This window comes from Collinsella sp. HCP28S3_E12, assembly GCF_052065595.1.
Lineage (GTDB): Bacteria > Actinomycetota > Coriobacteriia > Coriobacteriales > Coriobacteriaceae > Collinsella.
This window is the reverse complement of the sequence record NZ_JBQHTS010000001.1, coordinates 1-202,668: the sequence shown is the minus strand read 5'-3', so window position 1 is coordinate 202,668 and position 202,668 is coordinate 1. Positions and strand designations below refer to the sequence as shown.

Genomic DNA, 202,668 nt, shown 5'->3' with positions numbered 1-202,668 from the left:
GTCGCGCGGGACCGACAACGCCTTCGCCGCCGACTCGGAGCCGTGGCCTCGCTCGAAGAGCCCGATCGCCGCCTTCCTGGCCTCGATGTCGTGCTTCACCCTCAAGTCGACTCGCATAAAAAGCCTCCCATTTCTCGTGTCCAAGAAATGGGAGGCAGTTCATTTTGGGACGGGGCTTTTTTGACTGCTTTTGGGAGCGATATGGGCGGCGCAAGGCCGCGCGGACAAAAGCAGTCAAAAAAGCCCCGTCCCAAATTAGCTGCTCTGCGGGTGGGCTATACTAGCTGCGAATGAAAGGAAGTTAGCCATGTTTGACAATGGACCCGTGCCTGGCCGCAACGACGCTTGCTGGTGCGGCAGCGGCAAAAAATACAAGAAATGTCACAGCTCCTTTGATGAGCGCCTCGAGCGCCTGTGGGAAGAGGGCTGGAACGTCCTGCCCCGCACGCTCTATAAGACGCCTGCCGATATCGAGGGCATCAAGCGCTCGGCCGCCATCAACGTGGGCGTGCTCGATTATGTGGGTGAGCATATCGCCGCGGGCATGACCACCAACCAGATCGACCAGATGATCTACGACTACACCGTCGAGCATAGTGGAACGCCGGCCGACCTCAACTACGAGGGCTACCCCAAGAGCGTGTGTACCTCGATCAATGACGTAGTCTGCCACGGCATTCCCTGCGATACGGACGTACTGCACGAGGGCGACATCATCAACGTGGACTGCTCAACGATCTTAGACGGCTATTTTAGCGACTCGAGCCGCATGTTCTGCATCGGCAAGGTCTCGGCCGAGCGCCAGCGCTTGGTCGACGTCACCCGCGCCAGCGTGGAGGCGGGTCTGGCAGCCGTCAAGCCATGGCTGCCGCTCTCCGTGATGGCCGAGGCCGTACAAAAGACGGTCGAGGACGCCGGCTTTAGCGTGGTGCGCGAGTACGGTGGCCACGGCATTGGCAAGGAGTTCCACGAGGACCCGTTTGTGGGCTTTACCACCGAGGCGCCCGACGTGGACACTATCATGGTTCCGGGCATGGTCTTTACTATCGAGCCCATGGTCAACGCCGGAGCACCCGACATTAAGATTAGCAAGGGCGATGGGTGGTGCGTGCGCACCAAGGACGGCAGCGACTCGGCCCAGTGCGAGGTACAGCTCGTGGTGACCGAGGACGGCTACGAGCTGCTGAGCTGGTAGCCGTAGATGCGCCGGATGCTGACGGGCACGCTCGTCTTACATCCGGCGTTTTATTTGAACGTTTTGCCTGATAAAACCTGCCAAAATAAACCTGTCCCTTTTTGGCAGGTTGAGCGGAGAGGAATGCTTGTGAACATCCTGGTTTTGCTGCCCGTCAACGACCGCCATCGTGCAATTCTTGAGTCGAGCGCTCCGGGCGAGGATTTTATCTACACGAGCGCCGGCGATATCACGCGCGAACAGGTCGCCGATGCCGACGTGATCCTGGGCAACATCGACCCTGACATGCTCACGGCATGCGACCATCTCCAGCTGTTGCAATTGCAGACCGCCGGCTATGACGACTACCTTGCCGCCGGCACCGTGCCGGCTGAAGCCAAGCTGTCTTGCTCGATCGGCGCCTACGGTCAGGCCGTGAGCGAGCACATGTTTGCCATGGTCCTTTCCATGATGAAGCGCCTGCCCGGCTATCACGACTTGCAGCGCGAGCATCGCTGGGAGGATTTGGGGCCGGTCACCTCGCTCAAAAACGCCAACGTGCTGGTGCTGGGCGCAGGCGATATCGGCGGCCACTTTGCCACGCTCTGCCGCAGCATGGGTGCGCATGTCCGCGGCATCAAGCGCCATCCGCTCGTCTACCCCATTGTGTTTGAGGACATGGACGGCATGGATGCCCTGTCTGAGCGCCTGGCAGAGGCCGACATCGTCGCATCCTTTATGCCCAGCACGCCCGAGACCCGCGGTCTGGCGAACGCCGAGTTCTTCGCCGCGATGAAACCGGGCGCGTTCTTTGCCAACGGCGGCCGCGGCGATCTTGTGGTCGCCGACGACCTGGTTGCCGCTCTGGAATCGGGACATCTCGCCGGCGCCGCGGTCGACGTCACCGATCCCGAGCCGCTGCCCGCCACAAGCCCGCTGTGGGATGCACCCAACATGCTCATCACGCCGCACGTCTCGGGTTGGTTCCACCTGGCCGCCACGCTCAATAACGTGGTCGACATCGCCGCGGAGAATCTGCGTCACCTGCTGGCCGGCGAAACTTTACGTTGTTGGATTGAGCATTAGATTGTTCCGGCGTTTTACCAAACGCCGGAACCCCTCGACGCTGCGAGCCCGCCGTTTGGCCAATCTGCCGTTCAATTTCAAAGGCGCGACCAGAAGGTCAGCGCCTCTTCATTTCACGGCACCTTGGCTCAAACGGCGGGCTCTCGCTGACTTTTGCTCTACCTGCGGCGGTTCCGCTGGCGTCGGCTTCATCTGCAAGCCTTAGCAGCTCCGTCTTACCGTTGACATTGCGGCATTTGCCCAGATAAAACCTGCCAAAATAAACCCGTCCTTTTTTGGCAGGTTTTAAAGCTCCACACTTTCGGCACCGTTGATGTTTAGGTCGCGCTCGTAGAAAGCCGTGAGGGCACGGATCGCGTACATCACGTCGCGCACGCCACCGGTCTCGTAGCTCGAGTGCATGGCCAGCTGCGGCAGGCCCACGTCCACGGCGTGCATGCTCGCCTGCATATTGGACAGATTGCCGAGCGTGGAGCCACCCGCCATATCGCTCTTGTTGGCAAAGGCTTGCGTGGGCACGTCTGCGTCATCGCAGATGGCCTGGAACACTGCGCGGCTAAAGGCATCGGTGCAGTAGTGCTGGTTGGCGGCTTCCTTGATGACGATACCGCCGTTGAGCACGACCTGGTTGTGGGCATCGCACTTTTCGGCGTGGTTGGGATGCACGGCGTGCGCGTTGTCGCAGCTCACGAGCATCGAGGCGGCAAGCGCACGGTGGTACGACTCGTCATCAAAGCCCAGCGACCCGTTAATGCGACGCAACGCATCGGCCAAGAACGTCGACATGGCGCCCTGCTTGGTCTCGGAGCCAACTTCCTCGTTGTCGAAGCAGCAAAAGACCGAGATGTCATGCGCATTCTCGGCGCCCAAAAATGCCTGCAGCGAGGTGTAGGCGCAGGCTAGGTCGTCGAGCTTGGGCGTCGAGATAAACTCGTCGGCCCAGCCCCAAATGCGCGCGTCCTGACGATTGACCAGAAACAGATCGCGGCCCAGAATCTGCTCGGGCTCGACGTCCAGTTCGTCGGCGATCAGAGCATCAAAGTCGCCCTGCTTAAGCTCGCCGGCGCTGATGAGCGGGCACAAGTCGACGGCGCGGTTGGGTGCAAAGCCCTCATTGACGCCACGGTTCATATGGATAGCAAGGCTCGGAATGATAGCGACCTCGCGCTCGGTGGCAAGCAGGCGGCTCTCAATACGGCCGCCCTCGCGCACCAGCACGCGTCCAGCCAGCGCCAACGGGCGATCGAACCAGGTGTAGTCGATCATGCCGCCGTAGGCCTCGGTGTTCAGGCGCAGCGTCTCGCCCGCGCCGTCAAGCTCGGGCACGGCCTTGACCTTAAACGTCGGAGAATCGCTGTGCGACGCCGTGAGCTGAAAATGATAGTCGCCGGCAACGCCGTCCTCGCCCCACGTCGCGGCCAGGTCCTCGCCCACCTTAAAGGCGATAACGCTCGAGGTGTTGCGCTGCGTGTAATAACGCCCGCCCGGCTCGATGTCCCATGCCGCGTTCTCGGGCAGGTAGGTAAAGCCCGCCTCGTCGAGCTCGGCCATAATGGTCGCTGCCGTATGGAACATGCTGGGGCACGCCTCGATAAAGTCGATAAGGTCGTTGGCGGCCTCGATATCGTCGGCCGTCACATGCGCGCGCTCGGGCGTTTCCTGATCCGTCATGCTCTCCCCTTTCGCTGGGTTGATGGTCCCCTCCAGCATACCCCGCCACGCCAGCGCCGCACTCTTCATTCCATGTTTAATCCCGTGCCACTCACCAGGTTGAGCCATCATGCCCGCGCTCCTTTTGCGATAATTACGCTAACAGGACGAGAGGAGCCGTCATGAAGCCACGTAACATTGCCATCGCCTGCGGTGTCGCGGGAGTCGCCGTCGGCCTTGCCGCTGCCACCGGTATCCTTTACCGCAAGCAAATCAAGTCCGCCGCGTCGCTCAAACGCTTGACCGGCTACGCGGATGGCTATGACCTGTACGCAATCGACATCGCCTACGACTACGATCTTGATCGCATCATCGCCGCTGGCGTGCGCGACGACCAGGCCTACATCGATGCCGTGGTGGCGCAGGTGCTGCCCGGTGTGCCGGCACATGTCCAGGCTCCCCAGTTTGCCTGCAGCGCTTTTGTCGCCGTAGATGCCGAAGGCCGCGTGCGCACCGGTCGCAATTACGACTTTAAGGACGACACCTCGGCGCTGCTGGTGCGCAATCACCCACGCGGCGGCTATACCTCCATCGGGTTTGCCGCCCTTAACAACCTGGGCGATAACACTCCGCTTGACTCCGTCGCCGGACGCGCCGCCGCACTCATGGGTCCGTTTGCCCAGCTCGACGGTGTTAACGAATGCGGCGTGTCCGTTGCCGTACTCACCCTGGATTCCAAGCCCTGTGACCAGGACACGCAACGCCCTGTCATCAATACCTCGCTCGCCATCCGTCTGGTGCTCGACCGTGCCGCCACCACGCAAGAAGCTGTCGACCTGCTTTCCGCCTACGACATGCACGCCATGGCAGGACGCGATTATCACTTCTTTATCAACGACGCCACCGGTGACGCGCGCGTAGCAGAGTGGGATCCGCACGATCCGGACCGCGCTTTCAAATCGACTCCTGTACGCCAGGTTACGAACTTCTACCCCTGCTATGGCGACGAAGTGCTGCCCAACCAAAAGAACGGCGAGCTGGGCCATGGTAAAGAGCGCGCCGTCGCAATTGCCGATGTCCTTGACGCCCATGTCGGTGCCCAGGACGAAACGATTGCCTGGGAAGCCCTGCGCGCCGCAGCGCAAGAGCCCAATCCGGAAGACATCACCAGCAATACGCAATGGTCGGTCGTCTTTGACAATACCGAACCCGCCGCCGCTATTACGCTGCGCCGCCACTGGGGCGACGTCGACGCCTTCGCGCTGTAAGGAGCCAGGCCCGTCGACCTTACGCTCGCCTGACGTTGTTTACATTTCTATACGCTTGAGCTAACACGTTTTACCCCCGTATCAACAGTGTGCGGGGGTAAACTTATGCGCATGTTATAACTTGCCCGGAAGGATTCATCATGCTTAGGATCGGTCTTCTTACCAGTGGCGGCGACTGTCAGGCGCTCAACGCCACCATGCGCGGCATCGTCAAAACGCTTATGACCAATAGCGAAGAACCTATCGAGATCTATGGTTTTGAGGACGGCTACCAGGGCCTTATCTACAGCAGGTTCCGCGTCATGACGCCTGCCGATTTTAGCGGCATCCTCACCCGCGGCGGCACCATTTTGGGCACGAGCCGCACGCCGTTCAAGCGCCTGGACATTCCCGAGGCCGACGGTGTCGAGAAGGTGCCCGCGATGGTCCACACCTATCACAAGCTGCAACTCGACTGCCTGTTTATGCTGGGCGGCAACGGCTCCACCAAGACTGCCAACCGCCTGCGCGAAGAGGGCCTCAACGTTATCGCTCTGCCCAAGACCATCGATAACGACACCTGGGGCACCGAAATGACGTTTGGCTTTACGAGCGCCATCGATGTCGCCACCAAGTGCATCGACGACATCCACACCACCGCCTCGAGTCACGGCCGCGTGTTCGTTATCGAGATCATGGGCCACAAGGTTGGCTGGATCCCGCTGTACGCCGGCGTCGCGGGCGGCGCGGACGTCATCCTGATTCCCGAGATTCCCTACGACATGGGTAACGTCATCAAGACCATCGAGCATCGCATGGAGACCGGCAGCCGCTTTACGATCGTGGCCGTCGCCGAGGGCGCTATCTCCAAGGAGGACGCGGCGCTGCCCAAGAAGGAGTACAAGAAGAAGCTCGCCGAGCGCACGAGTCCGTCGATTGTCTACGACATTGCCAAGGAGATCGAGGCCAAGACCGGTCGCGAGACCCGCGTCGCCATCCCCGGCCACACGCAGCGCGGCGGTCAGCCCGACGCCCAGGACCGCATCTTTGCGACCCAGTGCGGCGTTGAGGCGGCACTGGGCTGCCTACGCGGCGAGTTTGGCTACATGATTGCCCTGCGTGACGGCAAGATGTGCCACATGCCGCTCGAGGAGGTCGCCGGCAAGCTCAAGTTTGTCGATCCCCAGAGCGACCTGGTACGCGAGGCCAAGGCGCTGGGCATCAGCTTCGGCGACGAATAGCCTCGGCCGAAATCCATCCCATCGGGCCCTCCGACCCCGACCGACGATTTCGATTTGGCTCCTCCCTTGACTCCGTCAAAGGTCGCCAATCGAAATCGTCGGTCGGGGTCGGAGGGCCCTGCGTTTACATGCTCGCCGAGGCTATTCGTCTTCTTGCTGCGGGTGCCTAGGGCAGGAGGCGCCGTGCATTTTTGGGAGTTTTCAGCAGCCGAGGGTGCCTGCATACTGAATTTTGGGCGAAAGGCAGGCGCCATGGGCCACATCTTGTAAAAACGAGCGGCTCTTGAGGCGTTGGGAGCTCAGAATCAGGGCTTTCAGCGCAGTTTTGTGCGCCCGCTCCCATACTCGTGGACTCCGGAATGCTGAATTCTCCGGAATTTGCACGCCGCCCCTGGGGGTACCTGCGGGTAAAAAGCAACCGCCCCGCCAAAATATGCATTCTGCGGGGCGGTTTATACAAAAAAGCGACTGCGGCACGTCACAGCTCGCTACAACTTGAATCCAAGAACAGGTTACTCGGCGCTCTTGAGGGCACCGACCATATCAATCTTGTTGAGGGTTCGGTTGGTGACGAGGTTGACGATAATCGTAAAGCCAAACGAAAGCACCACAGCGAGCACGAAACTCAGCGGCTCGACCTCAACATCAAAGTACAGCGACGGCATCTGAAGAACGTACGTAAAGCTCTCGGCAAGCAGGCCACCCAGCGGCACGCCCAGTGCGGTGCCAATCGCCGTAAGGATCAACGTCTCCTTATTGACGTAGTGGTGCACCTCGCCACGGCGGAAGCCCAGCACCTTGATGGTCGCCAGCTCGCGTTCGCGCTCCGAAATATTCGTATTAGACAGCGTAAACACCACCACAAACGACAGGCACGCCGCCATAAAGGTCACAAGCACTACGACCGAATTGATAATCGTAAAGTTCGACTCATAGTTCTCCCAATGCTCGGCCGTACTCGAAATCGTAAGCCAACCGTCACTCTTAAGCTTCTTGCTAAACGCAATCTGGTCGGCCGACGAGCCCTTAAGCAGCACAAAGATGCCGTTAAGACGCGCGCTTCGGCCGAACGCGCGCTCATAGGTGCCCTGCGTCATATAAAGTGTGTTGCCCAAATAATTAAGCGAGATATCGCTAACCTTGACCTTGGTAACATTGAGCGACGAATCCTGGACCTGCGCCGTATCGCCCGGCTGAATCCCCAGCACCAGCTGTGAACTCTTGCTTAAATACACGTCCCCGTCACGCAGGGCGAGCGGTTCTTTGGACTCATCCTCCAGGCGCACGTAATCGCCCAAGTCACCCGTGCGGTCGTCGGGCACCACGATGAGCTGTACGGTCTCGCTCCTACCGCCAAACGTAAAGGTGACGTTGTCGGTCATAATCGGCAGGGTCGAGGTCACGCGTACGCCGGAGTCGCTGGCCGCGCTACGCTCTTCCAGCGCCGCACACGTCTGAGCATAGTCATCGGGATTGGCGACCGCCAGCAAGTCATAGCGCGTGATATGCCCATACTGTTTGGGCGAAAGCGCCACCGACGTATCGCGGATGCCCATACCGCAGATCACGAGCGCCGTGCAGCCGGCGATACCGAAGATGGTCATAAAGGCACGTTTTTTGTAGCGGAACAGGTTACGCGCTGCCACCTTGTTCAAAAAGCCCATGCGGCGCCAAATAAAGCCGATGCGCTCAAGCAAGATGCGCGAGCCGGCTCGCGGGGCCTTGGGACGCATAAGCGAGGCTGGGGTCTCGGCCATCTCGTGGCGGCAGGCGATAATCGTGGCACCCACCACGCCCACGGTAAACAGCGCCACCGAGACGATCGAGGACACGATGTCGTACGAAAGCAGCATCTGGGGCAGTGAGTACATGTCGTCGAACACCGTAAACAGGAACAGCGGCAACCCCACAAATCCGATGATGTTGCCGAGTACGCCACCGAACAGACATGCCCACAGCGAGTAGTCCACGTATTTGGACAGGATTCGCCCGCGTGAATAGCCGAGCGCCTTGTACAGGCCAATGAGCGTGCGCTCCTCCTCGACCATACGAGTGGCGGTGGTAAGGCTGATGAGTACGGCTACGACAAAGAAAATAAATGGGAAAACCGTGGCGATGGCCTCAATCGAAGAGCTGTCGCTCTCGACGCTTGAGTAGCTTGCGATGTTACCGCGATCCTGGATGTACCAAGTGCATTCGCCCAGATCGGAAAGCTCGGCGCGTGCATCGGCAAACTGCTGGTCGGTGGCGGCGCGGCGCTGGTCCAAATCGGCCTGAGCCCGAGCGCGCTCCTCACTGCCCTGGGGCATGCGGTTGATGTTGTCCTGCTCAATCCCAAAGAGCATATTCGCCTGGCGCTCGGAGGCATCCAAGCTTGCCGGCGCGTCGACCGTCAGCTCTTGGGCGCGCACCTTCTCACGCTCGTCGCGAATCTTCTCGATATTACCCTTGACCTCGTTGATCTTTGTCGTGTAGGCATCTGAATAGGAGTTGAGGCTCTTGGCTCCCTCGACGATCACGTGGACCGCGGAGTAGGAAGAAGATGTCGCGGCATCCTCGCTCACATAGAACTTATAGTCCGCAGCCGAAGCAGCGCGAAAGGCGTTGACTGTCGAGTCGGAGCTCACATCAGTAGGATCGAGGACCTCGGCCGTAATGGTGTAATCACCCGCGGCAAACTGGTCCTTGGCGCTTTGGTTCGACGAGCTCGCGTCATTGGCGGCAAAACTCACCGTGTCGCCGAGCTTTTTGCCCGAAGCCTTCAGGAACTTCGAAGTCACCGCGACCTCGCCGGCGCTCTCGGGCAAATCGCCGCTCACCAGCACCGGTTGATCGATATTCTTCCTGGAAAGGCTCTGCACGACTACACGCTCGCGCGTGGTACCCACGGCGGTGTAGGCGGTCTCGGTGTAGATGCCCTCGGCCGTCTCGACGCCGTCGACCTCTTGAATGGCCGCAAGATCGTCGCGCGTAAGGCCATAGGTCGACTGCACGTTAATGTCATAGACATTCTGCTGGTCAAAATAGACGTCGACCGAATCGCGAAGATCCTCGCAGCCCGCCTTAAGACCGCACATCACGCTCACGCCGAGCGCGGTAATGACCACGATAGATAGGAAGCGCTTAAGACTGCCTCGGATTGTGCGGGAGATGCCACGGCGAAAAACCGTCGGCGCCATATCATTTGAGCTTTGAGCGGTACGGTAGGTCGCGAACTCCCGATCGTGACCCACGTGCTCCGTATCGTGGTTTTGGCTGTTTTGGCGATCTTGGTCCATGGGCGCTACCACTCGATCGTCTCGATAGGCACGGGATTTTGCTGGACCGTCTCGCTCTCCACACGACCGCTCTTAAAGCAGATCAGGCGATCGGCCATGGGCGCGAGCGCGGAGTTGTGCGTGATGATGATGACCGTAATGCCCTGCTTGCGGCAGGTATCCTGCAGCAGCTGCAAAATCTGCTTGCCGGTTTTGTAGTCGAGGGCACCCGTGGGCTCATCGCACAGGAGCAGCTTGGGGTTCTTGGCCAGTGCGCGGGCGATGGACACGCGCTGCTGCTCGCCGCCCGAAAGCTGCGCGGGGAAGTTGGCGAGGCGCTCGCCCAGGCCAACCTGGCGAAGCGTTTGCTCGGCATCGAACGAATCGGGGCAGATTTGCGCCGCAAGCTCGACGTTTTCGAGCGCCGTCAGGTTGGGAACCAGGTTATAGAACTGGAAGACAAAGCCGACGTCGGCGCGGCGGTATTCCACGAGCTGCGCCTCATTGGCGGAACTCACGTCGCGCCCATCCACCGTTACGGTGCCGGAAGTCGCCGTATCCATGCCGCCCAGAATGTTGAGCGCCGTGGTCTTGCCGGCACCCGAAGCACCCAAAATGATGGCGAGCTCGCCACGCTCGACCGTAAAGCTCGCGCCGTCCAGCGCGTGAATGCGGGCATCACCCTCGCCGTATGCTTTGACGACGTCTTTGAATTCGATATAAGCCATCGATTAATTCCCATCTGGTCGGATAACTCTTTAGTATTACCCATTTCGCACCGACCAAAAAGGGACAGGTTTATTTTGGCAGGTTTTATATGGGGAAACGAGGGTGCGGGCAGGCACCAGGACTGTCCACGGCAACCATTTGACCCAAACCGTATCCACCGCTATGATGCCACTGCGGAATGAATGTCTCCGTTGGGTGCGCCAGCCAAGCTGCCGCGTTACCCTAAACCGCCTTGTTGCTGATGACTTCTGCTGTTACGTGATGCCCCTAGGCATCACGCTGCGGCAGGAGTCTTTTTTGTTTTGGAGGAGAAGTGTCGGAAAGCAGCGCATCGAGCAGAATCAAACGTCTGCTCAACACCTATAGCGGTCTTGTGCTTATGGGTGCCGTCGGAATCCCCGTCGGTATCATCGTTGGCGCCATCTGCGCGCTCTTTGGACGCGTGCTTTTGGCGATCGGCGCCTTCCGCGACGAGCACATCACCCTGCTCCTCCCCTTCCTCGCCCTTATGGGCCTTGCCATCGTGTTTGCCTACCGCGCTTGGGGCAAGGGCACCGACCGCGGCATGAGCCTGGTATTCGACGTAGGCCACGGGCGTGAGGACGCCATCTCGCCGCGCTTGGTGCCGCTCATTATGCTGAGCACGTGGGGGACGCACCTCTTTGGCGGCAGTGCGGGACGCGAGGGTGTGGCCGTGCAGATCGGTGCAACCGTCTCACATTGGATCGGCCGACGTCTACCTTTCCGAGACCCCGGCAACACGTTTTTGCTTATCGGCATGGCCGCCGGCTTTGCCGGGCTCTTTCGAACGCCCCTTGCTGCCACGGTCTTTGCTATCGAAGTACTGGTCGCAGGACGCATGGAATACCGCGCGCTGTTTCCCGCGCTTACAGCCTCGCTCGCCGCAAGTATGGCCTCCGGTGTCCTGGGACTCGAGAAGTTCGAGGTCGCCGTTGTCGCCTCATGCGCGCTTGACCTCCCCGGTCTTGGACGGCTTGCGGTACTAGGCATCGCGTTTGGTATGGTAGGTGGAGCTTTTGCCTGGTGCCTTGCCCATACCAAGACCCTTGCGGCGCGGCTGCTCCCCAACCCCTATGCGCGCATCGCCGCTATCGGCATCGCGCTATCGGCGATTCTGTTCGCACTGTGGCAGGGTCGATACTGCGGCCTTGGCACCAACCTGATATCGGCGGCGCTCAACGGTAACGGTAAGGTCACCATCATGCCTTGGGACTGGGCGCTCAAATTCGTACTCACCATCGCCACACTTGCCGCAGGATATCAGGGTGGTGAGGTGACGCCGCTGTTTTCCATCGGAGCCAGCCTGGGTGTCGTACTCGCCGGGATTCTCGGCATGCCCGCCGAGTTCTGCGCCGCGCTGGGCTACGCAGCCGTCTTTGGCAGCGCCACCAATACGCTGCTCGCACCCATCCTTATTGGCTGCGAAGTCTTCGGCTTTGGTAATCTGCCGATGTTCTTTATTGTCTGCGTCGTGGCTTACCTGTTCAACATGGATAAGTCGATCTACGCCCTGCAAGAGCGAGCGTAGAAAGATGTCCAAGCAGGTGGTCTCAACCGGAAACGACGTCCCACTCTGAGGCTGTATTCCGGGACACGGTTTCCGCTTGGGACGCCATTCGGAAAGCGCATCCCGCTTTAAAACGGAATTCCGGGACGTGGTTTCCGTCTGAGTCTCCATTCGGAAAGCGTGTCCCGTTCTTTCACGGCATCTTGGCTATGCAAAGCGCTCGAACGTTATTCCTCGTACGCGCCCTCAAGCCGAAGCAGCCACTCCTTGCGATCGAGCCCGCCGGCATATCCGTTAAGCGAGCCGTCGGCGGCAACCACGCGATGGCACGGCACGATAATCGAAATAGGGTTGCGAGCGACCGCAGCCCCCACCGCACGAGGAGACACAACGGGGTCCTCGTTCCCCGGCACCCGATGGCGGGCGGCGACACGAGCCGCAATCTCGCCATACGTGGCGACCTCGCCACGCGGAATAGAAAGCAGCTCAAACCAGACTTCACGCTGAAACGCCGTACCGATCATATGCAACGGCGGCGTATACAGAGGCTCCTGCCCTGCAAAATAAGCATTCAGCCAAGCCCACGAACGCTCAAGCACCGAAGAAGCCGCACCATGAGCCGGACTCGCCGACGACATGCCACCAGCACCGGAAACCGCATCGGCCCCTTCAACATGTTCGGAGTCTTCCCGGAGAAGCGTGGAGCCAAAGTGCTCCTGCCCCTCAAACCAAAGCCCCGTCAGACCGCGGCCATCAGCGGCAAGCAGGATTTCGCCCAAAGGCGAAGCAAACGTCGTCGTGACCACCAGCGGCTCCTTTCAAAACTCCGCACCATAATACCGCGAATTGTGCAGACGACTCCGCAGATACGTCTGGGCAGGAACGCAATTGCTTAAGCGAGGACACTTTCCCCAATCAAGCGGAGAAGACGCGGGGCTTCGACGCCAAAGCGGTACCCCTACCAGCTGAGCTCTAATACTTTTCCCGAGAAGTGAACGAGTAAAAACGAGGCCCCGGAGCATCCACACTTTTTGATTACAAAACCGCAGGATTCGCGCAGCAAAGCCGCAGGAAATAGCGGTCAAAATATGCCAATGCTTCGGGGGTCCAAAATAGGTCGTTCACTTCTCGGGAAAAGTATTCAACTTCAATTCACCCCAACCCCAAAGTCGCCTCAGGCAGCAGGCGCGAAGCGCCGCAGCTGCCGTCACGGACCCGCAGTCCCCAAAGGAGGCAGGCGCAAAGCGCCGAGACCGCCGCCGGGACCAGGGCCCGCAACGGCCACGCGCCCTCACATCAGCCCAGCGGCCCCAACCAACAACGGCCCCATCGCAGGCCGCTCGCAGCCGAGTCACCGCAGGCGGGGCCGGGCTCAGCTTTCAGAACACTCCGCAGACCAGTGCGGCGCCTTGTCCGCGGCTCCGAAGGAGCAGGACAAGGCGCCGCACATGATCGAGGACGTTCTGAAAGCTGAGCCCGGCCCCCGCCGGACAGTTCCACCGCTACTCGCAGAGCAGCTTGGCGATCTGGACGGCGTTGGTTGCCGCGCCCTTACGGATTTGGTCGCCACAGCACCAGAAGGTGATGCCACGCGCGGCCTCGGGGTTCGAGATGTCGCGGCGCACGCGACCGACCCAAATCAGGTCCTGGTCGGAGGTGTCCATCGGCATGGGGAATCGGTCGTGCGCATCCTCGGCACCCAGGTCGTCGACCAGCTTGACACCCGGGGCAGAAGCCAGCGCAGCACGGGCTTCCTCGACCGTAATGTCGCGCTCAAACTCGAGCGTAATGCTCTCGGAGTGCGAGCGCAGCACAGGCACGCGCACACAAGTGCAGTTCACGCGCAGCTCGGGCAGGTGCATAATCTTGCGACCCTCGTTTTGCAACTTCATCTCCTCGGAGGTAAAGCCCTCCTCCTTGACGCCGCCAATCTGCGGAATCAGGTTGCTCGCCAACTGGGCGGCAAATGCGCGCGGCTCGGGAATCTCCTCGCCACGACCCAGGGCGGCCAGCTGGGCCTCGAGCTCGGCCATACCGGGAGCACCAGCGCCCGAAGCCGCCTGGTACGTCGAGACGATCATGCGCTTCACGCCGGCGAGCTTGTGCAGCGGCCAGGTGGGAACCAGGCCGATGATAGTTGCACAGTTAGGGTTAGCGATAAGGCCGTGATGCCACTTGATGTCGTCGGCATTGATCTCGGGCACGACGAGCGGCACCTCGGGATCCATACGGAAGGCGTGGCTGTTGTCGACCACGACGGCGCCACGCTTGACGGCCTCGGGCAGCAGCTCCTTGGCGATATCGTCGCCGGCAGCGCCGAGTACGATGTCGCAGCCCTCAAAGGCCTCGGGGCAAGCCTCCTCAATAACAACCTGCTCGCCGCGGAACTCAACGGTCTTGCCCGCAGAGCGCGCGCTCGCCAGCAGCTTGAGCTTGCCAACCGGAAACTCCTGCTCGTTGAGGCACTCGAGCATCTGGGTGCCCACGGCCCCCGTCGCGCCCAAAATAGCAACCGTGTACTGTTTCATGCTTCCCCCTTTAAAGGTTGTGGCTTTTGCCCGCACGCCGAGCAGGCAGGATATTCTTGCCCAGTGTATACAAGAACGGGGCGGACACGAAACCCACCCCGTCGAAACGAAACCGAAACGAAACGCCCCGCGCTAGATTTTTTGGAACATGCCTCAAAAACCCACTCATGCGCCAAAAGGTAGATTTCTAGACATATCCCAAAAATCTACCGGGATGGTCGCTATTTGTGGAGGGCAGCCAGGGCGGGTTCAATCGGTGCAGGAGCCTCCAGATCGGAGACCTTCACAATGCCGTTCTCGTCGGAGAAGGCACGGTAAATGGTCTGAATCGCCAGGTCGAAGTCCTTATCCTCGACACCGATAATGATGTTGATCTCGTCGCAGCTCTGCGAAATCATGCGCACGCTCACGCCAGCCTGGCCGAGCATGCCAAACAGGTGGCCAGAAATACCTGCGCGGCCGCGCAGGTTACGGCCGACGGTCGCGATGAGCGCCAGGCCCTCGACAACCTCAATCTCGAGCGGCTCAACCTCCTGCTGGATGTCGCCCACGAGCGAGTACAGCGAATCGTGCACATCCTGCTCCTGCACCACGGCGCCAAAGCGGTCGACGCCGGTGGGCATGTGCTCGACGGAAACGTCATAGCGCTCGAAGACCGAAAGTGCACGGCGCATAAAGCCGACGCGGGGCTTGGTGCGATCGCGGGCTACGTTGATGGCGACAAAACCGCGCTTGCCGGTCACGCCGGTAATGATGGGCTCCGCCTCGCCCTCATCAGCCGTCTCGCTAATGATGGTGCCGGGGTCCTGCGGCGCATTGGTGTTCTTGATGACCAGCGGAATACCCGCCTCGCGCACGGGGAACACGGCCTCCTCGTGCAGGACGCTTGCGCCCATGTACGAAAGCTCGCGCAGCTCCTCGTAGGTAACGCGCGCAATGGGCTGAGCCTCGGGAACAATACGCGGATCGGCAGAGTAGAAGCCCGAAACGTCGGTCCAGTTCTCGTAAAGGTCGGCGTCCAGACACTTGGCCAGGATCGAGCCCGAGATATCGCCGCCGCCACGATCGAGCAGCTTAATCTGGCCCTCACGCGTCGCGCCGTAGAAACCGGGCATAACAAAGCCGCCCTGCTGACCGTACTCCTGCACCAGCTCGGAGGTGCGGTTCATGCTGAGCGTACCGTCGTGATGGAACGCCACAACCGTCGCGGCGTCCAGGAACGGCAGGCCCAGGTACTCGGCCATCAGGCGAGCGGTGAAGTACTCGCCGCGGCTCACAAGCTCCTCGGTGGAGTAGCCGCCCGAGCGGGCGCGCTCGGCAAAGGCCGCGAACTCCTCACGGATGGGATAGGTGAGCTCCAGCTCGTCAGCGATATCAAAATAGCGCTGGCCAATGTCCTCGAGCAGCTCCTCACACGACACGTGATACTTAACGTGCGCGTTAACCAGGTAGAGCAGGTCGGTCACCTTGGTGTCGCCCTTAAAGCGGCGACCGCAGGCGGAAACCACCACAAAACGGCGGGCCGGGTCGGCATCGACGATGGCCTTGATCTTCTTAAAGTGTTCGGCGTCGGCGACCGACGAGCCGCCAAATTTGGCAATCTTAATCATGGGCTGGAGGTTACCTTTCTAAAAGCCTCTGCGAACCTGTTTTGCGCGCTCTGATACCATGGTTTCACCGATTGGGACCAAGGCATCCGAGGAGCAGTGTTATATGGGAACTTATCATAGTACACGAGGACGCACTTTATCGTGCTCAAGTAAGGTGGCAATCCGCACCGGCATCGCTCCCGACGGGGGTTTGTTTGTCTCGGACGAGCTCGGCACCCAGCAGGTCGATATCAGCTCGCTTGCAGATAAATCGTACTTTGAAATCGCTCAAGATGTGTTGGGAATGTTACTGAATGATTACACGGGCGAAGAAATTTCGGCCTGTGTGAATGAGGCATATCGCGGCACGTTCGCGAGTGAAGAGGTTACGCCGCTCGTCAAACTCGACGCTGCGCCGGGCGCTGACGCCCCTCAGACCTATGTGATGGAGCTCTTTGGCGGCCCCACGAGTGCCTTTAAGGACGTCGCCCTGCAGATGCTCCCCCGCCTCATGGCCCGCACTTCCGCCAAGGACGGCGGCGCCGAGCGCATCATGATCGTCACCGCCACGTCGGGCGACACCGGCAAGGCCGCACTCGCCGGTTTTGCCGACGCTCCGGGCACGGGCATCACCGTCTTTTATCCCGAAGGCAAAGTCAGCCGCGTGCAGAATCTGCAGATGTCCACACAGGAAGGCGATAACGTCGCCGTCTGCGGCATTCGCGGCAACTTCGACGATGCCCAGAGTGCCGTCAAGCGCATCTTTGCCGATAAGGAGCTTGCCGAGCGCTTGGAGGCCGCCAGAACGGTGCTTTCGAGTGCCAACTCCATCAACGTCGGCCGTCTGGTGCCGCAGGTCGTCTACTACTTTGCCGCCTATGCGCAGCTGTTGCGCGCCGGCGCCATCGAGGCCGGCGACGCTGTGGAGTTCTGCGTACCGACCGGCAACTTTGGCGATATCCTGGCCGGCTACTATGCCAAGCGCATGGGTTTGCCCGTCGCCAAGCTCATTGTCGCGAGCGACAAGAACAACGTGCTGGCTGACTTCCTGACCACCGGCGTCTACGACCGCAACCGTCCGTTCTTCACGACCATCTCGCCGTCGATGGACATCCTCATCAGCTCCAACCTGGAACGCATGCTCTACTTCCTGTCCGATGGCGACTGCGAGCTTGTTGCCGGCCTTATGGAGCAGCTGGCAAAGACTGGTCACTATGAGGTTCCCGCCGACCTGCTGGCAAAGATTCAGAGCGTCTTTGGCTGCGGCTGGGCCAGCGAGGACGAGGTGCGCGCTGCCATCAAGAGCTGCTGGGATGCGAACGGCTACGTGATCGACCCGCACACCGCTTGCGGCTATCACGTCTTTGAAAAGGTCGCTCCCGCCGAGGGGGCCAAGGCCCGTGTGCTGCTTTCGACCGCCAGCCCCTACAAGTTCCCGCGTGCCTGCTGCGATGCTCTGGGTCTCAACGTTCCCGAGGACGACTTTGAGGCCATGCGCGTGCTCGAGCAGGCCACCAATACGGCCGCACCGGCACAGCTCGCCGAGCTCGAGTCCAAACCCGTCCGCTTCGAAGACGTCTGTGACGTCGATGAGATGGCAAGCTACGTCGAGTCTGCAGCAAAAAAGATGGCTACCAACTAAAACCCTCATTAGGCGCCGGCGAAAGCCGGCGCACCTTCTTTTATCAGATAACCCCCGGGATGATGACGAACGCGCACAGCGTGCCTGGCTGTTTAGTTCGTCGCGAGTTCCGCACGCAAAGGAAAGCACTTAATGTGCTTTCCGTCTTGCGCAGGACTGCCCGAGCAGCGAACTAAACAGCCAGGCACGCCAGGAGGACCCACATGATCAAAATCACCGTCCCAGCAACCAGCGCCAACTTGGGCATCGGCTACGACACCCTCGGCATGGCCGTCAGCCTCTACTCGCACTTCACCTTCGAGCGCGCTGACAAGCTCACCATCACGGGCTGCCCCGAGGAGTTCCAAAACGAGAACAACCTGGTCTACGTCAGCTTTGTCGATGCGCTGGCCGCATGGGGCGAGCCGGCTTTTCCCGTTGCCATCGACATTCAAACCGATGTACCCGTCGCTCGCGGCCTGGGTTCCAGCTCCACTTGCGTCGTCGCTGGCATTATGGCCGCCGCCGCACTGACAGGCCACACCGTCGACCGCGCTGAGCTCGTCCGCATTGCCACCGAGGTCGAGGGCCATCCCGATAACGTCGCTCCCGCCATCCTGGGCGGCGCCGTCTGCTCCTTTACGCCGACCGATTCGCTCCCCCAGTGCCTGCGCTACGAGGTGAGCGATCGCTTGCGTTTTATTACCGTGATTCCGCCCTACGAGGTTCACACGAGCGAGGCGCGCAAGGTCGTGCCGCAGGAGATTCCGCTCTCCACCGCCGTATGGCAAATGGGCCGTATCGCCGGCATGACGCGAGGCCTGGAGGCTGGCGACCTCGACCTGATTGCCGCCGCCAATGACGACCGCATCCAGGAGCCCTATCGTCGTCGCCTGATTCCCGACTACAACGCTGTGCGCGACACCTGCCTTAACGGCGGCGCCAAGACCATCTGGATCAGCGGTTCGGGCTCTACCCTTATGGCTGTGACCGACGACACCATCGTGGCAAAATTCCTGCAGGTCAAGCTGCGTGAGCAGTTCCCCAAGTGTGAGACGCACATTCTGACGTGCGACACCGAGGGCGCTCAAATCGAGTACCTGTAGCGCCCTGTCTCATTGCTCTCACCGGTCTCCTTGGGGCTTCCCCTGAAAACGTCCTCGATCATGAATTGCCCCGTCGTGCGCTTCGCGCGACGGGGCAATTCGATCTGCGGATTGTTTTCAGGGGAAGCCCCAAGGAGACCTACGCGACCTCGACAGGATAATCGCATTCGCTGATTTAATATTGCGCTCCTTCGGAGCTGCGGATAAGCGGGCCTCGTGCTGCGGAATGTTTTTAAGGGGATGCCCCCGGGTGGCCCTATGGCAACGTGGCTAGCGATGTCTATAGGGACCCACGCTTTGAAAGGGCGCCGGGCTGAAATTATGGCCCTTTATTGATAGGGGCTCTTGCTAGGCTGTAGCACTTACCAGCAACAGACTTCGACTATGTGCTTGGTTTACGCCGCACTGGGTTCCTTGTATTCGAAGACTGGTTCTAGGAGGTCTTCGATGTTGCAGTGGAGGGCTTTTGCTATGGCTCTCACGCTTGTTACCGAAGCCTCATTGATGTTTCTCTGGCGCTGCTCGTACATTTGGATTGAGCGGAGTGACACACCCGATTCGTATGCTAGGTCTTGTTGGGTTTTCTTAAGCTTCTTTCTTGCTAACGCAAGTTTGGTTTGCCTGGACGCTTTTTTCGCCATATCGCAGACGAGGCGAACCACTCGTTCCTCCGAGGCTTCGTGCCAGGGGTAATACAGACTGCGCAGCACATCAAATGGAACGACATGCAGCAAATCTTCGAAAGACTCTCCTAGGCGCCACTGCAGGTATGCCAGCATCCAGCCCGCCCAATATTCCGGCGTCTTCTCAAATCGATAGGTGCAGTCCGGTATAGGCCTGTTTTGATAGCCCGACCTTTCAGCGATAAGCGCGAACAGCTCAACACCCGATTTCCCCGACACTACCCATGCGTTGCCGCGTTCAAACTCGCGAGCAACCCCGCTCAGGCAAAAGAGTTCAGCAACTTCAGATCCTTCTGCTCCATAGTCATTGACGGCATAGTCGAAGCAGTCGCCGAGGTTGTTCATTGCGTCCTCGAGGTAGTAGACGGGATATGTCCTACTCGGTCCACGATCTGTCAACTCTTGGATCATTTAAATCAACCCTCCCTGCCATTAAATCCCTAATGTCGATACCTTCGGAATCGAACCCATTGACCGTATCCAAGTATTTGCGTCGAGCATTCTGCTCTCGCTCAAAACGCTTGGGATAAAACTCAGACCCCGAAGCCCGCTTCCAATCGCAGAATCTAATCATCGAAAATGCGCGCTCGCTCATAAGGGCATATTGGATACCCAAATCACCCAAGCACATGATACGTTGCAGCTGTCTGAGCGATATCATGCCGCTGACAAACTGTCTTGCAAACGAAAAATAGGAGTCGTCAGCACGATAGCCTCGAATAACGTCATAAGGAGATGTATCAATTAAGCAGTTATCAAGTAGATAGCGAAGCCCTTCACGCGCCAATGGCGTCGAAACATTGAACTCTCTGTTATTCGCCAGAATTGCAAGCCAATTGAGGATTGAAAACTCCCCAGACTCCAAATCCAAGACCGAAAGGCCATCTAAATCAAGCTCATATCGATTGGCAACGCCATCAGACTCGGTCCGGCATGCCCATTCCATCGCCATTTCCTCATGTGGCGTGCAATAAAACCCGCGACCATAGTCATTGAATTGTCTGCATTTATCCAACGACGGACATTCGACAACAACCTCCGACCCGTGCCAAAGCTCCATATCGACCTCCAAATAAAAATATCACCCCAGTGATAGTGTACCAACAACTATCACTGGGGTGATATAGATGGATGAAAACTATTGTCTGCCAAGAGCCCCTACTAGAGGCAGGCCTCGGCAATGCGGCGCTTGAGCTCGTCGATGCCGGTGCCGGTCTGGGAGCTTGTGATGATTACGTTTTCGGCCGGGACGTTGAGTTGCTTTTTGATGGCTGCCGCTTGGCGTGCCTGCTGGGTGCGGCTGAGTTTGTCGGCCTTGGTGAGGCAGACGATAAAGTTGAACTCGTTGCCCTGCAGGTAGTCGATCATGTCATGGTCGAGCTTGCTGGGGTCATGGCGAATGTCCACCAGCGACACAACCAGGTTAAAGCTGCGCTCGGAGTCGAAGAAGTCGCCGATGAGCTCGGCCCAGCGGTCGCGCTCGGCCTTGGAACGACGGGCGAAACCGTAGCCCGGCAGGTCCACAAAGTGCACGTCGTCGGCCTCGAAGAAATTGATATTGCTCGTCTTGCCCGGCGTGCTCGAAACCTTGACCAGGTTCTTGCGGCCAAAGAGCTTGTTCATGATGGACGACTTGCCCACATTGGAGCGGCCCACAAAGCTCACCTCGGGACAGGTGGACTCGGGGATCTGCGAAACCTTGCCGTAGCTGGCGACGAACTTGGCAAGCTGGTAGTTAATGGAATCGGCCATGGATACTCCTTGGTCGTAGGTTCTTACAATAGGGGTGCACGATTACGCAGCGGCGATGCAGCGGACGATATCGAGTGTAATGCCGCTCGCGGTGCGGGCGTACTCGTCCAAATCGAACTCTCGCTCGCAAAACGCGTCATATGCCTCGTCACAATTATCGCTGATAGCACGCAGCACCAGACAATCGACACCGTTCTTGGCTGCAATATGGGCAATCGCAGCACCTTCCATCTCAACGCAATCGGCATGCGTCGCCTCGATGGCGGCGGTGCGCATGGCGTCGCCCGTTACAAAGCGGTCGCCTGTAGCGATAGTGCCAACCAGGAACTGTTTAGGGTCCTTCTCCGCAGCGGAATCAGAAGCGTAAGCATCGATAAACCCATGTTCGGCAAGCACGGTGGTGGCGATGTCAACCAGAGCCGGTGTCGAGGCAAACTCCTCAAGCTCCGGCGCCGACTCGGCGATGAGCGCCGTGTCGGTATCCAGATAGCGCAGGCACTTGCCAATAACCACGTCATTGATATGGAGTTTGGAGTTTAAGCCACCCGCAATGCCCGAAAACACAACGGCCTGCGGAGCATATTTGCTGATGAGATGCTGTGTTGCACCAGCGGCGTTTACGGTTCCCATGCCAGCGGTCGTGGCGACCACTGACAGACCGTTGAGCTCGCCGCTTACAACGCTCAAGCCTGCCTCTTGCGACACATGGGCACCGTTCAGTTCTTCTTTAATCTGCGCAACCTCTTTTTCGAGTGCACCGATGATTGCGATGGTAGGCATACCATCCCCCAAACCTGTGAAAACTGTTTATCCACGGTATGGTACCAGCATTTTGACTCAACCGCGCAATACGAAGCCGTTAGGCCAGCGCAGCGCGGGTATCGTAGAGCGCCTTGGCGATGGCGGCCACGGCCTCACTCGAACGGTCACTCCACGGCATCGATGACATGATGCTCATAATGTAGGTGTCGCCATCGACATCGATGAGGCCAGCATCGCACGTCGCATTGCAACCTGCCTCGCTGATCCAGCCGGCTTTGTTACGCACCATGGCATGGTCGTCCGCAATGCCGTCACGGATAAAGGACCGGGTCGTAGAGGCCAGAAGGCCCGACAGCCATTGCGACGTCTCGCTCTCACGGATCAAATACTCGCTCATCTCGCGCCACAACTTGGCCGAGGTGCGCGGGCAATAGGTGGGGAAATCGCTCATTGGATCGAGCGCGACCTCGTCTTCGACGCCGAGTGCGGCAATCCAATCCTCGTAGCCATCTTGATCAAACGTTGCACGCAACGCGACAAACGAGTCGTTATCCGAGTTGACGACCGAGGTCTCAATCAGGTCGCGAACCGTCAGCCAGCCCATACTGTAGCCGCCATAGGTGCCCAGAGTATCATCGAGCGATACTTGCCCTGTCTCGACCAGTAACTCGCAGACGTAGAGTACATAGAGCGCCTTGTAGCTGCTCGCACCGTACACCTCGGCGTTCGCGTTATACGTCACGCCCTTGCCGCTCGACAGATCGTAAAACACCACGCCCACGTCGCCCAATTCCTGGGCCTGATCAAGGGTATCTTGGAGCGCGGCGAGGCTCTCATCCTCCAGGGCGGGGATCTGGTCATCAACCAGTGAGAAGGTCTGCACGGTATCGCCTGAGGGAATATCGTTAAAGTCCGCCTTCGAAAGCCTCGTCTTGAGGCTCGCTGTCGACAGGGTTTGATTTGCGGTGGCTTTAGATTTAGAGACCTTTTTGTTTTGCGTCTGTACCGTTGACGCATCTGAGTGTGCCGTTCGCTCCGACGCGTAGGTTTTAGCGGTAATTCCGAGGATAATAACCGCCAACGTTAGCATCCCAACGGCGGCAATCTTCGTCACGCGGATGCGAGCGTCGGCAAGGCCACGCGAAGACGTGCCCTTCGTCTCATATCTGCTGCTATGCTGCGGCACATGCTCGTCCCGCGATGCGTCGTTTCGCACGTGGTCTCCTGGCTGCTCCCGTTCATATACGAGCAGCATAATACCGAGCAGGCATTTCTTTCCAAAGATATTCAGAAGCGTTTAAGGTGTCTTTAAAGAAACCACAAGCGTATTTATCCAAATGGCACGATTCTGTTGCACATCTCACCGCAACCCAGAGAGCAGTCTTTTTGGGACGGGGCTCTTTTAGCTACTTCTCCACCCTACCGGCCCCAAATGAGCTACCCCTAGCCGATAGCGTTTTTGAGTTCCGCGCGGCGCTTTTTCATGCCCGTCATGACGGCGTTGCGCAGCTCGGGCATGCGCGCGGTATCCATCTGTGGAACGCCCTCGAGCTTATAGGGAATCCCCAGCTGCTCATACTTGACGACGCCCATCGTGTGATACGGCAGCATTTCCAGGCCCACCACGTTATGCCACGGGGCAATCAGACGACCGAGTGCCTCGCACTCCTCTGCCGTGTCGGTAATGCCCGGTACTACCACGTGACGGATAACGACCTTGATCCTGCGACGCGCCAGCTCATCGCCAAACGCCAGGATGCGCGCAGGATCGCAACCGGTCAGCTTTTTATGCTCGACGGGATCGGCGTGTTTAATGTCGAGCAGCACCATATCGGTCTCGTTGAGTACGGCATCGAACTTCTCGGGATGCGTGGGGTCGAACGCATAGCCGCAACTATCCAAGCAGGTATGTACTCGACCATCGGGGTTGTTGTGCATTGCGCGGAACAGGTCGGCCAAAAACTCAGGCTGCAGGAGCGGCTCGCCGCCGGATACCGTAATACCACCGCTGCGGTAAAACTCATGGTTGCTCTGGAACTCGTCCATCAGGTGCTCGACGGTCACCATGGTGCCGCCGTTAACCGACCAGGTATCGGGGTTGTGGCAATACGCACAGCGCATGGGGCAGCCCTGAACAAACACCACAAAGCGGATGCCGGGTCCATCGACCGTTCCCATCGTCTCGATCGAATGCACGCGGCCCAGGGCAAACGCGGAGTCCTCAGGACGAGCGTCCATACCCTCGAGCTTCATCTCAGCCATTCCCGATACCTTGCCTCTCATTGGTTTTTAGATACATAAATGCCAGAGTCATTCTAGCCTATATGTTTGATGGCGAAACGGTTTAGCGGTCAATTGGATTGTCCTATTTGGCCCCATGCAAAAGCGGCGGGAAGGTTGTCGCAACCCGCCCGCCGCCGCGGCAATAGAAATCGATAGACGCCAGGCGTTACGCCTTGAGCGTGAGCACCGCGCCGAAGGCGGTCGGGCCGCAATGGCTCGAGATGACGCCGCCGACCTGAGTCCAGGTAACGTCCTTAAAGCCCAGGTCGTGCGCATAGACTTCCATGTCGTCGCGCAGCTCCTCGGAAAGGCCTACCGAATACGCCAGGCCAATGTGCGAGTAGTCAATTTCGCCCTTCGCAACCATGTGGTCAATAAAGGCGCGGGCGCACTTGAGCATAGAGCCGCGAAACTTCTTGGTCGCCACGAACTTGCCACCCGTTACCTCGATGCAGGGCTTAATCTTGAGCAGATGGGCGCCTAGGAACGCGACGTTGGACAAGCGACCGCCCGCCTTAAGGAAGGCAAGGTCGGTAGGAACAAAGCCCAGCAACACGCGGTCCATAACGGAGCTCGTAAAAGCAAAGATCTCGTCGACGGTGGCATCGGGATGAGCCTCGATGTATTTGGCGGTCTCGACGACAACAAGCGACTGGCCCACCGAGACAAAACGCGTGTCCATGGAGAACACGTAGTCGCGCCCCTCTGCCGCGATCTTCGAGGACTGATGCGAACAGGTCGTGGCCTCGGAATACGCAAGATGCAAAATGGTCGCGTTGGGCTGCTCGGCGTGAATGCGGTCGTACACGCGAGAGAAATCTGCCGGCGCGCAGCCGCTGGTCTTGGGCATCACGCCAAACTCGTTGCAGCGCGAATAGATCTCGAGCGGATCGATCGAGCCGTCCTCGACGGTCTCGTCACCAATCGTGACATGCATGGGCACACGCACGATGCCGTAGCGTTCGCAGAGCTCTGGCGTCACATCCGAACCAGATTCAACCACGATTACGTACTTGCCCATTCTTATCACGACCCATCTCGACGTTGACTTTTTAATATGTGACGCACGTCCGCCGTCCTGCTACAGAACGGCCTCCAAGCGCCAAAGAGACGCCGTCCCTTGCACAAAACAAAGGACAGCGTCTCCCTGGAAAACTCCGTTCTTAACTGAGATTTTACACGCTTTATTACTAAGTGTTACTTACTCCGCAAACGGTAGCTATACGCGATAAACGGTAGCAAGTAAGTATCCAGAACGCTCAACCCATTAGGAGAGTTCCGCCTAAAGGGTGACTACAAAGGACCCCCGCCGGGGCTGTTTGGGCTACCTCCCAAAACATTCCGCAGGACGCAAGAAGCCCTCGCCGCACGAAGTGCGCAGCGAGGGCTTCTTGCATGTCCGAGGACACCAATTTAATTTAGCGTGGTTCCCTAAAGTGCGATAACGCAGGAGACCCGGCAAGGCCGGGAGCACTTTGCCTCGCAAACATTCCGCAGCCGCGAAGCGGCGAGGACGTTTGAGAGGCAAAGTGCGTAGGCCTTACCGGGTCTCCGGTGGGAGTTGAGTCCCTTTAGAACTTGTTGTGGAAGGTACGCGAAATGACCTCGTCCTGCTGCTCCTTGGTGAGCGTGTGGAAGTTCACGGCATAGCCGGAAACGCGGATGGTCAGCTGCGGGTACTTCTCGGGGTGAGCCTGAGCGTCGAGCAGCGTCTCACGGTTGAAGACGTTGATGTTCAGGTGGTGGCCACCCTTCTCGGCGTAAGCGTCGAGCATGTGGACCAAGTTATCGGCCTGAGTCTCGGAAACTTCAGAAACCTTCATAATGTGTCTCCTTCAATCGATCGGCGCCGGCCGAAACCGGCGCACTAATCAGTAATCGTTATTGTTAGTATAGCACTAACAATAGTTACTCGCCCAGCTGATCAAGGTCGATATCACCAAAGAACACCTGGTCCTCCTTGCCGAGCGCGCCCGGGATGATGGAGAAGGTGTTGGAGATGCCGTCCTGGGCATCGCGGAACGGGAGCTTGGAAACCGAAGACAGCGAAGCGATGGCGCCCTGGCTATCGCGCTTGTGCATGGGGTTAGCACCCGGGGCGAACGGCTGGCCAGCCTTGCGGCCGTCGGGCGTGGAGCCGGTCTTCTTACCGTACACGACGTTGGAGGTAATGGTCAGAACCGAGGTCGTGGGCACGGAGTTGCGGTAGGTGTCGTTCATGCGTATGTACTCCATGAACTGGTGCACAACGTCGTGAGCGATCTGGTCGACGCGGTCGTCGTCGTTACCGTACTTGGGGAACTCGCCCTCGGTCTCGAAGTCGACGATGATGCCGTTCTCGTCACGGACGGGGTGAACCTTGGCGTACTTGATGGCGGACAGGGAGTCAGCCACGACGGAAAGGCCAGCGATGCCCGTAGCGAACCAGCGGTGCACGTGCTTGTCGTGCAGAGCCATCTGGATGCGCTCGTAGCAATACTTGTCGTGCATGTAGTGAATGATGTTCAGCGAGTTGACGTACACGCCAGCGAGCCACTTCATCATGTCGTTGTACTTGGCCATAACGTCATCGTAATCGAGCGTGTCGCCCTCGACGGCGCGATACTTGGGGCCGACCTGCTTCTTGGAGACCTCGTCAACACCGCCGTTGAGTGCGTACAGCAGGCACTTGGCCAGGTTGGCACGAGCGCCGAAGAACTGCATCTCCTTGCCAATGCGCATGGAGGACACGCAGCAGGCGATGCCGTAGTCGTCGCCGTGGTAAACGCGCATGAGGTCGTCGTTCTCGTACTGGACCGAGGAGCTGGCGACAGAAGTCTTGGCGCAGAACTTCTTGAAGTTCTCGGGAAGACGGGTCGACCACAGAACGGTCATGTTGGGCTCGGGGCTGGTGCCCATGTTCTCGAGCGTGTGCAGGTAGCGGAAGCTCATCTTGGTAACGAGCGTACGGCCGTCAACACCCATGCCGCCGATGGACTCGGTGACCCACTGCGGATCGCCGGTAAACAGGGCCTGGTACTCGGGGGTACGGGCAAACTTGACCATGCGGAGCTTCATGATGAAGTGATCCACGAACTCCTGGATCTGCTCCTCGGTAAAGGTACCGTTGGCAAGGTCGCGCTCAGCGTAGATGTCGATGAACGTAGAGGTACGGCCGATGGACATAGCGGCGCCGTTCTGCTCCTTGACGGCAGCGAGGTAGGCGAAGTACATCCACTGGATGGCCTCCTGCGTGTTGGTAGCAGGTTTGGAAATATCGAAACCATAGGTCTCGGCCATCATCTTGAGCTCGCCGAGGGCGCGGATCTGCTCCTGCAGCTCCTCGCGATCGCGGATGTTGTCGGCGGTCATGACCGTCGGGGTGGAAGCCTTCTGGGCCTCCTTGTCCTTGATCAGGTAGTCGACGCCGTACAGGGCGACACGACGGTAGTCGCCGATGATGCGGCCGCGGCCATAGCCATCGGGCAGACCGGTGATAATGTGAGCCGAGCGGCAAGCACGCATCTCGGGGGTGTAGACATCGAAGACGCCGGCGTTGTGGGTCTTGCGCTCGAAGGTGTAGCGCTCGACGACGTTCTCGTCGATCTTGTAGCCGTGCTGGCTGGCAGCCTGGCAAGCGATGCGGATACCACCGTTGACGTGCAGAGCGCGCTTGAGCGGCTTGTCAGTCTGAAGACCGACGATGGTCTCCTTCTCGCGGTGGGCGTTATCGATGTAGCCAGCGGGGTGGCTCACGATACCCGTGACAGTCTTGGTGTCCATATCGAGGACGCCGCCCTGCTCGCGCTCCTTGAGCAGCAGGTCGAGAACCTCGCCCCACAGCTCCTTGGTACGCTCGGTCGGACCGGCGAGGAACGATTCGTCGCCCTCGTAGGGGGTGTAGTTCTTCTGGATGAAGTCTCGGACGTCAACCTCTCCCGTCCAGATGCCTTCCTTGAAGCCTTCCCATGCCTCCTGCATTGTGTAACCACGCTCCTAGTTACGTATAATGCGGCGCTCTCTCACACCGCTGCTTATTGAATTCTTGAATGTTCGGGTTGAATGACCGGCTTCTTCCGTTCTTCACCACACGTTGGTATAGGAAAAAACGTTTGTCCACCTTGGAACTGCAACCCAAAACCCAAGATTTCACCCGTCTGAGAAGGATAACATAGCCACCCCCTTCATCAGGGCTGTTATATGTTTCTTTTTTTATACCATTAGGGCGTTTTTAACAAATCCGCAGGAAATGCGAGCGTGAACAACTACCGTTCACCGATTTGTTTGGTATTTTTCCTTGCCTTTGTACGACGTTCACTCTAGCTGTTATGCCAGCTTTATCAGGGTAAAGTGTCCCAGAGACCCACAGAAACTGCAGGGCGGCCCCGGGATTTCCCCCGGGGCCGCCCTGTGGCGTGGCTAGTTATTTAGCTTTGATTGCCGCTTGGCATTAAGCGGCTGCGGTGACCCTGTCGGCCGCGGCCTTTTTGCTGTCGCCGTGACCCTGGCCCTCAAAATGCTTGTAGCACCAGCTGGTGACCAGCGGGGTCAAAATGGCCGTCACGATGGCACACGCTGCAACCTGCGCCGTAGCCGTCGCGAGCACGGCGCCACCGTACATGGCCTCGTTGACACTCGCCATGGCGGCAGGCGTGGCCACATTGGCTCCGGCGCAGCTCGAAATGGCCGCACCTGCGACACCCGTACCGCCCGTGAACTTATCGACCGCGATGACGGGAATTGCAAAGACCACCGAGCAGATCACGCCGAGCAGGATGCCGGGAAGACCGCCGTTGATGAGCTGGCCAAAGGTCATGGTCGAACCCATGGCAAAGAAGACGAGCACGATGATGGCGGAAAGTGCCGGAGCCATCATCTTCTTAAAGCTCGGGAAAAGGTTACCCAGAATAATGCCGACGACGATCGGCAGGATGGCGCCCACGAGCGACCAGCCGATCGGAGCCTGGCCAGCAGCGCCGAGCACGATCATTGTGACCGGAGGGCCGACAACGAGTGTGGTGATGGCGACGGCGCCACGTTCGGCCTCGTTGCCCATGGTGCCCATCAGACCAGCGTACATAGCGTTGTTGGCGCCGGTGCAAGCCGCCAGCATCACCATGGCAGAGATGCCAAACAGGTTGTCGTTGAATACATAAAGGATGAGCAGCGACACGGCAACGACCACGATCTGCTTGACAGCGATGATGATGGCGCCGCGTGCAGCGGCGGCAGGCGCACTTTTAAACGAAATCGTCGTACCGACGATGAGCAAAAAAGCGCCCACGAGTGGGCTTGCACCCTGCTGGGTCATGCCAAGCGTAAAGCTGCCGAGCGTTTTGAACAGGTCGGGGAATAGCGTGTTGAGCAAGCAGCCCAGCAAAAGCGGCACCAAAATATTGGCGCCCGGGATGGACGACATCTTAAAGAACGGCTCCTTTGCAGCCGGCGCCTCCACCGCAGTCGATTCACTCATATATATCTCCTTTGGATGCATGCGAATCGTAGCCGCACGCGTCTATGTCAGAAAGAAAGCGACAACCCCGATTCGCCAGGGTCGCCGCCAAACGATTACCGCGGGGTATTACCCGTCCAGGACGATGCCGCCGTCGCAGTCACCGATCTCGCCGTTCACGAAGCTGGCGAGGTCGGAAGCGAAGAACAGCACCATCTGCGCAGGCTCGCTGGCCTGGGCGGCGCGGCCCAGAGGAATACCGTTGATGATGCGCTGAGAGTTCTCGTCAGAAAGGATCGACGTCATGTCGGTAAGCGTGAGCGACGGGCACACAGCGTTGCAGCGGATGCCGAACTTACCGCCCTCCTTGGCGACCGCCTTGGTAAGGCCGTTGACACCGGCCTTGGAGCTCGCGTAGGCCGCGGTGCCGAGCAGGCCGCCGCCGATCTTGCCAGCAACGGAGCTCACGTTGACGATAGTGCCGGCATGTGCCGCCTTAAAGTGCGGGTACACGGCATTCATCATGGTAAAGGTGCCGTTGAGGTTGATGTCGATGGTGCGACGCCACTCGGTGTCGTCGATCTCGTCAAACTTCTTGGTGCTGATGACACCGGCGCAGTTGATCAGGATGTTGGTTTGCGGCAGGTCCGTAAAAATCTGCTCGACGGTCTCGCGCGCCTTGGGCGCATCGGCGACATCGAGCTGATAGAACTTGTTGCCCTCGCCAAGCTCGGCCACAGCCGCCTCGCCCTTAGCAGCGTTCCTTGCGATGAGCGCGACGTGTCCGCCGCCCGCAACGATACCCTTGGCAATCTCGAGGCCAATGCCCTGAGTGCCACCGGTAACGATCGCGGTTTTACCCGTGAAGTCAAATGCCATGACTCCAACCCCCTTGATTCAGATGTCTCCTTGCGGGAAGTTGGAGCATCGCACATGGCGATAAATGAGTCCCAGTCGTCATGGTGGTGACAACCCCTCGCCTAACCGCGGGCATGATAGTTCTTTGAAACGCTTCAGCAATTGAATTATTTTAAGTCTTTATGCGCTCTTTATATTGCCTAGTGGCCAAGTAGATTTTTGGGACATGTCCAGAAATCTACCGAATAGGATGGTTGAGTGGGGGTATTATTTTTCACCGAAAATAGTTTCTAGTGTTAGGGGTTTTCGGTGAAAGATACCGATTTCCGTGAACTTGGGCGTCAGCTCCTTACCGAGTTCGGCAGTATGCATCAGCGCATTTCGCGCTTTGCGGACAAAGCCCTCAGTGGTGAGATGGCCGTCATGCGCGCCCTCATGCTCGCTGGCGGTTCGCTCACGCCAAGCGAACTCGCCGATCGTGCCTGGGTCTCGAGCGCCCGCATCGCCAATATCCTGCGCGCTCTCGAAGCCAAAGGCTGGGTCGAGCGCGAGCACTCAAAGACCGACCGTCGTCGCGTACACGTCACGGTGACCGACAAGGGATTCCATGATCTCGAAATCAAGCATCGGGAATTCGAGGACCGCACCGCGGCCTTCCTCGAGCAGCTCGGCGAAACAGATACCCAAGAGATGGTGCGCCTTCTTAGGCGTGCCAACGAAATTATCGACCGCAATCAAGAAAGGAGAGATGCCGAGTGAGGATTCTCAAGCTCTTTAAAAAGCATGTCCTGGCACTGTTCGCAGCTATCGTACTTATCGTAATCAGCTGCAACGCCGATCTAGCGCTGCCTACGTATATGAGCGACATCGTCGACGTGGGCGTGCAGCAAGGCGGTATCGCCTCGCCCGTACCTGACACCATTCGCACCGAATCGCTCGACGACCTCGAACTCTTTATGAGCGATAAGGACGCCAAAGCTGTGGAGGCCGTGTTTAGCAAGGCGGATAATAACGGCATTCGAACGTACAAGGGCACCGAGGAGGAGCGCGCCGACGGCGGCAAGATTGCCGACATCGTGAGCCTGCCCGAGACCGTCGTCCTTTCGTTCAACCAGGGCATTGACGCCAACTCCATGGATGACATGATGGGTTCGTCCAGCGAGAATAACAACAACGCCGCCCAGGCCATGCCCACCCCCGAGCAGATGGCGGCAATGACGCCCGAGCAGCTCGCCGAGATGCAGCAGAAGGCCGCGGCAGCGCAGAACATGCAAAAGCAGATTGATACCGACGGCGGTAAGATCACCATGAAGAGCCTGCGCCTAGGCGTTGAAGGCGGCCTAATCGACCAGGGCAAGCTCGTCGAGGGCGCCAACGATATGGCGGACAAAATGGGCTCCATGTCGGGTTCCATCGTGACCCAACGCGCCGTGAGCTATGTACAAGACGAGTACAAGGCGCAGGGCATCGACCCCGCCGACGTGCAGAACGCCTATCTGGGCCGCATGGCAACCACGATGTTTGGTCTGTGCCTGATCTCGCTCATCGCCACCATCCTGACCGGCGCCGTGGCCTCGCGCACCGCCTGTTCCATCGCACGCGACCTGCGCCGCGAGACCTTCAACAAGGTTATGCACTTCTCGCCGGCCGAGGTGGGTAAGTTTAGCCAGGCCTCGCTCATCACCCGCTGCACCAACGACATTCAGCAGATTCAGATGGCCGCAACCCTGTTTATCCGCATGTGCCTGATGGCCCCCGTCATGGGCATCGTCGCCGTCATGCGCGTCCTGGCCAACCACACCGGCCTGGAATGGACCATCGCTGTGGCCATCATCGCGGTCTCGGCCGTCGTCGGCGTGCTTATGGGCCTCACCATGCCCAAGTTCAAAAAGATGCAGAGCTTTGTGGACCGCGTGAACCTCACCGCCCGCGAGCTGCTCGACGGCCTTATGCCCATCCGCTCGTTCAACCGCGAGGAGCATGAGCTCGAGCGTTTTGACAAGGCTTCGCTCGACCTAATGACCACGCAGCTCTACACCAATCGTGCCATGAGCTTTATGATGCCGCTCATGATGCTCGTCATGAACTGCATCACCGTGCTTATCGTCTGGTTTGGCGCGCAGGGCGTGTCCGATGGCGTGATGCAGGTCGGCAACATGATGGCGTTTATCTCCTACACCATGCAGATCGTCATGGCGTTTATGATCCTCACCATGGTTTCGGTCATCCTGCCCCGCGCCGAGGTCGCAGCCGAGCGCGTGGAAGAGGTCATCACCTGCCCCACGAGCATCAACGACCCCGCCTCGCCCAAACTGCCCGCGGCCAGCGCACCGCGCGGTGAGCTCACCTTCCGCGACGTGAGCTTCCAGTATCCCGATGCCCGCGCCGACGTCCTTAGCGGCGTGAACTTCACCACGCATGCCGGTCAGATGCTCGGCATCATTGGTTCCACGGGCTCGGGCAAGTCCACGCTCGTACAGCTGATTCCGCGCTTATACGACGTCACGGGCGGCAGCATTTCACTCGACGGCATCGACGTGCGCGATATGACCCTTTCCGAGCTTCGCCGCCGCATTGGTTACATCCCGCAGCAGGGACGTCTGTTCTCGGGCACCGTGGAGAGCAACCTTAAGTTTGCCGGCGACATGGTAAGCGACGAGAACATGCACGAGGCCGCGCGCATCGCCCAAGCCGAGGACTTTATCGCCGAGCGCGAGGGCGGCTACGACTCCCCCATCAGCCAGGGCGGCTCCAATGTCTCGGGCGGTCAGCGCCAGCGTCTGGCCATCGCCCGCGCGTTGGCAAAAAAGCCCGAGGTCCTGGTGTTCGATGACTCGTTTAGCGCCCTCGACTACAAGACCGACGCGCGCCTGCGCGAAGAGCTTGCCAAAAACGTTACCGACGCCGCGCTCGTTGTCGTAGCCCAGCGCATCGCGACCATCATGCACGCCGACCAGATCATCGTGCTCGACGACGGTCACGTGGTGGGCACTGGTACGCACGAGGAGCTGCTGCACATCTGCCCGGCGTACCTGGAGATCGCACAGTCGCAGCTTTCCGCCGAGGAGCTGGGGCTCACTCAAGAAGAAATTGCAGCCGTTATGGAGGGAGGCGAGCACTAATGGCAGACGAGACCAAGACTCAGATTCCCAAGCCCACCCGCCAGCGCGGTCCCATGGGCCGCATGGGTGGCATGGGCCGCGGCGAGAAGGCCAAGGACTTTAAGGGCGCCATGCGGCAGTTGCTCGGCTATATCGGTCAACACAAGGTTGCCGTGCTTGCCGCCGTCGCCTTTGCCGTGTGCTCGGTCGTCTTTAACATTGTGGGACCCAAGGTGCTCGGCCAGGTTACGACCAAGCTGTTCGAAGGCCTGGTCGCCAAGGTCAACGGTACCGGCGATGTCGACTTTGCCTGGATCGCCAAGACGCTCGGCTTTTTGCTCTGCCTGTATCTGGCAAGCTCTGTTTGCAGCCTCATCCAGGGCTGGCTCATGACCGGCGTCACGCAAAAGATTTGCTACCGCATGCGCAAGGAGATCGCCGCCAAGATCGCTGTCGTGCCGATGAGCTACTTTAACGGACACAGCAAGGGCGATGTGCTCAGCCGCATCACCAACGACGTCGATACGCTGGGTCAGTCGCTCAACCAGAGCGTGACGCAGCTCATCACGTCGGTGACGCAGATTATCGGCGTGCTCGTCATGATGCTGTCGATCAGCCTGCCGCTTACCGGCGTCACCGTGCTCACACTGCCGGCCGCCGCGATTATCCTGACCGTGATGATTCATTTCTCGCAACCGTACTTCCGCGAGCAGCAGCAGGTCCTGGGCACCGTCAACGGCATTATCGAGGAGGACTTTGCCGGCCAGAACGTCATTCAGGTGTTCGACCGCGCCGAGGCCTCAATCGAAGAGTTCGACCGTCAAAACGACCGCCTCTTTATTAGTGGCTGGCGCTCGCAGTTCCTGTCGGGCCTGATGATGCCGCTTATGAGCTTGGTGGGCAACATGGGCTACGTGGGCGTGGTCGTGGTGGGTGCACAGCTCGCGCTGACCGGCAATGCCACGCCCGGCGACATCCAGAGCTTTATCCAGTACGTTCGCAACTTTACGCAACCCGTGCAGCAGCTGGGCAACGTGAGCAACACGATGCAGTCTATGGCCGCTGCCACCGAGCGCGTCTTTGAGTTCCTGGCCGCGCCCGAGGAGGAGCAGAAGGCCGACGCGCAGATTCCCGAAAAGCGCCCTGGCCATGTGGAGTTTGACCACGTCAAGTTTGGCTACACGCCCGACAAGACCATCATCCACGACTTTAGCTGCGAGGCACAGCCCGGCCAGACCATCGCCATCGTCGGTCCCACCGGCGCCGGCAAGACCACGCTCATTAAGCTGCTACAGCGCTTCTACGACGTGGACGGCGGCTCGCTGCGCGTCGATGGCGTCGACGTACGCGATTGGGACCGCGCGGCACTGCGCGGCGAGTTTGCCATGGTGCTGCAGGATACGTGGCTGTTTAACGGCACCATCCGCGAGAACATCCGCTACGGACGCCCCGATGCAAGCGATGCCGAGGTCGAGGCCGCTGCACGCGCTGCACGCTGCGACCACTTTATCCATACGCTCGCCGGCGGTTACAACTTTATGATCAACGAGGAAGGCACCAACCTTTCGCAGGGCCAACGCCAGCTCGTGACCATTGCCCGCGCCATTTTGGCCGACCGCCCGGCGCTGATTTTGGACGAGGCGACATCCAACGTCGATACCCGCACCGAGGAGCTTATTCAGCGCGCCACGGATGCGCTGATGCAGGGCCGTACCAGCTTTGTTATCGCACACCGCCTGTCCACGATCCGCAACGCCGACGTGATCTTGGTAATTCGCGACGGCGACATCGTCGAGAAGGGCACGCACGACGAGCTGCTCGCCCAGGGCGGCTTCTACGCCGACCTGTACAACTCGCAGTTCGACGAAGCGGCGTAAATTCTGCCGCAGGGAACGAATAACACCCGAGAACGGGGGCGCAGGACAACCTGCGCTCCCGTTTTTTGTTCTGCGACCCTCAAACCGCCTCCCCTGGGACCAAATCGACGGCCTCTTCCAAGCCGCGTGGCATCATTCCATTCCAGGGCCAGCCAACGTTTGCCCAGATAAAACCTGCCAAAATAAACCTGTCCCTTTTTGGCAGGTTTTGGGGTGACGAGGGCTTGCACTTTAGCGTGCGACAGCGGATAATGCCGAGCATTCGACAATACACACTTTGTCTTATTTGATTGAGGAGGCCCCGTATGGCCATGGAATTCAAGCGCAGGCTGCCGATCCCCATGGAAATCCGCGAGGAAATGCCGCTTTCCGCCGATCTTACCGCCAAAAAACAGGCATTCGACGCCGAGGTCGCTAAGGTCTTTACCGGCGAGGACGCGCGCAAGGTGCTCATCATCGGCCCGTGCTCTGCCGACCGCGAGGACTCGGTGCTTGAGTACATGAGCCGACTGGCCAAGGTCGCCGAAGAGGTCAAGGACAAACTCATCATCATTCCGCGCGTCTATACCAACAAGCCGCGCACCAAGGGCACCGGCTACAAGGGCCTGCTGCACAACCCCGATCCCGAGGCGCCCGATGACCTGCTCGAGGGCGTTAAAGCCATCCGCCATATGCACCTGCGCGTCATCGAGGAGACCGGTTTCTTTACCGCCGATGAGATGCTCTACCCGTCCAACTACCAGTACCTCGTCGACCTGCTGAGCTACGTCGCCGTGGGCGCGCGCTCGGTCGAGAACCAGGAGCATCGTCTGGTGTCGAGCGGCATTTCGGTGCCTGTGGGCATGAAGAACCCCACCGCCGGTTCCACCACCGTCATGCTCAACTCCATCTACGCCGCCCAGGCACATCAAAGCTTCATCTTCCGCAACTGGGAGGTCGAGTGCGACGGCAATCCGCTCGCGCACGCCGTCATGCGTGGCTACATTGGTCTCGACGGTCGTACCTACCCCAATTACCACTACGAGCATCTGGAGCGTCTGGCTGAGCGCTATACCGAGCATGCCGGCTACGCTAACCCGGCAGCGGTCATCGACTGCAACCACGACAACTCGGGCAAGCGCCCGCTGGAGCAGCACCGCATCTGCAAGGAGGTGCTCGACAGCTGCCGCCGCAACGAGTCCATCTCCAAGCTGGTCAAGGGCTTTATGATCGAATCCTACCTGGAGGACGGCAACCAGTCTGTCGACGGCGGCGTCTTTGGCAAGTCCATCACCGACCCGTGCCTGGGCTGGGAAAAGACCGACTACCTCATCCACGAGATCGCAGAGCGGGTGTAGGTTACGGCGTTTTACCAAACGCCGTAACCGGCCGACGCTGCAAACCCGTACACGCGAGCAATCTGCCTTTCAGCTTCGACGGCATGACCAAAAGGTCAATGCCGCCTCGCTTCAAGGCACATTGCTCGCGTGTACGGGTTTTCGCTGACGTTTTTCTACCAGCGTCGTTGCCAAAGCTAGCACTTGGGGACGCTCCTTTTGGGGTGGTCGTTGGGGACGCTCTTGTTTGACTAGTCGTTTAAGAACGTCCCCAACGACTACCCGGGGGAGTTGCCTTCCCTCGCGGCGGTCTTCTAGCAGAAAAACCAAGTGAGTAGGCTTTTTGCAGGAAGCCAAGCACGCCCCAAAACGCCACAGCTCTGACCTGCGGTTTTATTGAGCATTTGTCGCGATGTGCTCGTCAGGTTCAAAAAAGTCTACTCACTTGTATCTGAGACGCACCAGGTTGGAAAAAACCGCCGCGAAAGGGCCCCTGGCCCCTTCGCGGCGGTCATACGCCTCTGATTTTGCGACGATTTTGCCCGCTTGTTACTCGCTGTAGCGGGTGGCTATGGCAGCTCGCACCATTCCGGTGCTCATGAGGTAGGTCACCAGGAAGTAGCCACCGTATGCTGCCAGGAAGATCGCGCAGGTGAGGCCCACAGTGCCGCCGATGCTCATATTTCCGAATATGCTCACCAGCTCGATAATCACCTTAAGTGCCACAAAGGAGTGCGCCAGACCCACTGCCAGCGGGAACAGGAAGAATACCGCCTGCTGCGCCATCACCGAATGGCGAATCTGGCGGTCGTCGCAGCCGATCTGTGCCAGCACACGATAGCTGCGGCTGCCGTCGGCCACGTTGGAGAGTTGCTGGATCGACAGAATCGCCGCGCATGCAACGACCAATACAAAGCCGATGTAGATGGCTAGGTAGCTAATAAGACCGTTCATTTGCGCTGCCTGCGTGTACATCTCGGAGCGTGTGATGAAGGTTCCCCAAAACCCCGGCTCCTTGCCGTCAACGAGCAGATTGTCGAGCAGAGTGTATTTAATGCTCTCGTCTGCCTCGGTCGTATCCATCCCCTGTTTGTAGTTAACGAGCAGGCTACTGGAATACGGCTGCAGATTAAGTTGGGACAACAGTTCGTCGGCAACGACGACGGTACCCGGATTACTGCCCATCGCCGAGTTGGCGATGGCCGCCGTATCTTCGTCCGACTTATCGGTTGCGGGTTTGAGCGTATGCCCGCCCAAGGTAAGGGCATGGCCGCCAGCCATATACTTGGTGTACAGGTCGACCAGCTCGCCGCCCATATCACACGTGAGCAGATATTGGTCGCGGCCAATGCTCACCGGCTCCTCGCCCATCATCTGGCGCAGTTTGTTGTACTGGCTCGCCGGCGTCACAAACAGACCCATCGTATCGGCATTGCTACCCCCGAACGCCTTGGGAAGCTTTTCGCCCATGGTCTTGCACATCTCACTTGGGGTCACCGAAGGATTCGAGCCGCCAACCGGGTAACTCAGATACGAATCGATCTGTACATGCTCACCGGCAACATCGGCGATATCGACCTTCTTGCCGGTCTCGTCGTTGTTGTCCGCCGACTCGCCCTTGCCGTGCCATGCGGGGTACAAATCGACCGTTGTATCGGCCAGCACCATGCGATCGGCTTCATCAGACGGATTGACGTACTCTTTGTAGTAGTCGAGAGTATCGGGCGTGTAATAGACATACGTCTGAGACACATCAACAGGGTTATAGCGCTCCAGGTTTTCGTTCATCACGTTGGCAATCGACATACCGCACGTCACCGAGGTGATGGCCAAAAACAGGAGCATCGCGATGACGCCCATCGAAAAGCACACCGTGTTGACCTTGGCCGCAAGCTGGCGCACGATAAACATGTTGAGGCCGCGCCAATACACGCCGCGCAGGCTCTGCAGCAGCTTGATAAGCATGCCCGAGAGTCCCCAAAACAGGGCAAAGGTACCCACGGTAACCATAGCGGTCGTAATGCCAAACTGGTTCATGGCCTCTTGCAGCTTGCTGTCCGTCGCGGTTAGCGGGAACCCATCACGTAGCAGACGGTAATAGGCCACGCCCACAAGCACCACGCCCACGGCAAAGATGGCAATCGCGATCCAGGGGTTGCGTGTCTTGATGCTCTCGTTGCGACGCTCGGCACCCATAAGCTCGATGAGTTTGGTACGACGCACGGCGCGAAGGTTCAGCAGTAGCGTGAGCACAAACATTACGAGCATGCAGGCAAGGGTCAGGTTGAACGCATGCACCGAGAAAAAGAAGTGGAAATTGGCGATCTGTGTCTTAAAGAGCGAGGCCGTAAAGAACGTCATGAGCTGGGAGAGTCCCACACCCAGCACAATGCCGGCGACAAAGGCCACAACCGATACTATCACGGTCTCGAGCGCCATGATCGTGGCGACGCGCCCGCGCCCCATACCGAGCACCTGGTACAGGCCAAACTCCTTCTTGCGGCGTTTCATGATGAAGTTATTGGCATACACCATCAAAAAGGCCATGACACCGGCCAAAAAGTACGTCAGGTAGCCGAGCATGCTGCCCATAACCTGCGCCAAGCCCTCTTCATCGATTCCGGCGATGTCGACCTGCATCGAGATGGTATTAAAGGCATAGAAGACCGTGACGCCCAGGGTGAGCGTCAAAAGGTAGACGAGGTAGTCGCGGCCGGCGCGGCGGACGTTGCCCCAAGCGAGTTTACAGAGCATCGGAGCCCTCACCGCCCATCATGGCAACGACCTCCATAATGCGGTCGAAGAACTCGCGGCGGCCGGTGTCTCCGCGGCGCAGCTCGGTGAAGATCTTGCCGTCGCGAATAAACAGCACACGGCTCGTGTAGCTGGCGGCAAAGCTGTCGTGCGTGACCATGAGCACGGTGGCGCGCAGGCGGCGGTTAAGGGCCTCCAGGCTCTCGAGCAGCAGGCGAGCGCTCTTGGAATCGAGGGCGCCGGTGGGCTCGTCGGCCATGATCATGGTGGGGTCGGTGACGAGCGCGCGAGCCGCGGCAACGCGCTGCTGCTGACCGCCGGACATCTGGTAGGGATACTTGTCGAGCACCTGACTGATGGACAGGCGCGCTGCCACATCCTGCACGCGGGTCGAGATCTCTGCCGAGTTTGTGCGGGCGATGGTGAGCGGCAGGGCGATGTTCTCGCGTGCCGTGAGCGTATCGAGCAGGTTGGAGTCCTGGAAGATAAAACCAAGCTCCTCGCGGCGGAACTGCGAAAGCTTAGCCTGCTTCATGCGCGTCACGTCCTGGCCGTTGATGCGGATCGCGCCGCTTGTGGCACTATCGATGGTCGACACGCAGTTGAGCAACGTCGACTTACCCGAGCCCGAAGCGCCCATGATGCCAACGAATTCGCCGCGGTTGACGGTAAAGCTGACGTCGTTGAGCGCGCGGGTCACGTTGCCCAGCGCTCCGTATACCTTTTCGAGATGCACGACTTCCAGTACCGGGGTCGCCATGTGCGTGGTTTGCATACCGAGTCCTTTCTTGCGATTAGTCTACGGCATCTATAGTCGCAAGAAGCCGAGTCGGCTACCATCGATATCGCTTACGCTTGCCTTACCGTTGCGTAAGGTAGGGGTAGTCTTTTTGGGACGGGGCTTTTTAGCTACCCTATCCGTAGCCTTCGAAGCATGAGGCCGCATTTGACATAGGGCAGCTAAAAAAGCCCCGTCCCAAAAAGACTACCCAAATGAGCTGCCTTGTCATGTGTCGATGTTGAGAGAGGACTCCTGTTGAAGACTGTTCATGTTGCCGCTGGGATCATTCGCAAGGAAGGATCCGATGAGCTGCTTGCCGTGCAGCGCGGCTACGGCGACATGCAGGGACTTTGGGAGTTCCCCGGTGGCAAGCTCATGCGCGGCGAGACGCCCGAGGACGCCGTACGCCGCGAGCTCATGGAAGAGCTGCAGGTAAAAGTCACCAACCTGCGCGATTTCTATACCGTTGAGTACGACTACCCCGATTTTCATCTCTCCATGGAGTGCTACTACTGCTCGCTCGCCGATGACTCCGATGAGCCCCAGAAGCACGACCGCCAGCTCGATATCCGCTGGATTCCGCGCACCTCGCTTGCCACCGTTGAGTGGATGCCCGCCGACAAAGGGCTTATCGATGCTCTGATTGAGTTGAAGGAAGATCGGCTTGAGGCCAACGGCGCCGCCGATGACGCCACGCCCAACACGGCCGACAAACCCGCCACCAAGCCCAAGCGCGCACCTAAGCGCCGCAGCAAAAAGCGTCCCAAGCCAGGTCTGCTCGACGGCATCGATACCTCGGACCTCTCCACTGACGAGCGCGAACTGGTGCGCCGTCGCGCCGCTATAAAAAAGTCCATGAAGGGCAACAAGCGCGCCAACACCAAACCCGAGCTGCTCGTTCGCCAGCGCCTGCGGGCAGCGGGCCTTACGGGATACCGTCTGGAATGGAAGGTACCCGGCAAGCCCGACATCGCCTTTCCCGGGCGCAAGATCGCCATTTTCGTCAACGGCTGCTTTTGGCATCGCTGCCCTAAGTGCAATCCGAGCCAGCCCAAGCGCAATGTTGAGTTTTGGGAGGCAAAGTTTCGCCGCAACGTCGAGCGCGACCGAGCCGCCATCGATGCGCTTACCCAAATGGGCTGGACGCCCATCACCGTCTGGGAATGTGAGCTCAAGAAAGACCGCATCGACGCCACCATGGAAAAGGTCATCGAACAGGTACGCGCCGCCGCACCGCAGCGCTAACAGCGATCATTCACACGCTCCGCACGTCCGCGCCACATCCGAGCCGCAAACCTTAGAAAGCCCTTAAGCTCAAAACCTTTCAAGAGTGTTATTCGATACCTTTGACCTGCAGTTTCACTGTTATAACAAACCTGATTAAGCCTTTCTTTAGTGCTTCTTTGCAGCAGCCGCGGCATAATACTGCCAACGAACGGGACCTAGCAGCACACCCCGTGCGCAACCTTTTGGTGGACATCGAGACGGAGGAAGCCCCGCAGCGCGTGCGCGCAGCGGGGCTTCCGACATGTCCGAGGACGTTCTGAGAGATAGGCCCTTTTCCGTTTCCAGACGGCCCGGTGGGATCGGAGTACCCTTGCTGTTACTCTGCTTTGCCCACAGAGTTGAGGTTGGTCATGCGGATCTTAACCAGCTCGGTGATCTCACGCATGCCCTCCTTGGCCGGCTTCTTGGGATCGAAGCAGGCGGGGTTCTCGGCCATGTAGGCCATGAAGCCCTTGGTGTAGGCCTGACGCAGCTCGGTAGCGTAGTTAACCTTGCAGATGCCGTTCTTCACAGCCTCGGCAACCTGCTCATCGGGCACACCGGAAGTGCCGTGCAGAACCAGCGGCACGTCGACGGCGTCGCGGATGGCCTTGACCACGGACTGCTCGATGTGCGGATCGCTCGTGTACACGCCGTGGCTGGTGCCAACGCCAATGGCCAGCGAGGTGCAGCCGGTGCGCTCGACGAACTCCTTGGCCTCGGCAGGATCGGTGTAGGGGCTCTCGCCCTCAACCGCGGGACCGTCGTCCTCCTTGCCGCCAACCTTGCCGAGCTCGGCCTCGACGGGCACGCCCATGGCGCGGCCAGCGTCGGCGACGGACTTGGTCAGGGCAATGTTGTCCTCGAAGGACTCGTGCGAGCCGTCGATCATGACGGAGGTGTAGCCCGTGCGGAAAGCCTGCATGCAGCGGTCATAGCCATCGCCGTGATCGAGGTGCAGAGCGACGGGCACGGAAGCGCGCTCGGCAGCGGCCTTCACCATGCCGTAGAAGTAGTCCAGACCAGCGGTCTTGATGGTGCCCGGGGTGGTCTGCATGATGACGGGGGACTTAGTCTCCTCGGCAGCGGCCAGAACGGCCATAACAAACTCGAGGTTCTCGACGTTGAACGCGCCGACGGCGTAGTGACCGGCCTGAGCGTCCTTGAGCATCTTTTCGGTGGTAACAAGTGCCATGAGCGTTTGCTCCTCTCCCTCGCCCGCATCTGGACATCGGGCGTAGTTGTTCACAAGGCGTTTTACCTTGCGTTTTACTGCGCTCATTGTATGAAATTCAGCGGCTTTGCACGTGCGAGATATTGAGTCCATGCAGGCCAATACAATCGTTTTTGAAAAGTAAACGGAAGGAATCGGAACCGAGTGGGCGTGTTCGATATTGAATTTTGAGCGTTTAGCGTCTTTCTTTTATAGAAAAGATAAGTAATCGAAAGGTGTTTTCTTACTCAAAAAGAAAATGAACGAAAATAGAGTCAACACAATTCCTGCAAATATAGCCGAGAATGGAGCAAACATGGCCCAAGCTACCAACCGTGCTTTTGCTGACGAGCGCCGTACCGCCATTATGGAAATACTCGAGCATAACGCCTCGGTGCAGGTAGCAGAAATCGCCCAGACCTTTGGCGTGTCCTCCGTCACCGCCCGCGCCGACCTGGACGCGCTCGCCGAAGCAGGCAAGCTGCGTCGCACACATGGTGGTGCCGTATCGCTCCACAAACGCCTGACCGTCTCCACGCAGGATCGCCGCATCAATGTCAACGTCGCCGCCAAGCAGGCCATCGCGCAAAGCGCCATCGAGTTCGTTAATGACGGCGACACGCTGCTCGTCGACTCGGGCACCACGGCGCTCGAATTCGTCCGGCTCCTCGATCAGCGCGACGGCATCACCGTTATCACGGCCGACATTACCATCGCCGATTATATCGACGAGAGCATGCCCTCGGTCGATGTCGTTATGCTGGGCGGGGCACTGCGCAAAGGTCATCGCTATCTGTACGGCCCACTTACCATGCAGGCGCTCCAAATGGTCCACGCCGACCTTGCCGTCATGTGTCCTGGCGCTTTTGTTCCCGGCTGCGGCTTTACGACCGACTTTCCGCAGATGGCCGAGACCAAAGCGGCTATGGTCGGTGCCGCCCGTCAAAGCGTCGCCCTCATGGACGCCAGTAAGGTCAACGGACGCGGCATGTACCGTTTTGCCGAGCTTGCCGACGTCGACATCATCGTGATGGACAGCGACCCCGACGCCGCCGTCGCCACCTCAATCGCCGAGGCCGCCGACAGCGCACGTCCAGCCCTCATCATCGCCGGCGCTTAAACAAAAACCACCACAAAGGGCCTGTCCCTTTGTGGTGGTTTTGCCCGTTAAAAGCGAAATATCGCTACTTGGAAAGCTCGTCGGCGAGGGCCTCGATCTGGGCGCGCGATGTGTCGTTGAGCGATCCCAGCACGGTCACCTTGTTCTGCGCCAGGGTGATGTCCTTCATGCCCTCGAGCTCCTTGGTCATAACCTTGGCAGCGGTGGGCGCCCAGGAACCGGCCTCGACGAGCGCCACGGTGCGGTTCTGGTAGGCATGCTCGGCAAGCGTGTGGATAAAGGTGCTCATGAACGGGAAGATCTCGCCCTGATAGGTGATAGAGGCGAGCACCAGGCGGTCATAGCGGAACGCATCCTCAACGGCCTCGGCCATGTCGTCGCGAGCCAGGTCAAAGACGGAAACCTTCTGGCCGCGAGCCTCGAGCGCTGCGGCGAGCTCCTCGACAGCGGCCTTCAGATGGCCGTAGACACTCGCATAGGCAATCGTGATGCCCTCGTCCTCGGGCTGATAGCTCGACCAGGTGTTGTAGGTGTCGAGGTAATAGCCCAGATTCTCGGTAAGGACAGGACCGTGGAGCGGGCAGATGATCTGAATATCCAGATCGGCAGCCTTTTTGAGCACGGCCTGCACAAACTTGCCGAACTTACCGACGATGCCAAAGTAGTAGCGGCGAGCCTCGCAAGCCCAGCCCTCGGGATCCTCGATGTCGTTGGCGCCAAACTTGCCAAAGCCGTCGGCGCTAAAGAGCACCTTGTCGGTGGCCTCATAGGAGAAGAGCACCTCGGGCCAGTGAACATTGGGGGCACCGACAAACGTCAGGCTGTGGCCGCCCAGGTCGAGCACATCGCCCTCTTTGACAACCATTTTGCGCTCGGGGAAGTCGGTGCCAAAGTAGTTGACCATCATGCGGAAAGCACCCATGCTGGCCACAATCTGCGCCTGGGGATAGCGCTCCATAAAGGCGGCGATACCGGCGGAGTGATCAGGCTCCATATGATGGATGACCAGGTAGTCGGGCGTACGGCCATCGAGCGCGGCCTCGAGGTTGCCGAGCCACTCGTCGACAAAACCACCGTCGACCGAATCGGCGACAGCGATTTTATCGCCCAAGATAACGTAGCTGTTGTATGCCATACCGTTCTCGGACACATCGTACTGGCCCTCGAACAAGTCAATGTCGTGGTCGTCGACGCCAATGTAGCGGATATCCTTGGTGATCTCCATCAGACAAAGCCTCCTAGATAGACAAAATAACCTGTCTATAATAGCACTTGGCAGCATTCCAACTGTTATCTGCCGGCATCCTTACCGATTGTTATTGAAATACGATAAATCGTCGTTTACCTGCGCAAACTATGAGCGTGGCATCGCCGTGCTATGTCGAATAATGAGCTGGCCGGGAATACGGATAGCAACGGTTTTGCCCGCCGTACCCGCCTCGGGAACCGCGTGCTCAAACACCTCGCGTCCACGCTGATGTAAATCGAATCGAACGGTCGTGAGCTCGTTATGCGCGACAAAGTCGTCGAGCGAATCGTCGACGCCCACCACGCTTACGTCCTCGGGCACGCGCAGGCCGCTATCACGCAGCGCGGCAATCGCGCCATTTGCCATCTGATCGTTTGCCGCATAAATCGCCGTCATGGTGCGATCGTGCTCGGCCAGGTACCTGCCGGCCTCGTAGCCGCTGTTGGCAGACCAGTCGCCCTCGAGCGGCGCCTGCGGCTTAATGTGCTTGTGCTCGAGCGCATCCTGCCAGCCGGCGCGACGAAATTGCTCGTCGACCGAGAACGACGGGCCGCCAATATAGCGAATTTGCTCGTGCCCCAGCTCAAACAGATGATCCATAAGCAAGAGCGAGCAGCCGTAATGGTCGGAGTCGACCGTGGTCACCCGCGGGTGCGCGTACATGGTAACAATAACCGTGCCAATGCCCGGCAGCGGATCAAACGTCTCAAAATCGGGCGCCATGCGGCTCATGCCGATGATGATGCCGTCCACCGGCAGCGCAGCCATACGACGCGTGGCCTCGGCAAGCGAAAACTCCTCGGTCTTGGACATCTCGACCAGCGTGATGGCGCAATTATGCTCTCGAGCAGCGCTGGCGATGCCATCGATCATTGAGAGGTTGCCAAACTTGGTGATATCGTTGACGCACAGACCGACCGAATGGTAACGGCCGTCGCGCAGCGAGCGGCCGGCATAACTCGGACGAAAACCGAGCTCTTGCATAGCGGCCTGCACGCGCTGGCGCGTCTGCTCGTTAACGTTGGGCAAGCCGTTGGCGACGCGCGAAACCGTCTGCTGCGAAACACCGGCAGCGCGGGCGACGTCGGCCATGGAGACCGGACGCGTACCTGTATCGTTGGACGAGTGCCTTGCCACAGAATCACCTTCACCCTTGCGAGATCTGAATAGCGTGCATGCCGGCCCGGGCAGAAATACACCCCGCGCCGAGGCCCGCTATCGTCGGACGCATGTTAACGTACTCTACTTTTTCTATCTGCATCTCTTCTGCTTTATAAGTCCATACGGCGGTACCGTTCACGGCTGTAATTCTACCGACTACCGGATTCTCAAAAAGTGACAAGCGATCTGTTATGAGTACGTTAACATAGCCCGTAACGTGCGGCATCGTGAACACTTGGTTCATGCTGCTTCAAGTTGTTAACGTACTCATAGCGACGCAAAACTCACCCGTGCGCGCCAAGGAAAGGACTCCCATGACCACCCCCGACGAAAAGACACTCACCATGCTCACCAGACTGTTTGAGGAGGAGTTTGGCCCCATCGGCGACCGCCAGGTGCTCTACGTGCACGCACCCGGCCGTTCTGAGATCAGCGGCAATCACACCGATCACGAGGGCGGCCATGTTATCGCCGGCTCGCTCGATGTCGCCGTTGACGGTATCGCCGTGGCAACCGACTCCAACAAGATCCGCGTCGCCGACGAGGGCTATCCTACCTTTGAGATCACGCTCGACACGCTGGATATTCAGGAGTCCGAGAAGGGCACGTCCGCGAGCCTCGTCCGCGGTATGGCCCACGAAATCGCCGCTCTGGGCGTTGAGCCCCAGGGCTTCGACTTCGCCTTCACCTGCTCCGTTCCCTCGGGCGGCGGTCTTTCGAGCTCCGCTGCTGTCGAGGCGGCGTACGGTCGTGCCATGGAGGCGCTCTGGGGCGCACCCGCCATCGAGCCCGTCGCGCTCGCCCAGATGAGCCAGCGCACCGAGAACAACTATTACGGCAAGCCCTGCGGTCTTATGGACCAGGCCGCCGTGTGCCTGGGCGGCCTTGCCTACATGGACTTTGAGGACCAGGCTCAGCCTAAAACCCAGAAGCTCGAACTCAACTTTGAGGATCACGGCTATGCGCTCGTGCTCGTTAAGGTTGGCGCCGACCATGTGGCAGCTACCGACGACTACGCCGCCGTTCCGCGCGAGATGCAGGACGTCGCCGCCGAGTTTGGCAAGACGCGCCTGTGCGAGGTAAACGTGGCGGATTTTGACGCCAAGCTCCCTGAGCTACGCGCCAAGCTGGGCGACCGTGCCTGCCTGCGCGCCGTTCACTACTGGTACGAGAACGGCCTGGTCGATAAGCGCTGGGCAGCCCTTAGCGCCGGCGACATCGACCAGTTCCTGGTCCTGACGCGCGAGTCCGGTGCCAGCTCCGCCATGTACCTGCAGAATGTCGTCGCCAAACTGGGCTCCGAGCAACCTTCCATGTATGCCTTGGCGCTGGCCGAGCATGTGCTCGACGGCCGCGGCGCCGTCCGCATCCACGGTGGCGGCTTTGGTGGCACCATCCAGGCCTTCGTGCCGCTCGACCTGGTCGGCACCTTCATCACCAAGATGAACGGCTGGCTGGGCGAGGGCTCTGCCCGCCACTACGCAATTTCTGACAAGGGGGCTTACGCAGCATGGCTGTAATGACTGATGTGCGCGAGGCCGCGCAGGGCCTGATTGAGTATGCCATCCATCGATCCATGATCGGACAGGATGACCGCATCTGGGCCTACAACACCATTCTCGAGTGCATCGGCGCCACGGGTCCCGCGCTCGACATGGCTTGGGCGATGCAGAACGAGAAGCTCTCGCTCTTGCACCCCGATACGCTCCCCAATTTTGACCTGGAGGGCACGCTTGCCGCGCTTTCCGAGGACGCCGTTGCCAACGGCGCTGCCGAGGACACGGCGTCGGGCCGCGACCGCATCGCCATGCGCATCATGGGCGCGCTCATGCCGAGGCCTTCGGTTGTAAACGAGGAGTTCAACGGACGCATGGGCGTCAACGAGCCCCGCGCCGCGACCGACTGGTTCTATGGTCTGTGCTGTGACGCCGGTTACGTGCGCCGCGCCGCCATCGCGCGCAATATCAAATGGAGCACCCCCACCAACTGGGGCGACCTGGAAATCACCATTAACCTGTCGAAGCCCGAGAAGGACCCGCGCGACATTGCCGCGGCCGGCGCCGCAAAGAACACGGGCGAGAAGTATCCCGCCTGTCAACTGTGCATCGAGAACGAGGGCTACCCTGGACGCTCCGCCGCAGCCGACGGCGGCGCCCATCCCGCTCGCCAGAACCTGCGCGTTATCCCCATCCAGCTCGACGGCGAGCGCTGGGGCTTCCAGTACAGCCCGTACGCGTACTTTAACGAGCACTGCATCGCTATGAGCGCCGAGCATCGCCCGATGCACGTCGACCGTAAGGGACTGACCTGCCTGCTCGATTTTGTGGACCTGTTCCCGCACTACTTTATTGGCTCCAACGCCGACCTGCCCATCGTGGGCGGCTCGATTCTGTCGCACGACCACTTCCAGGGCGGCGCGCACGAGTTCCCCATGATGCATGCCGCCGAGGTCTCGCAGTTTAACGTGCCCGGCTTTGACCAGGTCAGCGGCACCGTGTTGCAGTGGCCGCTTTCGGTGCTGAGACTGCGCTCGCACGACCGCGCCCAGCTGCTCGACGCCGCCGAGAAGATTATCCTCGCCTGGCGCGAGTGGACCGATGAGTCTGTGGGCGTCATCGCGCACACAGCCGACGGCGTGGCGCATAACACTGTGACGCCCGTCATCCGCCGCGTCGACTCTCGCGGCAATGCCGGCGGCGAGATCTACGAGGCCTACCTGGCGCTTCGCTGCAACATCACAACCGACGAGCATCCGCTGGGCGTATTTCACCCGCATGCCGAGTACCACCATATTAAGAAGGAGAACATCGGCTTGATCGAGGTCATGGGCCTGGCCATTTTGCCGCCGCGCTTGGTTCCCGAGCTCGGCGCTGTCCGCGAGCACTTGCTGGCAGCCAAGGCCGATGTCAGTTACGACCTTGCCGGCGCGCTCGAGGGCGACGACCTTTGCCGCAGCCACGCCGCATGGGCCGAGGACGTCTTTGCCCGCCGCGCCGACGAGCTTACGGCGGATAGCGCCATCGACATCCTGCATGAGGAGGTCGGCATGGTGTTTGGCCACGTGCTCGACAACGCCGGCGTCTTTAAATGGGACGAAGCCGGTCGCGCCGCCCAGCAGCGCTTTATCGACTCGCTGTAGAGAACGGGTCCGAACGTTCAACAGCAGCCCGCACGACATAGCCACCTATACGACAACGGCGCCTGCCGGCAATATCGCCGGCGGGCGCCGCTTTTGGTGCAAGGGCAGCTAATTTGGGACGGGGCTATTTTGACTACTTTGCATCTAGAAGTAGTCAAAATAGCCCCGTCCCAAATTAGCTGCCTCTCATGAGAGTGGAAAATCTCCCACTCTAAGCCCGCTTGCGAGCCCAAAATGGGAGATTATCCACTCTCGTTTTGTTCGGTACGCCGTAACTCTAAAGTTCGGTTACCTCTACGCTGTTGTAGACCTCGTCCCAGCGGTCCATGATCAGGTGGCCGGTCTTGGGATCCATGGCGTTGAGCTTGCCGCAGGTATTGGCGGTCTTGAGCACCGTGACGTCGTCGGCGCCAGCAGCAATGGCATGCGCAAAACCGGCGATGGTCGAGTCACCGGAACCCGTCGCGTTCACAGCCGCAATCGCGGGCGTCTTGGCGCGGAACGCGCGGCCCTCATGGAATCCTACCGAACCGGCAGCGCCCATCGAGACAACGACCCAGGGAATACCAGCAAAGCGGCCATCGGCGGCAAGCGCCTCGCGCAGGGCATCGACATCATCGGTCGTAAAGGACGTACCCAGCAGGCCGTTAATCTCGGTCAGGTTGGGCTTTACGAGCTCGGGCTTAGCGTCGGACTCCAGCGCGGCCTCCAGCGATGCACCCGAGGTGTCGAGTAGCACCTTGGCGCCCGCCTCTTCGGCGATCTTGACGAGCTCGGCATAGTAGCCGGCATCGATGCCGCGCGGCAGCGAGCCCGAAAGCGTCACAACGTCCGCCTTCGCTGCAAGCTCGGCGAACTTGGCCGTAAAGGCCTCGAGCTCGGCCGGGGCGATCTGCGGGCCGCTCTCCAAAAGCTCGGTCTGATTACCCTCGTGCAGAATATTCAGGCAAATGCGCGTCTCGCCGGCAATGGGTACAAAGTCGTTCTTGACGCCGTCGGCATCCATAAGCTCGGCCATATAGGCACCCATGTGACCGCCAAGCAGGCCAGTCGCGAGCACGTCGTCGCCCAGCTGCAGCAGCACACGGCTCACGTTGAGGCCCTTGCCGCCAGCGGTCTTTTCGGGCGTCACCCGGTTAACATCGTCGATGACCAGCTTATCGAGCTGATAGCGCGTATCAATCGACGGGTTCATGGTAACAGTCAGAATCATATTGAACTCCTGTTTCCGGGGCACGACACGCGCGGCCCCAAACATACGATAGCTCGTTAAAGGATCTCGATCTCAAAGCCGCGGGTAACGGTCTCCCCCGGCTTGGCCACCAGGCAGCCACGCTTGTGCTCCAGAATATCGTCCTCGTCGGAGCAGGTGGACAGACCACCCCACGGTTCCACGGCCACAAAGTCGCCCTCGGGCTTGCTCCACACAATCAGGTATGGCATATCGGGGAACGTCAGACGCACGCCCTTGTCCTCGGTTTTCTTGGTAAGCGTAACCACGCGGCTCTCGAGCACGTCAAAGATGGTCTCTGCGAAGTCAAAGAGTTCGTGGGTCAGCGGCAGGTCATGGCCAACCATCGGGTTCTTGCTGCGATGCTCAACATCAATCAGGCCCGTCGAGGGAACGGCAGTACAGAGCTCGGTGGCCTCGCGCTGCTCAAAACGAAGCTCGTAGTCGTCATAGGACTCGCCCTCGTCAAGCGGGCACTTAAAGCCAGGGTGACCGCCCACAAAGAACGGCATGTCCTCGGTGCCCTCATTGGTCACCTCGTACGACACGGCCACCTTCTCCGCATCGATCGTGTAACGAGCAACGATCTTAAACGGATACGGGTACTGCTCGAGCAACTCGGCATGGTCGGCAGAGCTTAGGCTCAGCGCAACCATGTTGTCGCTCTGCTCCTCGAGTTTCCACTCCTGTTTGCGCGCAAAGCCGTGGCGGGCGAGCTTAACCTCGCGGCCGCCCATGGTCATTGCGTGACCGTCGCGAAGGCCGCCGCAGATTGGGAAGCAAATGGGTGCCTGGCCCGACCAGACTGCCGGATCACCCTGCCACAGGTACTCACGGCCGTTGGCCGCAATAGAAGTGAACGACCCGCCCGCCGTGCTCAGTGCCACGCGGATAGAACCGTTATCAAGAACAAACTCCATAGGAGCCTTCCCTTTCTTACGACAGCCCACCAAGTCAATAGGGCTGATAGAAAACCGGCCCGCGCCCCCTCACAGAAACGCGAGCCGTCAATTGAAAAGCTGCAGAATGCCGGGTACCGCCAAGAGCGAAGCACTCAAGCCAAGCAAGCAAACGTGTTATCGGAGCAGCTTACCGAACCAGAAAGCTTCGCAACAACAGCGGTAACCCTGCAGGTACCCCCAACGTCAGCGAGCGGCGCTCAGGTGCCCCAGGTCGCCGCGAAAGAGGAGCGACGCGTACTTCATGTACGCGAGCGACGGTTTGAGCGACGAGATGGGGTGCCTGAGCGCCGCGCAGCGTCGACCCGTTACGCGGTTTGGTAAAACCGCGTAACCCCACTAGTCGTGGTATTCTCCGCGGTCCCACTTCTCGAGGAACTCATCAAAGAAGTGCGGGTCGGCCTGAGCCTCGGCGTCGGCCTTATTGCAAGCATCGATCTTGGCGATCAGGGCATCGTGCTCGGGGGTCTTCTCGTAGGGCTCCTCCAGGAAGGCAAGCATGATATCGGCCATCAGGAACTCACCGGTGATCTTGCCACCAAAGCCCACGATGTTGGCGTTGAGCTCGCGACGGGCATACAGGGCAGAGGTCATGTCGCGAACCAGGGCGCAGCGGGCGCCGGGAACCTTGTTGACGGCGTTGGTGATGCCGATGCCGGTGCCGCACAGGGCCACGCCAAAGTCGGCCTTGCCGCTGGCAACAGCCTCGCCCACGGCCTTGCCGTAGATGGGATAGTGCGTACGGGTGTGGCTGTAGGTGCCGCAGTCGAGCACCTTGTAGCCAGCCTGCTCCAGGCGGTCGGCCAGATAGATCTTCTCGTCCGTAACGATATGGTCGCAACCGATTGCGATGGTCTTCTTCATCAGAACGTCCTTTCGTCTGAATTCACAAGTTGAGGTAGAAGTTCGAGTTCTCGGTGGCTCTCGTTAGGCCATCTTGTTGAGCATGTCGACACGGATCTGGTGACGGCCGCCGGCGTACTGGGCACGCAGGAACTCGCGGGCGATCTTCTTGGCGACCTCGGTTCCCACAACGCCCGGGCCCATGGTGACCATGCGCGAGCCGTTGTGCTCGCGGGTCATGTAGGCGGAACGCTCGTCGGAAATGTTAGCGACGACCATGCCCTTGATCTTGACGGCGGCCATATAGGAGCCGACACCGTACTTATCGAATGCGAAGCCCTGGGAATCCTTGTGCTCCAGCAGGTCCTTGGCAACGGCGGTAGCGGAATCGACAAAGTCCGCGGCAGGGGTCTCGGAATAGTCGACGACCTCGTGACCATCGGCGATGAGCATCTCCTTGATGGACTCCTTCATCGACATACCGTCGGCATCGGAAGCGATTACAACCCTCATGACATCCTCCTTGAGAGATACGCAGGTGCGTTGTTTCTGTTTGGAAGTGTTGAATCTCGTTCAGGTCCGGGCATCTGAATGTGCGATTCTTCACTGTTCATGTTTATTTGAACACATTCGAACAGTAACTGCAACAACTTTTTGTTTATCTTTGTTCTTTTTTGAACAAATACCGTTCACGGATGATTGCTGACCGTTTGGACCGGGCGCGGGCGTAGCGACCATGTGTTCAACAAACAAAAGGGCGGCCGAGAACGTGTCTCGGCCGCCCTTCGGCGGTATGCCACGGTATATACAGCTGTTTTAGCTACTAGGACTGCCCGCCCTTCTTGGCATGCTTGGACGGAGTGCCCAGAAAGCGGCCCGTCAAATAATTCGTCGGCCCGGAAATATCAATCCCCAGCAGTGTGTGCCCCAGCCACAAAAACGCCGCGAGCACCAGCAATGGGATAACGCACGAGGTCACTATCATCACGATGACACCTTCGATCAGATCGGTCACCTGCTGCACAATCTCATCGGTCATCTGCTTGGCGCCGCTGGTCACCGTCGTGACAAGACCCGAGGCACCGTCGGCAAGCTGTTCAAGCACGTTCTTGGACTCTGCGGACTCAGTCTTTTTCTTGTTTGCTTTGGAGCTATCGCTATCTGCCGCACTCGCAGCGTCAGTCGCCTTTTGCTCGGCCGCCTCGATGCTCACTCGATACGTTTCATCAACCTTCTGCGACACCCATACGCTCGCGGGCACCAACACCATGCTAATGATGGCGACCACCAGCACACGCGTTGCCACGCGACGAATGACCGTGCTCGTGCTCCAGCGTCCGTGAATGCCAAGCGACGCTGCAAAGAGCACTAGCGCAAACGGGATCAGGATGCCCAGGCCAACCGACCACAAAATCGTGAGTAAATATTTCTCTAGGTATAGCACGGCAAGCACGATACCAAGATTACCCGAAAGCTGTGCGAGCTGCTCGGCAACCGGCGTTCCCGTATCGCCCGGCAGCGCAGTGATACCCGCAGATAGGGCGACGCACGAGGTCGTGAGCGCCAATACATTGCCCTTCTTTTGATCGATGACCTCGATGGTGGAGTCCCAAGTCTTGGTATCGGCAAAATGCGGACGAGCCACAAACCCCGACAGCAGCGCCAGTACCACAAGCGCAACGATGAGGCCAATCTGCAGTTTTTTGTTTGCGCACACGACATCGGATAGGCTGGGCTGCAGCTCGGTCACCGTTGTTTGCTCGGTTATCTGGACAGGACGCCCATGAGCCATCTCGCCCGCGTCTCTCTTTTGAATCGATCCGTTGTCCGGCATTTGGATACCTCCTCATTCCGGCCTGTATTGCGGATGGAAGTATACCCACCCAGCGAAAAACCGAACGGGAGGAGGCGCAACGGGCTGCCGCATGACCCGCTTGCCACGAAATGGGCCCATCTACTACGTTTAACTGCCCATCCCCGACCATGCCCCGTGGCGTAAAAACAAAACCACAGGTAGAACGCTTGCAGTTTTTCATGAAACGCGGGTATGGACGGGGGTATCGGGTTAAACGTAGTAGATGGGCCATTTTCGTGGCGACGCTGCCAACCGATCCCCTGGGGACGGAGGAGAACGGATCATTTTGGGCCGTCAGCCCCTATTTCACCGCAACTTGGAGGAGGACAGAAAAAGCCCTGCTGCGGGTAGCGGCAGGACTTTTGGAAGGGGCTTGGTTGTGAGGGCTCGTTAGGCGAGCTTGGCCTCGAGCTCGGCGATGCGCTTGTAGGCATCGATGGTAAAGCGGGCCTGCTTCTCCAAGATCATAGTGGTCATGAGAGTGTCCTGAGCGTGAGCCATGATGAAGGTCATCTCCATCTCGCCGCCGCCGGCCTCCTGCGAAAGCAGCTTGGTCTGCGTGTCGTGGGCGCCGATAAGTGCATCGCTGGCATCCTTGTGCAGCTGTTCGGCCTTCTCAAAGTCACCCTCGCGAGCAGCATCGAGCGCTGCAAGCAGATCGGTCTGGGCGTCACCTGCGTATGCGACAATCTCGAATCCAACCATCGAGATTTCTTCTTTGGTTGCCATATTGCGTTCCTTTCACATATGAACCAACGGAGAGCATCGCGTCCGGGCATCCGCGCTGCGCTGTGTATGACAGAAACAATAACATTCAAACAAAAAAGAACAATACAAAACGTAATTTCGAGCTATGAACGGTCAATTTTTGCCCGTGAACGGTTTCCAAACCATTTCGAACAATATCAAACATGATTAACGGAAACCCAAACAGGACCGCGCCCTAACGCAAATCGTGCACCGTATCGCCCTCTACGAGCACGCCGGGGATCAGCATGTGCTCCACGCCAGACGCAACTCCCTCGGCGCCGGCGATCTTGTCGACTGCCCACATGCCGACACGCTTGTTGTCAAAGCGCACGGTGGTCAGGCGACGATCGGGCACGATGTCGCCCAGACTATCATCAACCCCCACCACGCTCACGTCCTCGGGCACACGCCTTCCGCGCGACTCGAGTCCGCGAATGCAGCCGTAGGCCATGGCGTCATTGGAGGCATAGATGGCAGTACAGGTCGGATCGTCCGCCAGAGCCTGGCCTGCGGCATATCCACTCCGCGCCGTCCAGTCGCCACGGATGAGTCGCGGCAGCTCAATACCATGCGCACGCAATGTCTCGCGCCAGCCCTCCTCGCGCTGCATGCCCGAAAGCGAGCGTTCGGGACACGAGATAAAGTGCACGGTCTTGTGCCCCTGCCCCAGCAAGTACTCGACAACCTGGCGCGAACAATCGAACTGATCGTTATCGACCGTCGAGCACAGCGGGTGCTCCAGCATGGTAACGAGCACCGTCTGCATACCAGGCAGCGGCTCAAAGGTGCCAAAGTCCGCCGGCATGCGATTCATGATCACAACCATGCCATCCACCGGCAGTGCGCTCATGCGCGACGATGCGCTCTCGAGAGTATAGGGATGTCCATCTACTTTAGTGAGGGTAATGGCGTAGCCGTGCTTATCGGCGGCGGCGGCAAAGCCCTCCATACGGTCGAGGTTGCCGGTACCGGTAATGTTGAACATGGCGACGCCGACGGTCTTAAACTTGCCGCGGCGCAGCGATCGACCGGCAAAATTGGGGCGATACCCCAGCTCGCGCATGGCGGCACGCACGCGCTCCTTGGTCTCGGGGCGCACGCTGGGTGAATCGTGGACGGTGCGCGAGACCGTCTGTTCTGAGACGCCCGCGAGGAGCGCCACATCCTTAACGGAAACCGATTTTTTAACAGCGGCCATAGGTCGATCTTTCTATGTCAACGATGCCATTGGTGGCACCCTACGCAGTCAAATGAAACATCTTCAAGTATATCTAACGCCTCCCCCACCATACGCTCACCACCCAAAACCTACCGTTCACCGACATTTTTGCTTCCCCGAACGGCTTTTATCGCCCAAATGTTAACGTTGCCATTGTGCAAACACAGAGCCACCGGGCGGCTCAAACGTTTACGCGCAAGAAATCGACGGTCCGCAGGCACAGGGGCCATCGGTTCGCATCTTATTTTGTGTCACAAAATGGCAACGTCAGCATTTTGGCAACCAAACGTCAAAAGCTACCATCGTTGCTAACCCACCGACTCTTAGGAGCTTTGCATGGAGCAACTCATCGCCACCATCGAAAAGGGCCAGCCCTTTTTCAACGCGATCGCCCGCAACAAGTACCTCAAGGCGATCCGCGACGGTTTTATCTCCGTCATCCCCATCATCATCTTCTCGTCCATCTTCTGCCTGGTAGCCTCGGTCCCCAACATCTGGGGTTTCTACTGGCCCGATGACATCAACAACGCCCTGTGGAAGTGCTACAACTACTCCATGGGCATCCTGGCCATCGCCTGCGCCGCTACCACGGCCAAGCATTTCGCCGACGCCCAGAACCGCGATCTGCCCAAGAATAACCAGATCAACTTTATCTCGTGCATGTGCGCGGCCATCATCGGCTTCTTGCTCCTTTCGAGCGACACCATCGCCACGGATGCCGCCAGTGGCTTCAACACCACCTACCTTGGTTCCAAGGGCCTACTGACCGCCTTCATCGCTGCGTTTGTGACCGGCATCATTTACAAGTTCTTTATCAAGCGCAACATCACCGTCAAGATGCCCGAGCAGGTTCCGCCCAACATCTCGCAGACCTTTAAGGACATCATCCCCTTCTCCGTCTGCATCACCGTCTTTTGGGTCTTTGACATCGTCTTCCGCGCTGCCTTTGGCTTCTGCTTTGCCCAGGGCGTCATCCAGGTGTTCCAGCCCCTGTTCACCGCTGCCGACGGCTACATCGGCCTTGCTGTGATTTACGGCGCCATGAGCCTGTTCTGGTTCGTGGGCGTCCACGGCCCCTCGATCGTCGAGCCCGCCATCGCCGCCGCCCTCGTTTCCAACATGACCGACAACCTGGCTGCGTTCCAGGCCGGCCAGCACGCTTCCGCTGTCCTGACCCAGGGTGCCCAGTACTTCGTCGTCTGCATGGGCGGCACCGGCGCCACGCTCGTCCTGGTCTTTATGTTCTGCTTCCTGGCCAAGTCCCAGGAGATGCGCGCTGTCGGTAAGGCCGCCATCGTCCCCGTGTGCTTTGCCGTCAACGAGCCGCTGCTGTTCGCCGCGCCTATCGTGCTCAACCCCGTCTTCTTTGTCCCGTTTGTCTTTGCCCCGATCGCCAACATCTGGATCCTCAAGATCTTTATCGACTTCTTGGGCATGAACGGCTTTATGTACACCCTGCCTTGGACCGTCCCCGGCCCCATCGGCACCATCATGGGCCTGGGCTTCCAGCCGCTCGCCTTTGTGATGCTCGCCCTTATCCTGGTCGTCGACTTCGTTCTGTACTATCCGTTCTTCCGTGCCTATGACGCCCAGAAGTGCGCCGAGGAGGCCGAGATTTCCCAGGAGGAGCTCGCCGCCAAGAACGCCGAGAAGGCCGCCAAGCTCAACGATGCCTTCCAGGGCAAGGCCGATGCCAAGAGCGTTGCCGCCGGCGCTGCTGCCGAGGCCGTGGAAGCCGGCGCTCCCGCCGCTTCCGCAGCACCCGCTGCCGAGGCAACGGCCACCAGCGACCTCAACGGCAAACGCGTGCTCGTGCTCTGCCAGGGTGGCGGTACCTCGGGCCTGCTCGCCAACGCGCTGGCCAAGGCCGCCAAGGAGCGCGGCATCAATCTTGAAACCGCTGCCGAGGCCTATGGCAACCACGTGGACATGCTCCCCGACTTCGATCTGGTCGTCCTGGCCCCGCAAGCCGCAAGCTACCTGGCCGACCTGCAGAAGGACTGCGAGCGCGTGGGCAACAAGTGCGTCGCCTGCCGCGGTAAGCAGTACATTGAGCTTTCCCAGAACGGCGATAAGTCTCTCGCCTTCGTAAGCGAGCAACTCTCGAAGTAAGTAACGCACAGGGCCAGCCGACCATCCAAGACCGGCTGGCCCTTCGATTTAGACGATTGGATCATCATGTCCGTTAACCCTGCTAGCGTCACCAACCCGCCTGCGCAGTTTCCCGAGGACTTTGTCTTTGGCGGCGCCACTGCTGCCTACCAGGTAGAGGGCGAGACCCGCACCCACGGTAAAGGCAAGGTTGCCTGGGACGACTTCCTGGAGGCCCAGGGGCGCTTTTCCCCCGATCCCGCTTCGGACTTCTACAACCAGTACCCCGTCGATCTGGAGCTGTGCGAGGAGTTCGGCATCAACGGCATTCGCCTCTCCATTGCCTGGAGCCGCATCTTCCCCAACGGCACCGGCGAGATCAACCCCGAGGGCGTGCAGTTCTACCACGATCTCTTCGCCGAGTGCCACAAGCACCACGTTGAGCCGTTTGTCACGCTGCATCACTTCGACACGCCGCTTGCCCTCTTTGAGAAGGGCGACTTCCTCAACCGCGAGACCATCGATGCCTTTGTGGACTTTGCCACCTTCTGCTTTAAGGAGTACGCCGACCAGGTGACCTACTGGTTCACCTTTAACGAGATCTGGGCCGATGCCTCCAACACCTACATCGAGGGCACCTTCCCCGGCGGCGTCAAGGCGCATCTGGCCGAGGCTTTCCAGTGCGAGCACAACATGATGCTCGCCCACGCCAAGGCCGTACTGGCCTTCCACAACGGCGGTTTTAAGGGCAAAATCGGCGTCATTCAGTCGTTGGAGTTTAAGTATCCGCTCAACGAGAACGACCCCGCCGACATCAAAGCCGCCAACAACGAGCACGTGTTGCAGAACCAGTTCTTGCTCGACGCCACCTTCCGCGGCGACTACGCGCCCGACACCCTCGAGTGCGCCAACCGTCTGGCTGCCGTCTCGGGCGGCACCATCGAGATCCTGGACGAGGACCTCGAGATTATGCGCGAGGCCGCGCTCTACAACGACTACCTGGGCGTCAACAACTACCAGTGCCGCTTCTTGAAGGCTTACGACGGCGAGAACGACCTGCACCACAACGGTACGGGCGAGAAGGGCACCGGCCGCTGGCGCGTTAAGGGTATTGGCGAGCACGTGAACAAGCCTGGCATCCCCACCACCGACTGGGACTGGATCATCTATCCCGAGGGCCTGTTCGATCTGCTCGTCTACATTAAGCAGCGCTACCCCAACTACAAGCAGATCTTCATTACAGAAAACGGCATGGGCTACAAGGACCCCTACAAGGACGGTTTTGTGGACGACCAGCCGCGCATCGACTACATCGAGCAGCACTTGCGCTGGCTGCTCAAGGCCATGGAGGTGGGCGTCAACGTGGGCGGCTACTTCCTGTGGAGTCTGCAGGATCAGTTCTCCTGGACCAATGGTTACAACAAGCGCTATGGCTTCTTCTACGTTGACTTTGAAACCCAGAAGCGCACGCCCAAGGCAAGCGCCTACTGGTACAAGCACGTGGCGCAGACCCGTCGTCTGGACTAGCAGCTGGCGACCAGCGGAATTGCCCCGCTCACATAACCTGTCCCCATTTCTCAGCCGGGGGTGGCACGTCACACGGCGCGCCGCCCCCGGCCTTTTGTTTTTGTTCGGCTGGGGGGGCCGTTTGTCTCGATCTGTAACATCTAGCCGAGTTTTTGGTCCCTAGCTGTTACAAATCAAGACAAACCGGGAAGACGGGGCCGAATTGTCTAAATCTGTAACACTAAAACCGGTTTTGGACGTCTGGTTGTTACAGATTGAGATAAACGCACAGGACAATCCTCTCAATCTCGATCTGTAACATCTAGCCAAGTATTTCGGTCCTAACTGTTACAGATTGAGATGAACGAGCCAAGCACGTCTACGCCCGCAGGTCCTTCACGCTGGAACGCTCGACCAACACGCCCGAGACGAGCGTACGGCTTCTGGAGCTCGGGGCTTCCAGACCTGCGACGACCTCGTTAAGCGCACGGATGCCCAGCTCGCGGTGGCGAAACTTCACCGACGTCAGAATCGAGTTGGGGATCGTCTTGTAGAGCTCATCGTCGAAGCCGATCACGGACACGTCGTCGGGCACACTGAGCCCTTTGTCACGCAGGGCCATCATCACGCCGTTTGCCATGCAGTCGTTAGCAGCGAGGACCGCCGTGCAATCGGGCTTATCGGCAAGCACAAGGCCCGCGGCATAGCCACTATCCGCATTCCAATCGCCTTGCAGAGGCTCGGGCGGCTCAATGCCACGCGCCTCGAGTGCCGCACGCCAACCTTTCATACGGCACTGGCTCGACAGCGACTCTTTCTTACCAGAGACGAAGTACACGTTTTTATGCCCGTGATTCAAGAAGTATTCGCACGCCATGCGCGCACCACCCTCTTGATCGTCACTAACGGTAGAGCAGGTAGGATGTTCCATCGGCGTGATAATCACCGTCTTGAGGTCTTTCGGCGCCTCAAAGGTATCAAAGTCATCGACCATTTGACGCAGGTTGAAGATCATGCCGTCGACGGGAAGCTGCGACATCCTACGCGCCGCTTCGGCAAGGGTCATCTTCTCCCCCGCCCGCTTTTTGATCATCGTGAGAGCAAAGCCTCGCTCTTCGGCGGCATCGGCGATACCGTCAATCATGTCCACGGCGCCGCCCGACAAGTGGAACAGCACGACGCCGATGCACCCGTAACGGCCCAACTTGAGTGAACGCGCGGCAAAGTTCGCCCGGAACCCAAGCGCCTCCATGGCAGCATGGACCCTATCGCGCGTCGACTCGCGCACGCTATCGGGATCGTTGATCACGCGCGACACCGTCTTGAGAGAAACACCCGCGGCAATCGCCACATCGTTCATCGAGACGTTTTTCTTGTCCATCGTTGCCACTGCTTCTCCACTCGGTTCTCTATCGCTTGTTTTTTGCGTTCTAGCATACACTACCTGCCTGACTGATAAATCAGCCGTTTATCGGACAATATCGACCGTTCACCCGTAAATCCTTGTTGCTCTTCCAAAAATGTCTTACGTTGTCATTAACGAAATGACAACGTTGTCATTTCACAATGCCTTCCTTAAGCAGGAAGGTTTCCGGGCAGTCCTGACCATCCATCGACGACCAGTTCCATCCACATGCATCGCGCATCAAGTAACAAAGGAGCTTTATGGACGCCATCGTAAAGATGCTCGAAAAGCATCAGCCGTTCTTTGAGAAGATCTCGAGAAACATCTACCTCCAGGCCATCAAGGACGGATTCCTTGGGTGCATGCCCATTGTCCTCACCTCTTCGATCTTCCTGTTGATTGCCACCCTTCCCGGCGTAGTTGGCATCACGCTGCCCCAGCCGCTCATCGACTGGTGCAATAAGCTGTACAACTTCACCATGGGCGTCATGGGCATCATGGTCGCCGGCACCACCGCCAAGAACTTTACGGCTTCCATGAACCGTCGCATGCCCGCCGGCAAGGTGCTCAACGACGGTTCCACCATGGTTGCCGCCCAGTGCAGCATGCTTTTGCTCGCCGTTACGCAGTTCACCACCAAGCTCGACGGCTCCGAGCTTTCGGTCTTCGATTGCACCAGCATGGGCACGCGCGGTCTGTTCTCGGCCTATATCGCCGCGTTCATTACCGTGTGGGTCTATAAATTCTGCGTCTCGCGCGATTTGACCATTAAGCTGCCCAAGGAAGTCCCGGGCGCCATCGCTCAGAACTTCCGCGACATCATCCCCTTTGGCGGCGCCGTCATCATCTGCGGCATCATCGATGTCGTCGTGCGCAACCTCATGGGCGTTCCGTTCTCCGAGCTGCTTATCAAACTGCTCTCCCCGCTCTTTACCGCTGCAGAAACCTATCCTGGCCTTATCCTTATCCAGGCAGCCACCGCGTTCTTCTGGTTCATCGGTGTCCATGGTCCTTCGATTGTCCAGCCGGGCATCGACCCCATCCGTCTTGCCAACCAGGCCGAGAACCTGCAGGTTCTGCTGGCCGGTGGTCACCCCGCCCATTCCCTCACCTTCAACATGTCGCTCGTGGGTGAGTTCGGCGGCACCGGCGCCACGTTCATCGTGCCGCTTCTGCTGATTCTCTTCATGAAGTCCAAGCAGCTCAAAGCCGTCGGTAAGGCTTCGATTGTTCCTGTTGCCTTCGCCGTCAACGAACCGCTGCTCTTTGGCGCGCCGATGATCCTTAACCCCTACATGCTCATCCCCTTTGTTGCCGCCGGCTGCGTCAACGTGAGTGTTGCCAAGTTCTTTATCGATAACGTGGGCATGAACGGCTTCTCCTTCGTGGTGCCTTGGGCTACCCCCGCCCCCATCGGCATCTTCATCACCACGAACTTCCAGCTTATCGCCCTGGTATTTGTCGCGATCATCATCTTGCTGGACGCCATCATCTACCTGCCGTTCTTGAAGGCATACGATAAGCTGCTCTGCGACCAGGAGGCCGAACGCGCCGCCGAGCTGGGTCTCGAGTCCGATGGCGCTGCCACCATCGCCGCCAGCACCTCTGCGCCCGCTGTCGAGCAGACCACCGCTTCCGTCGAGCCGACCGCCGCTGCCGCCGACAGCAAGCCTGTCGCCGATCAGCCCGAGCCCGCCTCCGACGCATCCGCTAAGAAGGATGTCGATGGCCTGAAGGTCCTCGTCCTGTGCGCCGGCGCTGGCACCTCTGCCATGCTTGCCAACGCCATCAAGGAAGGTGCCGCGCAGACCGGAGAGAACATCGCTTCCTCCGCGGGCGCCTATGGTCAGCACACTGCCATCATGGATCAGTACGACGTTATCGTGCTTGCCCCGCAGGTTCGTAGCTACTACAACGACATGAAGGCCGACACCGATCGCCTGGGCATTAAGCTTCTCGCCCCGCGCGGTAAGGAATATATCGACCTTACTCGCGACCCCGCTGGCGCCATCAAGTGGCTCCGCGAGAACCTCGACTAGTTCCTCCCTCTGTTGGTGCCCGGATCCCCAGTTCGGGCACCTCTCCCTATTCGTATCCCGCAGAAAGGATGCCTCATGACCAACCCCATGCAGTTCCCCGACGGCTTTGTGTTTGGCGGCGCCACCGCCGCTTACCAGGTTGAGGGCGAGACCCGCACGCACGGCAAGGGCAAAGTGCCCTGGGACGATTTCCTAGCTGCCCAGGGTCGCTTCTCCCCCGATCCTGCAAGCGACTTCTACAACAAATATCCGGTCGATATCGACCTGTGCCAGCGCTTCGGCATCAACGGTATCCGCGTCTCCATCGCTTGGAGCCGCATCTTCCCCAACGGCACTGGCGAGATCAACCCCGAGGGTGTCGCCTTCTACCACGAGCTCTTTGCCACCTGCAATAAAGCCGGCGTTATCCCCTATGTCACGCTCGATCACTTTGATACGCCCGAGGCCTTTTACCAGAACGGCGGCGAAGGCTTCCTGACGCGCACGACGATCGACGCCTTTGTCGAGTACGCCAAGTTCTGCTTTGCCGAGTTCACCGAGGTCAAGCACTGGTTTACCTTTAACGAGATTCCCGCGACCGCCGAGGGCAGCTTTATCGTCGGCAACTGGCCGCACGGCGAGAAGTATCGCCTAGACAAGGCCTTCCAGCTTATGCACAACATGATGGTGGCCCACGCCAAGGCTGTCGTCGCCTTCCATGAGGGCGGCTTTGAGGGCGAGATCGGCATTGTCCAGAACCTAGAGCCCAAGTATCCCCTCGACCCCAACAACGCCGCCGACTGCGAGGCAGCTCGCATGGCCGACGTCATCAACAACCGCTGGGTACTCGACGCCACCTTCCGCGGCCACTATGCAGCCGACACCATGGAAGCCGCAACCAAGCTGGCCCATATCGCCGGCGGCGAGCTCGACGTCCGCGACGAGGACATCGCCGCGCTGACCGCCGCGCTCCCCTACAACGATTGCCTGGGCGTCAACACCTACAAGTGCCAGTTCCTGCGTGCTGCCGAGGGCGAAAACGACATCAACCACAATGGCACCGGCGACAAGGGCTCCTCGCGCTGGTTCCTCAAGGGCGTGGGCGAGTCGTGCGTGCGCGAAGGCGTACCCACCACCGATTGGGACTGGATTATCTATCCCGAGGGCCTGTACGACCTGCTGCTGCGCATTAAGAACGATTACCCCAACTACAAGAAGATCTACATCACCGAGAACGGCATGGGCTATAAGGACGACTTCGAGGATGGCTTTATCGACGACGCCCCTCGTATCGACTACATGCGCCAGCATCTCGCGTGGATCCTCAAGGCGATCGACGGCGGCGTGAACGTCGACGGCTACTTTGTGTGGTCGCTGCAGGACCAGTTCTCCTGGACCAACGGCTACAACAAGCGCTACGGCCTGTTCTACATCGACTTTGAGACCCAGAAGCGCTATCCCAAGGCGAGCGCGTACTGGTACAAGAACGTCGCGGAGACCGGCCTGCTCATGGCCTAACTTTTGCCGCATACCCCCTGTCGGCCGCATACGAATCCCTCCACGGGTTCGTATGCGGCCTCTTTTGTTTTGGCTCGGCCCGAGCAGGTCGTTTATCTCGATTTGTAACATCTAGCCGAATATTTCGGCCCTAGCTGTTACAGATCAAGACAAACAGAACGCCCGAGCAGAAATATCTCAATCTGTAACATCTAACTCGCTTTTAACCGTCTAACTGTTACAGATCAAGACAAAGGTGATGGCTGGATAGACAAAATCTCGATCTGTAACACCTAGTCGAGTTTTTAGGTCCTAGCTGTTACAGATTGAGACAAACGGGATAGGCCGGGCCAAAAATCTCAATCTGTAACATCTGGTTGGTGACTTCACCCCTACCTGTTACAGGTTGAGACAATTTGATGGCGAAGTCCCCATTTGCGCGTCATATCGCGTAGCGCTGACGCGCCGATTCCCCACAATGACAGGGGGGCAAAAGTCCTCACACAGTGCTTGCTAGCAATCCTGCAGCGCTAGCTAGCAAATGACCTGCGTATGCTCCTCGATGGCGGCGCGATCCTCGACCGAGATACCCGGCTCGCACACCACGGCATCCAGGCTGTCCAGACGGCAGAAGGTGTAGAAGTCGCGCTTGCCGATCTTGCTGGAGTCGGCGATCAGATAGCGCGAGTCTGCCTTGCTAAAGGCGAGCTGCTGGATGCGGCCCTCTTCCATGTTAGACGTAGACACGTCGCCGTCCAAAATGCCGTTTGCGCCGATAAAGGCTGCATCGATCCCCAGTGCGCGCAAGGTATCCTCGGCCGTTGGTCCCACAAAAGCGGCGGTGCGGCGACGATACATGCCGCCCACGAGGCACAGGTCGCAGTCTTCGCGCGCCTCGAGCAGGTTAAACACCGAAAGCGAGTTGGTCACAATGCGCAGGCGGCACGCCGGCAGCATCGATGCCATCTGCTCAACCGTGGTGCCCGTACCCAAAAAGATGGTCGAACCTTCCTCGATAAGCTCCACGGCGCGGCGCGCAATCTGCAGCTTTTCCTCGGCATGCTTGGTGCGCTTTTCGCTGTGCGAGTACTCGTGGCGCAACATAGCGTGGGGACGACCCTGCGCACTGCGGGCGCCGCCGTGCACGCGCTCGATCTCGCCCAGGCTCGCAAGCTCCTCAAGATCACGGCGGATCGTCATATCCGAGACGCCCAGTGCATCCGAAATCTCCTTGACCGAGACCGTGCCCTGCTCCTCGAGCAGCTGACGAACCTTATCCTGTCGCTCCGCTTTAATCACGATGAATCCTCGCCGTTCTTTGTGCGCATATCATTCAAACAGTAACGAACAAATTGTATCAGACTCGCGCGCGTCAAAAATGAACGCCCGCACGGCTCCAATCATCACTTTTTTGAGAAAAATACCCCCTGCTTTAGTGGGATGTAGTGATAATCTCACCTGTTCGCGCTACAGTTTGTCGGAAATACCTCGATGTTAGGAACCAAATGATCACTTCTGAGCTTTTCGGCACCGCGCCGTGCGGTACCCCCGTTCATCGTTACACCCTCAACGGGCCCGAGACCTGCGTTCGCATTATGGACTATGGCGCCACCGTGCTGGGTATCGATGTGCCCGACATTCCCGGCAACGTGCGCGATGTGGTGCTGGGCTTCGATAAGCTCGAGGATTACTTTGACAACCCCGCCTGCTTTGGCGCGACCATCGGCCCCGTGGCAAACCGCACTGCGGGCGCAACGATCACCATCGACGGTACGGACTGGCATATGCCCGCCAACGAGGGCGCCAACAACCTGCACAGCGATCTTGAACACGGCCTGCACAAGCGCGTGTGGGATGTTGAGCTCGACGAGGCCCACAACGCCGTGCGCATGACCACCTCACTTGAGGATGGCGAGTTGGGCCTGCCCGGCAACCGCACCTTTACGGCCGTGTTTACCGTGACGCACACCGGCCGCTTCCGTATCGAATATGGCTGCGAGAGCGACCGCGCCACGTACGTGTCCATGACCAACCACACGTACTTTAACCTTGCCGGCCATAACGCCGGTATGGACTGCGAGCACTTCTTTGTTGCCAACGCCGCACACTACCTGCCCATTGACGACCAGAACATTCCTACTGGCGAGATTGCTCCGGTCGAGGGAACACCGTTTGATTTTCGCGAGTTACGCCCCGTCGCGCCTGGCATGGAGGCCGACCATCCGCAGATTAAGCAGGCACGCGGCTACGATCACTGCCTGTGCATTGGCGGCTATCAGTACGGCCGCAATTTGCGCCGTGCCCTGCACGTCGAGGAGATGTGGACCGGCCGTGAGCTGGACTACTACACCACCGCCCCGGGCGTGCAGCTCTATACCGGCAACTGGCTAGGCGATGAGCACGCCAAGGACGATGCCAACTACGGCTGGGGCGCCGGCTTTGCCCTCGAGGCCGAGATGTACCCCGACACGCCGCACCGCCCGCTGTTCCCCCAGGGCATCGTGGGCCCGGGTCATCCCTACAGCAATGTGATCGAATACCACTTTATGAGGCACTAAGCTCATAACGCAACATATCGCACAGCAGCGCCCGCCGGCACACCGCCGACGGGCGTTTTTCTACCTAGTTGTAGGCAACCAGGCACATCCCGGCTTGAATGATTAGTGCATTTAACGTGAGAAAAGCTGTCAGAACACTTGCGCGGATTTGCGATGTCCCGTATCATAGACAGCCGTTGACGCCTCAGCTGCGTCACCACATGGCCGCCAGCGTAGCTCAGTTGGTAGAGCACCGCTCTCGTAAAGCGGGGGTCACCGGTTCGAGCCCGGTCGCTGGCTCCATTGCATTAGTGCAGCTCAGAAGCATAGTTGCTTCTGAGCTTTTTTGTTTTCGCGTCTCTTTCCTCCTTCTCCGAGGAGTGAAAAAGGGGTGAAAATCTTTTTTAACCGTTTTCCATAAATAGCTAGCATCATCCAACGTTCACATTAGATCGAACAACAATCCTGTTGCACATAGCCAAATTCCGCTGAGTATCAGAGAAGAACGTCCGGATTATACGCATCCAGCTTCGCTTCTCCAGTCGCCAGTGACTCCTCCAGCCGGTCAGCATATTCAACAATAGAGCCGTAGAACATGGGAGTAAATCCGAACTTTTCGATAAAGAGGGGTTCCGCTACGCCAACCCTCCTCTTGGCAACCGCGGTCTCATCTTTTTCATAGTACCCAGTGCCAGGAATCCGCTCGCTTGCCTGCGGCAAGCACTTAAGCTGCCTACGCAAGCGTGCCGATCCCTTTGAAAGACCCGTATAGGTGATAACACCAGAGATTACGCCACCGACACCCACAACAACCTTGCCAGCGGCATCCCCCACCGTCTGCTTTGTTATCTTGATACCCATGAAGCTCAAGAGCTTCTTGAGGATCGGATACCAACTGGTCTTGGTTAGAGACTGGCGAGCGACCTTTTTCGCGACCGCCTCTTGGGCGTTTTTGGCGATTACGGTTAGCATCGAATTCGCGCTGCCTACACCCATCATCACACCGAGCAACACTGCCATTTCGTAGAGAGTCTCGTCATCAACGTCGTCACATTCTTCAAAAAAGGTCTGCCAGCCATACAGGTATGCCAGCTTCTGCATAATCCTGAATGCGTGCACGTAGTATTGCGTAATATCAGCAGGAATGGTGCCCGCCATCGCAACACCTCCGGGAAGACCTGCTGCAAAGGAAAGGGCAGTTGACTTCTTTGTCTCAAAATCAATTACTTCTCTAGCAATTCTATCGATCAGGCCCACATCGATTCCGGCAGTGACGGGAGTCGTTTCCACGGCAAACTCGACGACATCTTTATGGACACCCTTCCTCCTCAACTCCGAGCGGAGGAAATGAGGCCGATCAATTCTCACTCCCTTTAACCGAGCAACTTTTTTCATAAAGTCAATCAAAAATCTCTGGGCCTCTGCCAACTGCTCATCGCTCTTGTCTTTTAGCTCTGCAAAAGCCGAATCAACGGGAACGACGACCTCGAGACCCTCTCCCTCGTTTTTCTTTCCAAGCAGCTTGACGTCCATACAGCCTTCCAATCGAATCGTTCATCGGCAACCAAATGCACTGCCCACCGATACCGCACTCGCAACATGTTAAGCCAGCGACTAAAACCGAACGCGCTCCCGCCTCAATTGTCACTCTTCTCGAAATCAATAACCCATATGCCAGGTCATCTCAATTTCGGGTGGTAAATCGTGAAGCAACCTGACCTGCTCGAGTTGGCAGATCGTCAACACCGAGAAAATCCATTTGCCGATTCTTCGACGCCTATTCATACGTAATTACGTAATTACGTAATTACTTAATTACGTATAATTAAATCAATTTATGTTGGAGGTTGATATGGCTGAAGCTCAAGAAAATAATCCGGAGAGACTTGATAAGTTCACGCTCTCCATTACCCGTGAAGACAAAAAGGCCCTTAAGCAATACGCAGCCCAGCAGGAAAAAACCGTTGCAAAAGTCGTGCGCGAATGGATTGACGAGAAGTGCAAGGGGGATAAATAATGTCCCAAACCACACAAGCCGTCGTTCAGAGCCTCGTTGAACGGGCGGTCAAATTAGGCGACCGCCAGCTCGCTGCGGACATCCGTGCCTTTGCAGCCCAGCGCCAGTTCGGTCTGGTCTTTGAGCACAATCGCCCCGAACGTCTACGCCTCTACGGTAAGCCCGTTATGCGCGGTGACACCGTACAGATGTTACCCGCGCGCGGTGAAAAGGAGAATGCCGATTCACAGCTACTATGGCGCGTCACTTCGCTCGACGGTCAAACGGCTCAGCTAACGCCATATAAATCTGTTTCCTATGACGAAAACAACAACGAGGATTGCTCCGTAGCTGTTGAGGACATCGTTGCGGTAGCGGAATACGATCAGCCCATCTATACTGGCCTCAAGGAGACCGGGCGTATCGAGCGCGGCGGCGACAGACCTTATCAAGTAGTTATCAATGGCGAGAACTACCACGCTCTTGAAACCTTGGCCTTTGCCTATGCAGGCAAAGTGGACTGCATATATATTGACCCGCCCTATAACACTGGCGCCCGCGATTGGAAATACAACAACGATTACGTCGACGGCTCCGACGCCTATCGCCACTCCAAGTGGCTTGCCTTCATGGAACGCCGCCTCAAGCTCGCCAAACAGCTGCTCAACCCCAATGATTCGGTGCTCATCGTGACAATTGACGAGAAAGAGTATGCGCGTTTGGGGCTGTTGCTTGAGAGGATATATCCAGGCAGCCGCATACAAATGGTCTCTTCGGTAATTAACCCCGCTGGCGTTGCTCGCCAGGGGGAATTTGCGAGATCAGATGAGTATATCTATTTCGTCTATTTCGGAGAGGCCGGTCCCAAGAAGGTCCCCCTCGGCGACGACTGGTTAGGTGGGGTCAATAATTCTTGCAAAGGTAAATTGCACTGGAACTCTTTGATGAGGACAGGAACCAATAGTCTAAGGTCCGATAGGCCCAATCTGTTCTATCCCATATATGTAAAAGAAGATGGGGGCAAAATCGACCATATAGGGGCATCACTTTCTCGTGACGAATCGAGGGAGGATGTTCCATCTTGCCCAGGATGTAAGACAGTATGGCCAATAAGGACGAACGGGGCTGAAGGAAACTGGCAAATTTCCCAGGCAGCTCTTCGAGTTGCCTTAGAAAAGGGTTTTGTTAAGTTGGGTCGATTTACCGAACGGGGTATGGCGATTTCATACCTGAAGAGCGGAGAACAGAAAAAGGTAGAAAGCGGGCTATTTCCAATAATTGGCCGCCGTGCTGACGGTTCGGTTATTGTTGACGACAGCAACTATGAAGCGAATTACATTCCCAGTACGCAGTGGCGCATCGCATCGCACGATGCATCCAGAAATGGCTCCGGTATGCTGAGAAAAATGATTCCAAACCGCAGCTTCCCTTTCCCAAAGTCCCTCTATGCCGTCGAGGACGCTATTCGTTTCTTTATCGCCAGCAAGCCCAATGCGCTCGTGGTCGACTTCTTTTCTGGGTCGGGTACCACGGCACATGCCGTCATGCGCCTGAACCACCAAGACGGCGGGTGCAGGCGCTCCATCAGCATCACGAACAACGAGGTCTCCGAGGACGAGGCAAAAAAGCTCATCAAACATGGTTCGCGTCAAGGCGATCCCGATTGGGAGGCCCTGGGCATCTGCCAGTACATTACCAAGCCACGCGTCACGGCGGCCATCACGGGAAAGACGCCCGAGGGTGACCCCATCAAGGGCGACTACAAGTTCACCGACGAGTTTCCCATGGCCGACGGTTTCGAAGAAAACGCAGTTTTCTTCGATCTCACCTACGAAGACCCGGACGCCGTCGAGCTGGGCGTGGCCTTCGAGGAGATCGCGCCCCTGCTCTGGCTGCGCGCTGGTTCGCGTGGCAGCATCATCAAGCACGAGCAGCCGGGCTTTGCCATGGCCGACGCCTACGCCGTCCTCTTCGACTTTGCTTCGGTCGGCGCTTTCATAGACGCCGTCAAGCAGAATGCCAGCATAGGGTGCGCCTATGTGATCACGGACGACACGGCTCGATACGCCTCCGTCAAGGCACAACTGCCTGGGCTCGACGTCGTCCGCCTGTACGAGAACTACCTGCAATCGTTCAAGATTGCCGCCGAGGATGCGGTGAGGTAAACATGAGAGTCGAACTTAAGGATTTCCAAGCCGGTGCGGTCGCGACCCTGGCGAACAAGTTGCAGTCGATGCGCCGACGCTACGAGCAGGACGGCGAGCTGTCCTCGATATGCCTCGCATCTCCCACGGGGTCGGGCAAAACGGTCATGTGCGCAGCGACGATCGAAGCGCTCTTCTTCGGAGACGACGATCTGAGCCTCATGCCCGACGAGAATGCCGTCGTTCTTTGGCTCTCGGATTCCCCGAGCCTGAACGAGCAGACAAGCGTGCGTTTCTCAAACGTGGCGGACAAGCTGGCAGACAGCATCCTTGACAGGCGCCACCTGGTCACAATTACCAACGACTTCGGAGCCGCGCACGACATTCTCGAGCCGCGCCACGTCTATTTCCTCAGCAAGGACCTACTCAGTAAGAACGGCCTGCTCACCAAAGGTGGTGAGGCCAACTCCGGCCGCGTGTTCTGGGACATCCTTGACCGCACTATCAGGGACCCGGAGCGTAACCTCTATCTGTTCATAGACGAGGCCCACCGCGGCCTGGGGGCCAATGTCTCGAGCGAGCGCGGCACGGCGACGATCTACGCCAACCTCATTGATGGTCTAGACGGCCGTGCGGCAATGCCCATCGTCGTCGGGGTCTCTGCCACGCCGCAGAGGTTCGAAGCTGCTATGGACCAGCGCGCCGATCGCGTACGCATGCCAAAGGTCGCTGTGACCCCTCGCGAGGTCCAGGAATCGGGCCTGCTTAAAGATATTATCGAGCTGCGCGTGCCCGAGAAGGACGATCCAGTCGAGCACCAATACCTTACTATGGCGTGCGAGCGCTATGCCCTGGCTTGCAACGAGTGGGGTGAGTACTGCGCCCGCGAGGGCGAGAGCTACATCAACCCCCTGCTGCTCATCCAGGCCGCTGACAATGTGAGTGGCTCGGCCTTGGTCGAGATGTGCGACCAGATCATGGGCTTAGTCCCCGGCCTTTCTGAGGCGATGTCGTTTGCCAATGTCTTCGGCGAGCACAAGGACATCGCGGCGGGAAAATACCTTATCCGCTATGTAGAGCCCGAGTTCGTTCAGGACACCTCGAGCATCCGCGTGCTTTTCGCCAAGGAGGCCGTCTCCAACGGATGGGACTGTCCGCGAGCGGAGGTCATCTTCTCGCAGCGCAGGCGTTCGGACTCGACCTATATCGCACAGCTCGTGGGGCGTATGGTACGCACCCCACTTGCGCGGCGCATCGAATCCGATGACCTTTTGAACTCCGTCGCCTGCTACCTGCCCCAGTTCAATCCCGAGAGCACTCAGGACGTGGTTGACTACCTCATGGGCCGCAAGGACGACATGGGCGAGAGCTCCATCGGCAAACAGAACATCGTTCTCAACCCCGTGACCATTACTGCTGCCGAACCAAAAACCAATGAGGAGTATCAGCAGGAGCTGAGGGCATACGAGGAGAACCGGAAGGCTGTCGAGGCTGCTCGTCAAGCGCAACCCGGCTACCAGTCATCGCTGGAGGGCTTTGCGACCCAAGAGCCCCTGGACATGCAGGGCGCCCAGCCATCGCTCGTTTCCGCCGTTCAAGGCTGTGGCAATCTGCCCCTTAATGAGAAGCCAGTTTCCCAAGCTGACACGGCTGGCGGCGATAGCCCCGCCGAGTCAGAGATTGCGCACTTCAATTCGGTCCAGCCAGCGCCTGTCGCGAAGCCTATCCCGATGTCAAAGCCTGAGCCGCCAAACAAGCGAGAGCAATCCTTCACGCATGACGAATGGGAGGGAATTCGCACCGCCTTCGACTCCATTCCCGTGCAGCGAATTCCGAAGAAGGCCAGAAACGAATTCCAGAGCTTGGTTAAGACGGCAACCCTGCTCGTCGAGACCGGTCTCGATGTCAACGCTGCAGCGGACGTGAATAGGCAGTTCACCCAGAAGCTCAAGGGCTATATCGTTGCCAACGAAGACGAATACCGCGAGGCACGCCATGAAGTCGAGGTTGCTGAGACCGTCAAGATTACGCTCGATAAGCTCAATGAGACCGAGGACCAGGAGCAGGAGGAGGCTCGTACGGACGCAGAAGGCCTCAGGAAGGCCGCTCGCGACGCCGACATACGCTTCACGAAGGAGTTCACGCAGGCATATCGCCGCGCCAACTTCAAGGAGCTTGGACGCCCTGAGTGCGACCTGAGGCTTGCCGCTGCGGTGCGCACGCAGCCCATCGTTAATGCGCTCGAGGACTGGGCGGCAAACTGCCGAAAGGCCTACTTTGACAAGGTCGACGGATCCGGTGATTATGACTACCTCAACGACGCCGCAAAGCTGCGTTATGACGAACTGGCTCGTGAAACCGAAGGCAAGCGCCTCACAAAGATAGAGTGGCCCACATCTACCAGCACGTCGGATAACTTCGCCAAGTATCCGCACCATATCATGCAGAAGGAGGACGGTCTCTGCCCACTCGACCTGAATCCGGTCGAAGACTTTATCGTTAAGAATGAGTTGGCGAAGAGCCGTACTGTCGCCTTTTATCGCAACCCGTCGGGTAGCATGTCGGCTAAGGCGTTTTCGATTCCGTACTCGTCATCGGTGGGGCGCATGGCCCTGCACCCAGACTTCCTCTTTTTCGTGAAGGACAGTGACGGAACGATCAGGCCGTCGATTATCGACCCGCACGGCGATTTCCTCGGTGATACGCTTGCCAAGCTCAGAGGTTACGTTGCCTACCTGCGCGAATATCCCGACGTGTTCAAGCGGGTTCAATTTGTGGGCGATATGGGCAACGGCGAGTATCGTGTTCTCAACCTGTTGCGCGAAGACGTCCAGAATGCCATAGAGAACTACAATAAAGTCGACTGCAAAGCCTTGTTCTATGGCCCCTTTGCAAACAACTATCACTAGATGCCGATAACCTGATCTTTTGTGTAGGACAGAATCGGAGCAGCCAATGGCAACCGTAATCGACGCAGAACCAATCCCCTGCTTGCCAGATTTAATTGACAAAATCGGCGGCCAGCAAGCATGGTTAACGCTCGATTCGGCGCCCGCCGGCGATGGAAAGTACCCATCCATCGCCGGCTACCGATTCGCCTGGCGTCCAATATTTGTCAAATGGTCCAATCCTGAAGACTCAGCCCGACTCGCCGTCGTAATCGATACGGGCAGCCTCGACATTCCCGTCGAACTATTGATCGGCGAGACCGCCACCTTTACGAACCGATAGCTCAGCTAACCTGAATAGCCCATGGACATCAACGGCACTCCTGGATAAGGGCGCCGTTTCCCTTTCACTAGATTCACGAACATAGATAAATGCCACATAGCGGCATGTCTAGAGCGTATTAACTCGATAGCAGGAAATAAAACGTAGAAACAGCTACAGTTCGGCATCCGCCGGGTTATGGCCACAGTTCCGCGACCCAGTGGCACCTCCGCTGCACGGCATCAAGGGGGCCCACGGAATCGCCCACAATTCTCCTCTTCGATACGAATGGCGGGGATTGCCGTGGACCTCCCTTGACCCCGCTCCGCTCCGGTGCGGCTTCTGCAGGAGCAGAAGCAAGCGCCGCCGACGCAGCGCTTCGCTTCTGCGCGCAGGGGCGAGAGTCTAGGGGCCACGTGCCCGGAACGGAGGAAGACATGCAGCAGCTTATGACCGAGGAAATCGCCAAGGCGGTACCGAGGCTCTACGAGCAGGACGGGGCGGAGGACCCCACGGTCTACGCCCACTACTTCTCGTGCGTGAGCGGATGGGACTGGTGGCTGCTCGAGTTCGACGGCACGGACGAGGCGTTCGGCCTCGTCGAGGGCTACGACGACGAGCTCGGCTACTTCAGCATCAAGGAGATGGCCGAGCTGAACCGCCAGATGGGGTTCGCCGCCGTCGAGCGCGACGAGCACTTCTCCCCGAAGCCGCTCAGCGCCGTCAGGAGGAGGTAGCCGCATGGTCACGGTCGAGTTCGACTCCATGGGCGAGGCGGTCCGCCTCGCCCTCGTGGCCGGGGAGTACGCGGGCGGCGGCCTGGCCGTCCTCCTCCTCGACGCCACGGACCCGCGCTCCGAGGGCTACATGGCCGAGTGGGGCGTGCTCACGGCGAGCGTGCCGGCGGCGGCAGAGTGGTGCCGCGGGCGCAGCAATATCGCTGTCGACGCCGCGGTCCCCGCGGCGCTCCTCGAGGCGCTCGAGGCCGCCGGCTTGCTCCGCATGGCCGCCCGCTCGGCGGCGTCCGGGATGGCCCGCTACCCGCTTGCCACGGTCGCCGGGCACGCCCTCGACGGCATGGGCGGCCTAACCGAGACCTTGGAGGAGGCCCTCGGCTCGACGGTCGTCGTCGAGTACGAGTCGGGAGGCGACGGCGGGGCGTTCGAGGTGGGGACCGCGCCGGCGGACTCGGTCGAGCTCGAGCGCCTCATCGCCGCCGCGAGGTCCGAGGCCGACGCGCTGGCAAACGCCGGCGGATGGGCTGCCGTCCGAATCGGTTTCGGGGATGCCGAGACCATCGACTGCGAGACGGGCCGGACGGTCTATATGGCCGGGATGGAATAGCACCGGGCCGCCACCCACACGGGCATGCCGGCGACGGCGCGCCCGTGCGGCGTTTCACGGGGATGTCTCGCGCCATCCCCGGACCCCTGCGCGCCAAAGGGATGAATCCCCTTGGAACCCCGGGCTGCCGCCGGCGAGCCGTGAACGGCGGGCCAATCACTCGGCTTCAACTCACAATCGCCCCGCCGTGTCACGCCCCGCCGGCTCTCGCTCCGGCTCCGTTCGATGGCTCCCATGGGTCGCCATCACTGCGCCTCCGCTCACCTGCCCCGTTGCACTCCGCCCGCATGGGCTTCCGTTACACGGGCCATGCAAGATATGTATTCCGTGCAACGGAATACCTTGCCCGACCGAAGCCGGGATGTGCGGACCGCTCCGAAGTCGCTCCCGCAGAGCCGTGCAACAGCCTTGCCGGCTGTTGCACGGACCCCAGATATGAAAGCTCGCATGATCACCCAAGCGCAAAAAGACGCGCCGGCCATCGGGGTCGACGCGTCTCGAAACATCGCTCAGCGCAGCAATATTTACAGTTCTTTCTTACGGTGCCTTGATGCCCAACCTACTTTAGGGTCGCGTACATGACGGCCTTGATGGTGTGCATGCGGTTCTCGGCCTCCTGGAAGACGCGGGACTGCTTGGACTCGAAGACCTCGTCGGAGACTTCCATCTCGGTGACGCCGAACTGCTCGGCAATCTCCTTGCCGACCGTGGTGTTAGTGTCGTGGAACGAGGGCAGGCAGTGCATGAAGATGGCTGTGGGCTTGGCCATGGCCATGACCTCGGAGGTCACTCGATAGGGGCTCATGAGGGCGATGCGGCTCTTCCAAAGCTCTGCGGGCTGGCCCATGCCGACCCAGACGTCGGTGTAGATGACGTCGGCGTCGCGGGCACCCTCCTCGACATCATCGGTGACGGTGACGGTGCAGCCGTTCTCGGCGGCGATGCGCTCGCACTCGGCCAGGAACTCGGGATCGTAGGAGGTTGCGCCCTCGCCGGTGGCGATGGGGCCGCAAGAGCAGTAGTTGATGCCGAGCTTGGCGCAGATGATCATGAGGGAGTCGGCCACGTTGCCGGCGTGCTTGCCGAAGAACGTGAGCTTGAGGCCCTTGGTGTCACCGAATTCCTCGCGCATGGTGAGGATGTCGGCCAGCGCCTGGGTGGGGTGGAACTCGGTGGTCAGGCCGTTCCACACGGGCACGCCGGCGTTCTCGGCGAGGCACTCGACCTTCTCCTGCTCGAAGCCGCGGTACTCGATGCCGTCGTACATGCGGCCGAGGACGCGGGCGGTATCCTCGATGGACTCCTTCTTGCCCATCTGGGAGGAGCCGGGCTCGAGGTAGGTGACGCCCATGCCGAGGTCCATGGCGCCGACCTCGAAGGCGCAGCGGGTGCGCGTGGAGGTCTTCTCGAACAGCAGGACGATGTTCTTGCCCTCGAGGTACTTGTGGGGCATACCCATACGCTTGGCGTTCTTGAAGTCGGCTGCGAGAGCGAGCAGGTACTCAATCTCCTCGGTGGTGTAATCGAGGAGCTTGAGGAAGTGGCGACCGGAGAGGCTTACACCCATGATGGTTCCTTTCGGTAATGGTTTGAGGAGCCCGCACGCCGGGTGGATTGGTTGCCTGGCGTGCGGAGGGGAAATTGAGAACTAGATATCGGCGCGCTCGAAGGGCATGGTCATGCAGCGGGGACCGCCACGGCCACGAGAGAGCTCCTCGGAGGGGGCGACGAGCAACTCGACACCGGCCTTGTAAAGCAGGTCGTTGGTGACCTTGTTGCGTTCGTAGACGAGAACCTTGCCGGGCGCCACAGCCAGGGTGTTGGAACCATCGTTCCACTGCTCGCGGGAGGCCTCGATAGGATCGCCGCCACCGCACTCGAGCAAGGTAACCTTGTCCACACCGGTAGCAGCCTCGAGAATGTGCTCGAGGGTGTCGTCGATCTCCTCGATGGCGATCTCGCCGGGCTTGGCGCCGCGGGTAAGGCGGTAGACCTTGAGACAGTCGAAGATACCGGGGTAGACGGTGAACTTGTCGTAGTCGACCTGGGTGAAGACGGTGTCGAGGTGCATGAAGGCGTAGCCGTAAGGGATCTTGATGGCATAGATTGCCTCGATCTCGGAAGGCACCTCACCCCAGAACATGTTCTGAGCGAGCTCGTCGATGGCCTCGGGAGAGGTGCGCTGCGAGATGCCGATGGCGAGCGTCTTGCCGTTGATGTTCAGGATGTCGCCGCCCTCAATGTGGTACTTGGAATCGTGGTTGTACCATACGGGGGTACCTGCGTAGTCGGGGTGGTTGGCGAGGATGGTGCCGTAGAAGATGGTCTCGCGGTTGCGCTGGGGCCAGTACATCTTGTTGAGGCATACGCCGTGGCCTACGACCGCCAGAGGATCGCGGGAGAAGTAGGAGCTGGGCAGCGGGTAGACCACGAGGTCCTCGGGCTTGGCGTCCTCGGAGTCCAGAATGGACAGAGAGGCAGAGGTAGCCGGGATGTCCAGGTCGCGATAGTACAGACCGCCCATGCAGGCGAGCACGAACTCGTAGTTGTCCTTGATGGACGAGAGCTTCTCGCGTACGACGGCCTCGAGCGTGGGGTTGGCGATATTCGCCTCGGAGATGAACTTCTCGAAGAACTCGCCGCGTGCGCTGGGTACGAGGTCCATGGTTTCGGCAAGCATCTTCTCCATGTAGAGAACCTCGGCACCGGCGCCGCGCAGGAGGTCGGTGAAGGCGTCATGCTCCTTTTGAGCCCAGTCGAGATCGAAAGCGTCGTGGATCCAGACCTTCTCGAAGTCCTCGGGGCGCAGGTTAACCAGGTCCTTACCCGGACGGTGGACCATGACGCGCTTGAGCTGGCCGATCTCGCTGTGGACGTTAAGTCCCTTGATTGTTGTCATGTTGACTAACCTTTCTGAACGTTACACGCTACCCCACGACGGGGAGCATGCTGGAAACGGATACGAACACGAGGTTGATAACAGTGACGACGAGGAAGAACTTCCATGCCGTCTTCCACCACTGGCCAAGGGAGATCTTGCAGACGCCCAGACCGGCGACGAGGATAGCACTCGTGGGGCAGATGAGGGACATGGTGGTCCCACCCATAGAAAGCGCGGTAACGGCACCCTCGGGGTTGAGGCCCATGAGCTCGGTCAGAGGACCGAAGATGGGCATGGTGAGGGCCGCAATCCCCGAGGAGCTGGGGACGAGGATGGCAAGCACGTTGTCCACGGCGTACAGGATGGTGGTGAACAGCACGGGAGGGATACCTGCCAGGCCCGTGGCCATGGCGTTGAGAATCGTGTCGATGATCATGCCGTCGTTGGCGATGACGAGGATGCCGCGGGCGAGGCCGACGACGATAGCGGAGAACGCGAAGTCCTTGATACCGGCGACGAACTCACTGGCGATGGTGGCCTCGTTCATGCCGCCGATGATGCCGGAGAGCAGGCCCATGGCCAGGAAGATGCCGGCAATCTCGTTCATGTACCAACCCTGGGTGACGAGACCCCAGATAATGGCGCACATACCGGCGACGAAGATAGCCAGGATGGCCTTCTGGCGACCGGTGAACTCGACCTCCAGCGCGTTATCGTTGACGGAGAACTCCTCGCGCTTGGCGAAGTCGTCCTTGTAGGTGATGGAGGACTCGGGGTTCTTCTTGACGTGGCGGGCGTACATAGTGACCCAGGCGATGCCCACGATGGTGAGGACCACAAAGGCAATCATGCGCAGCCACAGCTGGGGGTTACCCTGGATACCGATGACGCCCTGGGCGATAAGGACGCTGAAGGGGTTGATGGTCGAGGCGATGTATCCGATACGGGCGCCGACGAAGACGACCATGAAGGCGGTCATCGAGTCGAACCCCATGGACATCATGATGGGAAGGAAGATGGCGAAGAACGGCAGGGTCTCCTCGGCCATGCCGAAAGTGGTGCCACCGAGCGCGAACAGCGCCATGCAGATGGGGATGATCAAGATGTCGCGCTTCTCGAAACGCCTGACCACACGGCTCATACCGTTGGTAATGGCGCCCGTCGCGGTGATTACCTGGAAGGAACCGCCGACGATGAGGATGAACGCGACGACCTCGACGGCCTGCTGGATACCGACCGCGGGAGCCTGCAGAACGTCGAAGACGCCCTGGCGAAGATCGACGGTCGCACCGTCCTCATCGACGGAGACCTTGTCGACCTCCTGATAGGTACCGGCCACGGTGACCTCACGACCCGCGACCTCGGTTCGCTCGAAGGCGCCCGAGGGGACGAGCCACGTGAGGGCCGCGAACACCACCATCAACGCGAAGATGATGGTGTAGACATGAGGCACTTGGAACTTCTTCTTTTCTTCAGCCATGTCTTCTCCTTATTGCTTCTATCCACGGCGCCGCAGCGCCTGTTTGACGTGAGTCCATTGTTGGACATCGCGTCACACGCGCCGCACGCACTGCGCCCGATGGCACCGTTTGCGGCGGCAAGCGTCAGCTAGGTTGATGTTAAACGTCAATACTCAAAATAACGATTGATATATAATGTCAATTAACCAGCACTAGGCAACATTACGGTATGGCATTGCGCTACAGTGCCTATATACAGATGCACGAGGTACGGAGATAGGTATGCAAAACGCACTGCACGTCGTCAACGAAACGGGGACGCTCAAAAAGGTCCTGGTCCACTCCCCCGGTATCGAGACGACGAGCTTTACGTCCGATGAGTTCAGCAGCGTCTTCGCGCTGCGCCCCACACGCACGAGCTTCGACTACGACAAGGCGATCGAAGAGCACCGCAACCTGGTTAAAGCTTTCGAGGACAGCGGCATAGAGGTTGTATACCTTAAGGACCTCGTGATCGAAACCGTCGAGCATGACGAGCAGGCACGGCGCGAGCTGACCGAGTCGTTCCTCAGCACCTGCAGCGTGAGCGGCAACGAGCTGCTAGGCGCCCTGCGTGCCTATCTTGAGAAGGCTACATCCGCAACAAATCTGGTAAACATGATGCTCGCCGGCATGCGCTACGAGGACGTGCTCGACCTATCCACGGCGACTTCTTCGCTCGCGCAGGCAGTCGGCATGGGCTTCAATCCCCACGGGCTCATGGTCAACCCCATGAACACGCTGTTCTTTGCCCGCGACCCGTCTGTGGTCGTGGGCAACGGCGTATGCTGCAACCACATGTACTGGAACGATCGCAACCACGAGGCCACGCTCCACACCGTCGTCTTCCGCCATCATCCCATGTTTAAAGACACTCCCCTGTGGTTCGAGCCCGAGAGTTCCTTCCATATCGAGGGCGGAGACATCCTCAACATGGACGAGAAGACCGTGCTCGTGGGCATGTCGCAACGCACCGAAGCGGCGGCGATCGATGTACTCGCGGCCTCGCTGCTCTGGAACCCGCAAAGCACCGTCGACACCGTGTACGTCGTCGAGGTGGAAGAGAACGGTACGCGCATCCACCTAGATACGTACCTCAACCGTATCGGCCCCGAGACCTTCGTGGTCGACCGTGCCATCGGCGAGAACCTTCACGCATACAAGATTGAACGCGGCCGCAAGCAAGGCACCTGCACGGTCGTATCGCTCGACTGCGACCTGGACCAGCTGTTGGCATTGGTTGCCGATGTACCCAGCGTGCGAACAATATCGTGCGAAACCCCAAGCTTCAACAGGACCGTAGAGGGAGCCGCCGTGGAAACCCTCGTGCTCTCCCCCAATAAGCTGTGCGTCTCGGCCAACAACGCCATCATGAACCGCAAGCTCGCACGAGCCGGCTTCGACCTCATAGAGACTTCCCTCGACGAGTTGACGAGCGGGTTTGGTGGCCCCAGCTGCCTGTGCATGCCACTTGTTCGCGAGCTGGACTAATGGACAAGGGAAGCAACATAGCTCTCCTGCGCGAGCAGCTGGGGCTCACTCAGGCCGAATTTGCCCGCGACCTTGGTGTTGCAAAAGAAACCGTATGCCGATGGGAGAAAAACCGTACGGCGATTCGACCGAGACATATCCAAAAGATGGTCAAGCTGTACGGTGTGACGGAAGACGACATCTTAAGCGACAGCATAGGACTTGCCGCACGAGAGGCCCTACGCTCCGCCAAGGGCGAGGGGTTGAACCCGCAAACTCGCGACGCGTTTCCCATCCTGCGAATCAAGCGATCGGGAAATGGGACCTCGTTGCAAAGCGTAGGCGCCACGCTCACCCCCTCCGACATAGCAGAGAGGCATCTGCACGCCGCGTACGTGCAGATGAACAACAAGGACATGACGCTGCTGTATCCCCAAGGCACGCTGCTGCTGGTCGACCCAGACGTGAAGCCATACAACGGCTGTACGGTGGTGGCGGCCATCGACGCCGTCCGCGTGCTGATTCGCAGGTACAGCATGGGAAACAACACGATCATGCTTTCGACGCACAGCTATGACTCGACTGCACCCGACCTCATTCTGGATCGTAGACGTGTTCGCATTATCGGTGTGGTCGTGTGGTATCGGGGCGCAATGGACATTGTGTAGCCGCGAGACAACGAGTGGCTTTTCGCACGTGGCCACGGAACGGTTTCTACAGCCCGCACGGACAATCGGACACAAAGACACGCCGGCCATGTAGACCGACGCGTCCTGAAACATCGCTTCACGCTGCAATCTCCATTACCGCCACATGGTGCGCATCACGGGTAGGTCCTACAGGCTCAAGGATGCCCCGGCGGAGAGGAAGAGAGGGCCGTAGGGCGGTTGGGGCGGCGTTGTCGAAGTTGGGTAAACGGAGTGACTCCGTTGGGTAATTTACAGTAGCGCAATTGACCGATTTCCCATTGACGGTAACAAAAATCAATCCCTGCCCCTTCCGTCATCCGCGCCCTCGCGGGCGAGCTCCCAGGCCGCCCGCATGGCAAGGTCGATCCCCCTTGCCGTGAACCTCATGATCCGCCCGGTCGAGCGGTTGACGGCGTAGCCGAGCCTCGCGCCGTTGATCTTCCGCGTCTTGCCGAGGGACTTCGAGTGGTAGCGGTACTGCAGCGCCCCCCGCTTGGAGCGGGCGACCTCGATCCCGTCCGATTCCAGCAGTCTCGCAAACTCCCCAAAGCGATCGGGGCAGTTTTTGAGCCTCCCGACCTCCTCCGCCCTCTGGGCGATGATCGCCCGGACCTTTGCGTTCTCGGACTTGCCGGACCGCCCCTTCTTTGCCATCTCGCGTTCCTCGCGACCGGGCTGGCGCGCGTGCACCCGCGAGTTCGAGAGGCCCCTTTCGAGCTGCCTCAGGCCGTACTCCGCATCGAGGTCCCTCACCGTCCCCACGCGGGATTTCGCCGCCGCCCTCGCCGGCCCGTCGTTCAGGCGCCGCCCCGTCTCGAGGTCCGTCCTGTTGATTGCGAGGTGGGCGGCGAATCGGGCCGAGCCGTCCGACTTGCACCTCTCCTCGTGCAGCACGATCACGATCTCTTGGTTGGGATAGCGCCTGGCTATATAGTCCCTCGCATACTCCATGCAGCGCGAAGGCGTCATCGGCCCGCCGTTGCAGGAGCACTCATCCGGATTGAAACCGATCACCTGATGCTGCATGTACGTGCACCTCGCGCCCTGCTTCCCGGGCCGGTTGTGCCCGGCCGCCTCCCGGGTCGCATCCATCTCCTCGAACCAGCGGCCCTCGTTGACGATGTGCTGGGTATCGTGGTCTAGGACCTTCTCCCTGTCCCAATCGAAATAGCGCCTGAGGTTCCGGAGGTGCTCCCTGCTCATGACGCTCGTCTGCTTGATTGCGGTCATCTTTCGACTCCCCTCGAAGTCCACCGTCAGTCGACGAAGAGGCCGGACCATCCATCGGAAGCAGGCGCCTCCGCGGGCCCTTCCTCGAATTCGGGGGCCCACAGATCGACGCCGTCCGTCCGGCCCGCCCGCCTCGATACCAGCCTGGCCTGGTATTCCATCCTTTTGGCCGTCTCGTGCTCGCGCGTCCCCAGGTCGAAATGCCCTTTCGTCGGCATCCGCGTGCAATCGCAGACGGGCGCCCGGAAACATCCCGCATGGCCCCTGCCCACGCCGTTCTCCGCGGTCTTCACCACGATCACGCCGTCCTTGTCGGGGGACATTTCCGTCCACTCCCAGGGGTGGATCAGGTCGTCGGCATGCTCGCTGTAGGATGTTGACCCCGTGCCGCCCGAGGGCCCCCTGCTCGAGCTGGTTCCCATGGTGTGCCGCGTCGTCTTCCCGACAAGCTCGGTGAAATACTGGCGGTCCTCGGCCTCGCCCAGCTTCATGGCGACCTTGACGCCGCAGTTCGCCAGGATCTTCTTCCGTCCGTCGCGCTCGCCATACTTGTTGAGCTGGGAGATATTCTGGACCGCACCCATCCAGAACAGGTCGTACGAGCGCCCGAGGCTGAGGAGGCTCGGCAGGCACTCGACCTTCGGCAGGTTCCCCCATTCGTCACCGAGGATGGACACGGGCCTCGGCAGCTTGCCGCCGGATGCGTCCGCGATGGAATACACAGCGGAATAGAGCTGCTCGAACAGGACCGCCGCGATCGCGTTGTAGGGAGAGCCCTCGTCCATCACATGGAGGAATAGCGCGGTCTTCTCGCCCAGGATTCTCCCCGGCTCGATATCGTTGCCCGAGGTCATGCGCGCAATCGGCGCCGACGCATAAATCCTCAGGTTGACCTTCAGGGTGGAGACGATGCTCCTCAGCTCGTTGCCGCCGCTCGAGATGAACTGCGAGGCGCGCGAGCGGGCCGGGTGCCCCTGCGGCAGGGAGCGGAACAGGCCTTTCAGGGGTTCGCACGGGTCCTCGCCGGCACCCTCCGTCCCCAGGCATATGATGTGGTAGACCGTTGCGAGGTGTCTGCAACTCCGCGGGCAGCCCTCGTCCAGTACGGTCAGAAGGATCGTCGCCGCCAGCAGCGACCGCGCGGATTCCGTCCAGTGGGTCGCCTTCGCATCGGCCTCCCCCGCGATTAGCGTACGGGCGACGGCGTCCGCGGCCTGCTCCGCCGCCGGCAGGTCTCCCCCGCTCGCAAGCCTATCGACCATCTCCAGGGGATTGAACGTGTCGCTCCTCTCGGGATGCTGGGCATCCAGCAGAAGCACCCGGTATCCGCGGCGCTCCAGCTCGTCGCCCGTTAACTCGATGAGTTCACTCTTCACGTCAGACACGATGATGGTCTGCGGGCTTGATTCCCCGTCATCCGCCCCATACGTCAGCAAATCGATTGTTGGAATCAGAAGTGCCCTGGATTTTCCAGCGCCCGTTGAGCCGTCGAGAAACATATGTCGCCTCGGCTCGAACAGATACTTGGAGCCGAACAACGTCTTCTCAAAACCGTACACGAATCCCCTGTTTTTCGGCTGTCCGTGCCCATCCCAAATCTCCGAGCCTTGGATGGTCTCAGGCCCCGATTTCACCCGCGCCTCTCCGAGCACGCCTCCATCGGCGGCCCGCTCCTTCGAGGAAGCCGATAGCTGCATGAGCATGAATACCAACAAGAACAGGGCAAACGAGGCAAGGCAGCCCGGGATGCAGTGAGGTGCCACGTTGGCCCACCACCAGATGATGCTATCCACGCTCAGGGCGAATCCGATTGAGCTGAGCTCGATTGGAAGTCCGAGGATCACGCAATCGAGGGGAATGGCAACAAGAGGTGCAAACCCGGCGGTAAGCAGTGCGGCGAAAATCAGCGCCATGACCAGCTTCTCCTTCACATGAACCACCTACTCTCTCGCACGGGCGAGCAGATCGTTGACCCAACTCACCGAGGTTGAAACGATTGAAGTCGCCCGGTTGAGGTTGTTGAGGACCACCGGGTCGGGGCCGTAGGTATTGAGGGCGCGGACCGCCTGATTGAGGTTCGTGCCGATCTTTTTCAGCTCGGTCCTGATGCCGGCAAGCTCCCCCGTATCGGCGACCCTGACCGGCTTCTCGCCGCAGAGCAGGGCGGCGTCACGCATGAAGGTAGACGCCGGCATATTCATGGTCGCCGCCTTCTCCTCGATCGCCTTACGCTGAACCTCATTCATTCGCACGTTGATGTGCGTATTCATGGAAGTCATAACCATCCAATCCGAGCGGGGTCGATACATCGGCCCCGCCACCTTTATTTAGTTGAAATTGCTTGGAGCATCCTACCGATGCGCTCAATTCTCACCCTTGCCCAAACATCAAAGGGAACCCCGGGTAAAGTGCCAAGGTACACGCAGTACGGTTGCCAATGCTCCTCATAGTAATCGAGGGCATCGAGCAAGCGCCTTCGCTCCCAAATAAGCTCTTCCGCCGAGAACGAGGGAAGATCCTCGTTCTCGGCGCGCTCGAGCTCGTCGGACGATAGGCATGGATTGGGCGCCCGGTACCCGCCGATGCAGAGCCCGGGCTCCATAATTAGCCGATTTCCGTAAATGTTGCGGCCGGAGCGTCGAATTCGAACTCAACGACACCGCATGACCCGTATCGGTTTTTAGTGATCGAGGCTACAACCGGCCGCTTTTTGAGCAGCATATTGGCATTCCTCTCCTCAGGCCTATCGCCTTTGATGGAAAGTGACATTACCAAATCTGCCGAATACTCGAACATATTACAGCCACCAATCGCCTGAAGCCCAGTGGTCTGCTTGTCGTAGTTAGTTCTATTAATGGATGAAATTGCGAACAGCGGGCAATGTACCTCGTCTACAATCCGTCGAAGTTCGGATGCAACGAGTTTAAGCCCGATTCGCTCATCCGCAATGCGCAGCTCTTGCGGCAAGGAGACGATTTGCGCGTAATCGACGATGACTAGAGGCGGTTCACCATATTTATCGGCAACCTCTTCAATTGCCTTCCGCATTCCTGCGTTTTTAATTTCGCCTGAAATAATAAACATGCGTTCGGCAATGCTGCGTGCATAGACATCGACCGACCTGTCAAATTGCTCACGTTTTTCTACGGACATATCACCACTGTACATATCTTCATACGTAAGCTCACCGCCGGAAATGCGGGTCAAGCTCTTCGCGAGCATACTCGCACGGGCGAGCTCGCCCTCGAAAATTACAACCGGATGGCCAGCAATAGCCCAGCAATCTCCAACTTGATGCATAAAGGTAGTCTTGCCAGTACCAGGACCACCCGGCACAATGCACAGATATTGGCGCACGCCGCCGAGAAGAGCATCGAGCGCACGGTGCTCAATATGCCCAAGGGGCTTATTGCTTAGAATAGCAAGGGCGGTCTTATCCAAGCCATCGTTCATGGACTTCACTAGCGGCATGGTTTGCTCACCTCCAGTTCATGGAGGTAAGCAAAAAGGCTGGATTCGAGAATGTAAACGCGACGATGCAATGCGATCGCACGCCCGCTCTCTTTCATAAACTTCGAGGCAGTGACCGGGCTAAGCCCAGTCATCTGGCTTACGTCAGAAATCCCAAGAAGGCGCTCATGTCCCAAATTGGGATTTACTGAAACCGCAGGTGATGCTTGTACGGCAGCGTACGGTTCAGGCTCTACAATCATGGTAGAATCCTTTCAGGCTAGCTCGCCCCTCCCCCTTCGTCGCCAAACTTAGATAGGGAAGGGCGGGCGGCTTTTTAATCAATGACCGAAAACAAAATAACTCCTTTCAAACAAGCTGGTCAGGCGCTTACTGTTTATATTGTAACACTGTCTGTTGCACAATCATATCTAGTTACAGTTCTAATTTCTAATTCACTTTCTGACTGTATAGACTTAATTGTCTGACTGATTTAATATATATACAACGATGATTGGAGTGGTTATGGGACGTTTACCATTATCCGGAAGTAAGATGCGGAAAATTAAGTTCGGAACAACTGTTCAGGCGACGACCCCGGAGAAAATCGAAGAGCTTCGCCTCAAGAACCCCGAATCAGTCAGAAGCACCGGCGAGGCTATCGACTATCTATGCAACCTGCTCACGGGGTTGCAGCCAAGGGTCGCCAGGGCCCTCGATGAGGCGTGCCTCAGGGAAGCTCGGCAAATCACCAATGAAATGAAGGCTCTTCCCGTAGACGGATCAGAAGAAATGAGTTTTAGTCAATTGGAACTTTATCGAGAGCAATTCCAGAGGCTCCACGACCATTTCTCTTTATATTGCGAGAAAGAGGAGAGGCCCCAGGGAATGCGACGGGTCGATCTCCTCGGCGGCGATTACGCTGTCCTCCCCTCCTCTTGGACTTTATTGGAAACAGAGGAATGCGCGAATTCTTGCAGCCAGGTCGGAATTATCGAAATTCGCGGCGGCGCAAAATACGATGCGCCTCATTTTGCCTTCTTCCATAACGGAGAGTACAGTCAAAAGGACAAATTGCAGCGCGCAACCAAACTCTGGCCCCGCATGACCGACGTAATGCGCGACGAGGTCAAACTGGTCACAGATGATGAGGGACATTACCTAAATATGGACGAGCACCTAGCCGCCCCCATCATTTGTTATTTCAACCTTCTAGATGCCAGCTACTATCAGTCAATGGAACTAGAGCCACCATATGGCGCAATGATTTACCGAAACAATGTCGATTAGAAAAAGAGGCCCACAAGGGCCTCTTTTTTAACCTTTCAGCAGATTGTCCAGCACTGATGCTGCCTTCTGATCGTTTGCCTCAATAAAGTGGCTATAGATAGACAGCGTCGTCGATGGGCTAGCATGGCCCAAACGTGCCTGGATCGTCTTAATGTCCGCATTGGCACCAACGAGCAAAGTCGCTTGCGTATGTCTAAGCTCATGAGGCTTCAGCCCGCTATAACCCGTATAGCGGGTACGTTTGACGCCGTCACTCCCAATGACTTCCCTGCTCTCCTCAAAAGTACCGAAGCCGTTTTTCGCCGCAAACAGCCTAAACGCCCTTGAATAGTTATGTCCATCCATCCGGGTCACAAGAGCCCGTTTGCCGTTAGCGGCGTCAACGACCCCAATGGAATGGACAATGGGCGTTTCTCCAGTCTGCCCCACTGCAAAGGAATCGAACTCACTCCGCTGAATGGCTTTCCACCTGTCTAGATAGTCGGCAAGTTCATTTCCAACCGAGATCTTACGCCTGCTCATCTTTGATTTGGGCGGCCTCAATGTCCTGTCGTTCGTATATTGCTTTACTATCCTCAGAGTCTTGGCGTCGGGGTCATAATCCTCCCATGAGAGACCAAGGGCCTCTCCCTTCCTCAAACCGCAGAGAAGCAGAAGCATTGTGCATGTGATAAAGGAAGATGGCTTCTCCTCCAAAAGGACCGCAAGAAGCCTTGCCGCCTCATCGGCGCTCAGCGCCTTACGAGCCTCGACATTCTGCTTGGGCAGTTTCACTCCCCTACAAGGGTTTTTGCCCACAAGGTCGTTATCGACGGCATCCTCCATTACCTGTTTGAGCTTGATGTGGATGCGGCGAATTTCACTTTCGCTGAACCGGCCTTCTTTTCTAGCCTTGGCATAAGCAGCGCGAACGTCATCCGATTTAAGCCGAGTGAGATCGGGATTGCCGAACAGCTCGCGTATGTGACGAATGTCCAAACCTTCACGCTCATAAGCAAGAGGTGATTCCATGGTCGACTCCCTGTTCGCGTGAAACCTGTCCGCATAATCCGATAGGCCCAGAGGAGCATTGTCCCGGCTGGAAGCACCCTCGAGCTCAGCTCTATAGGCTTCCAACGCCTTGGCGACTTCGCTCGGCCAGTTTTTCGGGTTCTTACTTCTGCAGTGAACCCTGCGCGACGGACTACGGCGGTACCGTCCTGTCTCCGGATCTTTTCCCAGAGAGAAATAAATCCGATAGACGCCTTTGCTCTTATCGATGCATTCCGATGTGCCGCGAGCGGTCTTTTTTATCAATCCCTGCAATCATATCCCTCGTTAGATTTTCGATTAGGCTTGCTGGCAAAGCTTTAAAGGCTTTGCCAGCAAGCCTAATCGAAACTTTTCACACTTTCAAGTCTCACTAAGTGTGAAAAGAGTGGGAAATATGATTCTAATAGCTAGCTCGATAATTGCTAATTACCTATTTTTACCTGCGCTTCTTTTAAATTCAGTGAAATTGGCTTCATCTCGTCAAATGCCGAATTCACGTACTCGTAAAGCGGGGGTCACCGGTTCGAGCCCGGTCGCTGGCTCCATTGCACAAGACAGCCGCCTTCGGGCGGCTTTTTTGTTGCCGATTTTGAGTGCGCGCGCCCACCCACGCATCGCAACAGCGTCAGCTCCCCTATTCAAAAACAGAAACCCCGTTAATCGTGATTCCCCTAGGGAAAACACGATTAACGGGGTCGTAGCGTGCTTCCCTTAGAGAAAACACGCCAGCATACGAACAGCTCAGTCGGGCAGCGCGCTATTCCTCCCAGTAGGCGTCTGCAAGCAGCTTAAAGCAGATCTTCTTGACCGGCTGCGCGCCATCGCCCGGGAACTCGAGCGTGGGCATGTGAGGCTCGCCGGCAACGAACAGCGCGAACTTGTCGTCGGCAAGATCGCCGGCGATCGAGGCGTCGGAATCGACCAGATCGTAGTCGTCCTTCTCGTCAAACTCCTGGACCAGCGTCAGGCTACCCGTAGCGACCTTAAAGGCCTCGCGACCCTCGACGTCGATCTGCAGGTCGTGATAGCGCTGATGCGTCTCATAGTGAGCCTCGGCCTCGGGACGCGTCGTGGGAGCCATGACGTTTGCAAAGACCTTGTCGCCCAAAATCGGATGGCTGCCGACCTCGAGCTCCGCCGGGTCGTTCTCCTCGAGCCAGTCGATCAGCACGTCGAGGCCCTTGAGCATTCCGCGATACTCCTCGATATCGCCCAATGCACCGTAAATCATCTAAATCCCCTCTCGGATCGTTTCTTTGGCGGCTACTCGGCAAACGCGTCGCCAAAGCTGTTGCCACCCGCATACGTCTCGACCAGGGTAAGGTCGGGAATGAACACGACAGCATCGGCGTCGCGCCCCGGCATAATGCTACCGCACTTGTCGTTGGCTCTAACCACAAGCAAACAACCAATGCCGGAGCCGACGCCCAAGTTCTTACAGCTCGGCCACGACAACGCCGTTGTAAACCTCGTCCCAACGGTCCATGACCAGATGACCGGTCATGGGATCCATGGCATTGAGCTTGCCGCAGGTGTTGGCGGTACGCAGCACCGTCTCGTCGTCCGCGCCGGCAGCGATGGCATGCGCGAAACCGGCGATAGTGGAGTCGCCGGAACCCGTAGCGTTAACGGCAGGAATATCGGGGGTCTTGGCACGGAACGCACGTCCGTTGTGGAAGCCCACGGAGCCGGCAGCGCCCATGGACACGACGACCCAGGGGATATCGGAGAAGCGGTCATCAGAGGCAAGTGCGGCCCGGAGCTCGTCCACATCGTCGGTGGTAAAGCTCGTGCCCAGAAGACCGTTGATCTCGGTTAGGTTAGGCTTGACCAGCTCGGGCTTGACCTCGGACTTGAGGGCAGCCTCAAGCGAAGCGCCCGAGGTATCGAGCAGCACCTTGGCGCCGGCGTTCTCGGCAATGCCCGTAATCTTGGCATAGTAGTCCGCCTCGACGCCGCGGGGCAGCGAACCCGAAATAGTGACGACGTCGGCCTTGCCAGCCAGCTCGGTAAACTTGGCGGTAAAGGCATCCAGCTCCTCGGGGGCAATCGTCGGGCCGCTCTCGAGCAGCTCGGTCTGGTTGCCGGCGTGGAGGATGTTGAGGCAAATGCGAGTCTCGCCCTTGATGGGCACAAAGTCGTTGTTAATACCGTTGGCATCCATGAGCTCTGCCATATAGGCGCCCATATGGCCACCGAGCAGACCGGTTGCCACAACGTCGTCGCCCAGCTGGCCCAGCACACGGGCCACGTTGAGACCCTTGCCGCCGGCGGTCTTTTCGGGCGTCACACGGTTGACGTCGTCGATAATGAGCTCATCGAGCTGATAGCGCGTATCGACAGACGGGTTCATCGTAACGGTGAGGATCATTTTAGCTCCTTATCTCGCGGGCTCCTTGTGCCTCGCGATACGAGTCGACAAAACGGAATTACAGAATCTCAATCGTGAACGAGCGAACGACAGTCTCCTTGGGCTTGGCGACAAGGCAGCCGCGCTTATGCTCAAGTACGTCGTCCTCATCGGAGCAGGTCGAGAGGCCGCCCCAGGGCTCAACTGCCACAAAATCGCCCTCGGGCTTACTCCACACGATGAGGTACGGGAAGCCCTCAAAACTCAAGCGAACGCCCTTGTCCTCGCCCTTCTTGGAAAGCGTGACCTGACGACTCTCGAGCACGTCAAAGATGGTCTCCGCAAAATCGAAGAGCTCATGCGACAGGGGCAGCGTCTTTCCCACCATGGGGTTCTTTGAACGGTTAGCAACATCAATCAAGCCAGTCGAGGGTACGGCGGTGCAAAGCTCCGCAGCCTCGTCTTTCTCGAAGCGCAACTCGTAGTCCGTATAGGCCTCGCCCTCGTCGAGCGGGCACCTAAAGCCGGGGTGTCCACCGATAAAGAACGGCATGTCCTCGGTGCCCTCGTTGGTCACCTCATAGGAAACGCGCACGGCAGCGTCCTCGAGCGTATAACGAGCGACAAGCTTAAACGGGTAGGGATAATCTCTCAGCAGCGCGGCGTTATCCTCCGAAGCCAGGCACATAGCCAGCTCGTTTGCGCTTTGGCTCAGCAGCTTCCACTCCTGCTTGCGCGCAAAGCCGTGGCGGGCGAGCTTCACATGATACCCGGAAAACGTCATGGCACTGCCATCGCGCAGGCCTCCGCAAATCGGGAAGCAAATCGGTGCCTGGCCAGACCACACGGCGGGATCGCCCTGCCACAGATACTCGCGACCTCCAGCCTCAATCGAGGTAAACGAACCACCAGCCGTGGACACCTTAACAGAAATCGAATCGTTGGAGAGAGCGTATTCCATTGCCCATCCTTTCGAACAACTGCTTTTGCTCGCAAGTATCCGTCTCGGCCCTGACTAAAGGACAAACCCGCACGCTCATCGATGTGTCCGGTATCCCAGCCATGCAACGGGGTACCATACAGACATTGATGCAATTACAGCTGGAAGGCCTTCTTATGCGAACCATCATCCTCTACGCCTCGCGCCATCACGGCAATACGAAAAAGCTCGTGGACGCCATCGTCGAGGCACACCCCGAGATCGATACCCTCGACGTCAAGGCGCTCGGCAAAAACGAGTATCCCAACCTGCACGAATATCATCTGATCGGTGTCGCCACGGGCATCTATTACTCCGAGATCGACAAGGACATGGCACGCGTGCTCACCAACGTGCTGCAGCCGCAGGACAAGGTGTTTGGCCTTATGACCTACGGCGGCAAAAACAAGTGGTACGGCAAGGATATCGATGGCATCTGCCGCATGAGGCAGGCCATCTTTATGGGTGTCTACGGCTGCCCCGGCTTTGATACGTGGGGGCCGTTCAAACTCGCCGGCGGTGTCCAAAAGGGACACCCGACCGCTGAGGAAATTAAGGGCGCCGTCGACTTCTTCGACAAAATCGAAGACGAGTATGGCGACATCATCGTCGAAGAGTACGCCAAGCGCGAGAAGCGCCTAGCATACGAGAAGGAGCATCCTGCAGGAGGCCTGGTGGCCGGCGTTAAGCGCACGGTAAAGAAGATCGCTAACAAGCTGTAACTGTGAAGGTACTTTTGAGCGTTTAACCCATGCGGCGGGTCCGAGCAGATTCGGGCCCGCCGTCTTTTTCTATCGTTACTCGGTAAAGGCGTTACCGACGCTCTGACCGCCAACATACGTCTCGACGAGGGTGAGCTCATGGTCGAACACGACAAAGTCGGCGTCGCGACCCGGCATGATGCTGCCGCACTTATCCTCGATGTGTACGGAGCGTGCCGGCACCTCGGTTGCCATGCGAATGGCGATATCGGCACTGGCGATGCCCCAGTCGACGATGTTCTTGACGCCCTGGGCAAGAGTGAGCACCGAGCCGGCAATGCTCTTGCCGTCGGCGAGCCAGCACAGGTTGTCCTTCATGATGACGTCCATGCCGCCACTGGTGTAGCTGCCCTCGGGCATGCCGCCACAACCCAGGCAGTCGGTGATGAGCACCGTATGCTGCCAGCCCTTTGCCTGCAGCAGCGCCTTGATAGCGCCAGGGTTTACGTGCTTGCCGTCACAGATGATCTCGGCGTAGGTCTCGGGCGTGGACATGGCAGCACCCACAACACCGGGCTCACGGTGATGCAGTCCGCGCTGGCCGTTATAGGTATGCGTAAAGCAGCTGGCACCGGCGTTGATGGCGGCGATGCACTCATCGTAGGTGGCGTCGGAGTGACCGATGCTGGTCACCACACCCTTGGCGTTCAGAGCAGCCGCATAAGCAGCGGCACCGTCGTGCTCGGCCGCCATGGCGCTCTTAACGATGCGACCACCCGCAGCCTCCTGCCACTGATCGAAGACCTCCTCGGAGGGATCGATAAGATAAGCGGGGTTCTGCGCGCCCACGTGCTTCATGGTAAAGAAAGGACCCTCCAGGTAGATGCCCTGAATGCGAGCACCGCAGAAGTCGGGGCCACGGCCCTCGTCCGCCTGAGCGATGGCGGCGCAGGCGTCCTTGATCTGCTCGACGCCATCGGTGAACGTCGTGGGCAGCCAGCTGGTGGTACCGCGACGGGCGAGCTCGGTCGAGCTGATATCGATGCCCTCGGGATCGTTATCGGTAGTCGAATGGTTATAGAAACCATGGATGTGGGTGTCGACCATGCCCGGCGCGATCCACGATCCCGTGTAGTCCTTGATCTCGCAGGAGGGCTCGTCGGCCTGCCAAGCGCCAAAGACGCCGTCCTCGACCATAAGATAGCCGCCCAGTTGCGGGCCTGCCGGCAAGAAGAACTTGTCAGCCTTAATTGCGTACGTGCTCATATGTACTCCTCACTTCTAAAGCAGTTGACTGTGGTGATGTTTATACCCAGCTCACGTAAAACAAAAAGCGCCCGCCCGCCGTTACGAGCGGACGGGCGCCCTTACAGGGGGACGCGATTAAGCGGTGAAGGGGTGAATCGTCACGCCCTTGACCACGCGGTTGACCGTGCCGGTGGGGCTCGGCGTGTCGGGCGTGTTGCCCACGCGCACGGAGTTAAGCAGGCTGATAGCCTGAGCAAACATCACGAACGGCAGAGCAAGGTAGCCCTCGGGAAGTGCCTCGTAGCCCTTAAAGGTGAAGGACTCACCCTCGTAGACAGTAGCGCCATCCTGCTGAACGGCAACGGTGTGCTGAGCAATATCGTCGCCACCGATCTCATTGAGGATGTCGATGTCGTACTGACGGGTGTAGGCGTCGTTGTTGACGAACACGAACACGAGGGTCTTGTCGTCGACGAAGGACTTGGGTCCGTGACGATAGCCCATGGAAGTGTCGTAAGAAGTGGCAACCAGGCCGTGAGCGAGCTCGAGGATCTTGAGCTGGCTCTCCTGGGCAAGGCCACCGAAGGAGCCAGAACCCAAGTAGGTCACGCGATTGAAGTCTCCAGCGAGATAATCGGCGACCTCGGGCTCACGGGAGATGACCTCCTCGCCCATCTTGGCGATGGTCTCGACCCACTCGGCCTTCTGCTCGTCAGAGGCAGTGTCGAAAATAAGGGTGGCGAGAAGGGTCATGCAGGAATAAGAACCGGTCATGGCGAAGCCCTTGTCGTTGGCGCGCGGAATGAGCAGCGTCAGCGCGTTGGGATCATCGGCAGACTCGACGGCGAGCTTGCCCTCGGGAGCGCAGGTGATGTTGAGGAATTTGACGTTGTGGACAAGCTCCTTGGCAACGGCAACGGCGGCAAGGCTCTCGGGGCTGTTGCCAGAGCGGGCAAAGGAAACCACGAGCGTGGGATCCTCGGCGCGCAGGAAGTCGCGCGGGGCGCTCACGATGTCGGTCGTGGCAATGGGCTTAAAGTCGTAGAGATCAGTGTTGCCAGCGTGACGCAGGTACGGGGCGCAGGTATCGCCAACGTAGTCAGACGTACCGGCACCGGTGAAGACAACGGACAGACGGCCCTCGCCCATAGCGCGAGCCTCGGCCAGAAAGGCCTCGATGGTCTCCTTGTTCTCACGATAGATGTTGAGCGTATCACGCCAAAGCTCGGGCTGCTGAGCAATCTCGGCCGTGGTGATCTGGGCGCCGAGCTCGGTGAGCTCCTCGACACTCTTCTCGAACATTTCTAATACCTCTCTCTAGAAGTAATCCTCTGACGTGCAATTATACACTTCGGTTGGTTATCTGGTAGTAACCAGTTAAATGCAAGGAATCACCATATGGAAACGATACGAACACTAGTTACTACGCTGGTGGTAAACCTTGTATTTAAACTGATCGGCACGAGCAACCGAGAGCGTATACTCCACAACCTCGTTTGACTCGTTATACGTAGTCCTGACCAAATCGAGCACAGGCGACCCCTCGACAATTGCCAAAAGGTGGGCATCGGTGGGACGGGCTATGCTCGCATAGAATTCCTCTTCGGCCACGCGAATCTTTTGCTGAAAGTCCTGCTCAATCACATCGTAAAGCGGCTTACTCTCCAGCAGTGGTCGCTTTAGGGACAGAAATTGACGAACCGGCAGATAGCTGCGTTCGACCATCATGGGCATGTTGTCGGCAGAACGAAGGCGCTTGAGCTTAAAAACGCGATCACCGATATGCAATCCCATATGCTCGGCCAGATTCTTATCGGCCTCCATCTCGCAAAACTCGAGAATCGTGGTCTCGGGGTCGCGACCCATCGCGCGCATCTGTTCGGTAAAGCTGTAGGACTGCATAAGATTGGTTGCCTTTGCCGAACGATCGGTCACAAAGGTACCGCGACCGTGCTGCCGAACCACCAGTCCTAAACGCTCCAGTTCCTGCAGAGCCAGGCGTACCGTGGTGCGCGAGAGACCATAGCGCTCCGAAAGTTCGCGCTCGGAAGGAATCATGTCACCGGCGCGATATTCATGGTCAATCTTTTCGGTCAGAATATCGACCAGCTGATCGTACAGCGGTTGCTTACGCGCCCCGATCGCCATCCTATCCTCCCATTTTCTCAAACTCGGCTACTACCTTGGGTGGTTAACATTATCTGTCTGCCACATCCGAATCATCAAGAAAACAAAAGCCGCGCGCTCTTTCGAGCACGCGGCTTTTAACATACACATGGCTTAAGGGGTCGGGGTGTGAGCCGCGTAGGGACACACCCCTCAAGCTAGAGCCTTACCAGATGCTCGGCCAGAGACCAAGCGGGCCAGCGCCCAGGATGCCCAGGACGAAGAGCAGCAGAATGCCCTTGGTCGGGGTCCAGCTGTGCTTAGCGAACATGTAGTAAAGCAGCAGCGTAAGCATAAGCGGGATGAGCTTCGGGACGATGGTGTTGAGGGTGTCGGCAACAGAGAAGTTGACCGGATCCTCGGTAACGGTGCCGTAGGTCACGGACTCCATGCCGTTGCCCAGATCGGTGACGCCGCACTCGACAGCGTTGCCGTCGGCATCGGAAGCGGTGAGGGCGTTGCCGTCCTTATCGGTCATGGCGATGGTACCGGCCTCAGCGGTCTCGGTATCGATGCCCTCCATACCGGTGAAGTTCTCGGCCTCCTTCTCGGAGACGATCACGGTAGTAGCGGAGAGGCCACGGGTGGTGCCGTTGGGAATCTGGAGGTTGATCTGGGTGCCACCCATGGTGACGACCAGGCAACCGACGACGAAGACGCCCATGATGGAAGCGGCGCGCGTGAAGGCCTGCATGTTGGCGGTCAGAGCGTCAATAGCGCTGGTGCCAAGCTTGTAGGACCAGTTCATGAGCCAGAAGCGCAGTGCGAACTGGACGGCGTTGAAGATCACCAGGAAGATGATCGGCGCAGCGGCGTTGCCGTTGATGGCCATGTTGGAGGTGATGCCAGCCGTGATAGGCACGAGCGTCAGCCAGAACAGGGCGTCACCGATACCACCGAGCGGGCCCATTGCGGCGACGCGGACGGCGCGAATCGTGGGGATGTCAACCTTGTTCTGCTCGAGCGAAAGCACGATGCCCATAACAAAGGTGACGAGGAACGGGTGAGTGTTGAAGAACTCCAGGTTGTGGCTCATGGAAGCCGCGAGGTCGTTCTTGTTGGTGTGGATCTTCTCCAGACCGGGGATGATGGAGTAGAGCCAGCCAGCGGCCTGCATACGCTCGTAGTTGAACGAGGCCTGCAGGAAGCAGGAGCGCCAAGCCATCTTGTTGAGGGTCTTCTGGTCGAGCTGCGGAGCAGGAGTGAGATCCTCGTAGTGCTCCGGGATCACATACTCATTAGATGCCATCTTCGAAGTCACCTCCGTCAGAAACAGCTGCACCCTTCAGCTCGGTCTGCTGCTGGAAGTCCCAGAAAGCGATGCCGAAGCCGATGAGAGCGAGGATGAGCAGGGCAGGAGTTGCCAGAGAATCGTTGGCAACGGTGATGATCGCGAGGCCAAAGCCCATGAGGAAGAAGCCCCACATGTCGCGGTTCATCATAACCTTGAGCAGGACGGCGAAGCCGACGAAGCGCATCATGCCGCCTGCAGCGGAGAGACCGGTCTGCAGCCAAGCCGGGATGGCGGAAGCGATGGTCTGACCGATGGTAGCGCCAGCGATGAAGAACAGGGTGACGACGATAGCGAAGATCAGGCCGAGCAGAGCCATGGCGAAGTAGTTCAGACGCTCGATACCCTTGGTGTCAGCGTTGTGAGCCATGTTGTCCGCGGAGGACATGAGCGGCGACATAAGCGTGAAGACCAGGGTAACGCCGAGCTGACCAAGCAGAGCGAACGGAATGGCAAGGCCGACTGCCGCGTTGGGCTCGAGGCCCGTGGCGATTGCGAGAATGGCTGCCATGATGCCGCCGATGACGGCGTTAGGCGGCTGAGCGCCTCCGATCGGCATGTTGCCGATCGTCATGAGCTGATAGGTACCACCCACGAGAAGACCGGTGTTGAGGTCGCCAAGGATAAGACCGATGACGGCGCCGGTGACGATGGGCTGATAGAGAGACTCGAGGAAGTTGAACTGGTCGATTGCCGCGACGAACGTGACGATGAAGACCAGAGCGACCTGGATGATCGAGTATTCCATCTTGCTCCTCCTTTCAAAATGCATGTACGCACTTTTGATATCACGTACAGAACGTCAGGGTTTCACTCCTGACAATGTGGATCACGAGGATTACGAGAAGAGCTTGCTCGTGTCCTCAACAGGCGTGCTCGGAACGCGCCTGATCTCCAGCTCCACCCCCAATTCCTGCAGCTCTTTAAACGCAGCGACATCCTCGTCGTTAACTGCGACGGAGGTGGCGACTTGGCGCTTTCCTTCCGACATGTGCATGTTGCCGATGTTTACCTTCTTTATAGGCACACCGCCCTTGACGAGCGTAAGCACGTCTTCCGGTGTTTCGGCCACGATGAAGATCTTCTGGCGCGGGCTCGCCTTGCCGATGACGTCGATGGTCTTCTGCAGAGAGAAGAAACGCGTAGCGACGCCGGCGGGAGCGGCCATCTTCATGAGGTTCTGGCGCATGGTATTGGTCGAAACGTCGTCGTTGGCGACGAGGATGAGGTTGGAGCCCAGAGTGGAGTTCCACTGGGTGGCAACCTGACCATGAATCAGTCGGTTATCGATGCGGGTAAGAAGAATGTTGGGTTCTGCCATGTTGATCAGCTTCCTTTCGCTATTTGCTGACGACAGTTACTTGATCTCCTGAATCGCGTAACGCGAAACATCTACGACGGCTCCGGATCGGACCTTGATCTGGACCTTCTCGCCTTCGATGCCCTTGACGGTTCCGTAGATACCGCCGGCGAAAAGAACCTCCTGACCCGGCTTGAGCTCGGTGTGCAGCTCCTTGAAGTACTTCTGCTTCTTCTTCATGTTGATTTGCGACCAGATGGTGTAAATCAAGCCCATGATGACAAGCAGGCCTAAAAGAGCGACCGAGGAGCTCAGGACGTTGGCTCCGAAATCGGCCATTAGATGCCGTCCTCGTCGCCGAAGATATCCTCTTCGTCGGAGCCGGCAACGGATGCGACCGTCTGGGCGGTGATGCCCGTCTGGCCAACGGTCACTGCCTGCTCGCCAAGCTCGGCGAGCGTGGCATTGCCGCGGAGGAACAGAAGCTCAATAACCATGGGGAGGTTAGTGCCGGTCAGAACCTCGACGTTGTCGACATCCTGGGCAATCATCATCGACTGGTTAAACGGGGTGCCGCCAAGCAGGTCGGTAAAGACGAGCACGCCATCGCACTCCTCGCGCATGGCGGTAATAGCGGCGCGGAGATCCTCGCCGTAGGAAGCAGCCTGATCGCCCTCAAAAGGAACGACGGTAAAAGCGGGCTGGTCACCGGCAACCATAGCGATAGCGCTTGCGAGACCGGGTGCGAACTGTCCATGACCGGTAAGAATAAAGCCAACCATTCAAATTTCCCTTCCGAAGGTGTGTACGATCTGAGTCCGATGATTTTCGGAAGCCAGCGGGCGCTCGCCCTTAAAGCTTCTTGGAAAGCGTTCTTTGAAGACCAGTGGTTTCTCAACTGGTAGTAACCACGTGACGTGTTGTTGTCACTATATCACCCCAGAAGAGGTCGCTTTCGTTGATTCATACAGTAAAACGTTTTTGCACCGCTCACGGTGATATTTCGACCGTTTACCGGTCGTTAACACATCTACCTGCGGTTTTGAAACCGTTTCGAAATGCTTTGGCAAAAGATCGGATCTTTTTCCGTGTCTAAACAACGCAGGGCGGCTAAAAATGGCGTGTAGAAAAATTGCAGGTCATTGTGAAGATATGTGAATTGGTCTTTTTGACTTAATACCAGTCTGAACCAGTTTTGAGATTATCGGCGAACGGTCGTTTTCGACCGTTCACCGGTTACTTGCAATCGTTTGCAGTTGTTTTCCCAGATGAATTAGGGAGACCCGATGAAGCACGTGCGTGATCATTCAATCTGCCCTTTCCGTCTCAATAGATAGCCCTCCAACGCAAAAAGCCCCCTAGAACGATTTCCGTTCTAGGGGGCTTCAGCAGATATTTCGGCTTCGTACTCGAAGGCTCAGGCAATCTTTACGCAAACAGGCCGTAGATGCTGATATTGGCCTTGGCGTAGAGGCCGTTGGCGTACTCGGTCCACTTGGAGCTGGCGCTCGAAGCCTGCGAAGAGTACTGCTGGTAGGCGGTGTAATAGGCGGTCATGGCCTGCTTATAGGTAGCGCTATCGGCCGTAAAGGCATCGTCGGCAAAAGCCTTAGCGTAGGTGCTATCGGCGTCCTTCCAGGTACCCTTCTTGCTATCCCACTCGTCACCGGCAAGGTTGATGATGTAGTCGGCGTAGTCCTTGCTCGCGGTGTCCTCGTTGCCGTCAGAAGGCTCGGTCGGAGCGATCGGCATACTAGCGGAGCTATCGCCCACCTTCTTCTTGTAGAGCTTCTGCAGCGTCGCGGACTGGCGGACGATCTGCTTGGCCTGGTCCTTGGACACGCCATACTGCGTGGCCATGGTCTTGTAGTCCGAAGTGCCGATAGAATCCTCGGCGTACTTCTTCATCTCCTTAGAAGAGACGGTGATGCCCTCGTCCTCGGCGGCGTCGAGCAGGATCTTGTTGCGCACGTAGGACAGGATAACGTCGGCAGAGGGAGCGGTGTAGTTGCCATCGCTATCCTTGACGGTATCAAGGCTGTACTGGCTCTCGATGGCCTCGCGCGCGGTGATGTCGCTCTTCTTGCCGTTGTAGCTGTAGCTTGCCACGGTCGAATCGAGCTGGTCCTCGGTGAGGGTCGCCGAGCCGACGCCCTTGCCGCCAAAACCACCGTTGCCGATAAAGAAGCCGACCACAGCAGCGATCACGATGGCGACCACAAAGGCGGCAATCATCGTCTTCTTGTGCTTGGATGCGCTGTCGTCCACGTCGGAGTCATCGTCCTCGTCCTGCTCCTCAGGCATGAGGTTCTCGTCGGCGGCATCCGCGGCAATCTGAGCCTCCAGGCGGGCGTCCTCCTCCTCGGCGGTCGTGCCGGCAGCAATGTGCTCGGCAGACGTACCTGCGACCAGATCGATCTTCTCGTCCTCGTCACCGTCGGGGCCTTCGCCGCGCTCGATGATCTGGATGCCGTCGATCTCGTCCTTTTCGTCCTTCTTTTGAATCAGACCCATATCAGTTACTCCTTGTTAAGAAACATAGTCCTCAATAGAATACGCCCGACAGAGCGCCGGGCGTATTCATTCTCAGGTTATCCGCAAACGTATAAGTACCGCTTAGGCGTTTGAAGCCGTATCCCCTTAGGCAAGATGCGCGATAACGGCATCGGCAAAGGCCTGCGTGCCCACGGCGCCCTCAATAGAGCCGGTCTGGGCACGACGCACGTCACCGGTAACCTGCTCGCCCTCGTCGAGCGTGGCAGATACGGCGGCGCGAATACGATTGGCAGCATCGTTCTCGCCCAGATGATCGAGCATCATGGCGGCAGACAGAATCTCGGCCGTGGGGTTAGCGATATCCTGGCCAGCGATATCGGGCGCGGAGCCATGCGTGGCCTCAAAGATGGCGCAGTCGGCTCCGATATTGGAGCCGGGGGCCATGCCAAGGCCGCCCACAAGACCGGCGCACAAGTCGCTGACGATATCGCCATACAAATTGGGCAGGACTAGAACATCGAAGTCGTTGGGGTTCTGAACCAGACCCATGCAGGTGGCGTCGACGATCTTGTCGTTGAACTCGATATCGGGATAGTTGGCAGCCACCTCGCGAGCCACGCGCAGGAACAGGCCGTCAGTCGCCTTCATGATGTTGGCCTTGTGCACGGCCGTCACCTTTTTGCGACCGCAGCGGCGAGCATACTCAAAGGCGTACTCCACAATACGGCGGCTTTTGGCGATGGAGATGGGCTTGATCGAGATGGCGGAATCCGCGGCGAAGGTTTTCTGACCCGAGCGCTCGACAAGCTGTGAAAGCTCCTCGACCTCGGCAGCGCCTTCGTCGAACTCAATACCAGCGTAGAGGTCCTCGGTGTTCTCGCGCACGATAACCAGGTCGACATCGCGGAAGCGCGAGCCATCGCCCGGTTGCGACAGGCAGGGGCGCACGCAGGCGTACAGATCGAAGTACTTACGCAGGGCAACGTTGACGCTGCGGAACCCCGTACCGACCGGCGTGGTGATGGGGCCCTTGATGGCAACTTTGGTCTGGGCGACGGCATCGAGCACATGCTGGGGCAGCGGCGTGCCAAACTCGTCCATGACGCCGGCACCGGCCTCCTGGACGTTCCAATTGATCTGGACACCGGCGGCCTCGACCACGCGGCGCATGGCCTGCGTAATCTCGGGACCGATCCCGTCACCGGGAATCAGGACTACATCGTGCGCCATAATCTGTTACTCCTCGTCTTCGGCGTCGTCAGATTTTTTAACGCTAGCACGCTTCTTCTTTTTGGAGAGATCCAGGCCAAAACGTTTAACAAGCATTTCGCAAATCTCGCTCGAACGGGCCTTGAGATAGCTGCCCTTGCCGTTCTCGGCATCGAACTTAAGGCGCAGCGCAAGCTTCTCGGCGATCTCGGCATCGATCTCGCCTTTGCCAAACTCGTACAGGCAGCCGAGCATATCGCGATACTCGAGGTCACCGTGGTAGCACTGGATGGCCTCGTCCAGGATGGGCCAAGCCTCGCGCGAACGCTCGACGCTCGTGGCACCCCACACGCACAGCAGGCGGAAGGCGGCATAGCGCAGCGTGGAGGAAATCTCGTCAAACAGTGCGGTCTCGGCGCCCTCAAAGGCATCGCCCAGCTGGTCGGGGCAGGTGGTGGCGAGCGCCGCCAGGGCATCGAGGGCCTCCCAGCGAGTCTGAGCCTCGGGCCGGTCGAGCGCCTCGATCAGCGCGGGCACGCAGGGCACGACGCGCTGCGGATCGCGCTCGGCAAGCAGGTGCAGCACGCGGGCGGCAAACTGGCGGATACGGCGCGTGGGGCAGCCGAGCTCCTGGACCAAGCGGTCGACGGTGTTCTCGTTCTCCTCTGCCAGCTGAAGCTGTGCCAGCTCCTCGTCGGTGAGCTGTTCGTCTTTGTTTTCTGCCATAGTTACCTCTTCTTACTATTTCTTAGTGTGCCTGCCAGCACCCTTGCTGTCATCGGTGACCGAGATGAGCTGTCGGTCAGCCGCGCCATTGCGACGCGCGCGGCGGCGCTCCTCGGCGTCTCCTGCGTCGGCGGCGGCGCGATGAGCCTGGTTGACGTTAAAGACCTCATCGTGCTTGCGCCACGGACCAACGGACTCGCCAAAGCTCATCTTAAGGCCGGCGATAAAGCCGCCAAGCCAGCCGATCGGCGCAAACTGCACCAGCGGGAACAGCGAGAACACCCAGGTCAGCAGGACGACTGCCGCCGCTCCTGCAAAGTTGGCAATCCAGTAGTCGCGCTTGGTGACGACGCGCTTTTCGCACGCCCACTGGCCGCACAAAAAGCCAATGTAGATCGCAAAGAGAAAGAGCACTAGTGCGAGCACCACGAACGTCCAGCTCATGGGCGCTACTCCTCGTGATGGTGGCCGCAGCAGCACTCGTGGCCGTCGTCATGGCCGTGGCCGCCGCAGCACTCGTGGTCCTCGCCATGGTGGTGGCCACAACCGCACTCGTGGTCGTCGCCATGCTCGCCGCAACCACAGCCTTCCTCATGAGCACCATGCTCCTCGGGACGATACTGCGACCAGTCCAGACCGGCGGCAATGGCGTCGGCCTCCTCCTTATAGAGGACATTGATGGCCTGGGTACCCAGCTTGGCACCACCGATGGCGTCGAGCATGTCATAGAGCGTAAAGGCCACGTCGGCGCCGGGCAGCGCAAGCTCGCGGTCGTCGGCATAGGCGAGCGCCAAGCGCAGGTCCTTGATGAAGTGCTCCACCATAAAACCGGGCTTGTAGTCGCCGTCGAGCGCCTTGGGCGCCAAGCTCTCCATGGCACCGGACTTGCCGGTGCCGCCCAGGATCATCTGACGGGTCTTCTCCATATCAAGGCCGCTCAGCTCGGCAAACGCCAGCGCATCGGCCATGCCGACCATGCAGGCGCCCAGCGACACCTGGTTGGCGAGCTTGGCAGCCTGGCCCTTGCCGGCGCCATCGAAGCAGCAGATGGTTGCCGCAAAGGTGGAAAGGATATCGCGGACCGGGGCAATGTCGTTCTCGGTAGCGCCCACGATAGCCGTAAGCGTGCCGGCGATAGCACCCGACTCGCCGCCGGTGACGGGGCAGTCAAACGCCATGCGGCCGGAAACCTGGGCGGCCTCGGCAATGTCGCGCGCCAGCTCGGGCGAGCTCGTGGTGAGGTCGATTAGGACCGCACCGGGCTTAGTGCACGCGAGCAGACCGTCGCCCGCCAGGTAGAGCTCCTCGACCTCGGAGGGATAGCCCACCATGGTAAAGACGACGTCGGCGTTCGCCGCGGCATCTGCCGGCGTATCGGCCCAGACGGCACCGCGCTCAACAAGCGCTGCAGCCTTGGACTTGGTGCGGTTGTTGACCGTGACGGGATAGCCAGCGTCCAGAATGTGGCCGGCGATAGGGGCACCCATGATTCCGGTGCCGATAAATGCGACAGAGAGCTTGTTTGCCATGAAACCTTTCCTTTTGGGTTGGGTGTTATTACCAGGTTGAATACTCGTTGCCAGCGTTTGGGCTGTGAGTCGAGGGCGATTACGGACGCAGCGCTTGCCTACTGGCCGCGCACGCGGCGGGCGATGCGGTCGGAAAGCGACGCCTTGTCGGTGCGGTTCTTGCCCCAAAACGCGCAGGCCACCATGCCGGGGCCCACGTGCGAGCCGATGGTGGGGCCCACGGAGCTGCGAATGATCGTAACGTCGGCGCAGCCCTCCTCCTTGCGGATGGCGGCTTCGAGCCAGTCACCGTCCTTTTCGGCATCGGCCGTCATGATGGCGATGGGCATGGTGCGATCGGGCACGTAGTTCTCGCGGAACGACTTGAGAATGGACTTGAGCGCCTTCTTGCGGCCGCGGTTGACGCCGATCAGCGACAGCGAGCCGGCAAGGTCGTAGGAGAGCTCGGGCTTGACGTCGAGCTTTGCCGTGAGCTGCGCCGCCGCGGGCGGAATGCGGCCGCCGGCAGCCAGCGCATCGAAGCTCTCGAGCGTAAAGTAGCCGTGCACGTAGGTCTTGGCCTCGTTTGCCCAATCGACCAGCTGCTTGGCAGTCAGTCCCGCCGAACGCTGGCGCACGGCCTCAAGCGCCAGGAGCTCGCCGGTCGCGCAGGGCAGAGCGTTGTCGACCACGTAGAGCTCAAAGTTGGGATACTCGGCGCGCACGGCATCTGCCGCCTGGCACGCGGAGTTGTAGCTCGACGACAGCGCCGAGGTAAAGCACAGGTAAACCGTGGGTGTGCCCTCTTTGGCGCACTCGGTAAAGAACTCGATATAGCGACCGAGCGACACAGCCGAGGTGGACACGCGGGCACCGGCGCGCATGCGGTCGTAGAACTCCTTAGGGCTCATGCTCGACCAGATGTCGTCCGTGCGCTCCTCGCCATCGATAATGAAAGGGAAGCCCAAGATATCGACATCGAGGTTCGCGGCGACCTCGGGGTTAAAGTCGCAGCAGGTATCGACGACGATACGGCAACGGTCCGAATGACCGGCGGATGCGGCCTTGTCCATCAAAGCGACTCCTTACGTAAAAAAGGCGGCCACCCGCATGGGATGGCCGCCAACCGTTAACTCATGCAAGTTAACGTATTTTACTCGTCAAGTGTTTCGATGCGGGGCTTGATGATGCCATATCCACCATTCTTACGGTGATACACCACATTGATGAGGCCAGTCGTCGCGTTCTCGAACACGTAGAAGTCGTGGCCGAGCAGATCGGTCTGCACCAGCGCCTGCTCCTCAGTCATCGGGGTGACATCGATGACCTTCTCGCGGACGAGCAGGTCGTCGTCCTCCTCGGGCAGCAGCAGGTCGGCCAGATCCTCGACGCGCTCGACCGGTGCGACATCCGCGGCGCTGGCACCGCCCTGGCGGTTGTCCACAACCTTGGTCTTGAACTTGCGCAGCTGGCGGGTGACCTTATCGGCGGAGAGATCGATGGCGGCATACATATCCGCGCCGTGCTCGGCGACGCGAATCACAGAGCCGCGGGCACGAACCGTGACCTCGACGATTGCCGGGTTGGGGTTCGAGGGGTTCTTCTCATAACGAAGCACGACGTCGACTGTCATGGGCTCGATATCGAAAACCTTGAGCGCCTCGCCGATCTTCTCGTCCACATGCGCACGCAGAGCATCGGTTACCGTCGTCTTGCGTCCAGAAACCTTGATATCCATACGTGGCTCCAATCTGCCTCGGGGACTTACTGTACTGGCTATGTACCCATTGCCGTGCATTTAATCACCCGAATTCCCAAAGGCCCGAATAACGACTGCTTGATACCGCATACCGAAGTCTCGCACTTTTCCGCGGCAAAGTGCGCTATATGAGGGCGTCGGCGGAGTTGGTTTTTCTCCTGGAAATTGCCCTTGAGCTGCTGGTTTTATCAAAATTGAAAAGCCGGGCTCCCCTATGGGGGAGACCCGGCCATGCGTGTTGAAACCGTGAAGAAGCGCCTTGTTCAATGTATGGCAGGCGCCACCCCTACCAATAACTAGCTATTGAGCTTGTTGATGTCATCGTCGGTGATGGCGCCCTCCTGGCTAGACGAGGGGCTGTCGCCGTTGTTATCGGAGGTGTCGCCATCGGAGGACTCGGTCTCGTTGGACGTGGATTCGGATGCCTGCACATTGGCCCCCGAAACAGTCTTGGCGGTAAGGTCATAGGGCATTTGGCCGTACCAGACGCAGTGGACCGCCTCGAGCGTGCCGTCGACCGTGATGTCGTCGAGGGCATCGCTCACAGCACGGCACAGCTCATCGTTAGAGCTAAGGCCTGCGACGCCAAGCGTGGAGGGTGTCTCGAGCGTGCCGACACAGGAGATCTGGCTCATCAGGCGCGCGAGGTAACCACCGGCCGTGGAATCACAGATCACGTAATCAACCTCGCCCGACTCGAGTGCCTCGAAGCACTCGTTGATGTTGGAGAAGGTCTTTTGGTTGGCCGTGATGCCCTGCTTGGCGAGCGCTTCCTGCGAGGCCGAGAAGGTCTGAACGCCCAGGGTAGCGGTGTTAAGCATTTCGGTGGAAACGCTCAACGACTCGCCGTCACTGCTCTTGCCGAATACGGCGGGGGCGTCGTACAGACAGGTGCCAAGCGAGCTGATATCGCCGTCCGTAGAGCTGACGTCGCCAATGAAGATATCGGCCTTTTTATCGCTGAGCGCGGAATCGGCCGAGGACGCATCGACAAAGGCGACCTTGAGACCCATGCGGCATGCGAGGGCACGAGCGGCATCGACCGCATAGCCCGTGAGGTTTCCGTCGGCATCCTGCATGGCTTGCGGGGCATCGGAAGTATCGAGGGCGACCGTCAGGGTTCCCGGCGTGACCAGGGCATCGTCCGATACCGTGGGGGTAACGGTCTCGCGCTCGATCTGGTCGATCGTGGGCGTCGTGAACGTGGACAGTGGATTGAACGCGCATCCACTCAGGCCCAAAACGGCAATGACCGCCGCGGTCCCAGCACCCAACCGAGTCGCATGCATCAAGCTGCCCCTCACCATGTCCGCTACCCTACCTTCTGTGTCGTATACGATCCGTGCCCTGCACGGAATATCGGGTTGTTCCCACCAGCTGACCTGGTATTTGACCCCACACTTGCGCACCGGGGCGTTTGCTCGGGAGGCCGCAGCCACCTTCACGACTGGCCCGCTCGCCCGCGAGGCGGTATTGCCCCAAAGAAAGTAGAACGGACGGTGCGGCTTACATCTAGGACGCGCCATGATCGCGCCGCGCGCACGCGGTCGCTTACGTGGATCCCTTTGACCGCGTCTGTCTTGGACTTGGATGGGCGCATTGCCCGTCCGCAACCACAGCCTGGCGGGAACGTAGCGCATTATAGCTAAGTTCAAGCTAAAGTTTAAGGTTAGGTCGTCATTCGCACCGCGAGTACAGATTTCGCAGGTCGAGGCGGGCAGCACACGGCGCTCTTCATCGGGATGGAAGTCCCTCCAACTGATGTGACCCATATGCCGGCGCTCGGCGCGCATCATGCGTAGCGCCGAGGCGCCGGTAAGGATCACAGAGGCTGCCAGTTGCTCGCCTGCCGGCTCGACGCGCCGCGCAATCTTCACTGCCACAAAACCACCCCTACCAAACGCGTGCGATAGCGAGGCCATCGACGGCTTTGGCGCCGGCGCGCTTAAGCTCCGCCGAGGCCGCTGCCATTGTCGCGCCCGTGGTAATGACATCGTCGATGAGCAGCAGACGACAGCCACGTACATCCTCGACCGTCTCGTACATGTCCCGGGCATGTTCCCGGCGCTCGGCGCGACCGAGTTCGCGCTGGTCGCCATGACCGTATTTGACCAAGGCGTCCAGCAATGGCACACCCGAAAGATCGCAAAACGAGCGCGCGATTGCTTCCATGTGATCAAAACCACGCCGCCGAAACGCCGCCGCAGTCGCGGGCACAAATACCACCGCGTCGACACCGGACAGCACGCCGCCGTAACGGTCGGGGGCTGCTGCCTGGGCATGCAAGGCGGTGTCGTAGAGCAGCTCTGCCAGATACGGTGCCAGACGGCGCTCGCCCGCATCCTTGTATGCCTTGATGATGCGCGGCAACGGATGTGCATAGACAGCGCACACCAGGCAGCGATCGAGGGCCTTAGCCACCGTCGAAGACGCGCCCTCGACCGAGCACTCGGTACACAGCAGGTCTCCAAACGGAGCGCCGCACCTCGTGCAGCTGTGGCGCGGATCGACAAGCGTGAGCGACGCCAGGCACTCCCGACAAATAAGCGCACCGGCACGCTCGCAACCGGCGCATCGCGTGGGCGAAAGAACCTCGAGTGCCTCATGCGCCGCGCGCTCGGCAAACGGTAGCAATTCATCCGCAAACGGCAAGATGTCGGCACTCCGTAAGCGGCTCAAACCATTCAGATAGTTATTTATGACAAAACCCTCCCTACGCTTGGGCGAAGGGAGGGTTGTCGATTCAGTGCCATGATACCCCGTTGCACTTGGGGTCAGACAAGTCGAATCCGCTTGAGGGCGCTATTCGCCGGCAGGCGGTTGCGGTGCGGACGAGGTGTGGGTCGAGCCTTCGCCACCATCCTGGCGCGGCTTGCGGGAACGGCGACGGCGGCGGCGCTTCTGACTCTGGTCGGCCGAACCCTCGCCACTGCGATCCTCACGCGGCTCGCGCTCGTCGCGAGCACCGCCGCGCGAAGCCTTGGCGGCAGCTCCTCCGCCATCGCCGGGGCGACGGCGCGTGACCTTGACTTCACCATCCGAAACCTGATCGGCCACAGAAGGAACCGAGGGTTTCTGCTGCGTGCCCGAGGAATGGCGACGGCGCGGACGCGGCGCGCGCTCCTCCTCGCCACGTGGCCTGCCAGCCTTGTCGGCAGGCGCGTCGGAGGCCGAGGCACCCTTGGGAGCGGCACCGGCCTCGCGAGCGGCTGCGGCGCGGAAGGCGTCCTCGCGCTCCTCGCTCGACAGGTGGCGGCGACGACGGCGCGTGGGGTTCATGCCGCCGCCGCGGTTTTGCTGCTGGGGCTGCTGAGCCTCGCGCTCGCGAGAGGCGTTCTTGCCCGCGGTCTCGCCGTTGTCGACGGACGCCGTGCGCTTGCGGCGACGACGGCCGCCGGCCGCCTCCTCGGCCTCGGAAGCCTCGGCCTTGCCGCGGCCCTTTCCGCGGCCACGACCCTCGCCCTGGGCCTGACCGGCACAAGCATCGGATTCGGCATCGCGACGACGGCGCTTGGGCATCGACGTGCCGGCCAGACGGTCGGCACTCGACAGGCCATCGCCCACGTCGACGCCGTTCTCGCGATCGAGCTCCATGAGCGCCAGGCGCATCTCGGGCGACTCGATGCGCTCGAGCACATCGCGCGTCACGCAGTCGGGGCGGCAGCTGCAGCCCTGCTCGGCGGCCTTCTTTTTGCAGCCCTCCGAGCACGTCATATCGGCCAGGTTGACCTTAAAGACTTTACCGTTCTCCAGGCGCAGCACCAGCTGCTCACGCGGCGTGTCATATTCCTGGATACGCGCCTTGCCGAGCGGCGTATCGATGAGCGTCTTCTTTTTGGGCGCGCGGCTCTTAAAGTCCTTGTACGCCTCGAACTCATAGCGCAGGCAGCACATCAGGCGGCCGCACACGCCGCTGATCTTAGACGAATTGAGCGGCAGGTCCTGCTCTTTTGCCATGCGAATCGAGACGGGCTCAAACTGTCCGCCAAAGCGCGTGCAGCAGAGCTCCTGTCCGCATTGGGCATAGCCGCCCACCAAGCGAGTCTCGTCACGCACGCCAATCTGGCGCATGTCAACGCGAATGTGCAGCGTCGAGGACAGGTCCTTGACGAGCTGACGAAAATCGACGCGCTCCTCGGCCGCAAAGTAGAACACGGCTTTCTCGCCGCCAAACAGGTATTCGACACCCACCGGCTTCATCTCGAGGTCGAGATCTTTGACCAGACGGCGGAAATCGACCATGGCCTCATCGCCCTGGATGGCCAGGTCGTCGGCAAGCTGCAGGTCGATATCGCTCGCCACACGCAGCACGGGCTTGAGCGGCTGACCGATCTCGTCTTGCGGCACCTCGAAGGGATCGGCCGTGACCAGGCCGATCTCGGTTCCGCGCTCGGTGGAGCAAATGGCATAATCGGCCTCGAGGATATCCAGATCCTGCGGGTCAAACCACAGGTCGCGCGAGGCGTAGGTAAACTTAACGGGTACGACTAACGGCATTTCAGTGCCTTCCTGATATCGAACAGCATGACCTCGATGGCCAGCTGGGGAGTAACGTTTCTGGCAATGTTGCGCTCGGCGGTCGCGACCGCCTCGAGCGCCCGGGTGGCACCCGCAACATTCGTAGCGGCGGCAAGCCGCCCGATCGTGTCGCGCACGTCCTCGTTCACAATGTCTGCCGCCTCATCCTGAAGCGTCAGCAGCACGTCGCGCATGAGCGTCCGCGTGCTCGCCAGCGCTTCCATGATACCCGAACGCTCGCGCGCGTTGAGTTCGCGCTTGTTGCGGTCCTCAAGCTGCTTCAATGCTCCACGCGACAGATAATCGGCGTTTTGCTCGAGCACCTTTTCCTGCGTGGACTTGACCTCGGCGAGCGGAGCCTTAACGGCGACGATGAGCGACTTGGCGCGGCTGAGTACATCGGCCTCGTCGGCGGCGATGAGCGAATCGATGGCGCGGATCATCTGGCGGCGAGCATCCTGGCGCTCGGCGCTCTTAAGGAACTCGATGCCGCGCGTGGGGCTCCCCGCCACGGCGACCGCCATGCGACAGCGTACGAGATCCTGGCCCGTCGCGCGGCTCACGGCCTTCGTGGCCACGGCGGGCGACACCAGCCGAAACGGCACGCACTGGCAGCGGCTCACGATGGTGGGCAACATCACGTCTGCCGAGGTGCCCAGCAAGATAAACATAACGCCCTCGGGCGGCTCCTCGAGCGTCTTGAGCAGTGCGTTGGCGGTGTTGGCGCGCAGCTGCTCGGCACGGTCGATGATGTAGACCTTGGCCTTGGCACGGATGGGCGCCAGCGGCACGTCGTCGAGCAGCTCGCGGGTCTGGGCGATGAGGTAGCCCGTGGCGCTCTCGGGCGTGTAATAGTGCACGTCGGGGTGCGTATGGCGGGCGACACGCACACAGCTATCGCATGAGCCGCAGCCGTCCTGCTCGCACAGGAAGGCTTGGGCGAGCGCCCAGGCGGCATCGAGCTTGCCGGCACCGGGAGCGCCCAAAAACAGGTAGGCGTGCGATGCGCGGCCGCTGGCGACGGCGTTGGTCAAAAAATCGCGTACGCGCTCTTGGGTGTCGAGCTTGGCCAGCAGGCTTGCCTGAGCGGGGGCCATGTTACTCGGCCTCCTGGGCAAGCGTGGCGGTGACGGCGTCCTGGGAAATGTCGAGACCGTACGCGCGAACCTGCTCGACCGTCTGCGCGAAGACGTCCTCGATGGAAGCGGTGGCGTCGATGAGCTTCACGCGATCTGGCTCCTCGGCGGCAATAGCACTAAATCCCTGGTAAACGCGCTCCTGGAACGCCATGCCCTTGGCCTCCATGCGGTCGACCGCACCACGGGCGGACATGCGCAGCGCCGCCTGCTCGGGCGTGATGTGATAGACGAGCGTGAGCGCCGGGTGCGTCCCCGCGACAGCAAGGTTGTTGGCGTCGCGTACCATCTGGCGATCGAGGCCGTCGGCAAACGCCTGGTAGCAGGTCGTGGAATCATAGAAGCGGTCACACAGGACCACCTTGCCGGCCGCAAGGGCGGGAGCTATGACCTCGTGCACCAGCTGGGCGCGTGCGGCCTCGTAGAGCAGCAGCTCGCAGGTATCCCCCATCGCCGTATTGGCGGGGTCGAGCAGCAGGGCACGGATCTTTTCACTAATGGCGGTACCACCCGGCTCACGCAGGGTCACGACCTGGTAGCCAGCGAGCTCGAGCGCACGGGCCAGCAGGCGCGCCTGCGTGGACTTACCGGCACCATCGACGCCCTCGAGCGTGATAAAGCTATGTTGAGCGGGCTCAAAAGCCATGGGCGCAGTCCCTTCCTACAAGGCGCGTAAATGCAGATATATCAACCAAATCATGATACCCCAGGGGCAGGCGCACCCCAAATCCAACCTAGTCATTGGGGACGTTCTTAAATGACTGGTCGTTTAAGAACGTCCCCAATGACTAAAGGTGCCTTTCCAAAGTTGCGGTGAAATAGGGACTGATTGAAGCTCTAAGACCGCCAAACAGTCCCTATTTCACCGCAACTTATGATGGGGAATTTTGGATGCTTGGTATAATCGTCGTATGGCATTGAAATGTGGCGAAAGGAGTGGCAATGTCTCGGTATTGCGCCTCGTGCGGCAAGCTTCTTGCAGATAATGCCAAGTTCTGCACCTCGTGCGGTGCACCCGTTGAGCAAACAGCCGCGAGCGATAGCCAGCCCGCTTTTGGGCAGACCGGGCCCCTTGATACGCCGCAAGCCAAGGCGGACGATCCCCTCGCTTATCGCCCCGACCCCGCCGCAAGCCCCGCGGCCGGCGAGACCACGCAGTGCATACCCGTCGCGAGCGGCTCGCCCCAACAGCAGCCGGCTCCCGCATACGCGCCTGCTTCGCCACAGACCCCCGCTCCCAAAAAGAGCGGCACCGGGGCGCTTGTCGCCGTTATCGTTGCGCTGGTGGCAATCATCATCGCCCTGGTCATCTTCTTTGTGATCAAACCGTTCGACAACTCCGCCACGCAGACGACTGCCGAGGTTACCAAGCTGCACCACGATGTTGACGATGATGACCTCAAGCCTCTCGGCGACCCCAATAGCCTTTACGACGATGACGATGACGACGAGGACGAGGCTGGCGGCGAAGCAACCCTCTCCGAGCAGAACCTCTACCGTCGCCTGAGCGAATACTACGACCTGCTCGAGGACCTCGATAGCCAGGTCCGCGCCTGCGCGCAGGCCTTCAATGGTAGCTATCTGGAAGAAGATCGCACCACCCGTCAAAATCTCGCCGACGTCGCCGAGCGCACGGAGGAGACCATCGAGCAGTATTACGATATCGTCGAGGACCTGGACGTCCCCATGAGCTCCAAGAACTACAACTCCTGGAAAGACATCATTGCCCTGTATGACGACCTTGATCACCGCATCGACGCGATCTGCGATGCCTGGGAGATCAGCCTAAAGTACGCAAAGCCCTCGGACCATAAGGACGAAATCGTGGCGCCGCTGGCACGCGACAACGAGCCGGGAACCAGCAGCAACAAGTATCGCTTGGACTTTGAGGACCGCTATCCCAGCGCCAAACCCGTCGAGGTGAACTAGCGTTTTGTCGTTCCCGAGCTGGCAGTTAGGGACGTTCCTAAACTGCCGGTAGAAAAGGAACGTCCCTAACTGCCGAACAAAAAACGGGCGAGGATCATGGGACCCTCGCCCGTTTTTGTTTTGGGCAATGTTTCGGCTGCGCCGCTACTTGCTGGCGGCCGCCTTCTTTGTGGTCGTCTTTTTCGCGGCAGCCTTCTTGGCAGTCGTCTTTTTCGCCGTGGTCTTCTTCGCCGTACTCGCCTTGGTCGTCGTCTTGCGGCCGCGGGCGGGCTTCTTCTCCTTGGTCGGGCAGTCCATGTTGACGCAGATGCGCCACGGACCGCGCGCCGTGTTGACCACCACGATGGGAGCGCCGCACTCGGGACAGGTCTCGCCCGTCGCCTCGAGTTTGCCACGCGCCGGCAGCGGATAGCTCACGCCGCAATCGTCATAGTTGGTGCAGCGGATAAAGCGCTTGCCGCTCTTCTCGCTCTTGTGCGCAATCAGATCGCCATGGCGTCCGGCCTCGGCGCACACCTTGCACTCGCCCACCTTAAGGTCGGGCTCGTAATTGGTGGGACACGTGGGGTTCACGCAGATCTCGAAAGCCTTCTGGCGGAACGGCTGGCACTTAATGCGCGGTGCGCCGCATTCGGGACACACGGCAGCCTCGCCCTCGAGCGGGCTCACCTTGACGCCGCTCGGCACCGGATAGGTCACGTCGCAGTCGGGCCAGCCCATGCAGCCGATAAAGCTACCGCGGGTCTTGGCGCTCGTCTTCATAACCAGATCCTTGCCGCACTTGGGGCAGGCGCCCACGCGCGCATCGGCCGTGACGGCATCGCTGATGGCGTCGCCCAGCTCCTGCGTATGCTTGAGCAGCTCATCGAGCACGCCGGCCAGCAGCGCGCGCGAGTGCGTCACGACATGCTCTTCGGTATCTTCGCCGCGCTCCACGCGGGTCATGTCGCCGTCGAGCTCGCTGGTCATATCGGGGCTCGTGATGCGCGGGGCAAACTGCGACAGTGCATCGATGATGGCGATACCCAGCTGACTCGGCTCCACGGGATCGTTTTTGAGGTAGCGCACGGCGTACAGGCGCTCGATGATGCTCGCGCGCGTGGACTTGGTGCCCAGGCCGCGCTTTTCCATCTCCTGCACGAGCTTGCCCTGGCTGTAGCGCGCGGGCGGCTCGGTCTGTTTGGCCTCGAGCTTAATGTCGAATACGTCGACCATGTCGCCCTGCTCCAGCGGCGGCATCTGCTCGTCGCGCTTGAGTCCGTACGGGTATGCCTCGCGGAAACCCGGGGTCACGAGCACATCGCCCGAAGCCACGAACGGCTCGCCGTTCACGTCGAGCTCGAGCTTGGTGTTCTCGATGGTGGCGGGGCCCATAAGCGTCGCCAGGAAGCGACGAGCGATGAGGTCGTAGAGCTTGCGCTGGCCACCGTCGAGCGTGGACGGATCGCCCTCGCCCGTGGGGTAGATAGGCGGGTGGTCGGTGGTCTCGACCTTGCCGCGCGTGGGCTTCATGGGACCGGCGAGCACCTTTTTGCATACGGGCGCCAGCGCCGGGTTGATCTTTGCCAGGTCACTCACCACGGCGCCCAGATCGAGCGTCGCGGGGTACACGGTGTTGTCGACACGCGGATAGCTGATGAGGCCCGCCATGTAGAGGGACTCGGCGATGCGCATGGTGCGTGCGGGCGAGATGCCCTCGGCCGCAGCGGCAGCCTGCAGCGAGGTGGTCGCAAACGGCGTGGGCGGCTGCTGCTTGCGCGAGCGCTTGGTCACCGCGGCAACGGTTGCCGTCGCAACGCCGTCGACATGGCCGTACGCCGTCTCGGCAGCATCCTTGTCGGTAAAGCGCGCCGTCTTGTGCGCGATCTTAAAGCGGTCCTCCTCGGCAGCAGCCTGCGCGGCAGCCATGCCGCGAATCTGCCAGTAGTCCTCGGGCACAAACGCCATGCGCTCGCGCTCGCGCTCGACCACCAAGGCGAGCGTCGGGGTCTGCACGCGGCCGGCAGAACGCACGTTGCCAAAGCCGCCAAACTTGGCGAGCGTCAGGTAGCGCGTGAGCACCGCACCCCAAATGAGGTCGATGTGCTGACGACTCTCGCCGGCATCGGCCAGGTTCTGGTCGAGCGAGACGAGGTTATCAAAGGCCTGCGTGATCTCGGCCTTGGTAAACGAAGAATACTGGGCGCGGGCAACCGGCAAGTCGGGCGCAACCTCGCGCACCTTGTTGAGGGCGTCCGAACCAATCAGCTCGCCCTCGCGATCGAAGTCCGTGGCGATGATGACGCTGTCGGACTTCTTGGCAAGGTTCTTGAGCGAGCGAATGAGTTCTTTCTCGGCCGGCAGCTTGATAACGGGCGCCCAGGTAAGGTAGGGCAGGCTCTCGAGCTTCCAGCCTTTGATGGAGATACCGTCGGCAAGGAACGGTTTGCGCTTGGTGTCATAGGGCGGGCGCGCCAGGCCATCGGGTATGTCGGCCGGCAGCATCTCGCCGTCCTCGGTGACCGAGTACCAACCCAGCTTTTTATCGAACAGCACGCTGTCGCAAAAATCGGGCGCAAGGATGTGACCGGCAAGGCCGATTGTCACGCACTCCTCGCCCTTCCACTCAAAACGGTAGATGGGGGTGTTGTACACCTTGTCCTTTTTGGGCTTGCCCGTGGAAAGACGCTCGGCAATCTGACGCGCGGCGTCGTTTTTCTCGGCGATGATGAGCTTCAAAAGAGGCTCCTATCTCGTGTGTCTGCGGCTGCGCCCGCACGTACGACGGCCGACTTACGCCCTTGTTTGTTCGATCTGCCCGATGAGCCAATCGCACCAGGCATCCATGCCCTCGCCCTTGCGTGCGCTCACGGCAAACCGCGGCGCCTGCGGATTGAGGTCATCGAGTGTCTTAGTATACCTATCCATGTCAAAATCGAAAGCCGGGGCCACATCGACCTTGTTGAGCAGCTGTGCGCCAGCGTGCTGGAAGATGCCCGGGTACTTAATGGGCTTGTCGTCGCCCTCGGGCACCGAGAGAATCATGATGGACAGGTTCTCGCCCAGGTCAAAGTCGACCGGACAGACCAGATTGCCCACGTTTTCGATAAAGATAACATCGATGTTTTGAAGGCCCACTGCCTGGTCAAACGCATCAACGGCCTCCATGATCATGTTGCCCTCGAGGTGGCACAGACCGCCCGTGTTGATCTGAATGGCGGGCATGCCGGCTTCCTTCATGGTGATGGCGTCGACATCCGAGGCGATATCGCCCTCGATGACGGCACAGCGCAGGCCGGCTTTGTCGCGCAGGCGCTCGTTGGTGCCCAGAATCGTGGTGGTCTTACCAGAGCCGGGACTCGACAGCACATTGATCACATAGGTGCCTGTCTCTTTGAATCGCTGACGCAGCTGATCTGCCAGGCGCTCATTGCGCGACAGAATCGGCGATGCGATATCAATAGTTTTCTCGGCCATACTCGGCACTCCTTACTTCTACCATTTATACCCCGTCCCCAAATGGCAGGCTGGTTAATTGTCGGGGGTTTCAATCTCGATGCTGGCGATGTCGAGCTCGCGGCCGTGCAGCAGGCGCACGTTGGTGCCGCCACACTGAGGACAGCGGCAATGGAAGCGGTCGTGTTCAAAGACCTCGCGGCAGTCCAGGCACTCGCTTTGTGGATGGACTTCCTCCACGGCAAGCTCGCAGCCGCGCGTGAGCATGTCCTCGTCGCGAAACGTCTCCCACGCAAAGTCGAGCGCCTCACGCACAACTTCGGTCATATCCCCAATGCGCAGCGTTACCAAAACAGCGCGCGAGGCCCCCGCCCCACGCGCCGCGCGAATCACTGTATCGAGTATGCCGTTGACAATGCCAACCTCGTGCATACGGATTTACTCCTCGTCGTCCTCGTCGTCGTTCGAGAACAGATCCAGACGGCTCACAAACAAGCCTTCCTTGCCATCGCGCGCGGTAATGACCACGCGGGCGATGGCGAGCGAAATCTCGTAGAGCGAGAGCAGGGCACCATACATGAGACCCAGCGTAACGGGCGAGCCGTCGGGCGTAATCACAGCCGAGCCCGCAAGCAGGCCAACGTATACGTAACGCCAGGCACCGCGGAAGGCCGCATAGGACACGATATGGAAGACAGACAGGTAGAAGATGATGAGCGGCAGCTCAAACGCCACACCAAAGCCGATCATAAAGAGCAGCTCCATGTTGACGTAGTTCTCCAGATCGGGCAGCGCCGTAGCGACGGCCGAGGTTTCGCCGATGAGCCACTCAAAGCCCGCAGGGATGATGATGAAGTAGCAAAAGATTGCGCCCAGGAAGAACAGCACCGTCGAGGCGAGCACCGTGGGCACAACCCACTTGCGCTCGTTGGGGCGAAGCGCCGGCAGGAAAAACGCCAGAATCTGCCAAATGATCATAGGCGTGCACATGACAACGGCCATCTTGAGGGCCAGCGAAAAGCGCAGACCAAAGCCGCCGAGCGTGGTGGTGATGTAGAACTTACCGTCCGGCACAAAGGAGCGGATGGGGTCTTCCAGGATGTCGAGCACCACGGGCGTGGCGAAATACAGCACGATGGCGGCGGCAAAGACTGACACGACCACGATGGTCAGGCGGCGACGGAGCTCACCCAGATGATCGAAGAGCGGCATGCGCGCGGGTCCGATAGGCATTACTCATCGCCTCCCTTCGGGGCATGGGCGGCAGCGGCGTCGTCCTCGGCCTCGAGCTCGCGAGCGAGCTGGTCGACGACGGCCTTGCGCTTGCGGGGACGACGGGCGTAGAGGTCAGCCGTCGTGGGCTCTGCCGGCTCGGGCTCGGGCTCCGGCTCTGCAGCAGGCTCGGGCTCGACGGCGGCAGCAGCAGACTCGGGGCCCTCAGCCTCACCAGCAGCACCTTCGTCCTCGGCAGCACCCTCACTCGCGGCCTTCTCGGCGGCAAGGCGGGCACGGCGCTCGGCAAAGGTCTCCTTCTTTGCGGGCGCGGCCGTCTCGACGGCATCCTCGTCCGCATCGGAATCATCATCGACGGCAGCCTTCTTGGGCTTGACCGGAGCCGAAGCGGCCTCGCTTACCGGATCGATAATCTCGGACTGAACAACAGCCGTCATCTTTTCCTGCGTCTCGCGGAACTGACGGATGGCACGGCCGATCGTGCGGCCCATCTGCGGGAGCTTATCCGGGCCAAACAGCAAAAAGCCGAAGACCACGATGATCGCGAGCTCACCCTCTCCAATACCAAACACACATACCTCCAAGGCTCGATGTGAGTCGAGCCCGCACCGCGCCATTCGGCCGGAACTCGTCTATTCATTCGGTCAAGTATAGCGCCCGGACGTCAAAACATCCGAGCGCATCACAAACATATACCAAACGGCACGCCCTTTTTGGGGCAGGGCTTATGCCGCCGTAATTGAAATCTCCTGGTCGACACCCAGCAACTGAACCACGCGCATCACCGGGGGCTGCACGTTGACGCAGCCAAACCGCTTGTCGTGATCGGCTGCGTGGTGCGCGGCGCCCACAAGTACGCCAATACCTGTCGAGTCGATATAGCTCACCTGGGCAAAGTCGAGCTCAACGGCCTCGGTGGGCTGCTCGAGCGCCAAGTCGATGGCGTTACGCAAGCTGTCGGCGTTAGAGATATCAATCTCACCGGTCACCCTGATGGTGTAGAGCTCCGGCGTGGGGTTGGTGGAAATACCCAAATCCATATATACGCTCCTTTGCGTATCGAGAGTGCGGATGGTACTGGACGCGTATTTGCGGGGCCCTACGCGTTAGGCGCGCTCGGCACGAGCAAGCTCGGCAGCGACGAGCTTGACGGCCAGCACCAGCACGTCGAGTGCGGCCTCCAGGTCCTCGACCGTGGGATAACTCGGCGCGATGCGGATGTTGGTGTCGCGCGGATCCTTGCCATAAGGCCAGGTGGCACCTGCCGGCGTGAGCTTGACACCCAGGTCGGCGCAAAGCGCGGCGACCTTTTGGGCCGAGCCCTCGGGGCCATCAAAGCTCACAAAGTAGCCGCCGCGGGGATGCGTCCAAGTAGCGCAACCCGTATCGCCCAGGCCCTCAGTGAGCTTGCGCTCGACGGCCTCAAAGCGCGGACGCAAGAACTCGGCATGCTTTTTCATGTGCTCCTTGACCGCCTCGATGGTGGGAAGGAAGCGCACGTGGCGTAGCTGGTTGAGCTTGTCGGCGCTGATAAGACCGGCCTTCAGGCGCTTGGAGAACTCCGCGATGACCGCGGGACTCGCACCGATAAAGCCGATGCCCGCGCCCGGGAAGGTGATCTTGGACGTCGAGGCGAATGCCACCACGCGGTCCTCGGTACCCGCCGCGCGGGCAAGATCGAAGATGTTGGCGAGCTCGTCGGTCTCGTCGTACAGGTCGTGCACGCAGTAGGCGTTGTCCCAAAAGATGCGAAAATCGGGCGCGGCCGTGGGCATCTCGACCAAGCGGCGCACGGTGTCCTCGCTAAAGGTGATGCCCGTGGGGTTGGAATACTTGGGCACGCACCAGATGCCCTTGATGGAGTCGTCGGCGGCAACCAGGCGCTCTACCTCGTCCATGTCGGGGCCGCTGCCGGTCATCGCGACGGGGACGTTCTCGATACCCAGGTCGGCGGTGATGCCAAAATGACGGTCGTAGCCAGGAACCGGGCACAGGAACTTGACCTTCTTACCGTCGTGCGCGGCCTCATAAGCCTCCCAAGGCTCGTTGCCGCACGAGCCGCAGCGCCAGAACATACCGGCGATATCGTGCTCGATCAAAAGGCTCGACGAACCCAGTACGAGCGTCTGATCGGCGGGGCAACCCAGGAACTCCCCCGCCAGCTTGCGTGCCGAGGGGATGCCCTCAAAGCAGCCGTAGTTGGAGCAGTCGACGTTACCGTCGTGCAGATCGGCGTCGGCATTGAGGATATCGAGCATGGGGCGCGAGATGTCCACCTGGGAGGGCGACGGCTTGCCGCGCGCCATGTCGAGCGCCAGGCCCTTGGCCTTGACCTCGGCAACCTCGGCTTTGAGCGCCTCGATGGCGGCATCGAGTTCGGTGGTTTCCATCTTCTGGTAGATCGTCTGCATGGGTGCGACCTTTCGCAAAGCGGGACGTTGCAGTTTGTCTAAGTATAGACCGCTACCGCCGCAACGGTATGAAGCCGTGATAGATTAAGTCCATCGCAATGAATTACGATATCCACCGTATGACCCGTATAGCCGCATGGCACATCCAAGGAGGCAGTATGGAATACGGCTCTTTTCAAGCCGAGGAGTTCGGAGACCTGCAGCGTCTGGTCGACGGCTTGTTTTATGACCGTAAGGCCATTGACCGCCTGGATCTAATCGTTCAGGCGGAGATCTTGGACCTGGCGCCCGATCTCATGGAAATCGTGAATCTTTTGCCGCCCGGCCACTACGACCGCCAATCGCTTTGCGACCAGCTTAACTCGGCCCTTGCCGCCCACGGCTGGGGCGCCGTCTACGGCACCGTGGAATAAAAATGGCAAATAAATGAAATGCCGTTTGTGACAGTGCTCACAAACGGCATTTTTTCACACGAGGGCATCCGGGGCATGTCCGGCCCCGGTTTTCGCGCTCCTACTCGTCCTTGGGCGAAGGGTGCTTGCAGACCACGCTCATGTAGATCATGCCCAGCACGGCCGCGGTAACAGAGCCGGCAAGAATGGCGGCCTTGGCGGCCAGAACCTCGAACTGGGCCGTCGGGAAGGCGAGGCCGCTGATGAGGATCGACATGGTAAAGCCGATGCCACCCAAAATGCCCACGCCGGCGATCATGTGCCAGTTAACGTTATGAGGCAGCTCGCAAGCCTTAAGCTTGACCAGGGCAAACGTCACGCCAAAGATACCGATCGGCTTACCCAGCAGCATGCCAAAGTACACGCCGAGGGTCACCGGGTCGGTAAGCAGCACGCTCATGTCCACGCCCACCAGGCGAACCTGCGCGTTGACAAACGCAAAGATCGGCAGGATCACAAAGTTGACCGGCGTGGAGATCAGGCGCTCCATGCGGATGAGCGGCGGGGTCACACGGTGCATGACACGCTCGACCTTGGTGGTCGAAAGGGTAAAGTCGTGCTGGCCCAGGATGTGCGCCTCGTCGTCGTAACGGTCGTCGAGCAACGGCAGGTACTCGCCTAGCCAATCGGTAAGGCTATCGAGCTTAACACCGCACTTGGCCGGGATGGTGAAGGCCAGGATGACACCGGCAAGCGTGGCGTGCACGCCGCTCTTAAACATGCAAAACCACAGCAGCAGACCAAGCACCGAGTACGGGGCAAGGCGATAATGCTGAGTCTTGTTGAGCCACACAAGTGCGCAGGTCACAACTGCAGCGGCACCCAGCCAAAACGGACTGGGGCTCTGGCCGTAGAAAATGGCGATGGCGGCGATGGAGATGAGGTCGTCGGCGATGGCGAGCGTCGAGAAGAACACGCGCACGCCGTTGGGCACGCGATTGCCCAAAAGCGACAGCACGCCCAGCGCAAAGGCAATATCGGTTGCCATGGGGATGGCCCAACCGTTGCGGGCGCCGGCATGGTTAAAGATCAGGTAGATGCAGGCGGGAACGACGACGCCGCCCACGGCTGCCAGCATGGGAAGCATGGCCTGACGCGGATTCTTGAGCTCGCCGACCGTCATCTCGTACTTAAGCTCAATGCCCACCAACAAAAAGAAGATCGCCATGAGAAAGTCGTTGACGAAAAGCTCGACGGTAAGGCCAGCCGTAAGGTTGCCCAGACCCACATACAGCGGGGTCTCCAAAAAGTGATGGATAGCCTCGTAGACATCGGTGTTGGCGCAGATAACGGCGGCGATGGCGGCGATGACCATGACGGCGGCGGAAATCGTGCCGTTCTCGGCGATGCGCTCCCAGATGTCATGACGTTCAAAGCGCTTGCGCTCACGAACGTTGAACAGCTGCTCAGTTGCTGCCATGGGCGGCTCCTTTCACGGGAAAGCTCCCGTCTTAAAAAAGCACGGCCCGCCCAAGTGGCGGCACCGCGCTCCAACGTATTACGCTTGCATCTAGCCTACCCTGCACGACAAGCACGCAGGCGTGGCCGAAAAGCGGAACCACAGGTTGAACATTATTTGCCCAACGGTACGGGCGCCCCTGTCCAATAGGGGACGCGGTCCCGCGAACAAAAAACGACCGGAGCGCGGGGCGTCCGCGGTCCGGTCGTAGCAGGCTACAAAACCTAGCAGGCGGCCATGATGGGGGCAGCGACCTGCTTCTTACGGGAGAGGACGCCCGGCATCCAGACGCCGTCGTGCTCGTCGGCAATGCCCAGGCCCTTCTGAGCGGCCTCGGTCTCGCCCTCGAGCAGGACCTGCGAGCCCTCCTCCATGATGTCGGTGATGCACAGGACGATGCCGTCGGCACCCTTCTCGGCGGCGTAGGCGCGCATGGCCTCGCGGATCTCGTCGATCATGCCGAGCGCACGGCTCTTGTCGACGGTCTCGTACTGGCCGATGAGCAGCTTCTTGCCGGCGGGCTCGAACATCTTGATGTCGTTGCCGACCATCTCGGCTGCGGTGAAGGAGCCGGACGGACGGGTGAGGAAGACCTCCATGCCAAACTTGACCGGGTCGACACCCACCTGCTCGCCGAGCTTGGCGGCGACGGCGCGGTCGACATCGGTGGTGGTGGGGCTCTTGAGCATGAGCGTGTCGGTCATCATGGCCGAGAGCAGCAGCTTGGCCTGAACGTCGGAAAGCTCAACGCCGAGCACGCCGGCGAGCTTAGTGACGATGGTGCAGCTGGAACCCCAGGGCAGGCAGATGTAGTGCAGCGGGCCGGCGGTCTCAAAGTCGCCGATGCGGTGATGGTCAACGACGCCAAAGACCGTGGCGTCCTTAAGGCCGGCGACGGACTGGGCGGACTCGTTATGGTCGGTGAGAACGACAAGCTGGCCGGCCTCGACGGACTCAATCATGCGGGGCTCGGCAATGCCGGCGTCTGCGAGCAGCTTGGCGGACTCTGCCGGAAGCTGACCAAGAGCGCAGACCTCATAGGTGTTGCCGGCATACTCAACCTGGTTGAGCAGCTGAGACAGAACGACGGCGCTCATGATGGCGTCGTTATCGGGGTTCTGGTGACCAAAGACAAGAACGTTTGCCATGGGTATCCTCCACTTGGTATGTGTACTTAGACGTAGCTATGGTAGCACGCTGGCAGCTGGCCTTTGGGGACAGAAGGGCCACGGCATATTTTGTGGCAGGTATGGGGGCCAAGGCTGTCCCTTTTGCACCATGTTGGTGCAAAGTAACCTGGCCCCCTTGCACCAGCTATTTACCGGCAGCGCGCAGGGCTACGTAGGCAGAACCGATGATGCCGGCGTCGTTTCCGAGCGAGGCAACCTTAATGGGCGTCTCGCGCGAGGCGGAAAGCGCGTAGCGCTGGAAGTACTCGCGAACCTTATCGAGGTAGACATCGGCCGAGGCGGAGGCGCCGCCGCCGATCAGGAACATCTCGGGATCGACCACGTTGGCAATAAGCGCCAGGGCGCGGCCGAGATAGTCGGCCATGGTATCGGCCGCGGCCAGCGCGAGCTTATCACCCTCGCGGCAGGCTTGGAACACGTCCTTGGAATCGGAGGGGCCGGTGAGCTCGATGGGCTCGACGCCCGCCTTCTTGCACTCGGCAAGGTAGTTGTTCACCACGCCGGTGGCGCTGGAATACTGCTCCAGGTGGCCATGGCCGCCGCAGCCGCAAGTGCGCTCCTCAGCCGGATTCAGGCACATATGGCCAATCTCGCCGCCGGCGCCCACAACACCCGACACCACATCGCCGTTGACGATAACGCCGCCGCCCACGCCGGTACCGATGGTGACCATCACCACATTCTGCACGTCCTTGGCAGAACCGAGCCAAGCCTCGCCCATGGCAGCGGCGTTGGCATCGTTCTCGTACTTAACGACCGCATCGGGGCAGTGCTCCTGAATGGCGATCTTCAACTCGGGCAGGTTAATGGCAATGTTGGCCTTGACCTTGGCATCGCCCGCTGCCGGAATGGGGCACGGAACAGCAAGGCCAATGCCCGCCACAAAGGCGCGCGGAATCTGTGCCTTGGCGACCACCTGGTCGATAGCCTCGGTCACCGCGGCAAAGCCCGCAGCGTCAACGATGGGAGGCGTGGGCACGCTGACCTTCGCAAGCAGGTTGCCATCCCCATCGAACAGGCCCTCCTTAACCGAAGTGCCGCCGACGTCGATGCCGATGTAGTACTGCTTAGGTTCCATAGGGGCCCGCCTTTCTCATTTAAACATTGTCTGTATGGTACCGCTCCCAAGGCAAAAACCTACCAAAAAGGGACAGGTTTGTTTTGGTAGGTTTTATCTGAGGAAATGCAGAATACAGGATTCGGTTCGCTGGGTGCTAAATCGGTTCGGCCCCGTCCTCGGACCGATTAGATTTCTCAACACGACATTATTCGAATGTATATTTATTTAGAGCGCTTTTATTTTTAGCGCAAAGCGACTTTTAGTAATATATCTATCGAACTTTTCAATGACTCAATAGGGATACTTAGGTGTTGAGTATACTTTCTTTTATACTCGATCAAGTTGGAAAGGAGGTTCCATGATTCCCAAATACGAGGCGATAGCTGCAGATATTCGTCGAAGTATTGAGGATGGCGCTCTTAAACCAGGCGACAAGCTTCCCACCGTCGTTGAGTTCTGCGAACTCTATAGCGTTTCCAAAATCACTGTCAAACGAGCTATCGAGCAAATCACCGAGGAAGGTCTTGTTACCAGCCGTCGTGGATCGGGTACCTACGTTAAGGACACGGCGGGGCTTCCCGGCCAAGCGTTTTTCCAGGGCAAAAACGACCGTGCCCAGGGCTTTTCGTATGAGCACCGCGGGGAGAAGGTGACCTCGGTAGTCTACGACTTCTCGATTGTTAATCCACCAGCGGACATCGCAGCCCAGCTGGGAATTGCCGAGGATGACTTTGCCTATCACATCGTGCGCGTGCGTCAGGCCGATGAGAAGCCCATCGTTATCGAGTACACCTACATGCCCCTCGAGCTGATTCCGGGCCTTAAAAAGAAGGACCTGTACGGATCGGTCTACCGCTTTGTCCGCGAGCAATGTGGGTTGAAGATCTCGAGCTTCCACCGTACCATTCGCGCCGTGGCAGCAACCGAGGAAGAAGCCGAGCGCCTGGACACCAAACCTGGCTCTCCCCTGCTCGAGCTCAACCAGATTGGCTTTTTGGACAGCGGCGCGGCCTTTGAGTATTCGGTCTCGCGCAACGTTGGCGACCGCTTTGAGTTGCACAACGTAACGTTGGCATAGGTTTTTGTAGTCATGCGGGCGCTCGTTTTGAGCTGTTTGTGCAACGCCCGCGCAACACAATGGGGTATGAATATGTCCGATTTGATTAAACTGACGCCGATCTTCCACGAGAAGATCTGGGGCGGCCGCCAGCTCGAAACCGTATTTGGCTACGACATTCCCGATGGACCCATCGGTGAGTGTTGGGCCATCTCGGCCCACCCCAACGGCGACTGCCAGATTGCGGAGGGCCCGTATGCCGGCCACACGCTGTCGTGGCTGTGGGCCGAGCACCGCGAGCTCTTTGGCAGGTGCGAGGGCAAGGAGTTCCCGCTGCTCGTTAAGATTCTGGACGCCAAGGACGACCTTTCGATCCAGATTCATCCCAACGACGAGTACGCCGCCAAGCACGAGAACGGCAGCCTGGGCAAAACCGAGTGCTGGTATGTGCTGGACTGCGAGCCCGGCGCCACGATCATCGTCGGCCAGCGCGCGCATGACCGCGCCGAGGCCGCACAGATGATCGAGGGGGGCCGTTGGGACGACATGCTCAACGTGCTGCCGATCCACAAGGGCGACTTTTTCCAGATTGATTCCGGTACCGTGCACGCCATCAAGACCGGCACGCTCATTTTGGAGACGCAGCAGTCAAGCGACGTGACGTATCGCCTGTACGACTACGACCGTCCCGGCACCGATGGCAAGCTGCGTCCGCTGCACATTGAGCAGAGCCTCGATTGCATCGATTTTGACGCTCAGGCTCCGACCGACGGCACGATAACCGCGCCCGAGGTGGACGGCGTGACCGAGCTCGAGTCTAACTCCTGTTACACCGTCGATCGCGTACGCGTCGACGGCAGCAAGACCTTGGAGCAGCGCTGGCCCTTCATGTGCCTGTCGGTCATCAACGGCAAAGGCACCGTCTGCGGCGACCCCGTCCACAAGGGAAGCCACCTGCTGGCACCCAGCACCGTCAGCTCCATCGACCTCGAAGGCCAGATGGAACTGATCGTCTCGCACCTGTAAGTTACCGGTCCCCGAGCGCTCGCCGGGATGGGGCGCGGGCTTTGGTCGCCTGCTCGGACAGTCCTGCTCGCACGGAGAGCACATTAAGTGCTCTCCGGCTCGTGCGGAACTCGCGATCGACCAAACCCCGCGCCCCATCCCGGCGAGCCTCTGGCTAGTAACGACAATCAAAAAGCAACAAGGGGCTCTTCCGTTCATCAACGGAGGAGCCCCCGCTATACATAACGACTCAAGGTGCCTATAGGTAGACCTTTTCGAGAAACGATAACGTGTCCTGAAGCCGCGCCCTTTCCTTACGGTTGGTCTGCCGATTTACATACGAAGCAAAGTCCGTAAGAAAATCCTCCGCATCAACCCTCATTTGCCCCGTTAGCTCCAAACGCGCCGAAGGCGACAATAAGTCAGCAAGTCGAGCAACATCCGAACGGTGCTTCCGCCGATCAATGTTGTTGCAACGACGTCCCTCTTCATAACTTCTGTTGATATCAATGTGCGCACGCATCTTGAGGGGAATGATATGGAGTGCATCGAGCAACGTAATGCCTTCTACGTTCGTTGCGTTGTCGCGAATATATTCGTAGTAGCCATCGTCGAGGATAATTGCCGAGAGACTTGATACGGCCCCGTCAAAGGAAAGAGGTGCCACTTCGCTCGTTTCATCTTCGAGCACAAAATCAGGATGTCGGGCAAATAGCTCAATTTGACCGGGATAGTCTAGGGCCCGCTTCGATCCTTTGGGCAAGCAGAACCGATAGTAAGTGCACTTTCCATCGCCGACCTTTCCAATCTCGTATCCAGCTGCTTTGATAAATGCCCACAATGCAGTGGCAAATTCAACGCCTTCCCCATCAGCAATTACGACGACATCCAAGTCTTCGGTAGCCCTGAATGAATCACCTTCGCTGTCAAATAGAACGCTGCAGGCCCCTCCACCAATAAGGACGTAACCACCTTTGCAGCTGCTCATGGCGTCGGCAAATCGCTCTATCCCCCTCACTTTTGGCATATCGTCCTCCTGAGCTGTTCGACCGCATCGAGCAGACGGTCATCTTTGTAATCCTCTTTTGCGCAGGCAACGTATAAGGAGAACGGGTCGACACATTGCAAACCTGTCGTGTCAAAACTAACATCGGACGGCTCGTCCACGGGATACGACCAGACCTCAATCTCGATAGCAGCCGGTTCGTACCACTGGGCCTCCAGCCATCTGTCACCCATGTGCTCTTTTAGGTCCTCTAGCTGATTCTTTTCGAGAGCAATGGTTGGAGCAGATTCTTTATGAGCAAGGTCAGACATATAGCTAAGGGCAGACATACCGGAAAGCAGCGCGTCAACGGCACGTAGCTCTGTTCTCTCGATAACCTTCTTGAGCCGGATTCGCTCTAAAACTGGTGTGCGAAGATAGTCCTCAAACCCATCCAGCAGCGTCTCGGTCGACAACCCGGCATCGCACAATATACGCTTTTTGCCGTCCCGCATAATCAACCCAGGAGCTATAGCGGCGATTTCCGAAAGATAGCCGCTGACGCTTGCCGCGCTTTTGCCACACAGACGCGCTAGGTCGCCGGCGGAGCAGTCAACCCATCGTCCCGCGATGAGATTTAGGACGATTCGTTGAGATTGGGGCGAAAGCGGAGCAGCGGGAGAAGCACCCAGCACCTCACCGGAAATAACGGCTCCGATAAACGGCAGAAACGCATTTCGCTCATCTCGGATATATGCGATCCCCTCCGAAGAAAGCGCGCGCATAAAGCCTAAATCCATAGCGTTCCAGCAAATTGCCACCGGGCGAGCATCTATCTTGCGCACTGCATTGGCGAGATTTCGCGCCGAAATGACACTGGGCGGTTCTTTTGGTTCCGCAACAATAAAACGGCCTTGCTCAGACATGCCGAGCCGTGCTAAGCGAAGCGAATAGCGCTCGAGATACATGCGAGGAATCTGTATCTCAACTGGCTCCGGGTCGATGGCGAGCTCTAAAGAGAAGAGTCTTTTAGGGAGACAATTTAGCAGCATGTCCACTCACCATTTTCATTTCAGTTACATTTTAGTATCTATCTAAAATTATACTGAATCGTATAAAACGCTCAATCCCCAAAGTCATAAGAAACAATCCGAAACGTAATAAGGGGCTCTCCCGACCATGTACGGAAGAGCCCCTACTCGTATCTATCTATCAGCCCACCCGGCTCTCCAGATCAAAAAGCGAACAAGCAGAGCGAGGTTCGAAAGCTGCAGGCTAAAACGTCACAAGGAAGAGGGCGCGTCGAGGGCTTTGGTCGATCGCGAGTTCCGCACGAGCCGGAGAGCACTTAATGTGCTCTCCGTGCGAGCAGGACTGTCCGAGCAGGCGACCAAAGCCCCCGGCGCGCCCGGCCAACCTCGCAGTTAGGCATTCAGCTTAACAATCGGAGCGAAGCCTTTCATTAGCTTTTTGGTCTGGCCGGTCTTTTCGAATTGGACCTCGATCATGTCTCCAGCGACCGAGATCACGGTACCCGTGCCAAAGGTCTTATGACTCACGGTATCGCCCGCGGCAAAGTCCTGCGACGCGCTGGCGCGATCGACCTTGCGCTCCACTGTCGGGGACACCTTGGACGACGGCTTTTTGGCTCGCGGTGCGCCCGAGCCAAAGGTCGAGGCAACGCGACCGGCGTCGGGCGAGACCCCACGATGGCGCTCGGTCCCGTAGCTGCTGCCGCCAAAGAAATCGTCGAAGCTCGATCCGCCGCGCGAACCGGAACCGCCGGTCGAGCGCGTATGCGAACCAAACACCTTGCCGCCATACATATCCGAACCCATGCCCGAGCCAAAGGTGCCGCGACGGTCGCCGCGCTTCTCCCAGCCCGTGCCCTCAAAACCGGCAGAACCGATACCGCTAAACTCGATATCCTCAAACGGAATCTCGTTGAGAAAGCGCGAACGCGGGTTGGCGGAGGTCGAACCGTAGGTGCGACGCGTGGCCGCATAGGTCAAGAACAGGCGCTTGCGGGCACGCGTGATGGCGACGTAGGCCAGGCGACGCTCCTCCTCGAGCTTGCCCGGATCATCGCTGCCGCCAAAGTCGTGCACGTGCGGAAAGATACCCTCCTCCATGCCGGCCACGAACACCGCCGGAAACTCCAGGCCCTTGGCGGAGTGGATGGTCATCATGGTAATGGCATGCGTCTCGCCGGCCAGGGAATCCAAGTCGGAGCGCAAGGCCAGCCACTCCATGAGTGCCGGCAGCGCCTTACAGGTGAGCGGACCGTAGGTACGCTCGATCTCGCCGGCATGCACGGCACCCGCCGACAGCTCCGTCGGCGCGGCATACGCGTTGCCTGCGATGGCGGCTGCCAGGGCATCCTGCGGAGACAGCGCCGGAGCGGCCAAGCCATCGAGCGGATTGGAGCCCGCGGCGTCACGGGCGCCGACGAGCGCCTCAAACGAGGATGCCGGGACAGATGGCCCCGGTTCGGGCGCAGACACGCTCACCACGACGGGCTCGGGCTCGGCGCCGGCAGGCACGTCGGCAACACCGGCTGCGCGCAGCTCTTCTAGGCTCTCGAGCGTACCCTCGATATCCTCGTGCGTCTCCTCAAATTCCGCCGCAACGCCCAGAAATTCCTGGATGTTCTCGGCGCGGCTCTCAGATTCCATGGTGCCCTCGACGCGAAACGCCTGCAGAAGGCCCGTCTTATCGACGATCATCTCGACAACGTCCTTGAGCTCGCCGTCCATGCGGCGGCCCTCGCGCACCAGTGAGACAAAGCTCGACAGGCCGTTGCGCACCCTGGCGCTAAACATGCCGGTTTCGGCGCACGCGATCTCGCAAGCCTGGAAGAACGAGCAACGGTTGTCGCGTGCCAGCTGCTCGATCTTTTGGATTGAGGTGGAGCCAATGCCGCGGCGCGGTGTGTTGATGACGCGCTTGACGCTCATCTCGTCGGCCGGGTTCACGATCATCTTGAGGTAGGCCATGACGTCGCGAATCTCGGCACGGTCGAAGAATCGAGTGCCGCCCACGATCTTGTAGGGCACGCCCGCGCGCAGAAACATATCTTCGAGAATACGCGACTGGGCGTTGGTGCGATAAAACACGGCGATGTCGTCGTAGCTCGTGCCTTTGGCATGCAGTTTCTCGATCTCACCGGCAATCCAGCGGCCCTCGTCGCGCTCGTCGCTCGCCTGGAAGGCCTGAATCTTCTCGCCATCGCCCTCGGCCGTAAACAGGCGCTTGTCCTTGCGCTGCGAGTTGTGGCGCACCACGGCGTTGGCGGCGTTTAGGATATGGCCCGTAGAGCGGTAGTTCTGCTCGAGCTTAACGGTCTTGCAGTTTTTAAAGTCCTGCTCAAAGTCCAAGATGTTGGTGATGTCGGCGCCACGCCAGCTGTAAATGGACTGGTCATCGTCGCCCACAACCATGAGGTTTTGGTACTTGGCGGCCAGAAGGTTGGCGATTTCGTACTGGACGTGGTTGGTGTCCTGATACTCGTCGACGCTAATGTAGCGGAAGCGCTCCTGGTACTTGTCGAGCACCTCGGGGCGGGTGCGCAGCAGTTCGAGTGTGCGCACGAGCAAATCGTCGAAGTCCATCGCGTTGGCGGCGCGCAGGCGGCGCTCCAGCTCCAGGTAGACCTGCGCGGCCTTTTTGTCGTTGGGGCTATCGGCGGATTTGAGCATGTCCTCGGGGCCGATCATGGCGTTTTTGGCCGAACTGATCTTGCTGCGAATCATGTTGATGGGGAACTGCTTTTGCTCGATGCCGAGCGCCTGCATAATGTCACGCACCATGCGCTTTGAGTCATCGTCATCGTAGATGGTGAACTGACCGGTGTAACCCAGCAGGTCGGCGTCCTCGCGCAGCATGCGCACGCACATGGCGTGGAAGGTGCACACCCACATGCCGCGGGTACCACTGGGAATGAGCGCCGTCAGACGCTCGCGCATCTCGGCCGCGGCTTTGTTGGTAAACGTGATGGCAAGAACCTGCCAAGGCTTAACACCCAGGTCGCCGAGCATATGCGCGATGCGGAAGGTCAGGACGCGGGTCTTGCCCGAGCCTGCGCCGGCGAGGACCAGCAACGGGCCCTCGGTGGTCAGGACGGCCTCGCGCTGGGCAGGATTAAGGCTGTCAATGTCGACGAGCGGCTTGACGGGCTTGGGTGCCGGCGCGGGAGCGTCGTAGATGTCGAGCGGAACGAGCTCGGGCTCCGGCGCAGCGGGGGCGATGTATGCATCGAGCGGCACGGGTTCCGGCGCGGGCGGCACGGGTACCGCGGCGTTCTTTTCCCAGGGCAAGGGCTGGGTCATGGGCGACTCCTCATCTGACGGACGGCGCGCCTGCGGGCGGCGCCATAGTTTGAGCCGTACCAGTATACCGAGCCGCGCGGACACCGACGCAAATCACACCACGACTCCGTGCGCCGCGCTCTGGCCGCCGCGCAGCGTCAACCAAGTTACAGGCCGAGCATAGGCTCCAGAACAAAGAAGTACGCGAGCACCACGATGCCCAGAATAATGCGGTAGACGCCAAAGCACTTAAAGTCGTGACGGCGAACGAAGCCCATGAGCCACTTGATGGCAATAAGCGAAACCACAAAGGCCACGACGCAGCCCACGCCCAGAATGGCAATCTCGTTGGTGCCAAACGTACCGCCCTTAACGAAGTACTTGACCAGCTTGAGCGCGCTCGCGCCAAACATAACGGGAATGGCCAGGAAAAACGTGAACTTGGACGCCACCGAGCGCGTGCAGCCCAGCAGCAGGCCGCCGATAATGGTGGAGCCGGAACGTGATGTGCCCGGAATCAGCGAAAGCACCTGGAAGCAACCGATACCCAATGCGGTCTTCCAGCTCAGGTCCTCGAGCGTGGCGATGGATCCAAAATCCAAATCCTCGTCATCGTCATTGTCTTCGGCAATATCCGCCGCAGGCGCCGCGAAGTGTGCACCGGCGGGACGCCCGCCCACCACCACAGCACGCGAACCAAACGAATCGGCAAGAGCGGCGTTCTCGCGCTTACTCGCACGCCAGTTCTCAATCACGATAAACAACACGCCGTACACGATGAGCGCCAGCGCCACGACGGGAGCGTTATAGAAATGCTCCTCCATCCAGTCGTTGAGCGGCAGACCGATCGCCGCGGCGGGAATACAGCCAAGCACAATCTTGCCCCACAGCACCCAGGTGTCGCGACGACCCTCCTTGCCCTTGCTGGGCGAGAACGGATTTAAGTCGTAGAAGAACAGAACGCAAACGGCCAAAATGGCGCCAAGCTGAATCACGACCAGGAACATATTCCAGAATGTCTCGCTCACATTCATCTTGACGAACTCGTCCACCAAGATCATGTGGCCCGTCGACGAAACGGGCAGCCATTCGGTGATGCCCTCGACCAGGCCCATGAAGGCAGATTTTAGAAGCTCGATGATATCCAAAGGGACCCCCTCGTTTGTCACCCGCCGATAGTTGTTCTGCGGACGGTTGCGGGCGATGTCCCATTATCAACCGTTCGGCCGCGGCCGCGCCCACCCTTACCAAAAATCTCGCCCGTTCACAGAATTGCGAGCGGTCAAACCGAAATCCTTGGGTATAACTGCAACAAGCTAAAGTGTCCGGCGGCCAACACGTCGTCCGATGCACGAGCCCGCGCCCGTGCGATAGACCAAGGAGGAAACCATGAACGAGGGCTATACCAAGGTATTTGTTTCACTCGACGGTACTGAGCAGCAGGATTTTGTGCTCACACGCGCTATCAAGGTCGCCGCAAACAATGGCGCCAAGCTGATCATCGGTCACGTCATCGATTCCACGGCGCTCGAGAGCGCCGGTTCCTATCCGGTCGATCTGGTCAACGGCCTGGAGGAGGCCTTTAAGAACTCCATCGCCAAGCAGCTCGAAGAGGCCAAGGCTAATCCCAACATTCCCGAGGTCGAAGTCATGATTCGCGCCGGCCGTATTCGCGAGACGCTCAAGGACGAGATGCTCGACGTGGTCAAGCCCGATCTGGTGCTCTGCGGCGCTCGTGGCCTTTCCTCGATCAAGTATGCGCTCCTGGGTTCGATTTCGACATTCCTGCTGCGCAACACCGACTGCGACATTCTGGTCGTGAAGTAGGTTCCTTCCCGCCGGCGCAAGGCCTGCGGGGTTATCACGCCGACGTCCTCGCCGCTTCGCGGCTGCGGGATGTCGGCTTAGATAACCCCTCCCGGCCTTGCGCCTTCGTCACCGTACTTCAGCGAGTTAGCTGAATAGAGAGATGGCGTGCCGCCCTGGTTGGGCGGCACATTTTTTTGGGTGATTTTTTAGAGCCTCATAGCCATGTTCACGTTCGGGAACATAGCCATCCGCACCACAAGACGGCCCGACTACTCGAAGTATTGAAACTTGTTGGTCGAGAAAGCGAATGTTACGACAAAGCCTTCGCCGGAGTCGGATGCCGCGGCAACGTCGATGCCCATCTTGGAACACAGGCGCGCCACCAGGTAGAGGCCGATGCCCGTTGCGCGCTTGGTGGTGCGGCCGTTATCGCCGGTAAAGCCCTTCTCGAACACGCGCGGCAGGTCAGCCGCGCTCACGCCGCAGCCGTTGTCCGCGACGGTAAGCTCGATGCGCTCGCTTGCCAGGCCCTCGTCCAGCAACGCACCCGAAAACACAATCTTCGCGCCGTCCTCACGCGCATATTTAATGCTGTTCTGAATGAGCTGGCCCAGAATAAACTCGAGCCATTTCTCGTCGGTGAACACCTCAAAGTCGAGGTTCTCGCACACCGGAGCCACGTGCGCCGCAATGAGCTCGCGCGCGTTGGCTTTAATCGCGCCCGTCACCAAGCTCTTGAGACCCCAGCGGCGAATTAGGTAGTCGCGCTCTACGACTTCCGAGCGCGCATAGTACAGCGCCTGATCGATATAGCGCTCCACGCGAGCCAGCTCGCGACCCAGGTCATCCACGCGCGACAGGTCGTCTTCGCTGCCGTCCAGGTTTTCCAAAATCAGATGAGCCGCCGCCAGGGGCAGCTTGGCCTCGTGGACCCAGCTCTCGATATAGTCGCGGTAGTCATCGGTCTGGCGCCGACCTTCCGCCACCTCGTCGCAAGCGGCTTTGCCCACCCGGCGCAAGACCTCATATTCGAGCTCGCCCTCGGCATAGGTCGGGCATTGCACCATCTCCTGCACCCATGCGGGGCTCCCCAGCTCCTCTGCCGCGCGCTCCAGCTGGCACAGAAAACGACGACGGCGCACGTACTCGATCACGATGCCCAGCATGCCAAAGATAAAGGACACACCGACCGCCACGACCACGATGGATGCCGGGGCGCCGGCGACCGTCAGTACAAAACAGCTCAGCAGCACGCCGCAGGTCCACACGGCAACGGGAAGCAGTGCATCTTTAAAGAACTTGGCAAACGACATAACCGGCCCCTAGACCGAATAGCCTTGGCCGCGATGCGTCGTCAAATACCCCTTGATGCCGATTTTTTCGAGCGTGGTGCGCAGGCGGTTGATATTGACGGTGAGCGTATTGTCGTCCACGAAGGCGTCGGAGTCCCACAGGTCCTGCATGATAGCCGAGCGCGAGACGATCTTGCCCGCGCGGCCCAAGAGCAGCGAGAGGATACGCAGCTCGTTTTTGGTGAGCTCGGTACTGTCGCCGGTTGCCGTATTGGTGACCATGGAGCGGGCGAGGTCGAGCTCCAGCCCCTTGTGGACGAGCGTGCTGCGATCGCCCGCCGCCGCGGTGCGGCGCAGCAACGCATTGATGTGCGCCACGAGCACACGGGCGCTGTAAGGCTTGGGAACAAAGTCGTCCGCGCCAAGCGTCATGGCCATGACCTCGTCGATCTCGGTCGTGCGCGACGTGAGGACGATGATAGGAACCTCGGATTCGCGGCGAACCTCGTGGCAGATATGTTGGCCGTCCTTGACGGGAAGCGTGAGGTCGAGCAACACCAGGTCGGGCGCGGCGGCAAGGATATCGCGCGAGACATGCTCAAACGATTCGCAGGCCTCGATTTCAAACCCGGCGCGGGCAAGGATGTCGACAAGCTCACGACGAATGCGCTCGTCGTCCTCAACGACATAGATCAGCGCCATGTGTCCTCCCATTTCGCGCAACTTGCACCTTCCACACCATTATGCCCACGGCGTCGCAGCGATACGACCCCGTGGGCACCTAATGTGACAAAAGCGTTCGGTAGCCTTGAGAGAAAATGGGGGCCCTCGGTCCTAAACCGATCGGCCCCATCACTTCGACCTTGAGCCTCTACTCGAGCGTACGCATGTACGCAGAGATGGCATCCAGGCCCTTCTGCAGGTCGTCGGTGTTATCGGAGTATGCATAGCCGATACGCATGCTCTTGGGCTCCTCGAAGCAATCGCCCGGGGTGACGAGCGCGCCGGACTTCTTAATCATGTCGGTGCAGAACGTCCTGGAGTCGTTGTCGTAGTCGTAATACACAAGCGCGGTGCTACCCGCCTCGGGCTTGACGAACGACAGGTGCGGCTCGCTCTCGACCCACTTTTCCAGAACAGCAAGGTTCTGAAGGACGATGCGACGGCTGCGCTCAAGGATCACGGAAGCGTTACTCAGAATCAACTCCGCCACCGACTCGCTGAATATGCCTTTCTGGACGAAGCGGTCGCCCTGTTCGCATCGTTTGCAGAGCCCCTCGACCCGCGTACGTTTTTGCAAATCGAACGTCTTTGTTCAAAATCGACCCTCGCCGAATGCCACAACATGCTGGCACCCTATGACGGAGGTCTGCTATTCGTAGCGACAAGCGACTCGGAGCAGACGCTCGATGTGGAGCGAATCGCGCAGGCGCTCACGGAGCTCATCGAGGTTAGCGGTATCGATGGCGGAGCGGAAGGACTCGGCATCAGCGATATTCTGTTTGGAGACGAGGCGGTGGCGCAGGCGATCTCGCAGGCGATTTACGCACAGCGCCTATCTTGTCAACGAGCCGAGGGCCCCGTCCGCTATACGCAGCTCGGCATCCTGAGAACCGTGATGCCTTTTGCGGAAACCCCTGAGATGCGATCGTTCTCGGAGGCGATTCTCTCGCCGATACGCGAGCACGACAGCGAGCATGGCAGCGAACTGGAATCCACACTCGCCGCATTCATCGAGAACGACCGACGTATCGAGCGAACCGCCAGGCAGACGAGCCAGCACCCGAACACGATTCGGTATCGCCTCGATAAGGTGACAGCTCTCACCGGGCTGAGCTACAAATGCGCCCCAGAGATGGAGCAGCTGTCGCTCGCCTACGCCATCGAACGCGCTCGCTCGCTTCAGTAAGCCCACCCCGCCTTGAGGTTAGGAGCGGCGGGCACGGAGCTTTTCGTAGCCTTCGGCAAAGAAGGCAACCGTAGCGGCGTCGGACTCGGCGGCGTCCGTCTCGGCGGCAGGGACCACGCCGTGCTCGTCACTCACCAGGAACAGCGCGCCCTTGAGCTGCGCGGGAATGTCCACGCGCGTGACCGGGATGCCCTTGGTCTGGGCCAGCTGCTCGATAAGCGTCGCCGTGCCACACAGGCACTCGTCCGCCGGTGCCACAAAGACCAGCTCGCCGTTGTTGACGGCGGCGAGCAGCTCGGGCGCCACGCCGGTTTCGTCGGCCTCGGAGCGGGCCTCGGCGGAGCGGGCACGCAGCGCCTTGGCCGAAGTATCGGCCAGCGGCTCGTACTCCCCCACCGTCATGGCGGCATTGCCGTTAACGTCGATCACCAGCATGAGCACGCCGTCGCGCGCGGTGTAATCGCCCTCGGCAAGCGACCACTCAACGTGCTGCTTGGCCCAGCTGAGCATGTTATGGGTGAGCGGCTCGCCCTGCACCAGGCGCTCGGACAGCGCACGAATGTGGCGGTTGAGCATGGGCACCTTTTTGTTGGACATGCGCCAACGGCAGACAAGCGCGGGCTTGTCGAGCGTAAACTTCTCGACCGCCTCCTGATTGGCGCAAAAGTCCTCGTACGCACGCTGGTCCTCGGCATTGCCAAACAGCTCGGCATCATCCACAACGGCCATATCCAACCTTTCTCAAAAACATACACCGCACCGTTATACCCAAAAAAGCCGCCTGCACCAACCGGCACGGGCGGCAATAGATAGCTTTAGTTCGGGGCGAGCCAATACCGCTGGTGGAGCATAAGCCAGCGAGCCGGACCCAAGTGCCTCAGGTCGCCGCGAAAGAGGAGCGACGCGTACTTCTGTACGCGAGCGACGGTTTGAGCGGCGAGATGAGGTGCTTGGGGCCGGCGCAGCGTCGAGCAGTTACGCGGTTTGGTAAAACCGCGTAACGATCATTAGTGGCGGAAGTGGCGGGCGCCCGTGAAGACCATTGCGATGCCATGCTCGTTGCAGGCCTGGATGCTCTCGTCGTCGCGCTTGGAGCCGCCGGGCTGGATGATGCAGGTCACGCCGTGCTCAGCAAGCACGTCGACGTTGTCGCGGAACGGGAAGAACGCGTCGCTTGCGCAGGCAAAGCCGCCCTTCTCCACGCCCTCGCGCTCGCAGAAGTCCTCGGCGCGCTCGCAGGCAAGCAGTGCGGAGTCAACGCGGTTGGGCTGGCCCGGGCCCATGCCAATGCCGGCCTTACCCTTGGAGACCAGGATGGCGTTGGACTTGACGCCCTTGCAGACCTTCCAGGCAAACTCAAGCTCGGCCATCTCGGCATCGGTGGGCTTGCGGTCGGTGGGGAACGTAAAGGTCGCGGGATCCTCGATCACGTGGTCGACCTCCTGCACCAGCATGCCGCCGTCGATGGAGCGCAGCTCCACCTTGGCGCCGTGGTCCACGCCGCCGGTAGCCAGCACGCGCAGGTTGGGGCGCTTGGCCATGCGCTCGAGCGCCTCGGCGGTGTAGCTCGGGGCGATGATGACCTCGACGAACTGCTTGTTCTGATCGGCAAAGTGCTCAACCAGCTCAAAGGGAACCTCGCGGTTGCAGGCGATGATGCCGCCGAAAGCGCTCTTGGGATCGCAGGCAAAGGCGCGGTCGTAGGCAGCCGTGATGTCCTCGGCAACGGCGGAGCCGCAGGGGTTCTGATGCTTGAGGATCACGCAGGCAGGCTCGTCGAACTCGCGAACCAGGTTCCAAGCGGCATCGGCGTCCAAATAGTTGTTGTAGCTGAGCGGCTTGCCCTGAATCTGCTCGGAGCCCACGAGCGGGAACTGCGAGCTCGCGGAGTTCTCGCAGCCATCGGCAAAGCGGTAGACCGTAGCCTTCTGCTGAGGATTCTCGCCATAGCGCAGGTCGTCGACCTTCTCCAGCGAGACCTCGAGTTTGGCAGAGGTGTCCGCCACGTCGCTTGCCTGGGCAGCAAGCCAACGGGAGATAGCCGTGTCGTAGGCGGCGGTGGTCTGGTAGACCTTCACCTGCAGGCGACGACGGGTGGAAAGCGTGGTGCAGCCACCGGTCTCGCGCATCTCGGCCAGGACGGCATCATAGTCGGCCGGGTCGGAGATGACGGTAACGCTCGCGGCGTTCTTGGCGGCAGAGCGAAGCATGGAGGGGCCACCGATATCGATGTGCTCGATGGCATCCGCGAAGGTGACCTCGGGGTTGGCGACGGTCTTCTCGAACTCGTACAGGTTGACGACGACCAGGTCGATCAGCTTAATGCCGTGCTGAGCTGCCTCCTGCATGTGCTGCTCGGAATCGCGGCGAGCCAGCAGTGCACCATGAACCTTGGGGTGCAGCGTCTTGACGCGGCCGTCCATCATCTCGGGATAGCCCGTGAACTCCTCGATGGGGGTTACGGGAACGCCCGCGTCCTCGATGGCACGAGCCGTGCCGCCCGTAGAGATGATCTCGACGCCAAAGTCGTCAACCAGCGTCCGTGCGAAATCGACGACGCCCGTCTTATCGGTAACCGAGATCAACGCGCGTGCGATCTTCACATCAGATCCCATGCAGTCCTCCTGTCTGGTACGCCGCCGTGCTCTGTGAGTCGGTGATACGTCGATCTGCAGCGCTCGCGCAGCGGCATTGAAAATACTGATTCAATGTAGCGCATCGAGCGCATCGATGCACCCCGTAACGGGCGCATGTGCAGAAAAAGCTTGCGAGCGGGGGTTGCAGGAGCGCCACTGGGCACGGTGAGTTGATGGAACACAGGGGCACCATAATTAGATGCCAATGGCGTGGTAGAACTGTGCTCGATATGCATCCGCAATAGAAAGAGGCACTATGGTCTCGCGGGTTCTCTACCGACCGTTTGATACCGAAGACTTCGACGCCATCGCGCTGATCTTGCAGCAGCTTTGGCATAACAATTCGGATAACGAAGAGTACAACCGCCTTGAGGCCGCGTGCGATCTTGCCTATTGCCTTTCTTCCTCGACGTTTTCGCAGGTCGCCGTAATCGACGGCCAGGCGCGCGGCATTGCACTCGCACGTGCGGGGCAAAGCAGCGGCGCCACCGTTAAGGAGCATTGGATGGATACCGAACGCGCATTGCTGTCGCAGATGCGTGAGCTGGAGCCCGATGCCTGTGCCGAGTATCTCTCGTTTGTGCGCGCCACCATTCGGACCAACAACCGTCTGCTCGAGAGCAGCCCGCTGCCGCATGACAACGAGGTCACGTTGCTTGCCGTGGATCGCGATGTCCACGGCCTGGGCGTTGGCTCGGTTCTGCTCGATGCCGCGGTCTCGCACCTGTCCTCGCGCGGAGCGTCGAGAGCGCACCTGTATACCGACTCCAACTGCTCGTGGAAGTTCTACGAGCTGCACGGCTTTAAGCGCACGGCCACGCACCACGCCAGCCGCGAAGAGCGCCGCCACGACATGCCGCGCGAAAGCTTCCTCTACGAACTCGACCTAACAGCCTAAAACCGGCAGTTAGGGACGTCCCCTTTGTGCCGGCACCCCGGGACACTCCTTGGCAGCAACCACACCTAGTCGTTGGGGACGTTCTTAAATGACTAGTCGCCGGGGACAGTCTTGAACAAAAGAGTCGCCGAAACCCTCGCTGGCATCACCCTATAGAGGAGTCTGCAAATAGCGGTGGGCAAAAGTAAAAGATCGGCGCATTTTGGTGCATAAAAAGGGGATGGGCTTTCCCCGACGGCTGCCGAGAAAAGCCCATCCCATAATTTAGGACCGCTAGAACGTTCCGCCGCCGCCTCCGCCGACGCCGCCGCCCCCGCCGCCCGAGAAGCCACCACCGCCGCCGCTCGAGCTATCGGAACTCGAAGCCAGCTCACGGATGCTCTCGTGATACACGCCATCGAACGAATCGAGCGGAGACTGGTTTCCGTAGTGATGGTAGTACCACCAGTAGCAGGGGTAATTGTCGTAGAAGCCGTCGGCCTCGCGCACCTCGGGCGGCACGGCCTCGGCAAGCTGACGCAGAACTTCCTTGGAAACGCCCAGCGCCGCACCCATCACCAGAAGTTTATTCCACAGCACCAGATCGCCGGGGACGGCTTCCTTTAGACGCGTGAAGTCCTCGAGCCAATGCTTGAGCGCCTTGCAGCGAGCCGCCACCTCGGCGCCCTCCGGCGTAAGGCGGCGGAACGTAAGGCCCACGCCAATACCCACCAGCACAATCGGCACCGAGATAACCGCGGCGACAATGTTCACCTGTGCGCCGTCGGTAAAGAAGATGGATCCCACGGGAACAAAGGCGATCAGAGTACCAAGAACCAGGCAAAACACCATTGCGACAATGCCGTCCGAGGCAACGTACTCGCTATCGGCCAGTTTGCCCTTAACGGTGCTCTGATAGTCCTTGAGCTTGTCGCCCACGGGCGTAGCGTGCTGCTTAACATAGTGTTGCAGCTCGTCAAACGTGCGCGAGCGATCGCCGTTCTCGTCGGGCTTAGCACCGGCAAAGAAGACCTTGAGCACCATGCGGTCAATGCCCTTGGCCGACTTCCAGCCCGCATCACTCACCGTCACACGATACGTCTGCTCCTCTTTTTCGCGACGGAGCAGGCCCTTCTTGCCCTTGGTCGCGATTGCCTCCTCTAACTTGATCACGCGATCGTCGGTGAGCTTCATGAGTGTGGCGATATATGCCTGATCGGGCACCTCGTTCCAGCTCATGAGGGCCGAAAGCACGGCGGGATGGTCGGCCGAGGGCACGTCGCGGAAGTATTCGTCCTGGAACAGCGGTTTGGGCTTGCGCTTGCGCAACTTGAGCACGACGATTGTGCCGGTAAAGGCAACCGCCGCGACAACGCTAACCACGGCAAGTGCATTGGCGATCATGCGGGCGTGAGCGCGGCGGGCGTTGGCCTCCTCGGCCCACGCCTTCTCCTCGCTCAGAATTGTCGACATGCGTTCCTTGCCCGAGGCGGCGAGCTGCGGCACCCAATCGCTGGGGAAGGCGATGCGCGCCTCGGCGAATTCGCCCTGATGCACGCAGGGTATGGTATAGGTGACCATGGGCTCGTCCGCGTCGAGCGACACGTCGCCCGTGAGCGGACCGTGGCCCCATGCACGGAAGTTATCGCCCTTGACGGCCGCCGTTCCGGCAGCGGCATTTGCGAAGTAAACTTCCATCTCGACGTCATCGGAGTCCGCAGACCAGCCGTCATCCACAAACTTCCAGTAGAGCTCGGCGGTATCGGACCAGTTCATAACCGCACCGGTCATGGTGTAGCTCACGTAATAGATCGCGCTGTCGCCGCTCTCGTGGGGGCTGAACACCTTGATCTTTACGCCGCCGTCGGACTGCTCAACCGTATAGACGCCGTTGTCGCCTTTGTTTGCATAGTCAACCCTGCTAAACGCGGCATCATCTTCCTCGACGCTCAGCACATCGACACCCGCCGTACCACCCTGTTGGTTGGTGCCCGTATTGATATCCCAATACACGCCGTTGATGTCGTCGTCGAAATCAAACTGGCGCCCCTCGACAACGGTCAGCGATCCATCGGCCTCAACCGTGGCACCGATATAGGTTTGGGTCATGGAATACCCGTCGGCACGTGCAACGGCGGGCAACAGCAGCAGCACGCACGCGACGAGTGCGCAAATGGAAGCAAATCGCGCAAGCAGGCAGCGCTGCCGACAAGCATTGGCAACGGGGGCGTTCATAGGCACATCCTTTGTCTGTAAAACCAACAGCGCCATTGTCCCACGTTTGCGGGTACACATGACGAACATCTAGGCGACCGGAGCGCCAAACGGGATGAAAGACATGCCTGCCGCCAGCAGCTAGTCATTGGGGACGTTCTTAAATGACTAGTCATGAGGGACGCCCTTGGCATGGCCCGCGCCAGCAATAGATACCACTTCACAGCTCCGTCACAGGTGTAGCAGCTTTGTGTGGGCGCGGCACGCGCTGATTGAGCCGCCAGCCGAGGGGCATAAAGCAGTTGAGCGAAACCGGTTTGCCCCTTTGCCGTTCGCTCGAGGATCATGTCCCCCTTTTCCGCGGAAACCCCGGCAGTTGCGAAGAGCTGCCGGGGTTTCTGTTGTCTAAGGTACTGAGTTGATCGACAGGAATCAAAGCACCGAGCCTGCGGCCCACCATACGCAATGCGGGGCCTCGACAACTTGCGGACCACAGTGACGCCTCCCCATCGCGCCCCGCGCTATACTCGTCCGCATGGATATCAACGCACGCAACATAGCAACGCCCGCCGCGAACGCACCAACAACGCCGCCCGCCTCCGTTCCCGTACCTGTCGTAGGCCGCTTTGCCCCGTCGCCCTCGGGCCGCATGCACCTGGGCAACGTGTTCAGCTGCCTGTGCTCGTGGCTTTCGGCCCGCAGCCAGGGCGGCAGCATCGTGTTGCGCATCGAGGACCTGGACGATCGCTGCAAGCGCCCGGAACTTGCCGCCCAATTGATTGATGACCTAGCTTGGCTGGGGCTTGAGTGGGACGAAGGCCCCTACTACCAGCACGATCGCCTGGACTTGTACGAGGACGCCCTGCACCAGCTGCAAGACGCCGGCCTCACCTATCCCTGCTTTTGCACGCGCGCCGAGCTCCACACCGCGAGCGCGCCGCATGCCAGCGACGGCACGCCCATCTACCGCGGCGCCTGCCGAGGCCTTTCTGCCGAGGAGGTTGCCCGCCGCAGTGCCCTGCGCGCTCCCGCCACGCGCCTGCGCGTGCCCGCCGTCGACGACCTCGCCGGCGACGTGATCGAATTCGTTGACCGCACGTACGGAGCCCAATGCGAGGCACTCGCCACCGAGTGCGGCGACTTTTTGGTGCGCCGCAGCGACGGCGTTTTTGCCTACCAGCTAGCCGTGGTGGTCGACGACGCTGCCATGGGCGTCACCGAGGTCGTGCGCGGATGTGACCTGCTTGGTTCCACGCCCCGCCAAATCTACCTGCAGCATCTGCTAGGACTTCCCACGCCGCACTACGCGCACATTCCGCTGCTCATGTCGCCGGACGGCCGCCGCCTTTCCAAGCGCGACCGCGATCTGGACCTGGGCGAGCTACGCGCACACTTTGGCACGCCCGAGGCACTGCTGGGATGGCTCGCCGGGCAAACGGGCATCGCGCCGGACACCACGTCGCGCTCTGCCGAGCAGTTGGTCGAGCACTTTAGCTGGAATGTCATCCGCGCGCACCGCGAGAACATCACCGTAACGGCCGAGTAGCCAAATACCTCGCCCCTACGCAACGTCCCAGGGCTGGAGTTCGTCGCCCAAGCGAACGATGCAGTCGTAGAGCACGGTATGGCGCTCGGCAGGGTTGGCATCCCGATGAAAATGCCCGTAGTACCAGCGCTTGTAGGCCAAGCGGTCTTCCAGCTCATCGAAAAATGCTGTAAGTCGGTCGACGTCGGGGCAATTCCAGCCGGGCGCAGGATAGAGCGTGGGCGAAAGCATGCGCGTAGAGCAGGTATGGGTGACCACGTAGTCAACCTTCCAGCCCACGCTGTCGAGCTTTGTCCGCGCCTCCTCAAAGTTGCGCTCGTCCGGCAGCTCCTGTGGCCACCAGCTGGAATAGGGAATGCGGTATTCCTTATCCACGCTCGTAGCGCCGCCCATGGTAAAGATCGTTGAGCCGTCGAGCTCAAAAACCTCGCCGCGCGTCAGGCGCCGTATGGGAGAGGTATCCGACAGGCGTTGCGTTAGCCCACCGTGCCACAGCTCCATGGGACGCTCCGCCCAGTGATCGAAACGCTCGTGATTGCCGTCGACAAACAGCACGGTATAGGGGCGCGACTCCAGCCAGGCGATGTCGGCGCATTCCTCGGCAGAGAAATCCCACGGAAAGCCAAAGTCGCCGGCGACAAGCAGATAGTCTTCGCTCGTCAGGCTATCCCCAAGATCCCAGTCGCGCAGCTTTTGCATGTCGAGGCCGCCGTGAATATCGCCCGTCACATAGACCGTCATCGGATTACCACTTCCCCGTAAGTAGCTAGTCCACATTCTGCACGATCAGTAAGCCAACCGTTCCAGCCCTTCCATCCCTTAGGGCTTACCCCTCGTTCTTCCATCCAAACGGATCAAGCACCCAAAAAATCAGATCGAGCACGCCGCCGGTCATCATAGCGCCGGCAAGGGCCATGCAAACGTGCAGAGAACCGGCACTTCGGAGCACGTCGAATGGTCCCAGAACAGCCAACAGCGCGACCGCTGCGCCGACCACGCACAGCGCGAGGCACGGCCCCGCGTCCTTGACGCACTTCTTTGCGAGATGCTTGGTGTTATCACTCATCAATATCGGACTCCTTAGAGGGCCGTTGTTTGGGTACATGCCGCCGCGGCAGAGCAGGGCGGCAGGGTAAGTGTCACATGCCGTGCGGACATCAATGGAGAAACCGCCTGCTCGACCAACCCTTAACGCCGTTTTGCACCGGCACCCCATCCTCCGCTATCGAGGTCTAATACTTTTCCGCGAAGTGAACGTCTGTTTTTGGACCCCTGAAGCATCCACATCTTTCGTCGACAAAATCGCAGGATTCCAGCACCGAAACCGCAGGAAACGGCACCTCTAAAGTGTCGATGCTTCGGGGGTCCGTTTTAGCTCGTTCACTTCTCGGAAAAGTATTAGACCTCGTCGGCAGCAGTCCAAAAGGCGAGTCGTTTCTCCCCCGCGCAACCCAATAGACACATTCCGCTCCTCCCCCACACCACCCAAAAACTCATCCAACATTAATCTTGGCTCAAGAATCGCTTAATCTATAACCTGCACTATAGAGTTCGACCAAGGGCGGGGCGGCGCCGCGCAACGCAGGCCGCCGAACGCAACGCTCGCGCCCGGGCAGATCGCCCGGCGTCGCGCCCATCGAACGAAAGGACAGGTCATGGACGACCTCGAAAAAGTTGAAACCATCCGCACCAAGTGCAACGTGAGCTACACCGATGCCAAGGCCGCGCTCGACGCCGCCGACGGCAACGTCCTGGATGCTATCATTTGGCTCGAGTCGCAGGGCAAGACCCAGACCACGTCGGCGCACGCCGCCACCGAGTCCGCGCCGGTCAACGAGCCCTCGGCCGAGATGGTCGCCGCGCAGGCCGCCTACGAAAAGTCGAGCGAAAAAACCGACTTCTCCAAGAAGATGGACAGCGTGTGGGAGTACCTCAAAAAGCTCTTCCGCCTGAGCCTGGACACCAAGTTTATCGCCACGCGCCGCGACGCCATCATCCTCAACATCCCCATCCTGATCCCCATCGTCGCCCTGTTTGCCTGGGGCGCCACGATATGGCTCATGCTGATTGGCCTATTCTTTGGCATGCGCTACCGCATCGATAGCGACGGCGACGTGCCCGGCAGCATCAACAACCTTATGAATCACGCCGCCGACGCCGCGGACGACATCAGGCAAAACCTGAACGACGACAAGTAATCGCAGACGGGGGCACGCATGGCACGGATCCTGATCGTAGAGGACGAGGAGAAAATCGCCCGCTTTGTGACGCTCGAGCTGGAGCACGAGGGCTACCAGGTGGAGCACGCCGCCGACGGCCGCACCGCCGTGGACTTGGCACTGGAGCGCGACTACGATCTGATTCTGCTCGATGTGCTGTTGCCACAGCTCAACGGCATGGAGGTCCTGCGGCGTGTCCGCAAGCACAAGGATGTGCCGGTGATTATGGTTACCGCGCGCGATGCCGTGATGGACAAGGTGGCCGGCCTCGATGCCGGTGCCGACGATTACCTGACCAAGCCGTTTGCGATTGAGGAGCTGTTCGCACGGATTCGCGTGGCGCTGAAGCGCGCGGAGGCCGTGCGGGCGGCTTCGGGCGTTGGCGGCGCCGGCGCTGGGGCGGGCATGGCGGGCGGCGCGGGCGGCGACGCCGCTGCGGTGCCCCCGGTCAGCGAGTCGACCAAGGCTTCCGTCGCGCCCTCCCCCGCCGCGCTCACCGTGGGCTCGGTCGTGCTCGACCCCGACCGCCGCGAAGTCACGGTCGGCGGCTCGCCCATCGCGCTCACGGCCCGCGAGTTCGACGTTCTCGCCCTGCTTATGGCACATGCCGAAACCGTGCTCACACGCGAGCGCATCGCGCACGAGGCGCTGGGCTACGAATACGTGGGCGACACCAACAACGTCGACGTGCACATCGCGCACCTGCGTGCCAAGATCGAGGACGCCGGCGGCGCCCGCATCATCCAGACCGTGCGCGGGGTGGGCTATGTCTGCCGTGCGTAACGCCGAGGCCAAGCGTGTCACCTCCATCGCCCGCGCCATCAACTGGAGCTATATATGGCGCCGCCTGATGAGCTACGTCTGGCTCGATCTGCTGCTGATGGTGATTGCGGCGGCGATCCTCGTCTATGGATACAACCAGACGCTGCCCGACGGTGCGTTTACCGCAGGATGGATCCCCAGCGCCGCCGTTCACGGCATGTCGCTGAAGCCCGCGCGCGACTGGGACCTGACAACGCTCACCTATACCGTCGAACTTGCTACCACCAAGACTTTCCCTCTCGCGCAGGACCTCGTCGCGCTATGGCCTCTCTACCTTGTCGTTGTGGGTTGGCAGGTCATCAGCGTGCTCAACATGCTCGGCGGCGCGAGGCACGTGCGTCGCACCATGGCACCGCTCAACGACTTGGCCCTGCGCGTGGACGAACTCGGCCGCATGCAACTCTCCGGCGGCAAAATGGAAACGCTGGAACAGGCCATCGAGCGTGCAAGCGTCGACTCGCCGAGCGTCACCACCGGCGACGCCGACCTGGCAAGCATCGAGGTCGCGCTCAACCGGCTGCTGCGCCAGATGCAAGAGGCCAAGCTGCAGCAGATGCGCTTTGTCAACGATGCAAGCCACGAGCTGCGCACGCCCATCGCGGTGATTCAGGGCTACGTAAACATGCTCGACCGCTGGGGCAAAGACGACCCGGACGTGCTGGCGGAATCCATCGCGTCCCTCAAGGCCGAAAGCGAGCATATGCAGGAGCTCGTGGAGCAGCTGCTGTTTTTGGCACGCGGCGATGCCGGGCGCACGGTCCTGCGGCGTGCGCATACCAACCTGGCCGCACTGGTCGGCGAGGTGTGCGAGGAATCGCAGATGATCGACGCCGCGCACACGTATCGGCTGGCTTTTGACGCTGCATTTGCCAACGATCCGCGCTGCGACGCACCTGTCGACGTGGCGCTTGTGAAGCAGGCTCTGCGCGTGATCGTGCAGAACGCCGCCAAGTATTCGAACGCGGGAACGACCGTCACGTTTGCCATAACTCCCGATACAGGCACGGGCGCGATCGACATAAGTGTTGAGGACGAGGGTATCGGCATGAACCAGGAGTCCGCAGCTCACGCGTTTGAACGGTTCTACCGCGCCGACAACGCACGCGATGCCGGCGCGCAGGGCTCGGGCCTGGGGCTTGCCATTGCTAAGTGGATTGTCGATAGCCATGGCGGCGCCATTGGCGTGACCTCGGTCGAGGGCGTCGGCAGCCGCTTTACGATTCGCCTGCCACGGTAGGAAGCCCCCTCGTGAATCGAGGTCTAATACTTTTCCAGAGAAGTGAACGAGCGTATTTGGACCCCTGAAGCATCCACATTTTTCGACGGGATAATCGCAGGATTCCAGCATCAAAACCGCAGGAAACGGTACCCTCAAAGTGTCGATGCTTCGGGGGTCCAATTCTGCTCGTTCACTTCTCGGGAAAAGTATTAGACCCCGATTTCATGTCCCCTCAAAAGGTCGACCCCTCGGCATAAAAAAGGGATAGGGCCATGCGGCCCTATCCCTTTTTTTCGTTATAGCAGCTTGCGCTCTACTCGCGACACAGGTGCACGGCGAAGCCGGCGAACTCGCGCTTAAAGTACACAAGCTTGGTGCCGCCGTCGGGCAGCAGCACGCGCGACTCCTCGTTGACCTCGAGCCCGTGCTCGGCAAACCACTTCTCGGCAGCATCGATGTCGTTGACGGCAAAGCCTATGTGGCCCTTGGCGCCACGACCGTTCTGCTTCATGATCTCGACCAGCGAGTCGTTAAAGTACGAAATCGGGGTCTCGCTGACGGGCAGGCCCATCATCGTCGAGAACAGCTCCGCGATCTCCAGGGCGTCTGCCGGGTCGGTGGCGTTAATGCCCACATGGGCAACGCGCATGCCAAAGAGCTCGACCGGGTTGGCGTTCTGCTCGTTCATACAGGCAGCGTCTACTGAGCCATGACGTCGAGAACGGCCTTCTCGGCAGCGACGCGGTTCATGCCGGTCATAAAGGGCACGCCGCTCACGTACGGGCAGGTGAGGCCCTCGGGGGCAACGGTGGTAGCGATCAGCAGGTCGGCGCCCTCGTCGCAAGCGTCCTTGGCCTCGGAAATGGCGCACTGCACGATCTCATACTTGCCGGCGTAACCGTTGGCGTCGAGCATGGTGGCGACCTTCTGGGCAACGAGCGTGGAAGTAGCAGCGCCAGCACCGCAAGCCAAAACGATCTTCTTCATAGGTAATGTCTCCCTTCATGGTTTACTTTAGGTAAGTGTACCGCAGCGAGCGATGGCGCTCGGCCTCGATGCACTTTTGTGCCAGTTTGCTTGCACGCTGCGTATAATACATCTAGTACGTTTTGTCATACCGCTTGTTTTACGAGCGACCGAGGAGCTCAATATGCCCGATTCCCGCACACTCTGGACCGTCGTCGTTGTCATCTGTATCGCCGTGTCGCTGCTCTTTAGCATCAAAAAACGCACCACGTTTAAACGCCTGCAGCGGCTCATGGCCGCCAAACAGTGGGACGAGTTCGATCGTTTGCTCGACGGCAAACTCACCAGCATGCTGTACCCGCGCTACAACCGCGACTACCTGCGCCTGAACTCTTATCTGCTGCGCGAGGACCACGAGCGCGCCGACGAGATGTTTGACCTGCTGCTGGGGCTCAACCTGCCCAAGATGCAGCGCGTCGATCTGGTGATCAAGGCCTTTAACTACTACGTTGGCCAGGAGGACCGCAAAAAGTCCAAGGAGCTGCTGCGCGAGATCAAGGGCTTTGAGGGTGGCCAAGCCGAGGCAGTCGCGCACGAATGCCAGCTGATGTACGACACGATGATCCTCAAGCGCCACAACGACATTCCCGAGCTGGAGCGCATGCTCGAGGATGTCGGCAACGACCCGGTCAAGCGCTGCCGACTGGAGTACCTGCTGGCCCTGCAGTACCAAAACAAGGGCGACGAGGCAAAGTTCCAAGAGTTCCTCGAGAAGTCGGGCCAACACTCGATGGCCGTCAACGCGTAACGGACGGCTTGTGCTAGACTTCTAGTCTTACGGGGGCGTGGCGGAATTGGCATACGCAGGAGACTTAAAATCTCTCGCCGCAAGGATTGTGGGTTCGAGTCCCACCGCCCCTACCACGTATTGTTTACGAGCCCGTGTCCCTTTGAAATGCGGGCTCGTTTCTTTTGGACACCGTCAAGCCTCTAAGTTGCGGTGGAATAGTTCCTGTTTTGGCAGTTTATCAGCCCATTTAGGAACTATTTCACCGCAACTTATGAGGGGATGGTTAAAGGACGCTGAGGCTGGGGGTCCAGGCGATGGTGGGGGTCGCGCCGTCGAGAACCTCGTTGATGGTGACGGCCATTCCGGCGAGCAGGCTGTTCTCGCTTACAGTGAGCGCGTCGTAGCCGCCGGCTCGCATGAGCTCGCGAATCACCACAGCACCAGCCAGGATCACGCCCGCACGCTTGGGTTGCACGCCTGGCAACGCGGCGATGCCCGCGACATCCAGCGAGGACATGCGCTCGATAGCGGCCGAAACCTGGTCCAGCGAAAGCTCGCGCAGGTGCACAAAACTCGAATCATACGGCTCCAGCTCGTGAACGAGCGCAACGAGCGTGGTGACGGTGCCACCCACCGCGACCAGGCGCTCGGCTCGCTCAAAGTCGATAGGCAAGCTCTTAAAGTAGCCCGCAAACTGCTCGTTTGCCCACGCGCCAGCGGCGGCAAGCTCGCTGCCCGTTGGCGGCAGCGCCGAGAAAAACCGCTCCGTCACGCGGCGACAGCCGATGTCCAGCGAACGCGTTCCCTCCAGCGCAAAGACCCCACGCTCCGGCGCATAGACGCCCGTCGCGAGCTCCGTGGATCCGCCACCCGAATCGGCAACAATGATGCGCTCGCCAGCAAAGTCGTGCGCCACGCCAAAAAACGTCAGGCGCGCCTCGACCTCGCCCGGAATCACCTGCGGCTCGAGCCCCAGCTCGCGCAGGCCGTCCAGCAGCAGCGCGGCATTGGACGCATCGCGCGCGGCGCTCGTGCACGTGGTGCAGATGCACGCGGCCCCAAAGGCACGGGCCTCGTCCACAAACATTCGGCACGCAGCGAGCACGCGCCCAACGGCCGCCTCGCAAAAGCGCCCCGTTGCGTCCACGCCCTCGCCCAAGTCGGTAATCTCGGTATGCTTGGACGATTCCACGATCGCCCCGTCCTCGACCTGGGCCAGCACCAGTCGCGACGACACCGTTCCCAGGTCAATCGCCGCCACCTTATATCGTTTGCAATTCGTCATTGCGGCCCCCTCCGGGCGCTACTCGCCATTGGACACGACTGCCTGGCCCTCGACGCCGTTAAATCCAAACAGCATGTCGAGCGTCTGGATGTACCACGGCGCGTCCTTGCCGACCTCTTCGATTTCCTTGGCAACTTCGCTGGCCTTCTTGGCGTTCGACGACTTCTGGCTCGACGAGGTATCGGAATCGTCGTCCAGGCCCTGCACTTCAATCCTCTTCTCGCCGGGCATCACCAGACCCAGGTCCTCGGTCGCCGCGTCCTTAATGCCCTCCTCCGAGAGCAGCTTGTCGACGCTTTTTTGCAGGTCGTCATTATATTGCTCGCGAATCTCGACCTGCTTGGCCAAGATGTCGCTTGAGCGTTTTGCCACATACAGGTCGCGCACGGGGAAGTACAGGCTCACGAGCGCCAGGGCGACGACAATGCCAACAAACAGCCCTCGCTGGGGACCGTGGGTAAAATCATAGATTGCCTTGACCACCGCGTTATCGTTGGCGTAGTGCATAAAGTCCGAGCCCGAAAGACGGCTTGAGGGACGGCGCGGCTTGTCGGACGCCTGGGTCGAAGGCCGCGACGCATGCTTGGAACGCGATGGGCACACCGGACTGTCCGAGGAACTATTTGGCTGAGCATTGGGATGCGAAGTCGCCGGCGAGCTATACCTGGAGCGATCAGCGCCAGGATAACCAGACCCGCCAAGCTGCACCGAATGCGCACGGCGAGGTGACGGTTCGCGCGAACCGGCGGAATAGTGCCTGTTGTCGTAAATCTGATCCATGTGCGCCTTGTGCGGTTGAGGTTTGTTTGCGCTAAGTCCTTTAGTTATAGCACGCGGGCGGACCAGCCGGACGAGCCGTAGGACAAATCCATTACTCGAGCGCGCGTGGTCGCCAACGGGCAAGTCGACGGGGCGCCGCCCTTACGCCCCGCCGACCAACACCGTGTCCTACTCCTCTGCCTTTGCGGCATCCCACAGGTCGTTGAGCCCGTGGGTCGAAAGCTCGGCAAGATCAACATGGGCATCGGCCGCCATCTGCTCCATTGCGGCCCAACGGCGGCGGAACTTGGCCGTGCTGGCACGAAGGGCACTCTCGGCGTCGATGCCCTCCTTGCGCGCAACGTTGACCAGGGCAAAGAGCAGGTCGCCAAACTCCATCTCGCGCTCGGGTGTTCCGGGCTCCTCGGCCTCAAACTCGGCACGTTCCTCGGCGACCTCGTCCCACACATCTTGGACGGTCTCCCACTCAAAGCCCACGGCAGCCGCCTTGCGCGAAACCTTCTGAGCCTGCATCAGCGCCGGCAGATGCGTGGGCACGCCGTCGAGCAGGCCCTCGGGCGCAGCATCGCCCGCCGCCACGGCCTGGTCCTTGGCGGCCTTCTCGGCAAGTTTGACCTCGTCCCAAATCTTGAGCACCTCGTCGGAGCTGCCGGCATCCACATCGCCAAACACGTGCGGATGGCGGCGAATGAGCTTGGCGTCGATATCGCGCGCCACGTCGGCCAGCGTAAACTCGCCGGCGTCCGCCGCGATCTGCGCATGCAGCACGACTTGCATGAGCACATCGCCCAGCTCCTCGCGAAGATGGGCCGCGTCATCCGCCTCGATGCAGTCGAGCGCCTCGTAGGCCTCCTCGATCATGTTCTTGCCAATGCTCTGGTGCGTCTGCTCGCGGTCCCACGGGCAGCCGTCGGGCTGACGCAGGCGCCAGATAGTCTGTACCAGATGTTGTAACTCGGCCGATGCATCGACCAGCGTGGACAGGTCGCGCGAACCTTCGGCATTTTGCTGAGCCATGTGCTCGGCCATGGTTAGTCCTCCTCCATGATCACATGGCGGAACGCGCCGCCCTCGTAGATACCATAGCTGTGCGTGCCGTCCTTAGGGATGCTCACGCTGCCGGGATTGAAGAGCCACAGACCCGGGTGTGCGGTGCTTTCCTCGTTGACCTTGACGTGCGTGTGGCCGTAGACGAGCGCGGAGCCCTCGGGCAGCGCGGGCGCGTGGTCGACGCTGTTGTGCATGCCGGCGCCAAAGACGTGGCCGTGCGTCAGGAACAGCTCGCGGCCGACCTCGTCGAACAGTGCGGAGTAGTCGGCCATGACGGGAAAGTCGAGAACCATCTGGTCGACCTCGGCGTCGCAGTTGCCGCGCACCGCGATAATGCGGTCGGCCAGGGCGTTGAGCAGCGGAATCACGCGCTTGGGAGCGTAGTCGCGCGGCAGGTCGTTGCGCGGACCATGATAAAGCAGGTCGCCCAGCAGGACGATGCGGTCGGGCTGCTCGGCTTCGATGGCGGCGCAGAAGCGCTCGGTCCAATATGCCGAGCCGTGGATGTCAGAAGCGATGAGGTATTTCATGGAGGTCCTTTCGGGGTGGGGTTGACGTGGCCGGGCGCGGAATGTCGCCACCAGCCGCGTTATTCAAATCGCAGTGCCGCGCTCTGGGCCGCCTGCATCACGCGTTGGAGCGGCACATTGTGCTCACGGGCAAGGCGGGCGCAGTCTTCGTACTCGGGCGCCGCACGCTCACTGCCGTCGGGTAGGGTGGCCACCTTGATGGACACCTCGCCCCACGGCGTCGTTACGCGCTCAAAGTAGCGCGGCAGGCAAACGCGCTCCATAACCTGGCGGCGGATGCCATTGGTCGTGGTTTCCAAAAAGATGATCGTCTGCAGGCGCTCGATATCCTCGTGGGTGCAGATTACCTGCAACTGCCAGCCAGGGCGGCCTTTCTTGCAATAGAGGGGCAGCCAGTGCACCTCGCGCGCGCCGGCCTCGCGCAGGCGGTCGGCGGCGTAGGCGAGCACCTCGGGCGACGCGTCGTCGATGTCGCACTCCAGCTTGACGATGGTTTCGGGCGCATCGGTCTCGCGGGACAGCGGAGATGTAGTTCCACGTTGCATACGGTCCGGCTCCTTTCCGCACGGGCTCGTTTTATTCACCCAAACGCTAGCACATCGCGAGCGGCGCAAGTGTGGCGGCGCGCGATGAGCGCGATTTTCCTTGTCTGCAAGAACCGACACTCCACCGCCTCGGCCAAACATGTACATCAGCCTCCAAACATGTCATTTTTTGTCAGTTTTGGAGGCTGAGGTACATGATTCGAAGCAAGGCCGATGTCGCGAGCCCGCCCTTATGCGCTGCCCGTCCTTTCCAGTCGATTTCGGCCCACGGCGCGCACATCGCACTGGGGGCCGCGCCGTTACAATGGAGCAGATTCGCTTGACGTAAAGGAGCCGCCATGCCTGCTTGCCCGCTGGTCGATTGCCATACTCACACCTCGTTTTCGGACGGACACGCCTCGTTTGAAGACAACGTCCGCGCCGCTGCTGCGGCCGGTTGCCGCACCATGGTCTCGACCGATCACCTTACCCTGCCTGCCAGCATGGATGCCACCTGCGAGGTGCAGGTTGTCGAGGGCGACCTGCCGGCGCATCGTCTGGCTTTTGAGGATGCCCGCAAGCTTGCCGCGCAGATTGCGCCGGAGCTCGAGCTTGTCTATGGCTTTGAGTGCGATTGGTACGAAGGCTGCGAGCCTTTGGTTGAGCGCTGGTCCCGGGGCGCCGTCGTACGCCTGGGCAGCGTGCATTGGATTGGTAACCCGGGCAATATCATGGCAGGCGCTGCGGGCACGACGGGGACAGAGGGCGTCGCACGCCCCGATACGCCCGACTCACGCTGCGGCTGGATCGACGACGACACCAACCTGCACGTTTGGGAAAACTTAGGTGTGCGCGGCGTGTGGGAGCGCTACGTCGATGAATGGTGCCGCGCCTGCGAAAGCTCGCTCAACTTTGATGTGATGGCTCACCCCGACCTGGTCATGCGCTTTTCGAAGGAAGGCTTTGCGCCCGATTTTGACCCCGCACCGTTTTGGCAGCAGATGGCCGAGTGTGCGCACGATACGGGCCGCCGCGTTGAGGTCTCGACCGCCGCACCGCGCAAGGGGCTCGACGACTACTATCCCGCGACCGGCCTTTTGCGCTGCTTTGCCCATGCTGAGGCGCCCATTACCTTTGGCTCGGATGCGCACCGCGCCTGTGATATTTGCTGGAATATCCGCGAGGCCCAAGCCCATGCCTACGACTGCGGCTACCGAACCTTCGACATCCCCCACCCCACCGGCGAATGGGAGTCCATACCCCTCGCCTAGCCATCCCTTCATAAGTTGCGGTGAAATAGCTCCTGTTTATAGCCCTAAGACCGTCAAACAAAAACTATTCCACCGCAACTTCTATGGTCATCGGGGACGTTCTTTAACGACTAGTTGCGGCGGGCGTTGAGTTCGCCGGCCAGCTCGTCGAGGGTAATGCCGTAGCGCTCAAGCGTCACGAGCAGGTGGTAGACCAGGTCGCCAGCCTCGTAGCGAATGTGATCATGGTCGTTATCCTTGCAGGCCATGATCACCTCGCTCGCCTCCTCGGCAAGCTTCTTGAGCAGCTCATCCTCCACATCGGTCAGCAGTCGAGCGGTATAGCTTTCCTGCGGCGACGCATCGCGACGACCGTGAATCACCTCGGCCAGCCCCGTTAGCGTCTCGCCGATATTTCCATCCTGAACATTTGCGGTACGCACACCCATGGTTCAATCCTTTCTGGTCGGCCAAGCGCCTGGTCGAGCGCCCGCCCTACGCGAGTTTCTTAAAGAAGCAGGTACGGTTGCCGGTATGGCAGGCCGGACCCGGCGAGTCAACCTTGACCAGCAGCGTATCGCTATCGCAGTCGGCCCAGAGTTCGCGAACCTCCTGCATGTTGCCGCTCGTCGCGCCCTTGTTCCAGAGCTCCTGGCGACTGCGGCTCCAAAACCACGTGGTGCCGGTCTTGAGCGTCAGCCCCACCGACTCCTCGTTCATCCAGGCAACCATGAGCACCTCGCCGGTGTCATACTGCTGAACCACACAAGGAATCAGCCCGCGGGCGTCGTATTTAAGATCTGCTGGAGTAGTAATTTCTCTCATTTCAATTCCCCAATTTAAACATCGCCGGTCGGCGAGGGTTGTCCAGGTGCCCGAGATTCCGAGCGACAAGCCCGACGACGCGTACTTAAGTACGCGAGGAGGGTTGGAGCCGGAAGGTCGGGTGCCTGGGCAAGCCGCAGCGCTAGAAGTCCAACCTGACAGGGATGCCTTGAGAGGCCATATACTCCTTCACCTGGCGAATGCTGAAGGTTCCAAAGTGAAAGACGCTCGCCGCCAGCACGGCGTCGGCCTCGCCCTCGATCACGCCCTCGGCAAAATGCTCGAGCGTGCCCACGCCGCCGCTCGCGATGACGGGGATTGGCACCGCGCGGGCCACGGCGCGGGTGAGCGCCAAATCAAAGCCGGCCTTGGTGCCGTCGCGGTCCATGCTGGTGAGCAAGATCTCGCCGGCGCCGCGACGAGCCGCCTCCTCGGCCCACGCCACCGCGTCGATGCCCGTGGCGTTGCGACCTCCTGCGGTAAAGACCTCCCACTTGTCGGCACCGGATGCGCCGGGCAAGCCGACGCGCTTGGCATCGATCGCAACGACCACGGCCTGGCTGCCAAACGCCGCGGCAGCCTGGCTAATCAGAGACGGATCGCGCACGGCCGCCGAGTTGAGCGACACCTTGTCGGCACCGGCGGCAACCATGGTGCGCATGCCCGCCAGGTCGCGAAAGCCGCCGCCCACGGTATAGGGAATGGCGAGCTCCTCGGCCGCATGCGCTGCCATCTCGATGGTCGTCGCGCGGTTGTCGCTCGTGGCGGTAATGTCCAAAAATACGACCTCGTCAGCACCCTCGCGGTCGTAGACGCGGGCCAGTTCCACCGGATCGCCCGCATCGCGCAAGCTCACAAAGTTAACTCCCTTGACCACGCGGCCGTCCTTGACGTCCAGACAGGGAATTACGCGCTTGGTAAGCATGGGCTACTCCTCCCCTCGGGCGGCGGCCAGCGCCTGGGCCAGTGTAAAGTTGCCCTCGTAGAGCGCACGGCCGGTAATGGCGCCTTCAATCGCGCCCTCACCCACCGCGGCCAGTGCGCGGATGTCGTCGAGCGTCGAGATGCCGCCCGAAGCCACGACGGGAAAGCCCGCGACCTCGGCCACATGGCGATACGCCGCCACATCGATACCCGTCTGCATGCCATCGCGCGCGATGTCGGTATACACCAGATGCTTAAAGCCCAGCTCGGAAAGCTGCGCCACGGCATCGTCGAGCGCCACACCTGCGCCGTCGCGCCAGCCGTTCACCTTGACCTGACCGTCGCGCGCGGCGATGTCTGCCACCAGCAACTCGCCAAAGCCTTGGGCTGCCACTTCGGCAAAACCCGGCTCGGTCACCAGCACGGTGCCCAGCGCGATACGGCATGCGCCGTAGCCTGCCAACTCGTCGATGCGCGCAAGCGAGCGGACGCCGCCGCCCACGTCCACGGACAGACCGTCGACGCCGCAGATGGCCTTAATCGCCGCCGAGTTGGCAGCGCGTGCGCCCTCGTCCTCGCCAAAGGCAGCGGACAGGTCGACGACGTGCACCCAGCTCGCGCCCTGTTCGGCAAACGTGCGGGCAACGGCCACGGGATCGTCGGAATATACCTTGCAGCGACTGCGGTCACCGCGCTCCAGGCGCACGACCTTGCCGCCGATCAGATCGATTGCGGGAAACAGGATCATCGGCCAACCTCCTCGACGATACTCACAAAGTTCTTAAGGATGCGCTGACCCAGCGCGGAGGATTTCTCGGGATGGAACTGGCAGCCCCACACGTTGCCATGGCGAACGATGCACGGGAAGCTCCGCGTATAGTGTGTGCGCGCCAGCACATCGGCGGCATCGGCGTCGTCAGCCACCGCGTAGCTGTGGGTGAAGTACATGTTGGCACCCTCGGCAAAACCGGCAAGCAGCGGATCGGCCGCACCAGCGGGCGTCATGTGCACCTGGTCCCAGCCCACGTGCGGCACCTTCAGGCGGCTCGACTCCAAGCGCGTGCACGAACCGCGCATAATGCCCAGGCCATCGACCCAGGGACCGCCAGCCTGCTCGGGGGCGCTGCCGTCGGCGAGGGCGCCCTCGTCCGCAGGCACGCCCTCGTTGCCGCGCTCAAAAAATAGCTGAAGGCCCAGGCAGATGCCGAACAGCGGGGTTCCGGCGGCAACGGCGTCGAGCACCGCGTCCGCCTCGCCGCTCTGGCGCATAAAGGCGATCGCGTCATAGAACGCACCCACGCCCGGGATGACCAGGCCGTCGGCGCGGCGGATCTGCTCCGGATCGTCCGACGTGCAGGCGGCGGCACCGGCGCGCACAAGCCCGCGCACGACGCTCGACAAGTTGCCCTTGTGGTAGTCGACCACCACGATCTTCGGTTCGCCCACGCGACCCTCCTTTTTCCCATTCAAAACCTGCCAAAAAGGGACAGGTTTATTTTGGTCGGTTAAACGTTCATCCACCGTATGAGACAGCATTTCCGCAGATAAAACCTGCCAAAATAAACCTGTCCCTTTTTGGCAGGCTACAGCGAGCCCTTGGTGCTGGGGATGCCCTGCACGCGGGGATCGAGCTCGCAGGCGTGGCGCATCGTGCGGCCCACGGCCTTAAAGGCGGCCTCGATAATGTGATGCGAGTTGCCGCCTGCGAGCTCGCGCACGTGCAGCGTGAGCTTGGCATCGCGCGCAAAGGCATAGAAGAACTCGACGGCCAGCTCGGTATCGAAGCTGCCCACACGTTCGGTCGGCACGGGCAGCTCGCAGTAGGCCTGGCCGCGACCCGAAATGTCCACGGCGGCCATCACGAGCGTCTCGTCCATGGCAATCGCCGCGTCTGCAAAGCGCGTAATACCCGCCTTGTCGCCCAGTGCTTGGCAAAACGCCTCACCCAGCACAATGCCCGTGTCCTCGACGGTATGGTGCGCGTCGACCTCCACGTCGCCTACTGCATGCACCGTCAAATCAAACAGGCCATGGCGGCCAAAGGCGTTGAGCATGTGGTCGAAAAACGGCACTCCGGTCGAGATATCGCACACGCCGCATCCGTCCAGGTCGAGTTTGACAACAATGTCGGTCTCCCCCGTCTTGCGGGTCACCTCGGCATAACGGCTCATCTACATCTCCTCCTTCACCAGCGCGGCAAACGCAGCCAGCACCTCATCGTTTTCCTGCGGGGTGCCCACGGTAATGCGCAGACAGTCCGCAAGCCCCGGCGCGTAGCTAAAGTCGCGCACCAAAATCGAATACTCGTCGCGCAGGCGCTCACGCACGCGCGTAGCATGCGGCGTGCGCACGAGCACAAAGTTCGCCGCACTCGGCCATGCCTCCACGGGCAGACCCCCGGCAGCCATTGCGCGCAGGGCACACAGTTCGCGCTCGCGCTCGGATGCGACCTGTGCCACCACGGGCGCATACGCATCGCGGGCGCGCACGCAGGCAAGCGCCGCCGCCTGGCTCAGCACGTTGACCGAATAGATCTGGCGAATCGCCGCGAACACGTCGATGACCTCGGGCGCCGCAATCACATAGCCCAGACGCGTGCCGGCGGCGCCAAACGCCTTGGACAGCGTATGCAGGATCACCAGGTTGGGATGCTCGGCGATAAGTCCCTGCGCTGTGGTGGCCGCGCCAAACGAAGCGTCGGCGAACTCAACGTAGGCCTCGTCGACCATCACCATGCCGGGGCACGCATCGCACAGGGCCGCGACAAAGTCGAGCGGTGCCACGTCACCCGTGGGGTTATTGGGCGAGGTCACAATGGCCAAGTTGCACTCGGGCGCCGCCGCGAGCACGGCAGCCTGGTCGAGCTCAAAGGTCGCCGGGTCGCGCCACACGTCGCACACCTCGGTCTGACAGAGCGACGCAAAGAACGCATACTCGCTAAAACACGGCGGGCAGTTGAGCAGGGTCCGCCCCGCGCCGCCAAACGCCAGCAGGTAGTTATAGAGCAGCTCGTCGCCGCCGTTGCCCACGCAGACATTCTCGCGCGCCACACCATGCCAAGCGGCAAGCTCGTCGCGCAGGTCGTTCGACATGGGATCGGGGTAGCGGTTGAGCGGCGTGGCAGCCAGGGCGGAGTCGACCGCCTCGCGCACGCCAGCCGGCACGGGATAGGTGTTCTCGTTGGCCGAAAGGTTGATGCGCGTGGGCGTAAAGTTGGGATTGTAGGGCTCAATGCCAGCCAAGTAGGGCTGGACGAGCTCCTTCATGCGAGACGTCAGCTCGGCCATATTAGGCCTCCTCGCCGGTCGCGCCAGCGCCATCCGCGCTTGCAGCCGCTAGGTCCACACCCTCGGCGACCGTCGCCACGGCGTCGCCCGGCCAGGCGACCTTGGTCAGGTCGGCCGCGGCCAGAGACTCAGCACTCACGGCACCCTCGCCCTGCTCCAGCACACGGCGACGCAGCGCGGCGGAAAGCGCGTGCGCCCACAGGCCCTCGGCCTCGGCCAGGCGCTGCGTCGCGGGAGCGTCCGAGAGCAGGCCCTCGGGCGTATAGCAAATGACGCTCGAGCGCTTGACGAATTCTTCGACCGAAAGCGGGTTGGAGAACATGGCCGTGCCACCGGTCGGCAGCGTGTGGTTGGGGCCGGCAACATAATCGCCAAGCGGCTCGGAGCTCCAAGCGCCCACAAAGATGGCGCCGGCGTTGCGAATGCCGCCGAGCAGGCCCATCGCATCCTTGCAGTGCAGCTCCAGGTGCTCGGGCGCCACGGTGTTCACCGCCTCGACGGCAGCAGCCATATCGGCGGCCACCACGATGGTGCCCTCGTTGTCGAGCGAGGCGCGCGTGATCTCGGCACGCGGGGACTGTGCCACCAAAATGTCGATACCCGCCTCGACCTCGCGCGCAAACTGCTCGTCGCAGGTCACCAGATAGCAGGCTGCTAGCGGATCGTGCTCGGCCTGGGCCATCAGGTCGGCCGCGACCACCATGGGCTTGGCCGTGGCATCTGCCAGCACGCAGACCTCGGAGGGGCCGGCGACCATGTCGATGCCCACGTCGCCCGAGACAATCTGCTTGGCCGCGGCAACAAAGGCGTTGCCCGGACCGGTGATTTTGTCGACGCGCGGAATGGTCTCGGTACCGTACGCCAGCGCGGCCACGGCCTGGGCGCCGCCCACCATATAGATCTCGTCCACGCCGCCAAGCTTTGCCGCCGCGAGCGTGTAGGGACTGATCAGGCCGTCCTTTTGCGGCGGGGTCACCATGACCACGCGCTCGACGCCGGCCACCTTGGCGGGAATGGCATTCATGAGCACCGTGGAGGGATACTGCGCGCGACCGCCCGGCACGTAGATGCCGGCCGCCGCAAGCGGGGTCACCTTAACGCCGAGCATGGTGCCATCTGCACGCGTGGTAAACCAGCTCTGCTCGACCTCGCGCTGGTGGAACTCGCGAATCTGGCGCGCAGCCTTCTCGAGCGCCGCGACAAAGGCCGGATCGAGGCCTTCGAGCGCGGCATCGATCTGCTCTTGCGGCAGACGGAAGCTCTGCAGCTCAACACCGTCAAAACGCTGACAGTAGTCGCGCACCGCGGCATCGCCGTTGGCGCGCACGTTGGCCACGATATCGCGGGCGGCGTCGACGATGTTTTGCGGCAGCACGCCCTTACGGTTGAGCTGGTTGGTAACGAGGCGCTCACCGGGAGCAAGCTTGATAGTCTTCATATCGGTATCCCCTATCGGTCGAGGTTGTGTTCGAAAAACGAGAGGCCGGGCGGCGGCGCCCATCGGCCCGCAGCCCAGACGTTGGGGCGCCCGTGCGTGCTCGCGCTATTGTGCCGAGCCCGCAACGGGCTCAAAATGCTTGTCCTTAACGGCCGCCGCCAAGCGATCTGCCAGATTGCGTACGCGCGGATCTAAGCGAGCGGCACCCGGGTTGACGAAGAAGCGCGCCGTGCAGTCCATTATGCGGCCGGTGATGACCAAATCGTTGTCGCGCAGCGTGGCACCCGTGGCGGTAATATCCACGATACGGTCGGTCATGCCGACGATTGGGCCCAGCTCGATGTTGCCGTGCAGCGAAACGATATCGGCGTTCACACCGCGCTCGGCATACCAGGCACTCGCGATGCGCGGATACTTGGTTGCCACGCGAAGCGACCCGCGGCGAGCATAGTTGCGCTCGGCCTGACCGGCGCGCCACGCGGGCTCTGCCTCGATAAAGGTGCACAGGCCATAGCCCAGATCGACCAGCTGCAGTAGGTTGAGGTCGGCCTCGATGAGCGAGTCCCAGCCACAGATGCCGCAATCGGCGCCACCGCAGCCCACAAAGGCGGGCGCATCGCTGGGACGCACGATGACAAACTCGATATCGCCAACCGCGCCCTCGCCGGCACGCGTGTCGCGACCGCGCACGATGAGGTGACGACCGGGGTCGCGCAGCTCAGAGACGTCCAAGCCCGCTGCCTCGAGCACATCGAGCGTGTCGGCCTTAAGCGAGCCCTTGGGCACGGCGATGCGCAGCGGACCCTCGGCGCCACGGCCCACGGCATGGTCGCCATCGGAGGCGGCGTCCTCGGCCGAGGTGCGCGCGGCCTCCAGGCGCTCGAGCGAAAAGGCGAAACCCGCCGCCGGCACCTCGATGCCGTTGCCGAACGCTCCGGTAAAGATGGAGTCGTAGCGACCGCCCGAGCCCACCGGATCGGGCAAGCCGCCGGCATAGGCCTTAAAGACCAGACCCGTGTAGTAATCGAAAGAGTTCATAATGGAGAAATCGAACGACAGCACCTGGGCGTCCTCGGGAGCCAGGCCCTCAACCAGGGCTCGCAGCTCGCGTGTGAGCGGCGCGACGATACCGGCCGCCGCCAGCAACGCATCCACGCGGTCGAGCACCTCGGCGCCGCCATGCAGGCGCGGCAGCTCGCTAATGGCGGCCTTGACGGCATCGGACTCGGCGCTTGCCGCCACGCGGGCATCGAGGCCCACAAAGTCGTTGGCGTGCACGCAGCGCAGGGCCTCGGCGGCCAGCTCGCGATCCTCGCACGCCGCGAGCAGCTCCTTAAACGGACGCACGCTACCTGCGATAATGCGCGCATCGGGCAGTGCGAGCTTACGCACGGCCTCGGCGACCAACGAGACAATCTCGACATCGCCCGCGGTATCGCCCGCGCCGATGAGCTCAAAGCCCAGCTGGGTAAACTGACGCGAGCCGCCGGCATTGCGCTGGCACTCGCGGACCACCGGCGCCTCGTAGCGCAGGCGAAGCGGCAGGTCGGCCGCGCGCATACGGGTCGAGACCAGGCGCACGATGGGCAGCGTGTTGTCGGGGCGAACCACCAGCAGGCGGCCATCGTCGTCAAAAAGCTTGAACGGCGTGTCCGCGATACGGCCGCCCTCCTCGAGCGAACCCTTATCCTCGAGCAGCGGCGTCTCGACCGGAAAATAATGATGCTCCCTAAAGCAGCCCTTCACCGTCAGCGCAATCTCCTCGCGCGCCTGAGCCTCCTCGGGCAATATGTCCCGGAATCCCCACGGTGTGGCCGTCATCTGGTGAGCCTCCTCATGTTGTACTTCATATAGAACAGAAGACCGGCATAGCTCCGCCGGTCTTCTGGGTACTTTAGCATACTAGAGTGTTTGCGGGGAGAACCGTCCCCCTCGGCTCACAGCGTATTCATTTGGAAACAATGGAGGAGGCACATCCCGCCCGCCAGCCAAAAACTGGGATGCGGTTTCCGGTTGAGACTTCTGGCGGAAACTGCGCCCCGAAATTACAGTCCAGAACGGGATGCGGTTTCCGGTTGAGGTCTTCAGCGGAAAGTGCGTCCCGGAATTTGGGCTTGGAATGGGATGTACTTTCCGGATAGGACCGCATACGGAAAGTACATCCCATTCTGGAGGCTCATTCCGGGACAGGCTTTCCGGTTGGGCTTCAAGCGGAAAGTCTGTCCCATTTCTCAGAGAGCGCCAAACTAAAATTCGCCAAACGCCAGCTCGGCGCCCTGTCCCACTTAGGCGCCAATCGCACGACGATACTCTGCCATTACCTGCGCATCGGCAGCTGCGGGGTCGGCAAAATAGCGCCAGTCATAGGTCTCGGCCGAAACAACTCCGCGATAGCCGCGCGCCACCAGCCTATCCAGGTCGGCGCGCATATCGCGGTCGCCGTCACCCCAGGCAAGATGCGTCGTGCCGTCTGCCGCAACATCGACAAAATGCACGTGGGCGACATCATCGCCAAGCAGATCGAAATAATCGTCGATGGTATCCCCTGCCACCGCCATAGCGCCCAAATCCAGACACGCCTTAAGTGCCGGATGATCAACTGCCTCGATCATGCGCTTCGTGTCGGCCGCCGAGTTCACGATCATCGACTCAACCGGCTGTAGGGCCTCGAGCACCAGTCGCACGCCGCGCTCTCCCGCATGCTCGCCAATCGCACGCAGCATCGAGGCGCTGCGACCCCACGCGTCCTCGATCGGCTCGTTCAAAAATGCCCAGCCGCTCGAGACCATGACCTGCTCGGCTCCAAGTTCCGTCGCGATATCCACAACGTTCTTAAAGTACGCGAGCGTGCGGGCGCGCGCCTCATTCCCGCGCGCCGCGATATTCCACGGCTTGGGGTTGTTCTGTTCGGGACAAAGCCCCACAATCCGAACCCCATACCGCTGTGATAGCTCCCGCACCTGCTCGAGCGAATCGTATCCATGGCAATCGACATACAGATGCATCGCCCCGGTCCAAAGCTCGCAACACGTGTAGCCCGAGGCCGCTGCCGAAGAAAAGAACTCCTCAAGGTCAAAATAACGATGGCTGATATTCATGGCGGCAAGCTGGGGATAGCTCATAATTACTCTCCAACCCAAGCGAGGCCCCGTTCCATATAGGAGCGAGGCCCAATTACACAAACGTTATTTGCTCTTAGTAGTCGAACTGGTGATAGTAGCGACGGTAGTTGAGGTTGTGCTTGGTGACCGTCTCGTAGTAAGCGGCAAGGCGATCGGTGATCAGCGAGGAGAGGATCCACGGGGACACGATGACGCGGAACTCGTCGTCAAGGCCGGGGATCGCGAACTCGGCGGTGTCGATGACGTTGATGTCGGTGTCGCCGGTCACGCCGCGGGTCAGGAAGGCGCGGACGCGCTCGTCGAGCTTGCGGTTCTCGTCCTCGCCCATGAACAGGAAGACCGGGACGCCGGGCTCCACGAGCTCGAGGGTGCCGTGGAAGAAGTCGGCCGAGGTGATGTAGCGGGTGCGCTTCCACTGCATCTCCTCGAGGATGCACATCGAGAAGAGGATGGTCTCGCCCCACAGGGCGCCGGAGCCGATGAACATGGTGTAGGGGGCCAGGGCGTACTTCTTGGCGAGCTCCTCGGCGCGCGGCTCGAAGCGCTTGCGGATATCGAGCATGTCCTTCCAGATGTCCTTGGTCTGCTCGATAAACAGGTCGAACTTGGGGAAGCAGCCGCGGCGGTTGAGCAGGCGCAGGCCGAAGCAGTCGGCGAGGTAGTAGCCCATCTCGCAGCCGCCGTTACCATGATCGGAAGCCATCTTGACGCAGTTCTCGGCACCCACAGCCTGGCCGATGGGGCCCTCGGGCTTGGTCATGGCGTAGACGCGCACGCCCATGCCCTTCATCTTCTTGACGGCCTCGAGGACCTCGGGGGTGGTTCCGGACTCGGAGGCGGTGAGCACGACGGACTTCTCGGTCATGCGCTTGTGGCCGGAGACGTTCCACTCGGCGGCGTGGATCAGGTAGACCTCGAGGTCGCGGTCGCCGAACTTGTTCATGAGGTACTCGAGCTGCATGAGCTCGTCCCAGGTGCCGCCGACGCCCATCAGGAACACGGCGTCGTAGCCCTCGTCGGCGACCTTGTCGGCGAGCGCGGTCATCTTCTTGCCGGTCTCGTAGAGCGCCTTGCCGTCCTCGAGGTAGCCCTCCTGGTCGAAATGCATGATCTCGATCTTCTCGGTTTCCTTCATGGCTTTTCCTTTCTGTCCTGCACGCAACTCTATACATCGCGTTTATTTTCGATACCAATTATAGACATACACCTAACGTGTTTTTAATACCACTTATCAATCTGTTCCAATCATCGGTGAACGGTCGAAATTCTCTGGTGAGTGGTATTAAATTAGAATTGAATGTATAGCTAACGCCTCTGTCGCCTCCCTTGTGTGACAAAGAACAGCGTTCCTACCAGCGCAATAATGGTCGATGCCCCAAACAGTACCGTCTGGACACCCAAAGCCTCCGCCAAAAACGGAGCCGCCAGCAGCGGCAGCACGCCGGCGCTCATCAGGCCAAAACGCACAAAGCCGGTAATGCGCCCCAGGTATTTGATGTCAGCGCGCTCCTGAATCAAGATCATCTGCAGCGGTTCCAGGAATCCCCAGGCCAGACCGTTAATCGCCTGACCGATAATCGCGACCCCCAGCATATCGGTGCCCACGTACACCATGGACCCAATGCCCACGGCCATGAGCGCGCCGAGCAGCAATCGCAGGTTGACATGGCGGGCAGAAAGCTTGGTCAGGATGAACGCGCCCACCGAGGAAGTGAGGCCCACGACCGAGGACAGCCAGCCCAGCCAGACGATATCCACGTTGAGCACATCGCGATAGAACAACGACTCCAGCGAATCGAACGCGCCAAACGCAAAGAAGCCCAGAAAGCCCGAGATAAAGATAAGGCGCAGGTCGTGGTCGCGAAACGTAAGTCGCGCGCCCTCGGCCATGCCGCCCAGAATGCCGCCCTTCGGCTTCTCCCCTTTTGCGGGAGCAACACACTCGTGACAGCCCAAGGAGAGCACGGCCGCCACACCCATCATGCCCGCCATGAGCAGATAGACCGATTGCGTGGCAAAACAGCTCACGATGGCACCACCGAGCAGCGGGCCAGCGGTATAGGCGATATTGCTGTAGAACACCATGAGACCGTTCACGCGGGTACGGCCCTCGGTGGTCGACTCCAGGTATCCCGGAAACGCATGCGTACAGGTGTTGATAAAGCCGCCCGCAAGCCCCAAGACGCACGCGGCAAACACAAGCCCGTGGACAGACAACGGCGCCAACCCCACGCCAAGCGATAGCACCGCCGTAATCATGCACGTCACAAACGACGTCCGGCGCGGTCCAAAGCGGTCGATGACCGAGCCCGACACCATATTGCCCGCCGACGTCATAAGATTGCGTACGAGCGTAATGGCAGCAACCAAAAAGGCCGTGCCAGCCAAATCATACGTCGCCGCGCCGATAAGCCCTAAAAAGTACACCGCGTTGTTGGCGCACCATTGCAGGGACTCAATAAGAATCAGCCTGACCTCTGCCGGCGTCAGGCGCATTGCTTCGCGATCCCTCGCGAACATACGAACTCCTTCTATACAAAAAGGGGATGGAGGGCATAGGCCCGCTCCATCCCCTTACCAGTTTGCAATGACAGTCTATGCAGCCGGGCCCTTACGCCAGCACGCCGAAGAACGCGCCGACGATGCCCACGGCCATGGTGGCCACGATCAGCACCATGGGGTTGATCTTCTTGGACAGCAGCCAGTAGTACAGCCAGAAGGCGATCATGCCGAGCATGCCGGGCATGATGCCGTCCAAGATGTCCTGGAGGGTCTGGGCGTCGTCGCCCGAGCCGATGGCCACCGGGATGCTGGCCCAGAACATGTCCTTGCACATGGCGCCAACGACCATGACGCCCACGATTCCCACGCAGGTCATGATCTTCTGCATGAGGCCGGTCCTCTGGGCCTCGTCCAGGAAGCCCACGCCCAGCTCGTAGCCCTTGACGGCGCCCCAGATGCGCAGCGCGAAGCCGGGGACGTTGTAGATGAGCAGGAAGGCGATGGGGCCGAAGGGGTTGCCGGCCTGGCACAGGCTGATGCCCACCGCGGCGGCGACCACGCGCAGCGTCGACAGGAAGATGGAGTCGCCGATGCCGGACAGCGGACCCATGAGGGCGGCCTTGACGTCGTTGACGCTCTCGGGCTCGATCTCGCCGCGGGCGACCTTCTCCTCCATGGCCATCGCGATGCCGCCGACGAACGGGGCGAACTGGACGGTGATGTTGAAGAACGCGCAGTGGCGGTGCAGGGCCTCGGCGTAGTCGTCGGGGCGGCCGGCGTAGATCTTCTTGAGCATGTTGGCGACCATCAGGCAGAAGGCGATGTTCATCTGCTTGTAGTAGGTCCAGGAGAACTCCATGCCCAGGGCGCCGGTGTTGACGGCGCTCTTGATGAGGTCGGAGCGCGTGATCTTGTTCTCGGGACTAGAAGTCATCGTCCTCATCCCCTTCCGCGGAGAGCTGGGGCTGGGCTCCGCCCAGGCCGAGCAGGTCGAACTTGTCGATGCCGATGATGATGGCGATCAGGGCGACGCCCAGGACGGGCACGTTGGCGTAGGAGCACAGCAGGAAGCCCAGGAAGTAGAAGGGCACGAGCTGCTTGGTGAGCACCAGGCGGCCGAGCATGGCGAAGCCCATGGCAGGCAGGATGTTGGCGGCAACGCCGCAACCGTCGATGATGAAGGGCGGGATGAAGTCGAGCAGGCCCTGGATGGCGTCGGAACCCAAATAGAAGGCGCCGCCGCACAGCAGGAAGTACTCGACGCAGCCCCAGATTCCAATTCCCCAATGAACAGCGTAGATGCCTTTGAGGTTTCCCTTGAGGGCGAACTTGTCTGCCATATCGACAAACACAGGGAACAAGGCATTGGTAATGTTGCCGATCGTCAGTGCAAGGACGGCGATGGGCATGGCGAGCGCGATGGCCGTCTCGGTACCCTGACCGAGCTGAATGGCAAACGCGCAGGCGAGCACGCCGCCGACGGTTTCGTTAGGCGGCACGTAGGCGCCGATGGAGATGGAGCCCATGAACAGCAACTCCAGGCTGGCGCCAACGGCAAGGCCAGTCTGCAGGTCCCCCAGCACCAGGCCCACGAGCGGGCACAGGACGATGGGGCGGAACGCGTAGAGGGTACCGAGCTGGTAGTCGAGGCATCCAAACGCTCCGACTAAGCCGACGAGTATTGCTTGGACAAGCATAATTCCTCCCAATAAGGAATCTCGAACCGTCGTCACTCCCGTCGCGCGCGTTGTTGATATCAATTCCGGGAGTTCGATTCCACGGCTCGAAGCGTACCTGGTGTGCTGCTAACACCCATGCCAGGCACAAATGATTTGATACCAATTATAGGTATGCAGGTTCTTACTATTTAATACCACTCGCTCAACGGAGAGTTTTTTACCGTAAACGGCAGACGTATCCCGTCAGGCGCGCTCTTTGTTTCGATGGAGGACAAGCGTCACCAGAAAGCCATCGCCAAAGGCATCGGATGCCAAGTTGGCCACAATCACCAAAACGATAATCGCTGCGCCCAAAAGCTCGTTCCAGCGAAAGACCTCGCCAAAGAGGAGCGCCGACCAGCAGGGAGCGAGCACGACCTCACTCATGCAAACCAAGTTGGCCGCAAACGCGTTGGTGCGCGCAATCCCCTTGGCATACAGCACACTCGCAAGGCCGCTGCAAAAAAGGCCATGCACCAGCATAAGCCCCCACTCAAAGGGTTTCACGGAGCCTAGGTCGTCGGCAAAATAGACGATCGGAAGTATCGAGATGCCGCAGGAGATGAGCGAGGACACCATGGGCAACGCATCGGGGCGAGAGTTTAAAAAGAAACACAGCCCAAAGGTGGCGCCCGAAATGACGGCAAGCAGGTTGCCGAGCATGCCCTCGGCACTCAAATCACCTAAAAAGAAAAGTCCCATACCCGTAAAAGCAACCACCACGGAGGCAATCTTCGCAGGCGAGGGCAACGTGCGAGTTGCGAGCGATTGATACACGATAACGAAAATCATCGAGGTGTACTGCAGAACGATCGCGTTGCCGACCGTCGTGAGCTGGTTGGCAAAGTTAAACGTAGTGCCCGTCACGAAGTTGCAGACGGCCACAAGGACAATAAGACGGCTGACGCGGAGGACAGGCCTGCCGACGAGCAGGATAAAGAGCGCCATAAATATTGCCGTAACGGCACCGATCAAAAGAGCTGACTGCGAATTGGCGCGAACGAGGATGCCAATAAAACTCCACAAGAGCGCCGTGCCAAATAGATACATCGCCCCGCTCACGCCATTATCGGGTGGATTGTCAGATCGAATCACGAAGCACCTCCAGCTAGCTTTCGGTAATAAAAAACGGCGACCGCAATGGGTCGCCGTTTCCCTTGGGGGCAGAATAGAACGTAGGAACCTACGCCAGCACGCCGAAGAACGCGCCGACGATGCCCACGGCCATGGTGGCCACGATCAGCACCATGGGGTTGATCTTCTTGGACAGCAGCCAGTAGTACAGCCAGAAGGCGATCATGCCGAGCATGCCGGGCATGATGCCGTCCAAGATGTCCTGGAGGGTCTGGGCGTCGTCGCCCGAGCCGATGGCCACCGGGATGCTGGCCCAGAACATGTCCTTGCACATGGCGCCAACGACCATGACGCCCACGATTCCCACGCAGGTCATGATCTTCTGCATGAGGCCGGTCCTCTGGGCCTCGTCCAGGAAGCCCACGCCCAGCTCGTAGCCCTTGACGGCGCCCCAGATGCGCAGCGCGAAGCCGGGGACGTTGTAGATGAGCAGGAAGGCGATGGGGCCGAAGGGGTTGCCGGCCTGGCACAGGCTGATGCCCACCGCGGCGGCGACCACGCGCAGCGTCGACAGGAAGATGGAGTCGCCGATGCCGGACAGCGGACCCATGAGGGCGGCCTTGACGTCGTTGACGCTCTCGGGCTCGATCTCGCCGCGGGCGACCTTCTCCTCCATGGCCATCGCGATGCCGCCGACGAACGGGGCGAACTGGACGGTGATGTTGAAGAACGCGCAGTGGCGGTGCAGGGCCTCGGCGTAGTCGTCGGGGCGGCCGGCGTAGATCTTCTTGAGCATGTTGGCGACCATCAGGCAGAAGGCGATGTTCATCTGCTTGTAGTAGGTCCAGGAGAACTCCATGCCCAGGGCGCCGGTGTTGACGGCGCTCTTGATGAGGTCGGAGCGCGTGATCTTGTTCTCGGGACTAGAAGTCATCGTCCTCATCCCCTTCCGCGGAGAGCTGGGGCTGGGCTCCGCCCAGGCCGAGCAGGTCGAACTTGTCGATGCCGATGATGATGGCGATCAGGGCGACGCCCAGGACGGGCACGTTGGCGTAGGAGCACAGCAGGAAGCCCAGGAAGTAGAAGGGCACGAGCTGCTTGGTGAGCACCAGGCGGCCGAGCATGGCGAAGCCCATGGCAGGCAGGATGTTGGCGGCAACGCCAAAGCCAGCAAGGACAAAGTCGGGGATAAAGTCGAGCACGCCCTGGATAGCGTCAGCACCCAGATAGAACGACAGCGAGCACAACAGGAACGCCATGATGATACCGGTGGAACCGATCAGGAAGTGCATCGCATAGACGCCCTTAAGGTTGCCCTGGGCAGAGAAAACATCGGCGCGGTCAACCAAAATCGGCAGGGCGGCGTTGAGGATGTTCTTGATGGCAAGGCACAGCGTGGCGATGGGCATAGCGAGCGCGATGGCTGCCTCGGTGCTCTGGCCCAGCTGGATAGCGAAGGCACAGGCGAGCACGCCGCCGATCGTCTCATCGGGCGGCACGTAGGCACCGATGGAGATTGAGCCCATGAACAGCAGCTCCAGGCTCGCACCGATCGCGAGGCCGGACTGCAGGTCCCCCAGCACCAGGCCCACGAGCGGGCACAGGACGATGGGGCGGAACGCATAGAGCGTACCGAGCTGGTAGTCGAACTTACCAAACGCGGCGATAAGTCCGATGAGGATTGCTTGGACAAGCATACATCCCCCTTTCCTAATAGGACACTACGAAGAACCCGCAGGCTCTTCGAAATTAAACGCCTAGAGCACGCTGGCGCAGTCGACCTTGGGGTCGTCGGCCAGAGGACGAATCTCGACCTCGACGCCGCGGCTCAGCATCTCGCGCACATCGGCTTCCTCGGCCGCAGTCAGGAAGATCTGACGAGAGACCTGACGAGCATCGGGGCGCTTCTCGTCCTTGGGCTTGGTGTTGCCCAGGTTGACCGACTTGATCTGCGGGCAGCCCTCAACAAGCTGCTTTGCCTCAGCGATGGTGGCGACGCAGATAATCATCTTGTATTTGTCAGTCACACCCGAGTTAATGGCCTCGATGGCATTCGCCATATCCTTGATGACGAGCTTGCAGCCGGCAGGCTTTCCCATCTTGAGCGTCGTCTTCCACACCGGGTCGTTAGCGACCTTATCGCCCACGCAGAAGATGCAGTTGGAGCCGAGGCCCTGAACCCAAGAGACCGCGACCTGGCCATGAAGCAGGCGATGGTCGACACGAAGTAGCTGAATCATAATGTGACCCCCCAAAGGTCTTGTGCCGTCTTACGGCGTGTCAGTAGGTGCTGCGGATTAGAACTCTTCTTCCTCGTCGTCATCGACCAAAAGATCGTTGACAAACTTCACGCGCGTATCGTCCGCAGCGACGATGGTGCGAATCGTCTCTTCAACCGGCGCCGACTCGTCAGAGAACAGCAGCTGAATGAGCAGAGGAAGGTTCATGTTGGTAACGAGGTACGTGCGGGGACGCGTCTGGACGATCTTGGTGAACTCGTTGTTGACGCTGCCGCCAAAGAGGTCGGTGCACACGACGACATCATCGTCGTCAGCCATGCCTGCCAGCAGTTTTTGGGCCTCCTCGGCCACGTCCATGCGGTCATCGACGAACATCGAAAGATCGTGGACGTTGTCGCGAGCGCCCGAGAGCAGCTCGATGCTCTCCTTGATGCCGGTAGCGAAGTGCGCATGGCTGGCGATGATGTACTGTCTCATTCTGTGTTCCTCTCAATAGCCCGGCGCGTTCCCGCACCCGTTTTCTTTAGTAGTCGAACTGGTGATAGTAGCGACGATACTTGAGGTTGTGCTTGGTGACCGTCTCGTAGTAGCGAGCCAGGCGGTCGGTAACGAGCACCGTCAGAATCCACGGGGACACGATGACGCGGAACTCGTCGTCAAGGCCGGGGATCGCGAACTCGGCGGTGTCGATGACGTTGATGTCGGTGTCGCCGGTCACGCCGCGGGTCAGGAAGGCGCGGACGCGCTCGTCGAGCTTGCGGTTCTCGTCCTCGCCCATGAACAGGAAGACCGGGACGCCGGGCTCCACGAGCTCGAGGGTGCCGTGGAAGAAGTCGGCCGAGGTGATGTAGCGGGTGCGCTTCCACTGCATCTCCTCGAGGATGCACATCGAGAAGAGGATGGTCTCGCCCCACAGGGCGCCGGAGCCGATGAACATGGTGTAGGGGGCCAGGGCGTACTTCTTGGCGAGCTCCTCGGCGCGCGGCTCGAAGCGCTTGCGGATATCGAGCATGTCCTTCCAGATGTCCTTGGTCTGCTCGATAAACAGGTCGAACTTGGGGAAGCAGCCGCGGCGGTTGAGCAGGCGCAGGCCGAAGCAGTCGGCGAGGTAGTAGCCCTTCTCGCAGCCGCCCGAACCATGGTCGGAAGCCATGGTGACGCAGTTCTCGGCACCCACAGCCTGGCCGATGGGGCCCTCGGGCTTGGTCATGGCGTAGACGCGCACGCCCATGTCCTTCATCTTCTTGACGGCCTCGAGGACCTCGGGGGTGGTGCCGGACTCGGAGGCGGTGAGCACGACGGACTTCTCAGTCATGCGCTTGTGGCCGGAGACGTTCCACTCGGCGGCGTGGATCAGGTAGACCTCGAGGTCGCGGTCGCCGAACTTGTTCATGAGGTACTCGAGCTGCATGAGCTCGTCCCAGGTGCCGCCGACGCCCATCAGGAACACGGCGTCGTAGCCCTCGTCGGCGACCTTGTCGGCGAGCGCGGTCATCTTCTTGCCGGTCTCGTAGAGCGCCTTGCCGTCCTCGAGGTAGCCCTCCTGGTCGAAATGCATGATCTCGATCTTCTCGGTTTCCTTCATTTGTCTCTCCTTTCTGGGGTTGTCTTCACATCCCCCATGCCAACGGGCATCAAAACCCGCTTACATTCCGTAACACTCAGCCGCTTTGGCCTTAAGCGCATTGACTGACTCTTCGTAGCCCTCTGCCTTGACCTCCATTTGCTTGGAGACGGCATCGAGATACGGGTGCACGTCCCATGACTTCAGACGCTCGGCGATCATTGCCGCAATCGTCTGGAAGAACACAAGATTGGGAGTTGCGCTGAGCAGCGGAGCCACCTGAGGCACCACAACCTCGTGAGCCTTACCCTTGGGATGGGCCGTGAGCAGCACCGTTTTTGCCGTAACGTTCGATAGCGCATCGGCGATATTCGCAAGACGCTCCGACCCCTGCGGATCGTCGACGATAAACACCAGATAGCCCGGAACAATCTGCATCTCGGGACCGTGGACGAACTCCTCGCCTTCGTGGTGCATGGCAGGAATCTTGATGGTCTCGCTCAGCTTGAGCGCCGCCTCCTCGGCAACACCGTAGTTGGGTCCGTTGCCGACGACCATGGCGGGCGTGTGCTCAGAAAGATCGAGCATGTGGTCTTGGACATATGCCTCGGCGGTCTTGCACATCACGGCATTGGCATGGATAGCCTCGCGCAGGTCGTCAAGACGCTGGGCAACGCCCTTGGCGTCAATCGTTCCGCGCGCCTGACCGCCGTAAATACCAAAGAGCACCAGGTACTCAACGAGAACCTCAACGCCCAGAGTCACAAAGTCCACCGACTCGACGCCCACACCGTAGTCAAGAACGATGTCAGTGTGCTCCTTGATGGGTGCCTCGACGTTTGCCGTGAGCGCAACTGCAGCCATATCGTGTGCGCACATGTAATCGAGCGCCGCAATCGTATTGGTTGAATAGCCGCTCTGCGAGACGGCGATGTTGAGCGCATGCTGTGGATAGGTGTGTTCAAAATCGACGAAGGCCTCGGGCGTCACAACGGACACCTGCATCTGCAGCGCATCTTGCAGGTAATCGCGGGCGCAATCCGCAGCATGGCGCGACGAACCCGAAGCAACGATGCGCAGCGCGTCAAAAGAACCGGACTGGAAAATATCAACGAGCTGCGCTACCAGCTCAGACGAACGCTCGAGGTTCTCTCCCATACGCACATGGGCAAGCTGAACGTAATCGAGCATCTTCATCGTCTCACCTCGTAACAAATCATTAGTATTTGATACCAATCACAGTTACAGGTTACGGCTTTTTGATACCTCTTTGTCGATTAATTTATCCCCTTCGGCGAACGGTCGATTTTGAGCTATGTAAGGTTGTATATACAGTCGGTCAAATTGCCCAAACAGACCGGCTGTTACCGCGCGCGATGCAAAGCCCCAGCTAGTACGTATAGGTGTAGCCGCCCGCATCGCCACGATTGAAGGACTTTACATACTCGATAGCCTGACCGCTCGCGTCATAGCTCACGCATTCCAAAAGCAAAACAAGATCCCCTTGTTCCAAGCCAAGCAAGCCCGCGTCGCGTGCGCCCACCGCCTCGATATCGAGCTTCTCCTGAGCCATGACCGGCTTTCGGCCTAGCATCTCATAGGTCTCGTACAAGCTGAAGACCGACACGTCAATATCTTCGATTGTGGGAAACAGCCGGCACGGGATGAACGCCATCTCAATCGATACGGGATCGCCGTTGACGCAGTTCAAACGCCGAATCGAATACAACAAATCGTCCTCGGCAATGCCAAACAGGTTGGCATAATATGGGCCCGCATAACGCTTGGAACGCGCGAGGATACGGACGGACGGCTCGCCGCCCGAAGCACGAACCGACTCGCGAAAGCCTCCTGTTCGCTCGTAGGCAACGGGTACTTTCTGCGCCACAAACGCGCCCTTTCCGCGGACGCGTCGAATCTGCCCGCGCCGAACCAGCTCATCGACAGCGCTTCGGATGGTCAAGCGTGTCGTACCAAATTCCTCGGCGAGGTCTTTTTCGGACGGAATCATGGAACCCGTGGGATATATACCGCGCTCGATACATTCCTCGATGCGGCGTCGAATGCGCATATAAACCGGGGTGGCATCTACTGTTTCAGCCATTGTTCACCTGCCACGCTTCTCATTCCGTTCTTTTCGCCGTTATCGGCAAAGCGAAACTTTGTGGGCAAAATCACCGATTTGCAATGCTCCACAAAACGCATGTCCTTATCAAATTCGATCGTGCTCTCATAGAACACCGGCGTTCCCTCTTCTTGCTGGAGCAACTCGGCCTCTTCGGCGTTCAAACGCGAGATGGAGATATGCTCACGTCCATGCTCAACACGCACGCCACCTTCTTTGAGCAAGACATCGTAAAGGCTCTCGCACTCAAAATCGTGCTCGGTAAGCGATGGGCACAGGGACAGGTTAACGTGAGCCGTCTCGATTGACGCCGGCTCGCCCTCAATAAGTCGAACGCGCTGCATGCGGAGCAAAGGAGCGCCTACAGACACCCCAAGCTTGTCGGCAAGCGCCTCATCCGCCTCGATGGTCCCGGTGGAAACCAGACGAGAAGAGGGGTGCAGGCCGGCAGTCCGCACAGCATCGGAGAAGTTATACGTTTCCTGGAAGATGTTCAGCGGCTTGGGAGGACACACATACGTACCCGATCCGCGACGGCTCTCGAGCGTTCCACAAGAGATGAGCCGCGTGATACCGGCGCGCAACGCTGTACGCGAAACGCCGATCTCTTCGCACAGCACGCGCTCGGCCGGCAGGCGATCGCCGCCGGCAAGCTGGTGGTGCTGGATATACCAAAGAATTCCCTCAACAGCACGATCTTTGGGGGGAATTGCATAAGATTCGCCTGCCATTGCACAGACTCCTCATTCAGAAACGTATGCCGCCAAAATTAGACCAGCCCTCCCATGGCATCAAATTCGGCCTTGATCTTCTCGGCAACATTCCGATACGACTTATATAGACTTGAATCGCGTTTGACTTCGTCGGTCATAACGGGAATCTCTAATTTGGAAACCTCGTCTTTTCCCGTCTGAACCGCCACAACAACGCCCATACCAAGACACATATTACGCTTGGCAGCGTTTATTTTCGCTGCCTTGGCAGGATTTGCCAGGATACGCTGGGCAAATTCCTGTTTTGAGACCACTTCCTCGGCCTCCGGATCGCCCGCCTCGGCCACTTCGCACTGCAAAACGTCCGCATAGTCAAAAATCTTCGGCTCGCCGCCGCGCTGATGCACGGCCCACTTGCGACGCGTGGCATCCTGGTAGATAGCCGGCAAAAACGTAAACCGCGGCGGGTCCAAAATCGTATCCGTGATGGTAAACACATCGGGATCAAAGGCATCCTGCGGGTTTTTCTTCTTGAACAGCCCCATATCAGCCTCCCGTACTAGTATTAAACAACTCAAGTTGAATATAGCACCAATTTCAAGCCGCCGCTTTACTGCATCGGTGCGTGGTGTCTATGGCTCGCCCATCGGAAAAGTTCACGGACGAGGACGAGGGCGGGGCCGGGGTGCTTGGTTTTGGAAGTGGGCTCCGCGAACTTCTCAAAACAAAGCATGCCTCCCCGGCCCCGGCAATGTAATTTTGGCTAACCATAGTTAGATGCACGGCTTCTAAGGCAGCGTAAGCAAGGTCCCCATTACATAAAAAAGAATCAGCCCCCGCATATCGAAACGGTCGAGAGGGCCGCCTCCGGGGGGGGGGGGGGGGGGGGGGGGGGGGGGGGGGGGGGCGGGGGGGCGGGCGCGCGGCCCCCCCCCCCCCGGCGCCCCCCCCCCCCCCCCCCCCCCCGGAGCAGGCCCCAGCGCGAGACCGTCCCGGATGCTATTCGTTGTCGCCGGCAGTTAGCTGCGTTGCGGAGAGTACGCCGTCGGCAGCGGTTGCGGCTGCGGCGTCGGGCCAGACCCAGTCGGTAAAGGCCGGGTGATCGAAGCCCTCGTCGCACGCGAACTCAAAGGCCTCGGTGCGGAAGGCCTCCCACTCATCAATCTGCTCGGCAAACTTATCGGCGTCAACCATGCGCAGCACGTCGGCGGCCAGGGCCCAGCGGTCCATGTTGTTCAGGCGCAGCATGTCAAACGGCGTGGTCGTGGAGCCCTTCTCCTCGTAGCCGTGAACGCGGAAGGCATCGTGACCGGGACGGTTCCAGATCAGACGGCGAATCGTGCCGGCATAGGCGTGGAATGCGAAGAGCACGGGCTTCTCGCCGCGGCCAAACAACTCAGCCCAGCGCTCATCGCTGATGGCTTGGTCGTTCTCGCAGACGTTCTGGATCTTGAGCAGATCGACTACGTTGACAAACCAGACCTTGATGCCCAGCCCGCGCAGCATATCGGTTGCGGCCAGTGCCTCGAGTGTCGGCACGTCACCGCAAGTAGCGACCACGACGTCGGCCTCGGCGAGCGAGTCGGCAGTCGATGCCCACTCCCAGGTCGCTACGCCCTCGGCGAGCTCAGACTTGGCCTCGTCGACCGTCTGGAAGGTGGGGGCGGGCTGCTTGCCACAGAAGATGGCATTGACGCAGTCGGTGGACTGGTAGACGCGCTCGGCCACAGCAAGGGCCATGTTGGCATCGGCCGGATAATAAGCATTCACGACATGCGTGTCGTTGGCCTTGTTGAGCAGCAGGTCGATAAAGCCGGGGTCCTGGTGCGAAAAGCCGTTGTGGTCCTGGCGCCAGACATGGCTCGACAGCAAAATATTGAGGCCGCTGATAGGAGCGCGCCACGGAATCTCGCGCTTGGTTGCTTCGAGCCATTTGCAGTGCTGGTTGACCATGGAATCGACCACGTGGACAAAGCTCTCGTAGGAGCTCCACACACCGGAGCGGCCGGTGAGCACGTAGGCCTCGAGGAAGCCCTCGCACTGGTGCTCGGACAGCTGCTCGACAACCTTACCGGAACCGGCCAGCAGCTCGTCGTTGGCGTCGTCCTCGTAGAAACCGGCATCCCACTGCTTCTTGGTCACCTTATAGGCAGCCTGCAGGCGGTTGGACGCGGTCTCGTCGGGACCGAAGATGCGGAAATCATCCATGTTCTTGGCCAGAACATCGGCAGTGTACTCACCAAAGACGCGGGCGGCCTCGGTGGAACCCCAGCCGTGGCCCTTACTTGCAACGGGGATCTCGTGAGCGTGAATATCGGGAAGCTCGAGCTCGCGGCGTACCTTGCCGCCGTTCGCGTTGGGATTGGCGCCGATACGCAGCTCGCCGGTCGGCATAAAGGCCGTCACCTCGGGGCGCACCTGGCCTTCGGGCGTAAAGAGCTCCTCGGGCTTGTAGGAGCGCAGCCACTCGCGCAGCACGCGGAAGTGCTCGTGGGTGTCCTTGGCACTCGCGAGCGGCACCTGATGGGCGCGCCAGGAGTCCTCGGTCTTCTTGCCATCAATCTGCTTGGGGCAGGTCCAACCCTTGGGCGTACGGAACACGATCATGGGATAGGCCGGACGGACCACGGTCTCGCCCGCAGTGGCCTGAGCCATAGCGGTGGCCTTGATGTCGCAGATCTCATCGAAGACCTGCTCGAACAGGGCGGCGAAACGCGCATGAATGCTCGCATGGCTCTCGTCGTCAAAGCCGGCGACAAAGAAATGCGGCTTATAGCCCATGCCCTCAAAGAACTTGGTGAGCTCCTCGTCGGACACGCGGGCAAGAATGGTGGGGTTGGCGATCTTGTAGCCGTTGAGGTGCAGGATCGGCAGGACGATACCATCGGTTGCCGGGTTCACGAGCTTATTAGACTGCCAAGAGGTCGCGAGCGGACCGGTCTCGGACTCGCCGTCGCCCACCACAGCCACGGCCAGCAGGCTCGGGTTATCCATGACGGCACCGTAGGCGTGGCTGAGCGTGTAGCCGAGCTCGCCGCCCTCGTGGATGGAGCCAGGCGTCTCGGGCGCAAAATGGCTCGGAATACCGCCGGGGTAGGAAAACTGGCGGAAGAACTTCTGCAGGCCGGCCTCGTCATTGGTAATGTCGGGGCGAATCTCGCGGTAGGTACCATCGAGCAACGACTGGGCGGTGCCAGCGGGGCCACCGTGACCCGGGCCCATCAAGAAGATCGCGTTCTGGTTGTGATCGGCGATGAGGCGGTTGACATGACCGAACAGGAAGTTGATGCCGGGCGTGGTGCCCCAGTGACCGACCAGGCGGTGCTTAACGTCCGGGCGACCAAAGTCGCGCACCTCACCGGTTTTCTCATCGACAAAGTCGGGACGCATGAGCGGGTTAGAGCGAAGGTAGATCTGACCGACGGACAGATAATTCGATGCACGCCAATACAGGTCGACGCCCTCGAGCTCGGAAGCCGGCACCTCGTGGCCCAGCTTTTGCCACGGCGTCCCCAGTGTTTTAGCCATTGTTTATGTCCCTCCGCTGTGCGGTCGCCCTCCAATACGGCAACCATTCGTTGGGACTAGTATATTTGCTAAAACGTTTTATCAGGGTGAAAAAACGTTTTATCACCCTTATCAATCACATCGATCAACAAAACGCAACATTCACCTGCGGCATTGTCTGCCACAGGTGCTCCACATTCGGTCTCTGCAAATTGATAAACGTGTTTAGTTATGTTTAGTAAGCTCGAGCACGCTGCCCTTAACGATAAGCGCCGGCTCCAGGACGACCTCTTCGGCACGCCTACCGCCCCTACCGGCAAGACGCTTGGACATGCAGCCAAAAGCATGTTCCGCGAGGACACCAGGATCCTGCTCAATGGCGGTCAGCGCCGGCTCAAAGAGAACGTCGGCCGCCGAGTTGTCATAGCTCACCACCGAAATATCGCCCGGGATGCTCTTCCCCATCTCGTGCAAACGTTTGAGCAAACCGAGGGCAATGTTGTCCGAGCTCGCGAATACGGCAGTGGCATCGGTTGCGAGCACCGCCTCCGAGGCCTCGTAGGCGCTCGGAATGTAGTACTCGCTCTCAAACTCCAAACGCGCGTCGATAGGCAGGCCAACCTCGCGCAGCGCGCGCTCATAGCCGGCAAGTCGCTTGCGACCCGTATTGGAACGACGCGCATTAACCAAGCAGGCAATGCGACGGTGGCCCTGCTCGATCAGATAGCGGGTAGCCATATAGCCACCCATCTCGTGGTCGAACATCACCTTGTCGCACTCGAGCCCCTCAATGGCGCGGTCGACCATCACGGCAGGGATGGGTAGATGGCTGACCTCTTCGCGCAGGGCACGGTCGTCCGAGAACTCGTCGCCTACCACCAGGAAGACACCATCGACGCCGCGCGTCACCAGCTGGCGCAGCAGTTCCAAGTCATCATCGGCGCTTCCGCCCGAGCTGGTAATAAAGAGCGCATAGCCGTCCTCGCGGCAGCGCTTTTCCAAGCTACCGGCAAGTGAGGCAAAAAATCGGCTCTCGATGTTGGGGACGATAAGGCCCAGGGTGCGTGACTCGCGCATGACCAGGCTGCGCGCAATCTGGTTGGGAACATAGTGGTTGCGCGCCGCGACCTCCTTGATGAGCTTGCGGTTTTCTTCCGAGATGCGACAAGGCCGATTGTTGAGAACAAGCGAGACCGACGAGGGGGAAAGCCCCACCTCCTGGGCGATCTGCTTGAGGGTGACTTTGTTGGCCATCTCGCTCCTTCCGGGTTTACGCGCAATCTCTTGAAAGTATAGCGACTGCCCCTCTACCTCGATGATAAACACTTTACCAATCCGGTAGACGGCTGTTTTATCGCCGCCAGCGCACCAAATACGTCCAGGTGGGGTATATTGCAATCGATTGATGACAACGACCACCAAAAGGCGGATATTCGGATGCACGAGAACGACTTTTTTAACGAGGACCTGTTGTGCGCGCTCGCTGGCGTTGCCGGCGAGGACAACGTGTTGATGAGCGAGCCCATGCGCGAGCACACCACGTTTAAGATTGGCGGCCCGGCCGACGTCTTTGTCACGCCCGACACCGAGCAGGGCCTCGTCGCCACGCTCGATACCTGCTATCGCTGCGATCTGCCACTCACCATCGTGGGCAACGGCTCCGACCTACTCGTCGGCGACAAGGGCATACGCGGCGTCGTCGTAGCGCTAGGCGAGGGCCTCTCCGCCATTACCGTCGACGGCACGCACGTTACGGCAGCAGCCGGTGCGCTGCTTTCGGATGTTGCGGCCGCGGCAGCCGAGGCCGGTCTCACCGGCATGGAGCCCATCTCGGGCATCCCCGGATCGGTCGGCGGCGCCTGCTACATGAACGCCGGCGCCTACGGTGCCTGCATGGCCGACGTGCTGGAGTCTGTACGCGTCTACAAGCCCGCCCGCATGCTCGACGACGGCACCCGCGGTAGCGGCAGCATCATCGAGTTCGATGTCGACGAGCTCAATCTGGGCTATCGCAAGAGCCGCATCGCCGACGACGGCTTCATCGTGCTTTCGGCCACCTTCAATCTCGCCCCGGGTAACGCCGCGATGATCAAGGCCGACATGGACGACTACCGCCAACGCCGCGAGGACAAGCAGCCGCTCGACATGCCGAGTGCCGGCTCCACTTTCAAGCGCCCCGAGGGCCACTTTGCCGGTAAACTCATCATGGATGCCGGCCTGCGCGGCCATGCCGTCGGCGGCGCCCAGGTGAGCGAAAAACACTGCGGCTTCATCGTCAACGCCGACCACGCCACCGCCGCCGACGTCGACGAACTCATCCGCCACATCCAAGCAACCGTCAAAGACCAATTCGGCGTAGACCTAGAACCCGAAGTCCACCGAGTAGGCGAATTTTTATAAAAAGAAGGCCCCAAAAGGGGCCTTCACTTTCTTTAATTCAGACAACCAGTCCGGTGTGTCGCGCCTTGAGCCCGGAAGGTCCGGGACTGTGGGCGAGGCATAAGGTTGATCGCGAGTTCCGCACGCAAAGAAGGCCACTTAATGTGGCCTTCGTCTTGCGCAGGACTGCCCGAGCAGGCAACCTTATGCCTCTCGGACTGTCCCGGACCAAGCCGCAGCTACGACAGCGCAATACCGCCAAGCCAGCCCCAGCGCACACCAGAGCCAGTGCCGTAAAAGCTAATGAACGAGTCAAGCGACCTCGACGTGATGGCGCCCTCGTTACTCATAACGATGCCGCCGCCAACATAGATGCCCACGTGTCCGTACAGCAGACCCGGCATACCGGTGCCACTGTGCGACGAGTCGGCCACGATCATGCCCACCTGCAGCGCCGAACGATCGGAGCTGTAGCACCAGGCGTTAAACATGTCGCACGCGTTGCCGCCAAAGTAGCCCACGCCGGCGTTGCGGAAGACGTTGGTGACCCAGGCGGCGCACCAGTTCAGGCCAGGCGAAGGCGTGGAGTAGCATGCGTTGACGACAGCCTGCTGCTTGCCCGATCCGGCATTCTGTTGCGGATTTCCGGGCGCATACGATCCGCCACCCGAGTTTGAACCACCCGAGTAGGAATTGTTCTTGTTTGCGGCAGCTGCAGCAGCGGCGGCCTTCTTGGCAGCCTCCTCAGCCTGGGCGGCAGCGAGAATCTCGGAATCGCGCTGAGCCATGAGCTCCTTGACGTCGTCGGAGAGGCCGTTCAGAACCGTCTGGACCTCTTGCTGCTTGGCCTGCATGTCCTGCATCTGGGCAGTCTGCTGGTCCTTGAGCTTCTCTAAGTCGGCTTTTTGCGACTCGAGCTCGGACTTCTGCGTATCGAGCTCTTTCTGGATGGTCTGGATATCCTCGATGGCGTCGCGGTCGCTCTTGTTGATCTTCTCAACATAGTGCGCATTGGCGACGAGCTCCTCAAACGAGCCCGAGGCGAGCAGCAGCGACAGGATGTTGGTGCCGCCCGACTTATAGTTGGCGGAAACGCGATCGGAAAGATCGCCGCGCTTCTTTTTGAGCTCGGCCTTCTTTTCGTCAATCTGCGCCTGCGTGCTGTCAATCTGGCCCTGTACGCTCTCGATATCGTTGAGGGTCTGGGCGTTCTTGTTGGCCAGCGCCGCGTATTCATTTGCGATGCTGTCGAGCTGGGCCTGGACCTCGTCAAGCTGAGCCTGGGCCGCATTGAGCTTGTCGGTGGTTTCCTTGGTGGCCTCCGCAGCATGGGCGCGAGCGGGCAGACCAAAAAGAACGGCTGCAGAAGCGGCGCCGAACAAGGCCTTGAGGGCAGTGCGACGCGAAAGCTCCTGGGAAAGGATGGGATCGCTGTTTGGTGACATATCTACTCCGTTACATGTTTATTTATATGTCGCTCAACTCATACATATTAGCGTACATCCGACGCGTCCCAACGATTTCCACGAACGGCAGCAAACCCCATGGTCGGCGGCTCGTATGCAAACGTCAAAGTCAAGGTTATGCCCACGCCAAACATTTCCATGAGTACGTTAGCATGTTCGTCTGCTTTTCCTGCCCTGCACGTTTTGGGTGCCCCTGCCTGCGCTATACTCCCTCAGGAAGTGTTCCTGATTCGATAGGAGACTACATGTCCAAAGCACTCGACCCCAAAGACACCTGCGTCCTCGTAACCGGTGGCGCCGGCTTTATCGGCTCGCACACCGTCGTTCAGCTGCTCGAGGGTGGCTACCAGGTCGTCATCGTCGACGACCTCTCCAACTCCAGCGCCGTCGCCGTCGACCGTGTCAAGACCATCGTGGGCGACAAGGCCGCCAAGAACCTCACTTTCTACGAGGCCAACGTGCTCGACCGCGATGCCATGAACAAGATCTTCGATACCCATCAGATCGACCGCGTCATCCACTTCGCCGGCTTTAAGGCCGTCGGCGAGTCGGTGAGCAAGCCCGTCGAGTACTACCACAACAACATCGAGAACACCCTGGTGCTCGTCGACGTTATGCGCAACCATGGCTGCAAGTCCATCATCTTCTCGAGCTCCTCGACCGTCTATGGCGATCCGGATAACCCGCCCGTCACCGAGGAAGACCCCAAGAAGCCTGCGACCAACCCCTATGGCTGGACCAAGTGGATGATTGAGCAGATCCTTATGGACGTTCACACCGCCGACCCCGAGTGGAACGTTGTGCTGCTCCGCTACTTCAACCCCATCGGCGCCCATCCGTCGGGCCTAATCGGCGAGGACCCCAAGGGCATCCCCAACAACCTGGTGCCTTATGTCGCGCAGGTTGCCGTGGGCAAGCTCGAGGCCGTTCAGGTCTTTGGCAACGACTACCCCACCCCCGACGGCACCGGTGTGCGCGACTACATCCACGTGTGTGACCTGGCATCGGGCCATGTGGCCGCTCTCAACTGGATGAACGGCAAGACCGGCGTCGAGATCTTTAACCTGGGCACCGGCACCGGCACCTCGGTGCTCGAGGTTGTCGCCGCCTTCTCCAAGGCCTGCGGCAAAGAGCTGCCCTACGTGATTCGCGAGCGCCGCGCCGGCGACATCGCCGCCAACTGGTGCGACGCTTCCAAGGCCGAGCGCATGATGGGCTGGAAGGCACAGTACGACATCGCGGACATGTGCCGCGACAGCTGGAACTGGCAGAGCCACAACCCCAACGGCTTCGCCGACGCCGAGTAGCAAAAACCTACATACCGTTCTTGCCCCGATCTCACGATGTGAGACCGGGGCTTTTTCATGGCATGTAACCATTCGCCGAAAATCGACCAACTTTTTTATCTTGCCTATACATGTTTAAACAACATGTATACAATAGGTGTATTGAATCAGAACATCGGAGGCGGACTGCACACCCATCGGCAGGCCGACCCCACAACAAGAAGGTTGGTGAGCGCATTCATGGAGCGTGCAAGCGGCGTCCTCATGCCCGTCTCATCTCTGCCCGGACCATACGGAATCGGCGGCTTTGGCTGGAATGCCTACGACTTCGTCGATTTTCTCGCCTCGTGCAAACAACATTACTGGCAAATCCTGCCCCTTACGACGACCAGCTATGGCGATTCGCCCTATCAGTCGTTCTCGGCCCGCGCAGGCAACCCCAACTTGATCGACTTTGCCGAGCTTATCGAAGCCGGCTATCTGGAGCAGCGTGACATCGACGGCGTCTTCCTTGGTTCCGACCCCAGCAACGTCGACTACGGTGCCATCTTTGTTGGCCGCCGTCAGATTCTCGATCGAGCCGCTGAGCGCTTTGCTGCCGACAAGCCGGCCGATTTCGACGACTTTATCCAGGCAAACGAGGACTGGCTCATTCCCTACTGCGAGTTTATGACCGTGAAGGAGGAGTGCGGACTCAAAGCCTTTTGGGAGTGGCCCGAGGAGCTCCGCCGCCGCGGCGAGGCATCCAGCAAGGTCTGCGCCACCCATCCCGAGCGTATGCTCTACCACCAGATGACGCAGTATTTCTTCGATCGCCAGTGGAGCCGCCTCAAGGCCTATGCCAACGAGCACGACATCCTGATCATCGGCGACCTGCCCATCTACGTCTCGCGCGACTCCGTCGAGATGTGGGCCACGCCCGAGCTCTTTAAGATCGACGCCGCCGGCAATCCCGTCAGCGTCGCGGGAACGCCGCCTGATCAGTTCTCGGCCACCGGCCAGTACTGGGGCAACCCCATCTATGACTGGGATGCCATGGAAGCAGACGGCTTCTCCTGGTGGGAAGACCGCGTCCGAGCCGCCCTCGACATGTACGACATCATCCGTCTGGACCACTTCCGCGGCTTTGAAGCCTTTTGGGAGGTGCCGTTCTCCTCTCCCGATTCGTCATATGGTTCATGGACGCAGGGACCCGGCCTCAAGCTCTTCAAGATGCTCGAGGAAAAGCTCGGCACGCTTCCCATCATTGCCGAAGACCTGGGCTTTCTTACCCCCGGCGTCATCGACATGCGCGACACCACGGGCTTCCCTGGCATGAAGATTCTGCAGTTCGCTTTTGAAGGCGGCAACTCCTACTATCTGCCCCACAACTACATTGCCAACACCGTCGCCTACGTCGGAACGCATGACAATGAAACGGCACGCGGCTGGTATGAGGGAACGGCCACCCCGCGTCAGCGCGAGCAGGCGGCCCTGTATACCCACCAGCAGGCAGGCGAGTCCATGGCCGACGCGCTCAACCGCACCATCGCCGCCAGCGTGAGCGATACCTGCATCTACACCATGCAGGACCTGCTCAATCTGGGCAACGAGGCGCGCATTAACACCCCCGCCACCCTGGGCGGTAACTGGACGTGGCGCATGCTTGATGGCGCCATCACCCGCGAACTCGAGCGCAAGCTCACCGACTGGACCGAGACCTACTTCCGCATCCCGTCGGAAGCCGAAATCGAGCTTCCCCAATAGGAGCCACCGCGCCCGACCCCACCCCACCGTGTGGACGCGACCGCTTTTCCCGCGCGAGGCCATCCCAATCCCTCGCGCGGGCTTCTTTTGAATTTCTGACATGTAGTCGACTCACCACAGGAGGAAACATGCCCCGTATAAGCCTCGCAGAACTCGCCGAGCAGTCCTTTGGCACCTCGCTCGAGCAGCTCGATGACCGTCGTATTTATAAGCTGCTGGTCAAGCTCGTGCAGGAGCGCTCTGCCGCCTGTCCGCTCAACAACGGCAAGAAAAAGCTCTACTACATCTCTGCCGAGTTTTTGATCGGCAAGCTGCTCATCAACAATATGATCGACCTCGGCATCTATGACGAGGTTAAGGACCAGCTCGTCGCCGCCGGCCACGACCTCAACAAGATCGAGGAGTTTGAGGTCGAGCCTTCGCTCGGCAACGGCGGCCTGGGCCGCCTGGCCGCATGCTTCCTGGATTCCATTGCCACGCTGGGCCTTACCGGCGACGGCGTGGGCCTCAACTACCATTACGGCCTGTTCCGCCAGCGCTTTGCCGACAACCAGCAGAAGGCCGTCCCTGACGAGTGGCTCGGCGAGCAGGACATCCTGATCGATGACAACCGCTCCTACACCGTCGAGTTCGGTGATTTTGCCGTCACCTCCAAGCTCGTCAACATCGATGTGCCCGGTTATGGCCAGCCCACCAAGAACCGCCTGCGCCTGTTTGACCTGGCAAGTGTCGACGAGGGCCTGGTCCCCGGCAGCTCCATCGACTTCGACAAGACCAAGATCGCCAAGAACCTCACCCTGTTCCTCTATCCGGATGATTCCGATGAGCAGGGCCGCCTGCTTCGCATCTACCAGGAGTACTTCATGGTGAGCAATGCCGCCCAGCTCCTGATCGACGAGGCCGTAGAACGCGGCAGCAACCTGCACGATCTGGCCGACTACGCCGTGGTCCAGATCAACGATACGCACCCCACCATGGTCATTCCCGAGCTCATCCGCCTACTCACCACCGAGCACGACATCGAGTTTGACGAAGCCGTTACCATCGTGCGATCCATGGTCGCCTACACCAACCACACGATCCTTGCCGAGGCGCTCGAGAAATGGCCGCTCACCAGCCTGCAGAAGGTCTCCCCTGCCATCGCCGACATCATCGTCAAGCTCGATGAGATTGCCAAGGCCGAGCATGGCGACCCACGCGTCGCCATCATCGACGAATACGACACCGTCCACATGGCCCACATGGACATCCACTTTGGCTTCTCCATCAACGGCGTCGCCGCCCTCCACACCAAGATCCTGGAGGACACCGAGCTTCGCCCGTTCTACGAGATCTATCCCGAAAAGTTCTCCAACAAGACCAACGGCATCACCTTCCGCCGCTGGATCCAGGGAACCAACCCCGCACTTGCCAGCCTGCTCGACGATGTAATCGGTACCGATTGGCGCAGCACCGGCGACCTGAGCAAGCTCGCCGAATTCGCCGACGACAAGGACGTTCTTGAGCGCCTGGCCGCCACCAAGGCCGAGGCCAAGGCCATCATGCGCCAGTTCATGGCGCTCGAGCAGGGCGTGACCATTCCCTCCAACGCGATCATCGATGTTCAGGTCAAGCGTATCCACGAGTACAAGCGCCAGCAGATGCTCGCGCTCTACATCATCTGGAAGTACCTCGACATCAAGAACGGCAATAGACCTAAGCACCCCGTCACCATCATCTTTGGCGGCAAGGCGGCACCTGCCTACACTATCGCCCAGGATATCATCCATCTGATCCTGACGTTGTCGCAGTGGATCGCAAACGATCCCGACGTGGCTCCCTACCTGCAAGTCGTCATGATCGAGAACTATAACGTCACCGCTGCCGAGCGCGTGATTCCCGCCGCCGACATCTCCGAGCAGATCAGCCTGGCCTCCAAGGAGGCGAGCGGCACCTCCAACATGAAGTTCATGCTCAACGGTGCTTTGACCCTGTGCACGCTCGACGGCGCCAATGTCGAGATCGCCGAGCTCGTGGGCGACGAGAACATCTACACCTTTGGCGCCTCGTCCAAACAGGTCGAGCAGCTCTACGCCGACGGCAGCTATAACGTCGGCGCGCTCTACCTCAAGCCCGGTATTAAGCTACTGGTGGACTTTATTACCAACCCCGCTTTTATGGCGACCGGCAACGCCGAGCGCCTGCAGCGTCTGCACGACGACATCAAGGGCAAGGACTGGTTTATGTCCCTGCTCGACATTGAGGAGTACATCCAGACTAAGGAGCGCGTGCTGGCAGACTACGAGGACCGGGACGCTTGGATGCGCAAGGCGCTGATCAACATCGCCAACGCCGGCACTTTCTCGTCCGACCGTACAATATCCCAGTACAACGACGAGATCTGGCACCTGAGCTAATTTCGCTTCCATTACCCATCCTTTTGAAAGCGGAGTCGCGGCAACGCGGCTCCGCTTTTTGTGCCCTCGTGTTACCCGCGACCTGCCTCGACCAAAAAAATCTCGGCCTGTAACAACTAGCCGGCATAATTGGGTCAACCTGTTACAGAATGAGACAAACAGAATTGTTCCGGGAAACCGTCTCAATCTGTAACATCTAGGCCCAATTTGGCCCTCCTCCTGTTACAGATCGAGACAAACGACCGGCCAGACAGCCCCAGCACAAAGAAAGGCTCCCTTTCGCTCAGCGGACGAGAGGGGAGCCTTATATGTGACTACGGCAAAAGGATGGCAAAACCGCAGTCGCCCAAAAGGAGGGCCTGATTGAATCGGGCCTAGATAAGGTTCTTGCCAGAGACCTTATCGAAAAGGTGGGTCGCATTCTTCTCGAACTTGAACCAGATGGGGTCGCCGGCCTTGAGCGAACCCCTGGCCTCGAGGTCGACGACAGGGATGATCAGGACAAACTGGCCGTCGGGAGACGTCACATGAACGTGCTCGGTCGAACCCATGAGCTCGGTGACCTCGATGGTGCCCTGAAGCGCACCCTCCTCGCCCTTGTCGGCAAGCAGAATCTGCTCGGGACGAACGCCGGCCGTGATCTCCTTCATGTCCTCGCCGTTCCAGTTAAGCGCAAGCTGAGCGCAGGTCTCGGGGGCCAGTGCGACATTCATGTCGTCGGTCTTGACGGTAAAGCCCTCGCCCGACCGCACCAGCTGGGCATCGAAGAAGTTCATCTGCGGCACGCCGATGAAGCCGGCGACAAAGATGTTCGCGGGATGGTTGAAGACCTCCTGCGGCGTGGCGATTTGCTGAACAACGCCGTCCTTCATGACCACGATGCGGTCGCCGAGGGTCATAGCCTCGGTCTGATCGTGGGTAACATAGATGAATGTGCCTTTGATCTCGTGGCGAAGTTTAATGAGCTCGGCACGCATCTGGTTACGAAGCTTGGCGTCCAGGTTGGACAGCGGCTCGTCCATCAGGAATACCTTGGGGTCACGCACGATGGCGCGGCCGATGGCAACGCGCTGACGCTGGCCGCCCGAAAGCGCCTTAGGCTTACGGTCGAGGTACTCGGTGATACCCAAAATCTCGGCAGCGGAGCGAACCTTGCGGTCAATCTCGTCTTTGGGGACCTTCTTGAGCTCAAGCGTAAACGCCATGTTCTCGTACACCGTCATGTTGGGGTACAGAGCGTAGCTCTGGAACACCATGGCAATGTCACGGTCCTTGGGTGCCACGTCGTTGACGCGCTTGCCGTCGATGAGCACGTCGCCCGAGGTAATGTCCTCCAGGCCGGCAACCATGCGCATCGTCGTGGACTTACCGCAGCCAGAGGGACCAACGAGGACGATAAACTCCTGGTCGTGAACAGTGAGGTTGAAGTCCTCTACAGCGAGCACGCCATCCTCGGTAACCTTGAGGTTGTGCTTCTTCTCCTCGGTCTTCTTCTTTTTGCCAAAGAAGCCCTTCTTTTTGGACTCGTTGTTGGGATACACCTTCTGAACATGTTTGAGAACGATCTCGGCCATGTCTCTACCTTTCGATACGCGGCGCCACGCTGAGGGGCGCCGCAGAAACTTGCAAAACAGTTACGGCATCAGCCCTTGACGGCACCTGCCACCACGCCGTCGATGATGTACTTCTGGCAGAGGATGTACATGAGGACGATGGGGACAACGACCATCATGATGCAGGCCATCATGGGGCCGAGCTCGACGTGACCGTAGCCGCCGCGGAAGTACTGGATCAAGATAGGAATGGTCTTGTACTTGGTGGAGTCGAGGGTGAGGTAGGGCAGCAGATAGTCGTTCCAGACCCACATGGTCTCGAGAATGCCGACCGAAAGATAGGTGGGCTTCATGATGGGAAGGACGATCTTAAAGAACACCTGGACCGGGTTGCAGCCGTCGATCATGGCCGCCTCCTCGATCTCGAGCGGGATGTTCTTTACAAAGCCGGCGAACATAAAGACCGCCAGGCCCGCGCCAAAGCCAAGGTAAATAAAGCAGATGTTGAACGGCGTGTTGAAGCCGATGCGGTCCGCCAAATTGGACAGCGTGAACATGAGCATCTGGAACGGTACGACCATCGAGAACACGAACAGGTAATAGAAGAAGTTCGAGATCTTGCTGTTGACGCGCACCACATACCAAGCGCACATGGAGCAGCACACCAAGATCAGCACGACCGACGTGACCGTGATGATGAGCGAGTACATAAACGCCGAGGCAAAGCCCTGCTCGTTAAGGGCGTGCACGTAGTTTGCAAGGCCGTTGAACGTCTCGGGCGTGAGCAGATCGAATGCCGTGGTGGTGCTGATTGCGGTCCCTTTCTTAAAGGAATTGAGCGCAATCATGAACACGGGGTAAATCCATGCGAGTGACAGAATCGTAAAGAAAATCGAGAGCGCACGGTTGATAGCCTTATCGCGTTTCATTACTGCTGCACCTCCTTGGACCTCGTGGCCTTAAGCTGGATCATGGAGATTGCTACGACCAGGATGCAGAAGATAACCGCCTTGGCCTGACCGATGCCCTGCCATGCGATGCCAGCACGCGAATAGAACGTGTTGTAGATGTTCAGGGCGAGCATCTCGGTGGAGTGCGCCGGGGCGCCACCGGTAAGGGCGAGGTTCTGGTCGAACAGTTTAAAGCCGTTGGTGATGGACAGGAACAGGCAGATGGTGATCGTCGGCATCAGGTTGGGGATCTTAACCTTCCAAAACGTCTGCCATGCCGTAGCGCCGTCGACCTTGGCGGCCTCGATGTAGTCGGACGGAATGGACTGCAGGCCGGCGATGTAGATGATCATCATGTAGCCGACCTGCTGCCACAGGGTCAGGATAATAAGGCCCCAGAAGCCAGCAGCAGAGTTAAGGGCGATAAGGTCGGCACCGATGTTGGAGAGCAGGCAGTTGATCAGAATCTGCCAAATGTAGCCCAGCACGATGCCGCCGATCAGGTTAGGCATGAAGAAGATCGTACGGAAGATGTTGGTGCCCTTGAGCGCCTTGCGGGTGAGCGCCTGCGCGATGGCGAGGGCGATCACGTTGATGAGCACCGTCGACAGGAAAGCAAACGCCACCGTAAAGAAGAACGACGTGGCAAACTGCGGATCGGACAGTGCACGCACGTAGTTCTCGATACCGACGAAGTGCGTGTTGTTAATGGTAATAAACTGGCAGAACGAGAGATAGAAACCCTGGATAAAGGGGATCACGAACCCGATCATAAACGCCAGGCACGTGGGCAGCATAAAGAGCGGCCACCAGCGCTTGAGTGCTTTGCCCATAGAAGGGTCCTTTCAATATGCAGGGGGCGGGCAAACCGACGTCTGCCCGCCCCCTGTCGCTAATCAGATAGCTTGGGCAGCAACTGCTTACTCGGAAGCAGCCTTCTCGGTCTTCCAGCCATCGACGAAGGCGTTCTTGACGCCGTCCCACTTGGTGTTATCGGCAGCATAGGCAATCAGAGCCTGCTTGAGGTTCTTCTTCCACTCCTCAGAGGGGATGTAAACGAAATCCCAAGCGACGGTCTTCTTGCCGTCCTTAGCCATGGCAACAGCCTGCTGCGAGAAGACGTTGGTGGTGTCCTTGGCGCTCTTGAACGGGGCAGTCAGACCCATCTTGTCAGCGATGATGCTGGTGGCAGTGTCAGAAGTGACGCACCAATACATGAAGTCCTCGGTAGCCTTCTGGGCATCCTCGGAAGCCTGGGAGCTCACGCACCAGTAGTTCTCGCCGCCGGAGCACAGGCCCTGGTTCTCCTCGCCGTCGACACCGATGTAGATGGGCATCATGCCAATCTGATCGTCGGTCATACCGGCCTTGATGAGGTCGGCGTAGGCCCAAGAGCCGTTCTGATAGAAGACGGCCTTGCCGGTTGCGAACTCGTTGGAGGCGTCGTCGCCGGTCTTGGAGGCAAGCTGCGAAGGATCGCAGGTGGAGTCGGTGATGTACAGGTCGAAGATCTGCTTAAAGTTGTCGAGATACTCGCCCTTAATCTCGTCATCCTCCTGGTTGTGCTCCTTCTCGAACTCGTAGTAAAGCGGGAGGTTGGCGAGGTGGGTGGTGTAGCGCCAGCTGGAGGAGTCATCCATGCCGGCGGAAGTGAAGGCACCGTCAACGCCAAGCTCGTCCTTGCGGGCCTGAATGTCATCGGCGCAAGCCTTCAGCTTGTCGAAGGAGTTGATGTCCTCGGCCTTGTAGCCAGCCTTCTCGAGGAGCTCCTTGTTGTAAATGATGCCGTAGCTCTCCTGGACCCAGTCGATACCTAGATCCTTGCCGTCGGACTGCAGAGCCAGGGAGTCGTCGACGAGCTCACCGCGGACCTTGGTATCGGACAGGTCGGCGCAGTAGTCCTTCCAGTTCTTAAGACCGGTGGGGCCGTTGACCTGGAACAGGGTCGGAGCGGAGCTCTTGGACATCTCGGACTTGAGCTTCTCCTCGTAGGTGTTAGAGGCGGCGGTCACGATCTTGACCTCGACGCCCTTCTCCTCCTTGTATGCCTTGGCGATCTCCTTCCACTCCTTGTCGACCTCGGGCTTGAATTGGAGGAAGTAGACCTCGGCAGCGTCACCAGAAGCAGAGGAGCCGGAGCCGGCGGAGCCACCGCAGCCCACGAGACCCAGGCCAAAGACCGTGGCCGCGGAGCCAGCGAAGCCCAGGAACTGCCTTCTGCTCATTTCGTTCTTCATTACAATCCACCCTTTCACACCGTGGCGGCACCCTTTGCCGTCGCCTTCGGAGATTGGTTCGGGGACTTTGCCCCTTTTTCTGATTTGTACAATACGCTATTTGGCCAGTTGTTTGAACAAGTATTACTAGAGCGGTAGAAAAACTTCGGTGAACGGTTCTTGATACATTCGTACTTGACAAATATTGTCTAAACAATTAAAGCGCTCCGTACGGCCGATATCCCATCGACCGCGCGGGGCACTTCATATCGAAACGCAAGCTTATGCGTCTGTTACCTATCGCTTGGAATTGACGCGGTAATGGAAGATCTCGGGGTGTGTGCGAGCATGCGTCACCTCAAACAAGATGCCATCCGATGTGTACGACTGACTCTCCATGACGGCAACGCAGTTGTATTTGCCGAGGTCAAGATAGCTGCAGTCTTCATCGTTGGCGAGCTCGACACTCACCGTACGGCGACTCGCCATCACTTTGATGCCGCGCTTGTGCTCCAGATAGTCGTAGATAGATTCTGCCGCGATCTCGGGGGTCAGACCCTTGGCGATCGACTCCAAAAAGTAGCCATGGTCCACTTGGCGCGCGCTGCCGTTGAGGCTTCGGACACGCACTACGCGAATCAGCTCCTCGCCCACCTTAAAGCCCAGGCGACGAGAGAGCTGCTCGGTGCAGACCAGATGTTCAAAGGACTTAACGTCCGTCGATGCAACGGCATTGTTGCGCTTTGCAAATTCGCCAAACGACTCGACTTCCTCGAGCGCGCCCAGCATGTCGGTTTCGCCCTTGAGCCAAATAACGCGTACGCCCTTGCCGTGTATGGGCTGAACAAACATCTCGTCGGCCAGCATGCTCAAGGCGCGGCGGACGGTATTGCGCGTGCAGTCGAACTCTGCGGTCAGCTCGGCTTCGGTTGGCAGCATCTCCTGAAACGCATAGGTCCCGTTAATGATGCGCGAACGGATCTCGCGGTAGATTCCTTCGTAAATCGCTTTTGGCATGGCTTCACCTCTAATGAATATGTATGGCTAGGCACGATAGCATTTCTTGGGGTTGTTTAAACCGTCTATCGGCAAAGCACGGATTATTTACCGTCGACGGTTCCCCCGGCACCCAAATCGGACCGAATCAAAACCGTCAATGCGGCAAGCAGCCAGTCCTCTACAATGGGTTCATTGTTTAAACGTTCTTGCTCGCACAGCATGTTGCATCCGGAAGGCATATTATGCTGCAGAAAATCCAACGCTTTGGCGGGGCAATGTTCGCGCCCGCCATGCTGTTTTCCATATCGGGCCTTATGGTCGGCGTCTCCGCCCTCGCAACGTCTGCGGACATCGTCGGCGACCTCGCCGTATACGGAACCCCTTGGTATATTTTTTGGGCTATCATCCAGCGCGGCTCGTGGACGGTCTTTAAACGCCTCCCACTGCTTTTTGCCGTAGCGCTGCCCATCGGCCTTGCCCAAAAGCAACCGGCGCGCTGCTGCCTCGAGGCACTCGTGGCCTATTTTGCCTATTGCTTCTTTTTGAGCGAGATCATTAAGCTGAGCGGCGACAACCTTGGACTTAAGTACCCGTCGTCTTTGACCTCCGCCAGCGGCATCACCGTCATCGACGGCATCAAGACGCTCGACACCGGCATTATCGGCCCGCTGGCGGTATCGGCCACCGTCGTCGCCATCCATGACCGCTTCTACGATGCCAAGGTTCCCGATTGGCTCGGTACTTTCTCGGGCTCCTCGTTGGTCTACCTCATTAGCTTTTTTGCCGTATTCGCCCTTGCCGCTATCTCGGCCGCCATCGTGCCCATCGTATACGCAATGACCGAAACACTGCGCCATGCACTTACGGGCGTCGGTCCCTTCGGCGTGGGCGCCTTCGTGTTTTTAGAGCGAGCACTCGAGCCCGTAGGGCTGCATCACCTGCTCTACATGCCAATCTACTACGACAATCTGGTTATTACCGATGGCATCTACGCCACGTGGACCAACTTGCTTCCCATCCTCTCGCACAGCACGCGCCCCCTCAACGAGCTAGCGCCCTGGGCTGGTTTCACCGCCACCGGTTGGGTCAAGCTCTTTGGTCTTCCCGCCATCGCCGGAGCGTTCTACACCACGGCCAAGCCCGAACGCCGTGCCAGCCTCAAGACCATCCTTCTGCCCGCCATCGTCGCCTCGATGGTCTGCGGCGTCACCGAGCCGCTCGAGTTTCTCTTTATGTTCACCTATCCCGGACTCTTTTTGCTCTACGCCGTCCTGTCCTCCTGCCTTGCCATGGCCATGAACTTCTTTGGCGTCGTCGGCATCTTCTCGGGTGGCCTTATGGAGATGGCTGCCTTCAACTTTATCCCGCTCATGCGGACGCATGCCGGCTCCTACCTTTTGGCACTCGGAATCGGACTCGTCTTTAGCGTCATCTTCTTTCTGAGCTTTCGAGGTCTTATCCTGGCCTTTGACCTTAAAACCCCGGGACGCGAGGACTACATTGCCGGCAACACGGCGCTCTCCCGCTTGACGGGAAACGACGTTGACGAAAAGCGCTTATCCGAAGCCGGCGCTTCCGACTGCCAGGCATCACAAGATCGTCTGCTCGCCGAGCAGGTTGTGGCGCTTCTGGGCGGCGTCTCCAACATTGTGGGCGCAACCAACTGCGCCACGCGGCTGCGCGTCGAAGTCGCGGACCCTTCTATCGTCGCGGACAACGCAACCTTTGTCGCAGCGGGCGCCAAAGGCCTCATCGTCACCGGCAAGACCGCCCAGGTAATCATCGGCGTCTCGGTCCCCCGCGTCAAAGAGCACTTTGATCAGATTATGGGACTCGAACCGGGTTTTGCATTTGCCACCCCGCTTTCTCATGCCGCCGATGACGCCAAAAAGCATGGCAATATCTGCTTCTTCGACATCGACGGTACGCTTGCCTGGCAAGATCCCAAACTTGCCCAAGAGCTCCCCGAGGGCGAGCGAGACCTTTCCCCCTATCCCAACGAAACGGTTGCACAGGCAATTCGCACGTTTGTCGCCAACGGCAACAAAGCCTTTATCTGCACGGGGCGCACCCTCAGCTGCATCCATCCCAAGCTGCTCGAGCTGCCGTGGGCGGGCATCGTATGTCTCGCGGGCGGCTACGCCGAACTCGAGGGGCGCATCGTACGAAATGCGGCCATAAACCCCGGTCTGCTACAGCGCCTCGCCCCCTATCTCGAACAATCGGGTGAGGTCATTCGCTTTGAGGGCATCGATCGCGTCGTGCGCATGAGCGCAGATGCCCCCGAGACGTACGGATACGCGCGCACCGTGGGCGACGCCGTCACGCAACTCAAGCACTACAACGCTTATAAAATTCTTATGTCCACACCGCTCGCCAACCGCATCGCCCAAGATGAAGAGCTCGGGCCTCTGCTCTGCCTCAACGAGCTCGAACTCGAGGTCACGGAAATCTCGCCTCGCGAGTGCACCAAACGGGCCGGAATCAAGGCCGTGCTTGACGCCCTGGGGCCAGATCACGGCACTGTGTACGGCATCGGCGACGCAAGCAACGACATCGCCCTCATGGAGGCGGTCGATGTTGGCGTCGCCATGGGCAACGCGCCGGACTTCCTCAAGGAAAAGGCCGACTACGTCACCGACAGCTTCGACCACGACGGCGTCGTCACCGCGCTCGAGCACTTTGGACTTATCTAGCCGCGCCTCTTGCCGCATTTGCGACAACATGGCTCAATCGTCTTCAACCGCCGCGCTCGATGCCCTAATGTGGCAATATGTTGTCTGCATAACGCAACGATGCAACCTAAGAAAGAATGCGAGAACCCGTGTCCAGTCCGTTTACCAGCTTTTTAGCCCAGCATTTTGACCAGATTAACGACTATCTGGCCACGTTCTTTGACGGACAGGCGACCTCTGCCGATATCGAGCGCTACCTGTATGGCCCGCTCTCGGCATTTACGGCCAATGCCGGCAAGCGCCACCGCCCGCTCATCTGCATGCTCGCCGCCACCGCGGTAGGCGGCAGCTTTGAGAGCGCCCGAAGCGCGGCGGCGGCCATCGAGCACTTTCAGTCGGGAGCGCTTATCCATGACGACATCGCCGACAACGGCCAGCTGCGCCGCGGCAAGCCCTGTATGCACCTTACCGAGGGTACGGGACTTGCCATCAACTGCGGCGACCTAGCGCTCACCATGGTTACCAAGACGGTTCTCGACGACCCCACGCTCGAGGCAGACGTGAAGCTCCGCGTGCTCCACGAGCTCACCGAGATGATCGTTCGCACCATCGAGGGTCAGGCGCTCGACCTGGGCTGGGTCCGCGATGGGCGCTTTGACATCTCGGTCGACGATTATCTGGACATGGCGACGCACAAGACCGCGTACTACAGCGGAGCCACGCCACTTGCCGCCGGAGCCATTATCGGTGGCGGCAGCGAAGACCAGATTGAGGCGCTGCGTGCCTTTGGCCTGCACACGGGCCTTGCCTTTCAGATCCAAGATGATCTGCTCAACCTTATTGGCACCAAGGAGGCCGCCAACAAGGACTTCCGCACCGATATCACAGAGGGCAAGCGCACGCTCGTCGCCGTGCATGCCCTGTCAGACGAGCGTTATCACGACGAAGTCGAGGCAATCCTTTCCTCGGGCACCGAGGACCCCGTGCAACTTGCACGCGCCGTGGAGATCTTCCAGCAGACCGGCTCTGTCGATTTCGCCCACACTTATGCACTCAACCTGACTGCCAAGGCCAAGGCCGCTATCGAAGGTGTCGAGCTCGACCCGCATGCACGCGAGCTGTTCGACTCCATGGCAGATTTCTTTGTGGAGCGCCTTAACTAGCGGGGGTTATAAAACCTGTCAGCAGCGCATTTGGGTACAACTTGCTACACTGTTGAGTGCATGTTTATGCAACCCTTTGCGTTGTCTATCCGACACACGCTCAAATAGTACGAATGGTACGCCGAAAGGGGTTCGTTCATGGAACCTATCACAACGGGCATGCAGGGAGCAGCCGTCGAGGACGTCCAGTCCCGCCTTCTGCAGCTCGGCTATACAATCGATGACGCCGAGGTCGCCGACAAGCGCTTTGGCACCACCACCGAGCAGGCTGTTGGCACCTTTAGGCTCGACAGCGGCCTTGCCGCTGGCTACGCCGTCGATATCCCCTGTTGGAGCGCCCTGGTAGACGCCTCGTATAAGCTGGGCGACCGCACGCTTTATCTGCGCATGCCCAATTTCCATGGTGCCGACGTTCGGGCCCTGCAGAGGGCACTCAACGTTTTGGGTTTTGCCTGCGGTGAGGACGACGGCTACTTTGGCCCGCACACCGAGGCGGCCTTGCAGCAGTTCCAAGAAAATGTCGGCCTGTTTGCCGACGGCATGGCATTCCAGGATACCTACGCCTATATCAACCGTCTGCATCACGTGTGGGAGGGCAAACCCTCGGTTACCGAGGCCGAGTCGCGCATCGGCTTTGCCCGCGCCGCCAACGTGCTCGAGCGCTTCCAGATTGCCGTTATCGGTGAGGACCCCATCGCACGCAGCGTTGCATCGCGCATGTGGAACATCGCCACGGCGACGACCGACAACAGCGGCATGATGCTTTGCGATTCCGAGGTTCCGACCGACGTGGACCTGGTACTCGAAATCGCAAGCGATGAGCTGCCCGCAGATGCAGCGCCGCGCGCCACGATTGCCCTTGCCGAATGTCACAACCTGGCGCAGCGCATCCGCACTGCCAATATCGCCGCGCAACAAAAGCCTGCACGTATCCGCATTGAGCTCACGGGCATGACGCGCTACAACGGAACCTTCACCGCAAGCGATGCACAGACACTCGCCGTACGCCTGCTCGATGGCGTTTGCGATGCCCTCGCAGATTAGGTAAACTAGACGAGCTGCTTTTGGGCAGCACCACACATTGGGACGTAGTTCAACGGTAGAACTCCGGTTTTTGGTGCCGGCTGTTGGGGGTTCGAATCCCTCCGTCCCAGCCAAGGTAACTGAGCGCCCCGGGCTTTCATCAGCCCGGGGCGCTTTCTTGTGGGCATGCGGAGGGATTCGAACCCGCAAGGGTGCGGAGCTGAGGAAACGCGAAGCGTTTTCCAGCGCAGCACGCAAGGAGCGGAGCGACGCAGCGGGGCGCGGCCGCCGGAAGGCGGACGCGGAATCCCTCCGTCCCAGCCAAGGTAACTGAGCGCCCCGGGCTTTCATCAGCCCGGGGCGCTTTCTTGTGGGCATGCGGAGGGATTTGAACCCGCAAGGGTGCGGAGCTGAGGAAACGCGAAGCGTTTTCCAGCGCAGCACGCAAGGAGCGGAGCGACGCAGCGGGGCGCGGCCGCCGGAAGGCGGACGCGGAATCCC

177 protein-coding genes and 3 tRNA genes are annotated in these 202,668 nt (G+C 59.8%); 53 read left to right on the top strand and 127 right to left on the bottom strand.

Annotated elements, in window-relative coordinates:
• The first annotated feature begins 307 nt into the window (after positions 1 to 307).
• Both map and ACTNBY_RS00895 read left to right on the top strand, forming a co-directional pair.
• Positions 308 to 1,195, top strand: a complete 888-nt coding sequence (gene map / locus ACTNBY_RS00900) for a type I methionyl aminopeptidase (protein WP_441063021.1) — start codon at positions 308 to 310, stop codon at positions 1,193 to 1,195.
• A gap of 123 nt (positions 1,196 to 1,318) precedes the next feature.
• The gene (locus ACTNBY_RS00895) at positions 1,319 to 2,260 is read left to right on the top strand and encodes a D-2-hydroxyacid dehydrogenase (protein WP_441056356.1); all 942 of its coding nucleotides are present in this window, start codon (positions 1,319 to 1,321) and stop codon (positions 2,258 to 2,260) included.
• Between the two features lie 285 nt (positions 2,261 to 2,545).
• Here ACTNBY_RS00895 and ACTNBY_RS00890 read toward each other — a convergent pair whose 3' ends face one another.
• Positions 2,546 to 3,931, bottom strand: a complete 1,386-nt coding sequence (locus tag ACTNBY_RS00890; protein WP_441063020.1) for a M18 family aminopeptidase — start codon at positions 3,929 to 3,931, stop codon at positions 2,546 to 2,548.
• Positions 3,932 to 4,092: 161 nt separating this feature from the next.
• Between ACTNBY_RS00890 and ACTNBY_RS00885 the strand changes: the two genes are divergently transcribed.
• On the top strand, positions 4,093 to 5,178 hold the full coding sequence (locus tag ACTNBY_RS00885) for a carcinine hydrolase/isopenicillin-N N-acyltransferase family protein (RefSeq protein WP_441063019.1): 1,086 nt from the start codon (positions 4,093 to 4,095) through the stop codon (positions 5,176 to 5,178).
• A gap of 140 nt (positions 5,179 to 5,318) precedes the next feature.
• Positions 5,319 to 6,398 carry a 6-phosphofructokinase gene (locus ACTNBY_RS00880; protein WP_154514896.1) on the top strand — a complete coding sequence of 360 codons (1,080 nt, stop codon included), beginning with the start codon at positions 5,319 to 5,321 and terminating at the stop codon, positions 6,396 to 6,398.
• A 512-nt stretch (positions 6,399 to 6,910) separates the two neighbouring features.
• Here ACTNBY_RS00880 and ACTNBY_RS00875 read toward each other — a convergent pair.
• Entirely contained in the window at positions 6,911 to 9,676 is a 2,766-nt protein-coding gene (locus ACTNBY_RS00875) for an FtsX-like permease family protein (RefSeq protein ID WP_441063018.1), read from the bottom strand.
• A gap of 5 nt (positions 9,677 to 9,681) precedes the next feature.
• Positions 9,682 to 10,383 carry an ABC transporter ATP-binding protein gene (locus tag ACTNBY_RS00870; RefSeq protein WP_427718202.1) on the bottom strand — a complete coding sequence of 234 codons (702 nt, stop codon included), beginning with the start codon at positions 10,381 to 10,383 and terminating at the stop codon, positions 9,682 to 9,684.
• A gap of 314 nt (positions 10,384 to 10,697) precedes the next feature.
• On the opposite strand from ACTNBY_RS00870, the gene ACTNBY_RS00865 reads away from it, so the two are divergent.
• A complete protein-coding gene (locus tag ACTNBY_RS00865) occupies positions 10,698 to 11,933 on the top strand; it encodes a chloride channel protein (protein WP_441063017.1) in 1,236 nt (411 codons plus the stop codon).
• A 206-nt stretch (positions 11,934 to 12,139) separates the two neighbouring features.
• On the opposite strand, the gene ACTNBY_RS00860 is transcribed toward ACTNBY_RS00865, so the two are convergent.
• From ACTNBY_RS00860 to ACTNBY_RS00850, 3 genes are all read right to left on the bottom strand, one after another.
• On the bottom strand, positions 12,140 to 12,718 hold the full coding sequence (locus ACTNBY_RS00860) for a methylated-DNA--[protein]-cysteine S-methyltransferase (RefSeq protein ID WP_427794442.1): 579 nt from the start codon (positions 12,716 to 12,718) through the stop codon (positions 12,140 to 12,142).
• 696 nt (positions 12,719 to 13,414) lie between these two features.
• Entirely contained in the window at positions 13,415 to 14,440 is a 1,026-nt protein-coding gene (locus ACTNBY_RS00855; RefSeq protein ID WP_154514908.1) for an aspartate-semialdehyde dehydrogenase, read from the bottom strand.
• A 221-nt stretch (positions 14,441 to 14,661) separates the two neighbouring features.
• Positions 14,662 to 16,050, bottom strand: a complete 1,389-nt coding sequence (locus ACTNBY_RS00850) for an aspartate kinase (RefSeq protein WP_154514910.1) — start codon at positions 16,048 to 16,050, stop codon at positions 14,662 to 14,664.
• A gap of 103 nt (positions 16,051 to 16,153) precedes the next feature.
• Between ACTNBY_RS00850 and thrC the strand changes: the two genes are divergently transcribed.
• Complete coding sequence (gene thrC / locus ACTNBY_RS00845) at positions 16,154 to 17,671, top strand: threonine synthase (RefSeq protein ID WP_441063016.1); 1,518 nt, start codon at positions 16,154 to 16,156, stop codon at positions 17,669 to 17,671.
• A gap of 203 nt (positions 17,672 to 17,874) precedes the next feature.
• Positions 17,875 to 18,756 (top strand): homoserine kinase, encoded by an 882-nt coding sequence (gene thrB, locus ACTNBY_RS00840; protein WP_154514914.1) that lies wholly within the window; start codon positions 17,875 to 17,877, stop codon positions 18,754 to 18,756.
• A 395-nt stretch (positions 18,757 to 19,151) separates the two neighbouring features.
• Here the strand turns inward: thrB and ACTNBY_RS00835 are convergent, their stop codons facing one another.
• The 11 genes from ACTNBY_RS00835 to ACTNBY_RS00785 all read right to left on the bottom strand — a co-directional run bounded on the left by ACTNBY_RS00835 (position 19,152) and on the right by ACTNBY_RS00785 (position 30,546).
• Complete coding sequence (locus ACTNBY_RS00835; protein ID WP_441063015.1) at positions 19,152 to 19,850, bottom strand: helix-turn-helix transcriptional regulator; 699 nt, start codon at positions 19,848 to 19,850, stop codon at positions 19,152 to 19,154.
• The gene (locus ACTNBY_RS00830; RefSeq protein ID WP_441063014.1) at positions 19,816 to 20,499 is read right to left on the bottom strand and encodes a DUF3990 domain-containing protein; all 684 of its coding nucleotides are present in this window, start codon (positions 20,497 to 20,499) and stop codon (positions 19,816 to 19,818) included. Before ACTNBY_RS00830 ends, ACTNBY_RS00835 begins: the two co-directional genes overlap by 35 nt.
• A 101-nt stretch (positions 20,500 to 20,600) precedes the next feature.
• Entirely contained in the window at positions 20,601 to 21,191 is a 591-nt protein-coding gene (yihA, locus tag ACTNBY_RS00825) for a ribosome biogenesis GTP-binding protein YihA/YsxC (RefSeq protein WP_055252447.1), read from the bottom strand.
• Positions 21,192 to 21,233: 42 nt separating this feature from the next.
• Positions 21,234 to 21,971, bottom strand: a complete 738-nt coding sequence (mtnN, locus tag ACTNBY_RS00820; protein WP_441048673.1) for a 5'-methylthioadenosine/S-adenosylhomocysteine nucleosidase — start codon at positions 21,969 to 21,971, stop codon at positions 21,234 to 21,236.
• Positions 21,972 to 22,050: 79 nt separating this feature from the next.
• The gene (locus tag ACTNBY_RS00815) at positions 22,051 to 23,169 is read right to left on the bottom strand and encodes a serine hydrolase (protein WP_441063013.1); all 1,119 of its coding nucleotides are present in this window, start codon (positions 23,167 to 23,169) and stop codon (positions 22,051 to 22,053) included.
• A gap of 227 nt (positions 23,170 to 23,396) precedes the next feature.
• Positions 23,397 to 24,215, bottom strand: coding sequence for a pyruvate formate-lyase-activating protein (pflA, locus tag ACTNBY_RS00810; protein WP_441063012.1), 819 nt, complete (start codon positions 24,213 to 24,215; stop codon positions 23,397 to 23,399).
• Between the two features lie 187 nt (positions 24,216 to 24,402).
• Entirely contained in the window at positions 24,403 to 25,257 is an 855-nt protein-coding gene (locus tag ACTNBY_RS00805) for a DegV family protein (protein WP_441063011.1), read from the bottom strand.
• Between the two features lie 550 nt (positions 25,258 to 25,807).
• The gene (grcA3, locus tag ACTNBY_RS00800) at positions 25,808 to 26,059 is read right to left on the bottom strand and encodes an autonomous glycyl radical cofactor GrcA3 (RefSeq protein ID WP_055252439.1); all 252 of its coding nucleotides are present in this window, start codon (positions 26,057 to 26,059) and stop codon (positions 25,808 to 25,810) included.
• Positions 26,060 to 26,144: 85 nt separating this feature from the next.
• Complete coding sequence (gene pflB / locus ACTNBY_RS00795; RefSeq protein ID WP_427718174.1) at positions 26,145 to 28,196, bottom strand: formate C-acetyltransferase; 2,052 nt, start codon at positions 28,194 to 28,196, stop codon at positions 26,145 to 26,147.
• A 469-nt stretch (positions 28,197 to 28,665) separates the two neighbouring features.
• Positions 28,666 to 29,688, bottom strand: coding sequence for a 2-keto-3-deoxygluconate permease (locus ACTNBY_RS00790; protein WP_441040829.1), 1,023 nt, complete (start codon positions 29,686 to 29,688; stop codon positions 28,666 to 28,668).
• 108 nt (positions 29,689 to 29,796) lie between these two features.
• Positions 29,797 to 30,546, bottom strand: a complete 750-nt coding sequence (locus ACTNBY_RS00785; RefSeq protein ID WP_427728112.1) for an SDR family NAD(P)-dependent oxidoreductase — start codon at positions 30,544 to 30,546, stop codon at positions 29,797 to 29,799.
• Between the two features lie 288 nt (positions 30,547 to 30,834).
• Here ACTNBY_RS00785 and ACTNBY_RS00780 point away from each other — a divergent pair, with 288 nt between their 5' ends.
• The 4 genes from ACTNBY_RS00780 (at position 30,835) to ACTNBY_RS00765 (ending at position 36,840) form a co-directional block, all read left to right on the top strand.
• Positions 30,835 to 31,284: a MarR family winged helix-turn-helix transcriptional regulator gene (locus ACTNBY_RS00780; protein ID WP_154514934.1), complete on the top strand. Its 450-nt coding sequence runs from the start codon at positions 30,835 to 30,837 to the stop codon at positions 31,282 to 31,284.
• Positions 31,281 to 33,647 (top strand): ABC transporter ATP-binding protein, encoded by a 2,367-nt coding sequence (locus tag ACTNBY_RS00775; protein ID WP_441063010.1) that lies wholly within the window; start codon positions 31,281 to 31,283, stop codon positions 33,645 to 33,647. The genes ACTNBY_RS00780 and ACTNBY_RS00775 overlap by 4 nt, the downstream gene beginning before the upstream one ends.
• The gene (locus tag ACTNBY_RS00770) at positions 33,647 to 35,503 is read left to right on the top strand and encodes an ABC transporter ATP-binding protein (RefSeq protein ID WP_154514936.1); all 1,857 of its coding nucleotides are present in this window, start codon (positions 33,647 to 33,649) and stop codon (positions 35,501 to 35,503) included. The genes ACTNBY_RS00775 and ACTNBY_RS00770 overlap by 1 nt, the downstream gene beginning before the upstream one ends.
• A gap of 305 nt (positions 35,504 to 35,808) precedes the next feature.
• On the top strand, positions 35,809 to 36,840 hold the full coding sequence (locus ACTNBY_RS00765; RefSeq protein ID WP_427748347.1) for a 3-deoxy-7-phosphoheptulonate synthase: 1,032 nt from the start codon (positions 35,809 to 35,811) through the stop codon (positions 36,838 to 36,840).
• A 528-nt stretch (positions 36,841 to 37,368) separates the two neighbouring features.
• Here the strand turns inward: ACTNBY_RS00765 and ACTNBY_RS00760 are convergent.
• On the bottom strand, positions 37,369 to 39,573 hold the full coding sequence (locus ACTNBY_RS00760) for an FtsX-like permease family protein (protein WP_441063009.1): 2,205 nt from the start codon (positions 39,571 to 39,573) through the stop codon (positions 37,369 to 37,371).
• Complete coding sequence (locus ACTNBY_RS00755) at positions 39,563 to 40,348, bottom strand: ABC transporter ATP-binding protein (protein WP_441063008.1); 786 nt, start codon at positions 40,346 to 40,348, stop codon at positions 39,563 to 39,565. Before ACTNBY_RS00755 ends, ACTNBY_RS00760 begins: the two co-directional genes overlap by 11 nt.
• A 261-nt stretch (positions 40,349 to 40,609) precedes the next feature.
• Between ACTNBY_RS00755 and vsr the strand changes: the two genes are divergently transcribed.
• Positions 40,610 to 41,599, top strand: coding sequence for a DNA mismatch endonuclease Vsr (gene vsr, locus ACTNBY_RS00750; protein ID WP_441063007.1), 990 nt, complete (start codon positions 40,610 to 40,612; stop codon positions 41,597 to 41,599).
• Positions 41,600 to 41,957: 358 nt separating this feature from the next.
• Here vsr and ACTNBY_RS00745 read toward each other — a convergent pair whose 3' ends face one another.
• On the bottom strand, positions 41,958 to 42,815 hold the full coding sequence (locus ACTNBY_RS00745) for a class II fructose-bisphosphate aldolase (protein ID WP_022095149.1): 858 nt from the start codon (positions 42,813 to 42,815) through the stop codon (positions 41,958 to 41,960).
• Positions 42,816 to 43,149: 334 nt separating this feature from the next.
• On the opposite strand from ACTNBY_RS00745, the gene ACTNBY_RS00740 reads away from it, so the two are divergent.
• Complete coding sequence (locus ACTNBY_RS00740; RefSeq protein WP_441063006.1) at positions 43,150 to 43,953, top strand: DeoR/GlpR family DNA-binding transcription regulator; 804 nt, start codon at positions 43,150 to 43,152, stop codon at positions 43,951 to 43,953.
• 64 nt (positions 43,954 to 44,017) lie between these two features.
• On the opposite strand, the gene ACTNBY_RS00735 is transcribed toward ACTNBY_RS00740, so the two are convergent.
• Together ACTNBY_RS00735 and ACTNBY_RS00730 are read right to left on the bottom strand one after the other, a co-directional pair.
• Positions 44,018 to 45,178 carry an FprA family A-type flavoprotein gene (locus ACTNBY_RS00735; protein WP_441063005.1) on the bottom strand — a complete coding sequence of 387 codons (1,161 nt, stop codon included), beginning with the start codon at positions 45,176 to 45,178 and terminating at the stop codon, positions 44,018 to 44,020.
• Positions 45,179 to 45,307: 129 nt separating this feature from the next.
• Positions 45,308 to 46,294 (bottom strand): LacI family DNA-binding transcriptional regulator, encoded by a 987-nt coding sequence (locus ACTNBY_RS00730; RefSeq protein ID WP_154515200.1) that lies wholly within the window; start codon positions 46,292 to 46,294, stop codon positions 45,308 to 45,310.
• A gap of 383 nt (positions 46,295 to 46,677) precedes the next feature.
• Here ACTNBY_RS00730 and ACTNBY_RS00725 point away from each other — a divergent pair, with 383 nt between their 5' ends.
• Both ACTNBY_RS00725 and ACTNBY_RS00720 read left to right on the top strand, forming a co-directional pair.
• Entirely contained in the window at positions 46,678 to 47,883 is a 1,206-nt protein-coding gene (locus ACTNBY_RS00725; RefSeq protein WP_441063004.1) for a galactokinase, read from the top strand.
• Positions 47,874 to 49,502, top strand: coding sequence for a UDP-glucose--hexose-1-phosphate uridylyltransferase (locus ACTNBY_RS00720; protein ID WP_441063003.1), 1,629 nt, complete (start codon positions 47,874 to 47,876; stop codon positions 49,500 to 49,502). The genes ACTNBY_RS00725 and ACTNBY_RS00720 overlap by 10 nt, the downstream gene beginning before the upstream one ends.
• A 277-nt stretch (positions 49,503 to 49,779) precedes the next feature.
• Here ACTNBY_RS00720 and ACTNBY_RS00715 read toward each other — a convergent pair whose 3' ends face one another.
• The 7 genes from ACTNBY_RS00715 to ACTNBY_RS00685 form a co-directional block, all read right to left on the bottom strand.
• Positions 49,780 to 50,715, bottom strand: a complete 936-nt coding sequence (locus ACTNBY_RS00715; protein WP_441063002.1) for a hexose kinase — start codon at positions 50,713 to 50,715, stop codon at positions 49,780 to 49,782.
• A 56-nt stretch (positions 50,716 to 50,771) separates the two neighbouring features.
• Positions 50,772 to 51,653 (bottom strand): aldose 1-epimerase family protein, encoded by an 882-nt coding sequence (locus ACTNBY_RS00710; protein WP_441063001.1) that lies wholly within the window; start codon positions 51,651 to 51,653, stop codon positions 50,772 to 50,774.
• A 378-nt stretch (positions 51,654 to 52,031) separates the two neighbouring features.
• Positions 52,032 to 52,556: a galactose-6-phosphate isomerase subunit LacB gene (gene lacB, locus ACTNBY_RS00705; protein WP_006234831.1), complete on the bottom strand. Its 525-nt coding sequence runs from the start codon at positions 52,554 to 52,556 to the stop codon at positions 52,032 to 52,034.
• Positions 52,557 to 52,619: 63 nt separating this feature from the next.
• Positions 52,620 to 53,048, bottom strand: coding sequence for a galactose-6-phosphate isomerase subunit LacA (gene lacA / locus ACTNBY_RS00700; protein WP_006234830.1), 429 nt, complete (start codon positions 53,046 to 53,048; stop codon positions 52,620 to 52,622).
• Between the two features lie 310 nt (positions 53,049 to 53,358).
• Complete coding sequence (locus ACTNBY_RS00695) at positions 53,359 to 54,369, bottom strand: hypothetical protein (RefSeq protein ID WP_441063000.1); 1,011 nt, start codon at positions 54,367 to 54,369, stop codon at positions 53,359 to 53,361.
• A 411-nt stretch (positions 54,370 to 54,780) separates the two neighbouring features.
• Entirely contained in the window at positions 54,781 to 55,119 is a 339-nt protein-coding gene (locus tag ACTNBY_RS00690) for a PTS lactose/cellobiose transporter subunit IIA (protein ID WP_055252615.1), read from the bottom strand.
• A gap of 214 nt (positions 55,120 to 55,333) precedes the next feature.
• Complete coding sequence (locus ACTNBY_RS00685) at positions 55,334 to 56,338, bottom strand: LacI family DNA-binding transcriptional regulator (RefSeq protein WP_427718989.1); 1,005 nt, start codon at positions 56,336 to 56,338, stop codon at positions 55,334 to 55,336.
• Between the two features lie 357 nt (positions 56,339 to 56,695).
• Between ACTNBY_RS00685 and ACTNBY_RS00680 the strand changes: the two genes are divergently transcribed.
• Positions 56,696 to 58,471, top strand: a complete 1,776-nt coding sequence (locus ACTNBY_RS00680) for a PTS lactose transporter subunit IIBC (RefSeq protein ID WP_427718986.1) — start codon at positions 56,696 to 56,698, stop codon at positions 58,469 to 58,471.
• 66 nt (positions 58,472 to 58,537) lie between these two features.
• Complete coding sequence (gene lacG, locus ACTNBY_RS00675) at positions 58,538 to 59,977, top strand: 6-phospho-beta-galactosidase (RefSeq protein ID WP_154514977.1); 1,440 nt, start codon at positions 58,538 to 58,540, stop codon at positions 59,975 to 59,977.
• Positions 59,978 to 60,335: 358 nt separating this feature from the next.
• Here the strand turns inward: lacG (ACTNBY_RS00675) and ACTNBY_RS00670 are convergent, their stop codons facing one another.
• Entirely contained in the window at positions 60,336 to 61,337 is a 1,002-nt protein-coding gene (locus ACTNBY_RS00670; protein ID WP_441062999.1) for a LacI family DNA-binding transcriptional regulator, read from the bottom strand.
• Positions 61,338 to 61,621: 284 nt separating this feature from the next.
• Between ACTNBY_RS00670 and ACTNBY_RS00665 the strand changes: the two genes are divergently transcribed.
• A complete protein-coding gene (locus tag ACTNBY_RS00665; RefSeq protein WP_441062998.1) occupies positions 61,622 to 63,400 on the top strand; it encodes a PTS lactose transporter subunit IIBC in 1,779 nt (592 codons plus the stop codon).
• Between the two features lie 75 nt (positions 63,401 to 63,475).
• Complete coding sequence (gene lacG / locus ACTNBY_RS00660) at positions 63,476 to 64,897, top strand: 6-phospho-beta-galactosidase (RefSeq protein WP_260699522.1); 1,422 nt, start codon at positions 63,476 to 63,478, stop codon at positions 64,895 to 64,897.
• A gap of 513 nt (positions 64,898 to 65,410) precedes the next feature.
• On the opposite strand, the gene ACTNBY_RS00655 is transcribed toward lacG (ACTNBY_RS00660), so the two are convergent.
• Positions 65,411 to 66,175 (bottom strand): DeoR/GlpR family DNA-binding transcription regulator, encoded by a 765-nt coding sequence (locus tag ACTNBY_RS00655; RefSeq protein WP_441040854.1) that lies wholly within the window; start codon positions 66,173 to 66,175, stop codon positions 65,411 to 65,413.
• A 206-nt stretch (positions 66,176 to 66,381) separates the two neighbouring features.
• On the opposite strand from ACTNBY_RS00655, the gene ACTNBY_RS00650 reads away from it, so the two are divergent.
• On the top strand, positions 66,382 to 67,434 hold the full coding sequence (locus ACTNBY_RS00650) for an aldose epimerase family protein (protein ID WP_441062997.1): 1,053 nt from the start codon (positions 66,382 to 66,384) through the stop codon (positions 67,432 to 67,434).
• A gap of 206 nt (positions 67,435 to 67,640) precedes the next feature.
• Positions 67,641 to 67,716, top strand: a tRNA-Thr gene (locus tag ACTNBY_RS00645).
• 192 nt (positions 67,717 to 67,908) lie between these two features.
• Here the strand turns inward: ACTNBY_RS00645 and ACTNBY_RS00640 are convergent.
• On the bottom strand, positions 67,909 to 68,946 hold the full coding sequence (locus ACTNBY_RS00640) for a hypothetical protein (protein WP_441062996.1): 1,038 nt from the start codon (positions 68,944 to 68,946) through the stop codon (positions 67,909 to 67,911).
• 319 nt (positions 68,947 to 69,265) lie between these two features.
• Between ACTNBY_RS00640 and ACTNBY_RS00635 the strand changes: the two genes are divergently transcribed.
• The 6 genes from ACTNBY_RS00635 (at position 69,266) to ACTNBY_RS00610 (ending at position 76,107) form a co-directional block, all read left to right on the top strand.
• The gene (locus ACTNBY_RS00635; RefSeq protein WP_193221508.1) at positions 69,266 to 69,430 is read left to right on the top strand and encodes a hypothetical protein; all 165 of its coding nucleotides are present in this window, start codon (positions 69,266 to 69,268) and stop codon (positions 69,428 to 69,430) included.
• Positions 69,430 to 71,574 carry a site-specific DNA-methyltransferase gene (locus ACTNBY_RS00630; RefSeq protein ID WP_441062995.1) on the top strand — a complete coding sequence of 715 codons (2,145 nt, stop codon included), beginning with the start codon at positions 69,430 to 69,432 and terminating at the stop codon, positions 71,572 to 71,574. Before ACTNBY_RS00635 ends, ACTNBY_RS00630 begins: the two co-directional genes overlap by 1 nt.
• 2 nt (positions 71,575 to 71,576) lie before the next feature.
• Positions 71,577 to 74,462: a DEAD/DEAH box helicase gene (locus ACTNBY_RS00625; RefSeq protein ID WP_441062994.1), complete on the top strand. Its 2,886-nt coding sequence runs from the start codon at positions 71,577 to 71,579 to the stop codon at positions 74,460 to 74,462.
• 46 nt (positions 74,463 to 74,508) lie between these two features.
• The gene (locus ACTNBY_RS00620) at positions 74,509 to 74,784 is read left to right on the top strand and encodes a hypothetical protein (protein ID WP_441062993.1); all 276 of its coding nucleotides are present in this window, start codon (positions 74,509 to 74,511) and stop codon (positions 74,782 to 74,784) included.
• Positions 74,785 to 75,200: 416 nt separating this feature from the next.
• Positions 75,201 to 75,500 (top strand): DUF2958 domain-containing protein, encoded by a 300-nt coding sequence (locus ACTNBY_RS00615; protein WP_441062992.1) that lies wholly within the window; start codon positions 75,201 to 75,203, stop codon positions 75,498 to 75,500.
• A 4-nt stretch (positions 75,501 to 75,504) separates the two neighbouring features.
• Complete coding sequence (locus ACTNBY_RS00610) at positions 75,505 to 76,107, top strand: hypothetical protein (protein ID WP_441062991.1); 603 nt, start codon at positions 75,505 to 75,507, stop codon at positions 76,105 to 76,107.
• A 559-nt stretch (positions 76,108 to 76,666) separates the two neighbouring features.
• On the opposite strand, the gene argF is transcribed toward ACTNBY_RS00610, so the two are convergent.
• The 3 genes from argF to ACTNBY_RS00595 all read right to left on the bottom strand — a co-directional run bounded on the left by argF (position 76,667) and on the right by ACTNBY_RS00595 (position 80,468).
• A complete protein-coding gene (gene argF / locus ACTNBY_RS00605) occupies positions 76,667 to 77,674 on the bottom strand; it encodes an ornithine carbamoyltransferase (RefSeq protein ID WP_441062990.1) in 1,008 nt (335 codons plus the stop codon).
• Positions 77,675 to 77,755: 81 nt separating this feature from the next.
• Positions 77,756 to 79,006 carry an arginine deiminase gene (locus ACTNBY_RS00600; protein ID WP_152068497.1) on the bottom strand — a complete coding sequence of 417 codons (1,251 nt, stop codon included), beginning with the start codon at positions 79,004 to 79,006 and terminating at the stop codon, positions 77,756 to 77,758.
• Positions 79,007 to 79,034: 28 nt separating this feature from the next.
• The gene (locus tag ACTNBY_RS00595; protein WP_152068496.1) at positions 79,035 to 80,468 is read right to left on the bottom strand and encodes a YfcC family protein; all 1,434 of its coding nucleotides are present in this window, start codon (positions 80,466 to 80,468) and stop codon (positions 79,035 to 79,037) included.
• A gap of 262 nt (positions 80,469 to 80,730) precedes the next feature.
• On the opposite strand from ACTNBY_RS00595, the gene ACTNBY_RS00590 reads away from it, so the two are divergent.
• Entirely contained in the window at positions 80,731 to 81,978 is a 1,248-nt protein-coding gene (locus ACTNBY_RS00590) for an arginine deiminase family protein (RefSeq protein ID WP_441062989.1), read from the top strand.
• Positions 81,978 to 82,625 (top strand): helix-turn-helix domain-containing protein, encoded by a 648-nt coding sequence (locus tag ACTNBY_RS00585; RefSeq protein WP_441062988.1) that lies wholly within the window; start codon positions 81,978 to 81,980, stop codon positions 82,623 to 82,625. The genes ACTNBY_RS00590 and ACTNBY_RS00585 overlap by 1 nt, the downstream gene beginning before the upstream one ends.
• Positions 82,626 to 82,940: 315 nt before the next feature.
• Here ACTNBY_RS00585 and ACTNBY_RS00580 read toward each other — a convergent pair whose 3' ends face one another.
• Genes ACTNBY_RS00580 through ACTNBY_RS00555 form a run of 6 tightly spaced genes read right to left on the bottom strand, consistent with a single transcriptional unit; the run spans position 82,941 to position 87,589 of the window.
• Positions 82,941 to 83,876: a relaxase/mobilization nuclease domain-containing protein gene (locus ACTNBY_RS00580; RefSeq protein WP_193221507.1), complete on the bottom strand. Its 936-nt coding sequence runs from the start codon at positions 83,874 to 83,876 to the stop codon at positions 82,941 to 82,943.
• Positions 83,877 to 83,902: 26 nt separating this feature from the next.
• The gene (locus tag ACTNBY_RS00575; protein ID WP_152068492.1) at positions 83,903 to 85,807 is read right to left on the bottom strand and encodes a type IV secretory system conjugative DNA transfer family protein; all 1,905 of its coding nucleotides are present in this window, start codon (positions 85,805 to 85,807) and stop codon (positions 83,903 to 83,905) included.
• A gap of 9 nt (positions 85,808 to 85,816) precedes the next feature.
• The gene (locus tag ACTNBY_RS00570) at positions 85,817 to 86,155 is read right to left on the bottom strand and encodes a plasmid mobilization protein (RefSeq protein WP_193221506.1); all 339 of its coding nucleotides are present in this window, start codon (positions 86,153 to 86,155) and stop codon (positions 85,817 to 85,819) included.
• 44 nt (positions 86,156 to 86,199) lie between these two features.
• The gene (locus ACTNBY_RS00565; protein ID WP_441062987.1) at positions 86,200 to 86,478 is read right to left on the bottom strand and encodes a hypothetical protein; all 279 of its coding nucleotides are present in this window, start codon (positions 86,476 to 86,478) and stop codon (positions 86,200 to 86,202) included.
• 2 nt (positions 86,479 to 86,480) lie between these two features.
• The gene (locus ACTNBY_RS00560) at positions 86,481 to 87,347 is read right to left on the bottom strand and encodes a DnaB-like helicase C-terminal domain-containing protein (protein WP_152068490.1); all 867 of its coding nucleotides are present in this window, start codon (positions 87,345 to 87,347) and stop codon (positions 86,481 to 86,483) included.
• The gene (locus ACTNBY_RS00555; RefSeq protein WP_152068489.1) at positions 87,338 to 87,589 is read right to left on the bottom strand and encodes a hypothetical protein; all 252 of its coding nucleotides are present in this window, start codon (positions 87,587 to 87,589) and stop codon (positions 87,338 to 87,340) included. Before ACTNBY_RS00555 ends, ACTNBY_RS00560 begins: the two co-directional genes overlap by 10 nt.
• Before the next feature lie 292 nt (positions 87,590 to 87,881).
• On the opposite strand from ACTNBY_RS00555, the gene ACTNBY_RS00550 reads away from it, so the two are divergent.
• Entirely contained in the window at positions 87,882 to 88,616 is a 735-nt protein-coding gene (locus ACTNBY_RS00550; RefSeq protein ID WP_152068488.1) for a hypothetical protein, read from the top strand.
• Between the two features lie 27 nt (positions 88,617 to 88,643).
• Here the strand turns inward: ACTNBY_RS00550 and ACTNBY_RS00545 are convergent, their stop codons facing one another.
• The 5 genes from ACTNBY_RS00545 to ACTNBY_RS00525 all read right to left on the bottom strand — a co-directional run bounded on the left by ACTNBY_RS00545 (position 88,644) and on the right by ACTNBY_RS00525 (position 92,959).
• Positions 88,644 to 89,627 (bottom strand): site-specific integrase, encoded by a 984-nt coding sequence (locus ACTNBY_RS00545; protein WP_441062986.1) that lies wholly within the window; start codon positions 89,625 to 89,627, stop codon positions 88,644 to 88,646.
• A gap of 778 nt (positions 89,628 to 90,405) precedes the next feature.
• The gene (locus ACTNBY_RS00540) at positions 90,406 to 90,879 is read right to left on the bottom strand and encodes a YhcH/YjgK/YiaL family protein (RefSeq protein WP_117778978.1); all 474 of its coding nucleotides are present in this window, start codon (positions 90,877 to 90,879) and stop codon (positions 90,406 to 90,408) included.
• Between the two features lie 32 nt (positions 90,880 to 90,911).
• A complete protein-coding gene (locus ACTNBY_RS00535; RefSeq protein ID WP_441062985.1) occupies positions 90,912 to 91,046 on the bottom strand; it encodes a hypothetical protein in 135 nt (44 codons plus the stop codon).
• A gap of 37 nt (positions 91,047 to 91,083) precedes the next feature.
• Positions 91,084 to 92,019, bottom strand: a complete 936-nt coding sequence (locus tag ACTNBY_RS00530; RefSeq protein WP_441062984.1) for a hexose kinase — start codon at positions 92,017 to 92,019, stop codon at positions 91,084 to 91,086.
• A 58-nt stretch (positions 92,020 to 92,077) separates the two neighbouring features.
• A complete protein-coding gene (locus tag ACTNBY_RS00525; protein WP_441040860.1) occupies positions 92,078 to 92,959 on the bottom strand; it encodes an aldose 1-epimerase family protein in 882 nt (293 codons plus the stop codon).
• Between the two features lie 155 nt (positions 92,960 to 93,114).
• Here ACTNBY_RS00525 and ACTNBY_RS00520 point away from each other — a divergent pair, with 155 nt between their 5' ends.
• Entirely contained in the window at positions 93,115 to 93,699 is a 585-nt protein-coding gene (locus ACTNBY_RS00520; protein ID WP_427794002.1) for a hypothetical protein, read from the top strand.
• Between the two features lie 75 nt (positions 93,700 to 93,774).
• Here the strand turns inward: ACTNBY_RS00520 and nagA are convergent, their stop codons facing one another.
• From nagA to tmk, 20 genes are all read right to left on the bottom strand, one after another.
• The gene (gene nagA / locus ACTNBY_RS00515; protein WP_154514990.1) at positions 93,775 to 94,944 is read right to left on the bottom strand and encodes an N-acetylglucosamine-6-phosphate deacetylase; all 1,170 of its coding nucleotides are present in this window, start codon (positions 94,942 to 94,944) and stop codon (positions 93,775 to 93,777) included.
• Between the two features lie 117 nt (positions 94,945 to 95,061).
• The gene (gene agaS, locus ACTNBY_RS00510; protein ID WP_441062983.1) at positions 95,062 to 96,228 is read right to left on the bottom strand and encodes an SIS domain-containing protein; all 1,167 of its coding nucleotides are present in this window, start codon (positions 96,226 to 96,228) and stop codon (positions 95,062 to 95,064) included.
• Positions 96,229 to 96,342: 114 nt separating this feature from the next.
• A complete protein-coding gene (locus tag ACTNBY_RS00505; protein WP_154514994.1) occupies positions 96,343 to 97,074 on the bottom strand; it encodes a GntR family transcriptional regulator in 732 nt (243 codons plus the stop codon).
• A 184-nt stretch (positions 97,075 to 97,258) separates the two neighbouring features.
• A complete protein-coding gene (locus tag ACTNBY_RS00500; protein ID WP_441062982.1) occupies positions 97,259 to 98,341 on the bottom strand; it encodes a PTS system mannose/fructose/sorbose family transporter subunit IID in 1,083 nt (360 codons plus the stop codon).
• Positions 98,331 to 99,131, bottom strand: coding sequence for a PTS mannose/fructose/sorbose/N-acetylgalactosamine transporter subunit IIC (locus ACTNBY_RS00495; RefSeq protein ID WP_154514996.1), 801 nt, complete (start codon positions 99,129 to 99,131; stop codon positions 98,331 to 98,333). The genes ACTNBY_RS00500 and ACTNBY_RS00495 overlap by 11 nt, the downstream gene beginning before the upstream one ends.
• 90 nt (positions 99,132 to 99,221) lie before the next feature.
• Positions 99,222 to 99,704 (bottom strand): PTS N-acetylgalactosamine transporter subunit IIB, encoded by a 483-nt coding sequence (gene agaV, locus ACTNBY_RS00490; RefSeq protein ID WP_154514998.1) that lies wholly within the window; start codon positions 99,702 to 99,704, stop codon positions 99,222 to 99,224.
• Positions 99,705 to 99,740: 36 nt separating this feature from the next.
• Positions 99,741 to 100,022, bottom strand: a complete 282-nt coding sequence (gene yajC / locus ACTNBY_RS00485; protein WP_022094612.1) for a preprotein translocase subunit YajC — start codon at positions 100,020 to 100,022, stop codon at positions 99,741 to 99,743.
• Complete coding sequence (locus tag ACTNBY_RS00480; RefSeq protein WP_117743271.1) at positions 100,022 to 100,465, bottom strand: PTS fructose transporter subunit IIA; 444 nt, start codon at positions 100,463 to 100,465, stop codon at positions 100,022 to 100,024. The genes yajC and ACTNBY_RS00480 overlap by 1 nt, the downstream gene beginning before the upstream one ends.
• 646 nt (positions 100,466 to 101,111) lie before the next feature.
• On the bottom strand, positions 101,112 to 102,197 hold the full coding sequence (locus ACTNBY_RS00475; protein ID WP_427728600.1) for a hypothetical protein: 1,086 nt from the start codon (positions 102,195 to 102,197) through the stop codon (positions 101,112 to 101,114).
• Positions 102,198 to 102,323: 126 nt separating this feature from the next.
• A complete protein-coding gene (locus ACTNBY_RS00470; RefSeq protein ID WP_427728602.1) occupies positions 102,324 to 103,409 on the bottom strand; it encodes an isocitrate/isopropylmalate dehydrogenase family protein in 1,086 nt (361 codons plus the stop codon).
• A 6-nt stretch (positions 103,410 to 103,415) separates the two neighbouring features.
• The gene (locus ACTNBY_RS00465) at positions 103,416 to 104,114 is read right to left on the bottom strand and encodes a hypothetical protein (RefSeq protein WP_427718960.1); all 699 of its coding nucleotides are present in this window, start codon (positions 104,112 to 104,114) and stop codon (positions 103,416 to 103,418) included.
• A gap of 15 nt (positions 104,115 to 104,129) precedes the next feature.
• The gene (locus ACTNBY_RS00460) at positions 104,130 to 104,558 is read right to left on the bottom strand and encodes a hypothetical protein (protein ID WP_427728604.1); all 429 of its coding nucleotides are present in this window, start codon (positions 104,556 to 104,558) and stop codon (positions 104,130 to 104,132) included.
• Positions 104,559 to 104,563: 5 nt separating this feature from the next.
• On the bottom strand, positions 104,564 to 105,643 hold the full coding sequence (locus ACTNBY_RS00455; RefSeq protein ID WP_427718955.1) for an NAD(P)-binding domain-containing protein: 1,080 nt from the start codon (positions 105,641 to 105,643) through the stop codon (positions 104,564 to 104,566).
• Positions 105,644 to 105,741: 98 nt separating this feature from the next.
• Positions 105,742 to 106,695 carry a DegV family protein gene (locus ACTNBY_RS00450; RefSeq protein ID WP_427718953.1) on the bottom strand — a complete coding sequence of 318 codons (954 nt, stop codon included), beginning with the start codon at positions 106,693 to 106,695 and terminating at the stop codon, positions 105,742 to 105,744.
• 80 nt (positions 106,696 to 106,775) lie between these two features.
• Positions 106,776 to 107,360, bottom strand: a complete 585-nt coding sequence (gene hpf / locus ACTNBY_RS00445; RefSeq protein WP_055285508.1) for a ribosome hibernation-promoting factor, HPF/YfiA family — start codon at positions 107,358 to 107,360, stop codon at positions 106,776 to 106,778.
• A gap of 317 nt (positions 107,361 to 107,677) precedes the next feature.
• Positions 107,678 to 108,670, bottom strand: a complete 993-nt coding sequence (locus tag ACTNBY_RS00440; RefSeq protein ID WP_441063022.1) for a substrate-binding periplasmic protein — start codon at positions 108,668 to 108,670, stop codon at positions 107,678 to 107,680.
• 604 nt (positions 108,671 to 109,274) lie between these two features.
• A complete protein-coding gene (locus tag ACTNBY_RS00435; protein WP_441062981.1) occupies positions 109,275 to 110,033 on the bottom strand; it encodes a ComF family protein in 759 nt (252 codons plus the stop codon).
• Between the two features lie 150 nt (positions 110,034 to 110,183).
• Entirely contained in the window at positions 110,184 to 111,878 is a 1,695-nt protein-coding gene (locus ACTNBY_RS00430) for a PSP1 domain-containing protein (protein ID WP_441062980.1), read from the bottom strand.
• Positions 111,869 to 112,996, bottom strand: a complete 1,128-nt coding sequence (locus tag ACTNBY_RS00425) for a DNA polymerase III subunit (RefSeq protein WP_441062979.1) — start codon at positions 112,994 to 112,996, stop codon at positions 111,869 to 111,871. Before ACTNBY_RS00425 ends, ACTNBY_RS00430 begins: the two co-directional genes overlap by 10 nt.
• 1 nt (position 112,997) lies before the next feature.
• Complete coding sequence (gene tmk, locus ACTNBY_RS00420) at positions 112,998 to 113,681, bottom strand: dTMP kinase (protein ID WP_427747986.1); 684 nt, start codon at positions 113,679 to 113,681, stop codon at positions 112,998 to 113,000.
• A 296-nt stretch (positions 113,682 to 113,977) separates the two neighbouring features.
• Between tmk and ACTNBY_RS00415 the strand changes: the two genes are divergently transcribed.
• The gene (locus ACTNBY_RS00415; RefSeq protein WP_441062978.1) at positions 113,978 to 114,964 is read left to right on the top strand and encodes a zinc-ribbon domain-containing protein; all 987 of its coding nucleotides are present in this window, start codon (positions 113,978 to 113,980) and stop codon (positions 114,962 to 114,964) included.
• Positions 114,965 to 115,108: 144 nt separating this feature from the next.
• Here the strand turns inward: ACTNBY_RS00415 and ACTNBY_RS00410 are convergent, their stop codons facing one another.
• From ACTNBY_RS00410 to ACTNBY_RS00380, 7 genes are all read right to left on the bottom strand, one after another.
• Positions 115,109 to 117,682: a DNA topoisomerase I gene (locus ACTNBY_RS00410; RefSeq protein WP_441054150.1), complete on the bottom strand. Its 2,574-nt coding sequence runs from the start codon at positions 117,680 to 117,682 to the stop codon at positions 115,109 to 115,111.
• A 54-nt stretch (positions 117,683 to 117,736) separates the two neighbouring features.
• Positions 117,737 to 118,420: a hydrogenase nickel incorporation protein HypB gene (hypB, locus tag ACTNBY_RS00405; RefSeq protein ID WP_152068470.1), complete on the bottom strand. Its 684-nt coding sequence runs from the start codon at positions 118,418 to 118,420 to the stop codon at positions 117,737 to 117,739.
• 54 nt (positions 118,421 to 118,474) lie between these two features.
• On the bottom strand, positions 118,475 to 118,831 hold the full coding sequence (gene hypA / locus ACTNBY_RS00400; protein ID WP_152068469.1) for a hydrogenase maturation nickel metallochaperone HypA: 357 nt from the start codon (positions 118,829 to 118,831) through the stop codon (positions 118,475 to 118,477).
• A gap of 6 nt (positions 118,832 to 118,837) precedes the next feature.
• Positions 118,838 to 119,632, bottom strand: a complete 795-nt coding sequence (gene tatC / locus ACTNBY_RS00395; protein ID WP_193221504.1) for a twin-arginine translocase subunit TatC — start codon at positions 119,630 to 119,632, stop codon at positions 118,838 to 118,840.
• The gene (locus ACTNBY_RS00390) at positions 119,632 to 120,204 is read right to left on the bottom strand and encodes a twin-arginine translocase TatA/TatE family subunit (RefSeq protein ID WP_427718929.1); all 573 of its coding nucleotides are present in this window, start codon (positions 120,202 to 120,204) and stop codon (positions 119,632 to 119,634) included. Before ACTNBY_RS00390 ends, tatC begins: the two co-directional genes overlap by 1 nt.
• A 153-nt stretch (positions 120,205 to 120,357) precedes the next feature.
• On the bottom strand, positions 120,358 to 120,672 hold the full coding sequence (locus ACTNBY_RS00385) for an STAS domain-containing protein (RefSeq protein ID WP_154515032.1): 315 nt from the start codon (positions 120,670 to 120,672) through the stop codon (positions 120,358 to 120,360).
• Positions 120,673 to 120,738: 66 nt separating this feature from the next.
• On the bottom strand, positions 120,739 to 122,043 hold the full coding sequence (locus tag ACTNBY_RS00380) for an aminotransferase class I/II-fold pyridoxal phosphate-dependent enzyme (protein WP_441062977.1): 1,305 nt from the start codon (positions 122,041 to 122,043) through the stop codon (positions 120,739 to 120,741).
• 158 nt (positions 122,044 to 122,201) lie between these two features.
• Here ACTNBY_RS00380 and ACTNBY_RS00375 point away from each other — a divergent pair, with 158 nt between their 5' ends.
• Positions 122,202 to 122,456 carry a hypothetical protein gene (locus ACTNBY_RS00375; protein ID WP_154515036.1) on the top strand — a complete coding sequence of 85 codons (255 nt, stop codon included), beginning with the start codon at positions 122,202 to 122,204 and terminating at the stop codon, positions 122,454 to 122,456.
• A 100-nt stretch (positions 122,457 to 122,556) separates the two neighbouring features.
• On the opposite strand, the gene nhaA is transcribed toward ACTNBY_RS00375, so the two are convergent.
• The 3 genes from nhaA to ACTNBY_RS00360 form a co-directional block, all read right to left on the bottom strand.
• The gene (gene nhaA, locus ACTNBY_RS00370; protein WP_154515038.1) at positions 122,557 to 123,915 is read right to left on the bottom strand and encodes a Na+/H+ antiporter NhaA; all 1,359 of its coding nucleotides are present in this window, start codon (positions 123,913 to 123,915) and stop codon (positions 122,557 to 122,559) included.
• Positions 123,916 to 124,178: 263 nt separating this feature from the next.
• A complete protein-coding gene (locus ACTNBY_RS00365) occupies positions 124,179 to 125,102 on the bottom strand; it encodes a manganese-dependent inorganic pyrophosphatase (protein WP_154515040.1) in 924 nt (307 codons plus the stop codon).
• Between the two features lie 166 nt (positions 125,103 to 125,268).
• Positions 125,269 to 126,222: an ROK family protein gene (locus ACTNBY_RS00360; protein WP_441062976.1), complete on the bottom strand. Its 954-nt coding sequence runs from the start codon at positions 126,220 to 126,222 to the stop codon at positions 125,269 to 125,271.
• A 340-nt stretch (positions 126,223 to 126,562) separates the two neighbouring features.
• Between ACTNBY_RS00360 and ACTNBY_RS00355 the strand changes: the two genes are divergently transcribed.
• Positions 126,563 to 127,282, top strand: a complete 720-nt coding sequence (locus ACTNBY_RS00355; protein WP_154515044.1) for a GntR family transcriptional regulator — start codon at positions 126,563 to 126,565, stop codon at positions 127,280 to 127,282.
• A gap of 72 nt (positions 127,283 to 127,354) precedes the next feature.
• On the top strand, positions 127,355 to 128,287 hold the full coding sequence (locus ACTNBY_RS00350) for a type I phosphomannose isomerase catalytic subunit (protein ID WP_441062975.1): 933 nt from the start codon (positions 127,355 to 127,357) through the stop codon (positions 128,285 to 128,287).
• Between the two features lie 238 nt (positions 128,288 to 128,525).
• On the opposite strand, the gene ACTNBY_RS00345 is transcribed toward ACTNBY_RS00350, so the two are convergent.
• From ACTNBY_RS00345 to ACTNBY_RS00330, 4 genes are all read right to left on the bottom strand, one after another.
• A complete protein-coding gene (locus tag ACTNBY_RS00345; protein WP_441062974.1) occupies positions 128,526 to 129,293 on the bottom strand; it encodes a hypothetical protein in 768 nt (255 codons plus the stop codon).
• Positions 129,281 to 130,309 (bottom strand): hypothetical protein, encoded by a 1,029-nt coding sequence (locus ACTNBY_RS00340; protein ID WP_441062973.1) that lies wholly within the window; start codon positions 130,307 to 130,309, stop codon positions 129,281 to 129,283. The genes ACTNBY_RS00345 and ACTNBY_RS00340 overlap by 13 nt, the downstream gene beginning before the upstream one ends.
• A gap of 366 nt (positions 130,310 to 130,675) precedes the next feature.
• Positions 130,676 to 133,579: an ATP-dependent helicase gene (locus tag ACTNBY_RS00335; RefSeq protein WP_441062972.1), complete on the bottom strand. Its 2,904-nt coding sequence runs from the start codon at positions 133,577 to 133,579 to the stop codon at positions 130,676 to 130,678.
• A 146-nt stretch (positions 133,580 to 133,725) separates the two neighbouring features.
• Positions 133,726 to 134,706, bottom strand: coding sequence for an undecaprenyl-diphosphate phosphatase (locus tag ACTNBY_RS00330; protein WP_441062971.1), 981 nt, complete (start codon positions 134,704 to 134,706; stop codon positions 133,726 to 133,728).
• A 241-nt stretch (positions 134,707 to 134,947) separates the two neighbouring features.
• On the opposite strand from ACTNBY_RS00330, the gene ACTNBY_RS00325 reads away from it, so the two are divergent.
• Positions 134,948 to 135,385 (top strand): universal stress protein, encoded by a 438-nt coding sequence (locus tag ACTNBY_RS00325; RefSeq protein WP_154515052.1) that lies wholly within the window; start codon positions 134,948 to 134,950, stop codon positions 135,383 to 135,385.
• Positions 135,386 to 135,636: 251 nt separating this feature from the next.
• Here ACTNBY_RS00325 and ACTNBY_RS00320 read toward each other — a convergent pair whose 3' ends face one another.
• From ACTNBY_RS00320 to ACTNBY_RS00310, 3 genes are all read right to left on the bottom strand, one after another.
• Positions 135,637 to 136,680 (bottom strand): sensor histidine kinase, encoded by a 1,044-nt coding sequence (locus ACTNBY_RS00320; protein ID WP_441062970.1) that lies wholly within the window; start codon positions 136,678 to 136,680, stop codon positions 135,637 to 135,639.
• Between the two features lie 9 nt (positions 136,681 to 136,689).
• A complete protein-coding gene (locus tag ACTNBY_RS00315) occupies positions 136,690 to 137,361 on the bottom strand; it encodes a response regulator transcription factor (protein WP_427728526.1) in 672 nt (223 codons plus the stop codon).
• Between the two features lie 169 nt (positions 137,362 to 137,530).
• Positions 137,531 to 137,863: a hypothetical protein gene (locus ACTNBY_RS00310; RefSeq protein WP_441062969.1), complete on the bottom strand. Its 333-nt coding sequence runs from the start codon at positions 137,861 to 137,863 to the stop codon at positions 137,531 to 137,533.
• Positions 137,864 to 138,004: 141 nt separating this feature from the next.
• Between ACTNBY_RS00310 and ACTNBY_RS00305 the strand changes: the two genes are divergently transcribed.
• Positions 138,005 to 138,568, top strand: a complete 564-nt coding sequence (locus ACTNBY_RS00305; RefSeq protein ID WP_441062968.1) for a PucR family transcriptional regulator — start codon at positions 138,005 to 138,007, stop codon at positions 138,566 to 138,568.
• A gap of 18 nt (positions 138,569 to 138,586) precedes the next feature.
• On the opposite strand, the gene ACTNBY_RS00300 is transcribed toward ACTNBY_RS00305, so the two are convergent.
• Both ACTNBY_RS00300 and purH read right to left on the bottom strand, forming a co-directional pair.
• On the bottom strand, positions 138,587 to 139,297 hold the full coding sequence (locus ACTNBY_RS00300; RefSeq protein ID WP_441062967.1) for a hypothetical protein: 711 nt from the start codon (positions 139,295 to 139,297) through the stop codon (positions 138,587 to 138,589).
• Positions 139,298 to 139,575: 278 nt separating this feature from the next.
• Complete coding sequence (gene purH / locus ACTNBY_RS00295) at positions 139,576 to 141,183, bottom strand: bifunctional phosphoribosylaminoimidazolecarboxamide formyltransferase/IMP cyclohydrolase (RefSeq protein ID WP_427794233.1); 1,608 nt, start codon at positions 141,181 to 141,183, stop codon at positions 139,576 to 139,578.
• 277 nt (positions 141,184 to 141,460) lie between these two features.
• Between purH and ACTNBY_RS00290 the strand changes: the two genes are divergently transcribed.
• Positions 141,461 to 142,102 (top strand): GNAT family N-acetyltransferase, encoded by a 642-nt coding sequence (locus ACTNBY_RS00290; RefSeq protein WP_441016056.1) that lies wholly within the window; start codon positions 141,461 to 141,463, stop codon positions 142,100 to 142,102.
• 273 nt (positions 142,103 to 142,375) lie between these two features.
• Here ACTNBY_RS00290 and ACTNBY_RS00285 read toward each other — a convergent pair whose 3' ends face one another.
• Positions 142,376 to 144,316, bottom strand: coding sequence for a DUF2207 family protein (locus ACTNBY_RS00285; RefSeq protein WP_441062966.1), 1,941 nt, complete (start codon positions 144,314 to 144,316; stop codon positions 142,376 to 142,378).
• 514 nt (positions 144,317 to 144,830) lie between these two features.
• On the opposite strand from ACTNBY_RS00285, the gene gluQRS reads away from it, so the two are divergent.
• Entirely contained in the window at positions 144,831 to 145,841 is a 1,011-nt protein-coding gene (gluQRS, locus tag ACTNBY_RS00280; protein WP_441062965.1) for a tRNA glutamyl-Q(34) synthetase GluQRS, read from the top strand.
• Positions 145,842 to 145,856: 15 nt separating this feature from the next.
• Here the strand turns inward: gluQRS and ACTNBY_RS00275 are convergent, their stop codons facing one another.
• Positions 145,857 to 146,582 (bottom strand): metallophosphoesterase, encoded by a 726-nt coding sequence (locus tag ACTNBY_RS00275; RefSeq protein WP_441062964.1) that lies wholly within the window; start codon positions 146,580 to 146,582, stop codon positions 145,857 to 145,859.
• Between the two features lie 85 nt (positions 146,583 to 146,667).
• Entirely contained in the window at positions 146,668 to 146,907 is a 240-nt protein-coding gene (locus ACTNBY_RS00270; RefSeq protein ID WP_427718894.1) for a hypothetical protein, read from the bottom strand.
• 589 nt (positions 146,908 to 147,496) lie between these two features.
• On the opposite strand from ACTNBY_RS00270, the gene ACTNBY_RS00265 reads away from it, so the two are divergent.
• The 3 genes from ACTNBY_RS00265 to ACTNBY_RS00255 are packed head-to-tail and all read left to right on the top strand — an operon-like array spanning position 147,497 to position 150,119.
• The gene (locus ACTNBY_RS00265) at positions 147,497 to 148,039 is read left to right on the top strand and encodes a DUF4342 domain-containing protein (RefSeq protein WP_441062963.1); all 543 of its coding nucleotides are present in this window, start codon (positions 147,497 to 147,499) and stop codon (positions 148,037 to 148,039) included.
• An 18-nt stretch (positions 148,040 to 148,057) separates the two neighbouring features.
• The gene (locus ACTNBY_RS00260) at positions 148,058 to 148,843 is read left to right on the top strand and encodes a response regulator transcription factor (protein ID WP_441062962.1); all 786 of its coding nucleotides are present in this window, start codon (positions 148,058 to 148,060) and stop codon (positions 148,841 to 148,843) included.
• Positions 148,827 to 150,119: a sensor histidine kinase gene (locus ACTNBY_RS00255; RefSeq protein ID WP_441062961.1), complete on the top strand. Its 1,293-nt coding sequence runs from the start codon at positions 148,827 to 148,829 to the stop codon at positions 150,117 to 150,119. The genes ACTNBY_RS00260 and ACTNBY_RS00255 overlap by 17 nt, the downstream gene beginning before the upstream one ends.
• Before the next feature lie 295 nt (positions 150,120 to 150,414).
• Here the strand turns inward: ACTNBY_RS00255 and ACTNBY_RS00250 are convergent, their stop codons facing one another.
• Together ACTNBY_RS00250 and ACTNBY_RS00245 are read right to left on the bottom strand one after the other, a co-directional pair.
• Positions 150,415 to 150,789, bottom strand: coding sequence for a VOC family protein (locus ACTNBY_RS00250; RefSeq protein WP_427718886.1), 375 nt, complete (start codon positions 150,787 to 150,789; stop codon positions 150,415 to 150,417).
• A gap of 11 nt (positions 150,790 to 150,800) precedes the next feature.
• On the bottom strand, positions 150,801 to 151,088 hold the full coding sequence (locus tag ACTNBY_RS00245; protein ID WP_055252380.1) for a PTS sugar transporter subunit IIB: 288 nt from the start codon (positions 151,086 to 151,088) through the stop codon (positions 150,801 to 150,803).
• A 163-nt stretch (positions 151,089 to 151,251) separates the two neighbouring features.
• Here ACTNBY_RS00245 and ACTNBY_RS00240 point away from each other — a divergent pair, with 163 nt between their 5' ends.
• Both ACTNBY_RS00240 and ACTNBY_RS00235 read left to right on the top strand, forming a co-directional pair.
• Entirely contained in the window at positions 151,252 to 151,875 is a 624-nt protein-coding gene (locus tag ACTNBY_RS00240) for a hypothetical protein (RefSeq protein WP_441062960.1), read from the top strand.
• 31 nt (positions 151,876 to 151,906) lie between these two features.
• Positions 151,907 to 151,991 (top strand) — tRNA-Leu (locus ACTNBY_RS00235).
• Positions 151,992 to 152,140: 149 nt separating this feature from the next.
• On the opposite strand, the gene ACTNBY_RS00230 is transcribed toward ACTNBY_RS00235, so the two are convergent.
• From ACTNBY_RS00230 to larC, 5 genes are all read right to left on the bottom strand, one after another.
• Positions 152,141 to 153,142, bottom strand: coding sequence for a Ppx/GppA phosphatase family protein (locus ACTNBY_RS00230; RefSeq protein ID WP_441062959.1), 1,002 nt, complete (start codon positions 153,140 to 153,142; stop codon positions 152,141 to 152,143).
• A gap of 18 nt (positions 153,143 to 153,160) precedes the next feature.
• A complete protein-coding gene (locus ACTNBY_RS00225) occupies positions 153,161 to 153,922 on the bottom strand; it encodes a hypothetical protein (protein WP_441062958.1) in 762 nt (253 codons plus the stop codon).
• A 168-nt stretch (positions 153,923 to 154,090) separates the two neighbouring features.
• Entirely contained in the window at positions 154,091 to 154,951 is an 861-nt protein-coding gene (gene mazG, locus ACTNBY_RS00220) for a nucleoside triphosphate pyrophosphohydrolase (protein WP_441062957.1), read from the bottom strand.
• A 2-nt stretch (positions 154,952 to 154,953) separates the two neighbouring features.
• Complete coding sequence (yfcE, locus tag ACTNBY_RS00215) at positions 154,954 to 155,502, bottom strand: phosphodiesterase (protein ID WP_441062956.1); 549 nt, start codon at positions 155,500 to 155,502, stop codon at positions 154,954 to 154,956.
• A 59-nt stretch (positions 155,503 to 155,561) separates the two neighbouring features.
• Positions 155,562 to 156,047 carry a nickel insertion protein gene (larC, locus tag ACTNBY_RS00210; RefSeq protein WP_441062955.1) on the bottom strand — a complete coding sequence of 162 codons (486 nt, stop codon included), beginning with the start codon at positions 156,045 to 156,047 and terminating at the stop codon, positions 155,562 to 155,564.
• 338 nt (positions 156,048 to 156,385) lie between these two features.
• Between larC and ACTNBY_RS00205 the strand changes: the two genes are divergently transcribed.
• On the top strand, positions 156,386 to 157,297 hold the full coding sequence (locus ACTNBY_RS00205; protein WP_441062954.1) for a PHP domain-containing protein: 912 nt from the start codon (positions 156,386 to 156,388) through the stop codon (positions 157,295 to 157,297).
• Positions 157,298 to 157,407: 110 nt separating this feature from the next.
• Here the strand turns inward: ACTNBY_RS00205 and hisE are convergent, their stop codons facing one another.
• From hisE to ACTNBY_RS00075, 26 genes are all read right to left on the bottom strand, one after another.
• Complete coding sequence (hisE, locus tag ACTNBY_RS00200; protein WP_441062953.1) at positions 157,408 to 157,725, bottom strand: phosphoribosyl-ATP diphosphatase; 318 nt, start codon at positions 157,723 to 157,725, stop codon at positions 157,408 to 157,410.
• Positions 157,726 to 157,771: 46 nt separating this feature from the next.
• Entirely contained in the window at positions 157,772 to 158,101 is a 330-nt protein-coding gene (gene hisI, locus ACTNBY_RS00195) for a phosphoribosyl-AMP cyclohydrolase (RefSeq protein ID WP_441062952.1), read from the bottom strand.
• A 142-nt stretch (positions 158,102 to 158,243) separates the two neighbouring features.
• Positions 158,244 to 159,026, bottom strand: a complete 783-nt coding sequence (hisF, locus tag ACTNBY_RS00190; RefSeq protein WP_441062951.1) for an imidazole glycerol phosphate synthase subunit HisF — start codon at positions 159,024 to 159,026, stop codon at positions 158,244 to 158,246.
• A gap of 3 nt (positions 159,027 to 159,029) precedes the next feature.
• Positions 159,030 to 159,773 (bottom strand): HisA/HisF-related TIM barrel protein, encoded by a 744-nt coding sequence (locus tag ACTNBY_RS00185; RefSeq protein WP_427718862.1) that lies wholly within the window; start codon positions 159,771 to 159,773, stop codon positions 159,030 to 159,032.
• Positions 159,770 to 160,471 carry an imidazole glycerol phosphate synthase subunit HisH gene (locus ACTNBY_RS00180; RefSeq protein ID WP_441062950.1) on the bottom strand — a complete coding sequence of 234 codons (702 nt, stop codon included), beginning with the start codon at positions 160,469 to 160,471 and terminating at the stop codon, positions 159,770 to 159,772. Before ACTNBY_RS00180 ends, ACTNBY_RS00185 begins: the two co-directional genes overlap by 4 nt.
• Before the next feature lie 137 nt (positions 160,472 to 160,608).
• Complete coding sequence (gene hisB / locus ACTNBY_RS00175; RefSeq protein ID WP_427795451.1) at positions 160,609 to 161,196, bottom strand: imidazoleglycerol-phosphate dehydratase HisB; 588 nt, start codon at positions 161,194 to 161,196, stop codon at positions 160,609 to 160,611.
• The gene (gene hisC, locus ACTNBY_RS00170) at positions 161,197 to 162,312 is read right to left on the bottom strand and encodes a histidinol-phosphate transaminase (RefSeq protein WP_441062949.1); all 1,116 of its coding nucleotides are present in this window, start codon (positions 162,310 to 162,312) and stop codon (positions 161,197 to 161,199) included.
• 1 nt (position 162,313) lies between these two features.
• The gene (gene hisD, locus ACTNBY_RS00165) at positions 162,314 to 163,750 is read right to left on the bottom strand and encodes a histidinol dehydrogenase (protein WP_152067999.1); all 1,437 of its coding nucleotides are present in this window, start codon (positions 163,748 to 163,750) and stop codon (positions 162,314 to 162,316) included.
• Between the two features lie 105 nt (positions 163,751 to 163,855).
• Complete coding sequence (gene hisG / locus ACTNBY_RS00160) at positions 163,856 to 165,571, bottom strand: ATP phosphoribosyltransferase (RefSeq protein ID WP_441062948.1); 1,716 nt, start codon at positions 165,569 to 165,571, stop codon at positions 163,856 to 163,858.
• 464 nt (positions 165,572 to 166,035) lie between these two features.
• Complete coding sequence (locus ACTNBY_RS00155) at positions 166,036 to 166,872, bottom strand: sugar phosphate isomerase/epimerase family protein (protein WP_441062947.1); 837 nt, start codon at positions 166,870 to 166,872, stop codon at positions 166,036 to 166,038.
• Between the two features lie 73 nt (positions 166,873 to 166,945).
• Positions 166,946 to 168,007: an SIS domain-containing protein gene (locus tag ACTNBY_RS00150; protein ID WP_441062946.1), complete on the bottom strand. Its 1,062-nt coding sequence runs from the start codon at positions 168,005 to 168,007 to the stop codon at positions 166,946 to 166,948.
• Positions 168,008 to 168,177: 170 nt separating this feature from the next.
• On the bottom strand, positions 168,178 to 169,392 hold the full coding sequence (locus tag ACTNBY_RS00145) for an MFS transporter (protein WP_441055343.1): 1,215 nt from the start codon (positions 169,390 to 169,392) through the stop codon (positions 168,178 to 168,180).
• Between the two features lie 91 nt (positions 169,393 to 169,483).
• Positions 169,484 to 170,317: a PTS system mannose/fructose/sorbose family transporter subunit IID gene (locus ACTNBY_RS00140; protein ID WP_427794524.1), complete on the bottom strand. Its 834-nt coding sequence runs from the start codon at positions 170,315 to 170,317 to the stop codon at positions 169,484 to 169,486.
• On the bottom strand, positions 170,298 to 171,071 hold the full coding sequence (locus tag ACTNBY_RS00135; protein WP_035137735.1) for a PTS mannose/fructose/sorbose/N-acetylgalactosamine transporter subunit IIC: 774 nt from the start codon (positions 171,069 to 171,071) through the stop codon (positions 170,298 to 170,300). The genes ACTNBY_RS00140 and ACTNBY_RS00135 overlap by 20 nt, the downstream gene beginning before the upstream one ends.
• Before the next feature lie 225 nt (positions 171,072 to 171,296).
• A complete protein-coding gene (locus ACTNBY_RS00130) occupies positions 171,297 to 172,040 on the bottom strand; it encodes a DMT family transporter (protein ID WP_441062945.1) in 744 nt (247 codons plus the stop codon).
• 235 nt (positions 172,041 to 172,275) lie between these two features.
• Positions 172,276 to 173,109, bottom strand: coding sequence for a PTS system mannose/fructose/sorbose family transporter subunit IID (locus ACTNBY_RS00125; RefSeq protein WP_427794524.1), 834 nt, complete (start codon positions 173,107 to 173,109; stop codon positions 172,276 to 172,278).
• Positions 173,090 to 173,863, bottom strand: coding sequence for a PTS mannose/fructose/sorbose/N-acetylgalactosamine transporter subunit IIC (locus tag ACTNBY_RS00120; RefSeq protein WP_441062944.1), 774 nt, complete (start codon positions 173,861 to 173,863; stop codon positions 173,090 to 173,092). The genes ACTNBY_RS00125 and ACTNBY_RS00120 overlap by 20 nt, the downstream gene beginning before the upstream one ends.
• Positions 173,864 to 173,923: 60 nt before the next feature.
• Positions 173,924 to 174,406 carry a PTS sugar transporter subunit IIB gene (locus tag ACTNBY_RS00115; RefSeq protein WP_427719850.1) on the bottom strand — a complete coding sequence of 161 codons (483 nt, stop codon included), beginning with the start codon at positions 174,404 to 174,406 and terminating at the stop codon, positions 173,924 to 173,926.
• A gap of 57 nt (positions 174,407 to 174,463) precedes the next feature.
• A complete protein-coding gene (locus tag ACTNBY_RS00110) occupies positions 174,464 to 174,883 on the bottom strand; it encodes a PTS sugar transporter subunit IIA (RefSeq protein WP_441062943.1) in 420 nt (139 codons plus the stop codon).
• A gap of 46 nt (positions 174,884 to 174,929) precedes the next feature.
• Positions 174,930 to 175,991 (bottom strand): SIS domain-containing protein, encoded by a 1,062-nt coding sequence (locus ACTNBY_RS00105; RefSeq protein WP_441062942.1) that lies wholly within the window; start codon positions 175,989 to 175,991, stop codon positions 174,930 to 174,932.
• Between the two features lie 60 nt (positions 175,992 to 176,051).
• Positions 176,052 to 177,167: an SIS domain-containing protein gene (locus ACTNBY_RS00100; RefSeq protein WP_441062941.1), complete on the bottom strand. Its 1,116-nt coding sequence runs from the start codon at positions 177,165 to 177,167 to the stop codon at positions 176,052 to 176,054.
• 193 nt (positions 177,168 to 177,360) lie between these two features.
• Complete coding sequence (locus tag ACTNBY_RS00095; protein WP_441062940.1) at positions 177,361 to 178,074, bottom strand: GntR family transcriptional regulator; 714 nt, start codon at positions 178,072 to 178,074, stop codon at positions 177,361 to 177,363.
• On the bottom strand, positions 178,059 to 178,826 hold the full coding sequence (locus tag ACTNBY_RS00090; protein ID WP_427719866.1) for a GntR family transcriptional regulator: 768 nt from the start codon (positions 178,824 to 178,826) through the stop codon (positions 178,059 to 178,061). The genes ACTNBY_RS00095 and ACTNBY_RS00090 overlap by 16 nt, the downstream gene beginning before the upstream one ends.
• 38 nt (positions 178,827 to 178,864) lie before the next feature.
• The gene (locus tag ACTNBY_RS00085; protein ID WP_138374554.1) at positions 178,865 to 179,353 is read right to left on the bottom strand and encodes a hypothetical protein; all 489 of its coding nucleotides are present in this window, start codon (positions 179,351 to 179,353) and stop codon (positions 178,865 to 178,867) included.
• A gap of 454 nt (positions 179,354 to 179,807) precedes the next feature.
• Positions 179,808 to 182,336, bottom strand: coding sequence for a phosphoketolase family protein (locus ACTNBY_RS00080; RefSeq protein WP_427795336.1), 2,529 nt, complete (start codon positions 182,334 to 182,336; stop codon positions 179,808 to 179,810).
• 204 nt (positions 182,337 to 182,540) lie between these two features.
• The gene (locus tag ACTNBY_RS00075; protein WP_118388843.1) at positions 182,541 to 183,569 is read right to left on the bottom strand and encodes a LacI family DNA-binding transcriptional regulator; all 1,029 of its coding nucleotides are present in this window, start codon (positions 183,567 to 183,569) and stop codon (positions 182,541 to 182,543) included.
• Positions 183,570 to 183,752: 183 nt separating this feature from the next.
• Between ACTNBY_RS00075 and murB the strand changes: the two genes are divergently transcribed.
• Complete coding sequence (gene murB, locus ACTNBY_RS00070) at positions 183,753 to 184,715, top strand: UDP-N-acetylmuramate dehydrogenase (protein WP_154515130.1); 963 nt, start codon at positions 183,753 to 183,755, stop codon at positions 184,713 to 184,715.
• A gap of 218 nt (positions 184,716 to 184,933) precedes the next feature.
• Here the strand turns inward: murB and ACTNBY_RS00065 are convergent, their stop codons facing one another.
• The gene (locus ACTNBY_RS00065) at positions 184,934 to 186,139 is read right to left on the bottom strand and encodes a PcsB-like coiled-coil domain-containing protein (RefSeq protein WP_441062939.1); all 1,206 of its coding nucleotides are present in this window, start codon (positions 186,137 to 186,139) and stop codon (positions 184,934 to 184,936) included.
• Positions 186,140 to 186,405: 266 nt separating this feature from the next.
• On the opposite strand from ACTNBY_RS00065, the gene galE reads away from it, so the two are divergent.
• The 3 genes from galE to glgP all read left to right on the top strand — a co-directional run bounded on the left by galE (position 186,406) and on the right by glgP (position 191,588).
• A complete protein-coding gene (gene galE, locus ACTNBY_RS00060; protein ID WP_154515134.1) occupies positions 186,406 to 187,467 on the top strand; it encodes a UDP-glucose 4-epimerase GalE in 1,062 nt (353 codons plus the stop codon).
• Between the two features lie 207 nt (positions 187,468 to 187,674).
• Positions 187,675 to 189,192, top strand: a complete 1,518-nt coding sequence (gene malQ, locus ACTNBY_RS00055; RefSeq protein ID WP_441062938.1) for a 4-alpha-glucanotransferase — start codon at positions 187,675 to 187,677, stop codon at positions 189,190 to 189,192.
• A gap of 128 nt (positions 189,193 to 189,320) precedes the next feature.
• Entirely contained in the window at positions 189,321 to 191,588 is a 2,268-nt protein-coding gene (glgP, locus tag ACTNBY_RS00050; protein WP_441062937.1) for a glycogen/starch/alpha-glucan family phosphorylase, read from the top strand.
• A gap of 374 nt (positions 191,589 to 191,962) precedes the next feature.
• On the opposite strand, the gene ACTNBY_RS00045 is transcribed toward glgP, so the two are convergent.
• The 5 genes from ACTNBY_RS00045 to ACTNBY_RS00025 form a co-directional block, all read right to left on the bottom strand.
• A complete protein-coding gene (locus ACTNBY_RS00045; protein WP_441062936.1) occupies positions 191,963 to 193,162 on the bottom strand; it encodes an ABC transporter ATP-binding protein in 1,200 nt (399 codons plus the stop codon).
• Between the two features lie 68 nt (positions 193,163 to 193,230).
• On the bottom strand, positions 193,231 to 194,070 hold the full coding sequence (locus ACTNBY_RS00040; protein WP_154515140.1) for a carbohydrate ABC transporter permease: 840 nt from the start codon (positions 194,068 to 194,070) through the stop codon (positions 193,231 to 193,233).
• Positions 194,070 to 194,924, bottom strand: coding sequence for a carbohydrate ABC transporter permease (locus ACTNBY_RS00035; RefSeq protein ID WP_152073297.1), 855 nt, complete (start codon positions 194,922 to 194,924; stop codon positions 194,070 to 194,072). Before ACTNBY_RS00035 ends, ACTNBY_RS00040 begins: the two co-directional genes overlap by 1 nt.
• 87 nt (positions 194,925 to 195,011) lie before the next feature.
• Positions 195,012 to 196,328, bottom strand: coding sequence for an ABC transporter substrate-binding protein (locus ACTNBY_RS00030; protein ID WP_441062935.1), 1,317 nt, complete (start codon positions 196,326 to 196,328; stop codon positions 195,012 to 195,014).
• 276 nt (positions 196,329 to 196,604) lie between these two features.
• The gene (locus tag ACTNBY_RS00025; RefSeq protein ID WP_441042438.1) at positions 196,605 to 197,324 is read right to left on the bottom strand and encodes a GntR family transcriptional regulator; all 720 of its coding nucleotides are present in this window, start codon (positions 197,322 to 197,324) and stop codon (positions 196,605 to 196,607) included.
• A gap of 224 nt (positions 197,325 to 197,548) precedes the next feature.
• Here ACTNBY_RS00025 and ACTNBY_RS00020 point away from each other — a divergent pair, with 224 nt between their 5' ends.
• The 4 genes from ACTNBY_RS00020 (at position 197,549) to ACTNBY_RS00005 (ending at position 202,301) form a co-directional block, all read left to right on the top strand.
• A complete protein-coding gene (locus ACTNBY_RS00020) occupies positions 197,549 to 200,002 on the top strand; it encodes a PTS transporter subunit EIIC (protein WP_441062934.1) in 2,454 nt (817 codons plus the stop codon).
• 128 nt (positions 200,003 to 200,130) lie between these two features.
• Complete coding sequence (locus tag ACTNBY_RS00015) at positions 200,131 to 201,144, top strand: polyprenyl synthetase family protein (RefSeq protein WP_441049363.1); 1,014 nt, start codon at positions 200,131 to 200,133, stop codon at positions 201,142 to 201,144.
• Positions 201,145 to 201,282: 138 nt separating this feature from the next.
• On the top strand, positions 201,283 to 202,188 hold the full coding sequence (locus ACTNBY_RS00010) for a peptidoglycan-binding domain-containing protein (RefSeq protein ID WP_195838517.1): 906 nt from the start codon (positions 201,283 to 201,285) through the stop codon (positions 202,186 to 202,188).
• 38 nt (positions 202,189 to 202,226) lie between these two features.
• Positions 202,227 to 202,301 (top strand) — tRNA-Gln (locus tag ACTNBY_RS00005).
• Positions 202,302 to 202,668: the final 367 nt, after the last annotated feature.

Coding starts and splice junctions, on each gene's coding strand:
- map (WP_441063021.1), top strand. CDS start 308: ATGTTTGACAATGGACCCGTGCCTGGCCGCAACGACGCTTGCTGGTGC.
- ACTNBY_RS00895 (WP_441056356.1), top strand. CDS start 1,319: ATGCTTGTGAACATCCTGGTTTTGCTGCCCGTCAACGACCGCCATCGT.
- ACTNBY_RS00890 (WP_441063020.1), bottom strand. CDS start 3,931: ATGACGGATCAGGAAACGCCCGAGCGCGCGCATGTGACGGCCGACGAT.
- ACTNBY_RS00885 (WP_441063019.1), top strand. CDS start 4,093: ATGAAGCCACGTAACATTGCCATCGCCTGCGGTGTCGCGGGAGTCGCC.
- ACTNBY_RS00880 (WP_154514896.1), top strand. CDS start 5,319: ATGCTTAGGATCGGTCTTCTTACCAGTGGCGGCGACTGTCAGGCGCTC.
- ACTNBY_RS00875 (WP_441063018.1), bottom strand. CDS start 9,676: ATGGACCAAGATCGCCAAAACAGCCAAAACCACGATACGGAGCACGTG.
- ACTNBY_RS00870 (WP_427718202.1), bottom strand. CDS start 10,383: ATGGCTTATATCGAATTCAAAGACGTCGTCAAAGCATACGGCGAGGGT.
- ACTNBY_RS00855 (WP_154514908.1), bottom strand. CDS start 14,440: ATGAAACAGTACACGGTTGCTATTTTGGGCGCGACGGGGGCCGTGGGC.
- ACTNBY_RS00850 (WP_154514910.1), bottom strand. CDS start 16,050: ATGATTAAGATTGCCAAATTTGGCGGCTCGTCGGTCGCCGACGCCGAA.
- thrC (WP_441063016.1), top strand. CDS start 16,154: ATGGGAACTTATCATAGTACACGAGGACGCACTTTATCGTGCTCAAGT.
- thrB (WP_154514914.1), top strand. CDS start 17,875: ATGATCAAAATCACCGTCCCAGCAACCAGCGCCAACTTGGGCATCGGC.
- ACTNBY_RS00835 (WP_441063015.1), bottom strand. CDS start 19,850: ATGATCCAAGAGTTGACAGATCGTGGACCGAGTAGGACATATCCCGTC.
- ACTNBY_RS00830 (WP_441063014.1), bottom strand. CDS start 20,499: ATGGAGCTTTGGCACGGGTCGGAGGTTGTTGTCGAATGTCCGTCGTTG.
- yihA (WP_055252447.1), bottom strand. CDS start 21,191: ATGGCCGATTCCATTAACTACCAGCTTGCCAAGTTCGTCGCCAGCTAC.
- mtnN (WP_441048673.1), bottom strand. CDS start 21,971: ATGCCTACCATCGCAATCATCGGTGCACTCGAAAAAGAGGTTGCGCAG.
- pflA (WP_441063012.1), bottom strand. CDS start 24,215: ATGGCTGAGATGAAGCTCGAGGGTATGGACGCTCGTCCTGAGGACTCC.
- ACTNBY_RS00805 (WP_441063011.1), bottom strand. CDS start 25,257: ATGGGCAAGTACGTAATCGTGGTTGAATCTGGTTCGGATGTGACGCCA.
- grcA3 (WP_055252439.1), bottom strand. CDS start 26,059: ATGAAGGTTTCTGAAGTTTCCGAGACTCAGGCCGATAACTTGGTCCAC.
- pflB (WP_427718174.1), bottom strand. CDS start 28,196: ATGCAGGAGGCATGGGAAGGCTTCAAGGAAGGCATCTGGACGGGAGAG.
- ACTNBY_RS00790 (WP_441040829.1), bottom strand. CDS start 29,688: ATGAGTGAATCGACTGCGGTGGAGGCGCCGGCTGCAAAGGAGCCGTTC.
- ACTNBY_RS00785 (WP_427728112.1), bottom strand. CDS start 30,546: ATGGCATTTGACTTCACGGGTAAAACCGCGATCGTTACCGGTGGCACT.
- ACTNBY_RS00770 (WP_154514936.1), top strand. CDS start 33,647: ATGGCAGACGAGACCAAGACTCAGATTCCCAAGCCCACCCGCCAGCGC.
- ACTNBY_RS00765 (WP_427748347.1), top strand. CDS start 35,809: ATGGCCATGGAATTCAAGCGCAGGCTGCCGATCCCCATGGAAATCCGC.
- ACTNBY_RS00760 (WP_441063009.1), bottom strand. CDS start 39,573: ATGCTCTGTAAACTCGCTTGGGGCAACGTCCGCCGCGCCGGCCGCGAC.
- ACTNBY_RS00755 (WP_441063008.1), bottom strand. CDS start 40,348: ATGCAAACCACGCACATGGCGACCCCGGTACTGGAAGTCGTGCATCTC.
- ACTNBY_RS00745 (WP_022095149.1), bottom strand. CDS start 42,815: ATGGCACTTGTTACCACCGAAAAGATGCTCAAGGACGCTCAGGCCGGT.
- ACTNBY_RS00740 (WP_441063006.1), top strand. CDS start 43,150: ATGGCCCAAGCTACCAACCGTGCTTTTGCTGACGAGCGCCGTACCGCC.
- ACTNBY_RS00735 (WP_441063005.1), bottom strand. CDS start 45,178: ATGGAGATCACCAAGGATATCCGCTACATTGGCGTCGACGACCACGAC.
- ACTNBY_RS00730 (WP_154515200.1), bottom strand. CDS start 46,294: ATGGCCGACGTCGCCCGCGCTGCCGGTGTTTCGCAGCAGACGGTTTCG.
- ACTNBY_RS00725 (WP_441063004.1), top strand. CDS start 46,678: ATGACCACCCCCGACGAAAAGACACTCACCATGCTCACCAGACTGTTT.
- ACTNBY_RS00720 (WP_441063003.1), top strand. CDS start 47,874: ATGGCTGTAATGACTGATGTGCGCGAGGCCGCGCAGGGCCTGATTGAG.
- ACTNBY_RS00715 (WP_441063002.1), bottom strand. CDS start 50,715: ATGATTCTGACTGTTACCATGAACCCGTCGATTGATACGCGCTATCAG.
- ACTNBY_RS00710 (WP_441063001.1), bottom strand. CDS start 51,653: ATGGAGTTTGTTCTTGATAACGGTTCTATCCGCGTGGCACTGAGCACG.
- lacB (WP_006234831.1), bottom strand. CDS start 52,556: ATGAAGAAGACCATCGCAATCGGTTGCGACCATATCGTTACGGACGAG.
- lacA (WP_006234830.1), bottom strand. CDS start 53,048: ATGAGGGTTGTAATCGCTTCCGATGCCGACGGTATGTCGATGAAGGAG.
- ACTNBY_RS00695 (WP_441063000.1), bottom strand. CDS start 54,369: ATGCCGGACAACGGATCGATTCAAAAGAGAGACGCGGGCGAGATGGCT.
- ACTNBY_RS00690 (WP_055252615.1), bottom strand. CDS start 55,119: ATGGCAACCAAAGAAGAAATCTCGATGGTTGGATTCGAGATTGTCGCA.
- ACTNBY_RS00685 (WP_427718989.1), bottom strand. CDS start 56,338: ATGGCCGCTGTTAAAAAATCGGTTTCCGTTAAGGATGTGGCGCTCCTC.
- ACTNBY_RS00680 (WP_427718986.1), top strand. CDS start 56,696: ATGGAGCAACTCATCGCCACCATCGAAAAGGGCCAGCCCTTTTTCAAC.
- lacG (WP_154514977.1), top strand. CDS start 58,538: ATGTCCGTTAACCCTGCTAGCGTCACCAACCCGCCTGCGCAGTTTCCC.
- ACTNBY_RS00670 (WP_441062999.1), bottom strand. CDS start 61,337: ATGGACAAGAAAAACGTCTCGATGAACGATGTGGCGATTGCCGCGGGT.
- ACTNBY_RS00665 (WP_441062998.1), top strand. CDS start 61,622: ATGGACGCCATCGTAAAGATGCTCGAAAAGCATCAGCCGTTCTTTGAG.
- lacG (WP_260699522.1), top strand. CDS start 63,476: ATGACCAACCCCATGCAGTTCCCCGACGGCTTTGTGTTTGGCGGCGCC.
- ACTNBY_RS00650 (WP_441062997.1), top strand. CDS start 66,382: ATGATCACTTCTGAGCTTTTCGGCACCGCGCCGTGCGGTACCCCCGTT.
- ACTNBY_RS00640 (WP_441062996.1), bottom strand. CDS start 68,946: ATGGACGTCAAGCTGCTTGGAAAGAAAAACGAGGGAGAGGGTCTCGAG.
- ACTNBY_RS00635 (WP_193221508.1), top strand. CDS start 69,266: ATGGCTGAAGCTCAAGAAAATAATCCGGAGAGACTTGATAAGTTCACG.
- ACTNBY_RS00630 (WP_441062995.1), top strand. CDS start 69,430: ATGTCCCAAACCACACAAGCCGTCGTTCAGAGCCTCGTTGAACGGGCG.
- ACTNBY_RS00625 (WP_441062994.1), top strand. CDS start 71,577: ATGAGAGTCGAACTTAAGGATTTCCAAGCCGGTGCGGTCGCGACCCTG.
- ACTNBY_RS00620 (WP_441062993.1), top strand. CDS start 74,509: ATGGCAACCGTAATCGACGCAGAACCAATCCCCTGCTTGCCAGATTTA.
- ACTNBY_RS00615 (WP_441062992.1), top strand. CDS start 75,201: ATGCAGCAGCTTATGACCGAGGAAATCGCCAAGGCGGTACCGAGGCTC.
- ACTNBY_RS00610 (WP_441062991.1), top strand. CDS start 75,505: ATGGTCACGGTCGAGTTCGACTCCATGGGCGAGGCGGTCCGCCTCGCC.
- argF (WP_441062990.1), bottom strand. CDS start 77,674: ATGGGTGTAAGCCTCTCCGGTCGCCACTTCCTCAAGCTCCTCGATTAC.
- ACTNBY_RS00600 (WP_152068497.1), bottom strand. CDS start 79,006: ATGACAACAATCAAGGGACTTAACGTCCACAGCGAGATCGGCCAGCTC.
- ACTNBY_RS00595 (WP_152068496.1), bottom strand. CDS start 80,468: ATGGCTGAAGAAAAGAAGAAGTTCCAAGTGCCTCATGTCTACACCATC.
- ACTNBY_RS00590 (WP_441062989.1), top strand. CDS start 80,731: ATGCAAAACGCACTGCACGTCGTCAACGAAACGGGGACGCTCAAAAAG.
- ACTNBY_RS00585 (WP_441062988.1), top strand. CDS start 81,978: ATGGACAAGGGAAGCAACATAGCTCTCCTGCGCGAGCAGCTGGGGCTC.
- ACTNBY_RS00580 (WP_193221507.1), bottom strand. CDS start 83,876: ATGACCGCAATCAAGCAGACGAGCGTCATGAGCAGGGAGCACCTCCGG.
- ACTNBY_RS00570 (WP_193221506.1), bottom strand. CDS start 86,155: ATGACTTCCATGAATACGCACATCAACGTGCGAATGAATGAGGTTCAG.
- ACTNBY_RS00565 (WP_441062987.1), bottom strand. CDS start 86,478: ATGGAGCCCGGGCTCTGCATCGGCGGGTACCGGGCGCCCAATCCATGC.
- ACTNBY_RS00560 (WP_152068490.1), bottom strand. CDS start 87,347: ATGCCGCTAGTGAAGTCCATGAACGATGGCTTGGATAAGACCGCCCTT.
- ACTNBY_RS00555 (WP_152068489.1), bottom strand. CDS start 87,589: ATGATTGTAGAGCCTGAACCGTACGCTGCCGTACAAGCATCACCTGCG.
- ACTNBY_RS00550 (WP_152068488.1), top strand. CDS start 87,882: ATGCGGAAAATTAAGTTCGGAACAACTGTTCAGGCGACGACCCCGGAG.
- ACTNBY_RS00545 (WP_441062986.1), bottom strand. CDS start 89,627: ATGGAATCACCTCTTGCTTATGAGCGTGAAGGTTTGGACATTCGTCAC.
- ACTNBY_RS00540 (WP_117778978.1), bottom strand. CDS start 90,879: ATGATTTACGGTGCATTGGGCGATATCGAGGAGTATCGCGGAATGCTC.
- ACTNBY_RS00530 (WP_441062984.1), bottom strand. CDS start 92,019: ATGATCCTCACCGTTACGATGAACCCGTCTGTCGATACGCGCTATCAG.
- ACTNBY_RS00525 (WP_441040860.1), bottom strand. CDS start 92,959: ATGGAATACGCTCTCTCCAACGATTCGATTTCTGTTAAGGTGTCCACG.
- ACTNBY_RS00520 (WP_427794002.1), top strand. CDS start 93,115: ATGCGAACCATCATCCTCTACGCCTCGCGCCATCACGGCAATACGAAA.
- nagA (WP_154514990.1), bottom strand. CDS start 94,944: ATGAGCACGTACGCAATTAAGGCTGACAAGTTCTTCTTGCCGGCAGGC.
- agaS (WP_441062983.1), bottom strand. CDS start 96,228: ATGTTCGAGAAGAGTGTCGAGGAGCTCACCGAGCTCGGCGCCCAGATC.
- ACTNBY_RS00505 (WP_154514994.1), bottom strand. CDS start 97,074: ATGGCGATCGGGGCGCGTAAGCAACCGCTGTACGATCAGCTGGTCGAT.
- ACTNBY_RS00500 (WP_441062982.1), bottom strand. CDS start 98,341: ATGGCATCTAATGAGTATGTGATCCCGGAGCACTACGAGGATCTCACT.
- ACTNBY_RS00495 (WP_154514996.1), bottom strand. CDS start 99,131: ATGGAATACTCGATCATCCAGGTCGCTCTGGTCTTCATCGTCACGTTC.
- agaV (WP_154514998.1), bottom strand. CDS start 99,704: ATGGCAGAACCCAACATTCTTCTTACCCGCATCGATAACCGACTGATT.
- yajC (WP_022094612.1), bottom strand. CDS start 100,022: ATGGCCGATTTCGGAGCCAACGTCCTGAGCTCCTCGGTCGCTCTTTTA.
- ACTNBY_RS00480 (WP_117743271.1), bottom strand. CDS start 100,465: ATGGTTGGCTTTATTCTTACCGGTCATGGACAGTTCGCACCCGGTCTC.
- ACTNBY_RS00475 (WP_427728600.1), bottom strand. CDS start 102,197: ATGGGTCTGATTCAAAAGAAGGACGAAAAGGACGAGATCGACGGCATC.
- ACTNBY_RS00470 (WP_427728602.1), bottom strand. CDS start 103,409: ATGGCGCACGATGTAGTCCTGATTCCCGGTGACGGGATCGGTCCCGAG.
- ACTNBY_RS00465 (WP_427718960.1), bottom strand. CDS start 104,114: ATGGCAGAAAACAAAGACGAACAGCTCACCGACGAGGAGCTGGCACAG.
- ACTNBY_RS00460 (WP_427728604.1), bottom strand. CDS start 104,558: ATGAGCTGGACGTTCGTGGTGCTCGCACTAGTGCTCTTTCTCTTTGCG.
- ACTNBY_RS00455 (WP_427718955.1), bottom strand. CDS start 105,643: ATGGCAAACAAGCTCTCTGTCGCATTTATCGGCACCGGAATCATGGGT.
- ACTNBY_RS00450 (WP_427718953.1), bottom strand. CDS start 106,695: ATGGACAAGGCCGCATCCGCCGGTCATTCGGACCGTTGCCGTATCGTC.
- hpf (WP_055285508.1), bottom strand. CDS start 107,360: ATGGATATCAAGGTTTCTGGACGCAAGACGACGGTAACCGATGCTCTG.
- ACTNBY_RS00440 (WP_441063022.1), bottom strand. CDS start 108,670: ATGCATGCGACTCGGTTGGGTGCTGGGACCGCGGCGGTCATTGCCGTT.
- ACTNBY_RS00430 (WP_441062980.1), bottom strand. CDS start 111,878: ATGCCGTTAGTCGTACCCGTTAAGTTTACCTACGCCTCGCGCGACCTG.
- ACTNBY_RS00425 (WP_441062979.1), bottom strand. CDS start 112,996: ATGGCCCCCGCTCAGGCAAGCCTGCTGGCCAAGCTCGACACCCAAGAG.
- tmk (WP_427747986.1), bottom strand. CDS start 113,681: ATGGCTTTTGAGCCCGCTCAACATAGCTTTATCACGCTCGAGGGCGTC.
- ACTNBY_RS00415 (WP_441062978.1), top strand. CDS start 113,978: ATGTCTCGGTATTGCGCCTCGTGCGGCAAGCTTCTTGCAGATAATGCC.
- hypB (WP_152068470.1), bottom strand. CDS start 118,420: ATGGCCGAGAAAACTATTGATATCGCATCGCCGATTCTGTCGCGCAAT.
- hypA (WP_152068469.1), bottom strand. CDS start 118,831: ATGCACGAGGTTGGCATTGTCAACGGCATACTCGATACAGTGATTCGC.
- tatC (WP_193221504.1), bottom strand. CDS start 119,632: ATGCCTATCGGACCCGCGCGCATGCCGCTCTTCGATCATCTGGGTGAG.
- ACTNBY_RS00385 (WP_154515032.1), bottom strand. CDS start 120,672: ATGGATTTGGGTATTTCCACCAACCCCACGCCGGAGCTCTACACCATC.
- ACTNBY_RS00380 (WP_441062977.1), bottom strand. CDS start 122,043: ATGCAGACGATCTACCAGAAGATGGAAACCACCGAACTCGATGCCGCC.
- ACTNBY_RS00375 (WP_154515036.1), top strand. CDS start 122,202: ATGGAATACGGCTCTTTTCAAGCCGAGGAGTTCGGAGACCTGCAGCGT.
- nhaA (WP_154515038.1), bottom strand. CDS start 123,915: ATGGCAGCAACTGAGCAGCTGTTCAACGTTCGTGAGCGCAAGCGCTTT.
- ACTNBY_RS00365 (WP_154515040.1), bottom strand. CDS start 125,102: ATGGCAAACGTTCTTGTCTTTGGTCACCAGAACCCCGATAACGACGCC.
- ACTNBY_RS00360 (WP_441062976.1), bottom strand. CDS start 126,222: ATGGAACCTAAGCAGTACTACATCGGCATCGACGTCGGCGGCACTTCG.
- ACTNBY_RS00355 (WP_154515044.1), top strand. CDS start 126,563: ATGATTCCCAAATACGAGGCGATAGCTGCAGATATTCGTCGAAGTATT.
- ACTNBY_RS00350 (WP_441062975.1), top strand. CDS start 127,355: ATGTCCGATTTGATTAAACTGACGCCGATCTTCCACGAGAAGATCTGG.
- ACTNBY_RS00345 (WP_441062974.1), bottom strand. CDS start 129,293: ATGCCAAAAGTGAGGGGGATAGAGCGATTTGCCGACGCCATGAGCAGC.
- ACTNBY_RS00335 (WP_441062972.1), bottom strand. CDS start 133,579: ATGACCCAGCCCTTGCCCTGGGAAAAGAACGCCGCGGTACCCGTGCCG.
- ACTNBY_RS00325 (WP_154515052.1), top strand. CDS start 134,948: ATGAACGAGGGCTATACCAAGGTATTTGTTTCACTCGACGGTACTGAG.
- ACTNBY_RS00320 (WP_441062970.1), bottom strand. CDS start 136,680: ATGTCGTTTGCCAAGTTCTTTAAAGATGCACTGCTTCCCGTTGCCGTG.
- ACTNBY_RS00315 (WP_427728526.1), bottom strand. CDS start 137,361: ATGGCGCTGATCTATGTCGTTGAGGACGACGAGCGCATTCGTCGTGAG.
- ACTNBY_RS00305 (WP_441062968.1), top strand. CDS start 138,005: ATGCTGGCACCCTATGACGGAGGTCTGCTATTCGTAGCGACAAGCGAC.
- ACTNBY_RS00300 (WP_441062967.1), bottom strand. CDS start 139,297: ATGGCCGTTGTGGATGATGCCGAGCTGTTTGGCAATGCCGAGGACCAG.
- purH (WP_427794233.1), bottom strand. CDS start 141,183: ATGGGATCTGATGTGAAGATCGCACGCGCGTTGATCTCGGTTACCGAT.
- ACTNBY_RS00290 (WP_441016056.1), top strand. CDS start 141,461: ATGGTCTCGCGGGTTCTCTACCGACCGTTTGATACCGAAGACTTCGAC.
- ACTNBY_RS00285 (WP_441062966.1), bottom strand. CDS start 144,316: ATGAACGCCCCCGTTGCCAATGCTTGTCGGCAGCGCTGCCTGCTTGCG.
- gluQRS (WP_441062965.1), top strand. CDS start 144,831: ATGGATATCAACGCACGCAACATAGCAACGCCCGCCGCGAACGCACCA.
- ACTNBY_RS00275 (WP_441062964.1), bottom strand. CDS start 146,582: ATGACGGTCTATGTGACGGGCGATATTCACGGCGGCCTCGACATGCAA.
- ACTNBY_RS00270 (WP_427718894.1), bottom strand. CDS start 146,907: ATGAGTGATAACACCAAGCATCTCGCAAAGAAGTGCGTCAAGGACGCG.
- ACTNBY_RS00265 (WP_441062963.1), top strand. CDS start 147,497: ATGGACGACCTCGAAAAAGTTGAAACCATCCGCACCAAGTGCAACGTG.
- ACTNBY_RS00260 (WP_441062962.1), top strand. CDS start 148,058: ATGGCACGGATCCTGATCGTAGAGGACGAGGAGAAAATCGCCCGCTTT.
- ACTNBY_RS00255 (WP_441062961.1), top strand. CDS start 148,827: ATGTCTGCCGTGCGTAACGCCGAGGCCAAGCGTGTCACCTCCATCGCC.
- ACTNBY_RS00250 (WP_427718886.1), bottom strand. CDS start 150,789: ATGAACGAGCAGAACGCCAACCCGGTCGAGCTCTTTGGCATGCGCGTT.
- ACTNBY_RS00245 (WP_055252380.1), bottom strand. CDS start 151,088: ATGAAGAAGATCGTTTTGGCTTGCGGTGCTGGCGCTGCTACTTCCACG.
- ACTNBY_RS00240 (WP_441062960.1), top strand. CDS start 151,252: ATGCCCGATTCCCGCACACTCTGGACCGTCGTCGTTGTCATCTGTATC.
- ACTNBY_RS00230 (WP_441062959.1), bottom strand. CDS start 153,142: ATGACGAATTGCAAACGATATAAGGTGGCGGCGATTGACCTGGGAACG.
- ACTNBY_RS00225 (WP_441062958.1), bottom strand. CDS start 153,922: ATGGATCAGATTTACGACAACAGGCACTATTCCGCCGGTTCGCGCGAA.
- mazG (WP_441062957.1), bottom strand. CDS start 154,951: ATGGCCGAGCACATGGCTCAGCAAAATGCCGAAGGTTCGCGCGACCTG.
- yfcE (WP_441062956.1), bottom strand. CDS start 155,502: ATGAAATACCTCATCGCTTCTGACATCCACGGCTCGGCATATTGGACC.
- larC (WP_441062955.1), bottom strand. CDS start 156,047: ATGCAACGTGGAACTACATCTCCGCTGTCCCGCGAGACCGATGCGCCC.
- ACTNBY_RS00205 (WP_441062954.1), top strand. CDS start 156,386: ATGCCTGCTTGCCCGCTGGTCGATTGCCATACTCACACCTCGTTTTCG.
- hisE (WP_441062953.1), bottom strand. CDS start 157,725: ATGGGTGTGCGTACCGCAAATGTTCAGGATGGAAATATCGGCGAGACG.
- hisI (WP_441062952.1), bottom strand. CDS start 158,101: ATGAGAGAAATTACTACTCCAGCAGATCTTAAATACGACGCCCGCGGG.
- hisF (WP_441062951.1), bottom strand. CDS start 159,026: ATGCTTACCAAGCGCGTAATTCCCTGTCTGGACGTCAAGGACGGCCGC.
- ACTNBY_RS00185 (WP_427718862.1), bottom strand. CDS start 159,773: ATGATCCTGTTTCCCGCAATCGATCTGATCGGCGGCAAGGTCGTGCGC.
- hisB (WP_427795451.1), bottom strand. CDS start 161,196: ATGAGCCGTTATGCCGAGGTGACCCGCAAGACGGGGGAGACCGACATT.
- hisC (WP_441062949.1), bottom strand. CDS start 162,312: ATGGCCGAGCTGACGTCTCGCATGAAGGAGCTCGTCCAGCCCTACTTG.
- hisD (WP_152067999.1), bottom strand. CDS start 163,750: ATGAAGACTATCAAGCTTGCTCCCGGTGAGCGCCTCGTTACCAACCAG.
- hisG (WP_441062948.1), bottom strand. CDS start 165,571: ATGACGGCCACACCGTGGGGATTCCGGGACATATTGCCCGAGGAGGCT.
- ACTNBY_RS00155 (WP_441062947.1), bottom strand. CDS start 166,872: ATGAGCTATCCCCAGCTTGCCGCCATGAATATCAGCCATCGTTATTTT.
- ACTNBY_RS00150 (WP_441062946.1), bottom strand. CDS start 168,007: ATGAAGGAAACCGAGAAGATCGAGATCATGCATTTCGACCAGGAGGGC.
- ACTNBY_RS00145 (WP_441055343.1), bottom strand. CDS start 169,392: ATGTTCGCGAGGGATCGCGAAGCAATGCGCCTGACGCCGGCAGAGGTC.
- ACTNBY_RS00140 (WP_427794524.1), bottom strand. CDS start 170,317: ATGAGGACGATGACTTCTAGTCCCGAGAACAAGATCACGCGCTCCGAC.
- ACTNBY_RS00135 (WP_035137735.1), bottom strand. CDS start 171,071: ATGCTTGTCCAAGCAATACTCGTCGGCTTAGTCGGAGCGTTTGGATGC.
- ACTNBY_RS00130 (WP_441062945.1), bottom strand. CDS start 172,040: ATGGCGCTCTTTATCCTGCTCGTCGGCAGGCCTGTCCTCCGCGTCAGC.
- ACTNBY_RS00125 (WP_427794524.1), bottom strand. CDS start 173,109: ATGAGGACGATGACTTCTAGTCCCGAGAACAAGATCACGCGCTCCGAC.
- ACTNBY_RS00120 (WP_441062944.1), bottom strand. CDS start 173,863: ATGCTTGTCCAAGCAATCCTCATCGGACTTATCGCCGCGTTTGGTAAG.
- ACTNBY_RS00115 (WP_427719850.1), bottom strand. CDS start 174,406: ATGATTCAGCTACTTCGTGTCGACCATCGCCTGCTTCATGGCCAGGTC.
- ACTNBY_RS00110 (WP_441062943.1), bottom strand. CDS start 174,883: ATGAGACAGTACATCATCGCCAGCCATGCGCACTTCGCTACCGGCATC.
- ACTNBY_RS00105 (WP_441062942.1), bottom strand. CDS start 175,991: ATGAAGGAAACCGAGAAGATCGAGATCATGCATTTCGACCAGGAGGGC.
- ACTNBY_RS00100 (WP_441062941.1), bottom strand. CDS start 177,167: ATGAAGATGCTCGATTACGTTCAGCTTGCCCATGTGCGTATGGGAGAG.
- ACTNBY_RS00095 (WP_441062940.1), bottom strand. CDS start 178,074: ATGGCTGAAACAGTAGATGCCACCCCGGTTTATATGCGCATTCGACGC.
- ACTNBY_RS00090 (WP_427719866.1), bottom strand. CDS start 178,826: ATGGCAGGCGAATCTTATGCAATTCCCCCCAAAGATCGTGCTGTTGAG.
- ACTNBY_RS00085 (WP_138374554.1), bottom strand. CDS start 179,353: ATGGGGCTGTTCAAGAAGAAAAACCCGCAGGATGCCTTTGATCCCGAT.
- ACTNBY_RS00080 (WP_427795336.1), bottom strand. CDS start 182,336: ATGGCTAAAACACTGGGGACGCCGTGGCAAAAGCTGGGCCACGAGGTG.
- ACTNBY_RS00075 (WP_118388843.1), bottom strand. CDS start 183,569: ATGGCCAACAAAGTCACCCTCAAGCAGATCGCCCAGGAGGTGGGGCTT.
- murB (WP_154515130.1), top strand. CDS start 183,753: ATGCACGAGAACGACTTTTTTAACGAGGACCTGTTGTGCGCGCTCGCT.
- ACTNBY_RS00065 (WP_441062939.1), bottom strand. CDS start 186,139: ATGTCACCAAACAGCGATCCCATCCTTTCCCAGGAGCTTTCGCGTCGC.
- galE (WP_154515134.1), top strand. CDS start 186,406: ATGTCCAAAGCACTCGACCCCAAAGACACCTGCGTCCTCGTAACCGGT.
- glgP (WP_441062937.1), top strand. CDS start 189,321: ATGCCCCGTATAAGCCTCGCAGAACTCGCCGAGCAGTCCTTTGGCACC.
- ACTNBY_RS00045 (WP_441062936.1), bottom strand. CDS start 193,162: ATGGCCGAGATCGTTCTCAAACATGTTCAGAAGGTGTATCCCAACAAC.
- ACTNBY_RS00040 (WP_154515140.1), bottom strand. CDS start 194,070: ATGAAACGCGATAAGGCTATCAACCGTGCGCTCTCGATTTTCTTTACG.
- ACTNBY_RS00035 (WP_152073297.1), bottom strand. CDS start 194,924: ATGGGCAAAGCACTCAAGCGCTGGTGGCCGCTCTTTATGCTGCCCACG.
- ACTNBY_RS00030 (WP_441062935.1), bottom strand. CDS start 196,328: ATGAAGAACGAAATGAGCAGAAGGCAGTTCCTGGGCTTCGCTGGCTCC.
- ACTNBY_RS00025 (WP_441042438.1), bottom strand. CDS start 197,324: ATGCCAAAAGCGATTTACGAAGGAATCTACCGCGAGATCCGTTCGCGC.
- ACTNBY_RS00020 (WP_441062934.1), top strand. CDS start 197,549: ATGCTGCAGAAAATCCAACGCTTTGGCGGGGCAATGTTCGCGCCCGCC.
- ACTNBY_RS00010 (WP_195838517.1), top strand. CDS start 201,283: ATGGAACCTATCACAACGGGCATGCAGGGAGCAGCCGTCGAGGACGTC.